191 protein-coding genes and 4 tRNA genes (2 of these 195 only partly in view) are annotated in these 230686 nt (G+C 42.5%); 103 read left to right on the top strand and 92 right to left on the bottom strand.

Going from position 1 to position 230686, the window contains the following annotated elements; translation table 11 throughout:
• The 11 genes from recA to KS2013_RS06065 all read left to right on the top strand — a co-directional run.
• Positions 1–56, top strand: the final stretch of a protein-coding gene (gene recA, locus KS2013_RS06115; RefSeq protein WP_068991180.1) for a recombinase RecA. It extends 976 nt beyond the left edge of the window; 56 of the gene's 1032 nt are visible here — the last part of the coding sequence; the start codon falls outside the window, past its left edge; its stop codon occupies positions 54–56.
• Positions 57–77: 21 nt separating this feature from the next.
• Positions 78–554: a regulatory protein RecX gene (locus KS2013_RS06110; protein ID WP_068991177.1), complete on the top strand. Its 477-nt coding sequence runs from the start codon at positions 78–80 to the stop codon at positions 552–554.
• Positions 555–634: 80 nt separating this feature from the next.
• Entirely contained in the window at positions 635–3253 is a 2619-nt protein-coding gene (gene alaS / locus KS2013_RS06105) for an alanine--tRNA ligase (protein ID WP_068991174.1), read from the top strand.
• Positions 3254–3344: 91 nt separating this feature from the next.
• Positions 3345–3557, top strand: a complete 213-nt coding sequence (gene csrA, locus KS2013_RS06100; RefSeq protein ID WP_068991172.1) for a carbon storage regulator CsrA — start codon at positions 3345–3347, stop codon at positions 3555–3557.
• A 288-nt stretch (positions 3558–3845) separates the two neighbouring features.
• Complete coding sequence (gene csrA, locus KS2013_RS06095) at positions 3846–4073, top strand: carbon storage regulator CsrA (RefSeq protein WP_068991165.1); 228 nt, start codon at positions 3846–3848, stop codon at positions 4071–4073.
• Between the two features lie 62 nt (positions 4074–4135).
• Positions 4136–4226: transfer RNA gene (locus KS2013_RS06090), tRNA-Ser, on the top strand.
• A gap of 332 nt (positions 4227–4558) precedes the next feature.
• The gene (locus KS2013_RS06085; protein WP_068991162.1) at positions 4559–5308 is read left to right on the top strand and encodes an ABC transporter ATP-binding protein; all 750 of its coding nucleotides are present in this window, start codon (positions 4559–4561) and stop codon (positions 5306–5308) included.
• A gap of 1 nt (position 5309) precedes the next feature.
• Complete coding sequence (locus KS2013_RS06080) at positions 5310–7676, top strand: ABC transporter permease (protein WP_068991160.1); 2367 nt, start codon at positions 5310–5312, stop codon at positions 7674–7676.
• 4 nt (positions 7677–7680) lie between these two features.
• Positions 7681–8877, top strand: coding sequence for an efflux RND transporter periplasmic adaptor subunit (locus KS2013_RS06075; RefSeq protein ID WP_068991157.1), 1197 nt, complete (start codon positions 7681–7683; stop codon positions 8875–8877).
• 72 nt (positions 8878–8949) lie between these two features.
• Positions 8950–10311, top strand: a complete 1362-nt coding sequence (locus tag KS2013_RS06070) for a diguanylate cyclase domain-containing protein (protein ID WP_068991154.1) — start codon at positions 8950–8952, stop codon at positions 10309–10311.
• Between the two features lie 152 nt (positions 10312–10463).
• Positions 10464–10540 (top strand) — tRNA-Arg (locus KS2013_RS06065).
• A gap of 251 nt (positions 10541–10791) precedes the next feature.
• Here the strand turns inward: KS2013_RS06065 and KS2013_RS06060 are convergent.
• Positions 10792–11220: an organic hydroperoxide resistance protein gene (locus KS2013_RS06060; RefSeq protein ID WP_068991151.1), complete on the bottom strand. Its 429-nt coding sequence runs from the start codon at positions 11218–11220 to the stop codon at positions 10792–10794.
• A gap of 14 nt (positions 11221–11234) precedes the next feature.
• A complete protein-coding gene (locus tag KS2013_RS06055; RefSeq protein ID WP_068991148.1) occupies positions 11235–12281 on the bottom strand; it encodes an NAD(P)-dependent alcohol dehydrogenase in 1047 nt (348 codons plus the stop codon).
• Positions 12282–12521: 240 nt separating this feature from the next.
• Between KS2013_RS06055 and KS2013_RS06050 the strand changes: the two genes are divergently transcribed.
• From KS2013_RS06050 to astE, 4 genes are all read left to right on the top strand, one after another.
• A complete protein-coding gene (locus tag KS2013_RS06050; RefSeq protein ID WP_068991145.1) occupies positions 12522–14072 on the top strand; it encodes a cryptochrome/photolyase family protein in 1551 nt (516 codons plus the stop codon).
• A 90-nt stretch (positions 14073–14162) separates the two neighbouring features.
• Positions 14163–15575 (top strand): DNA recombination protein RmuC, encoded by a 1413-nt coding sequence (locus KS2013_RS06045; RefSeq protein ID WP_068991141.1) that lies wholly within the window; start codon positions 14163–14165, stop codon positions 15573–15575.
• A 21-nt stretch (positions 15576–15596) separates the two neighbouring features.
• The gene (locus KS2013_RS06040) at positions 15597–16427 is read left to right on the top strand and encodes a M23 family metallopeptidase (RefSeq protein ID WP_068991138.1); all 831 of its coding nucleotides are present in this window, start codon (positions 15597–15599) and stop codon (positions 16425–16427) included.
• 5 nt (positions 16428–16432) lie between these two features.
• A complete protein-coding gene (gene astE, locus KS2013_RS06035) occupies positions 16433–17461 on the top strand; it encodes a succinylglutamate desuccinylase (protein ID WP_068991136.1) in 1029 nt (342 codons plus the stop codon).
• A gap of 39 nt (positions 17462–17500) precedes the next feature.
• Here the strand turns inward: astE and ppsR are convergent, their stop codons facing one another.
• The gene (ppsR, locus tag KS2013_RS06030) at positions 17501–18322 is read right to left on the bottom strand and encodes a posphoenolpyruvate synthetase regulatory kinase/phosphorylase PpsR (protein WP_068991133.1); all 822 of its coding nucleotides are present in this window, start codon (positions 18320–18322) and stop codon (positions 17501–17503) included.
• 178 nt (positions 18323–18500) lie between these two features.
• Here ppsR and ppsA point away from each other — a divergent pair, with 178 nt between their 5' ends.
• The 25 genes from ppsA (at position 18501) to KS2013_RS05900 (ending at position 47514) form a co-directional block, all read left to right on the top strand.
• On the top strand, positions 18501–20834 hold the full coding sequence (gene ppsA, locus KS2013_RS06025; RefSeq protein ID WP_407656671.1) for a phosphoenolpyruvate synthase: 2334 nt from the start codon (positions 18501–18503) through the stop codon (positions 20832–20834).
• A gap of 99 nt (positions 20835–20933) precedes the next feature.
• On the top strand, positions 20934–21341 hold the full coding sequence (locus KS2013_RS06020; RefSeq protein ID WP_068991125.1) for a hypothetical protein: 408 nt from the start codon (positions 20934–20936) through the stop codon (positions 21339–21341).
• Between the two features lie 61 nt (positions 21342–21402).
• Entirely contained in the window at positions 21403–21849 is a 447-nt protein-coding gene (locus KS2013_RS06015) for a GNAT family N-acetyltransferase (RefSeq protein ID WP_068994441.1), read from the top strand.
• A gap of 17 nt (positions 21850–21866) precedes the next feature.
• Positions 21867–23522, top strand: a complete 1656-nt coding sequence (locus KS2013_RS06010) for an AMP-binding protein (protein WP_068991121.1) — start codon at positions 21867–21869, stop codon at positions 23520–23522.
• 113 nt (positions 23523–23635) lie between these two features.
• Positions 23636–23890: a GlsB/YeaQ/YmgE family stress response membrane protein gene (locus KS2013_RS06005; protein WP_068991118.1), complete on the top strand. Its 255-nt coding sequence runs from the start codon at positions 23636–23638 to the stop codon at positions 23888–23890.
• A gap of 87 nt (positions 23891–23977) precedes the next feature.
• Positions 23978–24547 carry a glycine zipper 2TM domain-containing protein gene (locus KS2013_RS06000; RefSeq protein ID WP_068991116.1) on the top strand — a complete coding sequence of 190 codons (570 nt, stop codon included), beginning with the start codon at positions 23978–23980 and terminating at the stop codon, positions 24545–24547.
• A gap of 47 nt (positions 24548–24594) precedes the next feature.
• The gene (locus KS2013_RS05995) at positions 24595–24885 is read left to right on the top strand and encodes a PepSY domain-containing protein (RefSeq protein ID WP_068991114.1); all 291 of its coding nucleotides are present in this window, start codon (positions 24595–24597) and stop codon (positions 24883–24885) included.
• A 38-nt stretch (positions 24886–24923) separates the two neighbouring features.
• Complete coding sequence (locus KS2013_RS05990; RefSeq protein ID WP_068991111.1) at positions 24924–25598, top strand: response regulator transcription factor; 675 nt, start codon at positions 24924–24926, stop codon at positions 25596–25598.
• A 13-nt stretch (positions 25599–25611) separates the two neighbouring features.
• On the top strand, positions 25612–26979 hold the full coding sequence (locus KS2013_RS05985) for an ATP-binding protein (RefSeq protein ID WP_068994439.1): 1368 nt from the start codon (positions 25612–25614) through the stop codon (positions 26977–26979).
• A gap of 124 nt (positions 26980–27103) precedes the next feature.
• Positions 27104–28213 carry a DNA polymerase IV gene (gene dinB, locus KS2013_RS05980; RefSeq protein WP_068991109.1) on the top strand — a complete coding sequence of 370 codons (1110 nt, stop codon included), beginning with the start codon at positions 27104–27106 and terminating at the stop codon, positions 28211–28213.
• An 88-nt stretch (positions 28214–28301) separates the two neighbouring features.
• Positions 28302–29993 carry an alanine/glycine:cation symporter family protein gene (locus KS2013_RS05975; RefSeq protein WP_068994437.1) on the top strand — a complete coding sequence of 564 codons (1692 nt, stop codon included), beginning with the start codon at positions 28302–28304 and terminating at the stop codon, positions 29991–29993.
• Positions 29994–30202: 209 nt separating this feature from the next.
• Positions 30203–31897 (top strand): acyl-CoA dehydrogenase, encoded by a 1695-nt coding sequence (locus KS2013_RS05970; protein WP_068991106.1) that lies wholly within the window; start codon positions 30203–30205, stop codon positions 31895–31897.
• Between the two features lie 286 nt (positions 31898–32183).
• Positions 32184–33605: a sodium-dependent transporter gene (locus KS2013_RS05965; protein WP_068991105.1), complete on the top strand. Its 1422-nt coding sequence runs from the start codon at positions 32184–32186 to the stop codon at positions 33603–33605.
• A gap of 23 nt (positions 33606–33628) precedes the next feature.
• Positions 33629–35026: an amidohydrolase gene (locus tag KS2013_RS05960; protein WP_083217799.1), complete on the top strand. Its 1398-nt coding sequence runs from the start codon at positions 33629–33631 to the stop codon at positions 35024–35026.
• Positions 35027–35048: 22 nt separating this feature from the next.
• Entirely contained in the window at positions 35049–36326 is a 1278-nt protein-coding gene (locus KS2013_RS05955; RefSeq protein WP_068991103.1) for an amidohydrolase family protein, read from the top strand.
• A gap of 9 nt (positions 36327–36335) precedes the next feature.
• Positions 36336–37988: a Na+/H+ antiporter NhaC family protein gene (locus tag KS2013_RS12045; protein WP_228703633.1), complete on the top strand. Its 1653-nt coding sequence runs from the start codon at positions 36336–36338 to the stop codon at positions 37986–37988.
• Positions 37972–39381 (top strand): transglutaminase-like domain-containing protein, encoded by a 1410-nt coding sequence (locus tag KS2013_RS05940; protein ID WP_068991093.1) that lies wholly within the window; start codon positions 37972–37974, stop codon positions 39379–39381. The genes KS2013_RS12045 and KS2013_RS05940 overlap by 17 nt, the downstream gene beginning before the upstream one ends.
• Before the next feature lie 10 nt (positions 39382–39391).
• The gene (locus KS2013_RS05935) at positions 39392–40273 is read left to right on the top strand and encodes an MBL fold metallo-hydrolase (protein WP_068991090.1); all 882 of its coding nucleotides are present in this window, start codon (positions 39392–39394) and stop codon (positions 40271–40273) included.
• Positions 40274–40532: 259 nt separating this feature from the next.
• On the top strand, positions 40533–41414 hold the full coding sequence (locus KS2013_RS05930) for an alpha/beta fold hydrolase (protein ID WP_068991085.1): 882 nt from the start codon (positions 40533–40535) through the stop codon (positions 41412–41414).
• A gap of 95 nt (positions 41415–41509) precedes the next feature.
• Positions 41510–43165 (top strand): long-chain-fatty-acid--CoA ligase FadD, encoded by a 1656-nt coding sequence (gene fadD / locus KS2013_RS05925; protein ID WP_068991082.1) that lies wholly within the window; start codon positions 41510–41512, stop codon positions 43163–43165.
• A complete protein-coding gene (gene rnd / locus KS2013_RS05920) occupies positions 43166–44326 on the top strand; it encodes a ribonuclease D (protein ID WP_228703632.1) in 1161 nt (386 codons plus the stop codon).
• Between the two features lie 23 nt (positions 44327–44349).
• The gene (locus tag KS2013_RS05915) at positions 44350–44622 is read left to right on the top strand and encodes a YcgL domain-containing protein (protein WP_228703631.1); all 273 of its coding nucleotides are present in this window, start codon (positions 44350–44352) and stop codon (positions 44620–44622) included.
• Positions 44622–45068 (top strand): YcgN family cysteine cluster protein, encoded by a 447-nt coding sequence (locus KS2013_RS05910; RefSeq protein ID WP_068991079.1) that lies wholly within the window; start codon positions 44622–44624, stop codon positions 45066–45068. The genes KS2013_RS05915 and KS2013_RS05910 overlap by 1 nt, the downstream gene beginning before the upstream one ends.
• Before the next feature lie 169 nt (positions 45069–45237).
• Positions 45238–45314, top strand: a tRNA-Asp gene (locus KS2013_RS05905).
• 214 nt (positions 45315–45528) lie between these two features.
• Positions 45529–47514, top strand: coding sequence for a GspE/PulE family protein (locus KS2013_RS05900; protein ID WP_068991077.1), 1986 nt, complete (start codon positions 45529–45531; stop codon positions 47512–47514).
• Positions 47515–47571: 57 nt separating this feature from the next.
• On the opposite strand, the gene sppA is transcribed toward KS2013_RS05900, so the two are convergent.
• Positions 47572–49443 carry a signal peptide peptidase SppA gene (gene sppA / locus KS2013_RS05895; protein ID WP_228703630.1) on the bottom strand — a complete coding sequence of 624 codons (1872 nt, stop codon included), beginning with the start codon at positions 49441–49443 and terminating at the stop codon, positions 47572–47574.
• Between the two features lie 227 nt (positions 49444–49670).
• Here sppA and KS2013_RS05890 point away from each other — a divergent pair, with 227 nt between their 5' ends.
• Together KS2013_RS05890 and trhA are read left to right on the top strand one after the other, a co-directional pair.
• The gene (locus KS2013_RS05890; RefSeq protein WP_068991074.1) at positions 49671–51695 is read left to right on the top strand and encodes an oxidoreductase; all 2025 of its coding nucleotides are present in this window, start codon (positions 49671–49673) and stop codon (positions 51693–51695) included.
• Between the two features lie 23 nt (positions 51696–51718).
• Complete coding sequence (gene trhA, locus KS2013_RS05885; protein ID WP_228703629.1) at positions 51719–52390, top strand: PAQR family membrane homeostasis protein TrhA; 672 nt, start codon at positions 51719–51721, stop codon at positions 52388–52390.
• Positions 52391–52475: 85 nt separating this feature from the next.
• On the opposite strand, the gene KS2013_RS05880 is transcribed toward trhA, so the two are convergent.
• Complete coding sequence (locus tag KS2013_RS05880; protein WP_068991070.1) at positions 52476–54320, bottom strand: M2 family metallopeptidase; 1845 nt, start codon at positions 54318–54320, stop codon at positions 52476–52478.
• Between the two features lie 184 nt (positions 54321–54504).
• Between KS2013_RS05880 and nagZ the strand changes: the two genes are divergently transcribed.
• Together nagZ and KS2013_RS05870 are read left to right on the top strand one after the other, a co-directional pair.
• The gene (gene nagZ / locus KS2013_RS05875) at positions 54505–55521 is read left to right on the top strand and encodes a beta-N-acetylhexosaminidase (RefSeq protein ID WP_407656670.1); all 1017 of its coding nucleotides are present in this window, start codon (positions 54505–54507) and stop codon (positions 55519–55521) included.
• Positions 55522–55547: 26 nt separating this feature from the next.
• The gene (locus KS2013_RS05870; RefSeq protein WP_068991064.1) at positions 55548–55892 is read left to right on the top strand and encodes a DUF2288 domain-containing protein; all 345 of its coding nucleotides are present in this window, start codon (positions 55548–55550) and stop codon (positions 55890–55892) included.
• Between the two features lie 62 nt (positions 55893–55954).
• Here the strand turns inward: KS2013_RS05870 and KS2013_RS05865 are convergent, their stop codons facing one another.
• Positions 55955–56254 carry a hypothetical protein gene (locus KS2013_RS05865; protein ID WP_068991061.1) on the bottom strand — a complete coding sequence of 100 codons (300 nt, stop codon included), beginning with the start codon at positions 56252–56254 and terminating at the stop codon, positions 55955–55957.
• A gap of 134 nt (positions 56255–56388) precedes the next feature.
• On the opposite strand from KS2013_RS05865, the gene KS2013_RS05860 reads away from it, so the two are divergent.
• On the top strand, positions 56389–57636 hold the full coding sequence (locus KS2013_RS05860; protein WP_068991058.1) for a lipoprotein-releasing ABC transporter permease subunit: 1248 nt from the start codon (positions 56389–56391) through the stop codon (positions 57634–57636).
• Positions 57629–58321, top strand: a complete 693-nt coding sequence (lolD, locus tag KS2013_RS05855; protein WP_068991055.1) for a lipoprotein-releasing ABC transporter ATP-binding protein LolD — start codon at positions 57629–57631, stop codon at positions 58319–58321. The genes KS2013_RS05860 and lolD overlap by 8 nt, the downstream gene beginning before the upstream one ends.
• Before the next feature lies 1 nt (position 58322).
• Here lolD and KS2013_RS05850 read toward each other — a convergent pair whose 3' ends face one another.
• Positions 58323–58928, bottom strand: a complete 606-nt coding sequence (locus tag KS2013_RS05850; RefSeq protein WP_068991052.1) for a DUF2062 domain-containing protein — start codon at positions 58926–58928, stop codon at positions 58323–58325.
• A 74-nt stretch (positions 58929–59002) separates the two neighbouring features.
• On the opposite strand from KS2013_RS05850, the gene KS2013_RS05845 reads away from it, so the two are divergent.
• From KS2013_RS05845 to KS2013_RS05795, 11 genes are all read left to right on the top strand, one after another.
• Positions 59003–61330: a DNA internalization-related competence protein ComEC/Rec2 gene (locus tag KS2013_RS05845; protein ID WP_068991050.1), complete on the top strand. Its 2328-nt coding sequence runs from the start codon at positions 59003–59005 to the stop codon at positions 61328–61330.
• Between the two features lie 178 nt (positions 61331–61508).
• On the top strand, positions 61509–62189 hold the full coding sequence (locus tag KS2013_RS05840; protein ID WP_068991049.1) for a MotA/TolQ/ExbB proton channel family protein: 681 nt from the start codon (positions 61509–61511) through the stop codon (positions 62187–62189).
• 18 nt (positions 62190–62207) lie between these two features.
• Complete coding sequence (locus KS2013_RS05835; protein WP_068994429.1) at positions 62208–62624, top strand: ExbD/TolR family protein; 417 nt, start codon at positions 62208–62210, stop codon at positions 62622–62624.
• 19 nt (positions 62625–62643) lie between these two features.
• Positions 62644–64392: a lipid A export permease/ATP-binding protein MsbA gene (gene msbA / locus KS2013_RS05830; RefSeq protein ID WP_068991048.1), complete on the top strand. Its 1749-nt coding sequence runs from the start codon at positions 62644–62646 to the stop codon at positions 64390–64392.
• A 3-nt stretch (positions 64393–64395) separates the two neighbouring features.
• A complete protein-coding gene (lpxK, locus tag KS2013_RS05825; protein ID WP_068991043.1) occupies positions 64396–65355 on the top strand; it encodes a tetraacyldisaccharide 4'-kinase in 960 nt (319 codons plus the stop codon).
• Between the two features lie 12 nt (positions 65356–65367).
• Positions 65368–65556 (top strand): Trm112 family protein, encoded by a 189-nt coding sequence (locus KS2013_RS05820; protein WP_068991041.1) that lies wholly within the window; start codon positions 65368–65370, stop codon positions 65554–65556.
• On the top strand, positions 65549–66319 hold the full coding sequence (kdsB, locus tag KS2013_RS05815) for a 3-deoxy-manno-octulosonate cytidylyltransferase (protein WP_068991039.1): 771 nt from the start codon (positions 65549–65551) through the stop codon (positions 66317–66319). The genes KS2013_RS05820 and kdsB overlap by 8 nt, the downstream gene beginning before the upstream one ends.
• 10 nt (positions 66320–66329) lie before the next feature.
• Positions 66330–66812 carry a low molecular weight protein-tyrosine-phosphatase gene (locus KS2013_RS05810; RefSeq protein WP_068991038.1) on the top strand — a complete coding sequence of 161 codons (483 nt, stop codon included), beginning with the start codon at positions 66330–66332 and terminating at the stop codon, positions 66810–66812.
• Entirely contained in the window at positions 66809–67348 is a 540-nt protein-coding gene (locus KS2013_RS05805) for a DUF924 family protein (protein ID WP_068991036.1), read from the top strand. Before KS2013_RS05810 ends, KS2013_RS05805 begins: the two co-directional genes overlap by 4 nt.
• 118 nt (positions 67349–67466) lie before the next feature.
• Positions 67467–69233, top strand: a complete 1767-nt coding sequence (argS, locus tag KS2013_RS05800; RefSeq protein WP_068991035.1) for an arginine--tRNA ligase — start codon at positions 67467–67469, stop codon at positions 69231–69233.
• 94 nt (positions 69234–69327) lie between these two features.
• Positions 69328–70761 (top strand): NAD-dependent succinate-semialdehyde dehydrogenase, encoded by a 1434-nt coding sequence (locus KS2013_RS05795; protein ID WP_068991031.1) that lies wholly within the window; start codon positions 69328–69330, stop codon positions 70759–70761.
• A gap of 64 nt (positions 70762–70825) precedes the next feature.
• Here KS2013_RS05795 and KS2013_RS05790 read toward each other — a convergent pair whose 3' ends face one another.
• From KS2013_RS05790 to KS2013_RS05775, 4 genes are all read right to left on the bottom strand, one after another.
• Entirely contained in the window at positions 70826–72451 is a 1626-nt protein-coding gene (locus tag KS2013_RS05790) for a BCCT family transporter (protein ID WP_068991030.1), read from the bottom strand.
• 9 nt (positions 72452–72460) lie between these two features.
• Positions 72461–73567, bottom strand: a complete 1107-nt coding sequence (locus KS2013_RS05785; protein WP_068991029.1) for a hypothetical protein — start codon at positions 73565–73567, stop codon at positions 72461–72463.
• A gap of 195 nt (positions 73568–73762) precedes the next feature.
• Positions 73763–75151 (bottom strand): MBL fold metallo-hydrolase RNA specificity domain-containing protein, encoded by a 1389-nt coding sequence (locus KS2013_RS05780; protein WP_068991027.1) that lies wholly within the window; start codon positions 75149–75151, stop codon positions 73763–73765.
• Positions 75141–76736, bottom strand: coding sequence for a Na/Pi cotransporter family protein (locus KS2013_RS05775; RefSeq protein ID WP_169816858.1), 1596 nt, complete (start codon positions 76734–76736; stop codon positions 75141–75143). The genes KS2013_RS05780 and KS2013_RS05775 overlap by 11 nt, the downstream gene beginning before the upstream one ends.
• A gap of 141 nt (positions 76737–76877) precedes the next feature.
• On the opposite strand from KS2013_RS05775, the gene KS2013_RS05770 reads away from it, so the two are divergent.
• A complete protein-coding gene (locus tag KS2013_RS05770) occupies positions 76878–77867 on the top strand; it encodes an NAD(P)-dependent oxidoreductase (RefSeq protein ID WP_068991020.1) in 990 nt (329 codons plus the stop codon).
• On the opposite strand, the gene KS2013_RS05765 is transcribed toward KS2013_RS05770, so the two are convergent.
• The 4 genes from KS2013_RS05765 to KS2013_RS05750 are packed head-to-tail and all read right to left on the bottom strand — an operon-like array spanning position 77851 to position 83233.
• On the bottom strand, positions 77851–80505 hold the full coding sequence (locus KS2013_RS05765) for a cation-translocating P-type ATPase (RefSeq protein ID WP_068991017.1): 2655 nt from the start codon (positions 80503–80505) through the stop codon (positions 77851–77853). The genes KS2013_RS05770 and KS2013_RS05765 overlap by 17 nt on opposite strands.
• A 25-nt stretch (positions 80506–80530) precedes the next feature.
• The gene (locus tag KS2013_RS05760; protein ID WP_068991014.1) at positions 80531–81418 is read right to left on the bottom strand and encodes a ribose-phosphate diphosphokinase; all 888 of its coding nucleotides are present in this window, start codon (positions 81416–81418) and stop codon (positions 80531–80533) included.
• Positions 81415–82929 carry a thymidine phosphorylase family protein gene (locus tag KS2013_RS05755; RefSeq protein ID WP_068991011.1) on the bottom strand — a complete coding sequence of 505 codons (1515 nt, stop codon included), beginning with the start codon at positions 82927–82929 and terminating at the stop codon, positions 81415–81417. Before KS2013_RS05755 ends, KS2013_RS05760 begins: the two co-directional genes overlap by 4 nt.
• A gap of 13 nt (positions 82930–82942) precedes the next feature.
• Entirely contained in the window at positions 82943–83233 is a 291-nt protein-coding gene (locus tag KS2013_RS05750) for a hypothetical protein (protein WP_068991008.1), read from the bottom strand.
• 165 nt (positions 83234–83398) lie between these two features.
• On the opposite strand from KS2013_RS05750, the gene KS2013_RS05745 reads away from it, so the two are divergent.
• Positions 83399–83674 carry a DUF5676 family membrane protein gene (locus KS2013_RS05745; protein ID WP_156768976.1) on the top strand — a complete coding sequence of 92 codons (276 nt, stop codon included), beginning with the start codon at positions 83399–83401 and terminating at the stop codon, positions 83672–83674.
• A gap of 60 nt (positions 83675–83734) precedes the next feature.
• Here KS2013_RS05745 and KS2013_RS05740 read toward each other — a convergent pair whose 3' ends face one another.
• Entirely contained in the window at positions 83735–84154 is a 420-nt protein-coding gene (locus KS2013_RS05740) for an Hsp20/alpha crystallin family protein (protein WP_068991006.1), read from the bottom strand.
• A 299-nt stretch (positions 84155–84453) separates the two neighbouring features.
• Between KS2013_RS05740 and KS2013_RS05735 the strand changes: the two genes are divergently transcribed.
• Positions 84454–85077: a LysE family translocator gene (locus KS2013_RS05735; RefSeq protein ID WP_068991005.1), complete on the top strand. Its 624-nt coding sequence runs from the start codon at positions 84454–84456 to the stop codon at positions 85075–85077.
• Positions 85078–85126: 49 nt separating this feature from the next.
• On the opposite strand, the gene KS2013_RS05730 is transcribed toward KS2013_RS05735, so the two are convergent.
• From KS2013_RS05730 to nhaD, 11 genes are all read right to left on the bottom strand, one after another.
• Entirely contained in the window at positions 85127–85888 is a 762-nt protein-coding gene (locus tag KS2013_RS05730; protein WP_068991001.1) for a glucose 1-dehydrogenase, read from the bottom strand.
• Between the two features lie 297 nt (positions 85889–86185).
• Positions 86186–86653, bottom strand: coding sequence for a YybH family protein (locus tag KS2013_RS05725; protein ID WP_068990999.1), 468 nt, complete (start codon positions 86651–86653; stop codon positions 86186–86188).
• Between the two features lie 8 nt (positions 86654–86661).
• Positions 86662–87540, bottom strand: coding sequence for a copper resistance D family protein (locus KS2013_RS05720; RefSeq protein ID WP_068990996.1), 879 nt, complete (start codon positions 87538–87540; stop codon positions 86662–86664).
• A gap of 2 nt (positions 87541–87542) precedes the next feature.
• Positions 87543–87899 carry a copper resistance CopC family protein gene (locus KS2013_RS05715; protein WP_068990994.1) on the bottom strand — a complete coding sequence of 119 codons (357 nt, stop codon included), beginning with the start codon at positions 87897–87899 and terminating at the stop codon, positions 87543–87545.
• A gap of 8 nt (positions 87900–87907) precedes the next feature.
• On the bottom strand, positions 87908–91030 hold the full coding sequence (locus KS2013_RS05710; RefSeq protein WP_068990991.1) for an efflux RND transporter permease subunit: 3123 nt from the start codon (positions 91028–91030) through the stop codon (positions 87908–87910).
• On the bottom strand, positions 91023–92504 hold the full coding sequence (locus tag KS2013_RS05705) for an efflux RND transporter periplasmic adaptor subunit (protein ID WP_211267783.1): 1482 nt from the start codon (positions 92502–92504) through the stop codon (positions 91023–91025). The genes KS2013_RS05710 and KS2013_RS05705 overlap by 8 nt, the downstream gene beginning before the upstream one ends.
• The gene (locus KS2013_RS05700) at positions 92497–93867 is read right to left on the bottom strand and encodes a TolC family protein (protein ID WP_068990987.1); all 1371 of its coding nucleotides are present in this window, start codon (positions 93865–93867) and stop codon (positions 92497–92499) included. The genes KS2013_RS05705 and KS2013_RS05700 overlap by 8 nt, the downstream gene beginning before the upstream one ends.
• Positions 93868–93969: 102 nt before the next feature.
• Positions 93970–94317, bottom strand: a complete 348-nt coding sequence (locus KS2013_RS05695; protein ID WP_068990983.1) for a hypothetical protein — start codon at positions 94315–94317, stop codon at positions 93970–93972.
• 125 nt (positions 94318–94442) lie between these two features.
• Positions 94443–94880, bottom strand: coding sequence for a YqaA family protein (locus KS2013_RS05690; RefSeq protein ID WP_068990980.1), 438 nt, complete (start codon positions 94878–94880; stop codon positions 94443–94445).
• Between the two features lie 67 nt (positions 94881–94947).
• Positions 94948–95940, bottom strand: coding sequence for a Kelch repeat-containing protein (locus tag KS2013_RS05685; RefSeq protein WP_068990977.1), 993 nt, complete (start codon positions 95938–95940; stop codon positions 94948–94950).
• Positions 95941–96080: 140 nt separating this feature from the next.
• Positions 96081–97481: a sodium:proton antiporter NhaD gene (gene nhaD / locus KS2013_RS05680; protein WP_068990968.1), complete on the bottom strand. Its 1401-nt coding sequence runs from the start codon at positions 97479–97481 to the stop codon at positions 96081–96083.
• Between the two features lie 267 nt (positions 97482–97748).
• Here nhaD and hppD point away from each other — a divergent pair, with 267 nt between their 5' ends.
• The 7 genes from hppD (at position 97749) to KS2013_RS05645 (ending at position 104823) form a co-directional block, all read left to right on the top strand.
• A complete protein-coding gene (hppD, locus tag KS2013_RS05675) occupies positions 97749–98786 on the top strand; it encodes a 4-hydroxyphenylpyruvate dioxygenase (RefSeq protein ID WP_068990966.1) in 1038 nt (345 codons plus the stop codon).
• Positions 98787–98795: 9 nt separating this feature from the next.
• Positions 98796–99335, top strand: coding sequence for a VOC family protein (locus KS2013_RS05670; RefSeq protein ID WP_068990965.1), 540 nt, complete (start codon positions 98796–98798; stop codon positions 99333–99335).
• A 9-nt stretch (positions 99336–99344) separates the two neighbouring features.
• Positions 99345–100154 (top strand): phenylalanine 4-monooxygenase, encoded by an 810-nt coding sequence (phhA, locus tag KS2013_RS05665; protein ID WP_068990964.1) that lies wholly within the window; start codon positions 99345–99347, stop codon positions 100152–100154.
• Positions 100155–100157: 3 nt separating this feature from the next.
• A complete protein-coding gene (gene trhP, locus KS2013_RS05660) occupies positions 100158–101486 on the top strand; it encodes a prephenate-dependent tRNA uridine(34) hydroxylase TrhP (RefSeq protein ID WP_068990962.1) in 1329 nt (442 codons plus the stop codon).
• Positions 101487–101816: 330 nt separating this feature from the next.
• Entirely contained in the window at positions 101817–102728 is a 912-nt protein-coding gene (locus tag KS2013_RS05655; RefSeq protein WP_068990959.1) for a pirin family protein, read from the top strand.
• A gap of 136 nt (positions 102729–102864) precedes the next feature.
• Positions 102865–104079 (top strand): alginate export family protein, encoded by a 1215-nt coding sequence (locus KS2013_RS05650; RefSeq protein WP_068990955.1) that lies wholly within the window; start codon positions 102865–102867, stop codon positions 104077–104079.
• 30 nt (positions 104080–104109) lie between these two features.
• A complete protein-coding gene (locus tag KS2013_RS05645; RefSeq protein WP_228703760.1) occupies positions 104110–104823 on the top strand; it encodes a Crp/Fnr family transcriptional regulator in 714 nt (237 codons plus the stop codon).
• Between the two features lie 3 nt (positions 104824–104826).
• Here the strand turns inward: KS2013_RS05645 and KS2013_RS05640 are convergent, their stop codons facing one another.
• From KS2013_RS05640 to KS2013_RS05630, 3 genes are all read right to left on the bottom strand, one after another.
• Positions 104827–105540, bottom strand: coding sequence for an anaerobic ribonucleoside-triphosphate reductase activating protein (locus KS2013_RS05640; protein ID WP_068990949.1), 714 nt, complete (start codon positions 105538–105540; stop codon positions 104827–104829).
• Between the two features lies 1 nt (position 105541).
• The gene (gene nrdD, locus KS2013_RS12110; RefSeq protein ID WP_068994426.1) at positions 105542–105676 is read right to left on the bottom strand and encodes an anaerobic ribonucleoside-triphosphate reductase; all 135 of its coding nucleotides are present in this window, start codon (positions 105674–105676) and stop codon (positions 105542–105544) included.
• A 77-nt stretch (positions 105677–105753) separates the two neighbouring features.
• On the bottom strand, positions 105754–107781 hold the full coding sequence (locus tag KS2013_RS05630; RefSeq protein ID WP_068990947.1) for a ribonucleoside triphosphate reductase: 2028 nt from the start codon (positions 107779–107781) through the stop codon (positions 105754–105756).
• 221 nt (positions 107782–108002) lie between these two features.
• On the opposite strand from KS2013_RS05630, the gene KS2013_RS05625 reads away from it, so the two are divergent.
• The 3 genes from KS2013_RS05625 to KS2013_RS05615 all read left to right on the top strand — a co-directional run bounded on the left by KS2013_RS05625 (position 108003) and on the right by KS2013_RS05615 (position 111107).
• Positions 108003–108377 (top strand): putative zinc-binding protein, encoded by a 375-nt coding sequence (locus tag KS2013_RS05625; protein ID WP_068990944.1) that lies wholly within the window; start codon positions 108003–108005, stop codon positions 108375–108377.
• Positions 108374–108979 carry a TatD family nuclease-associated radical SAM protein gene (locus KS2013_RS05620; protein ID WP_071890134.1) on the top strand — a complete coding sequence of 202 codons (606 nt, stop codon included), beginning with the start codon at positions 108374–108376 and terminating at the stop codon, positions 108977–108979. Before KS2013_RS05625 ends, KS2013_RS05620 begins: the two co-directional genes overlap by 4 nt.
• A gap of 115 nt (positions 108980–109094) precedes the next feature.
• Entirely contained in the window at positions 109095–111107 is a 2013-nt protein-coding gene (locus tag KS2013_RS05615) for a pyridoxal phosphate-dependent decarboxylase family protein (RefSeq protein WP_068990940.1), read from the top strand.
• A gap of 20 nt (positions 111108–111127) precedes the next feature.
• On the opposite strand, the gene purT is transcribed toward KS2013_RS05615, so the two are convergent.
• Complete coding sequence (purT, locus tag KS2013_RS05610; protein WP_068990937.1) at positions 111128–112309, bottom strand: formate-dependent phosphoribosylglycinamide formyltransferase; 1182 nt, start codon at positions 112307–112309, stop codon at positions 111128–111130.
• Between the two features lie 137 nt (positions 112310–112446).
• Between purT and KS2013_RS05605 the strand changes: the two genes are divergently transcribed.
• A complete protein-coding gene (locus KS2013_RS05605; RefSeq protein ID WP_068990934.1) occupies positions 112447–113214 on the top strand; it encodes a HesA/MoeB/ThiF family protein in 768 nt (255 codons plus the stop codon).
• Here KS2013_RS05605 and KS2013_RS05600 read toward each other — a convergent pair.
• The 28 genes from KS2013_RS05600 to KS2013_RS05465 all read right to left on the bottom strand — a co-directional run bounded on the left by KS2013_RS05600 (position 113192) and on the right by KS2013_RS05465 (position 146799).
• Positions 113192–114133 carry a CorA family divalent cation transporter gene (locus KS2013_RS05600; RefSeq protein WP_068990931.1) on the bottom strand — a complete coding sequence of 314 codons (942 nt, stop codon included), beginning with the start codon at positions 114131–114133 and terminating at the stop codon, positions 113192–113194. The genes KS2013_RS05605 and KS2013_RS05600 overlap by 23 nt on opposite strands.
• A 2-nt stretch (positions 114134–114135) precedes the next feature.
• Positions 114136–115032: a mechanosensitive ion channel family protein gene (locus KS2013_RS05595; RefSeq protein ID WP_068990927.1), complete on the bottom strand. Its 897-nt coding sequence runs from the start codon at positions 115030–115032 to the stop codon at positions 114136–114138.
• Between the two features lie 112 nt (positions 115033–115144).
• Positions 115145–117331, bottom strand: a complete 2187-nt coding sequence (locus tag KS2013_RS05590) for a carboxy terminal-processing peptidase (protein WP_068990925.1) — start codon at positions 117329–117331, stop codon at positions 115145–115147.
• Positions 117332–117511: 180 nt separating this feature from the next.
• Positions 117512–118690, bottom strand: coding sequence for an acyl-CoA dehydrogenase (locus tag KS2013_RS05585; protein WP_068994423.1), 1179 nt, complete (start codon positions 118688–118690; stop codon positions 117512–117514).
• A gap of 175 nt (positions 118691–118865) precedes the next feature.
• Positions 118866–121334, bottom strand: coding sequence for a S8 family serine peptidase (locus tag KS2013_RS05580; protein WP_068990922.1), 2469 nt, complete (start codon positions 121332–121334; stop codon positions 118866–118868).
• A gap of 104 nt (positions 121335–121438) precedes the next feature.
• Positions 121439–122074, bottom strand: a complete 636-nt coding sequence (locus KS2013_RS05575; RefSeq protein WP_068990914.1) for a response regulator transcription factor — start codon at positions 122072–122074, stop codon at positions 121439–121441.
• A gap of 5 nt (positions 122075–122079) precedes the next feature.
• The gene (locus KS2013_RS05570; RefSeq protein WP_068990911.1) at positions 122080–122802 is read right to left on the bottom strand and encodes a sensor histidine kinase; all 723 of its coding nucleotides are present in this window, start codon (positions 122800–122802) and stop codon (positions 122080–122082) included.
• Entirely contained in the window at positions 122799–126182 is a 3384-nt protein-coding gene (locus KS2013_RS05565) for a serine/threonine-protein kinase (RefSeq protein WP_068990908.1), read from the bottom strand. The genes KS2013_RS05570 and KS2013_RS05565 overlap by 4 nt, the downstream gene beginning before the upstream one ends.
• Positions 126183–126256: 74 nt before the next feature.
• Complete coding sequence (locus KS2013_RS05560) at positions 126257–127159, bottom strand: FHA domain-containing protein (protein ID WP_068990905.1); 903 nt, start codon at positions 127157–127159, stop codon at positions 126257–126259.
• Positions 127160–127175: 16 nt separating this feature from the next.
• Positions 127176–128012, bottom strand: coding sequence for a DUF6689 family protein (locus KS2013_RS05555; RefSeq protein ID WP_068990902.1), 837 nt, complete (start codon positions 128010–128012; stop codon positions 127176–127178).
• 150 nt (positions 128013–128162) lie between these two features.
• Complete coding sequence (locus KS2013_RS05550) at positions 128163–130628, bottom strand: S8 family peptidase (protein WP_068994422.1); 2466 nt, start codon at positions 130626–130628, stop codon at positions 128163–128165.
• A 169-nt stretch (positions 130629–130797) separates the two neighbouring features.
• The gene (locus KS2013_RS05545) at positions 130798–132858 is read right to left on the bottom strand and encodes a S8 family serine peptidase (RefSeq protein WP_068990897.1); all 2061 of its coding nucleotides are present in this window, start codon (positions 132856–132858) and stop codon (positions 130798–130800) included.
• A 163-nt stretch (positions 132859–133021) separates the two neighbouring features.
• Positions 133022–133807 carry a TatD family hydrolase gene (locus KS2013_RS05540; RefSeq protein WP_068990895.1) on the bottom strand — a complete coding sequence of 262 codons (786 nt, stop codon included), beginning with the start codon at positions 133805–133807 and terminating at the stop codon, positions 133022–133024.
• Between the two features lie 81 nt (positions 133808–133888).
• Positions 133889–134239 (bottom strand): PilZ domain-containing protein, encoded by a 351-nt coding sequence (locus tag KS2013_RS05535; protein ID WP_068990894.1) that lies wholly within the window; start codon positions 134237–134239, stop codon positions 133889–133891.
• Between the two features lie 34 nt (positions 134240–134273).
• Positions 134274–135296, bottom strand: coding sequence for a DNA polymerase III subunit delta' C-terminal domain-containing protein (locus KS2013_RS05530; protein ID WP_083217797.1), 1023 nt, complete (start codon positions 135294–135296; stop codon positions 134274–134276).
• Positions 135293–135937: a dTMP kinase gene (gene tmk, locus KS2013_RS05525; protein ID WP_156768974.1), complete on the bottom strand. Its 645-nt coding sequence runs from the start codon at positions 135935–135937 to the stop codon at positions 135293–135295. Before tmk ends, KS2013_RS05530 begins: the two co-directional genes overlap by 4 nt.
• A gap of 45 nt (positions 135938–135982) precedes the next feature.
• Positions 135983–137386 carry a S41 family peptidase gene (locus tag KS2013_RS05520; RefSeq protein WP_156768973.1) on the bottom strand — a complete coding sequence of 468 codons (1404 nt, stop codon included), beginning with the start codon at positions 137384–137386 and terminating at the stop codon, positions 135983–135985.
• Positions 137387–137464: 78 nt separating this feature from the next.
• A complete protein-coding gene (locus tag KS2013_RS05515) occupies positions 137465–138037 on the bottom strand; it encodes a TetR/AcrR family transcriptional regulator (RefSeq protein ID WP_068990883.1) in 573 nt (190 codons plus the stop codon).
• A gap of 6 nt (positions 138038–138043) precedes the next feature.
• Positions 138044–139042 carry an endolytic transglycosylase MltG gene (gene mltG, locus KS2013_RS05510; RefSeq protein ID WP_068990881.1) on the bottom strand — a complete coding sequence of 333 codons (999 nt, stop codon included), beginning with the start codon at positions 139040–139042 and terminating at the stop codon, positions 138044–138046.
• A 25-nt stretch (positions 139043–139067) separates the two neighbouring features.
• On the bottom strand, positions 139068–139898 hold the full coding sequence (gene pabC / locus KS2013_RS05505) for an aminodeoxychorismate lyase (protein ID WP_068990880.1): 831 nt from the start codon (positions 139896–139898) through the stop codon (positions 139068–139070).
• A 157-nt stretch (positions 139899–140055) separates the two neighbouring features.
• Positions 140056–141294, bottom strand: a complete 1239-nt coding sequence (fabF, locus tag KS2013_RS05500; protein ID WP_068990879.1) for a beta-ketoacyl-ACP synthase II — start codon at positions 141292–141294, stop codon at positions 140056–140058.
• Between the two features lie 187 nt (positions 141295–141481).
• Complete coding sequence (gene acpP, locus KS2013_RS05495; RefSeq protein WP_046561130.1) at positions 141482–141721, bottom strand: acyl carrier protein; 240 nt, start codon at positions 141719–141721, stop codon at positions 141482–141484.
• 305 nt (positions 141722–142026) lie between these two features.
• Complete coding sequence (gene fabG, locus KS2013_RS05490) at positions 142027–142773, bottom strand: 3-oxoacyl-ACP reductase FabG (RefSeq protein ID WP_068990875.1); 747 nt, start codon at positions 142771–142773, stop codon at positions 142027–142029.
• A gap of 23 nt (positions 142774–142796) precedes the next feature.
• Positions 142797–143723 (bottom strand): ACP S-malonyltransferase, encoded by a 927-nt coding sequence (gene fabD, locus KS2013_RS05485; protein WP_068990874.1) that lies wholly within the window; start codon positions 143721–143723, stop codon positions 142797–142799.
• A 298-nt stretch (positions 143724–144021) separates the two neighbouring features.
• Positions 144022–144984 (bottom strand): beta-ketoacyl-ACP synthase III, encoded by a 963-nt coding sequence (locus KS2013_RS05480; RefSeq protein WP_071890131.1) that lies wholly within the window; start codon positions 144982–144984, stop codon positions 144022–144024.
• Positions 144985–145020: 36 nt separating this feature from the next.
• The gene (gene plsX / locus KS2013_RS05475; RefSeq protein ID WP_071890128.1) at positions 145021–146049 is read right to left on the bottom strand and encodes a phosphate acyltransferase PlsX; all 1029 of its coding nucleotides are present in this window, start codon (positions 146047–146049) and stop codon (positions 145021–145023) included.
• A gap of 46 nt (positions 146050–146095) precedes the next feature.
• Positions 146096–146260, bottom strand: a complete 165-nt coding sequence (rpmF, locus tag KS2013_RS05470) for a 50S ribosomal protein L32 (RefSeq protein WP_068990866.1) — start codon at positions 146258–146260, stop codon at positions 146096–146098.
• A 14-nt stretch (positions 146261–146274) separates the two neighbouring features.
• Positions 146275–146799, bottom strand: coding sequence for a YceD family protein (locus tag KS2013_RS05465; RefSeq protein WP_068990863.1), 525 nt, complete (start codon positions 146797–146799; stop codon positions 146275–146277).
• A 171-nt stretch (positions 146800–146970) separates the two neighbouring features.
• Here KS2013_RS05465 and KS2013_RS05460 point away from each other — a divergent pair, with 171 nt between their 5' ends.
• The gene (locus KS2013_RS05460) at positions 146971–147567 is read left to right on the top strand and encodes a Maf family protein (RefSeq protein ID WP_068990860.1); all 597 of its coding nucleotides are present in this window, start codon (positions 146971–146973) and stop codon (positions 147565–147567) included.
• Positions 147568–147578: 11 nt separating this feature from the next.
• Here KS2013_RS05460 and KS2013_RS05455 read toward each other — a convergent pair whose 3' ends face one another.
• The 5 genes from KS2013_RS05455 to KS2013_RS05435 all read right to left on the bottom strand — a co-directional run bounded on the left by KS2013_RS05455 (position 147579) and on the right by KS2013_RS05435 (position 151356).
• Positions 147579–148445: a cation diffusion facilitator family transporter gene (locus tag KS2013_RS05455; protein ID WP_068990859.1), complete on the bottom strand. Its 867-nt coding sequence runs from the start codon at positions 148443–148445 to the stop codon at positions 147579–147581.
• A gap of 45 nt (positions 148446–148490) precedes the next feature.
• Positions 148491–149396 carry a patatin-like phospholipase family protein gene (locus KS2013_RS05450; protein WP_228703758.1) on the bottom strand — a complete coding sequence of 302 codons (906 nt, stop codon included), beginning with the start codon at positions 149394–149396 and terminating at the stop codon, positions 148491–148493.
• Positions 149397–149544: 148 nt separating this feature from the next.
• Positions 149545–150297 (bottom strand): fructosamine kinase family protein, encoded by a 753-nt coding sequence (locus KS2013_RS05445; RefSeq protein WP_068990857.1) that lies wholly within the window; start codon positions 150295–150297, stop codon positions 149545–149547.
• Between the two features lie 5 nt (positions 150298–150302).
• A complete protein-coding gene (locus tag KS2013_RS05440; RefSeq protein ID WP_068990853.1) occupies positions 150303–150806 on the bottom strand; it encodes an O-acetyl-ADP-ribose deacetylase in 504 nt (167 codons plus the stop codon).
• A 1-nt stretch (position 150807) separates the two neighbouring features.
• Positions 150808–151356, bottom strand: a complete 549-nt coding sequence (locus KS2013_RS05435) for a GNAT family N-acetyltransferase (protein WP_083217796.1) — start codon at positions 151354–151356, stop codon at positions 150808–150810.
• A 98-nt stretch (positions 151357–151454) separates the two neighbouring features.
• Here KS2013_RS05435 and KS2013_RS05430 point away from each other — a divergent pair, with 98 nt between their 5' ends.
• On the top strand, positions 151455–151982 hold the full coding sequence (locus tag KS2013_RS05430) for a peroxiredoxin (protein ID WP_156768972.1): 528 nt from the start codon (positions 151455–151457) through the stop codon (positions 151980–151982).
• Between the two features lie 31 nt (positions 151983–152013).
• On the opposite strand, the gene KS2013_RS05425 is transcribed toward KS2013_RS05430, so the two are convergent.
• Positions 152014–152658, bottom strand: a complete 645-nt coding sequence (locus KS2013_RS05425) for an HAD-IA family hydrolase (protein WP_068990846.1) — start codon at positions 152656–152658, stop codon at positions 152014–152016.
• A gap of 2 nt (positions 152659–152660) precedes the next feature.
• A complete protein-coding gene (gene rluC / locus KS2013_RS05420; protein WP_068990843.1) occupies positions 152661–153614 on the bottom strand; it encodes a 23S rRNA pseudouridine(955/2504/2580) synthase RluC in 954 nt (317 codons plus the stop codon).
• A gap of 569 nt (positions 153615–154183) precedes the next feature.
• Here rluC and rne point away from each other — a divergent pair.
• Entirely contained in the window at positions 154184–157015 is a 2832-nt protein-coding gene (rne, locus tag KS2013_RS05415) for a ribonuclease E (protein WP_068990839.1), read from the top strand.
• A 51-nt stretch (positions 157016–157066) separates the two neighbouring features.
• Here rne and KS2013_RS05410 read toward each other — a convergent pair whose 3' ends face one another.
• Positions 157067–157630, bottom strand: a complete 564-nt coding sequence (locus tag KS2013_RS05410) for a phosphoglycerate mutase family protein (RefSeq protein WP_068990836.1) — start codon at positions 157628–157630, stop codon at positions 157067–157069.
• Positions 157631–157746: 116 nt separating this feature from the next.
• On the opposite strand from KS2013_RS05410, the gene KS2013_RS05405 reads away from it, so the two are divergent.
• Positions 157747–158649, top strand: coding sequence for a hypothetical protein (locus KS2013_RS05405; RefSeq protein WP_156768971.1), 903 nt, complete (start codon positions 157747–157749; stop codon positions 158647–158649).
• Positions 158646–160808, top strand: a complete 2163-nt coding sequence (locus tag KS2013_RS05400) for a sensor domain-containing diguanylate cyclase (protein WP_068990831.1) — start codon at positions 158646–158648, stop codon at positions 160806–160808. Before KS2013_RS05405 ends, KS2013_RS05400 begins: the two co-directional genes overlap by 4 nt.
• Before the next feature lie 2 nt (positions 160809–160810).
• On the opposite strand, the gene ligA is transcribed toward KS2013_RS05400, so the two are convergent.
• From ligA to smc, 3 genes are read right to left on the bottom strand one after another with little or no spacing between them, the layout of a single operon-like run.
• Positions 160811–162829 (bottom strand): NAD-dependent DNA ligase LigA, encoded by a 2019-nt coding sequence (gene ligA, locus KS2013_RS05395; protein WP_068990828.1) that lies wholly within the window; start codon positions 162827–162829, stop codon positions 160811–160813.
• Between the two features lie 11 nt (positions 162830–162840).
• Complete coding sequence (gene zipA, locus KS2013_RS05390) at positions 162841–163821, bottom strand: cell division protein ZipA (RefSeq protein WP_068990827.1); 981 nt, start codon at positions 163819–163821, stop codon at positions 162841–162843.
• Between the two features lie 26 nt (positions 163822–163847).
• Positions 163848–167345 carry a chromosome segregation protein SMC gene (smc, locus tag KS2013_RS05385; protein WP_068990826.1) on the bottom strand — a complete coding sequence of 1166 codons (3498 nt, stop codon included), beginning with the start codon at positions 167343–167345 and terminating at the stop codon, positions 163848–163850.
• Positions 167346–167479: 134 nt separating this feature from the next.
• Between smc and cysZ the strand changes: the two genes are divergently transcribed.
• Positions 167480–168265, top strand: coding sequence for a sulfate transporter CysZ (cysZ, locus tag KS2013_RS05380; RefSeq protein WP_068990825.1), 786 nt, complete (start codon positions 167480–167482; stop codon positions 168263–168265).
• A 59-nt stretch (positions 168266–168324) separates the two neighbouring features.
• Here the strand turns inward: cysZ and KS2013_RS05375 are convergent, their stop codons facing one another.
• Together KS2013_RS05375 and KS2013_RS12135 are read right to left on the bottom strand one after the other, a co-directional pair.
• Positions 168325–170103 (bottom strand): LVIVD repeat-containing protein, encoded by a 1779-nt coding sequence (locus KS2013_RS05375; RefSeq protein ID WP_169816857.1) that lies wholly within the window; start codon positions 170101–170103, stop codon positions 168325–168327.
• 286 nt (positions 170104–170389) lie between these two features.
• On the bottom strand, positions 170390–172633 hold the full coding sequence (locus KS2013_RS12135) for a DUF7467 domain-containing protein (protein WP_068990821.1): 2244 nt from the start codon (positions 172631–172633) through the stop codon (positions 170390–170392).
• A 630-nt stretch (positions 172634–173263) separates the two neighbouring features.
• On the opposite strand from KS2013_RS12135, the gene KS2013_RS05360 reads away from it, so the two are divergent.
• Positions 173264–174538: a GGDEF domain-containing response regulator gene (locus KS2013_RS05360; protein ID WP_068990816.1), complete on the top strand. Its 1275-nt coding sequence runs from the start codon at positions 173264–173266 to the stop codon at positions 174536–174538.
• Here the strand turns inward: KS2013_RS05360 and hrpA are convergent.
• The gene (hrpA, locus tag KS2013_RS05355; RefSeq protein ID WP_071890125.1) at positions 174535–178419 is read right to left on the bottom strand and encodes an ATP-dependent RNA helicase HrpA; all 3885 of its coding nucleotides are present in this window, start codon (positions 178417–178419) and stop codon (positions 174535–174537) included. The genes KS2013_RS05360 and hrpA overlap by 4 nt on opposite strands.
• A gap of 23 nt (positions 178420–178442) precedes the next feature.
• The gene (locus tag KS2013_RS05350) at positions 178443–179300 is read right to left on the bottom strand and encodes a hypothetical protein (protein ID WP_068990813.1); all 858 of its coding nucleotides are present in this window, start codon (positions 179298–179300) and stop codon (positions 178443–178445) included.
• 166 nt (positions 179301–179466) lie between these two features.
• Between KS2013_RS05350 and KS2013_RS05345 the strand changes: the two genes are divergently transcribed.
• Positions 179467–181881: an acyl-CoA dehydrogenase gene (locus KS2013_RS05345; protein ID WP_068990812.1), complete on the top strand. Its 2415-nt coding sequence runs from the start codon at positions 179467–179469 to the stop codon at positions 181879–181881.
• A 187-nt stretch (positions 181882–182068) separates the two neighbouring features.
• Here the strand turns inward: KS2013_RS05345 and KS2013_RS05340 are convergent, their stop codons facing one another.
• Positions 182069–182713, bottom strand: a complete 645-nt coding sequence (locus KS2013_RS05340) for a site-2 protease family protein (RefSeq protein WP_068990809.1) — start codon at positions 182711–182713, stop codon at positions 182069–182071.
• A gap of 128 nt (positions 182714–182841) precedes the next feature.
• Here KS2013_RS05340 and KS2013_RS05335 point away from each other — a divergent pair, with 128 nt between their 5' ends.
• Both KS2013_RS05335 and ansA read left to right on the top strand, forming a co-directional pair.
• Entirely contained in the window at positions 182842–184146 is a 1305-nt protein-coding gene (locus KS2013_RS05335; RefSeq protein WP_068990807.1) for an amidohydrolase, read from the top strand.
• A gap of 96 nt (positions 184147–184242) precedes the next feature.
• Positions 184243–185256 (top strand): asparaginase, encoded by a 1014-nt coding sequence (ansA, locus tag KS2013_RS05330; protein WP_068990805.1) that lies wholly within the window; start codon positions 184243–184245, stop codon positions 185254–185256.
• 44 nt (positions 185257–185300) lie between these two features.
• Here ansA and KS2013_RS05325 read toward each other — a convergent pair whose 3' ends face one another.
• A complete protein-coding gene (locus KS2013_RS05325; RefSeq protein ID WP_068990804.1) occupies positions 185301–185621 on the bottom strand; it encodes a YeaC family protein in 321 nt (106 codons plus the stop codon).
• A gap of 229 nt (positions 185622–185850) precedes the next feature.
• Between KS2013_RS05325 and KS2013_RS05320 the strand changes: the two genes are divergently transcribed.
• Positions 185851–187056 carry an HD-GYP domain-containing protein gene (locus KS2013_RS05320; RefSeq protein WP_068990801.1) on the top strand — a complete coding sequence of 402 codons (1206 nt, stop codon included), beginning with the start codon at positions 185851–185853 and terminating at the stop codon, positions 187054–187056.
• A 141-nt stretch (positions 187057–187197) separates the two neighbouring features.
• Complete coding sequence (locus KS2013_RS05315; protein WP_068990799.1) at positions 187198–189075, top strand: cation:proton antiporter; 1878 nt, start codon at positions 187198–187200, stop codon at positions 189073–189075.
• Between the two features lie 76 nt (positions 189076–189151).
• On the opposite strand, the gene KS2013_RS05310 is transcribed toward KS2013_RS05315, so the two are convergent.
• The gene (locus KS2013_RS05310; RefSeq protein ID WP_068990794.1) at positions 189152–190468 is read right to left on the bottom strand and encodes a hypothetical protein; all 1317 of its coding nucleotides are present in this window, start codon (positions 190466–190468) and stop codon (positions 189152–189154) included.
• A gap of 156 nt (positions 190469–190624) precedes the next feature.
• Between KS2013_RS05310 and mfd the strand changes: the two genes are divergently transcribed.
• The 6 genes from mfd (at position 190625) to KS2013_RS05280 (ending at position 199287) form a co-directional block, all read left to right on the top strand.
• A complete protein-coding gene (gene mfd, locus KS2013_RS05305; protein WP_068994415.1) occupies positions 190625–194077 on the top strand; it encodes a transcription-repair coupling factor in 3453 nt (1150 codons plus the stop codon).
• 99 nt (positions 194078–194176) lie between these two features.
• Positions 194177–194923: a CsiV family protein gene (locus tag KS2013_RS05300; protein ID WP_068990790.1), complete on the top strand. Its 747-nt coding sequence runs from the start codon at positions 194177–194179 to the stop codon at positions 194921–194923.
• Positions 194924–194957: 34 nt separating this feature from the next.
• Complete coding sequence (locus KS2013_RS05295; protein WP_068990786.1) at positions 194958–196097, top strand: saccharopine dehydrogenase C-terminal domain-containing protein; 1140 nt, start codon at positions 194958–194960, stop codon at positions 196095–196097.
• Between the two features lie 21 nt (positions 196098–196118).
• Positions 196119–196361 carry an EF-hand domain-containing protein gene (locus KS2013_RS05290; protein WP_228703754.1) on the top strand — a complete coding sequence of 81 codons (243 nt, stop codon included), beginning with the start codon at positions 196119–196121 and terminating at the stop codon, positions 196359–196361.
• 297 nt (positions 196362–196658) lie between these two features.
• Complete coding sequence (gene amaB, locus KS2013_RS05285; protein ID WP_068990784.1) at positions 196659–198179, top strand: L-piperidine-6-carboxylate dehydrogenase; 1521 nt, start codon at positions 196659–196661, stop codon at positions 198177–198179.
• Positions 198180–198240: 61 nt separating this feature from the next.
• Entirely contained in the window at positions 198241–199287 is a 1047-nt protein-coding gene (locus tag KS2013_RS05280; protein WP_068990782.1) for a Glu/Leu/Phe/Val family dehydrogenase, read from the top strand.
• A 42-nt stretch (positions 199288–199329) separates the two neighbouring features.
• On the opposite strand, the gene KS2013_RS05275 is transcribed toward KS2013_RS05280, so the two are convergent.
• Both KS2013_RS05275 and KS2013_RS05270 read right to left on the bottom strand, forming a co-directional pair.
• Entirely contained in the window at positions 199330–201192 is a 1863-nt protein-coding gene (locus tag KS2013_RS05275; RefSeq protein ID WP_068990778.1) for a winged helix-turn-helix domain-containing protein, read from the bottom strand.
• A 164-nt stretch (positions 201193–201356) separates the two neighbouring features.
• The gene (locus tag KS2013_RS05270) at positions 201357–202577 is read right to left on the bottom strand and encodes a hypothetical protein (RefSeq protein WP_068990775.1); all 1221 of its coding nucleotides are present in this window, start codon (positions 202575–202577) and stop codon (positions 201357–201359) included.
• 603 nt (positions 202578–203180) lie between these two features.
• On the opposite strand from KS2013_RS05270, the gene speD reads away from it, so the two are divergent.
• The 5 genes from speD (at position 203181) to aguB (ending at position 208464) form a co-directional block, all read left to right on the top strand.
• Positions 203181–203654, top strand: a complete 474-nt coding sequence (gene speD / locus KS2013_RS05265; RefSeq protein ID WP_068990773.1) for an adenosylmethionine decarboxylase — start codon at positions 203181–203183, stop codon at positions 203652–203654.
• Positions 203655–203676: 22 nt separating this feature from the next.
• The gene (gene speE / locus KS2013_RS05260; RefSeq protein WP_068990769.1) at positions 203677–204525 is read left to right on the top strand and encodes a polyamine aminopropyltransferase; all 849 of its coding nucleotides are present in this window, start codon (positions 203677–203679) and stop codon (positions 204523–204525) included.
• A gap of 137 nt (positions 204526–204662) precedes the next feature.
• Positions 204663–206591, top strand: coding sequence for a biosynthetic arginine decarboxylase (speA, locus tag KS2013_RS05255; protein ID WP_068990767.1), 1929 nt, complete (start codon positions 204663–204665; stop codon positions 206589–206591).
• Between the two features lie 2 nt (positions 206592–206593).
• Complete coding sequence (locus KS2013_RS05250; protein WP_068990763.1) at positions 206594–207583, top strand: agmatine deiminase family protein; 990 nt, start codon at positions 206594–206596, stop codon at positions 207581–207583.
• Between the two features lie 20 nt (positions 207584–207603).
• Positions 207604–208464, top strand: coding sequence for an N-carbamoylputrescine amidase (gene aguB, locus KS2013_RS05245; protein ID WP_068990761.1), 861 nt, complete (start codon positions 207604–207606; stop codon positions 208462–208464).
• A 32-nt stretch (positions 208465–208496) separates the two neighbouring features.
• Here aguB and KS2013_RS05240 read toward each other — a convergent pair whose 3' ends face one another.
• From KS2013_RS05240 to KS2013_RS05220, 5 genes are all read right to left on the bottom strand, one after another.
• Positions 208497–208871: a VOC family protein gene (locus KS2013_RS05240; RefSeq protein ID WP_068990758.1), complete on the bottom strand. Its 375-nt coding sequence runs from the start codon at positions 208869–208871 to the stop codon at positions 208497–208499.
• Positions 208872–208889: 18 nt separating this feature from the next.
• The gene (locus KS2013_RS05235) at positions 208890–209570 is read right to left on the bottom strand and encodes a rhodanese-like domain-containing protein (protein ID WP_068990755.1); all 681 of its coding nucleotides are present in this window, start codon (positions 209568–209570) and stop codon (positions 208890–208892) included.
• 64 nt (positions 209571–209634) lie between these two features.
• Positions 209635–209710 (bottom strand) — tRNA-Arg (locus KS2013_RS05230).
• A 323-nt stretch (positions 209711–210033) separates the two neighbouring features.
• Positions 210034–211956 (bottom strand): alpha/beta hydrolase family protein, encoded by a 1923-nt coding sequence (locus KS2013_RS05225; RefSeq protein WP_068990754.1) that lies wholly within the window; start codon positions 211954–211956, stop codon positions 210034–210036.
• A gap of 84 nt (positions 211957–212040) precedes the next feature.
• Positions 212041–214851, bottom strand: coding sequence for a TonB-dependent receptor plug domain-containing protein (locus tag KS2013_RS05220; protein ID WP_068990749.1), 2811 nt, complete (start codon positions 214849–214851; stop codon positions 212041–212043).
• Positions 214852–215088: 237 nt separating this feature from the next.
• On the opposite strand from KS2013_RS05220, the gene KS2013_RS05215 reads away from it, so the two are divergent.
• Entirely contained in the window at positions 215089–215511 is a 423-nt protein-coding gene (locus KS2013_RS05215) for a LexA family protein (RefSeq protein ID WP_068990746.1), read from the top strand.
• Complete coding sequence (locus tag KS2013_RS05210; protein WP_068990739.1) at positions 215508–216755, top strand: Y-family DNA polymerase; 1248 nt, start codon at positions 215508–215510, stop codon at positions 216753–216755. Before KS2013_RS05215 ends, KS2013_RS05210 begins: the two co-directional genes overlap by 4 nt.
• Before the next feature lie 13 nt (positions 216756–216768).
• Here KS2013_RS05210 and KS2013_RS05205 read toward each other — a convergent pair whose 3' ends face one another.
• Entirely contained in the window at positions 216769–217596 is an 828-nt protein-coding gene (locus KS2013_RS05205; RefSeq protein WP_068990736.1) for a polysaccharide pyruvyl transferase family protein, read from the bottom strand.
• A 298-nt stretch (positions 217597–217894) separates the two neighbouring features.
• Between KS2013_RS05205 and aat the strand changes: the two genes are divergently transcribed.
• From aat to infA, 3 genes are all read left to right on the top strand, one after another.
• The gene (aat, locus tag KS2013_RS05200) at positions 217895–218605 is read left to right on the top strand and encodes a leucyl/phenylalanyl-tRNA--protein transferase (protein ID WP_068990733.1); all 711 of its coding nucleotides are present in this window, start codon (positions 217895–217897) and stop codon (positions 218603–218605) included.
• Between the two features lie 40 nt (positions 218606–218645).
• Entirely contained in the window at positions 218646–219365 is a 720-nt protein-coding gene (locus KS2013_RS05195; protein ID WP_068990732.1) for an arginyltransferase, read from the top strand.
• Positions 219366–219467: 102 nt separating this feature from the next.
• Entirely contained in the window at positions 219468–219686 is a 219-nt protein-coding gene (infA, locus tag KS2013_RS05190; RefSeq protein WP_046561074.1) for a translation initiation factor IF-1, read from the top strand.
• Between the two features lie 95 nt (positions 219687–219781).
• On the opposite strand, the gene clpA is transcribed toward infA, so the two are convergent.
• Positions 219782–222055: an ATP-dependent Clp protease ATP-binding subunit ClpA gene (gene clpA / locus KS2013_RS05185; RefSeq protein ID WP_068990731.1), complete on the bottom strand. Its 2274-nt coding sequence runs from the start codon at positions 222053–222055 to the stop codon at positions 219782–219784.
• Positions 222056–222102: 47 nt separating this feature from the next.
• A complete protein-coding gene (gene clpS, locus KS2013_RS05180; protein WP_068990725.1) occupies positions 222103–222435 on the bottom strand; it encodes an ATP-dependent Clp protease adapter ClpS in 333 nt (110 codons plus the stop codon).
• Between the two features lie 134 nt (positions 222436–222569).
• On the opposite strand from clpS, the gene KS2013_RS05175 reads away from it, so the two are divergent.
• Entirely contained in the window at positions 222570–223127 is a 558-nt protein-coding gene (locus tag KS2013_RS05175; protein WP_228703752.1) for a hypothetical protein, read from the top strand.
• Between the two features lie 44 nt (positions 223128–223171).
• Here the strand turns inward: KS2013_RS05175 and KS2013_RS05170 are convergent, their stop codons facing one another.
• A complete protein-coding gene (locus KS2013_RS05170) occupies positions 223172–223675 on the bottom strand; it encodes a SixA phosphatase family protein (RefSeq protein ID WP_068990717.1) in 504 nt (167 codons plus the stop codon).
• A gap of 191 nt (positions 223676–223866) precedes the next feature.
• Between KS2013_RS05170 and KS2013_RS05165 the strand changes: the two genes are divergently transcribed.
• Positions 223867–224388, top strand: a complete 522-nt coding sequence (locus tag KS2013_RS05165; protein ID WP_068990715.1) for a TIGR00645 family protein — start codon at positions 223867–223869, stop codon at positions 224386–224388.
• Positions 224389–224420: 32 nt separating this feature from the next.
• Here the strand turns inward: KS2013_RS05165 and KS2013_RS05160 are convergent, their stop codons facing one another.
• The 3 genes from KS2013_RS05160 to KS2013_RS05150 all read right to left on the bottom strand — a co-directional run bounded on the left by KS2013_RS05160 (position 224421) and on the right by KS2013_RS05150 (position 227575).
• Positions 224421–224753: a YegP family protein gene (locus tag KS2013_RS05160; RefSeq protein ID WP_068990711.1), complete on the bottom strand. Its 333-nt coding sequence runs from the start codon at positions 224751–224753 to the stop codon at positions 224421–224423.
• Positions 224754–224945: 192 nt separating this feature from the next.
• A complete protein-coding gene (locus KS2013_RS05155; protein ID WP_068990708.1) occupies positions 224946–225536 on the bottom strand; it encodes a carboxymuconolactone decarboxylase family protein in 591 nt (196 codons plus the stop codon).
• A gap of 95 nt (positions 225537–225631) precedes the next feature.
• Entirely contained in the window at positions 225632–227575 is a 1944-nt protein-coding gene (locus KS2013_RS05150; RefSeq protein ID WP_228703750.1) for a M1 family metallopeptidase, read from the bottom strand.
• A gap of 306 nt (positions 227576–227881) precedes the next feature.
• Here KS2013_RS05150 and KS2013_RS05145 point away from each other — a divergent pair, with 306 nt between their 5' ends.
• Both KS2013_RS05145 and KS2013_RS05140 read left to right on the top strand, forming a co-directional pair.
• Complete coding sequence (locus tag KS2013_RS05145) at positions 227882–228700, top strand: cyanophycinase (RefSeq protein WP_068990705.1); 819 nt, start codon at positions 227882–227884, stop codon at positions 228698–228700.
• Positions 228701–228742: 42 nt separating this feature from the next.
• A complete protein-coding gene (locus KS2013_RS05140) occupies positions 228743–229357 on the top strand; it encodes a hypothetical protein (RefSeq protein ID WP_068990702.1) in 615 nt (204 codons plus the stop codon).
• 65 nt (positions 229358–229422) lie between these two features.
• Here the strand turns inward: KS2013_RS05140 and gltX are convergent, their stop codons facing one another.
• A protein-coding gene (gltX, locus tag KS2013_RS05135) for a glutamate--tRNA ligase (RefSeq protein WP_068990699.1) crosses the window boundary here: on the bottom strand, positions 229423–230686 show its 3' portion. 155 nt of this gene lie beyond the right edge of the window; 1264 of the gene's 1419 nt are visible here — the last part of the coding sequence; the start codon falls outside the window, past its right edge; the stop codon is at positions 229423–229425.

Genomic DNA, 230686 nt, shown 5'->3' with positions numbered 1-230686 from the left:
GCCTTCTAGTGACAGCTAAACCTCAAGAAGAGGTTGAAGCGTCGGAAGAAGCTTAATCACAGATATTTCTTTAGCCTATGGGGTTTAAGAAACCACCACGTGATTATAAAATCATCGCGATGGACTTATTAGCACGCCGGGAACATTCCCGGCGTGAGCTTATTGATAAGTTAAAACTGCGCGGCTTTGAAGGTGAGGAGGTCGAGGCCTATCTCGATCGTCTTGCCGAAAGAGGTTTGCAGAGCGATGATCGTTTTGTTGAAAGCTTTATCAGGCAACGTTCGCAAAATGGTTATGGTCCTTTAAGGGTTAAACAGGAATTACGGCAAAAAGGGATTGAAGATACAACCATCAACCACCATTTTGAAGTTATGGCGATTGATTGGCATCAGGTTGCTGTAGATGCCTGGCGAAAAAAGTATAATCGCGCGCCGGGGCCTGACATGAAGTTAAGGGCAAAGCAGACACGGTTTCTGCAGTATCGAGGCTTCGATTTCGATATGATCAATTATGCACTGTCATCGGATCCCGGTGATGATGAAGATTTTTATTAATAGATTACTTATTTATCAGTTAATTAAAAGTAAATAGTAAAGTAAAAGGTTAATATAAAGTGAGCACGACAGCTAATACAATGACGACCAATGAAATACGACAAGCTTTTCTAAAGTTTTTCGAAGATAAAGGACATAAGGTGGTGGAGAGTGCGCCGCTGATTCCTGCAAACGACCCCACTTTATTATTTACTAATGCGGGTATGGTGCCATTCAAGGACTGCTTCCTGGGTACAGATAAACGCAGTTACACCCGTGCTACCAGCTCTCAGCGCTGTGTTCGCGCCGGCGGTAAGCATAACGATCTTGAGAATGTTGGTTATACCGCACGTCACCACACATTCTTCGAAATGTTAGGTAATTTCAGCTTTGGTGATTACTTCAAAAAAGAGGCTATTGGCTACTGCTGGGAATTACTGACTGAAGTATTCAAGTTGCCAAAAGAAAAGCTATGGGTGACGGTCTACGAAGAAGATGATGAGGCCTATGATATCTGGGCTAAAGATATCGGTTTCCCGGAAGACCGTATCAGTCGAATAGGTGATAACAAAGGTGAGCGCTACGCTTCAGATAACTTCTGGGCAATGGGCGATACTGGCCCTTGTGGACCATGCTCTGAAGTTTTTTATGACCATGGTGAACACATCTGGGGTGGTCCTCCGGGTACGCCGGAAGAGGACGGTGATCGCTTCATCGAGATCTGGAATCTTGTTTTCATGCAGTATAACCGTCACAAAGACGGTACCATGGAATCATTACCAAAACCTTCGGTTGATACTGGCATGGGGCTAGAGCGTATCTCAGCCATTCTTCAAGGCGTTCATAGTAACTACGAAATTGATACCTTCCAGTATTTAATAAAGAAAACAGCAGAGCTTCTTCAAGTTAACGATCTGGACAATAAGTCACTGCGAGTTATCGCGGATCACATCCGTTCATGCTCTTTCCTGATTCTTGATGGCATCGTGCCAAGCAATGAAGGCCGTGGTTATGTGCTACGTCGTATTACTCGTCGAGCTATTCGTCATGGTCACCAGCTCGGAGCTAAAGGCGTTTTCTTCTCTAAACTAGTAAAAGCTTTAGTCGATACAATGGGCGACGCCTATCCAGCTCTTAAAGATCAGCAATCGATCATAGAAGGCGTAATTGAAAAAGAAGAGCTAGCCTTTGCCAAAACATTGGATAAGGGTATGGCAATTCTTGAAGCGGATATCGCTGAAGTTAAAAACAAAACGATTTCTGGTGAAACCGTATTTAAGCTCTATGACACTTATGGTTTTCCGCAGGATTTAACCGCTGACATTGCACGTGAGAAAGGACTAGATATTGACTGGGATGGCTTTGAAAAAGCCATGGAAGCTCAGCGAGAGCGCGCCCGGGCATCCAGCAACTTTGGCGTCGACTACAACGACTCATTAACCCTGGAAGAAAAGTCTGAGTTCACTGGCTATGACTATTTAAGTCAGCAAGTCACCATATTGAAACTTTTAAAGGATAGTGAGCCAGTTGAAAGATTGGATGAAGGGGAGAAGGGTATTGTTATCCTTGAGAAAACACCTTTTTATGCGGAGTCTGGTGGTCAAGTAGGCGACAAAGGCTCTTTGTATGGAAACGGAATCAACTTTCTTGTTGAAGACACACAAAATATTGGTGATGCTATTGCCCATATAGGTTATGTCGATAAAGGTTCAGTTACTTCTGGAGCTGACTTAAATGCTAAGGTAGATGGTGGTTTGCGTCAAAGTACCATGCGAAATCACTCGGCGACTCATTTATTGCATGCCGCTTTACGTGATGTGCTTGGCTCACACGTTCAGCAAAAGGGATCTTTGAATGATCCTGAACGCTTACGTTTTGACTTCTCTAATCCGGAAGCTGTATCCAGAGAACAGCTTGTCCAGGTGGAGCGATTAGTAAACGAAAAGATATTTGAAAACCATCCGGTGGAAGCTGCTGTGATGTCGATGGACGAAGCCAAGGAGCAGGGAGCCATGGCTTTATTTGGCGAGAAATACGGTGATGAGGTTCGGGTATTAACTATGTCGCCTTTTTCTGTCGAGTTATGTGGTGGTACTCATGTAAAAAGAACCGGGGATATTGGACCGTTCAAAATTGTTTCTGAGACAGGTATTGCGGCAGGTGTTCGCCGTATTGAAGCTGTAACCGGCGAAAGGGCAGTAGCCTGGATGCAACAGTCTGAAAACAAGTTACACACACTGGGAAAACTGTTGAAAAGCGATCCTGCTCACTCGGTAGAAAAAGTTGAGCAATTGCTGGATAAGTCTAAACAGCTGGAGAAGAAAATTGAACAGCTACAAGGTAAACTTGCCTCAAGTCAAGGTAGCGATCTTGCGTCAAATGCTATAGATATTAAGGGCGTTAAGCTTTTAGTATCACAACTCGAGGGTGTAGAGCCTAAGGCTTTACGAGATATGCAGGATCAGTTAAAGAATAAACTAGGTTCCAGCATTGTGGTTTTAGGTATAGCTAAGGACGATAAAGTCAGTTTGATTGCCGGTGTTAGTAAAGATTTAACCTCCAAGGTTAAAGCTGGGGATCTAGTTAAAATGGTCGCTGAGCAGGTTGGAGGAAAAGGCGGAGGTCGCCCTGATATGGCCCAAGCTGGTGGTAAAGATGCGGCTGCGCTTCCGGCTGCGCTGGAATCAGTAAAACCTTGGATTGAAGAACACTTAAGTTAATATTAAGCTGATATTTGATATAGTAGATTTGTAGATAGTTGAAGACGAGCAATGACTGCGACTCTTCAAGCAATGGAATAGGAGATTTAGGATGTTAATTTTAACTCGTCGTGTAGGCGAAACCTTGATGATCGGTGATGAAATTACAGTCACCGTACTTGGAGTCAAAGGCAATCAGGTACGAATCGGCATTAATGCCCCTAAAGAGGTGGCAGTACACCGAGAAGAAATTTATTTGCGGATACAGCACGAAAAGCAAATGAAGTCCTATCAACATCAAAATGATGACTCAGAGAGCTATTAAAAAAAGGAGCCTTTTGGCTCCTTTTTTTTATTTTCGATATAGTGTTATTCAAGGAAATCCAAAGTTTTATTAGTTTCTCCAATTAAGAGGTGTTAGCCGCTTTGCTTGTAACAATTCGTACTGATGTGATTAGAAACACAAAAACCTAGTCTTTTATCTTAATTACTGATAAAATTCGCGCCTTCCGACGTAAGTGTCGGCTTTCTTTACAGTGTTTAATTATTTCGTAGATAGTGGAGAGCAGCTTGGAATTTGCTTGGATGGCTCTCTAGGATAGAGGAGATTGGAATGTTAATTTTAACTCGACGTGTTGGTGAAACGTTAATGATCGGTGATGAAATCACTGTGACAGTTTTAGGTGTTAAAGGTAATCAGGTTCGTATTGGTATCAATGCACCTAAAGAAGTTGCAGTTCATCGTGAAGAAATTTATTTACGCATTCAGCATGAGAAACAAATGGAGAATTACCAAGGTAATCAACCAGGTAATAATTCAGACGACGATTATAATTATTAAAAAAAGTTGGATTGGAGTGTTGCATTTTATCCTAAATAAGGTAACATTCCGTCCGCGTCAACGGTGAGGTGGCCGAGCGGCTGAAGGCGCTCCCCTGCTAAGGGAGTATACCCTAATCCGGTATCGAGGGTTCGAATCCCTCCCTCACCGCCATTACTTTAAAGTATAGAGTTGGCGCAAGATTTTAAAACCTGCTTTCGGGCAGGTTTTTTTATACCCTAATGAAAAGGGCAGGGATGAGAACCCTCTGGTTCGAACAACATTGGGCCTCTTGTTAGAAATATAAGGGTATTCAGACAGGCCAGTTTCATCCGCACCTCCCCATTTTCACACTTCCTCAGGATTCTAAGTCTCTTCACTGGCATTCTTGTTATGATTGATTTAGATCAACCCACCTTTATGAACGTTAAATTTCTGTTGCTTACTTTCTATCCTCTTCATAATATGAGTACAGACGTGATTGTTTTTTGAACAGGGAATTAAGTTTGTCCAATAATGATAGTGAAGCAACACAAGAAGCGGAAACGAACTCTCGTTTTGTCTTGCATGCACATAAACTCACTAAAGTTTATAAAACGGGTGAGGTTGAGGTTAAAGCTCTGGACGGTGTTGACTTTGAAGTATTCGAGCACGAAATGGTCGTCCTTCTTGGACAGTCAGGTAGTGGTAAGTCAACGCTTTTAAATATTTTAGGTGGTTTGGATGTTGCTTCTTCCGGGGAGGTGTACTTTAAGGACAAGATCCTGGACTCCTCAAATAAAGGGATGTTAACTAATTTTAGGCGTGAGCATGTCGGCTTCGTCTTTCAATTTTACAACCTTATTCCAAGTCTTACAGCGGTCGAAAACGTGGCACTAGTCACTGAAATAGCTGAGAATCCTATGCAGCCAGAAGAAGCTTTAGATCTGGTTGGATTATTGCCAAGGAAGGATCATTTCCCAGCACAGTTGTCTGGAGGAGAGCAGCAAAGGGTTGCTATAGCTAGAGCAATCGCTAAACAGCCTGAAATTTTATTATGTGATGAGCCCACAGGAGCCCTGGATCATGAAACTGGTATTTTAGTACTGGAGGCAATAGAGCAGGTTAATCGGGAGTTAGGTACCGCAACGGTGGTTATTACCCATAACACATCTGTGGGGGGGATTGCTGACAGGGTTGTCACTTTGCGAGATGGTAAAATTTCGGATATCCATAAAAATTTAAACCGTATTTCTCCGGCGGAGTTAAAGTGGTGATATGCAGACGCTGAATTTAAAATTATGGCGGGACTTATGGCATGTCAAAGGCCAAGTAATTGCTGTGGCACTAGTTATTGCTTCAGGAATTGCTACGCTCAGTATGGCTTTAACAACAGTTGAGACTCTGCAAAAAACCTCTGACCAATACTTTTCTGATTATCAGTTTGCTGATGCTTTTGTGAGTGCTGTCAGGGTTCCAGGTAGCATCAAGGAACGTCTTGAGTCCATTGACGGTGTCAGTCTGGTAGAAACACGAATTAGAAAATACTCGTCGCTGGATATGCCGGGCTTTAAAGAGCCTGTGATGGGCTTGTTTATTTCTATTCCTGAGGAATCACAGCCCAGGTTAAATCAATTGGCTCTGAGGAAAGGACGCTGGGTAGAGCGGGGAAGGTCTAATGAAATTATAGTTAATGAACCTTTTGCTGATGCCCATAATCTTGCGATTGGTGATCTGCTCCCGGCAGTTATGAATGGTAAGAAGCGCTTTTTCAAAGTGGTAGGAATTGCTCTCAGTCCGGAGTTTATCTACTCTGTAAGCCCAGGTGCAATGATGCCGGATAATGAACGTTTTGGAGTATTCTGGGCAGGCAGAGAGTCGCTTGAAGCCGCATATGATCTGCAAGGAGCTTTCAATGACGCTACCTTCAAGTTTGCGCAAGGAGCAGACTATCAGGCGACACTAAAGCGTATCGATCTTATTCTTGAACCTTATGGTGGACGCAATACTTATTTGCGTGATGATCAAACCTCCTATTGGTTCATTAACAACGAGATCAAGCAGCTCAAAACCATGTCCACTATATTGCCTACCATATTTCTGCTGGTTTCTGCATTCCTGACCAATATTGTTTTGAGCCGTATGATTATTAATGAGCGAGAGCAAATTGGTTTGCTCAAGGCATTCGGTTTCACTAACGCTCAGGTTGGTGCCCATTACTTCAAGCTAATGTTAGTTATGTGTTTTTTGGGAGTATTAATTGGGTTAGTCGTAGGGAGTTATCTTGGTAGCAAGAATGCTAAAATCTATGCTGAGTTTTTCCGTTTCCCTGTCTTCGTTTATGAAATTTCCGTTCAGTCTTTTGTTATTAGTACTAGCGTCAGTATTCTAGCCGCTTTATCAGGTACTGTTGGCTCAATTGCTAAAGTGGTAAAACTGCCTCCTGCGGTTGCTATGATTCCTCCCAGCCCAGCTGTTTATCACAAAACTCTTCTTGATAGAGCTGGTATTAAAGCTATGCTCGATCAGCCTACCAGAATTGCCGTGAGACAAATTATGCGTAAACCTTTGCGCTCATTCTTTACCGTTATCGGAGTTTCATTTGCGGTTGGTCTAATGGTTATGGCTTTACAATGGGTCGATGCCATTAAATTCCTGGGTACCTCATACTACAACGATGCGCAGCGTCAAGACATGACGATGGCCTTCTATCAGAATCAGCAAAAGGAAACCATGCTACAAGTTGAAAGGCTGCCGGGAGTGCTGGAAGCAGAACCTATTAGGTATGTATCTGTAGATTTCATTAATGGTGCTAAGAGGCATCGAGGGGCAATAACTGGTCTTCCATCAGACGCAACTTTACAGCCGATATACGATAATCAAAAACAATCCACCGTTCGTTTGCCTCAGGGGGGAATAGTTATAGGGAGTCAGCTAGCCCAAAAACTGAATGTAGGTATTGGTGATCGAGTTTATATTGATTTTCTGGAACAAGAAAATATACAGGCTTACTTCTTGGTTATCGATATATTTGAGACGTTTTTAGGTATGCCAGCCTACACAAGCCTAGATTCCCTCAACCGAGTTCTAGGTGAACAGGGGCAATTTTCTATGCTGAATTTGTTAGTCGACCCAGCTTACTACGATGCTCTTTACGAAACGATTAAAGAAACCCCTGCAATAACCGCTGTAGCTACAAAACAGGCGGCTCTTGATGCCTTCAATGACTCTATAGCAGAGTCTATGCTGGTTATGATCTTTGTCTTTGTTGTACTGTCATCAATTCTGGTTTTCGGAGTTACCTATAATATGATCAGGGTTGCCCTGTCTGAGAGAGGTCGAGAACTGGCAACATTAAGAGTTTTGGGTTTTACTAAGAGTGAAACCTCATATATTTTATTGTGTGAGATTGGTTTGTTGACGTTAATGGGATTAATTCTGGGATGTTTTGTCGGCTGGGGAATTACGTTTTCTATGGGGTATGCAATGGAAACTGAGCTTTTTAGAATACCGGTAATTATCTACCCAGATACATATAGCTATGCTGTTTTGATCACATTATTTGCCTCGTTCATTTCTGCTCTATTTGTGATTAAGAGAATACACAAGCTCAACTTAATTGAAGTCTTAAAAACCAAGGAATGATTTCATGGGTATTAACAAGCGCTTTAGGCTATGGTTCTTACTAATTGCAGTACTGCTTATTTTGCTGGTATATGGTTTTTGGCCCAGGCCAATTGAAGTGGAGACAGTGACTGTTAAAAAAGAACAGTTTTATGAAGTAGTGTCTGAGGTTGGCGAAACCCAGGTAAAAAATATATATCAGATATCTGCACCTATTAGTGGTTACCTGAGACGAGTAACACTTGAGGTGGGAGATAAGGTTGAAGCTAATAAAACTGTAGTAGCAGAAATTGAGCCTTTGCGTTCACAACCCCTCGATCCAAGGAGTGAAAAGCAGGCTGTTGCTGAATTGCATGCTGCACGCTCAGCGTTAGAGATGGCTCGTGCTAAATTACGCCAGGTTCAAAATGAGCTGAGCTTTGCTAAGAGCGATCTTCAAAGGGCGGAGACATTACTAAAAGATAAAGCCATTTCTAAGCGAGAGTATGATAACGCGAAAAAGGTATACCAAAGCCTACTACAGGAGTTACAAGCCAATCAGGCAACCCTGCAGTTACGTCAGGCAGAGCTTGAGCGTGTAGAAGCATTGCTCGATAACTCCCTTACAGAATTTCTCCCTGAGTGCGAGTGCAGCCAGCTGTTTTCTCCTGGCAATGGCGTGGTTCTCGTAAGGTATCGTGAAAGTGCTGGTGTGATTAATGCTTCTGAGGCCATTATGGATATTGGCGATCCATCCGAGCTGGAGATTAAAGTTGAGCTTATATCCACTGAAGCTGTTCAGGTCATAGAAGGGCAGAAAGTTCACATTAAAGGTTGGGGGGGCAAAGACGCTCTTCATGGCGTGGTGTCCCAAGTGGAACCGACGGCTTATAAGAAAGTCACGGCCCTTGGTATCGAGGAGCAACGGGTGAATATATACATCGATATAACCAGTCCAAAGGAGCAGTGGAAAAAACTTGGCCATGGTTACCAGCTTGAAGTGGATATTATTTTAGCTGACAAACCGGATACTTTGGTTGTGCCCATTATTGCAATGGTCAAAGAAGGTACTGAGTGGATTACTTTTGTGGTTAATGATGGAGTTGTTGAAAAGCGCTTGCTAGATATTGGTGCAATCAATGGCTTACAGGCTGAGGCTCTTGACGGTGTCAAAGAGGGTGAAACAATTATTTACAATCCAAGTGATAGTATAGAAGATGGGGTTAGAGTAAGATTAAGATAAGACGTGATAATAAAATAATAGTGTGGACCCGGCTTAGACTGTGTTCGCTTGTGCTTGATAAGGATGGTTGGGGTGAAAAGAAAAGTATATACAGCATGGATATATGCGGTAAGTATCATTTACTTCATCATTGGGATAATAGTCGTTGAGAACCTGGTTAAATCACACTCCGATACCCTCGAGCAGGAAGCGAAACAGGAGTTCGTCGATCGCTTTCTACTGGTTCGTTCAAAAATAGAGTCATCTATATTCTCTGATAGTTATATTGCTAATAGCTTAGCAACCATTCTCTCTGCTGACCCTGATTTCGGTGTTGGTAATTTTGAGGAGCTAGCCAAAACATCGATCACTAAGGCACGCTACTTGAGGAATATTAGTTTAGCTCAAGGCTATGATCTGACGCATGTCTATCCTCTAGCTGGTAATGAAAAAGCTCTGGGGTTTAACTTTAAACAGTCGCCTTCGCAGTTTAAGACTGTAGAAAAGGCCCGTAGGACAAAATCTGTTGTTATTGCTGGACCGCTGACACTGGTTCAGGGTGGAAAAGCTATAATTGCACGCTATCCGATTTTTGACGACTTTCCTATCAATAATAGTTTCTGGGGTCAGGTTAGTGTCGTTTTAAGTATCGAAAATATTTTTCGTGAGTCGGGGCTTGAGCAATTATCTTCAACGTATGAAGTCGCTCTTAAGGGTTTAGATGGAGAGGGTGAAAGAGGTGAAGTATTTTGGGGGATTGGTGATACATTTGACAAGCCTGACGTAATCTCCAGTATCGAACTACCCGGTGGAAACTGGGTTATGGCAGCAAAAAATAATAAAACTCACGATGCATTTCATATCAATAGCATTCATATTTATCGGATACTTGGACATCTGGTCGTTCTGCTAACATTTATTTCCATCGTATTTTTAATCCGTTCCTACCACTTGGCACGTGAGGCATCTATATACGATGAGCTAACTACATTACCAAATCGTCGCTACGGTTTTCAGTTACTGAACAACCTTAATCAAAATAGACGCACCCAAGCACCTTATGCAGTTATTGTTATAGATCTTAATGGCTTTAAAGCGGTTAACGATAACCATGGTCATGCAGCTGGTGATTATGTTTTAAAGAAAATATCTAACATGCTGGTATCGTCATTGCGTAGCACTGATATTTGCTGTCGCCTGGGGGGAGATGAATTTTTGATAGTACTGCCACGGACAGAGTCAGCAGCTATAGTTAAAAATATCGTTTGTAAATTAAAGCGTAATCTTAGTGCTTTAAAGTTACAGTTTAATCATCAGGATTTATATATATCCATGAGCGCTGGGTATGCATTTTATCCCGGTGACAGCACGGAAATTGAGGCTCTTCTTAGAAAGGCTGACCATCAAATGTATCAGGATAAGCAGCAAGTCAGAGAAACTCAGCTTTCCACTTAGAAGCTAATAATTGTACAGTTTGTTTATTAACTGCGCAGTTTTATGCTTAAAAAACAAACGGTTGCAATAAATAGTTAAATATTCGATAAAAAAATAAAAAAGGTCGTTGACATATCAAAGTCTGGTGGCATAATAGCGCCCATCAAAACGAAGCGCGTGTAGCTCAGCTGGATAGAGTACCTGGCTACGAACCAGGCGGTCGGAGGTTCGAATCCTTCCACGCGCGCCATTATTCAAAACCTCGCTACGGCGGGGTTTTTTATTGCCTGTATAAAATGATACCCATGGACCTCCAGCAGAAGAGGGCTCGACATATAAAGAAGTGTTTTGAGAATCTGAGTTATAGCCGGTCGCAGCCTATACGTTGAACAATGGGTATTTAATACGTATTTAGCTGCAATTCGACTTTCTGGCATTATTACCAGTATTAGAAAGCCCGGAAACACCGGGCTTTATGTATGAACACAATGATTAAACGAATTAAACTACCTTTAATCTGACATCAACGCCATTGCGTGTGGCATTAGAGTATGGGCAAACTTGATGAGCTTTATCGACAATGTCTTTGGCTTGCGACTTTTCCATTCCAGGCACGGAGACATGCAGTTCAACATCAATAGCAAAACCGCCATCAGTAGGCCCAATTCCTACATGCCCGGTTATAGAAGTGTCCTCAGGCAGCTTTACTTTTTCTTGCGCAGCCACATGTTGCATCGCGCCAATAAAGCATGCGGAGTAGCCAGCAGCGAATAGCTGTTCTGGATTCGTGCCATCCCCGCCAGAACCTCCAAGTTCTTTTGGTGTTGAAAGCTTAACTTCTAACTTGCCATCATCTGATTTAGCTTTACCCGCTCGTCCTCCTGTGGCGGTAGCCTTTGCGGTGTATGCTATTTCATGGGGTTGTTTCATAGTTAAATATCTCCTTATGATTTGAGTGACTTCATATCAATGACGAAACGGTATTTAACGTCGGAATCCATTACACGCTTATAGGCATGATTTATATCCTGGATGTCAATCATTTCAACGTCAGAAACAATGTCATGTTCAGCACAAAAGTCCAGCATCTCCTGTGTTTCCTTTATGCCACCGATTAGTGAGCCTGCAATACGCTTACGCCCAAGAATTAAACCTGCACCATGTAGATCTGGTAGGGGATCAAGAGCGCCTACAAGCACCATAGTTGCATCACGCTTTAAAAGTCCTACATAAGGATTTAAATCATGGCCAACAGGAACCGTATTAAGAATAAAGTCAAAGCTACCCATATGCTGTTTCATTGCGTCTTCGTCTTTGGAGACTAATACTTCGCTGGCACCAAGTCGTTTTGCATCAGCGCCTTTTTCGGGTGAAGTAGTAATCATAACGACTTCTGCACCCATAGCGTTGGCAAGTTTGACGCCCATATGGCCAAGTCCGCCGAGTCCGACAACACCGACTTTATCTCCTTTGGAGACATTCCATTGACGTAGTGGTGAGTAGGTCGTGATTCCCGCGCAAAGTAGCGGTGCTACTGCTTTGGTATCCAGGTTTTCAGAAACTGTCAGGACAAACTTCTGGTCAACAACTATATCACCAGAATAACCGCCGTGTGTTCGCCCTCCTAATATTGGGTCGTCGCTGCCATAGGTCATGACTGCTCCGTTTTCGCAGTATTGTTCAAGGTGATCATCACAAGCGCTACACGATTGACAAGAATCAACCATACAACCTACGCCTACCAAGTCGCCTTCCTTGAACTTTTTAACGTTATTACCTACGGCAGTAACCCGACCTACAATTTCGTGGCCCGGAACAACCGGGTATACGGTTCCCCCCCAGTCATTGTGTGCGGTATGTATATCACTATGGCAAACACCACAGTATTCGATATCAATTTGGACATCGTCATCACCGACTTGGCGTCTTTCGATTTCAATTGGCCCAAGATCTGATTCTGCTGACTGTGCTGCATATGCTGCTGTTTTCATTATTTCTCCTTACTGTTAGAGAATCTCAATGTCATTATAGGCATCAAAGGTGAAAATTATGTTTAACTATAGACTTTTAAGTGATGTCTATCACGTATTAATACAATGAGGCCTGAGCATTGCAAATTCCAATACAGTTTATTCATTGATTGGTAAATAAATTCAATGGCTCACGTTCACAACGCTTTCACCGCTTGATAGATAATCTATTGAGTGTGGAGATCAATTTTGGAAAAACAAATGCTAGAAGGTCAGTATGAAGAAATTCGCTTGATACTTGGGGATCAGTTGAATGCAAATCATAGCTGGTTTCGAGAGAAAAATGAGCGTTGCCTATATGTTATTGCGGAAGTTAAATCCGAAACTGATTACGTAAAACATCATATACAGAAAGTGTGTGCGTTTTTTCATGCGATGGAAACGTTCGCGGAAGCTTTAAACCATGGAGGTCATCATTGCTTGCATTTGTCGCTGGACGAGACTTCTGATTTCGAAGGGTTTGGTGATCTCATAAAGCACTTGGTTAATAAGTATCAGTCTAAACATTTTTCTTACCAACTCCCCGATGAAATTAGGTTAAGAGAACAACTGGCAGCTATTGAGCTTAGAGACATATCTATTAATCGCTATTCAAGCGAACACTTTCTGTTAGAAGAACACGAGTTGCCTGATTATTTTAACCCTGATAAACATAACCGAATGGAAAGTTTTTACCGAAAAATGCGAAAGCGGTTTGATGTTTTAATGGATGAAGGTGGACCAGAGGGCGGTCATTGGAATTTCGATAAAAATAACCGTAATAAGTTGAAACAGGATGAGCTAGAGGATATTCCGATACCTTTGCTATTTGCCAATGATGTCAGCCAAATACTGAAAAGGTTAGAAAGGCATGAAATAAAAACTATTGGCAGGGCAGAGAATTATTTGATTTGGCCGACCAGCCGTCAGCAAGCCTTACAGCTTTTAGATTTTTTCTGTGAGCAGTGTTTGTCTCGTTTTGGGTACTATCAGGACGCCATGACCTGTCAAAGCGAGCATAAGTGGTCCCTGTATCACTCCAGATTATCATTTGCCTTGAATGCAAAGTTACTTTCACCGAAGCAGGTCATCAACAAAGCCATTGAAGCATATCGGAGTAACGATACGATAGATATCGCGCAGGTGGAAGGTTTTGTCAGGCAAATACTTGGCTGGCGTGAGTTTGTTCGTGGTATTTACTGGATTCACCCGGATTATCGTGATTACAACTACCTTAATGCAGATAGACAGTTACCGCATTACTTCTGGACTGGTGACACCAAAATGCGCTGTATGTCTGAAGCGATTTCCCAGTCGCTGGACTATGCCTACGCGCACCATATACAACGATTGATGATCACTGGTAACTTTTGCTTGTTGACGGAGGTTGATCCTGAACAGGTAGATGAGTGGTATCTGGGAATCTATGTGGACGCCATTGAGTGGGTCGAAATGCCGAATACCAGAGGTATGAGCCAATTTGCCGATGGTGGAATTATCGCTACAAAGCCTTACGCTGCCAGCGCTAATTATGTTCACAAAATGAGCGACTATTGTTCGAATTGTTATTATTCACAGAAAGAAAAGACCTCTCCTAAGGCTTGTCCATTAAACAGTCTCTACTGGCGTTTTCTTGAAAGGAACAAGGAGACATTTAGGGATAACCAACGAATGGGGATGATTTACAATGTCTGGAATAAAAAAAGTGATGATGAGAAAGAGGCTATTCTTAATAAAGCTGCAGGCGTTCTTAGAGTCATAGACTCCCTGTAGACAAAAGTTCCATAATTCACTGTTGCCGGAGCTACTTTTTTATGTGTATTTTGTTACACTAATCGGACTTTATATAAGACGATAATATTAATGGATTTCAGCACCTTTATTACAAACAACCTTCCTCTTGCCATCATTCTGGGCGTAATTCTCATCGTAATCCTGGCTTTACTGGTTATGGTGATAAAGCAACATAAATCTCTTAAAACGTTAACAAACTCAGAAAATGAGGTAATTGACGCTATCAAGGGACTTGAGCAAAAGCAGACGATGGCTTTTGACTATGCGAAAGGTGACTTGCATCGCATGTCAGAACAAAGCCAGAGAACCTCTGAGAATTTTATTGAAAAGCTTCAAGGTAACCAGATTAAGTTAGGGGAGTCCTTTCAGGCTTTCCAAAGCCAGCTGCAAAAAGAGTTATCGGGCTTTAAGGATGGTTTGCAGAAAGACATATTTAAGCTCAAGGAGCAAATTGAGACCAATCAGAAAGAATCTCAAGCTCAGCTTCATGAACAGTTCCGTCGCGGTATCAAAGACGTTCGCGAAGAATTAACCCTGAATCTCAAAACTCATGGCGAAAACTTTGAGAAAAACATGAAGGGATTAACGCAATCAACAGACGAGCGACTAAAAGAAATAAGCGGGCAGGTTGAAAAACGCTTGGCGGATGGTTTTGAGAAAACAACTAAAACATTCCAGGACGTATTAAAGCGTTTAGCACTGATTGATGATGCACAAAAGAAAATCACCGAACTTTCCAGTAACGTTGTGAGCTTACAGGAAATCTTATCCGATAAACGATCTCGAGGAGCATTTGGTGAAGTACAATTAGAGTCCTTGGTTTCTAACGTTATGCCGACCAGTCACTACCAGTTCCAGTATGGCTTTGAAAACGGTAAAATTGTTGACTGTGCCTTATTCTTACCAGAACCAACCGGTGTGATCGGTGTTGACGCTAAGTTTCCGTTGGAGAACTACCAGAAGATGGTTGACGTAGAACTCTCCAAGCCTGAGCGTGATTCCGCACACCGAGCATTTGTGCAAGATATCAAAAAGCACGTAAAAGATATTTCAGAGAAATATATTATTGAAGGCGAAACAGCTACAGGCGCTGTAATGTTTATTCCGGCGGAAGCAGTATTTGCAGAAATTCATGCTCATCATCCCGAACTGGTCGAGTTTGCCCAACAGAATAAAGTCTGGATGGTATCGCCAACCACTATGATGGCACTCTTAACCACGGCCAGCGCTGTGTTGAAAGATGAAGCAACGCGCAAACAGGTGCATATCATTCAGGACGAGCTTGGTAAGTTATCAATAGAGTTTGGACGATTTAGGGAGCGCTGGACAAAACTGAGCCGCCACATTGGTCAGGTCACAGATGATGTTAAAGATATTAATACTACTACAAAGAAAATTACCTCTCGCTTTACTAAAATTGAGCAGGTTGATTTAGATGACGATGAAGATGAGGATCCAATAGGTATTGGACATCAATCTTAAAGAGAGTGTAGGAAATTATTGATGATTAAAAATGTTATATGCAGCTTGATTGTTAGCTTTTTAATGTTATCTGTTAAAGCTCAAGAGCCGTTACTGTTATCGTTGAAAGGCGATCTTGCTCAAGGTGGTATGGTTATTGGCCAGGCCGTTAAAGGTGCCAGGGTGATGTTTGAAGGAAAACAGCTAGAGCTTACTCCTGATGGTCATTTTGTTTTTGGATTCCACCGTGATATGCCTGAAACAGCGACTCTTGTTATAGAAAAGGGGAAGCAAAAAGAACAGCAAAAGTTATATGTCCGAAAACGTGATTACAATATTGAACGGATTGACGGGCTACCTCCTTCAAAAGTAAATCCTATGAAGCCTGAAGTTCTAAAGCGTATTCGAAGGGAAGGAGCTTTGGTTGCTAAAGCACGCAGTAAAAGCAGTAAAGACACTTTCTTCATGCAGGACTTTATCTGGCCTGCAAAAGGGCGTTTAAGTGGTTTTTACGGCAGTCAGCGGGTTCTCAATGGTGAGCCTAAAAGACCACATTTCGGTGTTGATGTTGCGGCACCTACAGGTACGCCCGTAGTGGCCCCCGCTGATGGTATTGTGAGACTAGCTTACGATGATATGTTTTATTCGGGTGGTACCTTGATCGTCGATCATGGCTACGGTGTTTCTTCTACGTTTATTCACTTGAACTCAATCAATGTTGAAGAAGGACAAAAAGTAAAACAGGGAGATAAGATCGCTACCATTGGTGAAACTGGCCGAGCGACCGGCCCGCATTTAGATTGGCGCATAAACTGGTACAGTTCGCGTCTTGATCCTCAGTTGTTAGTTCCTCCATTTGAAGAAGAAAAATAATTGTTATGAATACGAGTGAGTTTTGTAAGAGTTTTAATCTGTTAGATTTTGTTCGTGAGCACTTAGAAGGCCATCAACCTTTTTCGATGTCGCTAGAAGATTTCGTCGTCACTTTCCATGATGTTGGTATTATTGAATTTAAACCTAAAAAAGAATCGCAGCAATACTTAGCTTTGTCTGCTGGTGTACATGGAAATGAAACAGCTCCGATGGAGATCGTTTCTGACATGGTACATGACTTGCTTAATGGAGCGTTGGATTTACGTTGTCACTTGCTTATTTTGATTGGACATCCTCAGGCAATGCTAAAACAAGAGCGCTTTTTGGATTTTAATCTAAACCGTATGTTTAACGGTGAATGGAAAAAATACTGGGACAAAAGGGACGAGATATGCGAAGTCGAGCGAGCGAAGCGATTAGAGCAGGCGGTTAATGACTTTTTCTCGCAAAGCAGCGCCAACGATACTCGCTCTCATTATGACTTGCATACAGCAATACGTGCGTCTAAATATCAGAAATTTGCCATTTATCCTTACCTTGATAGCCGTGAACATAATCCAGGCGTATTCAACTTGATGCAGGACTGTGGTGTCAATACTGTGTTGCTTTTCCATAAACCCAGCACGGTATTTTCTTATCACTCCAGTCATAACTTCAAAGCAGACAGCATTACTGTTGAGCTTGGAAAGGTGAAGCCTTTTGGTCAAAATAATCGGGACGATTTTGCTGATGCTGAGAAAACGTTACGTCAGTTAGTTGACTCAACCTACAATTATGATCATAGCTCAAGATATAAAGCGAACGGTCAGAGAGTGTTCAAGGTTAAGCGCGAACTACTTAGAGTCAGCGATGATTCACACCTTAATGTTGATGATGACTTAGCCAACTTCAGTAGTTTTGATAAGGGCTTCGAACTGCTAAGTGACCCTGAAGAGCCGTATATTGTTGAAAATGATGGTGAAGCCATCGTTTTCCCAAACAATAATGTACCAATTGGTCAACGTATGGCCTTAGTAGTGGAAGAGGTTCAGTAAAGCAATTAGAGCCCGCATCTTTTAAGCGGGCTTTTTCCTTTAAAAGATTCTTCTTTCAATCCCGGTATCATTCATAATTTTCACGGCCAATTCTTCTACTGACCGTGATGTTGTATTAATAAAGGGAATTTTCTCTTTCCGGTATAGAGCCTCTACTTCACGAGTTTCAAACATACACTGCTGAAATGACGAGTATTTACTGTCGGGTCTTCGACCTGTCCGTATTTCGTGCAGACGCATTGGATCAATGGTCAATCCGTAAAGTTTGGACTTATTCTGGGCCAGCCCTTGTTTAAGTTTAATATTTGGCAGATCTTCATCGGTAAATGGGTAGTTAGCTGCAAAAATACCGAACTGCATCGCCAGATAGAGAGACGTTGGCGTTTTGCCGCAACGAGAGGGGCCTACCAAAATAATATCAGCCTGATCATACTGCTTAGTGGTAGCGCCATCATCATTGTTTAAGGCAAAGTTAACCGCACTCATGCGGGTATCATAAGCCTGCAGGTCATCAGTAGAGTGTGATTTGCCTACGCTGAAGGAACTCCTGACGCCTAACTCTTTTTCCAATGGCCCAATATAAGTATGGAAAAAATCCAGCAAAATGGCCTCGGACTTAAGAATGATTTCACGAATCTCTGGTCTGACGATGGTTTCAAAGACCAGAGGAGGGACGCCGTCTCGTAAAGCTGTCTGATTAATTCTGGCTACCGCTGCGAACGCCTTTTCCTCATCATCAACGAATGGGATGGTGTGGTAGATGAATTCGACGTGATCCTCGAACTGCGCGGTCAGGGATTGACCGAGTAATTCCGCGGTTATACCCGTTCGATCTGAAATAAAGAAGACTGTACGTTTCATATTTGTGCAATAACCAGTAAAATGGCGACCTTTAATGACCAATTAGTGTGTGAATTTAAGCATTTACGCCTGTTTTCAGCAAGTAGCCGCTGGGATAGAAGGCGATTTTCTTTAATTTGCATACCAGAACGGGAGAAATACTTTGGATAAGTACGTACTTTGGTATGAAGAGTTAGGCATGGGCGACGTCGAGCGCGTAGGTGGTAAAAACGCCTCACTTGGCGAGATGATCAGTAATTTGAGCAACATGGGTGTTAGTGTACCTGGCGGTTTCGCCACTACAGCTGATGCTTTCCGTGCATTTTTAGAGCAAAGCGGCCTGAACGAGAAAATCAACCAGGAACTAGACGGGTTAGACGTTGATGATGTCGAAAAGCTAGCGGAGGTTGGCGCTAAAATCCGTGGCTGGGTGATGGATACCCCATTTATTCCAGAAATGGAAATGGCAATCACTGACGCTTACAACAAGCTAAAAGGTGATGCCAACGAAGAATTTGCGGTGGCTGTACGTTCATCAGCAACTGCCGAAGATCTACCTGATGCATCTTTTGCAGGGCAGCAGGAAACATTTCTAAATGTCCGTGGTCTGGACAATGTTATGAAAGCGTTAAAAGAAGTTTTTGCTTCATTATTCAATGACCGCGCAATCGCTTATCGTGTTCATCAGGGCTTCGAGCATAAATTAGTTGCTCTATCTGCTGGTGTTCAAAAAATGGTCCGTAGTGATATCGCTGCCAGTGGTGTGATGTTTACTATGGATACCGAGTCTGGCTTTAACGACGTTGTTTTTATCACGGGTGCTTATGGCTTGGGTGAAACGGTAGTACAGGGCGCGGTTAATCCTGATGAATTCTACGTTTATAAACCAACACTAGAGCAGGGACGTCAGGCAATTGTTCGTAAAACCCTTGGTGGTAAAGCTATCAAGATGATCTACACCGACAATAACGAGCATGACAAAAGTATTGAAACAGTAAAGGTTGATCAGAATGAGCGTATGAACTTCTGTATCAATAATGCGGAAGTTCAGGAACTTGCAAAGCAGGCAATGATCATTGAGAAGCATTACAAGCGCCCAATGGATATTGAGTGGGCCAAAGATGGTGCTGACGGCAAGTTATACATTGTCCAGGCTCGTCCTGAAACGGTAAAAAGTCGCTCTGATAAAAACGTTATCGAGCGGTACCAGCTTAAAAATAAATCTGAACTGGTAGCGACTGGTCGAGCCATTGGCCAGCGTATTGGTAAAGGTAAAGCTCGTGTTATCAGTTCTATCGACGAGATGAAAGATGTACAGAAAGGGGACGTACTGGTCACTGATATGACTGACCCGGATTGGGAACCGGTCATGAAGCGTGCAGCAGCAATCGTTACTAATCGTGGTGGCCGTACATGCCATGCAGCTATTATTGCTCGTGAGCTGGGTATACCTGCTGTTGTAGGTTGTGGTGATGCAACTGATCGCATCAAAGATGGTGCGGAAGTTACCGTGAGCTGCTCTGAAGGTGATACTGGTAATATTTACCAGGGTCTACTGGACTTTGAAATTAATAAAAGCTCTATCAGCAATATGCCGGAACTACCATTCAAGATTATGATGAATGTGGGCAACCCTGACAGAGCCTTTGATTTTGGTCAGTATCCAAATGCAGGCGTTGGTCTGGCCCGTCTCGAGTTTATTATCAACCGTATGATTGGTGTTCACCCAAAGGCATTGTTGAACTACGATAAACTTGAAGACGAGAGTCTTAAAAAGACCATAGCGATGCAAATGTCTGGTTATGCTAATCCTAAAGAGTTCTACATCAGTAAGCTAGTAGAGGGTATATCAACTATCGCCTGTGCTTTCGCTCCAGAGAAAGTGATCGTACGCATGTCAGACTTTAAGTCTAATGAGTATGCCAACCTGATTGGAGGTAACTTGTACGAGCCACATGAAGAAAACCCAATGATTGGTTTCCGTGGAGCGTCTCGTTATATTTCTGAAGAGTTCAGGGATTGCTTCGAACTTGAGTGCGAGGCGATAAAGCGTGTTCGTAATAAAATGGGCTTTAATAACGTTGAAATTATGATCCCATTCGTACGTACCCTGGGTGAAGCGAAGACGGTTATTGATTTGCTGGAAGAGAATGGCCTTAAACGTGGAGATAATGGGTTACGCGTTATAATGATGTGCGAGCTTCCGTCGAATGCTGTTTTGGCTCAAGAGTTCTTAAAGTACTTTGATGGTTTCTCTATCGGATCTAATGACTTAACTCAGTTATCGTTAGGTCTTGATCGTGATTCAGGCATTATTTCTCACTTGTTTGATGAGCGTGATCCAACTGTTAAGGTGTTATTGGCTAACGCAATAAAAGCCTGCAAAAAAGCGAACAAATATATCGGTATTTGCGGGCAAGGTCCATCCGATCATCCTGATTTAGCTAAGTGGTTGATGGAGCAGGGAATTGATAGTGTGTCATTAAATCCAGACACAGTATTAGAAACCTGGTTATTCCTGGCTAATCAATAGGTCACAATTTAAGCAAATTTACTTTGCTAAATAAAAAGCGCATGGCATACTGCTTTTTGAGTTAGAAAAAAACTTTAATTAAATGAGGAGGATAGCTCAATGAAACGTTTAGCCATAGCGCTTTTAGCATCAGCTCTGGTTGTTGCTTGCAGTGATGATAAACAGGAAGAAGTCAAAGAAGAAACTAAAGAGGCTGTAGAGGCAGTAGAAGAAGCTACTGCTGAAGCTGTAGAGAATACAGAAGAAGCCACTGAGGAAGCTGTCGATAGCACAGAAGAAGCTGTCGCTGATGCAGCAGAAGCTACCGAAGAGACTGCTGAGGATGCAGCTGAAGCAACTGCGGATGCTTATGAGGCAGCGAAAGATGAAGGCCAGAAAATGATGGACGATGCCGAACAGGGTCTTGATGAAATGAAGCAAGATACTGAAGAAGCAATGGCAGAGGCCGAAGAAGAAGTTGATGAGGCCGAAGAAGAGCTTACGGAAGAGGATAAAGGTGATCAGTAATTGATCTCAAAAATAAAAAAGCCACTTGGTTAGTCCCGGTGGCTTTTTTTATGGTAAACAAATGACCGTTTTTATTAAAGAAGTCCCCGTTGAAGATATTTATCCTCTAAGAAATAAGGTCTTGCGTCCGGGGCAGCCAGTTCAGAGCTGCCACTATGATGAAGATTCAATGGTAGGCGTTTTTCACCTTGCTGCTATCGAGAATAATCGAGTTGTTGGTATTGCATCCTTTTATCCTGAGGCTCACCCATCGCTCTCAGCCGATAATGCCTGGAGATTGAGAGGAATGGCCACTGACTCAGATGTAAGAGGCCAGGGCATAGGTCGGGCGTTGCTAAAGCATGGAATTAATTCATGTAGTTTAAGGGGTGGGAATCTACTGTGGTGCAACGCCAGAACTGCTGCGTTACCGTTCTATCGCAAACTTGATTTTGAAATACAGGGTAATGAGTTTATGATAGAAAACATCGGACCACATTATTTAATGTATTATCAAATATCAGACTAAGGGTAGGAAAAGAATATATGACTCAGTCGCCGGTTAGCCAGTTAGAATTAGAAAATACACTATCCGCATTTTATCGTTGGGAAAAAGAGAAGGCTCATCAGCCATTTTTAAGACAGCCATATGGCAATGACTGGAAGGAATATACTTGGCATAATGCCGGTGAGCAGATCCGAAAAATGGCCGCATACTTAAAGCGAGAACTCCCAGCAAATAGTAAGGTAGCACTGCTATCTTATAATTGTTCGCACTGGGTAATGGCCGATCTGGCTATTATGCTTGCCGGACATATCAGTGTCCCAATTTACCCAAGCGCTGGCTCTGACACCATTACGACCATTCTTGAACATAGTGAAAGTAAACTAGCGTTTATTGGGAAATATCCTGAATGGGACAAAAAGTCGGACACCATACCGGAAGACGTCCAATTGATTGGATGCCATCAACATCATACGGAGATGAAAGATTGGGATGAAATCATCGCCGGTGAGGAGCCATACGAAGATTCTCCTGTTCCTGATATGGATGAACTGGCTACCATCATATATACATCCGGAACCACGGGTATGCCAAAAGGAGTTATGATTACTCACAAAATACTATCCAATGGTGCAGCCGCTGCCTCTGCTTTTATTGATTTGAAGGACGAGCGTTGTTTCTCATACTTACCTCTTGCGCACTGCGCAGAGAGAGAACTGACAGAGATTATCAGCATTCATACTGGTAGTACTATTTCATTTACTGAGTCTCTGGAAATGTTCCAGGAAAACATACGCTCTGTAAAACCGACGATATTTTTTGGGGTCCCGCGGATCTGGTTGAAATTCCAACATGGTATTGAAGAGCAGGTTGGTAAAGCAAAACTTAAGATTTTGCTTAAAATTCCATTCCTTAACTCACTGATTAGAAAGAAAATACTTAAAGGACTAGGCCTGGAAGAAGCAAAAATATGTTTGTCAGGAGCTGCAGGACTGCCACGAGGCACTTCAAACTTCTTCCGTTCCATCGGTATCAAAATCTGTGAGGCCTATGGTTTGACAGAAACCATGGCTTTTTCACATGCGTCTATTCCAGATAAATGGAAAGCTGGTTCTGTCGGTGTCACTTTACCAACTGCAGAGGCAAAAATTGCTGAGTCTGGAGAGATCCTGTTACGTAGCCCCTGCATAATGAAGGGTTACTACAAAGAGCCTTTGAAAACAGCTGAGGTTCTGGATGATGATGGCTTTTTCCATACCGGTGATCTCGGGCGAATTGATGATGATGGTTTCTTGTTCATAACGGGGCGTCTGAAAGACATTTTTAAAACTTCCAAGGGTAAATATGTCACGCCAGCACCGATTGAAGCCACATTAGAGCCAGAGTTGGGAGTAGAGCACCTTTGTGTTATCGGTGATGGCTTGCCTTCTCCTGTAGCCGTTGCATCTATTTATAACAAACAGTTTTCGGATAAGAAGGGCTACCATGATGAAGCTGTTGAGTTATTAAAGATGCTCAACAATAAATTGGAAAGTCATGAAAAGCTGGCAAAATTGATACTGGTTGATGAAGAGTGGAATACCGAAAATGGCTTAATCACACCAACTTTAAAAATACGTCGTCAACAGATAGAAGACCGTTATAAAGGCAGGGTAGAAAAGCATCTGAAATCGGATGATTTGGTTATTTGGGATTGATGCCTCAACTTTTAGAGAATGTTAACTGTATTTTTCATATTGTTAAGCTGATGGTAAACATTTCTTTGGCATACTGAACACAATGATAAATCAACAGAAAAGGAGACAATAGTATGAGTATTTTAATGTGGCTTCTGGTGGGGCTGGTTGCGGGTGCTTTAGCCAAAGTAATCATGCCAGGCCCTGATAAAGGAGGCTGGATAATGACCATTGTCCTAGGCATCGTGGGAGCCTTTGTTGGTGGGTTCGTTGGTAATTTGCTAGGCATAGGTTCAGCGCAGGCGACTGGCTTTAATGTTGAAACGATTTTAACTGCTGTTGGCGGCGCCATTATTGTTTTATTTCTTTTCCGTACTTTTAGTAAATAACCATTCTGGTTCATCTTTAATTCAGTTGTAACCCTATAAACTGTCTCCTGAAATAAGCCAATTATTAAAGGCTTCAGGAGACAAGTTATGAAAATCAAATATCCTTTCTTATTGACATCGTTAGCTATTTCAATTGCTCTAGCACCTGCTATTGCTAGCGCAGATCATCGTTATGATGACCGGGAGTATCGCAATGCGAGTTATTATGATGACTACTCATACGGGCACTCAGCCAAGGGCAAAGTCATCAGTGTATCCCCAGTTTTTGATTATATTGAGTATCGCCATAGACCAGAACGGGTTAGAACTTGTTATTCGGAAAGATCACGCTATGATGCAGATGATGCACGACGTAAAGCTCTCGTTGGCGGCGTTGTAGGAGGCCTGATTGGTTATAAATTGGGCGACAGACGGGGTAACGAAAAAGCTGGAGCAGTAGCTGGTGCTTTGATCGGTGCTGCTGTTGGAAAGGGTAGTGCCAGGTCACGAGACAGCTATTGTGAAACACGTTATGAACCTCGCCACTATCGCAACAAAGAATTAGTAGGTTATGATGTGGTGTATAAGTATCGTGGACGTCACTACACTACCTTTACGGAATATAAACCAGGTCGATGGATTGAACTTGATACGGTAAAAAAATATCATCGTCATTAAGATGATGATCTAAGTCGAAATTTTTTAAAAGGTTTTAAGAGAATTTAATGATTAAGAAAATCGCATTTATACTCTTTGGTCTTGTTACCTTAATTGGTAGTTTGCAGGCTGCTTCTACGAAGCAGCTGCCTACACTTGATAAACCACGAGTTGAAACTTGTAGGCCAATCGGTAAGAGTGCTGCAATGAGCGCTGTTGCCAGACGAGCTGACGGGAAAGTTCTTTCCGCAAGTTTGAATATGCGCTCTAAGCCACCGGTTTATAGAGTTAGAGTCCTAACTAATTCAGGAAGGGTTCGACATTATTACGTTAATGCCTGTAACGGTCGCCTACTGTAAATGTTGTTAACTTGCTTGTCATTTGAGGGTAGAGAAGCATGAAAATATTATTGATGGAAGATGACAGTGCCTTGCGCCAACAGCTGGTTGCAGCATTGCAAAAACAGAGTTACGTTGTAGAAGAAGCTCCAAACGGAGAAGAAGGTCTCTACCTAGGTAAAGAGTTCTCTTTTGATTTGGGGATATTTGATTTGGGATTGCCTGACATCTCTGGTATCGAAGTCATAGAAACCCTTCGTAATGAAGACGTAGGTTTTCCAATTTTGATTTTGACAGCCCGTGGCCATTGGCAGGACAAAGTCGATGGCTTAGCTGCTGGTGCAGACGACTATCTGGTAAAACCTTTCCAGACAGAAGAGTTGCTGGCGAGAGTTAATGCTCTATTGCGCAGGGCTTCAGGTTATTCAAAGCCGGAAATTATTAAAGGCCCAATCAGCTTGAACAGTCTTAAACAGGAAGTAAAAGTTAATGATAAGGTTATGGATTTGACCGCATATGAATACAAAGTACTAGAATACTTGATGCTCAATCCCGATAAAGTAGTTTCAAAGACAGAGTTAACAGAACATTTATATGCTCAGGATTATGATCGGGACTCAAACGTCCTTGAAGTCTTTGTAGGACGCTTACGTAAAAAGATTGATCCTGATGGTAGCTTAAAACCGATAGAGACGCTTCGAGGCCGTGGCTATCGTTTGAATAGTGACCTTTAGAAAAGGACTAGCTTTGGCTAATAACAGTAACGGCAAGCCTACATATTCTTTACAAAGGCGCTTATTACTAAATACCAGTATCGTACTGGTATTTTTTATTGCTGCTATGAGTTTCATTCTGCTTGACTCATACAAAGCAGGCATTAAGCAGGCTACATATGAAAGGCTCTACGCACAGTTTTATAGTTTGTTGTCTTATGCCGATGAAATTGAGCCCGGCGACCTTTTTCTACCCGAAGAAATTCCCTCTGATAAACGTTTCAACCAATATAACAGTGGCTTGTCTGCATTAGTTTATGATGAGACTGAAAGTTTAATCTGGAAATCATTATCAGCTCGATATGATCAGGAGCAACATAAAGTTCCGTTACCTTTAAGTTTACCGGGTGAGGCAACACTGGCTGAAATCACTATGGATGATACAGAATATTTTCGGTTTCACTACATAGCTGAATGGGAATCTCAGGAGGGAAAGGTTTCACTATATCACTTTGTTATATTGGAGAATAAGCGGCCGTTCGATCAAGTGATCTCTGCTTACAGGAATCAGCTATGGACCTGGCTTTCTATTCTGGCCTTGTCGCTATTATTTCTATTATTTGTTGTGATGCGATGGACGTTAAGACCGATACGAAGAGCGGTTAAAGAATTGCGTGAGGTCGAAAAAGGTGTATTAAGTACGCTATCTGATAAATACCCTCAAGAGCTGCAACGCTTAACGGAGAATATCAATCGATTTATAAAAAATGAGCGCCATCAGAGTAAACGGTATAAAGAAACCTTGGGAAACCTTGCTCATAGTCTTAAAACTCCATTGGCAGTGATGAAAGCAGCACTACAAAATGAGTCTGAATCAGGTCAGTTAGAGAGGATTTGCTCCGAGCAGATTGATCGCATGGATCAAATCGTTGCCTACCAGCTACAGAGGGCGACTAGTGGTCCTCAGGTTATGATGCGCTCGATGGATGTTGATCCTGCTATTAATAAGTTGGTTACCAGTTTAGGGAAGGTGTACCAGGATAAGAATATTGATTTTTCCGTTAGTGTAAAACCAGGTTTAACCATTGCTTTAAATGAAGGTGACTTTTATGAGGTGTTTGGAAATATTCTGGATAATGCCTGTAAATGGACCGAGTCAAAAGTATCTGTTCAAGCTGAACGTTCAGCTGGTAAAGTTTCTATAACTGTTGAGGATAATGGCCCAGGTATACCCGAAAACGTTCGTCTGGCAATCCTATCTCGCGGTAAGAGACTTGATGAAACGGTCGAAGGGCAGGGAATTGGTATGTCGGTTGTAAAAGAAATTGTTGCCGCTTATAACGGTAAGATTCATATCGATACTAGTGATTTGGGCGGGACTTTAATGAGAGTGAGCTTTTAATTATATTAACTTTAAGCATGTGAATGATGAATAATATGCTTGTTTTCAAATTGCTCACATGGCAAGTGTAGTATCAAAAGTCCTAAGTCAATGACAACCCATTCATTCCAGAATAAAATAGGGCATGCCCAAAGCTTCAATAGAAACCCAAACCAGTAGAAAGATTATCCACGTGGATATGGACTGCTTTTATGCCGCCATTGAAATGAGGGATGATCCCTTATTGCGTAAAGCAGCGGTTGCCGTGGGGGGCTCTCCGGATAAGAGAGGTGTCATTGCGACCTGTAACTATGAAGCTCGCAGTTATGGCGTTCATTCGGCAATGGCATCGGCTCATGCAAAAAGGTTATGTCCGAATCTGATCATTGTTCCTCCTAATTTTGATAAGTATCGTCATGACTCAAAAGTTATCCGCTCCATTTTCTCGAAGTACACCCCATTAATAGAACCCTTATCATTGGATGAAGCTTATCTGGATGTTTCTGACAGCGAGCATTACAAGGGGAGCGCTACGTATATTGCGCAGGCAATTCGACATGAGATCCACAAGGAACTGAACTTAACAGCATCAGCAGGGATAGCGCCTAATAAGTTCTTAGCCAAGGTAGCGTCAGATTGGGAAAAACCAAATGGTCAGTTTGTGATTACCCCCGACGAGGTTGATGCCTTCATGTTAGAGCTTCCAGTAAAAAAAATACCCGGGGTCGGTAAGAAAACGTCAGAAAAGCTTCATAATATGGGTGTTTATAATTGTGCAGATCTACAAAAGTTAGAGCTTCTGGATTTGACACGCAAGTTTGGTTCATTTGGGCAAAATTTATACTATCTTGCGCGTGGCATTGATAACAGGCCGGTTATTACTCATTATCCAAGAAAGTCATTAAGTGTTGAAAATACCTATGACCGTGACCTTTACACATTGGAAGATTGTCAGGATCAACTGCCAAGATTGATGGAAACTCTCAAGCACCGTCTTGCTCGTTCAAATATAGACTCTCCGGTCAATAAACTGTTTGTTAAGGTAAAATTTAGTGACTTTTCGGCTACCACGGTTGAGAAAACCAGTTTTGGAGTTAACGATGATTTGTTCTATGAGTTGATGGATGAAGGTTTCCATCGTCGTGAAAAGTCGGTCAGATTATTAGGTATCGGGGTTCGGTTTCAGAATACAGAGTCGGCAAATTTTGTTCAGCTTCCTCTCGAATACATTGATGAGGCCTTTGATCAGGAGTAGAGAAAACCTAGCCAAGCTTTTCTCATAATGGTAAGGTTAGCCGATAATTTCAACTAATAAGTTTAATGGGGACTTCTCTTTGGATATTATCGAGCAAATTAAAAATGGACTGGACTTTCTGAACGGCTATTTAGGCGGTGCGGATTACTTTCCATATTTGTTAATCGGTGTTGGTGTCTTTTTCACACTATATTTAGGTTTTCCACAAATTCGCTACTTCGGACAGGCTGTTCGTACCGTCCGTGGTAAATATAGTAAAAAATCCGATCCAGGGGATACTTCCCACTTTGGTGCTTTATCAACCGCGCTATCAGGTACCGTTGGTACCGGTAATATCGGGGGTGTAGCGCTGGCTATTTTTGTGGGTGGTCCAGCGGCCATTTTCTGGATGTGGGTGACTGCTTTCCTTGGTATGACTACTAAGTTTGTTGAGGTAACGCTTTCTCACAAATATCGTGAAGTAACAGAAGATGGCACCATGGCTGGCGGCCCTATGTACTATATGGAAAAGAAACTGAATATGAAGTGGTTAGCAGTTATATTTGCTATTGCTACCATTATCAGTTCCTTTGGTACGGGCAACATGCCACAAATCAATAATATCGCTCAGGTAATGAATGATACCTTTGCCTTACCAAACTGGATTACCGGGGTTGGTCTGGCTATCTTGTTGGCGATGGTTATTATTGGTGGCATTAAGCGTATCGCCAAAGTTGCTGAACGTGTCGTACCGTTTATGGCGCTCCTTTATGTTGTTGGTGCACTCCTGGTTATTGTCTATAACTATGAAAACATTATTCCGTCTTTCGGGGCAATTATCGGCAGCGTATTCTCTGGTTCTGCGGCAGTAGGTGGTTTCCTGGGTGCAAGTTTTGCCTATGCGATGCAGCGTGGTGTAAACCGAGGCTTATTCTCAAACGAAGCAGGTCAGGGTTCAGCAGCTATTGCTCACTCGGCAGCAAAAGGTAAAGAGCCTGCTTCAGAAGGTATGGTGTCATTGCTGGAACCATTTATTGATACTTTGATTATCTGTACGCTAACTGCCTTGGTTATTCTGTCTTCAGGAGTTTGGAAAGATAAGCACCAGAATACATTCGATCGCATTGACATGGACTTCATCGTTGGTGAGTGGACTGATCAAAATACTGAGCATGTTGAGAAGTTGAGAGATTTCTTAAACCCTCAGACGAAATCAGACTCTGGTATTAAGCGTTACAGTGGCAGTATCTCACTACAAGATGGTGAGGCGATATCTGATGGCTTTACATTACTAAACGCTAACTCAGTTGCAGAAGATGTGGTCTATAAACAACAGGATGAGACAACCAATAAACTGGTTCCTATCACCGGTGTCATTACTGTCAGCGATGGTAAGTTGGAAAACTCAGCCATTGTTGTTGAAGGTCGCTCGCTTATTCATTCCGCCAGCTTAACAGCCGAAGCTTTTACCCGAGGCTTCCTGGGTGAAAATGGTAAGTACATCGTATCACTAGGTCTATTACTGTTTGCCTTTACCACGGCTATTGCATGGTCATACTATGGTGACCGAGCCGTTATATATCTCTTCGGTCAGCGTGGTGTCCTTGTTTACCGAGTGGTGTATGTTGTAATGTTTGCTGTTGCGGCGGTTGTAGATACCACTGTAGTCTGGGCTTTGGCAAATGTCGCCATTGTAATGATGACCATACCCAACCTGGTCGGTATTACTTTGCTCCATAAGGATATGAAACAGACTGTAAAACAATACTGGGAAGACTTTAGGAAGGGCAAAGCCCACTAAGGATTAACCTATAAATACAAAGCCGCCCTTGAGGCGGCTTTTTTGTTTTCCATTCCTCTTTGAGCAGCTTTCCCCTGACAATCATCCCAAAATAAATGGCCATATGTCTGGACAAGGTTAAATTCTTTTTCCTATACTAGAGCTGGTCAGACCAAGACGTCTGACCAGAAAGGGTGTTATATTCATTCATAGTAGTTATAGGAGTCTTTATGCAGTATCAAGCGCCTGTCGATGACATGATGTTTCTTGTCAAAGATGTTTTCAAACTAACTGATCGATTTGCAGGTATCGCGGATTTTGCTGAATTTGACAATGATCTCTACGGTGCGATTCTTGAAGAGGCAGGAAAGTTTGCTACCGGTGTACTACAGCCTATCAACCGCAGTGGCGACGAAGAGGGATGCCGTTTGCAAGATGGTGTTGTGACGACTCCAGAAGGCTTTAAAGAAGCCTACCAGTCTTATGTTGAAGGTGGATGGCAGTCTATTACGGCTGATCCAAACTACGGTGGACAGGGTTTGCCAAAGGCTCTTCACGTCTTAATAGAAGAGATGTTCTATTCCACGAACACCTCTTTCTGCCTGTATGGCAGTTTAACAGCCGGTGCAACGCAATTATTACAGGCTCACGGTGATGAGCAGATGAAAGAGAAGTACCTGCCGAACTTAATCAGTGGTCAATGGTCTGGCTCAATGTGCCTTACTGAAGCACATGCGGGCTCTGATCTTGGACTATTGAAGACTAAGGCGACCGAGAACGATGATGGAAGTTATTCACTAGAAGGTTCTAAAATATTTATTACCGGTGGCGAGCATGATATGGCTGAAAATATCATTCACCTAGTCTTGGCACGGTTGCCTGATGCTCCAGAGGGTCCGAAAGGTATCAGTTGCTTCATTGTCCCTAAATTTATGGTCAATGATGATGGATCCATAGGCGAAAGAAATGCTATCCGCTGTGGTGCTATCGAGCATAAAATGGGTATTAAGGCATCATCAACCTGTGTCATGAATATGGATGGCGCAAAAGGTTGGCTCGTAGGTCCTCCACATCAGGGATTACGTTGTATGTTTACTATGATGAACCTGGAGCGTCTATCGATTGGTATCCAAGGTATTGGGCTGGGTGAAATGTCGTTTCAGCAAGCTACCAACTACGCAAATGAACGACTTCAGGGTCGAGCCACCGATGGTGAAGCTCCGGCCCCATTGAAAAAGCATGGTGACGTTCAACGTATGCTGAATACCATGGAATCATTCAATAAAGCTGGTCGCGCCTTAGCTGTATGGCTAGGAAGCTACCTTGATATTGCTTTCCATAGTGAAGACGGGGATGCTGTTAAAAAAGCAGATATCATGTCTGCATGGTTAACGCCTATTGCAAAAGCCTACTTCACTGATGCCGGTTATGAAACTTGTACCATTGGACAGCAAGTTTTCGGTGGTCATGGCTATGTAAGAGAGTGGGGCATGGAACAGCACGTCCGGGATTGCAGAATTGCACAAATTTACGAGGGCACTAATGGCATTCAGGCGCTGGACTTAATTGGACGGAAGCTCATTGCTAATAAAGGTGAGTTTCTCAATGTTTTCTTATCTGAAATAAAGGCAGACCTCAACCGTATCGATTCTTCAGACCATAAGCATCAAGTTGAAGAGTTGTTAACCGACCTAGAGGAGCTGTCGCAGAAGATCATTAATGAAAGCTCTAACAATCCAGAAATCGGACAGCTTGTTGCCTGCGATTATCTGCATTACACCGCTTTGATAACTTATGCTTATCTATGGTTAAAAATGGAGAGTGCAGCAAACGGAACCCTGGATGAGAAGTCGTCCTTCTTCTTTAAAAGAGTGTTGGCCCGTGTTCTTGGCCTTAAGGCAAGCATTGAAAGCGAGCTGTCTTAAAACCTATAAAGACTCCGTAACCAGACTTCGGGCTCCCTGAGGTCTGGTTTTCATGTAACACACCCCTCCCTAAATGCTCTACCCAAAGACCTTAAAGTAACTTTTTGAGTATTTTATATACAACTTCCGTCCTAAACCTCTGTCTTAACTAAAAAATTAGTAGGATTTATCTTCGTCTACTTGAGTGATTAGTCTAAATATGGTGTTATTAGCGGCTAGGATCAGATCCTTGGGTCTGTAAGTCCCATCACATAAAAAACAATTACACACGTAAACGGTATATAAAATGGCAACAAATAGTAGAGGTCAGTTTAACTCTCGTCTGGGGTTTGTTCTTGCTGCAGCTGGTTCTGCGGTGGGTTTAGGAAATATTTGGAAGTTCCCATTTGAAGTAGGTGCCGGAGGCGGTGCTGCCTTTGTTCTTATCTACTTAGCATTCTGTTTTTTATTATGCTTTCCGGTAATGATTTCGGAAATAGCTATCGGTCGTAAAACACAGCTTAATGCGGTTGGAGCATTTAAGAAACTTGGGCACCATAACTGGGCCTGGGTTGGTTTCATGGGAGTCGTAGCAGGGGTATTAATCCTGTCTTTCTATAATGTTGTAGCAGGCTGGGCGTTCGGCTACTTCTTGGAGATGGCGCAGGGTAATTTTGATTTTGGCTCCGTTGAGAAATTTGTAGGTTTTACCGCCGATTGGGAACACATCTTTATATACGGTATTGTGTTTATGGGCATAACAGCCCTAATCGTGTCCAAAGGCATACAGGGCGGTATTGAGAAGGCAGCAAAAATACTGATGCCAACTTTATTTGCCATGATTATTGGCTTAATGATTTATGCCTTTACCTTGAGCGATGCTATGGCGGGTATCGAATATTACCTGGTACCTGACTTCTCCGAAATAACAGGTGAAGTTATTTACTCAGCACTTGGACAAGCTTTCTTCTCTTTATCACTTGGTATGGGCGCCTTAATTACTTATGGCTCTTATGTATCCCGTAAGCAGGATATTGTTAGATCAGCTGCTTTAATTACGCTTACAGATGTGTCTGTTGCGTTCTTGGCTGGTCTAATGATCTTCCCATTTGTGGCTTTCTTAAATGCCGGTGACATGAGTAGTGTTTCAGGCGGACCTGGCCTTATATTCATGACACTGCCAGGTGTATTCGAAAGCTTGGGACCACTGCTTGGTAAAATCATTGGTGCAGTTTTCTTCCTGTTATTATCGTTTGCAGCTTTAACCTCAACGGTTTCACTATTGGAAGTACCTGTTGCGTACCTGGTAGATGAAAAGAAAATTAAGCGACCAGTGGCTGTATGGAGCATGGCGATTATCATTTTCGCAATCGGGATTCCATCGTTACTCAGTTATGGTGCTTCAGAGACTTTAAGTGCATTTGTTAATTTGTTTAAGGCCGATGCAAACGGTGTCTTAAAAGAAACAGCGTTGCCATTCCTTGACTTTGTTGAGCTAATTGCCAGTGATACATTTTTACCACTGGGTGGCACTTTCATTGCCATATTTACGGCTTACGTTTGGAAGAAAAACAATTTAAATGCAGAATTAATGGAAGGTAGAGCGACTTCAAGCCAGTGGCTGTCCAAGTATATTGATTTTGCAATTATGTTTATTTGTCCGATTATTCTAGGTGCTATTACGATCATTACGATTCTAGAACGCTTCTTCGGTATTCAAGTCTTTTAATAACTAAATTTGGGGATTCATTTATGAACATTGAACGATTCTCAAAGTCAATCTTGGCAGCTCTAACGGGAGCTGCCTTTTTGGTTGCATGCGGTGACGATTCAGTCTCTAAACCAGAGAAGAGTGAAAAGGGCGAGCCCTTTGCTTCTCAATATAAGGTTGCTGAATACCACCCAGTACTTATTAAGAATGCAACAGTATTGACTGCCACAGGTAAAAAAATTGAAAAGGGTAGTGTTCTCTTCGCTGATGGAAAAATTGTCGCTGTTGGCACTGATATTGATCCGCCCGCCGATGATAATCTTCAGATTATTGATGCTGAGGGTAAATGGGTAACGCCAGGACTTATTGATGTTCACTCCCACTTAGGTGTTTATCCTGCACCAGGTGTTCAGTCTAGTGCTGATGGTAATGAAATGACCTCTCCTGTTACTGCTGATGTCTGGGCGGAACACTCGGTTTGGCCACAGGATCCCCAGTTTCAATTAGCACTGGCTGGAGGAGTTACTTCACTTCAAATATTGCCTGGTTCTGCAAACTTGGTTGGCGGTCGTGGTGTAACCCTGAAAAACGTTGCGGGTCGCTCAGTGATGGAAATGAAGTTTCCTAATGCTCCCTATGGTCTGAAAATGGCCTGCGGTGAAAATCCAAAGCGTGTCTATGGTAGCAAAGGGCAAGCACCAATGACTCGAATGGGCAACGTTGCTGGTTATAGAAAATCCTGGATCGATGCAAAAGAATATATGGAAAAATGGGATGAGTATGAAGCGGGCAAGGGTAATGGAAAGCCACCTAAGCGTGATTTGAGACTAGAAAGTCTTGCCGGAGTTCTACGCGGCGAAATACTTATCCAGAACCACTGCTATCGAGCCGATGAGATGATGGTCATGATGGATATCGCTAAAGAGTTTGACTTTAAAGTGACTACTTTCCATCACGCTGTTGAGTCTTATAAAATCGCCGATAAGCTAGCCGAAAACGATGTTTGTTCTGCTATGTGGTCTGATTGGTGGGGCTTTAAACAGGAAGCTTATGATATGGTTGAATCCAATGTTGCTTTAGTCGACAAAGCTGGGGCCTGTGCGGTCGTCCACTCCGACTCAGCAACTGTAATCCAACACCTCAATAAAGAAGCTGCAAAAGCAATGACCTCTGGTAATCGTATTGGAATGAATATCACTCCTGCACATGCCATCAAGTGGATAACTATTAATGCTGCAAAAGCAATTGGTGTCGATGATCAAACAGGCTCCCTGGAAGAAGGAAAAATGGCTGATGTTGTGCTGTGGGATGGGAACCCTTTCAGTGTTTACACTAAGGCTGAAAAAGTTTATGTAGATGGTGCGTTGATGTTCGATCGTAAAGATCAACAGTTTCAGCCAGCCAGTGACTTTGAGCTTGGAATAATAGACTTAAAATAATTAACCAGAGGAGAATTTGATCATGAGCAAACTATTAAAAAGCTTGGCTGTTCTTTCGCTGGTTACGATCTTTTTGGATACCAGCGCTCAGGCTGAAACAATTTTAATCAAGAATGCCAAAGTTCATACCATGACTTCAGCTGCAACTTTGGATGATGCAGACATATTAATTAAGGATGGCTTGATCCAAAATATTGGGGAAGGCCTTTCAGCGGATAATGCTAAAATTATCGATGCTGAAGGAAAGCAGGTTACTTCTGGTATCTTTGCACTGGCAAACCAGATTGGTCTTGTAGAAATTAGTGCCATTGAAGGAACTAACGATACCGCAAACCAGCTTACTGAATTAAACGCATCTTTTCGCGTGGACGATGTGTTTAATCCAAAATCAACCCTTATACCCATGAATCGTGCTGGCGGTGTAACGCGAACATTAATCAAGCCATACAATGGCTTATCCTTGTTCGCAGGTTATGGAGCTATCATGGACCTAACAGGTGAGTATGATTCGCTGATTCTAAGTGATGTTGCTGTTTTTGCTACTTACGGTGAGCTTGCATCCTCTTTAACAGGAGGTTCACGAGCGAGCGCTCTGCACGAAATAAAGAACGCTTTTTCGCAGGCAAAAGAATACCAGCAAAATGCTGAAGCAATTAAACGTGGCGAATATCGAGAGCTGGATTACAGCATTGATGATTTGGAAGCAATTGCGAGTTTGTTGAAGGGAGATATTCCTTTCGTCGTTAACGTTGATCGTGCAAGCGATATCTTAACGATTATAACGTTCGCTAAAGACCATCAATTAAACCTTGTATTGTCGGGAGTTGCTGAAGGCTGGAAAGTGGCAGGTAAAATTGCCGAAGCCAATGTCCCGGTCATGGTCGACCCAATGAACAATATTCCTGGCAGTTTTGAGTCACTTGGGCAACGTTATGATAACGCGGCTTTGTTGGACAAAGCTGGAGTTGATGTAATGTTCTACGGCTCAACTCATAACGCTGATAATGTTCGTCAAGCTGCTGGCAATGCCGTTGCATATGGCATGCCGTATGATAAGGCTCTGGCTGCATTTACAAGTACTCCAGCTAAAGTTTTTGGTGGAGCAAGTAATTACGGCAAATTGATGCCTGGCTTCAAAGCTGAATTAGTAGTGTGGAGCGGTGATCCATTTGAAGTTACGACTTATCCAGAAGTGGTTATCATTGATGGTAAAGTTCAAAGCTTAATGACACGGGCCAAACGCTTAGAGCAGCGTTATAAAGATATTTCAACCGATAAAAATACATTTTACAGGAAATAAGAGGTTTTCATGGCAGATACGTCAGTGCGACAGCCCAGTATGCTACAGGCTTTATTGCCAGTAGTCTTTTTGGTTATTCTTTTAGGTTTTTCAGTCTACTTATACGGTAGTGATTCCTCTTATGGTGCTAACCAGATAGCGCTAGTTTTAGCTGCTGCTGTAGCATTATTGGTGGGTCTGAAAAATGGACAAACCTGGAAAGAGCTAGAGAAGGGTATTGTTGATGGAATCAGTATCGCACTGGCTGCCATGCTGATTTTATTAATGGTAGGCGCACTGATCGGTGCCTGGATTTTATCGGGTACGGTGCCGACCATGATTTATTATGGTTTACAGCTTCTATCGCCTGAGTATTTCTATGTGGCAACCTGTGCCATCTGTGCCGTGGTTGCCTTAAGTATTGGTAGCTCCTGGACCACGGCTGGTACCGTTGGTATTGGTCTTATTGGTGTATCGCAGGGGCTTGGCTTATCTATGGAAATAACCGCTGGTGCTATTATTTCCGGTGCCTATTTTGGCGATAAGATGTCACCTCTATCTGATACAACTAACTTAGCTCCAGCAGTTACTGGTACGGATCTATTCACTCATATCCGTCATATGGTCTGGACGACGACTCCGGCGCTACTACTTTCGTTTATTATATTTACGGTAATGGGATTAAATAGCGATACTGAGCAACAAGTATTAGTCCTGCAGGGTACGCTTGAGTTATTGGATAATAACTTCAATATTTCGTTATGGACTCTGGTACCGATGGTAGTTGTTTTTGTGCTGGCATTTAAGAAAGTGCCTGCTGTAGCGACTATTCTTATTGGCGCGATATTGGGTTGCATCTGTGCCGTTGTGTTCCAGAGTAAAGTTATCGAAACCTTCGTTGGCGATGGACGTTATGACTGTGAGCGTTCTTCACAGTATGAATGCTCTGTCTCAGATTATGTAGTCGAAGAAAGTGGTAATACGACTGTTACCTTTGATATCGCTTTTAAGTATACAGATGAAAGCTACACTGAAACGGTCACGCTGCAAGAGGGAGAGGACAAAACGCTAACGCTTGGAGATCACTCTGTTGGAGTTTATAGTCGAGGTGATTTTATGACAACATTGTCGGCCACATGGACTTCTTTGTTTAGTGGCTTTTCTGCCTCAACGGGTAACGACAGTTTTGATAATCTTCTGAGTCGTGGTGGTATGGCGAGTATGCTTAACACTTTATTCCTTATTTTTACGGCCATGAGTTTTGGGGCCGCGATGGAAGTTACAGGGTTACTGCATAAGTTGATTAAAACCGTTATTGGCATGGCCAAATCAACTGGGTCTTTAATTGGTTCTGTTCTAGCGACCTGTATTGGTATGAATGTCATAACTGCGGACCAGTATATATCCATAGTATTGCCGGGAAGGATGTATAAAGCCGAATTTAAAAGAAGAGGGCTGGATGCCAAGAATCTATCAAGGACACTTGAAGATTCGGCTACAATTACCTCGCCTTTAATCCCTTGGAACACTTGCGGTGCTTACATGGCCGGCACGTTAGGGGTTGCTACGGGTGCTTACTGGATTTATTGTTATTTTAACCTGTTAACACCTCTGGTATCTTTTATATATGCTTTGTTTAATTTCAAAATTTCTCCTATAGAAGGCGATGAAGCAACCAGCTAAATATCGTTTCAATATGCTGCTGAAAATGAGTTTTTTAGCAGCATGTTTCTTTGCGCTAAGCTCTTATAATACCTATGTTCGTTTGTGGGATCCTGCTACCGTTAAACCATTTACGGAGTGGTCGCAAATTAATTGGCAGGGTCAGATGGTTGGCTGGGCAAAAACTGTTCTTAAAACAGATAAAGACAAAGTAGAGATTGATCAGAAAGAATTGTTTGAAGGGAGAGTCAGGGGTAAGCGATTTAAGTTCGTTTATAATAGTAGTTTAGTCTTCAGCTCTGAACCTCCGTACAGGCTTGAAAGAGGAAAAGCCATCGTCCACGAGCCTGGATTGAAACGTGTCACATCCTTTGAAAATGGTAGAGATTTAATAGTAGAGCAAGTTCGTAACAATCAAATATCAACATTCAAAGAGCCATCAATAAACTATACCTTAAGTGACTATTTAGCTTTGCGACAGTGGCTTGAAAGACAGCCAGCCGAAGCAGAACAGAGTCTTTCTGTCAGTGTTCTTGACCCATACAGCTTAGAGCTACATTCAGCGGAATATGAGTTGCATAAGAGTCCCTCGGAGCGGAATGCACACTATGTTGTGAGAGCCAAGGGCCCAGGAGCAAAAGATACTACCCGGCTAACTTACACAGTTTCGGGCATTACTCAAAGGCAATATCGGTTAAGAGGCATAGAGTTAGTTCGTGTAACAGAAAAGCCGAGTTTTAACCCTGAAATGCAGGATGATTTATATGCTTCCAGTGGTATACGACTGCAGCAGCCATTGGGTGATATCAATGCACTAGATTCCATTGCGTATTCACTAGTTGTAGGAAACGTAGACTGGTTAAAGCTGCATCCTACCTTACAGTTACAAAACCAGACTCTGGTAGCATCTAAAGCGAAGAGATACCTCGCAGATAAGGGGTTAATCAAAGACTGGCAATTTTATCAGAGCAGTGCACCTGTTATACGCTTGGCCACCAAAGCTTCATTAGGTAAATTTTCCTATGAGGGAAGGGTCAAGGCGCTTGTTAATTTTGTTAATGATTATCTTTATTATCAGCCCACTCCTACTAATTTCACAGTGGAGGAGGTGATATCTAATGGATATGGCGACTGTACAGAGTATACACAGCTGCTACTGGCTTTACTCAATCAACAGAAAATTCCAGCACGCCAGGTTAACGGCTATGTTTATCTTGGTGACGATGAGCAACGGTTCGGTGGTCATTCCTGGGTAGAGGTTCTAATTGGTGATGAGTGGGTTGGTGTTGATCCCACATGGAATCTCTATGAAACTACACCGGCACACCTACCATTGACTATTTCAAAAGAAAAGTCTGCTTCTGACTTGGTTTTTGGTATTGATAAGCTAGACTATAAGCAATCACCCAACTGACAGGATCTCTATGTCAAAACAACCAACACCTAAAACCTTTTACTCCATCAACGGCAATACTCAAAAGCTGGATGGCGGAGCCATGTTTGGAAATGCCCCTAAAGCATTGTGGCAGCGATGGGTTGATGTCGATGATTTAAACCGTATTGATCTGGTTTGTCGAGCAATGCTGGTTGTCGATGGGGATAAAACCATATTGTTTGAGACGGGTATTGGCGCTTTCTTTGAGCCAAAGTATCGCGATCGTTATGGTGTGCAGGAGTCAGAGCATATATTGTTGTATTCTTTAAAGGAGGCAGGGTTTAGCCACGAGGACATTGATATTCTGGTCCTATCTCATATGCATTTTGATCATGCAGGCGGCCTTCTGACACAGTGGCAAGAGGGGAAAGAGTCAGAATTACTATTCCCTAATGCCGAGTTTATTATCGGTAAGGAGGCTTGGGAGAGGGCTTGTAATCCACACCCAAGAGATCGTGCATCATTTATTCCAGGTTTAACGGACAAACTTGAAGCTACCGGGCGTCTACATTTAGTGGATACTGATAGTTCTGACTTACTAGGCCCTGATTACCATTTTTATGTTTCCAATGGCCATACACCAGGCATGCTTATTACAACAATCGAAACTGCTGAAGGTCCAGTTGCTTTTGCGGCAGACCTTATTCCTGGTGCACCTTGGATGCATTTGCCTATAACAATGGGCTATGACCGGTATCCAGAAAGCTTGATTGACGAAAAGAGAGTCTTACTTGAGTCGCTTAAAGAAGATAATGGTAGAGTCTTTTTTACACACGACCCTGAAGTCGCTTTGGGAACCGTTGCAATTAATGAAAAAGGCAAGTTTTTTGCCGGGTCACCCTTAAAAAGCGTTGATAAGTTGTCTTTGTAACTTATTGATTTTAAATCCCAGGATATTGTTAACATTTGTTTTTAGTCCTTGGCTGAAAAAATCCCTTACTTTACGGAACTTATCGAGAGAATGTTGTTCAAACTTTATACAAGTAGCAAATACAGCATATGATGCTTATATGTTTACTTGGTTGTCATTGTCACTTCTCTTTGATGAGTATAATTTTCTCATACCGGGCCATGTAAATGGCCCGTTTTTTATGTGCTATCATAAAACCAAAAACAGGTTGTAGATATCAATGTACTTTAAATTTGAAAGAGAATACCACTTAGAAGTCCACCACTGTAAAGTTAGTGTAATAGAATGGGGTAACCCTGAAGGGGAGCCTGTGCTCTGTTTGCATGGCTGGCTCGACAATGCGGCAACTTTCCACTACCTCGCTCCCTTGCTTACAAAAGACACAAATTACCGGCTGATAGCTATTGAGTTCCCTGGTCATGGTCAGTCTGATCACCTTCACCCAGCAGCTGACTATCAATTTCTGTCTGGAATATCTGTAATCGATTCTGTCATAGATATACTCAAGCTGGAAAAGCCAAAGTTTTTAGCACATTCAATGGGTGCTGCACTCTCGGTAATATATGCCGGCGTGTTCCCCGATAAAGTTGGAAGCATTGTTTCGATTGATGCGTTAGGAGCGTTGGTCTCGTCACCCGAAGGTACGGTAATTCAGCTACAAAAGGCGCTGTTACAACGTAAACAAAGAAGTGGCAATAAGCGCTACTTCAAAGATCTGAAAACAGCGGCTACAGCCAGAGCCCAGGTATCAGAGCTACCCGTGGATATACTACTTCCCTTGATAGAGCGTGGTGTCACTTTATGTGAGGAAGGCTATCAGTGGTCAAGTGACTCTCGCCTGAAGCACCTCTCGTGGTTAAGACTGACCGAGCCACAGCTGGAAGCGATAATGCGTAATATTGTATGCCCGGTACAGGTTATTCTTGCTAGCGGTGGCTTATCTAATGAGTATCCCGGTATAGAGCAGCGCTTTGGATATCTGGAGAGAGTTGAACGTGTCGATATGGAGGGTGGACATCATTTGCATATGCAGTTTGCGGATGCTGTAGCAGAAAAAATCATTGGTTTTTGGTCGAAAAATGAGCAAAATAAATCAAACTAGTCGTAAGAGGTCGGAATAGTTGCGATAAAGGTCGGAATCATGTAATTTTCTTGTCCAACATTTATCATTCATTCGCATATCTAATAGGTTTTTTCATGGAAAAAGTTTGGCTAAAAAATTATCCCAAAAAAGTTCAGCACACCATTGACTTTAATCAGTATGCGAACCTGAGTGAAATTCTAGATGAAGCTGCTCAAAACCATGGTGATAGGCCTGCTGTTACTAATCTTGGAGTCACTTTAAGCTACAGAGAACTTGAAGAGAAGGCCAAAGATTTTGCCGCTTACCTGCAAAACACTCTAGGCCTTAGTAAGGGTGATAAAATAGCTCTTATGATGCCAAATCTCTTGCAGTATCCCGTGGCTCTGTTTGGTGCCCTTAAAGCGGGGCTGGCCGTAGTTAATGTGAACCCTCTTTATACTCCCAGAGAGCTGGCTCATCAGCTTAATGATAGCGGAGCCAAAAGTATTGTTATTTTAGCTAATTTCGCTGACACTTTAGCTGAAGCAATTGATGATGTTGAGCTTGATAACATTATAGTTACTCAGGTTGGTGATATATGCTCACAACCGAAACGCTTTATCGTTAATTTTGTAGTTAAATACATAAAGAAAATGGTGCCAAGCGTCAGTCTGCCGGGAGCTATCTCATTTGTAGACGCGATGAAAAAAGGCTCCGCTGAAAACTTTTCACCCGTTGAAATAACACAGAGTGATATTGCTTTCCTTCAATATACTGGAGGAACTACTGGTGTGGCAAAAGGTGCCGTCCTAAGCCATAAAAATATGGTGGCTAATGTTTTACAGACTCATGCCTGGATGGGGCCGTTTTTGGAAGAGGGGCAAGAGACCATTATTACGGCATTACCTCTGTACCATATTTTCTCATTGTGTGTGAACTGTCTACTGTTCACTAAAGCGGCAGGCCATAACATCTACATTACCAACCCTCGTGATATGAAGGACTTCTGTAAAAACCTTCGTGCGTACCCGTTTACCACCATTACAGGTGTTAATACTTTATTTAATGGGCTATTGAATCAGGAAAGCTTCCGTCAACTAGACTTTTCACAACTAAAACTGGCTGTTGGTGGCGGTATGGCTGTTCAAAAGTCAGTCGCTGAAGAGTGGCAAAAACTAACAGGAACTCCTTTACTGGAGGGGTATGGGCTGACAGAAACTTCACCAGTGGTAAGCATGAACCCTCTGGACTTAGATGCCTATAACGGCACCATTGGATTGCCTGTGCCATCTACGGATGTACAGATTAGAGATGACGATGGCAAAGAGCTTGGTTTTGATGAGCCTGGAGAACTTTGGGTAAAAGGCCCACAAGTTATGGAGCGTTACCTGGGCCGTCCGAAGGAAACGGATGAGGTACTCCAGGATGGTTGGTTAGCTACAGGAGATATGGCGGTTATCAACGAGGAAGGTTTTTTAAAGATCGTTGATCGTAAAAAAGACATGATTCTGGTGTCTGGATTTAATGTATACCCTAATGAAATTGAGGACATCGTAGCGCTACACCCAGGAGTTCTTGAAGTCGCGGCCGTTGGCGAGCCTGATGATGTAAAGGGAGAAGTGGTTAAGATCGTAGTTGTAAAAAAAGATTCCTCGTTAACTGAAGAAGAATTAATTAAACATTGTCGCGAACATCTAACTGGGTACAAAATACCTAAAGAAGTTGAGTTTAGAGACGAACTCCCAAAATCCAACGTTGGTAAAATTTTGCGTAAGGAATTACGTAAGTAGGTGAATTTGCATAGATTCGAGTTAGACCATCATTCAGAGTTAGTTGCCGTTGAGAAGGTAACTAGTGAAGCTCGTCTAGAAGAGTTGTGTCAGTCCTGGCTAGAGCAGGAGGTTTTGGCCTTGGACACCGAGTTTGACAGGACAAACACTTTTTTCCACAAACTGGCATTGATACAGGTCTATGACGGTGAAGAAATTTACCTCCTTGATCCTCTTCAACTGAAAGATTTATCGGCTTTAGGGAAGGTCTTATCAGATGCTTCAGTTTTGAAAGTTCTTCATAGTTGCAGTGAAGATCTTGAAGCTCTACACAATACCTATAACTTCCCGATAAACTCAATTTTTGATACACAAATAGCAGCGGCACTTGTTGGGCTGGGCCCTATGCTGGGCTATGGAAATATGGTTGAACAGATGCTTGGGTTGACGCTTGATAAAGAGCATACAAAAACTGACTGGTTGAAGCGGCCCTTGAGTGAAGAGCAGAAGGTTTATGCTGCTCAAGACGTCCAGTTCCTGCTTCCATGCTTTTATAAGCTTAGGGAGAGCTTGCTTGAAAAGGGTCATTATGGCTTTGTGCTTGAGGATACTGAGTCAATTTATCAGGCAATAACTCATTTAGAGGATTTCGAACATGCATACCTTAAAGTTAAAGGTGCTTTTAAGTTAAAGCCATCACAGTTAAACAGGTTACGTAAGGTAGCAGCCTGGAGAGAACAGTTAGCCAGACGAGAAGATATTCCAAAAACATTTATATTTAGGGATCACCATCTCCTAGATATATGCATGGAATCAAAACCAACTACCAGTTTCCTTCTTAAAATTGGTTGTAACAGAGGAAGCATTCGTAAGTATGGAGCGGAGCTATTAAATTTAATTGCTGAGGCTGACGCAGAAAGTAAGACTTTATGGCCTGAGGCAATTCCTGCCTTTCATAAACTTCCCGGAGCAAAGCAAAAACTGAAAGCGTTAAAAGTTGTTGCTTCAACTATCGCTAAAGAAAATGATATTCCAGAAGAAGCCATTAGCAGTAAACGTCTGTTAGAATACTACATTAAGACAAAGCAGGGCTTTATAACCCGTCCAAACCATTTTTGGAACAGCTGGCGCCGAGAACTATTAGAGCCAGCATTTAAAGCCAAGCTAGAAGAACTTTCCTGATATAAAATTTAACGAGTAGTCCTATGATGATGTGCAGTGTTTATAAAAGCGCAAAGAAGCCTGACACTTACTTATATGTACCGTTTGAAGCGGATTTAGATGAACTACCTGAGGGCTTGATGTCCGTCTGGGGTGAGCCTGAGTTGGTAATGCATATCGACTTAAGTAAACGTGACAAGTTGGCTCTAGTTGAGATACATGAACTTAAGTCAAAACTTGAGGAAGACGGGTATTATTTGCAAATGCCCCCAACACAAGAGGAACTGGCTGGCTTGATTGAAAAAAACAGCTCGTAATGGAAAAGTTCTGGCTAAACACACCTATGGATAAAATGACTCATCAGCAATGGGAGTCATTATGTGATGGCTGTGGAAAATGTTGTCGTATACAGTTTCTAGATGATAGCGACACGATGTTGATGCAGACTGACGTTGGTTGTCATTTATTGGACACAAAGACACTTAGATGTACAGATTACGACAATCGTTTAAGTAAGGTACCTGACTGCGTTCAGATTACCCCAAAGACACTTGATGATTATTATTGGCTACCTGATAGCTGTGCTTACAAACTGGTCGCCCGAGGGGAAGACCTTCCGGAGTGGCATCATCTTGTTTCAGGTGATCCGCAGTTAATCCATAAAAAAGGTGAAAGCCTACATCGAAAGTTAGTCAGTGAGAGGGATTTAAACCCTGAAGAAATCGAAGAGCGTATTATCGCCTGGGTTGCTATAACTGATTGATTTTTAGCCTTTTTGTTCGTGTTTTGTACGTTTTTTAAAAAAATTAAATAAAAATGAAAAAAAGAGTTGACGGAATAGGGGAACGCCAGTAATATGCGCGTCGTTGACCGATGAGGTCGCCAGCAAAACACTCTAACAAAGCACATTACAGTACTAGGTTAGACATCGCGGAGCGGTAGTTCAGCTGGTTAGAATACCGGCCTGTCACGCCGGGGGTCGCGGGTTCGAGTCCCGTCCGCTCCGCCACTATTTAAGAAACCTGCACTTGTTGCAGGTTTTTTTATGCCTGTCTTATTTCCCATAAAGTAAAGCTAACTTAAACTCGTTTAGTCAGTTCTAGTAGGAGTGTCTTATTTAAGTTCTCTATTTTAAAGAAGTGCTATCCCTTTGAAAAAATATTATAGTGGTATTAATGCTTTATTTGGTCTTACCTTAACTGAAGTATTCATAGGGAGTCATTGTGCAGTACGAAGAATTACTTTCAGAGGCTATTAAAAACTCTCAAAACACCGTTACCAATAGTATTTTCTCTGATACTGAGAATCAGCTATCTGAACAAAAACTGCTAGAGGTTAATTTCAAAGAACATTTATTTATAACTGATAATGGTCCCTTTCCTTTCGAAGAACTGTTATATGTCTTTATCCAGAAGCCTGTTTTTGAAAGTTTAGATGAGTTTGCAGACGCAACTGGAAGTAGCAAATATTCCAACTATAAAATCGAAATGAAAGGGAACTTTTCGATAAAGGGGCAGTGTTTAACTTGCGATAATGAAAATGGTGTATGGAAGATACTGAGGCTCCACAAAGGACATGTTTTTATTGTACTGGTTTCTGAGCAAAACGTATCAGACATTAAGCTCATTGAGAGTAATGGCCCATCTACCTTTGGCATAGATACTGCAGATCAAGAGCTTCATAATGGCGTTGAGGAGGTCAGACTCCAAGATATTAATATTGATGAACACTGGGTAAGAAAGTTTCCCTCAGATCTTCTATTCAAATACCAGGCTCTCCCTTTAAGAAAACACGGTCACTTCCTTGAAGTTGCATTTTCAAATCCAAAGCAGATTGATGCTATTCAAACTCTCAGCTTTATAGCAGGTTGCAATATAGAGCCAAAAAAAGCTGATAAAAAAGAACTTCTGGAGTACCTCAGTGGTGTGGTTCAATTTCAGAATGAAAAAGAGGCCCTGAGCGAACTTGAAAAATCTGGGATTACTAACAAAACAAGCCTCGCTACCAATGAAATAGAAAGTCTGGGTAAAAAGAAAGGTGTTATCAGCCTCATGGCAACGATTATTACTGATGCTATTGAGAAAGGAGCTTCTGATATACACCTGCACCCCCGTGCTGATCACCTGGAGTTGCTATTCCGTATAGATGGTACTTTGACGCCAGTAAGAAAGCTCAATTTATCTCTGCATCCAGCACTTGTCAGTCGCGTAAAAATTATTGGCGGTATGGATATTTCGGAACGACGTTTGCCACAGGATGGCCGCATAGAATATTCAGGTAACAACAAAAGTGTTGATATGCGTATATCAATTATGCCAACCGTTTATGGGGAAAGCGTCGTGATCAGGATATTAGACAGCTCCCAGGGGTTAAGAGACATTAAAGAAATTGGACTTAACACCAAGGATACGGAAAAGCTTACCAACTTATTACGTTCCAGTTACGGCATATTCCTTGTTACGGGCCCAACAGGTTCAGGTAAAACTACAACACTTTACGCCGCTTTACAGGAAAAGGTTAAAGAAGGACCGCATATAGTAACAGTAGAAGAACCTGTCGAGTATAAAATAGATGGTGTCACGCAGATTCCCGTTAACCATAAAATTGGCTATACATTTGCCAGAGCTTTACGCAACATTTTAAGGCATGACCCAGATGTCATTATGGTTGGCGAAATTCGTGATGATGAAACAGCAAAAATAGCTGTTGAAAGTGCTCTTACAGGCCATTTAGTTCTTAGTACACTCCATACCAATAGCGCTGTCAGTACTATTACACGCCTTATTGAAATGGGTGTGGAGCCTTATCTTTTAAAGGATGCTCTTGTGGGTATATTGGCGCAAAGACTTGTTAAGAAAAACTGCCCGCTCTGCCTCGAAAAAGAAGAGGTGCCTGACTCTATACGACATGAAATCCAGGCCAAGAAGAATGATACCTTTTATAGAGGAGCTGGTTGCTCTGAATGCTTTAATACAGGAATCGCTGGGCGCCGTTCAGTCTATGAACTATTGACTATTACCCCTGATATCAGTCGAGAGATTAATGAATCGTTGGATATTGAGAAACTTGCACAGAAAGCGGAAAAGCAGGGCATGGTCAGATTGGCGGATATGGCACTTGATTTAGCAAGGAATAAAGAAATCTCGGCTTTTGAGGTCTATAAAATCAGAGCCAATGCCAGCCAGTTAAAAAGTGAAGATGACGAATAAGATCTATGAAAAAGAAAAGGCAGCCTATGCTGCCTTTTCACATGTAACTACTTCTTATTATTTCACTTCACACATACAGTGCAGGTAAGCATGGTTCGGATCATTATAGTTTTGAATGAGTCTATAAATCTCTTTTACCTGACTATTTACTGCATGAAGAAGAGGGTTGGTTTTCGCTGATACAGATTCCAGGGCTGAGTAATCACCGGTGGCCTTAGCGTTGCTTAAAATATCGCGAATCATTTTTTCAGTTGGATCCAATTCACGTTTTATAAAGCGAACATCATAATCATCAATATTGGCTAACTTTGCTGCAGACTTAACTGCGTCATCCAGGTCACCCAGTTTATCTACCAGTCCAAGGCGATGAGCATCTTCACCAGACCAGACTCGACCTTGGGCTATGCTGTCTACTTCTTCCTTGGTCATATCACGACCTTCCGCGACTAAACTTAAGAAGTCATCGTATCCTTTCTCAATATTAGCCTGAATAACGGCTTTGAAGTCTTCGGAGATGCCAGACATGATGTCAAAAGAGCGAGACCATTTTGTTGTACCAACGCCATCTCTGTTGATGCCGATTTTATTTAAAGGCTCTTCAAACGTTGGAACCATACCAAAGATACCGATTGAGCCGGTAATTGTAGTTGGGTGAGCCCAGATTTCATCTGACGTAGCTGATATCCAGTATCCGCCCGAAGCAGCCATGCCGGCCATGGAAGTCACAACAATTTTTCCTTCTTTTTGAGCTCGTGCCAGTTCGCTTCGAATAACTTCTGAAGCAAAGGCACTGCCTCCCGGGCTGTCAACACGCATAACGATGGCTTTAACGGAATCATCCAGTCGAGCCTTACGAATTAAGCGAGCTGTGCTGTCACCTCCAATGATACCTTCCTTACGGTTACCATCCACAATTTCACCTTTTGCTACGATGACCGCAACCTTATCTTTACCACTTGGCATATCAATAAGAGGGCGACGAGCCTTCAGGTATTTTTTGTAGCCAATAGCCTGATAAGAGTCTTTTTTGTCATTGAGACCAACTTTATTGATCATATATTCGCGGAAGTCACCACGAGTCATTAGCTTATCGACAAAACCACTACTTAGAGCTGCCTGAGCACCATCACCATTGTGTTGCTGTATAATTGGCAGGTAGTTTTCGATAAAGCTATCGAACTCTTCGACGCTCATGTCACGAGAACCCGCAATGTCTGTTTTCATTGCTTTCCACAAATCACCCAACCATTCTATGTTGGCCTCTTTGGCGGCATCAGACATGTTGTCTCGGATAAATGGCTCAACTGCCGACTTAAAGGTTCCAACGCGGAAAACGTGAACATTAACACCCAGTTTATCAAGAGCGGACTTAAAGTAGGTTCCTGTTCTAGCCATACCATCGAACATCATGCTGCCCTGAGGATTCATGTATACCTCATCAGCTACAGAAGCTAGATAGTACTGACCCTGAGAATACCAGTCTGCTACTGCGATAACCTTCTTACCGGTAGTTTTGAAATCTTGGATTGCCTCACGTAAATCCTGATATTTGCTGATACCGCCGTAAGCTCCCATCAGCTTGTTGGTCTGAATAACCATAACACTGATGCTGTCATCCTTTTTGGCATACTCAATGGCATCCAGTAAATCATACATAGATGCTTCTAAATCATTTGCACCTTGTGCTCCAGCAATAACTTTCTCAATCGGATCTACATATTTTTCCTGCTCAACAAGTATACCGGTTGGGTTCAGTATTAGTGCAGAGCCATCGTTCACTTTTGGCAAGTCAGGACCGCTGACGCAGCTTCTAACAAATAATACAAATAAGGTAATAGCTATCAGGCCGATAAAAAGTCGTCCTGATACATCCACGGTTTTCCAGATCCGGTAAAAGAATCTACCGATTATCGAGTTTGGTTTTGACACGTCTTATTTTCCTTCTTTCTTCAATCTAATTTCAAATATGCGCCAATTTTAACCAAATTGCTTATTTTGTGACTAGTTATTAAATGTAACGAAATGATAACCTATTGTTTTATATTGCTTTTCTTTCGCTTAATTTGTTAGCTAATATTGACTCAAGCATTGCACAAGACTGGTTATACCAGTAGACTTATGGCTAAGACCAATAATTCTATTCGCAGAAGAAGACTATTGTGAAATACCCGAAATTATTAGAACCTCTTGACCTCGGTTTTACACAAATTAAAAACCGCGTCCTTATGGGCTCTATGCATACTGGACTTGAAGAAGAGAAAGGCGGCTTTGAAAAGATGGCCGAGTTTTATGCAACCCGTGCACGCGGGGGCGTCGGGCTGATGGTGACGGGTGGAATATCACCGAATTTTAGAGGCAGGCTTGCCCCTCATTCGTCGCAGCTGAGCAGTAGACGCCAGGTTCGAAAGCATCGAATAGTGACTGAAGCCGTTCATCAGGCGGGTGGAAAAATTGCTTTACAAATTTTGCATGCAGGCCGTTATGCTTACCACCCCCTGTCAGTATCGGCTTCTAAGATAAAAGCTCCGATCGCGCCATTTACTCCAAAAGCAATGTCAGAGCGGATGATCAAAAAAACCATCAAGCACTACGCTCGTTGTGCACGACTTGCAAAGGAAGCTGGTTATGATGGCGTTGAAATCATGGGGTCCGAAGGCTACCTGATTAATCAGTTCATTGTTAAAAGAACTAATAAAAGAACTGATAGTTGGGGCGGCGCATATGAAAACCGAATCCGTTTTCCACTGGAGATTATCAAGGCAGTAAAACAGGCGGTGGGTGAAAACTTTATCGTTATTTACAGACTTTCGATGATTGATTTAGTTGATGACGGTAGCACCTGGCCTGAAGTTGTTCAGCTCGCTAAGGAAGTTGAGAAGGCCGGTGCAACGATCATTAATACAGGTATTGGCTGGCATGAAGCAAGAGTGCCAACAATTCAAACTTCAGTACCGCGTAGGGCATTCACCTGGGTCACTAAGAAATTGCGTGATGAAGTTAATGTGCCACTTATTACTTCTAACCGCATTAATATGCCGGAAGTAGCAGAGCAAGTATTGGCTGATGATTGTGCTGATATGGTTTCTATGGCTCGACCACTACTAGCCGATGCAGACTTTGTTGTAAAGGCTGAGAAAGGTCAGAGTCAGATGATTAATACGTGTATTGCCTGTAATCAGGCCTGCCTGGATCATGTTTTTAAACAAAAGCGTGCAACCTGTCTGGTTAACCCAAGAGCTTGTTATGAAACTGAGCTGGTAGCACAGCCCTTAAAGTTTAAGAAAAAAATTGCTGTGGTCGGTTCCGGCCCGGCTGGCTTAGCATTTTCCACTGAAGCAGCCTATCGTGGCCATGAAGTTCATTTGTTTGATAAAAAAGATAATATTGGCGGGCAGCTCAATATTGCGAACCAAATTCCTGGTAAGGAAGAGTTCTACGAAACAATAAGGTATTTTAAAAACTTACTTGAAGAAACCGGTGTTAAGCTTCACTTGGGTACTGAAGCAACTGTGGAATCTCTGGCTGGAAATTATGATGAAGTAATTTTGGCCACGGGTGTAACGCCGCGTACTCCAAAAATTCCAGGTATAGACCATGACAAAGTATTGTCATATGTAGACGTTTTGCTTCACAAGAAACCAGTTGGCGAGAGTGTTGCTGTTATTGGAGCAGGGGGCATCGGTTTTGACCTGACCGAGTACCTGGTCTATGAAGAGTCTCCCACAGCGGACCTGGATGAATGGTTAAAAGAGTGGGGTATTGATCGCCTTTATTCAGATGACGGTGGTTTACTTGATGAGCCAGAAATTAGTCCTCCAGCGCGAAAAGTAACATTGTTACAGCGCAAAGAAACCAAAATGGGTAAGGGACTGGGTAAGACCACTGGCTGGATTCACAGGGCAAGCCTAAAGCACAAGCAAGTTAAAATGGTTAGTGGCGTGGAGTATAAAGAAATTAATGATGATGGCCTGGTCATTGAACACAAAGCATCAGGTAAAACGGAAACGCTGGCAGTTGATAATGTTATTATCTGTGCAGGACAGTTACCGAATAGAGATTTAGCTGAACAGCTTGAAAGCAAAGGTTGTTCAGTACATTTAATAGGTGGCGCAGATGTTGCCGCAGAACTTGATGCTAAGCGAGCAATCCGTCAAGGGACGGAATTAGCTCTTAGTATTTAGTAATTACAGTAATGGAGAGAACAATGACACAACCAAGAGCGCATCTTGATGTTGAGTTAACAGAACATACCTATAGCATTGGTGAAGAGATTGCCAATGCGTCCAGTCACGCTATTGGTGCTTTATTAAGCGTTGCAGCGATGACTATGATGATCATGACTGCAATAGACCCTCTGGATGGTTGGAAACTAGCAAGCGCAATTGTTTATGGTATTAGCCTGATCGTTCTATTCACGACTTCGACCCTTTACCATAGCTTCCAGCCTGAATCTGTAAAAAAGGTATTCCAAACCCTGGATCATTGTGCAATTTACTTTCTGATAGCCGGAACCTATACACCATTTACTCTTATCAGCCTTAACGGTTTTATGGGGTGGGTATTGTTCGGTGTAATATGGGGCTTGGCTCTGTTTGGAATAATATTTAAAACCAAGTATCAGTTGCGATTCCCTAAAGTATCTCTAATCACATACATTTTGATGGGGTGGGTTATAGTTATTGCTGCCCCTGAAATGTTAGATAATGTCGCTCCTGGAGCTTTGTGGCTACTACTTGCAGGGGGCTTATCCTACACACTGGGAACAATTTTCTATGCTGCAGACCGTAGAATTCCTTTCAATCACGCAATTTGGCATATGTTTGTTCTAGGTGGGGCTATCTGCCACTTCCTGAGTATATACCTTTTTGTATTTTAGTCTCTATCGTAAGCTTAGTATCATATTTTTATAGAAAAAAGGCGCCATATTGGCGCCTTAATTGTTTTCTAGCTGTTGAAATCAATTACCAGCCACAGTTACGACCTTTGTTTTGTTCATCCAACCATGTTTTCAGCGGGGCGTAGTACTCAAGTACCGCTGTTGCATCCATTTCACGGCTACCGGTCATAGCTTCAAGAGCGTCAGGCCAAGGACGTGAAGAGCCCATTTCTAGCATCTTGATTAGCTTCTCGCCGACTTCTTTATTGCCATAGAAAGAGCAACGGTGAAGTGGGCCTTCGTTGCCAGCCATCTCACACATTTCACGATAGAACTGGAACTGTAGAATGTGAGCCAGGAAGTAACGTGAGTAAGGTGTATTACCGGGAATATGGTATTTTGCACCTGGGTCAAAATGATCTTCGGTTCGAGCAACCGGAGCATCGATGCCCTGGTATTTTTGACGCAGTTCCCACCAGCCCTGGTTGTATTCTTCAGGTGATATCTCACCATTGAATACTTTCCAACGCCATTGATCGACCATTAAACCAAAAGGTAAGAATGCAACTTTGTCTAATGCTGAACGCATTAACAAAGCAATATCAGCGCTGGCATCTGGTTCTTCGTCGATAAGCCCGATTTGCTTCAGGTACTTTGGTGTGATTGAGAGGGCTACTGTATCGCCAATAGCTTCATGGAAGCCGTCGTTGGCACTGCCTTTATACAAGATTGGCTGATCTTTGTATGCACGCTGGTAGTAGTTGTGACCAAGTTCGTGGTGTACAGTCTGGAAGTCTTCGCCATTGATTTCAGTACACATCTTAATACGAATATCTTCTTCATTATCAATATCCCAGGCGCTGGCATGGCATTGGACATCGCGATCACGCGGTTTTACGAAAAGCGAACGCTCCCAGAAGGTTTGTGGTAATGGAGCGAAGCCAAGAGATGAGAAGAAGTTTTCGGCTGTTTTAACCATTTTCTTAACCGCGACTTCTTTCTCTTCATGACTGACTTCATCTTTATCAACGCCATAGTGTTCACGCAGAATTGGATCGATATCAATACCTTCACCGGCACTGTCAGGACCAGCGATATCGTAGATATTACCCCACTGTTGTGCCCACATATTACCGAGAAGATGAGCTGGGATAGGTTTGTCTGTTGAGACCACCTCATCACCATACTCTTCATTCAGCTCGGCTCTTACATGACAGTGCAGGGCAGTATAGAGAGGCTTTACCTGTCCCCATAAACGGTCCATTTCATTAGCAAAGCCATCAGCAGGCATATCGTACTTTGAACGCCACATAGTACCTGTGTCGGCATAGCCAAGCTCTTTAGAGCCTTCGTTGGCGATTTCTACCATCTGCTGGTAAAGAGGACGCATTTCCTTAGATATTTCACGCCAGCCAGTCCAGGCCTTCAGCTGCTCGTCAGCATCTCGAGATTCCCGTAATACCTGACTTAGTTCGCCCAGGCTACGGCCATCAGGGCTTTTGCCTTTCGCATAAATACTGTCTAACTTAGAGCTGATTTCTGCTAGTTGTTTTGTTTTTTTCGGGTCTGATGGAGCTGGTAATGTCAGGCCAAGCTTGATCATTTCGATTTTACGGTTAAGGTCGTAAGGAAGATCGAGGCCGTTAAACTTCTTGGCTTCATTAGCAAGCTCTACGCCAAGCTTTGTATACTCTTCACCAACCTGTGCGTTCAGCATCGTTGTATCGTGGGTTACAAAATTAGCGTTGACCCAGGCGATACGAGCTGCATATTCGGCAATATCGGTTAATCGCTTTTCAGCATCAGCAACAAAAGCAGCTGCGTCTTCAACAGTTACGTCTTTGCTGCCAGCAGCAGTAGAGATAACGGGATGGCCCAGCAGGGCGCTGGTCAGTATGGCAGCGCTGACGGCTCTTTTTAGAGTTATCATAAAAGTACCCTTTGTTAATTTATGGTCACATGTTTCATTTTCGCGAGTCATTATAGCGAGTTTAAGGGGCATGAGAAATCGAATGATCAGTCCAGTCTGTTAAAAAATGTTTCCTCCTTGGTGATTTTGTACCGAGTCAGGTATCATATCGGCTTTGTAGAAATTACAGGAAAATCCTATGGCGATTGGCCCCTTAATGCTTGATATAGAGGGTTTAGAAGTAAACTCAGCAGAACAAGACATGCTACAAAACCCATTGCTGGGAGGCATCATATTTTTTAGTAGAAACTATGCCAGTCCAAATCAGATAGCTGAGCTATCCCAGTCAGTTCGTGAAATTGCCAATCGAGATATTTTAATAGCTGTGGATCATGAGGGTGGACGGGTTCAACGCTTTCGTGAGGGTTTCACCCATGTACCGGCTATGGCAAGTATTCTTAAAAATGCAAAAAGCCTTGATACAGCTAAACGGGATGCTTACCGCTGGGGGAGCCTCATTGCGATTGAGGTCCAGGCCGTGGGTATTGACTTTAGTTTTGCACCGGTATTGGATTTAGGAAATGAGATCAGCCGTGTTATCGGTGACCGAGCCTTTTCTACTCAGGTTGATGAAGTGATTGCTTTAGGTAGAGAATTTATTAAAGGTATGAATGACTTCGGTATGGCTGCTACTGCAAAACACTTCCCTGGACATGGTTCAGTTGAAGCTGACTCTCATGTAGATATCCCAGTAGATGAACGTCCCCGGGAGCTTATAATCAGTCAGGATATGCGAGTATTCGCCGAACTTGCACAGAGTTATCAAGCTGTCATGCCCGCTCATGTTATTTATCCCAGTGTTGATTCTAAACCTGCAGGTTTTTCTGAGTTATGGCTGCAGGATATATTACGTGGCCAGCTGAACTTTGACGGTGTAATTTTTAGCGATGATCTCAGTATGAAAGGTGCTGAAGTAGTTGGAGGCTATTACGATAGGGCCAAAGCGGCGGTTGTAGCTGGCTGTGATATGGTCTTAGTGTGTAACCATCCAGTTGAGGGTAGAGCATTGCTCGACTCATTCGATTTTGAGCTGGATCCCAAAGCATCTAACCGTCTCAAGAAAATGAAAGGTCAGTCATTGAACTATTCGCTGACTAAGGTTCGTCAATCACCCGACTGGTTACAGCTTGAACATGATCTCGAGCTTGATAATCTTGTTTAAATGCAAACTATAAGTTATTGATTAATATGTCTAAAGAGAAAGATTCTAAACAAACAACTGATACTTTTACCCAATTAACACCGCGCGAAGAAATGGTTGCGAAGCTTAATGGTGAAACGGCGGTTGTAGCCTGGAAAGAGATTGAGCGGTTCTTTGCCAAAGGGAATATGTTGCTTATCGATCAGGAGCTTGATCTAATCAACGTAGCGGCAGATTTGTCTCTGGATAATGCAGAGGAAATAAAGCCTTTAATTGATTCAGAAAAAATCCAGCGGATGCCGATGGAGTTTGTAAAAGAAAACTGTAAACCGGAAACTGAGTTTTGGACGGTTGTGGTAGCGCCTTATATACTCTCACAATTAAAGAAGTAAATTGCAGTAACAGTAAAGAAGAAAAGCTCATAGTTAGTCCTATGAGCTTGATTTCAAAGTTATTAGCCTTTGTGTATCACTGAGTGAATAACACGATCATACTCAAAGTAAACGGTATAATCGTTATAAATCCATTTTGTGATAGGTGGCTCTCCGACCGGTCCCTCAACGCGGTTGGGACTACCAAAATTTTGCTCTACGTAAGACTTAGTCACACCAGCCTTAGGTACCTGGATATTCTTTTCCTGACCCTGTTGCGCAACTGGTACTTTCACTTCGTCGGCTTTAGCCGTATTAAGGCCAACCCCCGCACCGACAATCAGCGACATAGCGCAAACTGCTCCTGTTATTGTTTTCATCATGATGACTCCTCGGACATAATTTTCTCTAGAATATCAAAAAATTAGCGATATTTCCTAATAATTCTAACCGATAACTTGACTACAAATTGTGAACCATTCAATATGACGCCAACTTAATTGAATAGAAAGCTGCCATGAGGCTCCCTTTTTCTCTATTTGTCGGCCTTCGCTATACTCGTGCGAAACGTCGAGATCATTTTATATCTTTTATCTCGTTGATTTCCATGATCGGGATCGCGCTAGGTGTGATGGTACTCATCACAGTAATGTCTGTCATGAATGGTTTCGAGCGAGAGCTCAGAGATCGCATACTAGGTATGGCTCCGCATGTTCTTGTCAGCAATATCGGTGGACCCATTCAAGACTGGCAAAACCTTGAGCAGAGGGTGTTACAAAACCCTGGCGTTGTTGGTGCATCACCGTACATTCAGTCAGAAACTATGTTTCAACACCTTGGGCAAGATCATTTCGGTCTAATGCAGGGCGTTTTGCCTGAGAAAGTAGGCGAAGTAACTGTAGTGAAGGATAATATGCGTAATGGTTCCTTCGACTCTTTGAAGGAAGGTAGTTATAACGTCATTCTCGGTGCTTCTTTGGCAAGACGCTTATCAGCAAATGTGGGTGATAAGGTCACATTGATGTTTCTGAAGGAAAGTCGCATTACAATCGCTGGCATAAACCCGCGGGCAAAGCGCTTTACAGTCTCAGGTATCTTCGAGACAAAGTCTGAGGCGGACAAGGGACTGGCTTTCGTTCATTTGAATGACGCTGCAAAAATTCTTCGTATTCGCGACGGGGTGTCTGCACTCCAGCTGAAAACCCAAGATGTCATGAAAGTTCATGAAGTAACCGAATCTCTCAATCAGGCGCTTGATTATAATTACTTTGTTACTAACTGGACCCGTCAACATCAAACCCTGTTTAATGCGATAGAAATGGAGAAAAGGATAATGTTTATTCTACTGACCTTCATTATCGCTGTAGCAGCTTTCAATATTGTTACTTCACTCGTAATGTTAGTGAATGAGAAGCAGGCTGATATTGCTATTCTAAGAACTCTGGGTGCCAGTCCGGGTTCTATCTTACGTATCTTCATGACCAGCGGTATTATCAACGGTATTATTGGTACTGGTGCAGGGGTTATCCTTGGTGTTCTTCTGGCCTTAAACTTGCCGGGAATTGTCAATTGGCTGGAAGTAACATTCAATATGAGTGTTTTCCCTAAAGATGTTTATTTCATCAATTTCTTACCAACAGAGCTTTTACCGGATGATGTCATTAAAATTGCATCTGCCGCTTTCGGCATCAGTGTGTTAGCAACGCTATACCCATCATGGAAAGCGTCCAGAACTCAACCTGCGGAGGCGCTTCGTTATGAGTAATGGTGAAAGCATGATTAAAATTGAAAACCTTAGCCGTACTTATACTGATGGGGCAAATAAGGTTCAGGTGTTAACGGAGCTTAACCTTAACGTCGACAGGGGTGAGCAACTAGCTATAGTGGGCTCGTCCGGTTCAGGCAAAAGTACGTTATTGCACTTGATAGGTGGCCTGGATAAACCAACTGCGGGTAACGTCATCGTTCAAGGTACCGATATTCATAAATTATCAGCAAAAGCCCAAGGTGATTTTAGAAACAAACATATTGGGTTTGTTTATCAGTTCCACCATCTTCTACCAGAGTTCGAAGCTCAGGATAACGTTGCCATGCCTTTAATAATAAGGGGTATGAAGAGGTCTGATGCTCAGAAAAGGGCAAATGCACTGATTGATAAAGTCGGATTGAGCCATCGAAAAACTCACAAGCCATCTGAGCTTTCAGGCGGTGAAAGACAACGAATAGCTTTTGCACGTGCACTTGTAACTGAACCGGATTGCGTTCTTGCCGATGAACCTACCGGTAACCTTGACCATGCAACAGCAACTCACGTATACGAGCTTATGTGTGAGCTTAATCGTGAAATGGGCACAACCTTCATCACGGTTACTCATGATTTAGAACTCGCAGGTAAAATGCAGCGTCAGCTCCATCTGGAAGATGGTGTTCTGTCAGCTCTGGAGTTATAGGTTATTTGTCTTGATGACGACGATCTGAATCTTTTTCATTGGTATTGTCGTCATCTTTGCTGTCATCCAGATGCAGTGTGTGCTTGATCTTTTCAGCCCATCGCTTTTGACGAGCTTTCCAGGCCATGACCACATGATAGCGCCAGGATAGGCTAATAGTGTAATAACCTAATAAAGAAAGAATAGATGCACAGATGAAGCATCCAAGAAGGAATGGTTGCCAGATATGTACTAATTCATTGCTTAACCATTCAAAGCTTAATTCAAATTCGAACTCACTGGGTGGCCATGACAGGACCCAGGCTCCCACCAGATAAGCAAAGTAGAACATTGGCGGAATTGTCAAAGGGTTGGTAATCCAGCACAAAAGTATTGAAAGTGGAAGATTTACTCTAAAAAGTATTGCTAATCCCGCAGCCAGAACCATTTGAAAAGGAATTGGCATAAAACACATAAAGAGCCCAACCGCAAAAGCCCCTGAGGCACTATAACGGTTTAAATGCCACAGGCCAGGATCATGAATCAACTTACCGAAAATTTTTAGAAAGCGATTTTCAGTAATCTTTTTGTGATCTGGCGTAATTTTTTTCAGTATCTTACGTGGCATAATGCTCCACAATTAAACTTTTCACTATCTATCGTACAACACTTTGTTAATGCTTGGATAAGGATTATCCCTAAATGTTCAAATGGATTTTCGGCTTACTGCTGGGATGCTGCAGTATATTTGTTTTACCAACTTTTCCATCGACCATTATTTTGGTCATATGTTTTCTGCTTGCGCTTAGTCTTCTCTTATTTGGCAACCTATCACAAAAGGTTGTTGTAAAAGAACTGGCAGTCTTTATTAGTGGCTTAGCTTTAGGCTTTTGCTGGGTATCTCTGAGTGCTGTAATACAAAAAGATAATCAAGTTAAACCACCACATAACCAAAGCGCGCACATTATAGAAGCTGAGATAGATACATTGCCAGTGATTTATCCAGAATATTGCAGGTTCAAAGTAAGGGTGTTGGAGGCCGCCAAAAAGTCAATCAGTGGGAAGGCCTTTTTATTAAAAGATTATGCCCAGACCTGCCCTTATCAACTGGGCGAAAAATGGGAGCTGAAGGTTAAACTTAAACCCATCTATGGACCAGTTAATGAGGCTGGCTTTGATTATGAGTTTTATATGTTTCAGTCAGGTATTGATGGGAAGGGATATATAAAGTCTCGTCAATTAATAGACCATGCGGCGCCTTTCAGTATTTCTACAGTCAGGCAGGAACTGTACAACCAGCTGAACCAGTTTGAACAAGCTGGTGTATTACAGGCTTTAATTTTAGGGGAGAAAGGAAAGATGTCTTCTTCCCAACGGGAGTTGCTTCGTGAATTTGGCTTAAGTCATCTGGTGGCCATATCCGGACTTCATATATCCATTATCGCGGGAGTCAGCTTTTGGCTCCTGTTTAAATTAACTGGTTTACTGAACTTGTTATGCTCAAGACCGCTATTATCCCCATTAACATTTGCCCTGGTTGGAAGTTGTGTCGTTGCGCTTCTATACAGTGCGTTAGCTGATTTCTCAATACCCACATTAAGGGCTTTAATAATGTGGTGCTCAGTAGTTATATCCCGTTTACTTATGAGAGAAGCTGCATTTCTGCTGGGGCTAAAGATGGCACTACTGATCATTATAGTAGGGGACCCACTCTCTGTTTTATCTGCTGGTTTCTGGATGAGTTTTCTAGCAGTTACTGTAATTAGCTTGTTACTGTTTGGAAGGATAGGGCATGACAGTAGCGCTGTGGGTAAGTTAAAGACATTAGTTCATTTGCAAATTGCAATAACCCTGATACTGATGATACCAAGCTTATTATTATTTCAGGAAGCAAGCGGTCTCGGTTTATTGGCCAATTTAATCATGATCCCAGTGTTTAGCCTTGTTATTTTACCCCTAATCCTTTTAGCGGTTTTGGTCATGGTCCTGTTTAATGGCCAGTGGTTAATGTTTTACCTGAGTCAATCCATAGATTATTTTTTCTCTTCTCTCGCTGACTTAAGTCCTTATTTGCAATGGTCTCAAATAAGTATATCCATACAGCCATGGTTACTGATTACTCTATTAATATTAGCTTTAGCAAGTTGTTTTCCTATGGGCAAGCTAAGAGCTCCTTTGGTATCAATGATGGCTGTATTGCTGTTACCAAGTGTTTTCGCCAGTAACTTCGACAGTTCCAAGGCAGAACTTATCGTTTATGATGTCGGTCATGGTCTAGCGGTGTTACTTACAGATGGTGAGCGTCACATACTTTATGATACTGGGTATGGCAATGAAAACTTTTCGGCTTTTGAAAGCTATGTTTATCCAAGTTTGCAAAAGAGAGGGGTGGAGCAGCTGGATGTTTTAATTTTAAGTCATAGGGATAATGACCATTCTGGCGGTGCAGGTGAAATTTTAACTACTTTACCCGTGGATAAGGTCTACGCCGGTTCATGGTTTCAGGAAAAAGGGAGTATCCCCGGCTATGAGCCTTGTCGTTCCGGAATTAAGACAAAAGTTGGTCGTTTCAATCTTGAATTCATCCATCCACAGGGAAGTACCCCCGGCAGAAATAATGACTCTTGCGTTTTGAAAGTTTCCAGCACTACAGTTAACAATGACAGAGTCTCTATACTTTTGACCGGTGACATTGAAAAAAGCACTGAATATCGGTTGGCAGAGCTATTCGGACAAGAGTTGAATGCAGATATTCTGATTGCCCCTCATCACGGAAGCAAGAGTTCCTCAAGTTACCCTTTGATAAAAATGGTTAACCCCAAAATGGTCATATTTCCTACTGAGAGGTACAGTCGCTACCGCCTACCCAATGCCACTGTTCTTAAGCGTTATCAATTATTTGAGCCTGAACTTCTAGACACTGGCTGTCTGGGCCAGCTTCTCATAAATCTGAACACACTGGATTACCGCTTTCTACGACAGGAGAGTAAGCTGTGGAGGGAGGCCCCATGCTCTTTAACCGAGAATTAATAAAAAACAATAAAGCGGTGGACTCGTTCACAGTTGATGCCAATAAGTTCTTGCTCTTATCCACCGGCTGCTGCACAATAAATTGTTAAAACAAACAATAAATGACTAATATTTAAACAGTTTTTAAGCGTTTTGGCGCATAAGTAAAAAATTTAAACGCATTGAGGTAATGGGGATAATGGTAATTTCTGTAACATCGATTTCTTCTGCACTGGTAGCAACATCGACTGGCACACTATTTGATTTATTGAAGGCCGGTGGCTGGACAATGCTTCCCATCGCCATATGCTCACTTGTTGCTGTCGGTATTATTGTAGAGCGTTTTTGGGCGCTAAAAAGAGAGCGCATTCTGCCTAAGCACTTGGTAGCACAGGTATGGACCTGGATTAAACAGGGGCAGTTTGATAAAGAAAAAATGCGAGAGCTGAAAGCCAGCTCCGAGCTGGGCGAAGTGCTAACCGCTGGTCTGCTTAATCACCAGTATGGACGAGAGGCGATGAAAGCCAGTATCGATGAAGCGGGCAGGGCTGTTGTCGTAAGGTTAGAGCGCTATTTGAATATGCTGGGCTCAATTGCACTTGTTGCTCCCCTCCTTGGATTACTTGGAACCGTAATCGGTATGATTAAGGTTTTTACTGTGATGCGAATAGAAGGAGTAGGTAACGCTAATGCATTGGCCGGAGGCATCTCAGAAGCTCTGGTTACTACGGCTGCCGGTATGGCCGTTGCAATTCCAACTCTTGTTATGCACCGTCTATTCATTCGCCGTGTAGAAGAGCTGGTGGCGGATATGGAGCAAGAAGCTTTAAAGATGGTCGAAGTGCTTCATGGTGAGCGCGAAATTTTCACCTCTAACTAATTGCGACGTAAAGTAGTTATGTGGTTAAAAAAGAAAAAAGAAGATATTCAGATCAATCTAACACCATTAATTGATGTGGTGTTCCTATTATTGATCTTTTTTATGGTGTCCACCAGCTTCAAAAAAGAAACAAAGGTTAGCTTAGAGCTCCCTGAGGCGAGCGGTGAAATGATGGACTCAAAGCCCAACACCATTGAAGTTCGAATTACCAAGGCAGGTGAGATTTATATAGATGGAAAGGGGCTAGTAAATCGCAAGGTTGAAACGATTAAAGCAGCCATAAAAGAATCGTCCACAGATACTAAAACACCTGTTATAATCAGCGCAGATGCACAAGCTCCATACCAATCCGTAATCACGGTTATGGATGCGGCAGGGCAAGCAGGTTTTAATAACCTGACTTTACCCACGCAGAAGCCTCAACCTGAAAAATAACTAGTGTTTTAAATCATTAATGTCAGATCAAAAAGAAGAAAGTAACACAGCCATTTACAAACGGCTATTAGGGTATACCAAGCGTTATAAGTGGGTATTCCTAATGGGGGTATTGGCCAATATTGGTTTCGCTTTAATCGAAACAACGTTTGTTAATGCCATCCAGTACCTTATTGATGATGGTATCAAAGAAGGTGATCGATACTTTCTATTAGTCCAGACTCCGATATTTATTTTAGGAGCGATATTTCTTCGTGGAATTTGTAATTTTGTTTCAACCTACTGCATGGGCTGGGTTGGGCGAAAAGTAGTACAGGACTTCAGGCAGAGTTTGTACGAAAAGTATATCAGGCAGCCAGCAAAGTTCTTTTCAGAACGGGCTCCGGGTAATCTCCTCTCTACCATGACATTCAACACTGAACAGGTAGCCATTGCCAGCTCTGATGCAATTACCCTTGCATTAAGAACCGGTGGCACCATTGTGTTTGTCTTGATCTATCTGACCTTAATCAGTTGGCGACTGACTTTATTTTTATTTGTCGTTGTTCCAGTTATTGCATGGATAATTAACGTAAGTGCAAAGCGTCTGAAAAAAGTCAGCGGCAATATTCAGAATGTTGTTGGTGATGTAACAAAAACGGCAGAAGAAACCATCAAGGGTAATCAAGTTATAAAAATATTTGGTGGCGCCAAGCGAGAGATAGAAAATTTTAATAAAAAAGCTAATCGTAATCGCCAACAGGATATGAAGCTAATTGCAACGAAAGGTATCGCCTCTCCAGTGATTCAGATTGTTGCTGGTGTCGGCTTCGCTGCAATTATGTATTTCGGAAGCCTGGAGCTCCTGGAAGGCCGTATGTCAGGAGGTGAGCTGGTCACATTTATCACCATGATGGGTATAATGCTGAAGCCAATGCGTGATATTAGTAGCGTCAACACTCATCTGCAAAGGGGTATTGCTGGAGCCCAGAGTGTCTTTGAAATACTCGATTTGCCTGACGAGCCCGATGAGGGCACTAAAACATTAGAACGAGCAAAAGGAAAGCTATCGTTTGAGAACGTTAGCTTCGCTTACGAGTCCGATAAAGCTATTCTCAGGGAGGTTAGCTTCATTGCCGAACCAGGTCAAAGTATAGCGCTGGTTGGCCGCTCCGGAAGCGGCAAGAGTACCATAGCCAGTTTGATCCAACGCTTATACAATCCTGAGTCGGGTCAAATTAAAGTTGATGATATTCCAATAGAAGAATTAACGCTTTCATCTCTCAGACAGCAAATTGCAACGGTCTCGCAGAATGTCGTATTGTTTAATAACACCATTCGCCACAATATAGCTTATGGTCGACTGGACGACGCAACCGATGAAGAAATCATAAAGGCAGCTAAAAATGCTTATGCCTGGGAGTTTATTGAACAACTTCCTCAGCAACTTGATACGCAGGTGGGTGATAACGGCTTTATGTTGTCCGGAGGACAAAGACAGCGTGTGGCCATCGCCAGAGCGATGCTAAAAGATGCGCCGATTTTGATCCTCGATGAGGCTACATCTGCCTTAGATACTGAATCCGAACGGCATATTCAAAAAGCCTTAGAAGCTTTAATGGTTGGCCGAACAACCATCGTTGTGGCTCACCGATTATCCACTATTGAAAATGCTGATAAAATTCTAGTCGTTAAAGAAGGACGTATCGTTGAGTCGGGTTCGCATGATGAACTAATGGCCCAAAACGGTGAGTACACTCGATTACAACAAATGCAGTTCAGTGAGTGACCAATGGCGGTTTCCGCGAGTCAACAATTCTTTGAGCGTCTTTGGTATAAGCCTACTGCTTGGTGGCTATGGTTGTTTCTACCGTTACAACTCTTCCTTAGGGTTATCGTTTGGCTGAGACAAACTTTTTACAAAGTCGGTTGGTTCAAATCGACTCGGATTTCGCGTCCTGTTGTGGTAGTGGGCAACATAAATGTTGGCGGGACGGGGAAAACCCCGCTGTCTATATATTTAATCGAATGGTTAGCAGGTGAAGGGTATAAGCCTGGTCTGGTTACTCGCGGCTATGGTGGCTCCAGCTCTGATTATCCTCTGCTTGTATCGAATGAGCTTCAACCCCGACAATGCGGTGATGAACCTTACCTTATCTACCATCGAACCAAAGCAACAGTCGTGGTTGACCCCATCCGTAGCAGAGGTGCAGCTAAACTGGTCGAGTTAGGATGCGATATCATTCTTTGCGACGACGGTTTACAGCACTATTCCTTACAGCGAGATCTAGAAATTGCAGTCATTGATAGCAGTAGAAGGCTGGGTAATGGCTGGTTAATGCCGATGGGGCCGTTGCGCGAACCACCGTCTCGTCTACGAAACGTAGATATCACCATCGTTAATGGCAAAGATATGGGCTTAAAGCCGCAGCCTATAAAGTCACTTGCAAATTCAAGTACTGATATCGGCCAGCACATAGATGCAGTGGCAGCGATTGGAAACCCTGGAAGATTTTTTGATACGCTTATCAGCGAAGGTTACAAGGTAAACGCCCATGCTTTCCCTGATCATCACAAATTTGAAGCATCAGACTTTGACGGACTGAAAGGTCCTATCATCATGACAGAGAAGGATGCGGTCAAGTGCTATACATTTGCTGATGAGAGAATGTATTATTTACCTGTAAATACTGTTTTAACTGAAGATTGCGAGAAGCTTGTTAAGAGTAAGATATTACAGTTGTTGCAATAAACGAGACTATTTATGAATCATAAATTGATAGATGTTTTAGTTTGTCCGCTATGCAAAGGCGAACTTTTGTTTAACAAAGACGAGCAGGAATTAATTTGTCGCTTCGACAAGCTGGCTTACCCAGTTCGTGACGATATACCTGTCATGCTTGAGGGAGAGGCTCGAAAGGTATCCGCTGAGGAGCTGGATAAGTATGCCTAAGACAGGGTTTATTGTCGTTATACCGGCACGTTACGCTTCCACCAGGCTTCCTGGAAAGCCGCTCTCCATTATTGGCGATAAGCCGATGGTTCAGCATGTGTATGAAAGAGCTTTATTATCGGGTGCCGATAAAGTCATTGTAGCTACTGATGATAAGAGAATTGAGGATGCTGTTATTTCCTTTGGTGGTTATGTCTGTATGACGCGTGATGATCATTTATCTGGTAGTGATCGACTTGCTGAGGTCTGTAAAATCGAAGGGCTGGGTGACGATGAAATTGTGGTCAATGTGCAAGGTGACGAGCCTTTCATTTCCCCAGAAAACATCAGCCAGGTAGCCGAAAACTTAAGTCATCACACTGATTGTGTAATGTCGACACTTAGTACACCCGTTACCGATGAAGGCGATATATTTAACTCTAATATAGTTAAGGTTGTAGCAGCAAATAGTGGCAAGGCTCTATACTTTTCAAGGGCGGCAATACCATGGCAGAGAGGGAGTTTTGAAAACCATAAGGTGGCGTCTTTGCAGAGCTGCGAAAGACATATTGGCATCTACGCCTACAGAGCTGGTTTTCTAAAGCAATACGTAGAGATGCAACCAGCGGATATAGAGCGTCTAGAGTCGTTAGAGCAACTTCGGGTGCTTGCTAATGGCTACCATATTCATGTTGAGACAGCACAAGAGGTGCCAGGACTTGGTGTTGATACAGAGGAAGACTTGAGCGCAGCGAATAGTTATTATCGAAAACATCAGCTATGAGGAATAAGTGATGTCTCAATTTTCTGTACTTTTTGTTTGTCTAGGCAATATTTGCCGTTCACCTACAGCCGAAGGTGTATTCCAGCATAAAGTCAATGAGGCTGGCCTGGATCACCTGGTCAAAGTTGATTCAGCTGGAACCAGCGCCTTCCATGTGGGTGAAGCCCCCGACCAGCGCTCACAGCAAGAAGCGCGTAAGGCTGGATACGATTTATCCTATATTCGCTCCCGGAAGGCTCAAGCTACAGATTTCGTTGACTTTGACTTGGTCATCGCCATGGATTTAGAGAATTATCACAATTTATCTCTATTAAAAACAAATGGTTATGATGATAAATTAAAGCTGTTTATACGTGACTATGCACCTGAACTAGAAATAGAAGAAGTCCCTGATCCTTATTATGGCGGTGCCGAAGGGTTTACCAAAGTACTCAATATGATTGAAACTGCCAGTGACAATCTGTTGAGTGAAATAAAAGAGCGGCTGGTATGAACGCCGGAGATGTACTTGGTTTTTGGTTTGAGACTTTAGAACCTAAACAGTGGTGGCAGAAAGATAAAGAACTGGATCTAACTATCAGTGAACGCTTTGGTGAGCTTCATAAAAAGGTCAGTCAGGGAGAATATTACGAATGGCGTGATACTCCCGAGGGCAGCTTAGCGGAAATTATCGTGCTTGATCAGTTTTCCAGAAATATTTACAGAGGCTCGGCGGAAGCCTTCAGGTACGATGGCCAGGCACTGACACTATCTCAGGTTGCAATTGATAAAGGCTATGATGCACGGCTAAGCCAGGTCGAGAGGCAATTTTTATATTTACCGTTCATGCATAGTGAGTCTAAGCTGATACACCAACATGCTGTCCGCTTGTTCTCTCAGCTTGGTGATGATTATGGATATGACTTCGAGCTCAAGCATAAGGCCATTATTGATAGATTTGGCCGCTATCCTCACCGTAATGATGCTTTAAACAGACAGTCAACAGCGGAAGAGCTGGAGTTTTTACAGCAGCCAGGCTCCTCTTTTTAGTAATAACCTGTCAAATCGATGATTAATGCCCGCTACCATAGCAATTCTGCTATGGATTTTAGTATAATGCCGGCAGTTTTTTGAACCTCATTCTCTTTACACATTAAGAAGTTAAGCCATGTTAACCACCATTGAACAAGATTTAAGCCAACTTTTTGGTCAGGCATTTGAAGCAAACGATTTATCATTCGATTTCGGGGGAACTGTGCGCTGCTCTAGACCAGAGCTGGGTGATTTTCAATGTAATGGTGCCATGGCAGCAGCGAAGCAGGGTGCCGGAAATCCATTTGTCACCGCTGAAAAAGTGGTAGCGTCACTGCCGGATAACGATATCGTGAAAAACATTGATGTTGTTCGCCCAGGCTTTATAAACGTTTTCCTACATGAAGACTATTTAGCGGAAAAACTAACAACTTCCAGTCAGGATAATACCTTCGGTTGCCACGAAAATTTGGCAGATACCAAGGTTATGATAGATTTTGGTGGGCCAAACGTTGCGAAGTCTATGCATGTAGGGCATTTACGTACAGCTATTATCGGTGACTCGCTACAAAGGATTTTCCGCTTCAAAGGATACAATGTTGTCTCTGATGCACATCTGGGCGACTGGGGTACTCAGATGGGCATGCTGATTGAAGGCTTAAAAAAGCGCCAACCTGATTTGCCTTATTTTGATAAAGATTTTACTGGACCTTACCCCGAGGAGTCTCCGGTCACTATTCAGGATCTTGAGACAATCTATCCTGAAGAGTCGGGTTTATGTAAGACAGATGAAGAAGCCGCCGAGAAAGCGAGACAGGCCACACTTGAGTTGCAGAATGGCAGAGAGGGGTATCGAGCCTTATGGCAGCATTTTGTAAACGTTTCCATCGCTACCTTGAAACGAGACTATGGCGAGCTAGGTGTTTCTTTTGATCTATGGAAAGGGGAAAGTGATGCAGACCCGTTTATCCCTAAAATTCTAGAAGAACTGGATGAAAAAGGAATTTCCATAAAAGACCAGGGGGCCTTAATCGTTCCTTTTGTCGACGACCAGGGTGAGAAAGTCATGCCTCCGCTTATTTTGCGTAAATCAGATGGTGCTGTAATGTACGGTACAACTGACTTGGCTACACTTTATGAGCGTGTTTATGATGACCATGCACAGATTGTTCTATATGTGGTTGATGGTCGTCAGCAACAGCACTTTAAGCAAGTGTTTGCCGCAGCTGACCTAATGGGTATGAACGAAAAGACCCAGTATGAACACACCTATTTCGGTACTGTTAATGGCAAAGATGGAAAGCCATTTAAAACCCGTAGTGGTGGAGTCATGAAATTACATGACTTAATTCAAATGGCTAAAGATGAAGCTCATAAAAAACTTGCTGAGTCGAACTTTGGTAAGGACTTTGAAGATGAGGAAAAGGATGAAATTGCTCATAAGGTTGCAATTTCAACGTTAAAATTTGCCGATCTAAGAAACTTCCGTATCAAGGATTACATCTTTGATTTAGAAAAGTTTAGTGAATTTGAAGGAAAAACAGGCCCATATTTGTTGATGCAAGTGGCCCGTATAAAATCAATTTTGCGTAAAGCAGCTGATATTGATGCGGTTCCAGGCGACCTGTTATCTACTTCTGATAATGAAAAGGGATTAACCTTTAAACTTCTGGAGTTTAATTCTGCTTTGGATAAGACTATCGAAAAAAGAGCACCACATTTCTTATGTGAGCATTTATATAACTTGGCTCAGGAGTTTAGTTCTTTTTATCAGAAACAGCACATCCTCAAAGAGCCAGATGACGCCAAGCGTGCCAGTCTGCTTCAATTATCCTCAATTTGCCTGAAGCAACTTGAAATGGGTTTAGAGTTACTTGGAATTGAAACGCTTGAAAGGATGTAAGTCATTTGAAATACAAATATCACGATTGGTTCTTTTGAAAAAATTCCAATGTTCGTTAAGATGGCTTCTATCACGGAGCCATTTTTTTTTGGATATGAATAAAGAATTATTGAAAGAACAGGCATTTATCAATGGTGAATGGATATCTACGGATAATACTTTCAATGTAGATAATCCTTTTGATAACGGTGTAATAGCATCGGTTGCAGACTGTACTGAGAATCATGCCGAACAAGCTATTGATGCCGCTGCAACAGCTTTTGAAAGCTGGAAAACCACAACTGCAAAGGAACGATCAGAGCTACTTTTATCCTGGTATAAACTGACCATTGATCATGCTGATGAGTTAGCAGAACTTTTAACCATTGAACAGGGCAAACCCTTAGAGGAAGCAAAAGGAGAAATTCTATATGGTGCTTCTTACATTAAATGGTTTTCTGAAGAAGCATTAAGGATTAACGGTGACCTAATACCTTCTCCTGATGGTAATAAAGATATTCAGGTGCATAAGTTACCAGTTGGCGTAGTAGGTATCATTACTCCCTGGAATTTCCCACAGGCGATGATTGCCAGAAAGGTTGCACCAGCTCTAGCAGCAGGTTGTACAGTAGTCATAAAGCCAGCTTCTGAAACACCTTTATCCGCATTGGCAATGGCTGACCTGGCGCAAAAAGCAGGAATTCCTGATGGCGTAATCAATATCCTGCCAACAACCAGTTCGAGTGACATTGGAAAAGTGCTCACATCCAGTCCTTTAGTTAGAAAAATTTCGTTCACTGGATCTACTGCCGTTGGTAAAACATTAATTGCTCAATCAGCTGATAATGTACAGAAAGTTACTATGGAGCTGGGAGGTAATGCACCATTTATCGTATTTGATGATGCAAACCTTGAGGATGCTGTTGATGGGCTAATGGCTAGTAAGTTTAGAAACTCGGGACAGACTTGCGTTTGTGCAAATAGAGTCTTTGTTCATGAAGATTTGTATGAAGAGTTTGTCAAAGAACTAGGAAATAAAGTCTCAGCACTAACCCTAGGAAACGGGTTAACGAAAGGCGTTGAAATCACTCCTCTTATTAACCAGAAAGGGATTGATAAGGCGTTAGGGTTGATAAAAAGTGCTGCCGAAGAAGGTGCTGAAGTTTTGGTCGGTGGAGGTGTGAGTAAAGAATTTGAAAATATCGTGCAACCAACCATTTTAAGCAAGGTAACCACGGACATGGATATTGCTAAGGAAGAAATCTTTGGCCCGGTCATCACTTTGATCTCATTTAGTGACGACGATGAGGTGATTTCTGCTGCTAACAGTGTTCCTGTTGGGCTTGCCGCTTACGCCTATACCGAAGATAGACACCGGATAAAGCGTCTTATTAAAGACATTGAAACGGGTATGATAGGAATAAATACAGGAATGCTCTCGAATGAAATGGCGCCATTCGGCGGCGTTAAAGAGTCTGGAATGGGCCGTGAGGGTTCCAAGTACGGTATTAGTGACTATTTGGATATTAAGTACGCTTGTATCGTGTAGTTACAATCTTTACCTAATATTAAAAAAAAGCCCCAAACAGGGGCTTTTTTATTTTTAGCTCACTCTAAACTTTGGTCTTTCTTTTATAGTTAAGGTTATAAGCGGCTCTGAGGCCCATAAATAAACTCACACACATCAATAGCAACACAACTGAGAAGGGGAGACCGACAGTAATAGCTGCCGCCTGAAGGGCACTTAAAGCTTTTGCGCCGCCTCCAAAGAGAAGTACCGCCGCAATGACACCTTCCATCGTAGCCCAGAAAACTCGTTGAGTCACAGGTGCGTCAAGTTTACCGCCAGCTGTAATGCTATCAATCACCAGAGAACCTGAGTCTGATGAAGTGATGAAGAACACCAATACTAAAATGATTGCAATTGCTGATGTGATCGTTGTTAAAGGCAGATTTTCCAGCATCTGGAATAAAGCCAGTGAGCTATCACTGATACCGTCTGCCAGTTTACCTACTTCACCTTTAACCTGCTCAATACCTGATCGTCCAAAAACAGTCATCCAGACAACGGTAAGCAGAGTCGGTATCACGAGCACAGCTGAAATGAACTGTCTTACGGTACGGCCTTTTGAAACACGTGCAATAAACATACCAACAAATGGTGACCACGATATCCACCAAGCCCAGTAGAAGATCGTCCAGCCTTTATAAAAGCCCTGATCTTCACGACCAATCCAGTTACTCAAAGGAATGATGTTTTCAACGTAGCTCATAAAGGTTGAGCCAAAACCACCCAGTAGAAGTGTGGTTGAGCTTGCGATGAATACAAAGATCATCAATATGGCAGCTAATGACATATTAAGGTTACTAAGTACTCTTACGCCACCTTCAATACCACGAACAACTGAGAAAATAGCTATCACAGTAACCCCAAATATTATCGCCAGCTGAGTGGTGATGGTATTTGGAATATCTTCATATAGAAAGTGTAGACCTGCGGCAGCCTGACTGGCACCAAGGCCTAGAGAAGTTGCCAAACCAAAGATTGTAGCCAGCACAGCTACCGTATCAATGATATTACCGGTTGTCCCCCATACTCTGTCTCCCAAAAGAGGGTAGAAAGTAGAACGAATGGTTAGCGGCAAGTTACAGTTATAGGCGAAGAACGCTAATGAAAGACCAACAACTGCATAAATGCCCCAGGGGTGTAGTCCCCAGTGGAACATGGTCGCACCCATGGCAGTACTTTGAGAGTCTGGAGTGCCGGGTGGTACGTTAAACGGAGTTGAGGCGCTGTCACTTGTGAAGTAGCCGACTGGTTCTGCAACACCGAAAAACATGAGTCCAATCCCCATACCGGCCGCAAATAACATAGCAAACCAGGATAAAATGGAGAACTCTGGTTTAGCCGCTTTACCGCCGATCCTTATTCGACCATACGGTGATAAAAGCAGGCCAATACAGAATAATACAAAAATATTACCGCTAATCATAAATAACCAGTCGAAATTATCAGTCGACCAGTTTCGGGCTGCCTGGTAATACTCACCAGACTTATCAGGAAATAATAACGTTAATACAACGAAGAAAACCACAAAGAATGCTGAGACGAAAAATACTGGGTTATGGAGATCCATACCCAGTACTTCAACGTTATGTTCACCGACCTCGTGATCAGCATCGTATTTCTCATGCAGTGGGTTTTGTGGCGTCTGTTCTGACTTTTCAGTCTCGCTCATGAATCCCCCTTAGAAATAATAACCAATATTAATATTTAAACGTGAATGCCATTTTTCAGGACCGTCATAAACACCGATACCCGGGCCTCCGGCAAACCACATGTTTTTACCGGCAATCCAGTCGATATAAGTATAAAGTCCATTTTTAATTAAAGTGCACCCCGTAACATTCTGTATTGAGTCTGTTAAACCTGGTTTATCACTTGTTGCGGTGTAGGTGAAATCGTTGTAGCAGACAACGTTATCGACGAACTCATTACCCACTTCAAATGTTTTTGCGATGTTGAAGCTGGTTACATTAGCTTCTGAAGCCATTTCGAAAGGAAAGTCGAAGGCTGACATTGCGATTCGATTATCAGCTGTCTGAAGCTCTGGAGCGTCTTCGTAATAGTAGTAAATATGTTGCAACTGTACATTCCAGCTATCATAGTTACCATCAAAATGAACCGCTGCAGCAGCATGCTCGCCTTTTTTACCGGTTGTACGGTTTCGGAATTTACCAGCCTGTAAAGATCCGCCTATGACATGATCTCCCCACTGGTATTGAGCACGAAAGTTACCATGCCCATCCTCTTTGTTGTCTCTTCCTTCGATGCTGGCAACATCAAAAGAATAACGACCGTAACGAGCGGAGTCGTCGTACTCACTATTAAAAAAGTAGGCTGTATCGTAGGTCCAGTTACCAGAAGTGTGAGTCCACTTTGCGCCGGTATCATAATCATCTTCAAATCCAAGATAATAAGTACCGCCAAACCACCAGCCATGTGAGGCGTATGGGCTTATACCAAAAGGTACTTGAGATACACCAACGGCTAGCCGGTTATCATCATCAAAGTTATAACCAACTTCGGCATGGTGAACGGCGTTGAAGGTTTGGTAAAAGCGGAATTGAGAATCGACAAACCATTTACCTTTGGTGATATCGACGTCTACAGCGAAAAGCTCAAAATCAAACTGACCGTCACTATCGTCAGTATAATCCTTCCAGCTGTAATTGAGGCGAACGGCGCCTCCAATGTTAACGTCGGCTTCCTCTTCTTCGGCGTGAGATACGGATGGAGCTACAGCAACTGCACATAAAGCTACTAGAGATAGCTTAGTTAAGTTGTTAATCATAACAAGTCCCTCATATCCTATATTCATTTACCACTATACCGAGCATACAAAGTAAATCAAATCGGTATTAGAGGAGGGTGCTGGTAAAAAAAGCACCTGAATATCAAGTTACAAGAAAGGTATGGCTAGTCTAAATCCACACCAGCATAAGGGTGGGCAAGGTAACATACATAATTACACAATTAAATCAGAGAGTTACAAAGTAAAGCTTTGACCTCTACTGGCAATTGTGATATCGGCAGGGGTATGTTTTTGTAAGTACTCTTTGAACTCCTTTATGGTCGACTTTGAGCCATGATTTAATATTACTGGAGGTTGATTGCTGAAGCACTGATACCATTTTAGTAACTCGGTTTGTCCTGCGTGAGCAGAAAAACCTCCTATGGTATGGACAGAAGCTGCAACTCTTACTGACTCTCCCCACAGTTTAATAAAAGGTGCCTTATCAATAATACGTCTGCCAACTGTGCCTTCAGGCTGAAACCCTGTGATAATGAGATCGCATTGACTTCGCCATAAATTGTGTTTCATATGATGTTTAATGCGACCGCCAGTCATCATGCCGCTACCAGCGATAATTATAGCGCCACTTTTTATTGAATTAAGAGCCATTGATTCCTGAGTATCGGCCGTGAAATGCAGTTTGGGGATATAACTTTTCAAAGCGCCTTTTGACCAGAATGGTTGCGTTTCTTTTTTATATAGATGTGCGTATCGTTCATAAGCTTCTGTCACTCTGATCGCCATTGGACTATCAAGAAAAATATCCCACTTCTCAAGTCCCCAGTCATGATAGTATTTCGCGAAGTAGTGAAGTATGGTTTGCGTACGGCCTACGGCAAAGGCAGGTATTAATACATTACCTCCGTCCTCGGCAGCATGTTTAATAGCGTCTCTTAACTCATTAATTGAAGAATCCCAACTGGTATGATCCCTATTGCCATAAGTGGATTCCATGATAACCAGATCAGGCTGTCCATCTATATCCGGATCCTGCTGAATAGGTGCTCCGGGATTACCTATATCTCCGCTGAAGACTACCGTTTTTTTCTGACCCTGCTCGTGAGTAGTAAATTCAACATGGGATGACCCTAAAATATGTCCAGCGTTTCTTAATTGAAAGCTGATATCCTTATCAAGCTGAATCATTTCACGGTACTGTATGGGCTCTAGTTGACTCAGAACGGAGGGGACATCCTGACGAGTATAGAGTGGTTCAATTTCCTCTAATCCCTTCCTCAGTCGCTTTTTGTTATTCCATTCAGCTTCTTTCTCCTGCAAATAAGCACTATCGATTAGTAATATTTCGAGTAACTCTCTGTTCGCTTCATGACAATATATGGGACCTTTATAACCAGACTTAACCAGAAGGGGAAGTCGTCCACTGTGATCAATATGGCCGTGAGTCAGGATGACTGCATCTATCTCAGCTGGTTCAAAAGGGAATGGATCAGAGTTTCTTTTTTCATTTCTCCAAGAGCCCTGTATTAGACCGCAGTCGATCACAAAACGACGATTGTTTGTCTCAATTTCTGAGCATGAGCCAGTAACTTCTTCTGCAGCTCCATGAATACTAATCCTCATGTGGTTCCTCCTTTCCTATTAGACTAATACTATTTATTGCACTGATAAAGTATTTGCTGGATGTATACAGCTGTTTGTTAATATTGAGCAGGGTAGAGATTTGCTCAATGGGCATATCTTGCGCCACTTCATTACTGAAGAGGCTCTCTTGAGTCGATTTGAATTTATGATAAAAATTTTCCTGATATTCCGTTACATCCTGCCACTGATAATTATCATTTGGATCCAACTGTTCCGCTTCATCATGGAAAAAGCTGTTCACTTCTTGATATAAAGGCACCACATCCTTTTGGTCTAAAAGCTTCTGTATATCCAGCACTTCCAGGTCAGGTACAATATCCTTTAACGATTTTGCAGAATAGATGCCATCTCTGACCGTCGATAACAGACAGAAAATATCTTTACTTTGCTGATCATTAATCACCTGTTTTGAAAATTTATGGGAGGTATCAATGAAAATACCTTCTGCTTTTTTTAGAACCAGGTATTCATTTATATAACTGTCATAGCCTTTAAGGCAGTGTTGATTAAATTTAGCGACTGACTTTAAAAAATGCAGAGTCTCATCTCTTAATTGATGCAAAGCCACCGCAGGTGCATTTAATGCAATGAGTGAGAAGCGAGCCTCTACCGTGTTTGGCTGCTCACTAAACCTCTGCGAAATAAATCTTACAAATGGGTTGATAAAAGGTGTAAATAAAAGAATACCGAAGCCATTCATCATGCTATGGAAGGTAACTATTGGCAGAAGAGGATCATCCCAGTTAAGCCAGGCCAGAATGGTAGGAACTTGAGGCAGTATCAAAAATAACCCAGTCATTGATATCACAACATTAAAACTAAAGTGGGACAGGGCAAGTTGCTTTTTAATTTTAGCGCCGTTGATACTTCCCAGCGCAGCAGTGCTGGTGGTACCTAAGTCAGCTCCGATAACCACAGCTATGGCACTTTCCAAATTAATGATACCGGCATTAGCTGCACTCAAAGTCATTATCATGACAGCTGAACTTGATTGGAATAAAACCGCCAGGATCAGACCAGTAATAAAGAAGCCAATTGGTGCAGCGCCACCGGAGGTACTGATGGTTATTGTTTCACTGATACCAAGGGTGGAATTTTTTATCAGATCAAGGCTGAATAAGATTAAACCAATACTAATAATCAGGGAGAGAATTAGGGTATAACGAGCTCTCTCTCTAAAAAATAGACGTGCTAACGCTGTTACTCCAATCAGATATATGGCAGCGTCGCCTAAACTAACTTTAAATCCGAGTAATGTAACCAACCAGCCGGTAGCTGTAGTTCCCAGGTTCGCGCCAAATATAACGCCGATTGCTTGCTTTAAGTTGAGTAATTTTGAGCTCGCCAGTGCCAGGACGATTAAAGTTAACAAAGAGCTGCTCTGGATTAGAGCCGTACAAACTGCACCTGTTATAACTGCTGATAAGGTATTATTGGTCCAGCGCCCTATAAAGTAATGAAGTTTACCGGAAGCCAGTTTTGTCAGGTTAGCTTCAACCATAGACATTCCCCAGAGAAATATACCTATCCCTGAAACTAAAGCTAACCAGTCCAAATCAAGCATGACGTCAGAATACTCTTTATTGGGTTATTTTATAATATAACACTATCACTGTTTTAGCCCTCTAGTTTATTGATAAGAGTCAACAAATATGGGTTAAAGTCATCTATAATGACTAAGAAGTTTGATTAATCAGGGACTGTTATGCATATCATATTCTTTGGAGTTCAAGATTTTGAACAGCAGATTTACAAAAGTAAGAACCAAGAGTTGTTTAATTTTGAGTTATCTCTGGTTAATGATAATTTCAGTGAGGATAATGCCAGACTGCTCTCGCAAGCTGACGCCATCAGCATTTTTGCCAATAACCCATTAGATGATTCTCTTCTTGCTCTTGCAGCCTCCTGTGGAATTAAGCTTATTCTTCTACGCTCTACAGGCTATGACCACGTTGATTTGAAGGCTGCAAAGCGACTAGGCATTACTGTTATGAATGTCCCAGCTTACTCGCCGCAATCGGTTGCTGAACATGCCGTAACACTTTTATTATGTCTTTATAGAAAAATATTTGTCTTACGACAGCAATTACAGCGACAAAACTTTAAACTAAATGGCAACCTGGGCGAGAGCGTTTATGATAAAACCGTTGGTGTCATTGGGGTCGGTGATATAGGCACTGCCTTTGCTAGGATTATGAGAGGTTTTGGATGCAAAGTGCTTGGTTATGATCCAGTGATTAATCGGCTTGAAACGCCTGACCTGGAATGGGTCCCGCTGGATGAATTATATGAACGTTCGGACATAATCAGTCTTCATTGCCCCTTAAACGAATCCACACAACAGCTGATTAATAAAGATACTCTGCAATTGATGAAAGAGGGCGTTACTATTTTAAACACGTCTCGAGGTAGAGTTATTCAGACTGACGACTTGCTGGATGCTTTAGAATCACAAAAGGTACGTTATGCCGGTCTTGATGTTTACGATAAAGAGAAAGGGCTCTTCTTTCAGCAGCATCATGAGCCAATAGCTGACGATAACTTTAATCGTCTGACTTCCATGGATAATGTGATTATCACTCCTCATATTGCTTTTTATACAAGTGACTCAATAAACAATATTGCCCATACGACACTTTTAAACGCTAAAGACTTCCTATCGTTGGGTGCTCAGGCAGCTAATGTGGTTGAATAAACCGCTGAAGCATGTTGGTAAAAGTGTATACCAGTACTGTGACTGAACTGAAAGCCAATACCAGCAACCAGGCAGCACCATCGATATCCACAATATTTAAAACACGGGATAATAAAGGGACGTAAACCGCTACTAATATCAGAACAGCACAAATCCCCAATGCGATCCAAACGTAACCGTTACGAATAACTTCATTGTTCCAGAAAGTCTTATTATCTTCGCGCATATTAAAGACGTGTAACAATTGTGAAATTGCCAAGGTTAAAAAGGCAACCGTTACCGCATGATCAGATGAAGATTCAAAATAGTAGAGATCAATTAGAAAGGCAGAAAAAACCAGGGTCGTAAGCATCAGTGCATGAGTGACTATTTTTTGCCAGTGTTTAGACTCAATGATACGCTCTGATTGCTCTCGCGGTGGCTTCTCCATTTCTTCAGTTTCCCCTTTACAGGCACCAAGGGCAAGTGCAGGGAAGACATCAGTTACAAGGTTTAAGAATAGAATTTGCAGCGGCAGAAGAGGAATTGGAAATCCAGATAGAACGGCTACCGATACGACTAAAATTTCGCTTAAATTACAGGAGAGCAGGTAAAGTACGAACTTACGAATATTATTAAAAACTGAGCGCCCCTGAGCAATTGCTTCAGCAATAGCTGGGAACGAGTCGTCCAGTAAAACCATATCGGCAGCTTGCTTAGCAACTTCAGTACCTCGAATCCCCATCGCTATACCGATATCAGCGTTTTTCAATGCGGGACCATCGTTGACACCATCACCAGTCATCGCCACCACATGATCCCGTGACTGATAGAACTCAGCTAAATCATATTTTTGTCTAGGACTGACCCGAGAAAAAACATCAACATCATAAAGCTCATCATTTTTCTCTGTATTTCCGACATCAGTGAGCGCTTTTAACTCGATGCCCGTCATGGTGTGACAGTCCTTTCCAGACTTAACTAATTGTGCTTTCTGTGCAATTTTATTGGCGGTTAAACCATTATCTCCTGTTACCATTATGATACGAATACCCGCATTGTGGCATTGCTCAATCGCTTCAGGAACGGTCTCCCTTAGAGGGTCTTCCATGCCAACGACTCCGACCAGGCAGAAGTTATTAGTAATGTCTGCTGTTGCTTTAGTATCCAGGCGATAGCCAAGAGCCAGCACACGCAAACCTGACTCTGCCATTTGATTTACGTTAGCCAGCCATTGTGTTTTCAATGATTCTGTTAACGCTATCTGTTCATTACCCTTAAGGTAATGGCTACAATGTTCGAGAATACTCTCAGGAGCGCCCTTGATAGAGGCCTGGCAGTGATCATTCTTTGGCAACTCATGGCTTACTATCATTAGCCGGATATCCGGGTCGAAAGGTAGTTCTGCCACTTTTTTAAATTGTTCTATATTTTTAATACGATCTGGAATTGACCCAGACGCCATTTTTAACAAAGCCAACTCAATTGGGTCACCACTGTCTTGGTCTCTGTCAGCATTGTTGCAGAGTACCGCAATTTCCATCAGCTTTTCCAAAGTAGAGTGACTAGTTATTGGGGCGGTTTTATCAAGCACCACAAACTCACTAACTTCAATCAGGACTTCAGTAACCAACATTTTATTTTCGGTTAAAGTACCAGTTTTATCGGTCATAATCAGAGTCGTAGATCCCAGTGTTTCAACAGCTGACAAACGTTCAATCAAGACATTTTTTTGGGCCAGCTTGAGCATTGAGCGTGCTAAAACCAAAGTCGTCACTATCAGCATGCCCTCTGGAATAGCCGCGACCGCCAGAGCAATACTGGTTTTAACAAGTTCGAGGTAAGACTCTGCTTTAATAAGTCCGAGTATGGTAATCACCACAATAAGACCTAACGTCAGCTTGATTAACTGCCCGCTTAACTGCTGTATTCGCTCTTCTAACGGTGAACGCTCCGGTGCTGCTTCAGATATCAGAGTGCTAATTTTCCCTAGTTCTGTATGCGTACCGGTATTCACGACCACGGCAGTAGCCGTCCCCCTTAATACAGCCGTTCCTTTATACAGTATTCGACTATTTTGTATGTCATCAGAGAGCAGAGTGGGGCTATGACTTTTGGCTATGGGTAATGACTCGCCTGTTAAGGGTGACTCGTCAGCCTGTAGCTTATTTGAATCAAGCAGACACATATCAGCTGTGATTAGATCACCAGCATTAAGTAGTACGATATCGCCCGGAACCAGCTCTGAAGCATTAATCGTTACTTTATTACCATTGCGGAGGACCACGGCGTGGGCTTCGCTCATCTTCCTTAGAGCCTCCATGGAATCAAGTGCCTTAAACTCAGTTATTGCGCCAATAGAAGCATTGATGAACAAGACTGCTATGATGGCGTACATTTCTAAATAATCTTGGAAAACTAATGAAATGAAAACGGCAATTAACAATAGCCAGGCAATTGGATTAGTGAACTGATTGAGAATGATCTGGAGTAGGGAGGTACGTTGTTGTTGAATGATGTCATTCGGACCATATTGCTTTTGCCGTTCATCAACCTCAACGGCTGTAAGTCCTTCACTGGCCTTACTCTGTAAAACAGTCAGTAACTCTGAGTTATCAAGAGTGGCTAGCTGCTTTATGGATACATTTCCTGAGTTCATTTCTTCTATCTAATGTAACGATAATTTATGTTACCAGACTGGCATAAGCTCGACTGATTTCCTCTGAGACATCAACCTGGTTGGACATATGAGGAATTGTGTTAGTAGTAACGACTTGAGCAAATTGCGATTGAGTCAGTCTTAAATATGCGTCTTCAACAAAAATGGCATGGGTAGCAATACATACACTATTATCAAAACCCTCAAATTTTAAATGCTCCCCAATTCCTGCCATTGTAAATCCGGTGGAAATGATGTCATCGATGACTACTGGCGTGTACTCTCGGTAATCATTGAGTCCATCAATAAATATAGAAACATCTTTATCGCCTTTTCTCATTTTTTCAGCCACTAAATAAGGCTGACTCAACTCTCCAGCAACGGGGGCGACCCACTGAGTGCTTTCCATATCAGGTCCAATAATGACTGGGTTATCAATATGTTTGATGATCCACTCCACAACTGACTGTCTGCTATGTGCATTCGCTGTAGGGATGGTGAATATGTCATTCAGATCGTGGATCCGGTGTAAATGTGGTTCGACGGTAATCAATTTATCAACATGGTCACTCATCAATGATGCAAAATGCTTGGCCAACTTAGATTCGCCAAGTTTAAATTCAGCATCCTGACGCATATAAGGCAGGTAGGGAGCAATTAATATGATTTCTTGAGCTTTCCTCTCTCTTAAAATTCTAGTCAAAAGGAACAGAGGAAGTACTTTTTCATTGGGATGAGACAGGTCAGTCATGATGACGATGGAACGGCCATGTACTTCACTTTTTAACGCCATGCTGGACTCACCGTCAGGAAAACTTCTTATATGTAACTCACCCAGATCAGCACCGATTCTATGACGTATTTTTGCGGACAAATTAAGATTTCCGGACAGGTCGAGAAATAATGGATTCATTGCACATCCTTCAATAAAATCATATCGGAGTGTTCCAGATAATAGTTTAATGCATACTCAAGTTCGCCGGGCGAGTCTGCATGAATCGTTAAGAGGGGCTGATCAACATCCACGGTGTCACCGACCTTTGCATGAAGGTAAATCCCCGCCGTTTTATCTGCCGGAGCACCGGCCAATTTGGCCAGACGAGCAAGCTGACGGTTGTCGATTTCACTAATAACAGCTTTAGTCTTGGTATTTATAGCATAGGTGCAGCTCGAAGTTCGTGGCTCACAGAAACCACCCTGAGACATGCAGATCTGCATGAATTTCTTGCACGCCTGCCCTGATTTAAGTGTATCTAATGCCAGTTTATAACCTCTACCTACAGGCACATGCTCCGCTAGCTCTAAAAGATTACCAGCGAGACTCAAGGCCCTTTCTTTTAAATCCTGCGGTGCATGAGGCTCATTACGTAATACAGAAAGAACATCTTGTGCTTCAAGAGCTGGCCCAACACCATTGCCTATAGGCTGAGAACCATCGGTTAATACCACCTTTACTATAATTCCAAGCTTTTTACCGGTATTCACAAGCTGCTCAGATAGAGCTTCAGCAGCAGCTTTACTTCTCATTTTTGCAGTTTTGCCCACCGGGATATCAATAAGAACTCTATCGGAGCCAGCCGCAATTTTTTTTGATAAAATTGATGCGATTAGTTGTCCTTCAAAGTCTATATCCAAGGCTTTTTCTACCGTGATTAAAATATCATCTGACGGGCTTAGACTGACCGAACCTCCCCAGGCGAGACAACCTCCGGTTTCTTTAACGATGCTTTTCAAGTCTTCAAATGTGAAGTCGACATTAGTCATGGTTTCCATCACATCAGCAGTACCAGCCGGGGATGTGATTGCTCGAGATGATGTTTTAGGGATGGTTAAACCGTTAGCAGCCAGAATAGAAACAACAATAGGGGAGGTTCGGTTCCCCGGCAGACCACCAATACAGTGTTTATCAACCACAATGTCAGCATCCCACTCCAGACGCTGGCCAGTGTTAACCATGGCTTCGGTTAAATACACGATTTCATCAGGCTCAAGACCACCGTTAGCGCAAGCGGTGATGAAGGAGGCCAGATGTACATTCATATAGAGTCCATCGACTATATCTCTAATAACGCAGTTATATTGTTTGCGATTGAGTTTGTGTCCAAAGGCTTTTGCTCTGATAAAAGCGAGGGATTCTATCTGGGGTGCATGACTGAGCTTAAGGCGTTCTCCAGGTTTAACCTTCAATTCGCGCCATGCCTTTTCCGAGAGGCCAGCGTGACCGGGCTCAAGCAATTCGCTATATACTATCATCAGTGTTGCAAGTAACTTCCTGTCATTAACCTCTACCGTAATCCGAGACATTGACTCAAATCCCTCGGAGCGAGCTACTGGAGACTCGCTTCTGAGGAAAATTACTGGCTCATGACCGGTATCAATCCCTAAGCGATATGCAAGGGGAAGGGTAGTCTCAGGTTGCTTCATATTTTTTTAATAATCAATTAGATAGCTTGCTAGACTTAATACTTTGCTTTAAGTCCTCATAGGCATGTTTTAATTCCTTACCTAACTGATGGAAGCCCTCGCCGACATCATCTGCGGCTTTACCAGCACCTTTGCTTATAGCTCTGAATTTGGTTGAAAAAGACTCCCACTGGTGTTCGGCTTCGACCCATTTGTCTCTAAGTTCGGCTTTAGCTAAGTGAGCTTGAAGTTTAAGATCGTCACGCTCGGCCTTGATTCGCTCATAAAGCTCCTGAGCCTCTTTTTTACGTTTTTCTTCACTCATAATGACATCTCCTTATACACATAGTGAATATCTAGGTATAACACAGAATACTTATAAATTGTTGATGTAAATCAAAAATAGTTGCTCATAAAATGACCTACGTCAAACCAATTCATATGGATAGGAATATAATACTAAGAATGAGTCGACGTTAGTAAGGAGACTATGATGAAAGTAAATGCTATACGACTAGGCATTGCTACCGCATTAGGTTTAGCCGTTATCTGGATTTTATGTGTTGTTTTGGTCTGGTTACTTCCAGGCATGACCATGGCCGTATTTGCAGATATGATGCACGGTAAAGCCTCTGAAATGGTAATGGGCTGGCATTTAACATTATCAGGATTTTTCGTAGGAATGTTCGCATGGTCGGTATGTGGTGGGATTACAGCCTGGTTAATAGGCACCATATACAACAAAATGTCGTCTAACGACGCTTGATAAGTCGTCAATAAAAGAAGGGCGGGTGAAGTAATCACACGCCCTTACAGATCTCTTATGCTAAGAAATATCAACGTTAATTGACTTGCTGGCTTCTCCTGGCTTTTTCAGCAGATGAAGATAAAGCATCCCGTCCTTATGCTCGGCCTTGATAGACTGCTCATCGACATTATCAGGTAAAGAGAAACTTCTCGAAAAATGACCATAGAAGCGCTCAGTACGATGATGCTTCTTATCGCTTTTCTCGAATTTACGCACGCCAGTGAGCGTCAGTACATGATTGTTGATCGAAACCTTAATATCTTCCTTTTTCACTTCAGGTAACTCAGCCTTGACCGTGAATTCCTTTTCATCTTCATCGATATCAACCATTGGTGACCAGTCGTTCTGATCAAAACTTAGGAAGCCATTGTTAGTTGGGAAGAAACGATCATAAATAGCTTCTAAGTCCTTAAAGGGTGTCCGTTTTGATAGTTCCATAAGTTACACCTCCAAATGATTCATCTATTAGACAAATACCGTCCAAAAAGAAGTATGGATCGTTTCCAACATAGCCGTATTGACGTAGGTCAAATTTTGAACAGCTAACAATCATATATGCGCATAACTTATATTATGTTAAATTGATTATTTATGATAATAAGATAGTTATTGAAACTAAGCTAATACTGCTGATTGGTTGTAAACGCTCTTAAGCTCCCTAAGTTATATTCCCTCTTCGAATCTATGTTAAACTTCGCAGCCGTACTGTTACTTCATATATAAAACAACTTGTCAGCATGCTAGATACCACATTACTTTTACTCTTTATACCAACGTTTCTTGTCATTTCTGCAACGCCGGGAATGTGTATGACCCTGGCGCTCACGCTTGGTATGAGTATTGGTGTGCGCCGCACCATGTATATGATGTGGGGAGAATTGATTGGTGTAGCGCTGGTTTCAGTGTTGGCTGTGGTTGGCGTGGCCAGCATCATGCTGAACTACCCTTCTGCATTTATGGTTCTCAAATACGCTGGCGGCGCTTATTTGATTTACCTTGGGGTACAGATGTGGCGCTCACGGGGCAAAATGGCCATTGACCTGGGCGATGACTATTCGAAAAGTGTCTCCGGTCGACAACTCGCGACCCAGGGTTTCGTCACTGCGATCGCCAACCCTAAAGGCTGGGCTTTTACCGTCTCTTTGTTACCTTCTTTTATCAACCCAGAGATGCCGATGCCACCACAACTCGCAGCTCTGGTTGTCATCATATTATTAAGTGAGTTTACGTTTTTAATGCTCTATGCCACCGGTGGAAAGACCCTAAGAAGTATGTTGCAGCGCAGTGACAATGTGCGATTGATCAACCGACTTTCCGGTAGCTTAATGATGGCAGTCGGTATCTGGTTGGCATTAGGCTGAAGGTTATAGCGTGTAAATTCACTCTATAGATCCAAGTGAGTAGCAAGAGTTACCTGGCCAAGTAACCACCATCAACATCAAGCGCCTGCCCAGTTATAAAACTTGAATGTTCGGAGCAAAGCCATAGAACACAGTCAGCGACTTCTTCTGGCTGTCCGACACGTTCCATCGGTTGTAGCTTGGCGAATTCTTTAAAGGTTTCTGGATCGTTGCCAGTAACACGCTGTACCATTTCAGTGTCGATAACGGCAGGACATAACGCATTAATTCGAATTGAGCGTGTGGCGTATTCCAGTGCGGCGGTTTTGGTGAGCTGTATTACACCCCCTTTTGACGCACAGTAAGCCGGTAGTGAATTAAAGCCAACTTTACCCGCAATTGAGGCGGTATTAACGATTGAACTTCCTACGCTTTTAAGCATAATCGGTAATTCATATTTCATACAGTTGAAGACGCCGGTCAGATTAATGGCTATGGTTCTATCCCAGTTTTCGAAAGTACAATCAGCAGTATCAGCCTGCTCTCCTTCAATACCGGCATTATTGAAAGCGTAATTAAGTCGTCCGTATTTTGATTCGATCTTTTCTATGAGCTTCTTAACCGTCTTATGGTTGCTAACATCAGCTTTGATGAAAACAGCTTCGCCGTTATCGGCATTAATTTCTTCTGCTACTGCCTGGCCCCGCTTCTCATCAACGTCAGATAAGATCACGATATCACCTCGATTAGCGAATGCCTTAGCTGTCGCCTTGCCTATTCCTGCACTGGCACCCGTGACCAGAGCAACTTTTTTATCCGTATCCGAGCTCATAGTAGTTTCCTTTTAGTTTTCAGGGTACTTGATTAACTGGAATGATTACCCTGCCTATCTTAGGCTTGTTGCGACTGATGCTTCCTCACTTATCCTTTCATCTACTTTAAAAATTATAAGTATTAACCTTCCTGGTTAGTAAGCCATCAAGTTGTTAAAAGATAACATAAGCTAATCAACTTTTCGTTGATCAGGGTCAGGTAAACTGTATCTTAATTGCTTATAAGCGTACCTTCTTTTACTTTGTAAGTAGGGAGATAAAAAAGCCAGCTGATAGCTCAAACTGGCCAAATATCCTTAAGACCAATGAACTCGGATAACCTTCCAGGCACTCCTCACTTTTTTGAGAACCAAGGTTTCTATAGAGACTTTATTCAGTTCCTTCCCTTTGAAAGAGCCAGTTAACTTAGAACGAGAACTAGATATAGCTATATCGCCATTTATCATGATATTTCTCTCTATAAGCTTGCTATCGATACTCGCTAAAAACTTCATATCTGACTTCATGTGATGGCTCGCATACTCTTCAAGCGATCGCTCTGCCCCACTACCTTCGAAAATTAAAACGTCCTCCGCAAGAATAGTTTTAATCGTTTCTACATCGGAGTTTTGTAAAGCTGCATGAAACTGAGCAACGACTTTTCCCACTTCGGTATCAGTATTGACCATTAATGGGGATTGTTCTTCTTTTTTATCGCCATGCGAAAAAGCACTGAATGAGAAAGCCATTAATAGTATGGCGGTGAATATTTTTTTAAGTAGCATAAAAACTCCTAGTGATTAATACCAACAATGGTAGTTAGCAAAGCGGTTACCAGCAAAACGCCATAACCGATGATATTTTCTTTCTTAATTGATTTAGAAATGTCTGTTGTTTTTACTGAGTCCGTCAGTAGCTTTTCGGAAAGAACGAACTTGTGATATGCCGCTAGCCCCAGCATGACAAGAACGAGCGCAATCTTTAGGCTAAAAGTAACAATGTATTCAGTCGCGACGGGATTGTCGCCTAGAATCATTAGCTTCAGTGATAAACCAAGCCCAGCTATGAAAAGTATGATGACGATGACGATTCCCAGCTTTGAGTAATGACTCAACATTTGGGAGCTATTCTTTTTATTATAAGTTTCAACCGACCTCGATAGCGGCGCTAACGATCCGGCCCAGGCTAAAGCTACCAGCACGTGTGACAACAATAGGAACTGCCAGTACCATTCCAGGTCTGCAATATGCCCAACCGCTGTAAATGACCAAAGCACACAAAGTACAGAGGGTAGAAGGACTACAGCAAGCAAGGAGCTTTTTAGCTGAAATATCTTTTTATGAAATAGCATCAGCACAAACAGAAAATAGGCTAATCCCAGCGTTCGAAATAGCAGCAAATCGCCATTACCGGTCGAGTACAGTAGCTGGATAATATCAGCATCAAACATGCCACCAAATCCAGACTGCGCAAAGCCCCCTACCTGTGTGAAAAAGTAGCCAACAGTGCCAATAATGCCGAGGACTACCTTAATCATTATACTTTTATAGCTCTCTTTCAGGGCATTACTTTTAATTAATATCAGCGCTACAACTCCAAGAATGGTTGCAACACCGATATAAGTACCAAATTTAAAAATTGCCGATAATAAGCTCCAAAGATCTGTGTTCATACTCAGTTCTTTGTTATTACTTTAAATGTGACATCCTTATTCATTTTGTGTGAGTCACTCCCCATGATAGTCCATTTAGCCTTGTATTCTCCTTCCGGAAGCTTTGTTAAAGGAATATCAAAGCTAGTCGCTGGTGTAAAATTAGTCTTAAAATCCAAAGGTATTTCTTTTCCTTCTGAGACTAATTTGAATTTAATGAGTCTGACCTCTTTGGAGTAATTTATCTCAAAATTAGTTGGAGAGGTTACAACCTGCTCGCCATCGGCTGGAGCAGTTGAAACGACTTTAACATGCGCGTTAGCAGTGCTGGCTAATATAGCCAGCACCATAACAAAATAAGCAACTAATAATTTTTTCATAATAAAACCTATAAATTTAACGATTTCTTTTTCCAGATATAAAATACGGCTGGAATAACTAATAATGTCAGAAGAACGGCGCTAACCATTCCACCCACCATTGGTGCAGCGATGCGGCTCATAACTTCAGAACCCGTTCCAGAACCATATAAGATTGGTAGAAGACCAACGATAATCGCGGCAGCTGTCATCATTACAGGACGAACGCGCTGCCCTGCTCCCTGATTAACCACATCTTTTAACTCTTCAAGCGTGGGCTTTCCCTGTCCGTCGCCATACTTATCCAGTAAGTCTTGATAGGCATGGTTCAGATAAACCAGCATGATTACACCAATCTCAACGGCCACGCCAGCTAAGGCAATAAAGCCCACTCCAACGGCAACCGAGAAATTAAAGCTTTCCAGATACATAAGCCAAATACTTCCGACCATTGCTAATGGCAATGTGCCCATGATAATGGCCACTTCGGCAAAGCTTTTGAAGTTTAGGAACAGCAGTAAAATTATGATGCCCAGAGTTAGCGGAATAACGTAGGTTAGCTTGGCTTTTGCTCGAAGCATATATTCGTATTGACCTGACCAGTTAATGGCATACCCTGGTGGAAGCTCCAGCTTTTCAGACACAAGTCGCTGTGCTTCGTTAACGTAAGAACCAAGATCAACGCCCTCGATATCAACCAGCGTCCAGCCATTTAAGCGAGCGTTCTCGCTCTTGATACCCGGAGGACCATCTTTGATAGTAATGTCGGCGACATCTCCTAAAGCGACCAACTGTTTACCGGGAGTGACAATCGGCAGTTCTGCCAGTTGTTCTGGTGAGTTACGGTACTCTTGGGGGTAGCGTAAATTAATCGGGTATCGCTCCTGCCCCTCGACGGAGTATGAGATATTCATGCCGCCAATAGCCGTTGCGATAACGCTCTGGATCTGCTTGATACTCAAGCCGAATCTTGCCGCACTCACTCGATCAATATCGATATCAATATAGCGACCACCAGCAACACGCTCTGAATAGACAGAAGCAGTGCCTTCAACATCTTTCAGGATCGTTTCCAGTTCTTTACCAATTGACTCAATGGTTGATAGTTCAGGCCCTGAGACCTTGATACCTACCGGGGTTTTTATTCCCGTCGCCAACATATCAATACGCGTTTTAATCGGCATTACCCAGGCATTGGTCAATCCTGGAAACTGAACTAATTCATTAAGTTCTGCTTTGATTGAGTCTGTTGTCACTCCCTCCCGCCATTCTGATTTCGGCTTGAACTGAATGAACGTTTCAATCATCGTCAGGGGTGCTGGATCTGTAGCTGTTTCAGCCCTTCCGATTTTACCAAATACAGTTTTTACTTCGGGAATGGTTTTAATCAATCGATCGGTTTTTTGTAATATTTCACGAGCTTCACCGATTGATAAACCTGGATAAGTTGTAGGCATATACATCAAATCGCCTTCATCCAAAGGTGGAATAAACTCGGTTCCAATCTTATTAACAGGCCATAGACCGACTAACAGAATAACAAAGGCTCCTGCTAACACAGACTTAGGATATTTTAATGTTACCCTTAGAGCCGGGCGGTAAATATAGGTCAGAACCTTATTGACCGGGTTTTTGTGCTCGGCTCTCACCTTGCCGCGAACAAAGTAGCCCATTAACACCGGAACCAGCGTAATGGCTAATGCTGCTGATGCGGCCATGGCATAAGTTTTGGTGAAGGCCAGCGGTGAGAACATACGCCCTTCCTGTGCCTCCAGTGTGAAAACCGGTAAAAAGCTCACTGTAATAATCAACAGGCTGAAAAATAAAGCAGGCCCAACTTCTTTAGCCGATCGGTAAACAATATCCCAGCGGTTTTTCGAAGTTAGTGGCGTTCGTTCCATATGCTTATGCATATTTTCGATCATAACAATGGCGCCGTCGATCATTGCTCCGATGGCAATAGCAATGCCGCCCAATGACATAATGTTTGCATTCAATCCCTGTAGTTTCATGATGATGAACGCAGCCAAAATACCAATAGGTAAGCTTATAATCGCAACCAGTGAAGAGCGTATATGGAATAAGAAAAGAATGCAGACAAGAGCTACCACTGCAAATTCTTCCAGAAGTTTATTCCATAGGTTATCCACGGCATCTTTAATCAAGCCAGAGCGGTCATAGACAGTAACAACTTCCACTCCGTCAGGTAATCCTTTTTTAAGCTTGTCTAATCTAGCTTTTACACCATCAATTGTTGCCTGTGCATTTTCTCCATAGCGCATGACGACGATGCCGCCGACCGCCTCGCCCTGCCCGTTTAACTCTGCTATACCTCGTCTCATTTGAGGGCCAGTAGAAATCTCAGCAACATCACCAAGAAGTAGTGGTGTTCCCTGCTGGTTAACGCCAAGTGGTAGATTTTTTAAATCATCTGTACTCTTAATATAACCACTGGTCCGAACCATGTACTCAGCTTCTGATAGCTCGACAACTGAAGCTCCAACTTCCTGGTTTCCTTCTTTTATCGCTACCTGAATAAGATTAAGCGGTAAATTAAGCGCTCGTAATTTTTCAGGATCAACTTTGACCTGATATTGTTTTACCATTCCACCTATAGGTGCAACCTCGGAGACACCGGGTACGGTTTGCAGTTCGTACTTTAAAAACCAGTCCTGGATGCTGCGAAGCTCGCTTAAATCATGCTGACCAGTTCTATCTACCAATGCGTATAGGTAGACCCAACCAACACCGGTGGCATCAGGCCCTAGCTGGGGCTTTGCCGTTTCTGGAAGTGTGGGTGCTACTTGACTCAAATATTCTAGAACTCGACTTCGAGCCCAGTACAGATCGGTCTTATCATCAAAAATCACGTAAACATAGGAGTCACCAAAGAACGAAAATCCTCTTACCGTCTTGGCTCCCGGTACTGATAACATCGCTGTAGTCAGCGGATACGTTACCTGATCCTGGACGACTTGCGGAGCCTGTCCCGGATAACTGGTTTTTACAATCACCTGAACATCTGATAAGTCAGGAATCGCATCTACTGGCGTCTTTTTAAATGAATAAAAACCGGCGACTGCAATAATCGCTGTCGCCATCAATACCAGAAAGCGATTATTGATCGACCACTTAATGGTTTGATTAATCATGCTGATGCTCCCCATTGCCTTTATCATGGATCATCGTAATGAAGAAACCTTCGTCTCTGATTTCAAACATGAAGTTAATGGTGGCACCAACTTTCAAACGCGAAACATCAATGGAATCATCTATTTTAAAATCCATTGTTGCAGGTCCACGGTTCCATTTTGGAATCGCCTCTCTGGAAATATTAACGGTACCTGCGTCTAAGTTGAGTGAGTTAATAACACCATCAACGGTAGCCATCGGGATGTCTTCGCTTGTTGACTTAGAACTCGAAAATCTCTCAAAATCAGAGTCAATGCTTGATTCAGAATCAATCAGGAACTGTCCGCTGGTTACAACCTTGTCACCTTCTTTCAGGCCTTCTACGATCTCCACACGGTTATTCGTTACAAGGCCGGTTTTGACATTTACGGACTTGAACTTTCCGTCTTCCAGGGCAACGACTACTCGATTACTGCTTTCAGTCCTTATCAAAGCCTGTTGTGGTATTTGGAGAACTGGTTCCTTTGTTTGACTGTTAATAACCACTTCCGTAAACATATTCGGCTTTAAAAAATGATCGACGTTTTCAAACTCAAGTCTGACTTTTGCAGCACGATTAGTAGGATTAACCATCGGATAAATGTAATCCACCTTACCAACCCACTCTTCATTTGGAAGATAATCTAGAGTCATGACAGCTTTTTGACCAAGTTCTACAAAAGGTAACTGACGTTCGAATAACTCAACGTCAACCCAGACCGTATCCAGGTTACCAATCGTCATTAACCGCGTACCAGGCTTAATATAAAATCCTTCTCTGACATTAAGGTTATCAATCAGGCCATCAGATTTTGCATAGAAAGTAACGTTTTGAATTGGTTGTCGAGTATTATTCAACTTCTTCAATTCAACTGAACTAAACTCCAATGACTCAAGGCGCTGCTGTGCTGCTTTTAATAGGCTCTGATTATTACGCTTTTTCGCCAGCAAATACTCTTCCTGTGCACTAACTAATGCTGGAGAATACAGTGTATAGAGCGGCTGACCTGCTTTAATGAACTGGCCATTATGACTGACATACAAACGTTCAATCCAGCCGTCGGCACGTGAGTGGATATGAGCTAAAGTGGTTTCATCATAATCGATATAACCTACGGTACGAATTCTGCTCTTTAGTGGTCCTTTCGAAACATCCCCTGTTTTTACGCTTAGGTTATTAACTATATTTGGATGAATTTTAACTGTTCCGGGGCTATCCTCATCATCACTTTCTTCGTAAACAGGTACCAGATCCATTCCCATGGGTGACTTACCTGGTTTATCACGTTTGTAATTCGCATCCATGGGTGCAACCCAATACAAAGGTTCTTTTTTCGATGAGCTGTTATCACTTTTAGTTGCATTATCGGCTTTAAAAAGGGTCATAACAGCAACAGTTGAAACGACACCAACCGTTGCACCGATTAAGCTGTAAATAATGGTCTTATTACTCATTGTCATCTCCATAAATCTTTTTAAGCATCGGCTGGTTTGAATGAGGCTTTATGTGGGCTAATAACTCGTTAGATGTTTGAGCCTGATAGTAGTTAGCTCGAAGCTTAGCTTTCTCAATTTCGACGGCAATATCTAATACCGTTAGCTGAGTATTGACTTCATCGATTCTAGCTCTGACTAATTCGGAGAAATCAGCTTCATTGTTACTATATGCTGTCATAGAGGCTTCACTTTGAAGCATAACTTGAGGGAATATTTCTTTCTCATACAAGCGCAGTCGCTTCTTTAGCTTGTTAAGGCGCGACAGCTGGGCACTATGTCCAGAAGATAGTTTTTTTATAACAAGAGCCCTTTCTTCCTTTTGTGACTCTTTGGAATATGTTGCAGCTTCTACTTCTTTATCCTGTCTGTTATCTGTAAACAGTGGCACATCAAAGCTCACTCCAACACTAAAGAAATCAGGTCTATCTTCTCCATTAAGGCCATCCTGTCTTAATCCATAACCCCCATTAACAGTGAATTGCGGCTTATAACCTTCTTTCTTCAAGTCTATTGTCTTACTCGATGACTGAATGTTCTTATCTATCGCCAGTACCAGTGGGTGCTGCTGAATATGCTCTTCATGTATTAGCTTTATTTCCGGCAGAGCTGAGCTAAAATAATTGGGTGTTTTATTGGTCTCATAACTTGAGAAGTAATTTTGTGGTAAAGGAACATACTCACTCATTCTACGAATTGTATTGTGCAACTTATCTTCATAAACAGTAATCTGATCATCAAGCTTTACAAGCTCCAGGTCAGCACGAATAAGCTCCTGCTGGCTACTGCTTTGAATTACAGAACGATAGTTTATTTCTGCAGCCTCTTTAAGCTCTTGAAAAAGATGTCTCTTATTACTGATTAGCTCAATGCTTCTCTGAGCTTTATATGCATCAAGCCAAAGCGACCCTACTTCCATCATAAGCTGAGTTTTACGGTTCATTCTCAAATGGGGCTGGGCGTCGGCCTGTAACTCTTTAATATCACTCTTTATACTAAGCGAATCCCCTCTGGCAAATGTTTGGCTGAGTCCTAGCTTGAACTGTGTCATTGCCTGACTATTAAAGCTGAAATCATCGACGGGTAAATTCGCCAAGCTGATTGAAGCCTTCGGATCGGGCAAGCTTGACTCTGCTACTCCTGCTGATCGCAAAGACTTTTCCTGAAATTGACTTTTCTTCAGCCATGGGTCGTTTTCTATGGCCATGATTAAAGTGGATTCGAGGCTATAACCATAGCCCTGACTTTTAAGCTCAGTAGCCTGACTATCATCCCAAGCAAGGAATAATCCTAACAAAAGGACTGAAATACTTTTTAGACGCATAATGGAATCTCTTGAGTTTCGTATAATTAAGCGTATGCCTACGCAATCTTAAATAGCGGTAATCGCTGAATATCTATCGACGGTAGATAGATCTATCCTGTGTTAACTCAAGATGGGAGGTTTATAGAGAGAGTCCGGCTGGAATGAGAATAATAAAGGCTTTAAAGCCCATTGTGGTTCGGAGCTTCCAGAATCTTGTTTAGAAGAGCTGAAAGCAGCCGGTATGATAGCAAGGCAAGTTGCCATGGTGCATCCTGACGACATATCACAGCAGGTCATGCTCATCTTATCCATGTCATGGTCCATATCAGCATGGCTGGCATGATCCATATCGGTTACTGCCTCTGAGGGTGCGACCATATCACAAGAAATATTATCAAAAGCCATAAGCTGACCCGCCACCTGAAGTAGCGTAAACAGCAAAATTATGCGGATGACTTTTGTACTCATATAGCTATTAACTTATTGATATGGTTTATATTCTATTGTAGTAAGATCCAAGAGGCAATAACATTGTCATTTTTTACAGTCCTTTACAGTTAAATATCAATACCTTACTGATCAAGCAAATTGAGTTATCCGCTTATTATCATACTGGCTAAAATATAATAACGAAGAAACTTACCCAACGAAACAAGGACAATAAACCAGATTAGATTTACGCGTAATATCCCAGCGATGACAGTCAATGGATCGCCAATAATCGGCACCCAGGCGAACAGAAGTGACATTAATCCATACTTCTCAAAACGCTCCTCGGCTTTAACAAATTCCTTTTCAGACATTTTGAGCCATTTCTGGATAATGCCCTTGCTAGCCCAGTAACCTAACCCATAGTTAGTCAAAGAGCCCAGCACATTACCAACAGTTGCGACTAACACCAGCATCTCTGGCGACAGATCATTCAAAAGCAATGCTGTTAAAACCAGCTCAGAACTTAAAGGCAAAATTGTGGCTGCAAGAAATGCAGCAACAAATAATCCCAGATAGCCGAAGTCAACGAGAAATTCCATGCAAAAGTATTTTTCAAACAGCTAGTATTATGTTCAGAAAAGCATCCTATATGCTTTAACGATAAAGTTACAGCTTAAACACGGATAAACGATCGCTTGTACCATTTCCACCAGCCTGAGTTGCTCCCGCCACAACATATATACTTCCCTCTAGAGTTACCGCACCTAAACCATGACGGGGAACAGGCATTTCACCCACCTGCTGCCATTTATCATCCTTGCGCGAATACTGCCACACTTTCTTATAAACCCCACCACCGCTGGTAAAATACTCACCGCCAAAAACATAAATATGCTCATTAAGAGTTGCCGCAGCAAGCCCACCCTGGGCTTGTGGTAAAGGTGCTAAAGCAGACCATTGATCAGTTTTATAATCATAGACCTCATGTGTATCGAGGTTCCCACCATTGACAGTACGCCCACCAATGACATGCCACATACCATCAATACAAGCTCCAGCCGCACTATTTCTAGCTGTTGGTATCGGCTGAGCACTGTTCCATGTCATTGTTGCAGGATCAAATATCAGGTGCGCATCGGTATCGGTATGGTCTCCCCACTTTCCGTTGCTCTCCCCTTTTGGTTTTCGCCCACTGGCTAGGTGGATACAGCCATTAATTGAAGCTGCTACTGTTTCACACAGCGGGTGCTGCATATGGTTCGCGTGCTTTTTCCAGCGCTTGGTTTTTTCATCTAGGAGTAATATATCTCGGCTACCAAACCAACTTCCCCTTTTTGACTCAGTAAAGCCACTGAAGGCATACAGCTTATTCTGATGTGAAATTAAGTAAGGGTGATGTCTTGGCTCTGGAAGCGTAGTGGACTGGTTCCATTTGTCTGACTCAGGATTATACTCAACTACCTGCTCAAGAACTTTAAGGTTGTCACCCTGCAAAGACAGCCCACCAGCAACGTATATCTTCCCTTGGTGCAAAGCTGGGTAAATCTCCTGCACATTATAAGGAAGTGGTGACTTCGTTTCCCACTTTACAAAGCCTGGCAAGGCTAAAGCCGAAGCCGACAACAGTGACCCTTTAATGAATGTACGACGTGAAACCATAAACTGCTCCTCAGAAAGCGCTTAAAATTATACTAAGATGCTTCTTCTGTTGAATGCAATAGAAACTTTCTTATGTTCAATTATGACGACTCAAAGACTCAAATAGATGTCGGCTTTATTGGTAGCAGCACTGTTAACTGTTAACTGTTAATTATCATATGAAGCCAGATACTTGCGGCATAGCCTAGAGCGATAACCGGTGTCCACTTAAGGTGAGTCATAAAGGTGTAGTGACCTCTGGCTTGCCCCATCAACGCAATTCCCGCAGCCGATCCAACTGACAGAAGACTTCCTCCCACTCCTGCGGTCAATGTTACTAGCAACCATTGCACATGCGGCATTTCTGGTTGCATTGTTAGGACTGCAAACATGACCGGAATGTTATCGACAATTGATGATAAAACACCTACTAAAACATTTGCTGAAGTAGCACCGAGTTCACCATACATGTAATTCGATGCCAGCCCCAAATAACCAAGAAACCCGAGCCCGCCTACAGCCAGGATCACCCCATAAAAGAAAAATAAGGTATCCCATTCGGCCTGTGCAATACGGTCAAATATATCGTAAGGCTTTTTTACTGACACACTGGTTGGATTTTCTTCGGTTTGTTTCTGCTGACCTTTTCGTAATAGGAAACCATAAAATTTAAGAAAACCTAAACCTAGCATCATTCCTATAGCGGGTGGCAGATGCAGGAAATTATGAAAAGATATTGCTGTGGCTATAGTGACTAAAAACAGACCAACTATCACCAGACCACCTTGTTTAATTTTAGCAACATGTGACTCATCCGTTGGCTTTGGTTTCCCTTTTTCGATAGCTAACTGCATAACCAGTGCTGGAATCAGGAAGTTGACCACTGAGGGGATGAATAAGCTGAAAAACTCGGTAAACTCCACCATTTCTTTTTGCCAGACCATCAGAGTGGTAATATCACCAAAGGGACTAAAAGCACCTCCAGCGTTAGATGCAACGACGATATTAATACAACTGATACCCACAAACTTTCCGTTACCCTTGCCTACCGACAGCACCACAGAACACATGATAAGCGCTGTTGTCAGGTTATCTGCAATTGGTGAAATAAAGAAAGCGAGAATACCTGTCATCCAGAATAGCTGTCTGTAACTGAACCCCTTATTTACCAACCAGTCCCTTAAACAATCGAACACATCACGCTCAATCATTGCATTAATGTAGGTCATAGCTACTAATAAGAAGAAAAATAGCTCAGCATATTCTAAAAAATTATGCCGGATGGCCTCTTCCGCCAAACCAGACAATCCATAGTGCTTATAGGTAATACCAATAACCAGCCAAATTAAGCCAGCAGCAATGAGTATCGGCTTGGATTTTCTCAGGTGTATTTTTTCTTCAAAAATGACAAGAGAGTATGCGATGACAAAAATGGCTATGGCTAAAAAGCCCACCCAATGAGTAGTGAAATTTAGAGGACTGTCTGCAGCAACGTCGGATGCAAGTGAAAGTTGAGGAAAAAGCAGGCAGGCCAGTGTAATCAACAAAGCTATAATTTTCACGTTGTATGTAACTTGAATTTAAAAAAGTGGCGGAATTATAAGTGCGCTTTCGGTTGCAATATAGATTTAGATCAATAAAAAGCAATTATTTAGCATATTCATGGTCACCATGTAACTTGCCAGACCACTTTGCTAACCGACAAATCATTGACCTAGGTCAAAACCTTAACAACTAGATCCCTTACATTATTTAGCTGAAATTAGATATTGGCTTATTAATGAGCAACTCCCTTAGCCAAGCCACTTAAGTTGAACAGGTGTATTTTGATGAGCGGTAATAATTATTTAGGTTTACGTGGAATTGAATTTACTGAATTTGCTAGCCCAGAAAGTGACTTTATGGATAAAGTTTTCAAAGCATTTGGTTTTTCTAAGCTGAAAAAATACAAAAATAAAGATATTTATTATTACAACCAAAACGATATCCACTTCCTATTGAATACGGAGAAGAAAGGACTTTCAAAGGCCTTTGCCGATCGTCATGGTCCTGCAATTTGCTCGATGGGCTGGCGTGTGGATGATGCAGAAAAAGCCATGCAGGTAGCCATTGATCGCGGAGCAAAACCAGCTGCATCTGAAGACACAGATCTAGACTATCCTGCAATTTATGGCATTGGTGATAGCCTTATCTATTTCATCGATGAATTCGGTGAGAAAGGCTCTATCTATGAGAATGATTTTGAGCCCCTGCCATCGCCTGAAATCACTACGGATATGGGATTCACTAGAATCGACCATCTAACAAATAATGTATACAAAGGAACAATGCAGAAATGGGCAGACTTTTATAAAAATGTGTTTGGGTTCAGTGAAGTACGTTACTTTGATATCAAAGGCCAGCAGACTGCCCTGATTTCCTATGCATTGCGCTCTCCGGATGGCAGTTTCTGCATTCCGATTAACGAAGGTAAAGGCGATGATAAAAACCAGATAGATGAGTACCTACGTGAGTATAATGGACCAGGTGTTCAACATATTGCCTTTGAAACCAACGATATTTTGAGCTCTCTCGATAAACTGGATAGAAGTGTCATTGATACACTAGATATTCATGAAGACTACTACAAAACTGTATTTGACCGTGTTCCTAATGTGACAGAGGACCACCAGCGAATTCAAGATCATCAAGTACTAGTCGACGGTGATGAGAACTCATATCTATTACAGATTTTCACAAAGAACTTGTTCGGTCCTATATTCATAGAAATTATTCAAAGGGCAAATAATCAAGGATTTGGTGAAGGTAACTTCCAAGCACTTTTCGAGTCTATCGAGCGAGATCAGCAAAAGCGCGGAGTACTTTAGGGGTAAATCATGAAAATTGAACAAATTCACCATGTAGCGTATCGCTGTGTTGACGCCAAAGAAACCGTCGACTTTTATACAGAAGTTCTGAATATGGATTTTATGCTAGCTATTGCAGAGGATAAGGTTCCTTCCACCAAGGAGCCAGACCCTTACATGCACCTATTTATGGATGCTGGCAATGGTAATATTTTAGCATTCTTCGAGTTGCCTAACTCGCCTGATATGGGAAAAGATCCAAATACACCTGACTGGGTTCAGCACATTGCTTTTAGAGTTAAAGATGAGGATGCTCTGCTCAAAGCAAAGGAAAGAATTGAGTCGCATGGTATTGAGGTCATTGGTCCCACTAATCATGAAATTATTAAATCAATATACTTCTTCGATCCAAATGGGCACCGTCTCGAACTCACTACTGTGACTGCAACTGATGATATGTTCAAAAGGCTTAATGATGTTAAGTGGGATATGCTCAATGAATGGACTAAAACTAAGAAGGCACCAAAACAGGCGGAGTGGCTACACAGCGAAGAGTTTAACCAGTCATAGAGGTAGGTAATGACGGAATATATTGCAAAACAAACCGATAGCAAAGGCTTCATAGATTATACATTTGAGGAAGACAAAACCTGGGAGTTTCTTTACAAAAGGCAGATGCCCGCGATAGAAGATCGTGCCTGTAAAGAGTATATACGCGGGCTTGAAATACTCGGTTTGTCAGAAAAGTACGTACCGCAGCTACCAGATGTCAACAGGGAGTTACGCAAAGCAACTGGCTGGGAAGTTGCAGCCGTGCCAGCACTGATTCCTTTTGGGGAATTTTTTGAGCTATTGGCAAACAAGAAATTTCCTGCTGCTACCTTCATTCGTAAAAAAGAAGAGATAGATTATTTGCAAGAGCCTGATATTTTCCATGAAATATACGGTCATTGCCCGTTATTGACCGACCCTGTTTTTGCGGAATTTGTTCATAATTACGGTAAGCTTGGACTAAATGCCTCTAAACAAGAAAGGTTATATCTGGCTCGAATATTCTGGTTTACAGTCGAGTTTGGACTGATTCAGCAATCACAGGGTCTACGGATCTATGGTGCTGGAATTTTATCATCCATCGGTGAAACAATTTATAGTTTAGAAAGTGACAAACCAGAACGAAAGCCATTTGACCTGATGACAGCTTTAAGAACCCCCTACCGTATCGATATTTATCAGACAGTGTATTTTGTCATTAAACAGTTTGAAGATATCTATGCTGCCATGGATAGCTCTATTATTAACAAAATACATGAAGCTATTGAGTTGGGAGATTTTAAACCTACTTTTCCGCCAAAAAAAAACTCTAAAGAAAAAAATAATCACGACTGTTAAGACATGAATAAACCTGAACTACTCTCTCCTGCCGGGACATTACGTAATATGCGCTACGCATTCGCTTATGGCGCGGATGCCGTTTATGCAGGCCAACCCCGATATAGTCTACGGGTCAGAAATAATGATTTTGGATTAGACAATCTTGCTCTGGGTATTGAAGAAGCGCATCAGAAAAATAAAAAGTTTTATGTCGCATGCAACATAGCGCCTCATAATTCTAAAGTGAAAACTTTTATTAAGGATATTGAGCCGGTAATAGCAATGAATCCTGATGCTCTGATCATGTCAGATCCGGGACTAATCATGATGGTTAGAGAGCATTTTCCTAATCAGGAAATACACCTATCTGTTCAGGCTAACGCTACCAATTATGCAACAGTGAAGTTTTGGTACAAGCAAGGGATCAGGCGTGTCATTCTATCGAGAGAGTTGTCGTTGGATGAAATTGAAGATATTAAAAACAACTGCACTGACATGGAGCTGGAGGTATTTGTCCACGGCGCTCTTTGCATGGCCTACTCTGGTCGCTGTCTTCTATCGGGCTACTTTAATCACCGTGACCCTAATCAGGGAACCTGTACCAATGCGTGCCGGTGGAAGTATGATTTACATGAAGCCAAACAAAACGACAGCGGTGATATTGTAGCGGTCAACACTCAGCAAACTATTCAGACTTTCTCACCTAAGTCAGTAAGTAAAGACGATGTATATTTATTGCAGGAGAAGCATCGTCCCGGAGAATATATGCCGGTTTTTGAGGACGAGCATGGTACTTATATTATGAATTCGAAAGATTTACGTGCGGTACAGCATGTAAAACGATTTTGTCAGATGGGAGTGAACTCTCTGAAAATCGAAGGAAGGACCAAGTCCCATTACTACGTCGCACGAACAGCTCAAGTGTACCGAAAAGCTATTGATGATGCCTGCGCAGGTAAAGAGTTCGATATGAGTATGATGGATGATTTAGAAAAATTAGCTCACAGAGGATATACCGAGGGCTTCTACAGACGACACGTCCATGACGAATGTCAAAACTATGAAACAGGAAGCTCAATTCGCGATAAGCAGTTATTTGTGGGAGAGATAAATGATGTCGTGGGTAACAAATTAATAATCGACGTAAAGAATAAATTTGAACGAGGCGACCAGCTGGAGCTAATGACACCTGATGGTAATCATCGCTTCACGCTGAATAACCTAGAGAATAAGCTTGGCCAAAAAATCCAATGCACACCAGGTTCTGGACATCATGTAACTATGGACTTACCTGAACAATTGAAAAGTATAAAAGTTAATCAAATGTCACTGCTAATGAAGAGTCTGTAAAATACACGACGATCAAAATTTATTCGCATTGAATAAAAAGCCAACATTAATTGTCCCCAAAATCTGTGAATAAGTTTGTGGGCAAAACCACATAGCCTTCATAGTCCAATACACTTAGCTGAATCGTTGAAATTTTGGCTAGCCAAAAACTGTACAGTATAAATATTGGGCTTTATCTGAATGTCTTATAAAGTTATCTGTGCTATAGAAGAAGTATTAATATTTATAGACACTATCTCTAATAGTCATAATAGCTATTAACATTGGATATTGGTTTGAAGTAAGAAATGTTGCTAGTTTTATTAGGTATTGTGCGACTGGAGTAAAGGAATGAGTAATTTGCTAAAAAGTGAGCTCTATGCTGAATGTCAAAATAAACCCTGTTCTGCTGTTGAGGAATTGATAACCCCTCGTGAAAAAGACCTTGGTGGATTTTCTGTGCGTCGTTTATTTCCCACCACTGGTAGAAAATCAGTAGGCCCCTGGGTGTTTTTTGATCATATGGGCCCAGCCCAGTTTAACGCTGGCAATGGTGTTAATGTTCGGCCTCATCCGCATATTGGTATCGCTACGGTAACTTATGTATTTGAGGGTGAAATTCTTCATCGTGACTCACTGGGAAGCTATCAAACGATAACGCCAGGCGATGTCAATTTAATGATTGCTGGGAAAGGAATTGTACACTCAGAAAGAGAGCGTCCGGAAGTAACAAATAAGGACCATGTTCTAAATGGACTTCAGCTGTGGATGGCATTACCTGAAGCTGATGAAGAAGCCATGCCTGAGTTTCACCATTACAGTAAGGATAAACTTCCCACAGCATTGATCAGTGATATCCCGGTGAGGGTTTTAATAGGAACTGCCTACGGACTAACCTCAAAAGTCAAAACTTTCTCCGAAACACTTTATGTGGAAGCGACCTTACAACCTGACCAAGTATTGGATTCTCCCCAAGCACAAGAGTGTGCTGTGTATGTAGCCAAAGGAGAAATAGAAATTGATGGTGCATCTGTTCCTGAGTATTCAATGGCAATTTTGAATACATCCGTACCCTCTTCCATACAAGCTTTGAAACATAGTCGTATTGTTTTCATTGGCGGGGATAATCTCGGTCAGAGGTACATCGAGTGGAACTTTGTCTCCTCATCTAAAAGCCGTATAGCTCAAGCTAAGCAAGACTGGAAAAATGGCCGATTCCCATTAGTTCCAGGGGATGAAGAAGAGTTTATTCCATTACCCTAGCACTCAGGAAGTTATAGTCACCCTTACGATGCTTTAAGATGGATAGGAAATACATCTTAATTGATATAAATCAATAGAATTTACTCTAAAGCGATTAAAGTGATAGCTAGAAATAAAGATCACTTTGGAGTATGACATGACAAAAAAGCAGTTAGTGACAGCAGTAGCACTTACCCTTGCAACTCTAGCGTCCAATACACACGCTTCTGATGAACAGAAGGTTCAGGCTGGTGGTATTGATGAGGCTTTTAAAGAATCAGATGTTAAGTGGACTTTCCGTTATAGAGCTGAAAGTGTTGACCAGGAAAATGTGCTACAGGATGCAACAGCATCTACTTTACTTACAAGGATAAGCTTAGAAACATTAAGCTATAATGATTTTAGTTTTCGCTTTGAAGTAGACAATGTCAGTATGGTCAGTAACCGGAATGACTACAACAGTCTGCTTAATGGGCAAACGGATCATTCCGTCGTTGCTGATCCGGAGGCTACAGAAATCAACCAAGCCGCCCTCCTCTTCAATGGCTTTACTGATACAGCAATGACAATCGGTAGACAAAGAATTAACCTGGGTAATCAACGTTTCGTGGGTGGAGTTGGCTGGAGGCAGAATGAGCAAACATATGACGGCATTCTCTTTACAAACAAGTCTATAACTGATGCCACTATCACTTATGCCTATATCAATAATATCAATACTATTTTAGATTCAAACCTTGATACAGAAAGTCACTTCATAAATTATGACTGGGCACTAGCTACTGATGTAAAGCTAAGCTTATACGGCTATCTTTTAGATTTTAAAACTGCTCCGACAGATTCTTCTCGGACAATTGGTGCTCGAGTCAGCTTCAGCGATATCCAGAATACACCATTCTTCATCAAAGCGGAGTATGCTAAACAGGATGATTATGCAGATAACCCAGTATACAGAGATAGTAATTACCTCCTTGGGGAACTCGGCTATGCTTTCGCAAATGGCAGCGTGTCACTGGGAAAAGAAGTATTAACTGGAGACGGGAGCAGCGCGGGAAATGCTTTTCAAACTCCCCTTGCAACAAAACATAAATTCCAGGGCTGGGCAGATCAGTTTCTGACAACCCCAGTTGGCGGCCTAGAAGATACATTCATCAGCTTTAACACATCTATAGGGACATCATCCTTAATTTTTCAATATCACAATTTTGAAGCGGAAGACTCCTCAGCCGACTACGGTAAAGAGTTAGGACTAAGCTACAAAATGCCTTTAACTGACCATGTTTCCATGGTGGCAAAATTAGCAGATTATGAATCTGATGGATTCTCAGTTGACACACGTAAAGCCTGGCTCATGTTTGTTGCCAAATTTTAGTCGGTAATCTATAAAATTGGTGGGTGAATAATGGAAGTTAAACAATTAAATAATCTTGAACCAACGCTACGGAAGAATCCTTTATTCGGGATCCTGAACGATACACAACTTAGCGAGCTGCTACGGGTAAGTAAAGTTAACTACTACAAAAAAAGCAGACCAATTATCAGTCAGGGCCAACCCGCCAAATATTTCTTTTTTGTCTTAAAAGGACAGGTGAAATTACACCTCATATCCAGTGATGGAAATGAAAAAATCGTAAAGTTTGTTAACAGCCATGACACCTTTGCAGAAGCGCTGATGTTTCTTCAAAAAAAGTATTACCCCATAAACGCATCAACCACGGAAGAATCCAGGGTATTATCGATACCAAGTCAGGCATTTTACAACATTCTTCAAAGTGACAGTGATCTTTGTCTTCGAATGCTCGGAAATATATGTCTTAAAATGAGAGGGCATATCAATGAAATTGAAATGCTGACAATCCTTGATGCATCTCAACGTGTAGCACGATATATTTATAATCTGATGCCTGCCGAAACCTGTAATGGTGATAGTTTTTCTATTGCAATAACTAAAAAAAGTATCGCCGAAAAACTATCTATACGTCCTGAAACATTATCGAGAATACTTAAAAAGTTCGAAATTAATGAGGTGTTTTCTTTTGGGAATGGAGTCGTGACGATACATAACCGTCAGCGGCTGAGCGAAATCAACTTAGAGCATTGCCTATCTATCGCTTAAAATTTATTCCACCCATTCGAATTGATCGAACATTTGTTCCAGTTCAGCGCTTAGGGCTAACCGAATATCTTTACTGATCATGGAATATGAGCAGGAGTCGTCAATTAATGACTTATCCAGGGTATTTCGAGTTCGGGCAATTTGTAGGTTATAGTTATTAACCCCTTCCGATACAAGCTGCTTAGCCAAAACTAGAACACGCTCGGGAGAGATCAGATCCCAGTGAACGGTAGTTCGACACTGATAATCAACTCCACTGGCTAATAGTAGTCTTAAGCTTTGCCAATTGGTATTCCCAGCATTGTTAACTTGAATTATCCGATCTGCATGTTCCGGTAAGTCTTTTACATCAAAACCAACCCAGTCGACGATCTCTAAAACCTGCTTAAAACGGGATATTGACGAGCCACCGGTATGTAATCCCACCTTGAAACCCATAGATTTTACTGTTTGCATTGCAGGAAGTAAGCCTTTTTGAAGCAAGGGCTCTCCGCCGCTGAACACGACCGCATCAAGCAAGCCCTTACGCCTTTTTAAAAAAAACTCTAATTCTTTATTATCGAAACCCTGCTCAGCTTTTACCGGAATTAACTCAGGGTTATGACAGTATAGGCATCGCCAAGCACATCCCTGACAGTAAATGACACAAGATAAGTGCTCAGGATAGTCGATAGTCGTGAGGGGCGTAAGCCCCCCAACTCTTAGCTCATCAAACATTTTAACGCTCGCGGAAATGTTGACGCTGTTTATGCTCAGATTGCTTGCCTTTGTTAAAAGCAGATACCGGTCTGTGGTATCCCATAACTCGGGTCCAAACTTCACACTTTTGACGTTCCTGATAATTAAGTTTCATACTCTTCTCCTCTTCTGGGTTAAATCGGCTATGAGACAACTCTACTAATTCTGTGCATGAAGAAAAAAAATCAAACATCAGCAGCACTCCTGTTGTTTTTGGTGGAGTAATACCTCGTCACATCTCGGGCAATATTCATGTTCACCCTGTAAGTACCCATGAGTGGGGCATATTGAAAATGTTGGTGTAATAGTGATGTAAGGTAATTTGAAATTTGTCAGCGTTTTACGAACCATTTTTTTACAAGCTTCTGAGCTTGAAATTCTTTCACCCATATAGAGGTGTAACACTGTTCCGCCTGTGTATTTAGATTGCAGCTCATCTTGAAGCTCTAGGGCTTCGAATGCATCGTCGGTATACCCCACTGGAAGCTGAGACGAATTGGTATAGTATGGCGCATCGTCATAACCTGCCTGTAAAATATCCGGAAAACGCTTTTTATCTTCTTTTGCAAAACGGTATGTGGTTCCCTCGGCAGGTGTAGCTTCAAGATTATATAAGTGCCCTGTTTCTTCCTGGAAATCAACCATACGCTGTCGCACATGATCAAGAACTTCGATAGCTAACTGATGCCCTGCTCTACTGGTGATATCTTCTTTATCCTTAGTAAAGTTTCTAATCATTTCATTGATTCCATTCACACCAATAGTTGAAAAGTGATTCCGTAATGTTCCTAAATAGCGCTTGGTATAGGGAAATAAGTTATTATCAATATAGTTTTGAATAACCTTTCGTTTTAGCTCTAGTGAGTTTTTTGCCATTTCCATCAACTCATCAATACGTAATAGCAAGCCCTCTTTATTTCCGGCATAAAGATATCCCAGCCTCGCGCAATTGACAGTAACCACTCCCAGAGAACCGGTCTGCTCTGCAGAACCAAATAAACCGTTACCACGCTTTAATAACTCACGCAGATCAAGTTGCAGCCGACAACACATAGAACGCACCATATTCGGCGACAAATCAGAGTTAATGAAGTTTTGGAAATAAGGCAAGCCATACTTTGCGGTCATTTCAAATAGCAAGGTAGCATTCTCTGAATCCCAATCGAAATCCGGGGTGATATTGTAAGTAGGAATTGGGAAGGTAAAGACTCTATTTTTGGCGTCGCCTTCTGTCATGACTTCAATGTAAGCCTTGTTTAGCATTGCCATTTCTGGAGCTAAATCACCATATGAGAATGGCATCTCCTCTCCTGCTATGATGGGTATTTGCTCCCTTAAATCCTCTGGACAAACCCAGTCCAAAGTAATATTAGTAAAAGGTGTTTGAGTTCCCCAGCGAGATGGGACGTTAAGATTATAAATAAACTCCTGTATACATTGCTTAACCTCTGTATACTCCATATTGTCTTTACGAATATAAGGTGCCAGATAGGTATCAAATGAACTAAAAGCCTGCGCACCAGCCCATTCGTTCTGTAACGTTCCCAGGAAGTTAACCATTTGCCCGATAGCACTTGATAGGTGCTTTGGCGGTCCAGAGTCAACTTTGCCGGGTATACCATTTAGCCCTTCGTGCAGCAATGTCCTTAAAGACCAACCAGCACAATATCCTGCCAGCATATCCAGATCATGAATATGTAAATCAGCATCTCGGTGAGCCCGGCCTATATCGGCTTCGTAAATATGGTTAAGCCAGTAGTTTGCTATTACTTTACCGGATACATTTAAAATTAATCCACCTAGAGAATATCCTTGGTTCGCATTGGCTTTAACTCGCCAGTCAGATTGCGACAAATACTCGTCTACAGACGTAGTAATATCGAGCAGCGTTTTCTTGTTTTCCCGAATTTCCTTATGTTTTTCCCGATATAAGATATACTTCTTTGCCGTTTTATAATATTTATTAACAGCAAGACAGTGCTCTACGATATCTTGTACCTGCTCAACGGTGGGTATAGACAGGTTGGAGAAGCGGAAGCTTACGACTTCAATGACTTGATCTGATAATTGCTCTGCTGCCTCAAAATCCAATTCCTCAGAAGCCATCCCAGCCTTTAGTATGGCTTTAAATATTTTGTCGCGCTCAAACGCTGCTTCACTTGAATCACGCTTTAAAATTCTGTTTGGAACTGGGGCTTTCTCTACGTCACGGCTTATCATACTCCTCTCCTTACAATGGTTAGCATTGAAGCCTAATATCTACATATTGTGCTAATGCAAACCATGAAACCAATATATTGGGTCAGCTTCCTTGATCTAGCTCAAGCCGAGATGAACTTTATATTCAGTTTAAATTGATATAGGTCAATTAGAATCTGTCCTATCAAGCGTTAAAGTAGCCAAACAATGTAATAAATGAAAACTATCATTTATGGAGGGTTATGAGATTGAACAAGATGCCATTAATCTACTCATGCTCAGGCTGTTCAAATTTGGCACAAACTGCAAATGAAGTTGCAGTCACATTAAATCAAGAAGGTGTGGCTGAAATGTCCTGTATTGCAGGTGTGGGAGGTAATGTACGCTCTTTAGTTAAAAAAGCTCGTTCAAGGCGCCCAATTATTGTAATTGATGGTTGCCACTTAGCCTGTGCTAATGCGTGTCTATCACAACATGGAGTTGTTCCAGATGAGCATATTGTATTAACACAATATGGCCATAAAAAATCATATAACAAAAAGCCCTCTTGCCGAGTTGTAAATGATTTATTAGTTACGATTAGACAAATTGCCGTGAAGTTCGGAGGTGACTCTTGAGTAATGTAGACGTCTATTGGTATGAAATAAGAAATAGCTTGTATATGAATGTATGCAATCGCTGCACCCTACGATGCCAATTTTGTCCTAAAACTCAAGGGTGCAACCAGGTACACCAATACGATTTATCATTAGGTAAGCAACCTAGCGCAAATGAAGTCATTGAAAGCCTGCCTGACCTGCTTGGATATAAGGAGGTTGTCTTTTGTGGTTACGGAGAGCCAACCCTCAGGTTGAAGGTACTGGTCGAAATCGCACGATATTGCAAAAAGTTTGGTATTAAAACAAGACTGAATACGGATGGTCTGGGAAATCTGGTCCATAAGAGAGATATCGTTCCTGAGTTGGCGGAAGTTATCGACTCAGTCTCCATATCACTGAACGCACAAAACGCTGAGCTGTATGGAAAACATTGTAAACCACAATTAAAAAGTGCTTATTACGGAGTTCATCAGTTTATAAGGAGGGCTGTTAACTATTTCAATGAAGTACGAGTAACAGCCATAGAGGGACTTGACGGTGTGGATATAAATGAATGCAAAGAAATCGCAGAGGATTATGGGGCCATTTTTGTTCCAAGATACCTGGACAAGGTAGGCTAGGTCACAGACTAAACATATTGGTTAATCATTAACTACTTACTTGTTGGTTGACGGTGATCAATAAAAATAACCACGCAGGGAATATCATGTTTAAAACAGTAACGGAAAAATAGTTATGAACTTGGAATTTTTAGCACCATACTTCTTAGGACCTTACGGCGAAAATAATGATATTTTCGAAAAGGTCTTAATGGAATTATTGCGTGATCATATCTACTGGCGTCGTAATATTCATCCTGAGGATCTACCGTCGATATCAACATTCGCCTCTCAGGAACCAGAGTATCAGGAAGCCGTCGCAAAAATGCGAGCAGAGCTGCATAAGCTCACCGCATCGTTAAAACAATCTGTACCCTTTTTTAGCCCTCGGTATATTGGTCATATGTGCTCAGACTTAATGATGCCCGGTCTAATAGCACAAATGGTGACTACCTTATACAATCCAAACAACGTTTCTTTTGAGGCGGCTACTGTCACTGTAGATCTGGAACTTAAAGTTGGAAAGCAGTTCGCCCAAATGTTTGGTTTCAATACAGACGAAGCTAGCGTTCCCTGTGCCTGGGGTCACCTCACATCTGGTGGTACCGTCGCTAACTATGAAAGTCTCTGGAACTTTAGGGCTGCTAAGTATTACCCTATCGCCCTGGCTGAGGCGGCTAAAAAATTAGCGATTGAATTACCTGAAAGCAAAGTATTACAAAGCAAACTGACTGAAGCCTCAGTATGGAAGTTAACGAACCTTTCTATCGACAAGGTGCTGGAACTAAAAGCTGAGACTGAAGACTCCATTAAAGCCGTTGATGATCAGTTATTACCCAGCTTCCTTGAATATGTTGAGCAGGAAAGAATTGAAACCCTGGGTTCAGCGTACTTCCTAACTCGACACATAGGTTTAAAACAGCCATTAGTCCTAGTTCCAAGCTCTGCACACTATAGCTGGCAAAAAGCCATGAGAGTCATGGGTTTTGGCTCAGATCAACTGATTAAAATCCCCGTGCATTCAAATATGCGTCTGGATATCAATGCGCTTAAGACGGTGCTGGATAGCGCTTTAAGCAAAAACATACCTATTCTATCCTGCGTTGGAGTTCTCGGCACAACAGAATTTGGTACCATAGACCCAACACATGAAATTATCCGATTGCGCAATGAATATCGTGCTGAGGGATTAGAGTTTTATACCCATATTGATGCTGCCTGGGGAGGTTATCTAGCTTCAATGTTCAGGCAGGAAGATGGTACAGAAGTTAGTCATGAGAGCATTAAAGAAAAGTTTAGCTACTTCCCTTCAGAAGAGGTTTATCAATCAATTATCAGTATCAAGGAAGTAGATTCTGTCACCATCGATCCACACAAGCTAGGGTATCTCCCCTTTGGTGCCGGTGGTTTTATTAGTCGCAATCAAGAAATCTCTCAGTTACTTACTCAGGAAGCCCCCTATGTATTTGAGGATAATGATGTGACAAGCCACCCCGCTAGCCAGCAATTTGAAAAGTTAGGCCAGTATATCCTGGAGGGATCGAAGCCGGGTTCAATGGCTGCAGCTGCTTATGTCACCCATCAGGTATTGCCTCTAAATCAGAATAACTTTGGCCGGGTAATTCGCCAAAGCATAAAAACAGCCGAATACTTTTACGATAAGCTACTGGAGTTAAAAGAACGTCTTAAAGATAGAGCAACACTTTGCCTACCCTACACGCCTGATACAAACCTGATCTGTATAGCAATAAACCCTCTGGGGAACCAATCTTTGGCAAATCTTAATACGTTTACCAAACAGGTTTACAACAAACTGAAAATCAGTCGAGATTCTTCTCCCCGTAATCAGGAGTTTATCGGCTCCAGTACTCACCTGTTGCGTAAAAATGTCAGCGACCATCATGCGAAAGAGCTTTGCCAGATGCTTGGAATTAATGCGGACTATTATGTAAAGAAAGTGAAAGATAGTTCTACGGATAGTGACAGAATTATGTTATTGCGCCATACCATTATGAATCCATGGCTCGTTAGTGATAACGATGGTACTGACTATGTAACAAAATACTGTAAATATCTGGAAGAACTAATTACAAACAACATTAATAATGAGTTTAATACAGCAATGATAAGAAAGGCTCAGGCAGTGTAATACTGCCTGAGAATCATAGACTATAGGGTAACTTTTACCATGCCTGCTGTTAGTCTGGCCTTATCCCTTGCCTTATCAATACTTGTTGCATTTGCTAAGGCAACACCCATTCGTCTGCGCCCTTTTACTTCAGGCTTACCAAAAAGTCGAAGGTGTGTATCTGGCTCTGACAGTGCTTTTTCAATGTTGCTAAAAGTCACATGGTTGGACTCACCTTCAACTAATACTACCGCTGAAGCCGACGGGCCGTTCTGGCGAATAACAGGTACAGGCAAACCCAGAATTGCTCTGGCATGAAGCGCAAACTCAGATAAGTCCTGTGAAACTAATGTCACTAATCCAGTATCATGGGGACGTGGAGAAACCTCACTAAATATTGCCGTATCCCCCTGGATGAAAATTTCGACTCCGAAAATACCATAACCGCCCAGGTCATCAGTAATCGCTTTTGCCATATGCTGAGCTTCTTCCAAAGCTTTGTCTGACATTGGCTGTGGTTGCCATGACTCACGATAGTCCCCATCTTCTTGGATATGGCCAATTGGCTGGCAGAAAAAAGTCCCGTTAACGGCACGCACCGTAAGCAAAGTAATCTCATAGTCGAAGTCAACAAAGCCTTCTACGATGACACGCCCTTCTCCCGAGCGTCCACCTTCCTGTGAGTATTGCCAAGCTTTATCAATATCAGCTTCGGACTTCACTGTTGACTGGCCTTTGCCAGAACTACTCATTACGGGCTTTATAACGCAGGGAATCCCGACTTTTTCTACGGCGTTTTTATACTCTTCGTAGGTGTCGGCAAATTGATAAGGTGACGTTTTAAGTCCCAGAGTTTCAGCAGCAAGACGTCTAATCCCTTCTCTGTCCATGGTTAGGTTCGTTGCGCGTGCAGTAGGAATAACCGTGAAGCCTTCTTGCTCAAGCTGAAGCAGTGTAGGCGTTGCTATCGCTTCGATTTCGGGAACAATTAAATCTGGCTGCTCCTCCTCTACAAGTTTCCTTAAGCTAACAGCATCAAGCATATTAATTGTGTGGCTGCGATGAGCAACCTGCATTGCTGGCGCATTGTCATATCGATCTACCGCTATAACTTCAACTCCAAATCGCTGCAGTTCTATAGCAACTTCCTTACCGAGCTCCCCTGAACCGAGAAGCATGACTTTTTTCGCTGTTTTTGAAAGAGGTGTTCCTAACGTTGGCATAATAATATCTGGGTCTGGATAAAGGTCATAAGATTATCAGGCAGCTAGCGTAAGTGCAATTAGGAGCAGCACTGAGAGAGCTTGGTGAAGCGCATAGCTTGTGAGATAATTTCAATAACTCATATTTCGAGCACTCTATGCTTAGCCAAAAAGAACTCATTCAATACAGTCGCCAAATCATTCTTCCTGAAATTGATGTTGAGGGACAGGAAAAGATTAAGTCTAGCCATATAGCCATAATCGGTATGGGTGGTCTTGGTTCATCTGCTGCAATGTACTTAGCAGCTGCAGGTGTTGGGAACCTGACCATCATTGATCATGATGTTGTTGAGCGCTCAAATTTACAGCGCCAGATTATTCATCAGGTTTCGGGTATAGGAAGGCAAAAGGTAGAGTCAGCTAAGGAAACTCTTCAAGGCATAAATCCCGACATTAATGTTAATGTTATTAATAAAAAGGCAACACAGGAACAACTAAGTGAGCTGACCGGTGAGTTTAGTTTCGACGTAATTCTTGATTGCTCTGATAATTTTGATACTCGCTTTGCTATCAACAGAGCCTCTGTCATAGGGCAAATACCACTGGTTTCTGCAACTGCCGTTGGATTTAAAGGCCAATTAGCTATCTTTAATCTTAGTAGCAAAAGCGCCTGTTATCATTGTTTATACAGTGCTATGAACCTGCCTGAGGGTAATTGTGAAGAACAGGGAATATTATCACCAGTTGTTGGCACTATGGGCTGCTTACAGGCCACAGAGGCACTTAAAATCATCTCTGGGCTGACGGCTTCTAAAGAAAGTTTTTTATTGGCTTATGACAGTATCAGTACACAGTTTAAATCCTTTAATGTCCCGAAAGATCCATCATGTGTAGACTGTAAGACTAATACCACTTCTTATGCTTGAACCAGATAAGTAGACCAATCGCAATTAGAAGGCACACACCGCTTACTATCCAGAATGCGCTAGTACTTTTCGTGCCGGGTAATCCCGCAACATTCATTCCAAGCATTCCAGAAAGAAAAGTCAGCGGTAAAAAGATAGCTGAAATGATAGCCAGCACGTATAAACGATTATTCTGTTCATACCCTATTCTTGCCAGTAACTGTTCCTGTAAAGCCATAGAACGCTCTCGTGATAGCTCCAAGTCTTCCAGCAAACGAGCAATCTTATCTCTATCATCCTTCATATCCTGCAAAACCTCAGCAGTAAATAGTGAACTGTCAATACGCTGCAATTTATCTAAAGCCTCCTTCTGAGGAGTCAGATAACGCTTAACGGTAGCGGCCTGACGTCTAAAGTTACCCAGCTCAGCACCTGCTGTTTGCCCATCAACCAGCTCAATATTGTCTTCCTGGCTGTCCAGCTCTGATTCAAACTTCTCGAAAAACTCCTCAATACGGATAGCCAGGCGTTCAATTAAAGCGGCTAAAAACTCGCCGGGAGTCTTCGGACCCAGACGGTTGGATAAATTACGAATGATATCTTCAAGCGACAAGCTGTGACGGTTGGTGCTGATGATTACTGTATCCTCACTAATCCAAACCCGGATAGAAATCATATCTTCTGGATCCGCTCCGGGATTCAAATTAACGCCACGCAAGCATACCAGTACAGAATGATCATCTTGATAAAAGGTCGGCCGTGTTTCAGTCTTTAGTAACTGTTCTTTGAACAAGTTATTAATGCCCTCTCGCTCCTCCAGCCATTCGCGATCAGTTTGTACTGAGTAGTTCATATGATAGAGGGTGTAAGCTTTTGCCTCAGTTCCTTCACTCTCTATAAGCGCACCTTTATTACTGACAATATATGAGGACACACTCATAACTAATCACCATCCTTATTGCTTGAATCACCGGGATGACTCAAGGTGACGGGAAAGCCTTTACCTTCAGCAAATTTAAAGTGCAAATCTCTCTGAGGAAAAGCGATAACAATACCAGCTTCTTGAAACTCTTTATTTATTTTAAATCGAATATCGCTTCGTATTGTTCGTAGTTCCCTGACAGCACCGACTTTTGCCCAAAACCACAGCTCAAAAAGTAAAGAGCTGTCTGCAAAATCTTCGAAAATAACCATAGGCTCGGGATCATCAATAACGCTTTCATGTTCCTTCATCACTTTTTCGAGGATTTCTTTAACTTTACTAACGTCACTTCCGTATTCGACACCAACCCTTACTGATGTTCTGATATTAGGATCTACCAGCGTCCAGTTAATCAAGTTTGCCTGTAGCAGACTACTGTTTGGAACAACCATATGAGCGCCATCAATACGCCGAATCATGGTCGAACGATTCCCGACTTCAATAACTCTTCCTAAATGATCTTCAAACTCAATTATGTCATTAATCCGTAATGGACGCTCAGACATTAAGATCCAGCCACTGATAAAGTTATCCATGACAGTCTTTGCTCCAAAGCCGGCGCCAATGGCAACTGCACCGGATATGAAAGCGAAGGCAGTTAGAGGAATATTAAAAAATGACAGTGTGGTAACAGTGATAATTCCCAGGAATACAAAGAAAATAAGCCTCTTGAAGATAACCAGGTTGTCCTCAGCAAGCTTGAATTTAGCTAAAACTTTTTTCGTAATCAGCTTTGCTACGTAGTGACTTAATAAAGCCGCAATGATGACAAATAAAATAGCCAACAGTAGCTGCGACAAGGTGACATCAAAGTTCTCACCTATTGAGAAAATGGGTTTTGAAAGTAGTTCCTGCATGTATCATCCTCGTAAAAAGCACCTCCATCATAGGACAAAGTCATAATATAGACAATAAAAAAGCCTTAACTAACAGCTAGTTAAGGCTTTAATTTTTATCCAAAACGAAGTACTAAAGCTCTTTGCTACCCAGGTTTTCCTCAAAGCGAGCAATGAGCTCAGGTTTTTGTTTGATAGTGATTAAATCCGACAGTATTTTGCCAGCTTCTTTCAATAAAACGTCTGGCTCATCCGCTTTATTTTCTTCCTCTTCGGTTTCTTCGTCCTTATCTTTATCAAGCTGCGCTAAAGGCTCAAGCCCCTGCATTTTACGCTTGATATTTTCTCTTTTTAGACGAAGCTCATCATTTTGCTTTCTTTTAGCCAGTCGCTTCTCATAATTCAATGAAACGATTTTGTTATCACGCTCTAGTTTCGCCCTTTCAACATCATCCACAAAGAAAGCAAACTCTTCGTTCTTTTCCTTGCGCTGTTCATGACGGTATTTTAAATAAGGCAAATAAGTGTCCAGGTTAGCCACTGGATTAAAATCAGCAGTATCGATAGTATCCCAACTTAATGCATTATCGTACGAGCTCTCACCGTACTTTTCATGATCATAAATCGTTGGGAATGTGATATCTGGTGCTACACCTTTATTTTGTGTACTTTCTCCAGTGACACGATAAAATTTCTCAACCGTTAACTTTAAGGCGCCAACATTGATCTCTGGATTACGTAAATATCTATCCAGATCAGCAACACTTTGTACGGTACCCTTACCGAAAGTATTTTCACCAATGACAATACCACGGCCATAATCTTGAATGGCACCAGCAAAAATTTCAGATGCTGAGGCACTTGAACCATTGACCATAACGGCTAGAGGGCCATCATATAAAGTTCCCTTATCCTGATCCTTGAGAATACGTAACTTTCCACCACTATCCTGTCCCTGAACAACCGGACCATGATCAATAAACAGCCCAACGAGATCAACGACCTCGTTTAACGAACCGCCACCATTGTTCCTTAGGTCAATTATCAGCCCATCTATTGATTCTTTCTTTAATTCTTTGATTAATCGAGCTACGTCTTTCGTGGTGCTCGTAATGTCGCCACCTGCATCTTTACTACGGGCAGCAGCTTCAGAATAAAAAGACGGCAACTCTATAACACCTAAGTTATAGTCCTGACCATCCTGTTCTATTTGCATGGTACTGGAATGTGCAGCCTGATCCTCAAGTTTAATTTCTTCGCGAACAATACGAACAACCTTAGGCATTCCATCACCGGCTTCTGTGTAAGGAATAATTTGTAAGCGAACAACTGTACCCGCTTCTCCTCGAATCAGATCAACTACATCATCATTCCTCCAGCCGATAACGTCGATCATGTCGCCTTTATCACCTTGAGCTACGCCGATAATCTTGTCATTTTTATGAATCTGACCTGATTTCTGAGCTGGGCCCTTATTAACCACTGACACAATTTTGGTAAATTGGTCTTCCTGAGTTAACACCGCGCCAATACCCTGGAGTTTGAGACTCATATTGATAGCAAAGTTCTCGAAACGACGAGGTGTGTAATAAGATGTATGGGGATCAACCGCAGAACTGACAGCATTCATGAAGTAACCGAAAACATCTTCGCTGTTTGTCTGAGACAAACGACGAATGGCAGAGCGATAACGTGTTTTTAGTTTATCTTTAATCTCTTCATTCGATTGATCTGCAAGTTTTAAGTTTAGCGCATCATTTTTAACTCGCTTACGCCAAATTTCATTTAACTCTTTTTTATCTTTTGCCCACTCAGCTTCCGTTCTGTCATAAGCATACTCTTCGTTCAAATCAAAGTTCAAAGGCTTATCAAGTTGTTTTAAAGCAAATTGATAGCGCTCACGATAGCGTTGCTCAAAAAGTTCAAAAAACTCATAGGCCACTTCAATCTTACCCGTTCTAAGTGCGTCATCGAATTTGTCTTCATATCCACGCAATAGGTCGATATCAGCCGCATAGAAATAGCTTCTATTCGGATCGAACGCTTTGATGTACTGTCTAAAAGTTTCCTTAGACAGCTCGTCATTAAACTGAGGGTGTGAATAGTGACTTTGTAGAAGTAAGAACGCTACCAGACGCCCTGTCTCTCTGAATTTAGTTTCAGGCTCCATACCCAAACTGGCTGGGGCTGGCAGAGAATAGGCCTCTTCATGAACTTCTGCCTGTACTTTCTTCTGGCTATTATTATTTGCATTATCAGCCACTGCACCGAATGATACTATCAGCGCCAATAAAGCTAAAAACCACTTCTTACTTATCATTGATTAACCTTTGTCGTCTCTAAATCCGTCTTGTAAATAGACTGCTTACTACCTCTAAGGTTGCGTAAATTTAAGTAAAATACAAGCCTTAGTATGTTAAAAAGTGTGATTATGCTTGCTCTAACAGTAAAAAAGGGCCAGCAAAGGCCCTTTCCGTATAAAATTTAAACAGCTTAAACCCTACATAAAAGCCTGTATACCCGTCTGGGCCCGGCCCAGAATTAACGCATGGATATCATGGGTGCCTTCATAAGTATTTACAGCCTCAAGGTTCATCACATGTCGAATAACATGGTACTCATCGCTGATACCGTTACCACCATGCATATCTCTTGCCATACGGGCAATATCCAGTGCTTTGCCACAAGAGTTACGTTTAACTAATGAGATCATTTCAGGCTTAAAGCGCTTCTCATCTATCAAACGCCCCACTCTCAGTGCTCCCTGAAGTCCAAGAGCAATTTCAGTCTGCATATCAGCCAGCTTTTTCTGGAATAACTGAGTAGAGGCCAATGGTTTGGCAAATTGTTTTCTATCAAGACCATACTGACGAGCGGCATGCCAACAGAATTCAGCAGCACCAAGAGCACCCCATGAAATACCGTAACGAGCAACATTCAAGCAGCCGAAAGGACCTTTCAGGCCTTTGATTTCAGGAAACTTATTCTCTTCAGGAACAAAAACGTTATCCATTACGATTTCACCCGTAATAGAGGCTCTTAGCGAGAATTTACCCTCAATTTTGGGTGCCGATAAACCTTCCATCCCCTTTTCAAGAATAAAGCCACGAATATCACCTTCATCATCTTTTGCCCAGACAATAAATACATCGGCAATTGGCGAGTTGGTGATCCACATTTTTGAACCACTTAGAGAATAACCACCCTCTACTTTTTTCGCCCGCGTTTTCATACTGGCTGGGTCCGATCCAGAGTCTGGTTCTGTAAGACCAAAGCAGCCTACCCACTCACCAGTAGCGAGCTTAGGTATAAACTTTTCTTTCTGCGCTTCAGTACCATAGGCATTAATTGGGTGCATAACCAGGCTAGATTGAACTGACAAGGCTGAACGATAACCTGAATCAACTCGCTCAACTTCGCGAGCAACAAGGCCGTAGGCTACATAAGAAGCACCTGCACATCCATATCCATCGATGGTTGATCCCAACAAACCTAGCTCACCCAACTCGTTCATAATCTCACGATGGAAGTGTTCATGACGATTGGCTTCCATCACACGCGGCATCAGCTTATTTTGACAATAGTCGCGTGCCGTATCCCTGATAAGTCTCTCTTCTTCTGTTAGTTGATCATCCAGTAAAAGGATGTCATCCCAGTTTTCTAGTAAGGCTTTTGACATATTCTGTATGGCTCTATTGAAATTGATGATTGGAATATACGCAATATTAGCAAATATCACCAGCAACTCACCACTGGTCTGACGTGAAAGTCACAACAAATAAAAAAGCCAGCTGTCCTTAGCTGGCTTTGGGGTAATAAAAAGTCCGTCCCTGGATAAAGTCTCCCACTGGAGCCTAGTAAGAGGAGAATAAGCGTGTTAACGCGACTGCTGCTCCAGCACGAGTCATAGGTTTACCTGGTTCGAAGTAGGCAGTAATTGTTGGTTCTAAATCGAACGGACCCTGGTTTATTTCGAATCGAGCGTTGATTAGACCTAAATCTAATGCATGTTGCACATAGTGCTTCAGATCCTCAGGAATATTGCCTGCATCAGCAACCATCACCCGTTCGTCACCATAAATAGCTGTGAGGTAACCACTGCTATAGCTAGATTCAACGCCTTCTAACCCCAGAGCTTGTACCAATGAATAAGCTGCAGAAAGCTTCGTTACTGCGCCTTCAGGATTAAAGGTACTATTGCCTGATGTCATCACTGGTGACTGTTGCTGAGCTGTATCTTTTAATGCTGAACCAGTATCTGTTACGGCATTAATTGCAGCAACATTACTGCTGACGTCGATAAATTTTGAATCTGCGGCATCATTTGACTGGCGGATGCCAGCTGCTAAGGTCAAGAAGTCAGCAAATTGAGCACGAGAAATTACAGCATCAGGCGCAAAGCCATCGGCTAATGCATCAACCAGCTGTTCACTAACTGCGTACTCGATAAAAGACTGGGCAGGATGACCTGCAACATCATCAATACCAGTAAATCCATCTACCTGTACAAACTTCACATCCACCGGAATGGTATCTGGTACTGCATAACCATTGGTGACTCCAACAGGATCTAAATCAACACCAGAAACGCCGCCGATACCACTGACGCTAACACTCCAGGTACCTGCTTCACCAGGAGCAGTTACTGCGATATTTTGACCTAGTACTGGCAAGGAAATACTTGAGCCATAGCGTTTGCCTGATGGACTCGTTAATACGATAGCAACAGTGTTGTCACCAACGTTAGAGCGAGCCATAATTAAAGATACATTCTCGTCAACGATAAACGTTTGGCCAGGATTGTCTCCCGCCGGAGCATAGTCCACATCGACTTGAAACTCATCCGCCACAGAGGTGTTAGCGCTGGCATTAAAATCACGATTTAACTTGGTAGTCTGACCAAAGTCCTTAGCTTCATCCAATGCAGCCTGTACTGCGGCATAGGCATTAACATAACCTGCTCCAGCTTCCCATGGCTCAAGGCCTGGCATATTTGTAGCTGTTTCTTGCAGGATACGTTTCACATCACGCCAGTTTAGAGAAGGGTTTGCTTCTAACATCAATGCAACTATGCCTGAAATATGCGGCGCAGACATGGATGTTCCGCTGGATAATGTGTAGTAGGGTACCTGATCTGCAGGTAATACTTCTGCGTCATCTGCTGTACTTAATAATGATGTACTACCCAGAGAAGCTCTAGCAGACACAATATCAACACCCGGTGCCGTAATCGTCGGGCGGTCTACCCACTCAAAAGTTTCACCATCAACCTCAACGGTACCGCCACCGCCTTTCACACCACGTGAACTGAAATCAGCTAAGTTTCCAGCTTTATCCCCTGCGGCAACAGTCACAACCCATGGAGCCTTTTTGAAGTTACCTGTAATTGTCGCTTCACCGCTACCAGAGTTACCTGCTGAGAACACAACAATTACGCCATTGTCACTAAGCTTCTTGGTCAGGATATTAGTCGGGTGGTCAGGATTAAAGTCTGTGCCAGTATCGCCTGTACTACCAAAAGAGTTAGAAATAACTCGAATGTTGTACTCGAACTGGTGAGTTAGCGCGTAATCGAATCCACCAAGGGTATCCAAAATAAAAAGGCCTGCGCCAGATCCATAACCAATGATATCAGCTCCGGGTGCAACACCTTCCTGCTCACCACTCGACATACTGCCGTTGCCGCCAATAGTTCCTGCAACGTGAGTACCATGACCACCCGCTAAATCCGTATTTGCAACATCTTCCTGATAAGTAATCGGTAACATGGTATCGATAGAGTTTAGGTTTGTCTGTGCTAAGACATTTTGCACAACGTGGTTTGGATACTTCAGATCTGAGTGAGTGCCATCTACACCAGAATCGTTAACCACGACGCCAATACCTTTACCTGATACAGGAACACCATTCAATCGGATTGACTGATCAGCACGCAGTCGATCAACACCAGTAAGTTGCGTAGCTTCTTTGTTATCATAGGTAAGTTCGGAGTTATGCCAAACTGAACGAACATCGTCACGAGCATAAATAGACTCAATTTGTTGTTTTGTTGCAACCGTTCCTATCATAGGAACATTTTGCAGCATAACGCCTCTATTGATGCCTAAGCTTTCTAGAGCATTAATTTGAACTTCACTCGCTGGACCATCGCCTTCAAAGGTAATAATTACCTCAAACTGCTCTGAGTCTAAAGCGTTTGGTAAAGTCTCTGATAGATGAGGACCTAAGGACTTTGCCGATAAGCCAAAAGATGAAAGACCTATGCCAGCCGCAAGCAATGCGCCCTGCACAGGTTTTGATTTAAAAAAGGATTGTGTTTTCATATTTGCCACCCATTTGGAAATTTCATCAAAAAGGATGACATGTAGGACAATTATATTGAATTAGGGAAAACCCCTAGTCAGATTGGAAACGATCCCCAGCTTTTTTATAGCAGCAACTTATGCTGAGCGGCATATTTAACTAACTCAGCAGAGTTAGACACCCCTAACTTTTCCAGTACCTTACCCCGGTGGTTCTCAGCCGTCTTTACACTGATATCCAGAACCCGGGCTATTTCCTTGGTTGTTTTCCCGTCAACTACCAGGTGAAAGACCTCTCTTTCGCGCTTGGTTAGATTCTTGTAGGGGTCGCTCCACTCTTCTGGCTGTGAGTACTGATTTGCTAATACCTGCGCTGCATATTGGCTGAAATAACTTTTCCCTGAGGCAAGGGCTTTTACTGCCTGAATGAGTTCCTCACTGGCACTATCTTTCAATAAATAGCCTGAAGCACCCGCTCTGACCATGTGAATGACGTATTCTTCTTCTTCATGCATGGTGAGAACAAGAACTTTACATTGAGGCAATTTTTGGTGAATTCTTTTTACAACCTCCATCCCGTTGAGTTCGGGCATACTAATATCTATAACTGCTATTTGTGGGGATAACTCCTGGGCCTTCTCAAGAGCCTCCAGCCCATTTGCTGCCTCACCAACTACAACGCACTCATCATCTTTCTCAAGAATGCTAACCAAACCTTGTCGCAAAATTGTATGATCATCAGCAATAAGTACTCGAATCATTCTCGCTACCCCATTAACAACATTTTTACTTCAGTTCCTTTGCCAACTGATGAATCAATCATCAACTGACCGCCAAAAGCAGCCACTCTGTCCTGCATGGCAGATAGACCGAACCCATCTGGTCCCAGTGCTTTTTCTTTATCCATCCCAATCCCATCATCAATAATCTTTACCAGTAAAATAGTAGATTGTGATGCAACTTCAACTTTAATATTATTGGCCTTTGCATGTTTTATTGCATTAGTTAAAGCTTCCTGCACAATTCTGAAAACCAGGGTCTGAGTTTCTTCATCCAACTCTTGCTGCATTGTCATTTCCAGTTCAATGCTTAAGTTTTCCTGTTCCTGCATAATCCGTCGTAGCCACTTCAAAGCAGCCTCAAGGCCAAGATCATCAAGAATTCTGGGACGCATCAAACGAGAGATTTTGCGGGTATCATGCAAAGCCTGTCTGGCAAGATCTAAACTTTCTTTTAGGGATTGCTGTAACCGTTCATCCTTTTCGTCTTTAAGCGTCTGTTCGACCTGGTTGATCAATGCGGTTAATAGCTGCCCGACACCATCATGTAGCTCTCTGGCGATGTGTTTACGTTCATCTTCCTGTACTTTCCATACACGCTTAGCCAAGCTACGCATTTGCGTGTTACCTGCCACTAAGCTTTCAGCGAGCTGACTCTGCTTCATACTTAGAGCATTCAACATTTCAGTAATATCATCATTACCTGTCATAGCAGTTTCTCCATAAAATCGTCTGGAAATATGTAACGTCCATGCAATGAAATCAGATTTTTTTGCTGCTCTTCGGGCAACTCTTCTAATAATTCTTTAAACTTTGATACAGCCAATTGGCCATACTCTTGTGCTTTAACATCATCTGAGGTTAATTGGTAATAGTTACTTATAATGCGTTCAGAAATAAAGTCGCTCCAGTGAGAACCAAGTGATTTGCGTAACTCACGCAGCTGATTCACGCTTACTTCCAGTTTTTTATAATCGTTTATTTTTATGTAGTAGATTGCTTTTAGCTGGAGATACTCTAATAAAGCAAACTGATGAAGTGCTAAATCATAACTTTCAATTGCAGCCACTAGATCATTAAACTCAGCTTTGCTGACATCACTCGTGAACAAAGCTTTTTCCAGTTTAAATAATAACAATTTTAATGAAGCTTTCGAGGTTAAACCATCAGCATCTGGAAGATCACTTTCATCCAGACTCACGCTTTCACCTTGATAGAGTTTCAACTTGGATTTTAAAACATGAAATATCATCTGCTGAGATCGATTATGCTCTTTGCTTAGCAACGGCTCAAGCAGCTGAAGCAACCTACTTGCCTCAGAATAATTACCAGAAATAATATTCCAATCGGCTAGCCAGATTCCGAACTCTATTTGGCCTCTAATATCATCTCTCTCACTAAGCGTAGCCTTGATTTCCTTAAGCTTTTCAAGGGGAGCTTCAAAATTCCCTTTGAGTAACGCTAATTTAGCCAAATAGGCTTCTGCCACAACTCTTTCTTCGAACAAGCTTAATGACTCAGACTTTTCTTTGGCCTGAGAAAATATTTGAAACGCAGATTGCCAGTCACCTTTTCTTAAACTTAACTGCCCTACATTTTCATTCACACGAACGACACCAACAGGGTCTTTAACCTTTTCATAATAATTTTTCGCCTGTTCCCAATAAATCGTTGCATGTTCTTCATCTGACAGCAAAAAATAAATATAAGCCACGTTATTTAAGCTTTCAGCTTTTAGCCAGTCATCATCCAGCTTCATCCTTATGCTTAGGGATGCCCTAAAATGCTCCAGGGCTTTTTTATACTGGCCTTGTTCCTCGGCTATGACTCCCAGTTCGTTAAACAAATCTGCCTGTTTTAAAGCGTCATTGCGAGGCTTGTTAACTTCAATAGCTTGGTATAGATTTTGTTCAGCTTTGTCATACTGTCCCTTAACCGCATAAATTGATGCCAAGTTAGATAAACTTGTAACGATACCTCTGCTATCACCTACAGACTGCCTGACCTCCAGTCCCTGTTGGTAATAGTCCAAAGACAAATCAAGCTCACCTAGACGGTGATAAGCGACACCAAAAGCATTCAGTACATCGCCCCTGAGCTGTTCATTTTTTAATTTTTTTGCTGTGACCAGAGCTTTAACCAGGTAGTCATCAACAGCTTTTTCCGTCTGTCCTTTCCAAATGGCTACCTTCGACAACTCATACCATGCGACTGGATGATTTTGATCTTCCTCGACAATATGCTTGAGCTCTATCTCAGCTTTATCCAGTTGCTCCAAATTAATATATAGCTGGGCTAATTCAAACCGGATATCATCTCTCTTGGGTAAACGCTCTAGAATCGTTTCATACACAGTTGAAGCGGACTCTAAATCACCAGCTATAAGGAATTGCTCTATGGTAGATTTTTGGTGGATAAGTTGATTGGGCGCAGTAAGCTCCTTAACTTTTTTAAATGCCTCACCAGCCTCTTGTTCCTCTCCACTTTTTAACAACACTTCACCTAATAGAAAGTGAGCCTGGGCAAATTCAGGGTAATTATTAATTAAGCTTTCTAGCTGTTTCTTGGCGCGTGCGAGCTTACCATCCTTTATCAACACCTCAAGCTCAGACCATTTTTGTATCGATAAGCCCTCAGGCATTAACAACTGATCGGTGATGTTGGACAAACTGAAAAAGGTATTGAGGGATTCCGTTAGCTGTTTGAGTTCCTTAGAAAACTCCTGTTCAGAGGACTGGAGTTCAAGCAGCTGGGTTCTACTAATATTATTACCAGTAACTTCTACTACTTCGGCCTTCAGTCGATACTTATTAGGTCCTATGAGAATAATAGAAGTATCGAGAAAAACCGGAGTCTGCAATAGTTCGCTGAGAGTAACAAACTTTTGGTCGCTTAAATCCCGAGAGTACCCAAGCAGATCCATTGTTCGCTTGGTTCTGGCTGTACCGACTACTCGTAGATCAGGAGCTTGAGAAAGCTCTTGAGATAAAACTGATGGTAGGCCCTGAGTAAGCCAGAGTTGATTTGACATGGCTTCAGTTTTAAAAGGCAAGATAGCTAAGCCCTGCTTAGCCATTTGCTTTTGTTCGGCAGAAACTGAAAGCCTTGTATCTTCTTTCTGTAATAAATAAAAACTGCCAATAATAACTACAGAAAATATAGCTGCTAAACTCAGATAGCCATAACTTATCCTGTTGCGCTTTGGCGTTTCGTTGACTAATTGCGCAATTCTTTCCGACAGGCTTGCCAGGCTTTGGGGTCTTCTTTTTGGCTCCGCTGCCAGGCAGCTTGAAACTAATGACGATAATTCAGAACCGGCAGCTTTTTTTGGTAACCCATTAAAGGTTTCACGCTTCTTTTCTTGTAGAAGATCGTTGATAGTAGAACTGGAAAACGGAGTATGACCCGTGATTAACTCATAAAGTATCACTCCTACAGAATAAGTATCCGTAGTTTTATTTATCTGGCCAAGCTCTAAATATTCGGGACTTGCATATACGGGTGTTCCGTGAATACTCTCTTCCTCGGTATCGCTCAGTGCTGAGGCGACACCAAAGTCAGCAACATAAACTCGTTCTTCATTATCAACTAAAATATTTTCAGGCTTTAAATCGCAATGACTAATACCTTTTTGTTCAGTTACAAGAAGAGCATCTAAAACCTGCTGCATATAACCCAGGGCTTTTTTAACAGGGAATCCTGTTGACTGAGAGTTAATCAAATCAGTCAGGCTTTTACCGTCAATCCAGTCCATGGTAATGAAATGAGTCTCTTCATCCTGATAATACTCATGGACACGAACGATATTTTGATGGGATAACTGTCTAAGGATCAGGATTTCATTTTTGAAGCTCTGAATTGCCTGTTCATTTAGTAAATGCTGATGTAAGACCTTTATAGCGACAAAAGAATCAAGTTGTCGGTCTTTGGCTTTGTAGACACACCCATAACGGCCGCAACCCTGCTTTGAGAGTATTTCGAAACGACCAATTAGCAAAGTGCCTGGGTTTAAAGTATGAAGCTCTCTTAAAACCTGTGTCTCTTTTAGAGAATTAGACTTAGTCTTAGGATCTAAGTCATTATGACCCATCTATCTGCTCTCCCTAGGCTTAGTGCCACTGCTAGGCTCTAGTCTTATGACAACCGCTTATACAATTATGGTTTCTAATGAACCGCGAGAGGTACTTGCGATTTTAGAATCTGTTTTTTCGCAAGTACTTGTTCCGGCATATCATCTAATATAGCAGATATTTTATTTTGTAAAACAATAGCTTCTGAATTTATTTTGATCTGTTTTGCAATCAGGTTGAGAATTTCGAGATCTAACTCGGTAAGAACTTTGTTAGCCTCATGACTGTCAACGTACACCACACCAATAAGGTTGTTATCGGTTATAAGTGGGATACATGCCAGAGCCGCAATTTTTTTTCGTTGGATACTCTCTCTGCTTGATAAGTGTTTATCGAGCTGCGTATCCATAGCTATAACCGGAGCGCTTTGGCTAAGCGCCCTTCTCATAGCACCGACACTACCTTCAAACGACTTGTTATTAAAGTCGTCTTCAGACATACCCTTTACAGCACAGACCGAAAGTGACTCTGGTTTAGTTCCTAACATAACCAGACCTCTTTGAGTGCCAGTTAAATTAAGCAAAGAAAACAGTTGCTCATCCAAAGCTTTGGATAATGATTGCTGGGCAATCTTATTAAAAGACTTTCGAGATTGCTCAACTCTCCACTGATTGTGAGCATTGATGGCTTCAATCTGCTCAGCTGTTTTCACCTCAAATAAACAATCGATTTCACCGACAGTAATTATATCGTTAGCTCTCAGTGCGACATCGGTTACTTTTTTACCATTGACTCTTAGGCCGTTGGCACTGAGGCTATCATGCACCTGCCACACACCCTGATGTTGATCGAGAGTTGCATGTTGTCGAGAAACACTGGGATGGCTTAGAACGACATCACAACCTTGGCTACGACCTAGCTTATATAGAGAGTCATCAAATAAAAAACTCTCCATCGCTGGCTGTTCAGGATAACAGGCGGTTATTCTGGCTGGCATAACAACATTACCTATTCTAGTTAACGAGGCGTAAACTAAAGCGTAAGGTATTGGCAAGCGCTATTAGCTCACCAGCAACATTATCGACATCACGACTTGAACGCCATACATCTGGAATCTTAGTTCCACGATTTTGTTCAACCGTACGGCTGAACTCATCAACCTTATTACTTGCTAAAACATAATCCTGCTGTTGAATCAGTTGCTGAATATCAGCAAGCTGGGCATTAAGGTCGTTGTAGACGATAGGGTCAATTTGCGTTGAAAATGCAGTTAGTTCATTACTCAAACGAGTAAATTTCGTATTAACTACGGCAATAGGCAGTCGCAGATCCGCAACAATTATAAATTGTGAGAATTTTCCCGTAGTACCACGTGCTCGGTAACTTCCAGAGCCCATAGTCGCAGTAATATCCTTAAACTCACCGCCTAAAGGCGCCTTGAAGAATCTCAAAGGAGTACCAGCTGTATATTCAAGGTTATGAGTATGGATATCCACGGTTGCTAGTCCAGAGAAAGAAAAGCCTCCGGACGAAGGTGGCTCTACAGTAATCATCATCGGAAAGGCTGATAAAAGATTTATGTTCAAATTATCAGGTAAGCGATCGAGTAAAGCCAGGTCTGTAATATCTACCAATTCAGCGGTAATACCGACATTATCAGCAGTCAGACCGACAGTGTTTTCAAAAGTTAGGGTAAAATCAGCTTCAACGTTCCCTGTGAGGTTGATCACCGCTTCAACTTTATTGCCATGAACAGTAATATCAACAGGTTGGGCTAAACTATTAAAGCTATAGATTAAACCAAAAAGTGTGATTATAACTGCAAAAATGCGCTTATTTAAAGCTGACATAACGTAAGACCTCGCAGTGTGAGAGCAAAAAATAATACTAATGCTTCAGTGTATATCAAAATACTTATATTTATCCGTTAAAGCAAGATTGCTTTGCAAAATTGTGCGAAAAGGAAGATTTTTGCTCCTTTTCGCACCATTTCTCAGCGCTTATTGATAGTAAGCATCGTACGTTCTACCGATTAACACGGCATACTCAGCTCGAGTAACAGAGCTTTCAGGCTCAAAGTAAGCTACCAATGTAGGCTCAAGGTCAAATGGGCCCTGCTCTATCTCATAGCGTACACCGACTATAGACAGGTCCAGCGCTAATTGAACATAGCCTTTTAACTCTTCAGGGATACTATCTTGATCACGAACCACAATGCTCTGACCCTGATAGTCTACAGTGATGTCACCTGAGAATGCCTGTGCTTCACTTTCTAGACCAAGAGACTGAACTAATGAGTAAGCCAGTTCAGCACGACTAACGTTTGCATTAGGGTTAAACTTATCACCCTCAGTCATCATGACCGGTTGCTGCTCTTGAACTCTATCTTTTAGAGCACCGCCAGGAGCTGCCGCTGACTCGGCAAATGCTGCCGCTTCGATACCAACGTCACTAAAGCTAACAACAGGCTCGTTCAACAGATCACGGTGTTGACGTACTGCTGCGCCCATTACAAGATACTGAGCCAGTTCTTTACGCTTAAGCGCTCTGTCTGGACGGAAGAACTTGTCATTAAAGCTATCAACCAGACGTTCGCTCGTCGCATACTGAATAGCCGCTTCAGCAGGATGACCACCAATATCGTCCAGACCTTCATAGCCACCTGATTTGAAGATACTGATCTCGCCGCTGATAGACTCAGGCAGACCCGGACCATTGGTTGTGCCCGTTGGATCCGCCTCGACGCCAGATAATGACGTTAAGCCGTATGCTGATAATTTCCAGGTACCAACCTGAGCCGGAGCTGATACGCGCATGCTAGTGGTTAATACTGGCAGAGTTAGATTACCAAAGTACTCTGTGCCGTCCGGAGCTTCCAGTCTTAACTTTACGGTATTCGCCAGTGACTCAGCAGATGCAGAAATCCAGACATCGTCAGGACCCACTTCAAACTCATAAACATCTGGCTCGCCTGCTGGCGCATATAGAACCTCAAAAGGCTCAGGATTATCATCAGCGATTACAATGGCGTTACCGTTGAATGTATTAAGATTATTCACTGTCGCTTTATGCTCAGGGTTGTAACCCAAAGCAGCGGCTACTGCAGCGTATGCATTAACATAACCTGCTCCTACTTCCCATTTTTCATAACCGGGCATGTTTGTTGCCGTTTCCTGCAGTATGCGCTTGGTTTCTAAAGGCGTTAGATTTGGGTTGGCTTCTAACATCATGGCTATAATACCTGCCACGTGTGGCGTAGCCATTGATGTGCCTGAAATCATTGTGTAATAAGGCACATACTCGGTTTCGATGGCTTCTAAATCAGCATCGCCACCATTAGAAGTCAGGTTTGTCGTAGCACGAGTAGAGATAATATCAACGCCAGGCGCGACGATAGATACTTCATTGCTGTAAGTCCACTGAGTGCCGTCCGGCATAGTGAAGTCACCCGTTTCATCACGTTTACCACGCGAAGAAAAGTCGATTAATGTGCCCTGCTTTGTACCAGCTCCCACCGACAAGCCCCAAGGGATTTGCGCGTATGGATTGTGAGTGTCTTCGCCCGGTCCAGAGTTACCTGCTGCAAATACAGAAATAAGACCCAGTTTATAAGCTTTGTAAGACGCTACGGAGATAGGGCCGTTTGGTTCATATTTACCACTTGAACCCCATGAGTTACTCATCACTCGAATAGGAGAATTGAACTCAAACAAATGAGTCAGGGCGTAATCGTAACCGCCCAGTGCATCCAGAATAGAAAGACCTGCGCCCGAACCATAACCAACCAGTTCAGCACCAGGAGCCGCACCTTTGTATTTACCATCAGAGTTAGTACCCCAGCCTGCAACCGTACCGGCACAGTGAGTACCATGACCGACGTTTAAATCGGTATTTAACTGACCTTCAATCCAGGCACCGCTAAATCCTGTAACCGATAAAGCTTGTGCGTGAGTTAAAGCCTGTACGTTTTCCACAACTTTTGTGCCGTATTCAAGATCGGCGTGCGTAGCATCAATACCGGAATCATTGACCATGACCGTTACGCCGTTACCAGTAAAAGTCATGCCGTTACGTTGTCTAAACTCGGTTGTCTGAAGCTTTTCAGCGCCTGTAAGCTCGCGAGCTTCAGCGTTGTAATATTCCAGTTCTCGGTTAGCAAATACGGAGCGTACGCCATCCATCTGACTGATTTGCTCGATTTGGGCTGGTGAAGCAACAACGCCCACAATAGGCAAAGACTTGAATTGAACACCTTGGCTAATGCCAAGGTTCAATAAGCTTTGAAGTTGTTCAGTATTAACTGCGTCCAACTGATCGTAAGTCACCACAGCCATGGTGCTATCAGTCAGACTCATGGTATTTAGTTGCTGCTCCAGCTCAGAGCCGATTACAGCTTCTGCCGCAGCATTTAAACTAAAACCAGCAAGTGCCGCTGAAAGGGCTAGCTTCTTTAGTTTCATATTCATTACCTGTCTCCGAAATTCAATCATTTTCATGTGCCCTTTCATTCCAAGTCATTTATGACTTGATTACTACCGGGGCAAACACTCAAAAAAGCTAAGGGAAATCCCCTAGCTCTTTGAGTTTTGAATAGGTTGGCCCCATTTTTAGGGGCCGGTATTGTCGTGCTATATGCTATTCAACCAAGCTGGATACAGTCGCATCGATTTGGAAGTTAGTCACAACACTTGCGTATCCATTCACACGCAATACATAATCGCCTGCCTGTTCTGGCGCGTAAGAAAGAACCTCCGGATTACTCAGGCTTGCGCTGCTGGCTACCTGCTCTCCCGCAGAGTTCAATAGTTCGAAGTCAAGGTCAGCCACACCTTCCCAGGTCAGGCTCGCCTCGATCAGTACTGCGTCGGCACTTACTGAGATTGGGAAGTCCTGGAACTCCAGGTTCTCTGCTGATGGCCCCATGGTGCCCTCGAACATGAAGTTTTCAGTGGTGATGCTCAAGCCATTATCGATCAGCTGGCCATCAACCTTGACTGCGTCAAGATTAATTTCACCTTCTAGATGTTTTAGCTGTACCGTGTGTACCGCATTGGCTTCAAGACCTCTTACGGCGAAAGCACGCGCTTCTTCACTCGTAGAGTAAAAGTCAACAACACCCTTGTTCTCACCATCGACGAACAATTCAGCTCGACCACCGCGATTATTGGCGACATAAAGTAACTGCAAGTTTTCGCCGATAATATCGAAGGTTGCTGTAGAGCCTGATTTACGGGCTTTGATGAAATCACCTTCTACGCCTACATCAGAAGTTCTGGTTTGCCATTTACCAATGTAATCAATCTTAGCGTCAGACTGGTTAGCATCATTCCAGAAGCCCTGACTAGACCATTCCGTTTGACCACTCATAAATTCAGAGCGAGCACCTACGGTGTTTCGAGCCATCTCAACAGCGGTTTTAACGTTGATGTAACCCCCGCCGACTTCGTGGAATTTATAGCCCGGCATTTCATCAGCACTGTCTCGGATAATGTCTTCAACCTGGTCTGGTGAAAGGTTTGGGTTAACTTCCAGCAACAGCGAAGCCACACCGGCAACGAATGGCGTCGCCATCGAAGTACCGCTCATGCTGGCGTAGTAAACGTAGTAGTCAGGGTTTTCTTCATCAATAATTGGACCCAGTGCAGGAAGAGGAGTATTCAACGCACGTGTTGAAACAATGCCATCACCCGGAGCTACGATGTCAACGAACTTGAAGGTATCGCCTTCAACGCCGCGGCTTGAAAAGTCAGTTAACCCTTTTTCAGGGTTACCAGCACCAACATTGATTACCCAGGGAGCGATTGCATATGGGTTAATAGTGTCGTCAGATGGACCATCATTACCCGCAGCAAACGTCACAATCATGCCTTTCTGATAGGCGTCATAAGATGCCTGGTTGATTGGGTTGTTTGGATCGAATGCACCACCACCAGAAGCGCCCCAGCTGTTAGTAATAATGTCGATACCCAAACGGTCTCTATTACCGATAGCGTAATCGAAGCCACCAATAGCGAATAAAATTGAAATCGCTTCACCTGCACCTAAACCAACAAGCTTCGCGTCTGGAGCAATACCATCATGATAGTTAGCACGACGAGAATCATCAGCAGACATCACGCCAGTACCTGCAACAGTACCTGCTACGTGAGAGCCGTGACCTGAGCTGGTATCAGTATTAATCACGCCTTCGAGATAATAGTTGCTGCCAGTAGCCAGGTCTAAATCACCAAGAATTTTGACGTTCTCGATAGTCTTAGAACCAAACTCCAGATCAGGGTGAGAACCATCCACACCAGAATCCAGCACAGCAACAGTAACCCCCTGTCCTGTCACTCCTTCTACATCATGAACATAGTGACCGCCGGTGATTTCACCTGAAGTGTAGTTATAGTATTTAAGCGGCTTATCGTAATAGATACTTTTCACTCGAGAATCTTTGGCAAGACTTTCGATCTGAAGTTTATTCAGCGTAGTACCAGCCATCGGCAGTTCTTTCATGGCGATATAAGGACTCGCCACCTGCAACATAACGGAGTTCAAATCTTCTTTGTTGTGAGTAGTAACAATAACCTTTTGGCTATCCAGCAATGTTGGTAACATTGCTTCCAGCTCTGGACCGATTATTGCATCAGCCTGCGCCCCACCCGCTAAAGCCGTAAGTACACAAGCAGAAAGTAATTTATATTGAGTTTTCATAGTCTGACCCTGTCGTTATTTATTTAACAACCTCACTATGAAAAGAATTGGTATAAATTGAAACGGGGGAAAACCCCTAGGAGCACCTGACCTTTTTACCTAGATATAACCCAAGCCTTCATTGGCGGCTTTAGATCTTACTTATAAAAAATCCGAACCACCTTTAAATCTTAGACTTCGAAAATAAGTCCTGATAGTTTTTCGCAGTTATCTGGCAAAGCTCGTCGTAGCTGAGACCATGCAGGTCTGCGACAAACTGTCCGACATTTTTGACAAAGGCTGGCTGGTTGGATTTACCTCGGTGAGGTACTGGGGCAAGGTATGGGGAATCCGTTTCGATAAGCAGTCTGTCTAACGGTATTTTACGGCAGGTTTCGCGTAACTCTTCTGCATTCTTGAACGTGACGATTCCAGAAAAAGATACATAAAAGCCAAGTTCCATTGCTTCTTCTGCCATCTCAAGACTTTCCGTAAAGCAGTGCAGTACGCCGCCGCACTTTTGTGCGTTTTCTTCTTTAAGAATATTTAAGGTATCTTCGCGTGCGTCACGCGTGTGGACGATTATCGGTAAACCCACTTCGTTAGCAGCGCGGATATGCTTGCGGAAGCTATCCTGCTGTAATTTATGGTTTTCAGGATCTTTATGATAGAAATAATCCAGCCCGGTTTCGCCAATGGCGACCACTTCCGAGTGCTTGGAGTTTTCGATTAATGCGTCGATATCGGTGTCTTTTACGCCATCGTAAAGCGGGTGCACGCCAACGGAACAGGATATGTCGTCATGCTGCTGGGCGATGGTAAGAACGTCATTAAACTTATCCAGTGTAATGCATACACAGAGCATGTGTTTTACGCCGTTTTCTCGGGCGTTATCCAGTGCCCCTTCGAGTTTTCCATCGAACGGTTCTAAATCAAGACGGTCCAGGTGACAGTGCGAATCAATCAACATAACAAATAGGTAATATTACTGAATGGAAAGCGAGTCGTAGATTAACACGACTCGGTAGAAAATTATACGAAAAGGCTTATTTTACATGGTGTGTGTCGGCTTATCCGACTCAAGACGTCCGGCAAGAATCGTCTCTATTTTATGGCGCGCCTTACCTTTGTCCTGATCACTGAACTGAATTCCGATACCAGCACGACGGTTACCCTGGGCACCGATAGGGGTTACCCAAACTACTTTGCCCGCAATAGGAAGCTTTTCTGGCTCATCTACCAGAGCTAATAGCATGAAAACCTCATCCCCTAAGTCATACTGTTTATTCGTTTGTATAAAGAGACCACCGTTAACCACAAAAGGCATATAAGCCGAATATAGATCGTCTTTATCCTCAACATGGATTGTCAGTATGCCAGGGCCGGTTCGTTCAATTCGCATTGATGGTTCCTTCGATAATAAGTAAAACTTTAGGTTAGCTCTCTAATTTTTTGTATTTTATAGCAATTTGAGCGCTGTATATTAAAAAACTTTGCCAAGAAGCCATTAGATTAGCTGGACTTTTCAGCTTAATCAACCGTTGGATCTCAATTATTTTATTCAATAGTAGCATCACACCCTTGGCGCTGACAGTAGAAGCAATCATCTCTATGGCTTCGTATTGTTGCTTTAGCTGGATATCGTCTTTGGTCGCCGACTGCTGCAATAGCAGGACATCATGAAACATCAGCTGACACCAGAAAATGCAGTTCTCCAGCTCATCTTTCCAACGATCGGCAATTTCCATCGGCGTTTGCTTAGCGGTAATGACTTCAGCATAGTCGAAAATAAACTCACCACTTTTGAAGGCTTCGCCATTTTCCACAAAAGCTTCCACTTTGTAAGGTGCTGTTGGGAATAGCTGTATGGCGGTCTCCATCTCCTGCGAAAAGAAGTCATGGCGCTGCTTTAGCCATTCTCGGGTCATACTGACGTCAGCAACCCCGACTTTCAATATCTGGGCACGGCTTTTAATGGTCGCCGGTACGCCCTGTAACTGATCCGCCTGGAGCAGTAGAAGCGTATTACTCTGAGGCTCTTCCAGCGTTTTCAGCAAGGCATTAAAGGAGCTCTCGTTGAGGGCATGGATATTGGTAATGTTCGCCAATTTCCAGCCCGCCTGATGCGATGACTCCTGCATGTGCTGAATCAGCTCGCGAACCTGACTGATGGCGATCTGGGTCTTGCCTTCTTCGATCTCCAGCAAATGATAGTCTGGATGGCTACCCGCTTCAAACAGCTGACAGCCTTTGCATTGACCACAATAACCCTGTGTTTTATCAGCCGCATTACAAAGCATCCACTGAGCTATGAACTGACAAAAGTCTTCCCGTCCGACGCCCTCTTCACCGAGCACCAGGATGGAGTGAGGCAGATGCCCCTGTTCCAGCTGTCGTGACAAATGGTGAAACGGTTCTTGCTGCCAGGGAGTGAGCGGTGATTCTTCAAACAAACTCATGCTGATTGAACCTTTTGATAAAACGAGATTAATGACTGTTCAATATGTTTTTGCACTACTTCTACCGAGCCACTGGCATCGATGACCTTCATCCTATCCGGTTCTGCCTGTGCGATCTTAAGATAGCCTTCTCGGACCTTATTAAAAAAGTCGACCTTTTCCTGCTCAAACCGATCCACCGGGCCGCGCTTTTTGGCACGTTCCAGACCTACTTCCGTCGTCAGATCCAATAAAAGCGTCAGATCAGGTTTAAACCCTTTCAGGCACCAGTCTTCGAGCTCTTTTAGTTTATCAAAGCCGAGTCCACGGCCAGCACCCTGATACGCATAGCTGGCATCAGTAAATCGATCACAAAGAACCCAGACGCCCTGCTCCAGAGCCGGTTTAATCTTCTGATAAACATGCTGACATCGGGCAGCAAACATCAGCAATAACTCTGTATGGCTATCGACAGTCTCTTCTCTGTTGCTCAGTAACAACTCTCGAATCTCTTCGGCGAATGGCGTACCACCAGGCTCACGAGTATGGATAACTTTATGCCCCTTGGCTTCAAGCCACTGTTTAACAAAGGCCATATTGGTGGATTTACCCACACCTTCGGTGCCCTCTACTGTGATAAATTGACCACGTTTATCCAAAATCTTTAATCACTATTTATATTTTGTTTTGCGTCATGATACTTGAATTTATGGCGAAAGTCTTATCGCTTTCTTAACTGCCTGTGCGTGCGATTTTACAGGATTAGCCGGATTGAAAACATCAAACATCTCACTTGGTTCGATCCCTTTCCCCTCATAACTTACACCATTCGGCGCTTTGAAAATTTCATTGGAAAGTTCAAGATACCAGTCATTAGGCAATGGTTTGGCTAATGGCGTAGAAAATGCGCCTCGGGTGGTTTGACCCATATGTTTTACGTTCGGTAACTGCCTTAAAGTCATTGTCGCGATTTCACCTCCAGAAACTGTCACGTCGCTGGTGAGGACGCTAACTGGGCCTGTATAGCGTGGCCCATCAGCAGGACTAACCCAATATTCATAGGGGCTTAGTTCTTCCCAGGAGGTTGATACTGAGTATGCTAAAAAAGCCTTGTCAGTAAAATAGCTGGAAAGTTTTCGTGCAATAGCATCGTACCCACCTCGGTTATTACTTAAATCAATAATAACGCTGTCGACAGTCTGAAATTTCAGCATTATACGACCAAACAGCTGGTCCATATATTCAAGTTCCGCTTCAGCCCATTGCTGAGTCCCCGGCTGGAACTCCGTGGTAAAGCCGCCCATGGTAAAAATTTTGATGTAGCCGACCTTTCCATTATTCAAGGTACCCCAAAGTACCCTATCATTAGCGGTATGCTCTGCTCCGTCGTCTAACAGGTCTACAGTTTGCTCTATTAACCCAATTAGCCATGGAGTCTCTCCAATGGTGTCTCGAATGAACGGCAATGTCTGTCCAAGACCATTTTGGTAGCGATGCTTGTTTCCGTTGATAGTTGCTAACAGTTTGGTATGAGAGTCGTTCAATGGTTTGATCAGATCTGTCATAGCCTGATACAGCTCACTGTCGGAGCTTTCATCATTAATGTTTTGTTGAGCTAAGTCAGCCGCGCTGTGGAAATCAACGCCTCTTTGTTGGAAAAAAGTATAATGCTTTTTGAATATTGATATAAACACCTGTAGTAATTCTGTCTGCGTGAAATCAGCCTTGATGTCACAGTGTTTCGGGAGCATATCAAGTTTTTGATAAATCGTATTGCCGTCACTTTTTAGATATTCAAATTTGGCTATATCCTGTGAAAGCCGCGTAATAAAGCGATATTCGACACTACCCATAAAAGTATCGGCGTCCTGTGGCGATGGATAGCAGTAGTCCTGCGTATACTGCCAGCGTTCAATCCCATTATTACCGATATTCAGTAACCAACCATATTCTTCAGATAACCAGATACCCTGCGCCTGATTAACGACCACCCCATCCTGAAAAATGGCTAGTCTCTTATTGTTGCTCGTACTGCTGACTTTATGCGAGCTATTTATACAAGCTGTTAACGCCACAACAATACTAAGAAACATAATTATTCGTGCTTTCACTTTATCACCTACTTTTAACTTAACCGCAAATAATGACCGCGGTCATTTTATGGCTGATATAACAGGAAAACAAGCGTCTTATGTGGCACATTTAAGAAAAAGTGTAATGGTATGTTTCAGCTTAGCAGGCAAGTCTTCTTTTTGACCATTATTGACCCATTCACGAATCGTCCCCGTGATTAATGAAGCAAACAACTCAGCAAACTCTTCCGGGGAGACTTTAGTCTCTACGTTATAGGTTGATATAAGTTCAGCCACATAGACACGAAGTTGGTTATCAGACGCCTGCTCAATCTGCTGGATACTAGGAGTATCAATAACGTGGATTATTTTAGCTCTCCACACGGTATTTGAATCATCAATAATCGCTGTGGACTGCTGGGCGAGGTCAAAAAGTGCATCCGAGAAACTATCCTGTCTGCTGGCTCTGGCTTTATCCAGGGAAGCTGTCGCTCTTTGCTTGTACCAGTCAGCAATAAGATCAGCTTTCTTTGGGAAGTAGTTAAAAAAAGTTCCTTTGGCAATACCAGCAGCCTTGACGATTTGATTAACTGAGACCGCTTCGTAGCCATGAGACTCAAATAGCTCCAGAGAGACATCCAAGATTTTTTGTCTGACTGCCTCTTTTTTTTCTTCCCTTTTACCTTTCATCGGATATTAACGATTCAGTTGATACTTTCTAACAGCTCTGTTGTGCTCAGACAGAGTTTTACTGAAATGGTGACTACCATCTCCTTTAGCCACAAAATACAGGGTATCGCCTTCTTCTGGCTGCATCGCTGCATGAATCGCGTCGCGGCCGACGATAGCGATCGGTGTTGGTGGTAAGCCTTTATGGACATAAGTGTTCCACTGATGCGGATTACGGATATCACGGCGACGGATATTACCGTCAAAGTCTGGAAGCAGCCCATAAATGATCGTCGGATCGGTCTGTAGCAACATGCCTCGTTCCAAACGACGTATAAACACACCTGAAATCTGAGAACGCTCTGCTGGTACGGCCGTTTCCTTTTCTACGATTGAAGCCATAATCAAAGCTTCGTACGGTTGCTCGTAGGGTAAGTCTTTCGCTCTGTTAGCCCACTCCTCTTCTAACACCTGATTCAGGCGTTTATGAGCACGCCTTAAGATATCCAGATCGGAGTCGCCTTTGGTAAACTGATAGGTATCTGCGAAGAACAGGCCCTCAGGATAATCTTTCCCGGTAAAGTCAAGCTGCTCCCAGGTATCAGAATAGTTTGTTGTATCAATCGTATGCGTTAAATCAGAATTATCGGCAAGCGCTGTTAGCACCTCATAGATATTGGCGCCCTCAACCAAAGTCACCTGATAAGTGATGACGTCGCCCTTAACCAGTTTCTGCAACACATCAACGGCAGTCATTTCTGGCGTCACCTGGTAGTTACCAACTTTGATATTGCGCAGCTCTGGTTTCATACGCATCAATAGCTGGTAATAATAAAAGTTTTCAAATCGACCTTCGTCATACCACTGCTGTCCGAGCCCGGTAGCTGTTTCACCTTTAGCGACAACCAGTTCCTGCTGGAGACCTAAAGGTTCTTTAACGAAGGATTTAAAGCCCTGCCAGAAGTATAGAGTGACCCCAGAAAAAGCGATTAAAAGTATGAGAACAACAATAAAGAATTTTTTCATTGAATAATTACGGTTATTTATAATATTAAATACTGTCTTGGCAGTAAGCTCGGTTCAGCTCAGCAGTTTGCGGCCAAACATCATATTTATGCTGCCCAATTTTAGTCACTGGGACCACTCCATGCAAAGCATTTGTAACCATGCAATGTGAAGCCAAACTCAGGATTTCCAGTCCAAAGACGCTTACCTGAACGTCCCTTCTATTCGCAAGCAACCAACGTCTTACGGTACCGTTTACGCCTGCAACCTCCATGCTTGGGGTTAGCCAGAGTCCCTCACGATAAAAGTAAATATTGGTCTTGCTACCGCCAACAATTAAATCATCTGCCAGCATGATACCATCAAAACATGACTCTGGGATTTCTTCCTGGGCCAAAACCTGCTCCAGTCTATTTAAATGCTTGAGGCCAGCGAGAGCCGAGTTTTTGCTATATGGAGTCTCACAAATGGATAACTCAACGCCATTTTGTAGCTCACCAGACGAAACGAACGAGGACCAGCTGGCAATAATGCTGAACTTTGGTTCACTTGGCGCCCTATACCCTCTGGGGCCACAACCTCTGGTAATCGTCAGCCGAACGACCCCACTATCCTCATACTGATTATTGATGAATGAACGTAACTCTTTTTCGATGCGAGGTATATTGAGTTCTGGAAATTTTAGCTTTTCGGCACTTAACTGAATTCTTTCTGCGTGCAATGGCCAGTGCTCAATCTGATTCTCTCTAACACGGATTGTCGTAAAAAAGCCATCGCCATAGAGCAACCCTCTGTCATCTATAGCGATATGCTCTGACGGAGCTCCATTAAGTAGATTGGTTGCCATTGTATTGGCATCGGAATTGGCTGAATTCATTACCGCTTAATTTTACTGAGTCAAAAAGAAAATAAGTTACAGGGTTAGAGTCAACCCTGCAAGTCTGAAGCTCATTTTTGACTTACGGTTCAAATATTTAGGGCAAATAAAAAGGCGGTAAGAACCGCCTTTCTTTATTCAGTCTCGCAAGATTTAACTAGACTTTGCTAAACACCAGCGATCCGTTAGTGCCACCAAAGCCAAATGAGTTACACAAAACATGCTTCAACTCAGTTTCACGCGCGGTATGCGGGACATAATCCAAGTCACAACCTTCGCCGGGGTTATCCAGGTTTACTGTTGGTGGTGCAACCTGATCAACCAGAGCCAATACACTGAAAATTGACTCAACTGCGCCAGCAGCACCCAATAAGTGACCTGTCATGGATTTTGTTGAGCTGACCATAACTTTCTTCGCATGATCACCAAAGATAGTCTTAACCGCATCGGTTTCAGCGATATCACCCGCAGGCGTTGAAGTTCCGTGAGCGTTAATGTACTGAATCTGCTCTGCTGACAGTTCTGCATCATGCAGCGCGTTCTTCATAGCAGAAGCTGCACCTTCGCCACCTGGGGCAGGAGCTGTCATATGATAAGCATCAGCACTCATACCAAAACCTGTTAGCTCAGCATAAATTTTTGCGCCACGGGCTTTAGCGTGTTCGTATTCTTCAAGCATCATCACACCAGCACCATCTCCCATAACAAAACCATCACGGTCTTGATCCCAAGGACGGCTAGCGGCATGCGGGTTATCGTTTCGAGTCGATAGAGCTTTAGCAGAACTGAAACCACCTAGAGCTGTAGGAGTCGTCGCTTTTTCAGCGCCACCGGCCAACATGGCATCAGCATCGCCATAGGCAATCATACGCGCAGCATGGCCGATAGTATGAACACCAGTAGTACAAGCCGTCACGATAGCAATGTTCGGGCCTTTTAAACCATAATTAATCGACAGATGTCCCGAAATCATATTGATGATAGAACCCGGAACGAAGAATGGGGAGATCTTACGTGGACCAGATTTTTCCCACAACAACGTATTCTTCTCGATAGTTTCCAGACCACCAATACCAGCACCAACACAGGCACCTATACGATGGGCGTTCTCAGAAGTAACGGTTAAACCAGAGTCTTCCCAGGCCTGGGCACCCGCTACAATACCGTATTGAATAAATTTATCCATACGACGGGCGTCTCTTTTCGAGACCGCAGGCTCAGAATCAAAATCTTTAACCATACAGGCAAACTTCGTATTGAAGTCGCTTACATCGAAATCCTCAATCGGTCCAGCGCCGCTACGACCAGCAAGAATACCTTCCCATGAATCTTTAATGTTATTACCTAATGGACTTAACATTCCAAGGCCAGTAACAACAACTCTACGCTTACTCAAGGAACACCTCTCGATTAATTACTAATATAGTCATTGTGAGTATAAATCAGTGGAGCTCTAACGGTGAACATCTTTCTGAGCTCGGTCGAACCCACTTGTGACTTATCTAAAAAAAATGGGCAAAATACCTTCGTATTTCACCCATTATATTCGCTAACTATTACGAATAGATTGCAGACGAGTTGGCTTACGCGTCAACATTAGCCTTAATGTAATCAATCGCTGCTTGAACAGTGTTGATTTTTTCAGCTTCTTCGTCTGGGATTTCAGTGTCGAACTCTTCTTCTAGAGCCATAACCAGCTCAACTGTATCCAATGAATCAGCACCTAGATCATCAACAAAAGACGCTTCAGCTGTTACTTCGTCTTCTTTAACACCTAGTTGTTCAACAACGATACCTTTTACACGTTCTTCGATAGTACTCATCTGTTTAAATTCCTCGTTTGTATCAACAGTATCACACTGCGTGGGTAGTTTAGTTAACTGAACCAAAGTTGCAAGTGTAAATTGCCTTTTTTTATAAAGGTCAGACCACGCTTAAATTACAACTTCTGGTAAAAATTTAAAAGCAGATAATAACAAAAAATACCTGCCAATAACAAAAATTTATGTTTAAAAACGGTGACTTATATTCCATTCATCAGTATTGACATGAAACATTTTTCACCCAAACTTTTATTATTATCACGACACAGCGACTAAATGGCTTATTCAGCAATCAAAGAGTCGCGTTAGATCATATGCATCCCGCCGTTAACATTGATCGTTTCACCAGTAATATAGCCGGCTTGATCAGACGTCAAGAAACCTACAGCATTAGCAATTTCTTCAGGGTGACCTAAGCGTGCCATTGGAATCTGATCAAACATTGCCTGACGTTGTTCGTCATTCAGTGCTTTAGTCATGTCAGTATCAATAAATCCTGGAGCAACCACATTCACCGTAATGCCACGAGAACCAACTTCACGGGCTAAAGATTTAGAAAAACCAATCAGGCCTGCTTTTGCTGCCGAGTAGTTGGCCTGTCCAGCGTTACCCATGGTGCCAACTACTGAACCAATGGTAACAATCCGGCCCCACTTAGCCTTCATCATGCCGCGCAAGCATGCTTTTGAAAGACGGAAAATAGAAGTTAGGTTAGTTTCTAAGATGCTATCCCACTCGTCGTCCTTCATACGCATTAAAAGATTATCACGAGTAATACCCGCATTATTGACCAGGATATCAGGAGTACGCCCCTGTTCGTCTTTAATGGTGTCCAGTACCGATTTGATGCTATCAGCATCGGTAACATTCAGGCATAAACCTTTTCCGTTTAAACCAGCCGCTTTAAAGTTTTCTGTGATCTTTTCTGCGCCATTTTCAGAGGTAGCCGTACCGTAAACTACTGCACCAGACTGTGACAAATTGTGAGCGATAGCTTGACCAATACCACGACTTGCGCCCGTAACCAGGGCAACTTTTCCTTCAATACTCATTGTTATATACCTACCTAAAATCTTTACTCTGCTATAGCAGCTTCGAATTTATCCAATGTACCTAATGGCTTGCCTGCCAAGCTTCGATCAATACGCTTGGCCAAGCCGCATAAAACATTACCCGGACCACACTCATACAAGGTTTCAACGCCTTCTTCCTTAAGTCTTTGTACGGTCTCAGTCCAACGTACTGGATTATACAACTGACGTATCAGAGCATCTTTAATAGCCTCTGCCGTTGCTTCAGCAGATACGTCTACATTATTAATCACTGGTATGTCAGGTTTATTAAAGTTGATGGCTTTAAGTTTTTCAGCCAGCTTATCAGCGGCCGGTTTCATCAGGGCACAGTGCGAGGGAACGCTTACTGGCAGAGGCAATGCACGTTTAGCGCCGGCTTCTTTACAGGCCTCCATGGCTCGCTCTACGGCTTCAGCACTACCCGCAATAACAACCTGCCCCGGAGAATTGTAGTTCACAGCTTCGACAACATCACCATCAGCACTATAAGTGCAGGCTTCACGAACCTTGTCATCATCAAGACCAATAATAGCAGCCATTTTGCCGGTACCTGCAGGTACAGCAGATTGCATAAATTCACCACGAGCTTGAACTAAAGATGCTGCATCTCTCAGGGATAGGACACCAGCAGCAACAAGAGCGCTGTATTCACCCAAACTATGGCCAGCTAAAAAAGCAGGCTTTGCGCCGCCTTTCTCTTGCCACAAACGCCATAGAGCAATACTGGCTGTTAATAACGCAGGCTGGGTGTACTGAGTTTGGTTTAGCTTTTCTTCATCATTCTGAACCAGATCCCAAAGGTTATAACCCAAACCCTCGCTAGCTTCAGCAAAAGTTAGCTCAATGAGCGGTGTTGAAGCGGCAACATCCGCCAACATGCCAAGTGCTTGCGAACCCTGACCAGGAAATACAAATGCTGTTTTACTCATAACAAGTTCTTTTCTTTTATTTCAATTGGTTAAAGATAACTCTTAAAGTTACATCTTGTAACCTTAAAAGCTACTGCGATCAAAAAAAGAGCTAGACAATGCTGAGGCGCGGCAGATTGCGGGAAGACATTGGTTCTGCTCTTTTTTACATATTTTTAAACCCTAAAATTTCAGGATACAGGGTAAGCGAGGCAAAAATCATTTTTATAGCGCAGTTTAGTTATTCTAAATACCCAAGGGGCAGACCCTGAGCAGATAAAAAAGATTTTTAACAATGCATAACCGAAATACACGAATTTTAGTACTTTATCAAAGCGGACCCCCATGTAAATCCGCCTCCAAAACTCTCAAGCAGACACACATCGCCACGCTTAATTCGACCATCTGCAATAGCTTCACACATCGCCAACGGAATTGAAGCGCTCGAAGTGTTACCATGCTTATCCACAGTCACAACGACTTTATCCAAACCGGCACCTAATTTCTTAGCAGTGGCCTGAATGATGCGGATATTAGCCTGGTGTGGAATAAGCCAATCAATATCATCTTTACTCATGTTATTGGCTTCCAAAGTCTCATCGACAATGCTGCTTAATGTTTTGACAGCAACCTTGAAGACTTCATTGCCACGCATAACAATCTGAGGCTCTGGGAAATCACCTAATTGACCACGCAGACCATTATTACAATACAACAAATCACCATAACCACCGTCGGCATGGATATGAGTCGAAAGAATACCTGGCTCTTCGCTGGAAGTTACAACAGCGGCACCTGCCCCATCACCGAAAATAACGCAAGTGGTGCGATCTTCCCAGTTAACCAGTCGCGATAAAACCTCTGTACCAACAACCAATACATTTTTACGGTGGCCTGTTTTAATAAACTGATCCGCAATACTCAAACCATAAACGAAACCAGGACAGGCCGTTGTAATATCAAACGCGGGAACGCCACCAATACCCAGCTTATCGCCGATATAACAAGCAGAACTTGGAAACATTTTATCGGGAGTTGCAGTACCTACAATAATCATATCAATGTCTTTAGCATCAATACCCGCATCTTCAATAGCCTTTTTCGCAGCTTCTACGCCTAAATCAGAAGCCGACTGGTCATCTGCAGCAATGTGGCGAGTTTTAATACCGGTACGCTCAGTAATCCATTGATCTGACGTTTCTACTATTTTCTCCAGATCGGCGTTGGTTAATACCTTTTCTGGTAAATAACTTCCCATGCCAAGAATTCGAGAATGTTTCACACTATCTACCTTTTATTTTAATCATTAAGAAGAGTTCTAGTCTTCATTATCTGCACTTAGTAATAATTGAGCAACCCTGTCTTGAATAGCTTGAGGCACCTGTCGCTCTATTTCTGTAATCGCCTTGTTAATAGCAAATAAAGTTGCATTGCTATCTGCTGAACCATGACTTTTAATAACTATTTCGCGTAATCCTAACAGACTTGCTCCATTATACTGGTCGGGGTTGATGCGACGATGAAAACGCTTCAGTAGCGGCCAGACTAGTGCTGATACTGCACGACTCCATAGACCGCTGGTAAACTCAGTTTTTAACTGGTTATACAAAAACCGTGTAATTCCTTCACAGGCTTTCAATACATTGTTTCCTGTGAAGCCATCACAAACGATAACATCAACGTTGCCATCGAAAATTTCATTCGCTTCAATATACCCAACATAATCAATTTGCGACTGATTTGAAAGCATATCCCCAGCCAATTTTATACTGTCACGGCCTTTAATAGCCTCTTCACCAATATTAAGTAGTGCAACTCTTGGGTTATTGATGCCATCAGCCAGTTCACTCAATACGTGCCCCATTACAGCAAAACTGGTCAATTGTTCAGCACTGGCATCAATATTAGCACCAAGATCCAGCATGTTAGTGACTGAACCTTTGCGGTTTGGTAACTCAGCCGTAATTGCTGGGCGTTCAATTCCAGGCAAAGTTCCGATAAGGACCGTTGCCAAGGCCATTAAAGCACCAGTATTACCGGAGCTAACGCAGGCGTCTGCTTTTCCGTCACGAACCAGCTCCAAGCTTTTGCGCATAGAAGAATCTGGCTTACGACGTAAGGCTGCTGATGGCTTTTCAGACATACCAATGACTTCTGACGCAGGTTCAATATGCAGACGGTCAGTATAAGGCCGAGTATTTTTTATGTGGGATTGTATTTCCTGCTGAGGGCCAACAAGATAAACGTGAAGATCAGAGTGTTGTTGCAGCGCAGAAATTGCTGCGGGAATAATAACAGAGGGGCCATAATCGCCCCCCATGCAATCAATCGCTAACGTTTTTGTCACGGTAAAACCGTTTGATCAAAAACCAAGTGAATTTAATAGAAAGCTATTAAACTACTTTACGACCTTTGTAGAAACCGTCTTTAGTCACGTGGTGACGACGATGAACTTCACCAGTTTCGTTCTCTACTGACAACGTTGGTGCTGTTAAAGAGTCGTGCGAACGACGCATACCACGCTTAGAGCGAGTTTTGCGATTCTGTTGTACAGCCATTTTAAATCTCCTGCTTAATCAAACTTTAAATCTTTCAGTGCGTTAAAAGGGTTATCTTTTCCCGCCTGCTCAATCGTTTCTTCTGGAAGCTCTCCGGATTCGTAGGCTTCCATCTGCTCGCATTCCCCATAAAGAGGTACTGCAGGCAGCGATAAAATCAATTCATCTTCGACTACCGACTTCAAATGTAAGCCATCGTCATCGACTAAAACCGGGTCACCATCATCGGGTACCCTATCCATCTGCTCTTCTGAGTAGACGGGATAAATAATCACGTCGTGGTTCAACTCGTAATCAAAAGGCTCTAAACAGCCCTGACAAACGAGAGATACCTTGCCTTTGAGACTAAGCTCAAGCAAAGTGATTCGAGTGTCTTCAACTCTATCTCCTTTGATACTGCAGACAATTTCGCCTTTATCGGAAGCTAGTTCCTTACGAAATCTGTCTAAGTATTCCAGATCGAGTGTGGCGTTTATCTCTTTCTCTTGATCCGCAAATTTATATGGATCAATTGACGCCGGTAACCTGCGACTTGACATAGGCGCGCAATAATACAGTTATCTTGGGTTTTAGTCAAAGTAAACACACAACTTTTAGTGAAAATCTGCCTTAAATTCCAACATTCGGTTGATTTTTTGGCTAATTGCCACAAAATGTGCTCTATCTAGCTGAAATTCTAAGGCTTTTCGGCCCCAACAACAAGTACCTATATGACAAATCTTAGAAACTTTACCAATATCGTTCTCGCCTCCTCCTCTCCATATCGTAAGGAGTTGCTCAGCAGAGTTGTAGAAAGCTTCAGCTGCGAGTCGCCGAATATAGATGAAACGCCCTTCCCAGATGAAGAGCCAGTGGAGCATGTAGCGCGTCTGGCGGAGCAAAAGGCCTTAGCTGTATCGCTAAACCACCCTGACAGCATTATTATTGGTTCTGATCAGGTTTGCGTGCTCGATGGCAAAATTCTGGGTAAGCCGTACACCGAAGAGAAAGCCATTCAACAACTAATGGGCTGTAGTGGTAAAACAGTTACTTTTTATACTTCACTCTGCGTAATGGAGTCAGAAAAAGAAGACAAGGATCTCAGCGTAGTACTGACAGAGGTTAAATTCAGAGACTTAACTCATGAAGAAATAAAGCGATATGTTCAGCGTGAGAAGCCTCTTGACTGTGCCGGTTCATTTAAGTGCGAAGGTCTGGGCATCGCTCTATTTGAGTCTTTGTCCTCCAAAGATCCCACAGCCCTAATTGGCTTACCACTCATTACGTTAAGCGAGAGCTTACGAAAACTTGGCATCCGGGTAATCTAATTAAGCAGTGTTTACATAGGCCGATAAGGTTCAACGTGAATGGATATATCAGACACATCAAACTTATCGGCTAACATTGTTTCTATATTATTTGTTATTTGATGAGACTCTTCAGTTGATAGCTGTGGAGCCACGGCTATCACTAGGTCGACTAACTTCTCATCGCCAATCCAGCGAGAACGCACTTTACTCACCTTCAGAACTCCATTCACCTCAATCACTGCACTTGATAGCGTCTCAGGATCCAGTGCGTATTTATCTGTAAGCACTGGTAGTGCCCTTTTGAATAATGTGTAGGCAAGATAAAAAATAAAGCCAGATACTGCTAAAGCAGCGACTCTATCTAACCAGTAATAGCCCATCGCTGATAGCTGCCAACCCACAATGATAGCAATGGTTGTCATAACATCCGCGAATGTATGACTGGCATCAGCAAGAAGAATATCAGAATTAAGTTCCTTAGCTTTTTTCCGCTCCCAGGTGGCGAGAGCAATATTAACAACTAAGATTCCCAGCATAATAGCTAAACCCCAACCCGAGCTAACTATCACGGTACTTTCTTTATTAACCGCGTGCATTGCTAGCTCAAATGCTAAAACAATCAGCAATGAAGCGAGAAAAAATACTGCCAGAGTTTCAAACTTTCTGTGCCCATAGGGGTGTTCTCTATCTGGTGGAGCACTAGATACCCGCATAACCATCCATGCAACGATATTATTGATTACATCTGTCAGAGAGTGGATGGCGTCACCGATAATGGCCAGGGAGCCGGTCATTATGCCGACGAAAAATTTAGCAATAAGAACCACAAGGTTTGCCAAACCTTCGATGATGATAACCCGCTCTACAGCTTTGTCCCTTTGAGATTTTTTATCCATATCAGTTAGCTCGGTAGTTGTATTAGCTAATCCTGCTTACTTGCATCACTTCTTTTTAACAGCAAATGTTTCTTCAGCTTTTTTATAGCCCAGCTCAATGACTTCTTTAGCTCTATCAAACTCCAGAGTACCGCATACGTTTTTTGGAATCTCTACAACATAATCGGGTGGATAAGTTGCTAACTTTTGTCGAGCAATCGTACTCTGCATCGCATCGAAAGCCTGATTGGCAATATCATAAGCACTCCAGTCCAGTTTCTCTGTAGTTTTGAGCTTCTTTTTAAACCACTCAGTAAAGCCAGAAAACTTACTGGCAAAAGATGTCAGATACTGTTTTACCGGGCGGTTTTCTTCTTCCTCTTCTTCAAGACGCTCCACATCGCCCCCCAGGTTTACGGCAATAGTAAGGTCTGTCTCATCACTGAACGTCGGAGCAATAGGTATTGGGTTTAGAACTCCCCCATCTATGAGGATAACGCCCCTATAGTTGTACGGTGTAAAAAATAAAGGTATGGATACTGATGCTCGGATGGCGTTAAACAGCTTGCCCGAATTCATCCAGACTTCTTTTTCATTTTTAATATCCGAAGCCACTGCCGTGTAGGATATTGGGAGGTTCTCAATGTGCTCATTCCCAACGAGATCAATGAGTTTGTTAAACAGCTTATCACCTTTAACCAGGCCTTTCCCTCTCCAGGAAACGTCTAGCAGCCTAACGATATCGACTTTGTTTAGCGTGCGAATCCACTCCTCGTATACATCCAGCTTCCCAGCCGCGTAAATTCCGCCAATCACAGCTCCCATTGAGCTACCAGCTATGGACTTAATTTCATACCCATGCTCTTCAAGCCAATGTATAACACCAATGTGCGCAAGACCACGCGCGCCACCGCTGCCTAGCACTAAAGAGACGGTTTTGTTCTCATGGGATGATTCTATGTTGTGACTCACGGTTTATGGGCTCCCCAAAACTCTTTTTAAAGTATGCCAATAATGTTGATGCCTGTTCTAATTGTATGGTATCTGTCGGTATAACCAGAGAAAAGCAAATATTTTAATTCTTCTTAAAGTTGCTAAGCATTTATCTGCTGATTAGTTGCTATAACTCTTTAATGACATCCATACCTCTCTGACATTCGGATAGGTACCCCTCACCAAATAAGTTAAAATGGTTCAAATAGTGATAGAGGTTATAAACTTTTTTCTTTGTATCATATTCTGAGGTTCGAGGGAAAACTTCATCGTAAGCATCATAGAAATGATGGTTAAAACCACCAAACATTTCACTCATTGCCAGATCAACTTCTCTGTCACCGTGATAAACAGCGGGATCAATAAGCCATGGCCCTTTTTCATCAAACAAAACATTACCTGACCAGAGGTCACCATGAACTAAGCTGGGATATTGGCAACTGTCATCAAGCCAGCTAATTAAAGCCTCTTTGTGTTCATGCAAAATCATCAAAAAGTTGTTCTTAATAACAGACTGACTAATTAAGTTGACTTGATACAACAAGCGTTGCTCGTAAAAGAACTCACCCCAGGTTTTAAAGATACCGTTCATTTGTGGGTTTAGGCCAATGTAATTATCTTGTTCCAACCCATATTCCTTGAACTCTATCATATGGAGTCTAGCAAGCCCCTCCCCCAAGCTCTGCATGGCTTCCGAGGTCGAAGGGGTAGCTGTAATTCGTTGCAGAACAAGCTCTGTCTCATTGACTGATTTTACGGTGGGGATTCTAAGATGTGGTACCTTATGTTGCTTTATCGTTTCACGAAGAAGCTCTAAGCCATCAGCTTCTCTGATAAGCTGTTGCGGGTATTGAGAACTGTTATGTTTAACAAAACTCATGTGGCTTATGCCTTTTTCAATAGCTCCTTATAAATCATAACGCTTTCTGTATCAAAACAGCAAAAAATAATGCACTCAACAGACCTCAGTGACGCAGTCTGCTGACGGCAGGTATTTACTGCAACTGCAGCCGCCTGCTCTTTTGGGTAACCGTAGATACCAGTACTGATGCAGGGAAAAGCAATGCTTTTCAATCCCTTCTCTTCTGCAATTTCCAGGGATCGCTTATAACAGCTAGAAAGAAGCTCGGGCTCTTTAGCATCCCCACCATGCCAGACAGGACCTACCGTATGTATAACGTATCGGGCGGGTAAGTTATATCCTTTTGTGATTTTTGCGTCACCTGTTTCGCAGCCACCAAGACTTTCGCACTCCTTTAACAAAGCTGGGCCAGCAGCTCGATGAATAGCACCATCGACGCCACCGCCTCCCAATAAGCTTTTATTGGCAGCATTTACAATTACATCAACATCTAATTGCGTGATATCACCGTGGTCGACCTTTAACATATCACTCCTTTAGTGCCTGAAACTCTTCTTTGGAAATTTGATATACATCAGCATCCTTACCGAATAGTGTTATTTTCTTACTATAGGACTCGCCAATACGCTTGGCAACAGCAACAGAGCCTATATTATCGGGTTGAATTAAACTGATAATTTTATCCAACTTCATTGTTTCAAACCCGTACTTCAATGCCGCTTTGGCTGCTTCAGTAGCATACCCTTTACCCCAGGCACTTTTATGCAGTACCCAGCCGATCTCCTTAGCTGGCCATCCTTCAGGCTCAATCATGCCGCAACGACCGATAAACTCCCCGCTACTTTTCTCTTCAATAGCCCATTGACCAAAGCCATGAAGCATCCAATGCCCCGCCATTGTAGCAGCACTTCGCCAGGCCTCATGACGGCTCATAGGTTCACCAGACATCAAAAACCGGTTAATATCAGGATCAGCCATCATCTCGTAATATTTATCTAAGTCATCACTTCTATAAGCCCTTAATATTAAGCGCTCAGTCTCAATCGTTGGGATACTAATATTTTCAACCGGATACATATTATTGTTCTCTATATTTTCAGTAGTTCATTCACGCAAAATTGATGAGGATTTGCTATGCTATGCAAATAGTGTCTATCTTAACCATAGGAAAGCTTATGTCACGTATATTATTACTACTAATTGGGCTGGTTTTTAGCGCAACTGTTGCAGCAAATTCTCAATGGGTTGGAGCCTTAGCTCCAGACTTCAAACTTCAAGATCAAAGTGGAGAATGGAAGAGTTTAAAAGACTTCGAGGATAAGTGGTTAGTTTTGTACTTTTACCCAAAAGATGACACTCCTGGCTGCACCACAGAAGCAAAAAACTTCCGTGATAAGTATAAGCAATATCAAGCAATCAATGCGGACATCGTAGGCATATCTCTCGATGATGTAGAGTCTCACAAAGACTTTGCAGCTGCTTATAAGCTACCTTTCACTATACTGTCAGATACTGAGCAGACAGTCAGTGAAGCCTATAAGGTGTTAGGAGGTTTTGGTCCAATGGAATATGCAGAGAGAGAAACATTCATAATTGATCCTGAAGGTAACATTGTGCATCACTACTCTGATGTAGACCCAGATACACATGCTGAAGAGGTTTTAAGTCAGTTAACTCAGTTACAAAAAGAACTATACCAATAGGTTTTGTAGTAAACAGCCTTAGCCGAACAGGTTAAGGCTTGCCTATAAGCTCACGAATATCATCGATTATTGCCATAGGTGAGTGCTGCTTTAATAGCTCAACCCTATGAGCCCCATAACTGACTCCAACACTATGAGTTCCAGCATTTTGAGCCATTTTTAAATCATGACTGGTATCCCCCACCATAACAGCTTGTTCTGAAACCAATCCAAAGTGTTTTAAAAGAGTATGAAGCATTTCAGGATGAGGTTTTCCCTGAGCCTCATCGCTGGCGATGGTCCTGTCAAAAAATTGTTTCAGTTTTGACTCATTCAGGACTCTGTCTATACCATATCTGGCCTTACCCGTAGCAACAGCCAGATAATAACCCTGATCTTTCAGACTGGTAAGCACATCAACAACACCCTCAAAGACTGGACTTGGCGTGCGATCACCCTCTACATACTGATAGCGGTATTCTTCAGTAATCCAATCGTGATCATCAACTCCAGGAAAAAGTTTTTCATAGCAAACACCCAAACTCAAACCAATAATGGATCGGACCTCATCATCACTTGGTACGGGCAACTCCAGGTTTCGCGCTGTAGTCTGCATGGCAGAAACAATTCGTCCCGTTGAATCCATCAAGGTTCCGTCCCAGTCAAACACGATAAGGGGTGTTTCGAGAGATAGCATATTTACGACTTCCTTAATTGAAGAAGCGTATTATCAAGATTATCGGGTAAAGGAGCATTAACTTTTATCGGCTTTGCATCAGGCTTTACTTTAAATTCGAGAGAATAAGCATGTAGAAAAAGGCGGTCACATAGTCCATTTTTCTTGAACTTTTGATTTACCATATCATCACCATACTTATCATCACCGACGAGACCGTGTCCGACCGACTGGGCGTGGACGCGGATCTGATGGGTACGGCCTGTAACTGGCTCGGCAGACACTAAACTCAAATCTTTAAAACGTTCGATGACTCTGAAACTGGTTAATGATGGTTTTCCACTCTCGGAAACACGTACCAGACGTTCACCAGATTTAACCTGGTGCTTTTTTAAAGGTGCATCAACAAACTTAAGTTTGGCCGGCCAAATGCCATTGACTAAAGCCCAGTACCGCTTTTTGATGGTCTTTTCCTGTAACTGCTTATGAATATAACGCAGAGCGCTGCGTTTCTTTGCAATCATCAAGCAGCCAGAGGTGTCGCGGTCCAGACGGTGTACCAATTCAAGGAATGGTGCTTTTGGCCTGAGGGCGCGCAAGGCTTCAATTACGCCGAAACTCATACCACTTCCACCATGGACAGCCATGCCTGATGGCTTATTAAGTACGATAACCCTATCGTCCTCATAAATAACTGCATCCTCTAGTGACTGAACTATGTTGAGCTTTACAGGAACCTCTTGCTTTCGTTCGGCAGTCTGAACGGGTGGTATTCTGACCGAATCACCCGCCTCTATTTTATATTCGGCTTTTATTCGTCCTTTATTAACGCGCACCTCTCCTTTTCGCAACATCTTATAGATACGCGATTTGGGGACACCTTTAAGCTTCTTGACCAGGTAATTATCGATTCTTTGCCCTTCTTCTTCAGGACTCACCTCGACAAACCGGACTTTTGGACGGGAATCTTTATTCATCGGCCGCAACTATACCCTAAAATTGAATAAAACAACACCTTAAAACAACCAAAATCAATAAGTTAAATCAAATAGTTATTGCCCGTGATAGTATAACTGTCTATAATATCGGTGCGGGGCTGTAGAGCTCCGATCAGAAGCGAGGCTAGTTGATTGAAAATTAAGACAATCGACAGAAAGTGAGCCTCATATATTATGGTATTGGATGTAATTCCATTGAGTGCAGGAAGCTGTACAGGGTGATACCGATACCCCAAGAAAGAATTTTATAGTTATAACACCGGACCGGTGAATTAGCAGAATAGTAGGGCTAACAAGAAAAGCTCGGTTGGTTTGGCTTCTTTTACGCACAAAGGCGGTAAGACGTGAAATAGCCAAACAGGAAAATGGTTTATTTATTAAGCGTGGAATAACAACAATATGGCAGACTATTTTAGTCGAAATTGTTTAATCCAGAAGTAAAAACACCCTATTAACAACATGTTAATGCGGGGATTTCAACCTGTTCCTAAAGTTCTGTTCTAACTCTCACTGTGTCCGCAGTACATAAAAAGAGAGATTTTTATACAATGAGACGTATGTTAATAAACGCAACTCACCACAATGAGGAGTTGCGTGTGGCGATGGTCGATGGCCAGCGCCTATATGATTTAGATATTGAGTTAGCAGGAAGAGAACAGAAAAAAGGTAATATCTACAAAGGTAAAGTGACACGGATCGAACCGAGTCTTGAAGCAGCTTTTGTAGACTATGGCGCTGAACGCCATGGCTTCCTCCCTCTAAAAGAAGTTGCGCGTGAATACATGCACAACCCTCCGCACAAAGGCCGCCCAACAATCAAGGACGCACTTAAAGAAGGCCAGGAAATTATTGTCCAGATTGATAAAGAAGAACGTGGCAATAAAGGTGCAGCATTAACCACTTCAGTCAGTTTAGCTGGTAGTTATCTGGTATTGATGCCAAATAACCCACGAGCAGGCGGCATCTCACGTCGTATTGAAGGTGAAGAACGTTCTGAGTTGAAACAAATCATGAACCAACTTCAGGTGCCGAAGGGTATGGGCTGCATTGTCCGTACCGCAGGTGTTGGTAAAAGCCTTGAAGAAATTAATTATGATTTCAACTACCTTCTGGAGTTCTGGAAGAATATTAAAGATGTTTCCAGTAAACGCTCCGCCCCATTCCTGATTACACAGGAGTCGGATGTTGTAACACGTGCAATTCGTGATTATTTGCGTCCGGACATTGGCGAAATCATCGTCGACCGCCAGGAAATTCATGATCGCATTAAAACTGAACTTCAGTACCAGCGACCTGACTTTGTACACAAAGTAAAATATTACAAAGACGAGATTCCATTATTTAATCGTTATCAAGTCGAAAGCCAAATTGAAAGTGCGTTCCAGAGAGAAGTCCGCCTACCTTCGGGTGGCTCGGTAGTTTTTGACCAAACAGAAGCGCTTCTTTCTATTGATATCAACTCCGCTAAAGCAACTAAGGGTGGCGATATCGAAGAAACAGCTCTTCATACAAACAAAGAAGCAGCTGAAGAAATTGCACGCCAATTACGTCTTCGTGATATTGGTGGCCTTATTGTTATTGACTTTATCGATATGGGACCGCCCCGAAATCAACGTGAAGTTGAAAAGGTTCTAAAAGAGTCAGTAGCGCGAGATCGAGCTCGTATACAGATCGGCCGTATCTCAAGATTTGGACTATTAGAGATGTCTCGCCAACGTTTGCGCCCTTCTCTTGAAGAGTCAAGTCAGCACGTATGTCCACGTTGTAGTGGTTCTGGTGTGATTCGAGGTACAGATTCCCTGGCTCTTTCAATTCTTCGTATAATGGAAGACGAAGCTATGAAGGAATCTACAGCCGAGGTACAAGCTGTACTACCAGTTGAAGTTGCAACATTCCTTCTAAACGAAAAACGTCGCAAAATCGAGCAGATAGAAAAACGCCAGAAAGTAAGACTAGTAGTAGTGCCTAATCCACATATGGAGACCCCTCACTACGAAGTACTACGTGTTAAAGGTGGCGAAACTCTTGAAGATAGTAGCTATAGCCTGATTGGCAAACCGCCTGAAGTTGAACTTGTGAAGAGTACGACTCAACCGGTAGCACCCCTTGATGAGCCTGCTCTAAAAGGCTTGAAGCATAGTGCCCCGCCACCAGCTCCTTCAACGGCTAAAAAACCGAAAAAGAAGAAGTCTAAAAAGAAGAAACCAAGTCTATTTAAGCGTTTATGGACAGCCCTGTTCGGCGATAAGAAGAAAAAGCAGAATAAAGGCAAAGGCCATAAAAAGCACAGCAAAAACTACAAAGGTAAACACCAAAATCAACGTGGTGGACAACAAAAAAATCGTGGCCGTTATGACAATCGCAACCGTCGCCCTGATAACCGCAAACAGGATGATCGTAAACAGCAGGACAATCGCCAAAAGCAAAATCAAAGCCAAAGTAAAGGCCAGCAACAAGCAAAAGGTAGCCAGTACAACCGTGGCCGCAATAAGCCGCAACAACAAGATAAACGCCAGAAGCAGCAGCAGACACAGAAGCAGCAGCAAGCTCCAAAACAGCAGCCTGTTGAAAAGCGTCCGCCAAGAAAGTCACGTGCTGAAAGAATGGCATCTGTAGAGCAGCAGCAACCGAATGGCACTAAGCCACAGGCTGAGCAAACTCAAGTTAATAAAGTACAGGATCAGCCTCAGCAAAAGACGCAGCAAGCCAGCGAGAAACAAAACTCACAAACTAGCAAACCTCAGAATCAGAAAAGGCATAAAGCCAATCCTGAGGATATTATGGTCTATAAAGCGCATAAGTCGCTAGAACGTAGCATTGCCGAAGTTCTTTCTGATGAGACACCAAAGGAAAGTCCAGAGGGTCCTGTAGCTAAAGAGCAATCTGTAGATACTGAAAAAGCCAGCGCTCAGCCTTTACAGGACAATGTGAATAAAGAGCAACCTGTAAACAACGAGAAGCAAGCAACCTCAGATAATACCGAAGCCGAGGCTTCTACTGCACCTTCAGTTAAACAACAGGATGGGCAACAAAACGATAACGTTGCTGAAAAACCTGCTGAGAGTGTTCCTGGTTTGGATTACACTCAACAGTCTGAGAACGAAAAGGAAGCAGAAGAAGCAACACCAGCACAGGCTAGTGAAAGCGAAGAGCTCAATATGGAACAAACAAGAGCTAAAGTTATTGCGCCTTCTTCTTCAGTTACACCTGCTAAAGGCTCGAGCTCTAGTGCTCCTGCAAGTAAAGCTATTGTTAACGAGCCAATCCAGGCAATGACATTTGCTCCAAAACCCTACAGCTTTGATGGTAGTATTACATCAAAAGCTAAGGACAGCTCACGAGAACACAGCTCCTCGCAAGCAGCTAAAACGAGCGATTAAGCTATAAGCGTTTAACCCGCAAAGCAAAAAGCTTTGCGGGTTTTATTTATTCTATTCTTCACTTTTCATTATCTTTATCTGGTATAGCTGTTGATGTACTCTCTCGTTGTGATAAGTGATTCTAAATACATCTCCGTAGTCAGACTCATTTAAAGTAATTTTGGGCTCTTTAGATAAAGCCACACCAGCATAACTTACACTGAACTTACCACCAAAGGCTTTGATAATCTGCGGGACTGTATTTGAATGCCCTACCACTACTACACTTTCACCACAAAAATCACGTTTGACTTTAGTGACGAGTTGGCTCAATTCGCCTGGGGAATATTCACTTGTTTCTGCATCCAAGAACTGTAATGACTGTTTTGCTCTTTTAAAGGGAGTATAAAAGCCATGTTTAACATTCTTTATGGGCTCGAGCTGAGAGAATTTTCTGGCCTGCTTCATCCCTAACTCACTCAGTTCTGGATCTTGTTGTTCAGTCATCTGTTTTTCAAAGTGTCGTACAACAAACACATCGTAATCGGTGCACCGTAAACTGTCTTCAGCGGCAACACTGCCTAAGGAGAATGTTAGAAAGGCAAACAGCACAACTACACGAAAAATTAATGTCATGAATACTCCTTGTATTGTATTTGGTCTTGACTCATATGCTACCCTAGCAAATTGCATTTTACTTAGCACTATACTTTTTTTTATGAAATCGCTATATTTAAACATTAAGTGAGGGAATGACGATGGACGTTAGAGACTTAAAACCTGGTGATGTCCTTTTATTTTCACCAGAAGAAGGCAGCTGGATATCAAAAGCCATAACCTGGCTTACTGACGCGCCCGTCAGTCATGCCGCAATGACCTACCAGTTACCCACAAAACTTGTGGAGGAAACCCCACCTGCAGTCCGTATTGCCGACGCAACGCTTCGCTTTGTCGATCGAACTGTGCACGTAATGCGGCTAAACAAACCTGTGGATGACTTCAAGCCAGTTATGGATGTGGCAGCAAAGTATTTGAATGGCCAGGCACCCTATTCAATGAACAACCTATACCTTCTGGGTATTCTGTTGTTATATAAAAAGTTTACGCCAAACGACGAAACACAAAAAATCATTCTAAAAATACTGAAGAGCCTTACAGAAAGACTACTGGATGCTATCAATCAAATGAAATATCCCGACAAACATCCAATGGTTTGCTCTCAGTTTGTTTTCGAATGCTATCTCGAAGCAGGTAAAGCATACCGTCTGAGCATTAAGGACGGAGTCCTTAAATCTGATAGCCCTCGTCCAAACTTAATTACTAAGGCCTTTAAGCATACTCGCAAAAATTCTCAGCTAGCAAACCTTAGTGCGGGAGCCGAAAGTGATGACGAACAATTGGCTAAACAACTTTATCATGCGATGAACGATGAAACACTTCTCGCTTCAGGTGTTGTTTCTGACGAATTGCTGGACTCCATACATGACTTTGCGCAAACGCTTCACGCAGTCAGTCAGGAGCTAGAATTAGCTAAAGCCGATCCTAGGCAGGGGTTAGCAATTTTGCAAGCACAGTCCTCTATGTTTGTTACTCCCGGTGACTTACTGAGGCACTGCCCTGAACTACGTCATGTCGGAGACATATCACTAAAATGATCGGTAGACTGCACTACGCGACTATTGCCATCAGTATAATACTGGTGGCAATACTCTCTGCAGTCTCTCTCATTTTTTCAAAAGATAAATTAACTCCCTCACAAACCAGCTTCCATAAAATAAACCTAAATCAGAATATTCCACCACCTCCAATATTTCAAAGTATTAAAAACCTTGACTCTCTAATTGATGGAAATGATCCAGAGAAAGTATTAAATATACTTTATAAAATATCGTATACAGACCGTCTTCCCGAAAACCCATTATTAGTTGTTAACCCTGGTCACCTGTCCCGGGCGACTCTCTATTCTCTAACTGACAATGGTCTGCAAAAGGTCGCCACTAAGTCCCGATATGACTTTCGCAGGGCTCCCGAGTTTATGGGGCATGCTAAAACATTTGACTTAAGTTTATATAAGGATCAAAACTTATACCTGAACATCACTCACGACAGGGAAACAGAGCCCACTTTAGCGGTATGGTCGTACGCCGCCTATAACCGGGTTGATAACCAATATAACCAGCTTTTCACGGCGATATTTTTTGGGATATTTTTGTTACTACTGGTTAACTCCTTTTTCTATCTGATATTTAAACGAAAAGAATACCTACTATACATATTTTATAACAGCTGCTTCCTGCTATTCCTAATGAGTTCCAGTGGCTACATCTATCAATTTCCAGCGCTATCATTACTGGCCAATAATAAAAATATACTATTTGCTATTTTCACACTGAGTCTTTACGCGCTATATAATTTTTCTCAAGAATTTATGTCAACGCAGGAGGAAGCACCCGCTGAGCACAAGGTAATCAATGCTTTCAAATACTCCTACATAACACTTTTTGTATTGTCATTTATCTTGATTCCTATCCCTCAGCTGTTGGTGCAGCTTACCAATCTACTTGTCGTTCTAGCTGTTCCACTTTATGTCTGGATGGTCGCTAAACTTCTTTATAAAGGTAATAGACAGGCTTTCTTTTTTGCATTGGCCTTTGCCCTACTCATTATTACTGCCGTATTGAGAGTATTAACCACGTTCTCAATCCTTCCTGAAAAATTTATTTTCAATCATGGTTTTGCTGTTGCCTCTTTACTGGAAGCCACTATTTTTACTCTGGGTTTGGCTGACCGAGTATTACAACTGAAGCATCAACGTGATAGTGCTCAAAAAGAATCCATAGAGCGCTCACAAGCTTATGAATTACAAAAGGACTTTTCAACGTTACTCAATAGAATTACTACCAAGCTGCACAGCAGTGAAAGTAGCGAGTATGAAAACATTATAGTTAAAGACTTCCTGACTGAACTCAGAGAGAAGTTAAACTTCAATAGTGCAGCAGCTATCTATCAGTTAGACAGCAAACTTCATGTCTACACTGAGAAAGATCATGAAAAGGCGAAGTATAGCCGTGTCATCAGACATAACGGACTACAAATCAGTCGGCTTTGCAACATTGGTCACCCCCAAAAACTAGAGTCTACATCTCCTTATCAAAATATGTTTGTCATTCCAGTTCTGATGAGAAGTCACGAGTGGAGTTGCTTAATTCTTGAGGTTCCTGAAAATTTTCATCCAACAGACTCGATGCTTGATTTTCTTCAGCACTATGCGACAGAGCTTATCAGGTGTCTGTTAAATACTGAAAGCCTGCGCTCTATTAAGGATAAAGCGGAAACCGATGCGCTAACAAATCTGATGAACCGTGGTGCAATATTACACCGTCTTGAGTCTAATTTTAATTTGGCGAAAAAGAGTAGCCAGCAATTGGCCATAGCCTTCGTTGATATTGATGACTTTAAACAAGTCAATGATACCTTTGGGCATGCTGCTGGAGATTTATGCCTGAAAACTTTAGCCAATCTTTTCTTGGAAGAGCTGCCCAGTACTTGCTTGATTGGTCGTTATGGTGGTGATGAGTTCTTAGTTATTTTTCCTGATACAAGTGTGGATATTGCCAAGAACTACTTGTCGAATGTGTCAGAGCGAATTATTCCGCTCATAGTTGAAAACCGATCCTGCCGTTATACTTTAAGCATCGGGATATCCGGTCTAACTAATGAAACAAAAGATACTCTTCATCTTATCCGTGAAGCTGATAAAGCGCTATATGTCTCTAAACATGGAGGCAAGGCACAGATCAACCTGGCTAAATAAGGTTAAATATAATTATCCAAGAAGTCAGCGCCTAAAACATCTATCCCTAGAGACTCTGCTTTAGTCAATTTGCTGCCAGCCTTTTCACCTGCAATCAATGCGGTGGTCTTTTTAGAAACTGATCCGGAGACTTTTGCACCAAGTGATTCAAGCCGCTCTTTGATCTCTGTTCTGCTAATACCTTCAAAAGAGCCGGTGATGACATAAGTATTACCTTTCAAAGGCAACTCCTCGTCTGACTTTTTCTCAATCTCTGGCCAGCTAACCCCCAGTTCAACTAGCTCCTTCACCTGCTCTAAATTTTCTTTATTATCAAAGAAAGCATGTATGTGCTGGGCCACAATCGGCCCTACATCGGGGACCTCTATAAGCTCATCTACAGTAGCATCAATAATTTTATCTAAAGTAAGGAAGTGATTGGCGATATTCTTAGCTGTTACTTCACCGACTTCCCTGATACCAAGGGAAAATAGAAATTTAGGTAATGTTGTTTCTTTGCTTTTCTCTAAGGCTTTCAACAAATTATTGGCGGACTTTTCACCCATCCGCTCTAAACCCGTTAATTGTTTCTCTGTTAGCCTAAAAAGGTCACTGACAGAACTGATAAAGTTCTTTTCTGTTAGAACCTCCACAAGCTTATCCCCAAGGCCATCAATATCCATAGCCTTACGGGAAGCAAAATGCTTTATAGACTCATTACGCTGAGAAGAGCAAATTAAACCTCCAGTACAACGCAACACGGCTTCTCCTTCAGCCCTTTCGACAGGAGACGAGCAAACAGGACAGGTTCGGGGGGCGGCAATCTCAGAACTATCATCAGGGCGTCTATCTTTTATAACACTAACAACCTGCGGTATTACATCACCGGCACGACGGATTATAACAAAATCTTTAACCTTTACCCCGAGCCTCTGGATCTCATCCATGTTGTGCAAAGTTGCATTGCTGACAGTCACACCCCCGACGGATACAGGCTCTAAGCGTGCAACGGGAGTGATTGCTCCAGTTCTACCGACCTGAAAATCAACTCCGATTAACTGTGTGATTTCCTCCTGCGCTGGAAATTTATGTGCAATTGCCCATCGTGGTGCACGAGCAACAAAACCGAGGCGCTCCTGAAACTTGATACTGTTAACTTTATTAACAACACCATCAATTTCATACTCGAGGGAATCCCTTCGGTCCATAATATCCTGATAGTACTTGAGGCAACCATCTATACCATTAGCTTTTTTTACTTCCGGAGAAACAGGTAAGCCAAGCTCTTTCACCTGCTGCAAACGTTCGTAATGACTGTCAGCTAACTCAAATTCCTCTGAAACTATACCCATAGAATAGGCATAAAATGACAAGTTCCTTTTGGCAGTTATTTTGGGGTCTAGCTGGCGTAAGCTGCCCGCGGCTGCATTTCTAGGGTTGGCAAAGGTCTTAGCTCCATTGTTACGGGCTTCATCATTCAGCGCTTCAAAAGAACTTTTCAGCATAAACACTTCGCCACGGACCTCAAAACGTTTAGGAGGTACTTCGGTTCGTAACTCAAGTGGGATTGAGCGTATCGTACGGGCATTCAGAGTAATGTTCTCTCCCTGCATACCATCTCCCCGAGTAGCTGCACGAGTCAGTAAACCATTCTCATAAAGGAGGCTTATAGCTAAGCCATCTAATTTAGGCTCGCATACATATTCAATGTCATCTTTTATCGCCAGCCTGTCCTGAACTCTACGATTAAAACTAGCCATTTCTTCATCGTCCATGGCATTATCTAAAGATAACATAGGCAACTCATGGACAACTTCATCGAATCCAGAATCCGGCTTGGCTCCAACCCTCTGGGTTGGTGAGTTATCAGTGACTAAGTCAGGGTGCTCAGACTCAAGCTTTGACAGCTGTCTGTATAAACGATCATACTCAGCATCAGGTACTGAAGGATCATCCAGTACATAATATTGATAATTGTAATCACTAATAAGGGAGCGTAACCGCTCCAACTCTTGTTTTACGCTGTCGGTTCTGTTCGTCATTATAAAAACTATTATTTATTCAGAAGTTGTTTACGTTCGAACTCGATAATTTGCTCTTTATGATGTGATTCTATCTGCTTACTGAAGTTGCTTTTGCTGGCATCAAGAACAAAACCACCAAGCTCCTGAACGATACCACGAGCTGTTTTGACCATTAACTCATAGGCTTGCATCGGCTTTTTAGGACCAGGAAGAGCCATAAAAAGAGCTAGCCCCCGAGTTTCTAGATCATCGACTTTTTTGAGATCGAAAACACCGGGTTCAAAAGCATTGGCCAGACTAAACTGTACAGCACCACGACCATTAGCCTGTGCGTGACGGTGGAAAATGTCCATCTCACCATGGCGCATTCCCTGCTCGACTAAAGTCTGAACCAACTCAGGTCCTTGAAACGGTTTGTCCTGCTCAGCAACAACGAATAGAGAGAATATCAACTCAGGCTCAACTTCAACAGTCGGCTCATCCTCAGGTTCATCAAATAAAGACGTCTGTTGAGGCTGTTCAACTGATGGTTCGGTTTTAGAGGCCTTTTCACTAGGGGGCTCTTTACGTAAACTTTCCTTTGTAAATTCAAACAAAGCATCATCAAGAACCGGAATATCGCTTTCTGAAATTGTTGGCTCTATGGGTTCCTGCTGCGGCATGTTAGTGTGATTGGAAACTTCATCTAACGCGCCAGCCTCTTCTTCTGGCACTACTTCATTTTGCGGAGTCGCCGACTGCTGTACTTTTGGTTCAGGGATTTCAGGCTCCAACAACTCCTCAATGTGCTCATTATTGACATCCTTTTTAGGTTTATTAACGACACGAACCTGCCCAATACCGTCATCGTCGAAGCCTGACTTATCTTTGCTTTTAGCTAACCGTTCCTGGTACAGCTCTCTTTCTATCCGTTCCTTCCGAACATTAGAACGACGCTTAGCGTCAAAATAGATAAAACCGATTATGATTAAACTAACTAAAGCCAGCAAAATTGCGAGTTGCCACTCCATTAGATCACCCTTTCAAACTTTATTTATCAGGAAGCCGCTAAAGCTGCTGCTTCGTCCACATCAACCGATACAACGCGTGATACACCGGGCTCACTCATAGTTACCCCGAGAAGAGTATCCGCTGTCTCCATTGCAATTTTATTGTGTGTAATAGCTATAAATTGCAAATGTTCACTCATTTCTTTTACCAGGTTCGCATAACGTCCCACATTGGCATCATCCAGGGGAGCATCAACCTCATCCAGCATACAGAAAGGTGCTGGGTTAAGCTGGAATATAGAAAAAACCAGGGAGATTGCAGTCAATGCTTTTTCGCCACCTGACAACAGGTGGATGGTCGAATTTCTTTTACCCGGGGGACGCGCCATGACAGCAACGCCAGTATCCAACAAGTTCTCACCCGTTAACTCGAGGTAGGCATGACCACCGCCGAAAACTTTCGGGAACAATTCCTGAACACCTTTGTTAACTTTATCGAAGGTTTCTTTAAAGCGGGTACGAGTTTCATGATCGATTTTTCGAATCGCACTTTCGAGAGTTTCCAGTGCAGCTTCTAGATCATCATTTTGCGAGTCCAGGTAAATTTTTCGCTCTTCAGCCGCTTTATATTCTTCGATAGCCGCCAAGTTAATGGCCCCCAGTCGCTGAATACGTCCACTGACTTCATCTATCTCTTTCAACCAATCTGGCTCATTAGCATCAGAAGGCAGCGATTCAAGCACGTCTTCAACATCTTTTTTAGCTTCCTTCAAAATATCAGACTGGGTGTTCTGTCTGGTTTTGGCTTCTTGCCAGTCCATGCGTAATTTTTCCAGACGAGAGCGAACACCTTGTGCTCCCTGCTCTGCTTCATGCCGTAGGCGTTCAAGTTTACGAACTTTTTCGTCAACTTCGCTCAATTTATTTCTCGCCTGCTTCATTTCTTCTTCAACTACGAGACGCTTTTCTAAAGCTTCTTCAAGCTCTATTGTATATTCTTCCGTAGGGTCACTGTCACTACTCAGTCTATTTTCCAACTCAACCTTTCTTGAAGTTAATTCTCCAATTTGTGAGTTCACACGCTCAAATCCTGAGCGAGTAGAATTTACTTCTGCTTTGAGTGCACTGACTCTGATTGCTAGTTTCTGTTCTGTCTCTTTTGCTTCTCGAGCTTGAGCACGTCTTGATTCAAGCTGTGCGCGTCGCTCCTCTCTTTGAGCCGTCAATAAGTCACGTTTGTCACTGTCCTTTTCCATTGCATCGAGGAGCTGCTCGATAAGTTGACGACTTTTAGCAAGAGCAGCCTCATCATCATGAACTTGCTCAATAATGTTTTGTTGCTCTTTTTTCAGTCTCTCCAAGCGATTCTGAGCCTGTTCTAACTTAGCTTGCTGGGTACCAACACTAGCCCTTAGCTCACTATGTTTCTTGTTAGCCTGCGCCAGCTGAGACTGTTTCGTTTGCCAGGTTTCTTCATGCTCAGCAAGTTGTTCTGACAACTGGTCTTTAGTTTGCTCGAGCTGTTCTAATATAGCTTCCTGCTGCTCTATTTTCTGATATAAGTCATTTAACTCTGCTTCTCGCTCCAAAATGCCGGATTCGCTATCGCTAGGCCGCGAGACTCTAAGCCAGTCTTTACCTAACCAGACTCCATCTTTTGTTATAACTGACTCATGCGGCTCAAGCTGGGCTCGCTGAGCCAGTGCCGTCTGCAAGTCATCGCTTATTAAGACATGGTTAAGGGTGCCATTCAGAGACTCAGCCCCTTTAACCTTATCAGAGAGCTTCCCAGCTTCAGACTTAGACGTTGCCTCGGAATTAACCAGAAGAACGGATCCGGCGGCAAGCTCTGAGAGGCTGGTGGCATAATCATCTACAGAGTCTACAACAACAGCCTCAAGATACTGGCCTAGTACTGTTTCAGCAGCAATCTCCCACCCAGACTCAACCTGAAGATTCTGAGCTAAACGCAGGTTATTACTGAGATTTTTTGACTCCATCCATGACACAGCATCCTCATTATCACTGCCTAAAGCTGCGCTCTGCTTAGCTTCAAGGGAGAGTTTTCTGGACTCAAAAGTCCTTAGCTCTCTTCGAGTCTCTTCCAACTTTTGGTTATGTTGGCGCTGCTGCTGCCGACTTTCATTAATTTTTTCAACGGAGAGGCTCACTTCTTCTTCAAGCTTTTCTGCCTGTTCTTCAGCGATACTAAGCTCCTGAGCAGCTTTCATTAGCTCAGACTCCATCGGACCAGACTGCTGCTGACCGATCTCATCTTTAATTTCTTCTAGACGTTTTTGATGACGAGAAAGATGTGACTCTAAATGTTGGATTCGCGTTTTTTCAACTTCTGTCTTTTGAGCATTAGCGCTGGCTTGCTGATTAAAAATATCCCAATCCTGCTGCCATAATCGCATATCTTCTTCAAGATCATTAAGCTGTTGCTGCTGTTCTTCAACCTGTTCAGAGTTCATTTCAAGATCAGGCTCTGCTTGAAGTAACTCAGTCATAAGCTCCTCAAGCTTAGACTCATCAAATTTAAGTTGATCTCTAAGTTTATCTAAAGAGGCTTCAACCTGAGTCTTATCTTCCAGTAGCTGTGACTTTTGCTGACGTGCATGCTCAATGGCCTGTTCGAGCCGAGCAATATCTGCAGCTATACCATAAAAACGTCCCTGAACTTCGTTATGTGCGTCTGTCAGTTCAATATGAAGCTCTCGAGACTTCTCAATTTCGGCATCAGAATGACGCTGGTCAGCGACCTTAGCCTCAACTTCTGTTTCCATTTTATGAATAGCCTCATCCAACGACTCAATCTTTTCGTCGTATTGATGCCAACGAATAGCCGCCAGTTGAGCTTTAAGTTCCCTCTCCTGGGCTTTATATTCTTTGTAACGTTCAGCAGAAGTAGCCTGACGCTTTAAATGAGAAAGCTGCTTCCCTAACTCTTCTCTTAAATCGTTAAGGCGGTCAAGATTGTCTCGCGTATGACGAATACGATTTTCTGTTTCTCTACGACGCTCTTTATATTTAGAGATACCGGCAGCTTCTTCGAGGAAAATTCTTAGCTCGTGAGGTTTCGATTCAATGAGTTTCGAAATCATGCCCTGCTCGATAATGGCATAACTTCTTGGTCCGAGACCTGTTCCAAGAAATATATCGGTGATGTCTTTACGACGACAACGAGTCCCATTTAAAAAATAGGAAGACTGAGCCTCACGATTAACCACACGACGAACGGATATCTCATTATAATTAGCGTATTCACCCTGAACAGTACCATCGGAATTATCAAACACCAGCTCAATACTAGCTTGACCAACTGGCTTTCGCCCTGTTGAACCATTGAAGATGACGTCAGTCATGGCATCACCACGGAGGTTTTTAGCAGATGACTCCCCCATCACCCAGCGCACCGCGTCAATCAGGTTAGACTTACCACAACCGTTGGGTCCAACAACCGAAGTTAGATTACTCGGAAAGGAAACCGTGGTTGGATCAACAAATGATTTAAATCCCGCTAATTTTATTTGTTTTAATCGCATTTATCTTTTACGTCTTATTCTCTTAGGAATGAGTTTGTAAGGCTCTGTTACATTTCTTAGGGTTACAATCTAAAGCGTTTAAGTGTAAATTATTTTTCATCATTTAGCACACAGTAAGTGTAAAAAAACATTGTATGGCTCAAAATAGTTTTGAAGGTGCTCATTATTTAGCCAACGGCTTCCGTATGCTTCTACAAAAAGGGATTAAACGGTACGTTTTTATTCCTTTAGGTATTAATTTAGTTTTTCTAACTATCGCATTGATTTACCTTATAAATCAAATTTCTTATTGGGCAGCCTGGGTTGAAAACACAGTAACAAGCTGGGGGGCCTGGGAGTGGCTAGGAACAGCCTTAGCCTGGCTTATTTGGCCAATTGTCATTGTGGGTGCAGTACTTTTCATTTTTTTCTTTTTCTCCATGTTAGCAAATTGGATTGCGGCTCCGTTTAATGGCCTTCTTGCTGAAGCTGTCGAGCGTAAACTTCATGCTGAAGAGGGACATACCGATAAGCCAATTGAAGATCAAGGCTTCAAAGACCTGATTAAAGATACACCCCGACTTCTAAAGAGGGAATGGATAAAACTCAAATATTACATACCCCGAGCAATATTGTGTTTATTAGTACTGTTCGTCCCTATAATTGGTGCAATTGCATTCCCGATTATCTGGTTTGTTTTTAACGCCTGGATGATGTCGGTCCAATACGTCGATTACCCTATGGATAACCACAAGATTGCTTTTGACGACATGCTTAAAACACTGCAAACCAGTCGCAGTGGAACTTTGGGTTTTGGTAGCCTGGTCATGTTATGTACTATGATCCCCATACTGAATCTGCTGGTCATGCCCGCCGCTGTCTGTGGTGCTACACAGTTATGGTACGAAAACTATCGCCAAAAACATTTACCAGACAATTAGTAGCAAGCCGTGGGCTCAGTAAAGCAGTGAGCCTACTACCACCTCTACAATCATTTCACTCAAGGCTCAAATATCAGCAATCCTGACTCCATACCGGCAACAAAGACGCCTTTCAGGCTGCTGTGAATTTTAGCGGCGCTCGCCGGGACAGGATGATCATCAATTTCCTTAGGCAAACTTGGCTGCGAAACATCAATTACTCTAATGTGATCTGAGTCGACGAGATAAGCCTTATTATTAACCACACTAACATTGTTTGCGCGTTTTTTAGTTTCGAATCGCCCCACCAGCCGGAGCTCGGAAGGAATCGAAATATCTAGAATAGTCATACCAGTATAACCACCCGCAACATAGACCCGAGAGCCCTCTACGGCCACTCCTCTAACTTCAAATTTCTTGTTATCCAGTTTGTACTGTGAATAAACAATAGGCCTTTTAGGATTAGAAACATTGATCTCTAAAAGACCAGCCTCACCTGCGGCTAAATATGCGAAATCACCGGCCACATAAACTTCATAGGCATAACCGCCTTCTACTGGTACTGATGATACCTCTTTTGGACTAGAGGGATCCGACAGATCCAATATACGCAGCCCCCCCTCTCCATCGGCAATGTAGACCATGTTCTGAAGAACGAATATGTCTTCCGCATAGCCGGGAGTATCTAGTTCAGCAACTAGTTTTGGCGCCTTAGGGTTTGAGATGTCTATGAGTTTATACCCCGCCCAGTCATCGGCTACATGAGCAAAAGGTCCTGCCACATCAACATCAAGTGCTCGATAGGTTTTGAGCTCAGATAAATCAACAGGATTAGCATGATTAGATACATCGACGATCTTTAAACCCCGATAGCCATTTGCTACAAAAGCTAACTGACCCTGCGTATCCACCCCTCTGACACGTCCGGCAGCTGAGAAATGCTTGATCACAGAGGGATCGTTTGGGTCACGAACATCCAATATTTCCAAACCTTGATCGCCATGAGCCAGGTATGCAATTTGGTTATCAATGGTTACTGATTCTGAACAGGTAGAGTCCCACCAGGAACCCATTTTCTTAGGCTTTTCCGGGTTAGATACATCTATTACGATTAAACCAGCGTCATTGGCTACTCCAGCAACATAAACCATATTACCTTCCAGGCGAACCCTTTCAGCACCGTAGATTAATGGCTGAACGGCTATTTTTACTGGCTTTTCTCGAACGGTTACATCAAAAATATGCAAGCCTGGCTCTTCATCGTCCATATTAACAACGTATGCATATTCACCGTTAGAGTCTATACCCGCGGCACTACCCGATATCTCATGAGAAGATAATAACTTTGGATTGCTTAAGTCTGCCAAATCTACAATTTGTAAACCATGATCCTGACCTGCGGCAATAAAGCCGGTGTTTTTGGCAACAACGATGTCTAGCACATAACCACCAGATTTATAGGTGTTCACCAAAATAGGCTTTTCGGCATTAGAAACATTAATAATATGAATACCGGTCCACCCTGCAGCGATATAAATATTATTATCATGAAAATGAATGGATTTGATTTCACTATTCAGGCGAACTTTTCCACTTAGCTTTGGGTTAGCAGGATTCCTGACGTTAATCACCCGCATCCAACCTGAACCATCTGCTATGTAGAGGTAATCTCCTTCTATCAACATATCTCTGACTACTCCGTCAGTGCTAATAGAAGCCACTTCCTGCCATGCCGTTGCATTACCGCTGGAATCTTTTTCAACCTCTACAACACGAACAGTACCGGACGAACCAAAGTACATGTAATGACCAGAGACGGCACTGGCGAATACCGGGCCTTGATTCCAGCGTCCGGACATTGCCAGGTCAATACTGGAAGGGCCACTACTTGCAACAGGAGTTTCAGAAGCTTTTGAAAAAGCTATGTTTGGAGAAAAGCATATTAAGAAGCCACATAGAAACAAAATAAAAAGTATGCTTAATTTGCCCCTTTGAAGTAACACAAATATATCCCTCATTTGCAAACCACCTTAATTACTCAGAAATGATTCATGCCTAACGATTTATCTATAGCACTATTATTTAAGTAAGTCTACGAGAAAAAGCCCAGCAAAAGCTGGGCCCTTCCTTCTTCACGCGAGGGACTTACTCAGTTCCATCTGGGTCGATCAAGATACACGCTGATCCACCCTCGAAGCTACCACCACCAGTGGTTTGAATAAACACACTTAAGCTATCAAACACATCTAGGTCGTTATTAGTGGCGAATGTAATTTTACAGACACTTTTTACAGGAGTGTCAGCTAAAATACATTCATTATTTGGTGAGGAACCTACAGGTACACCACCGTGAGCTCCATTAGGGTCGTCATGGTAGAGCATCGCTATACCGGAGTTAGGGTTATTGCCCTGTGCAGCTTTAACAACCAGGGTTAGTACCTCAGCTCCTTCGGCAAACGGACTGATAACACCTACACTATCGTGCTCTCCTGCCTGTTGACCTAAGCCCATGAATTTACCTTGGCTACCAATAGTTTGGTCAGTACTGAAGCACATTAGGTTGGATCCGATTCCATCTGCCCCTGGGTCACCTTTTTCACCCTGAGGACCGACTTTACCTTGAGGACCCTGGGCACCTGTGTCACCGGTATCACCTTTCTTACCTTGAGGACCTTGCAGACCTTGAGGACCTACTTTACCTTGAGGACCCTGGGCACCAGTTTCCCCTTGAGGACCGGCTTTACCCTGAGGACCTTGGTCACCCTGGTCACCTTTAGGACCGATCTTACCTTGAGGACCTTGAGCACCAGTATCACCAGTTTCCCCTTGAGGACCGACTTTACCTTGAGGACCCTGGGCACCTGTTTCACCCTGAGGACCGGCTTTACCTTGAGGACCCTGGGCACCTGTTTCACCCTGAGGACCTACTTTACCTTGAGGACCTTGAGCACCAGTATCACCAGTGTCACCTTTCTTACCTTGAGGACCTTGAGCACCTGTGTCACCAGTATCACCTTTAGGACCTACTTTACCTTGAGGACCTTGGGCACCGGTTTCACCCTGAGGACCTACTTTACCTTGAGGACCTTGGGCACCAGTATCACCAGTGTCACCTTTTTTACCTTGAGGACCCTGGGCACCTGTGTCACCAGTATCACCTTTAGGACCTACTTTACCTTGAGGACCCTGGGCACCAGTTTCACCCTGAGGACCTACTTTACCTTGAGGACCTTGAGCACCAGTATCACCAGTGTCACCTTTCTTACCTTGAGGACCCTGGGCACCTGTTTCACCAGTATCCCCTTGAGGACCTACTTTACCTTGAGGACCTTGGGCACCGGTTTCACCCTGAGGACCTACTTTACCTTGAGGACCTTGGGCACCAGTATCACCAGTATCACCTTTTTTACCCTGAGGACCTTGGGCACCTGTGTCACCAGTTTCCCCTTGAGGACCTACTTTACCTTGAGGGCCTTGAGCACCAGCTTCACCTTGAGGACCTACTTTACCCTGAGGACCTTGAGCACCAGCTTCACCTTGAGGACCTACTTTACCTTGAGGACCCTGGTCACCCTGCTCACCTTGTTTACCTTGTGGGCCTTGAGGACCTTCAGGACCTTGTGGACCTACTCCACCAAGAGTCAGATCATATAAGTCAATTTCTTCAATTTGAGATGAATCATCGCCCACATAATCAACTAACTCAAAACTACCGAATATATCTCCTAAAAGAAGGGGTTGTGAGCATGAAGTGTGAATAACAAATCCCTGATGAAGGTTAGCTTCATCCAGGTTAATTGCAAGTTCATTAGCTGATGGTTGATTAGCAGTAAAAGTCACCAATTCACCAGGGTATATCTGGCTTGGGAATGACCATTTACTAGCTTGATTGGATAGGCTAACGTTAGTTGCCCCAACCGCTCCAGTCATATCGCCAGAACAGAATACATTTTGAGCATTTACTCCTGAGCAATCTGAAGGTATGTATTCAAAGGTCAATGAACTTGGTTTTGTTCCACAAATATTTGTTCCTTCAGTTACGATTTTTAATAAATAATCTCCTGATGGAACTGCTGGAGCACCATTATTTACATAAGGAAGATCCACAACCACACAATCAAAATCAGTTGGATCTAATGGTGGTGCTGGATTGAACTCCATATCAGAGCAGGGGCTCTGATCTGCACTGATCACTAATGGATCAGGATACGTACCGAAGAAAATACTTGGATCATCAAACCCGGTCCCCCAGATGACTAGATTTGTGGGTTCTGCTGCAGGATAAGGTTGAACCTCATGAATTTTGGGGCCTGCAATACTTAACTGTGAACTTAGGAGCAGCCCTAGCACTGCCCCAGTTTTCGCAGTTAATCCTAGATAACGTTTCATTGGGAAAATCCCTCCGCTGAATACCTTTATTGAACATGTTTTTTGCGCGACTTTAGCCATTACGACGAAGCTGAAGTTGGCAATCCTTTACCCATTACGCTGTAATGCACAAAAGCATTAGTTAGTAATTCAGCATTCAATATATTAAGAGTTTTATCACCTGTCTATTGTCCAGAAATTAGACAAAAAGGGACCCAGTCATAGGCCTAAGTCACTGGATTTAAAGGGATTGAAAAGATCTTTTTACACACGTCGAGATGTGTCAAAGATAGGGTTTGAGAATTATTGAATCCTCGATAGAGGAATGCATAAATGAAGAAAAACAATAACGATCAATACCTTGCTAGTTCTCAAAATAAAAGAAAACCGCATCACAAATTTACAAGTGATGAACTTTTTTACAACATGTTGTGTCGTATATCTATACAATTCCTTGGTCTAACCAGTGACAAATTTTGGCTGAAATTTTACAATTCAGCTGAAAAAAAATGAAAAAAAATGAAAAAAACCTATTGTGGCGATATGAAAGTAAGCATTAATGAAAAATACTCAAAAGCGAACACGGTTTAAGGAATACTCAGTTACGTCGCTTTATAATCTTTGGGTAATAACAATAAGGACCGTTAATTGATGAAGAAAATCATCATAGTAGATGACAGCAAGTTTTTCTGCGCCCTCATAGAGAAGCAAATAATCGACAACACCCCTTTTGGTGTCGTGACCTGTAACAGCCTGGATGAAGCAAGAATTATTTTGTCAAGAATTGACAAGAACACGATTCATGCCTGCTTAGTCAGTTATCGTCTGAGAGAATCTAACGATGGTGAGTCGGTCGACTTATTCAGAAAGCACAAAGTGCCTACGATGGTGCTTATCAGTGATATTACGGCAAAGTTACGTACGCATTTTTGGCGCCTAAAGATTATTGATTACTTTATTAAGAATGATAAGCATGTGGCTCACGAAATAGTCGAGACTATCAAACGACTGGATAGGAATCCTAATAATAAAATTGTTATTGTTGATGACTCAAAAACATCTGCAAAGGTACTCGAGTCCTTGCTACAGGTACACCAATACCAGCTGATTCACTTTACTAGCCCAAAGGATGCATTTGATTACGTCAAGTACCACCAAGATGTCAAAATGGTTATCACAGACTTTCATATGCCGGGTATGGATGGATGTGAACTTACAAGGAAATTACGTCGTATATACAGTAAACAGGAACTGGCCATATTAGGCGTATCAGGCGCAGGTCAGAGTCTTATGGCTGCAACGTTTCTTAAACATGGAGCGGATGACTTTATTATCAAACAATCCTTTTTGGCTGAGGAGTTTTACCTGAGAGTTAACTCTTATATGGATCGACTAAACACTTACCAAGAACTTGCCACAGCGGCTAGTAACGATTACTTAACCGGCATCCCTAACCGTAGACACTTCTTCGACGTTACCGATACTATGCATGACTCAATGGTACGCCAGAATGCTGCGGTTACCTGCGCTATGATCGATATAGATAAATTTAAAGATGTTAATGACTCCTATGGGCATACAGTGGGTGATGCGGTACTGAGAGAAGTCGCTAAAATTTTAAAAAAATCGGTACGTAAGTCAGATATCGTTGCCCGATTTGGAGGTGAAGAGTTCTGCATGTATATGACAGGCATGCCGGCTGAGCATGCGAATATGTACTTTGAAAAGCTTCGCCAGAAAATTTCAGAAACAATTATAAGAGCAGAAGACTACACATTACAGGTGACGGTAAGCATTGGCATTAATTCAACACTCGAGAGAGATTTAGGAAGCATGATAGAGGAAGCGGACAGGCGACTTTACCAGGCTAAAGAGTCTGGCCGTAACCGAGTGATCACTGGTCGAGTCGCTCAGAGCGCTAACTAAATATATTCTTTATTGAGACGGTCCAGAAACTTTTGCAGTCGTTTATGAGAAATAGGAAAACGAGTTTTCTGCCCTTGAGCAAATAGAGAAATCCTGAACTCCTGCAACATCCAACCATACTCATCTACCTCAAACTGTGGAATCTTATTATCCTTTTCCAACTCAAGCATTTCATCTTGCCATGGTTTAAACGTTTGCTGTAATTGCACATCTTTGAGAGGGTTGTGTTGTATTCTTTCAATTCTCAGCTCAATTGCCTTGAGGTAACGTGCATAGTCACGAATGTGGTCAACACCAAATCGATAGCAAAATCCAGGCTGGAATAGATAGTCCAGTTGAACCTTAATGTCATCATATGCTGCCTTAAAGTTTTTTCCCATGGCCTTGATATTACTTAGACAGCTATTTCTTGCTTTCAAAGTACCAACTAACTGATCAAGAACTTTATTGGCCTCTGGTACCAGCATTTTTTCGACTTGTTTAAGGCATTCATTAAATGCATCTTCATCATAAGGAACATTGTCAGAAACATAACTCTTAATCACGGACATCATTACATCATTTATCAGGTCTTCAGCTGAATACAGCGAAGCACAGGCGAGCATGAGCTGCTGACGATTATGATATTTTTTCTGCAAATAACCAAAAGTCTTTTGCTCAGCCAGAGCGATTAACCTGCATACACCCTTGATATGAATTTTTTCTGCCTGTTTCTTGTTAACTACCGGTACAATACGGACTTTATTAACCGCATCTTCCAAAGCGTTAAATACAGGAAAATCAACGCCCGCCTCTTCCATACTGGACTCTCTTGTATATTCGGTAGGCCAGTCGGTATAAGTCACATTCTCTAATTTCGCTTTTTTCCTTTGTTTGGTCTTAGCTACTTTTTTGGGTTTCTCTTCCAGGGTACGAGTACTATAAAGTAAACTCCCTTCATCATTTACTACTTCGAAACGCATTAAAAAATGTTCAGGTAAATTTAACTCAGACCATGCCTCCATTGGCAAAATTACACCCGTCATTGTAAACAGGTGATGCGTTATAATATCAATCAGTCGCCCCTTACTTGTTAATACCTTCTCATAACAAGCTTTGGCAAACTGAGGAATCGGAACAAAATTCTTGCGGAAGCGCTTAGGCAAGGAACGAATTAAAAATTCGATTTTCTCCTCTAACAAACCTGGTACCAGGCGCTCAAAATCTGCATCAGTAAATTGACTTGTTAGACTTTGCGGAAGTTTTACTGTTACCCCGTCTTTTTCATGTCCTGGTTCAAAGTGATATTTAAGCTTAAGCTCAACACCTTTAACCTCTATTGATTCAGGATAAAGCCCCTTATCTTCCTGCTCTTCAGGTAATAATACCTTGGGGGTTATGCTGAGCATCTTGTTATTCTTCTGTGGATCTTTTTTAAGCCATTTATTTAACGTTTTGACGTTAATGATTGACTTCGGTAATTGAAGCTCAAACCAATTTACAATGTCGTGCTCATCCGCCCATAAATCCGCCTGCCTGGCTTTTGCGATCTCTTGCTCGACTTGCTTTTTGACCTCAACATTATGCTGATGAAAAGGTTGTTTTGAATCAAGCTCCTGACGCACAAGGGCGTGACGAATAAATAACTCTCGACATAAGTCAGGTTCAACTGAACTATAATTAACGGTTCTATTACTTACAATTTTCAAACCCAATAATGTTTGCTGCATATTAGCAACAACAGCGCCCCGGTTCTTGCTCCAGTGAGCATCATAATAATGAGTTTTGATCAAATGACTGGCGATATGCTCCAACCAATTTGGTTCTATTGCTGCGGTCATTCGCGCATAAGGTTGTGTAGTTTCTACAATTTCAAAAGTGACCAGCCAGGGTGGCTGCTTTTTAAAGTTTATTGACTGAGGGTGTATCATAAACTTACTTTGGCGTGTACCAAGGTACCCCTTTTCAATATCCTTTTGCCCGATAAAACTGAGTAAACCTGTCAACAAAACTTGATGCAGTTGCTGGTAAAACACAGGGTCTTCCTGATCAAATTCAGCGGTTTTCCATTCCTTTGGGTTTTTATGTTTCCCAGTCTGATTTTGCATCAGACTTTTCAGCTGACGATAAGTACTTTTCCATTCTCGGTAAGCATTAAAATTGATCAGCTCTTCTTTACAGTAGCGTCTAAAAGCACTGTTACTAAGATCCGACTGTTGCTCATGCAGGTAATTCCATAGGTTAATAATAGCGATAAAGTCAGACGTTTTATGCTTATATTTAGAATGTTTCTGCTGTGCCTTCTCTTTCTTATCAAAGGGCCATTCTCGTGGGTCTTTGACGGACAAAAAAGCTGCTAGAACTAAGGCATAGTTTAAGTATTTTTTTTCTTCTCCGGCTAATAGTATTCTGGCCAGACGTGGTTCAATGGGAAGGCGAGCCATCTTCTTGCCAATAGGTGTCAGCTTTTTATTACTCTCCAGCGCCTGTAGCTCATTTAATAGGGTCAGACCGTCACTGACCTGTCGCTCTTCGGGCGGGTTGATAAAAGGGAAATCCTGGACATCACCTAACTTGAGCTGCTTCATTTGTAATATGACAGCAGCTAAGTTCGTTCTCAAAATTTCAGCGTCAGTAAACTCTTTACGTTCATCAAAGTCTTCTTCGCTGTAAAGCCTTATACAAACACCTTCCGCAACACGTCCGCACCGTCCCTTCCTCTGATTGGCGCTAGCTTGTGATATTTTTTCTATGGGTAGTCGCTGGATTTTACTGCGCACAGAGTACCGGCTAATTCTCGCTAAACCCGGATCAATGACGTAACGAATACCGGGGACTGTGATGGAAGTTTCTGCAACATTGGTTGCCAGGACGATTCGACGTTTGCCTCCTGAAGGCTTAAATATTTTTTCCTGTTCCGAAATTGAAAGCCGAGCATATAAAGGAAGCACCTCACACTGCTGATACGACTCCTTGCGGAGTAATTTAGCTGTATCACGGATATCAGCTTCCCCGGGTAAAAAGATCAGTATATCTCCAGGCCCGTATGCCATTATTTCTTGTACGGCATGCCCAATTTGATCTGTCTGGGGTAACGGATTTTCCTCATCATTTGGACGATACCAGACATCAACGGGATAAGTTCGTCCACTAATTTCAAGTACAGGCGCGGGTTCACCTTTTTGACCAAAGTGCCTGGCAAAGCTTTCAACGTCTATTGTTGCAGATGTAATAATTAGTTTCAGATCGGGACGCTTATTAAGTAAACGTTTGAGGTAGCCCAATAAGAAATCAATATTTAAACTACGTTCATGGGCCTCGTCGATGATGATTGCTTCATATTGCAACAATAAAGGGTCATGAATAATTTCATTCAATAAAACTCCATCAGTCATAACCTTAACCGGAGTGACGGAATTGGTTTGGTCATTAAATCGAATATTAAAGCCAACCACATGCCCTATATCAGTTTTAAGTTCCTCGGCTATTCTTCTAGACACACTGGTAGCAGCGACTCGTCTTGGTTGTGTATGACCAATTCGCCCTCTTCTGCCTAAACCCAGTTCCAGACATATTTTTGGAATTTGAGTTGTTTTGCCGGATCCAGTTTCCCCGGCAATTACAACAACTTGATTATCCCTTATAAGTTGTGCAACTTTCTGACGTGACTGTGAAACTGGAAGAGAATCATCGAACTCGATGACAGAAGGGATTGCATTACTCCTGCCCTGAACTATGTTGGATGAGGTTTGCAAAATCCGTTCCAGCTTGTCTTCAAGCTTAGACGCAGGCTGGCCTTGCTTCTGTCTTTTAGCAATTGCCTGCTTGAGTTTCTTTATAGTATCAATGTCGCTTAATAGACAGTCCTCGAGACTAGTTCCCGAGGTAATATTATCAGTCATACAGTATGTTACGTTTTCAGAGGTTACAGTGTATCAGGCAAATCCCAAAATGGATGAGAAGCTCTAATCTCACCTAAATAATTTGCTACTGGCCGGTAAAAGTCTTTATCTTCCCAGTAACCTGTATGGCATGCAGGATTCCATGAAGTTGCTGCGCTTCCCACATTAATTTCATAATCCTCAGTAACCGCATGCTCATAGTCGTCACTTATGTTTTTCATCGGATATGCCACGATATCATCTTTATCGTAAAAGTTAAGCCACTTAACACGCTGCTTCAATTCTGGATTTAACTTCTTTCCAACTGTATCTATTGGTGACGGTAGCCGCTCAGTCAAACAATCGTATATGGCTAAGGGACTACCAAAGGTAATAAAGCCTGCCATAGTATCAAAGCGTTCAATGTTTGTTAGTTTCTGTGCACCACCCTCCGTAGAATCTGAACTTCTCAGATCTTGGATGTAATGCGACATAATGACTGACCCGAAGGAGTGTGCCAGTAAGACGACTGGTGTCTCATCTGGATCGACGTGCCTGTGAGCGGCTAACTTTTTCATACTCTCTGCGATTCTTCGATGTATTGCCTGATATAAATCGGAATTGTTGTGATAAGCCAACCCAAGATTCATGAAGTTAATAAAGAGCTGACGGACGGTACCGTAAGTTAACTCATTTCTATAGTCCAGACGGTTAAGAAGGTCATCATTTATATCCTGTATCAGATCACCCCAATAGATTTCATGGAATAGCAAATCATCTTCCATTCGATTCTTTTTGTCGCCTTTTAAGTATTGCTCAACAACTCTATGTTTAAACTCGGTCGAATAATGTTTATCTTCCGAGGCAATGCCGTGAATGATGGCGACCGCTAAGCGCTTCATGCTACTTCCCCAATTTTCAGCCGTAAAACTGTCACATACTCTTACAATCTTAGTTTAACATCAAGTATTTAAGTGTTGATCTCAAACATAAAGCATTATAAATTCACTTCAACTGGTACGAGCAGTTGTGTTAGACTGTTATTAATTCATTATTAAAGAGGTTGCTATGCTCACAATAATTTTACTGTTGGCACTGATGATTACGCTTTATCACAGAGCCAGCCTGAAAATAACTAGCTTGGTTCTGGCAGCTATTCTTGTGGCCTGGAGTCTGGTAGAAGGTATTCCTTATGTACACGGGATAGTTTTCCTTGCCATTTTCCTTCCTCTGAATATTACTGTTGTGCGCCGCACAATTTCAGCCAAGCTATTGGATGTGTTCAAAGGCATCATGCCTAAAATTTCGGCTACTGAACAGGAAGCATTAGATGCTGGTACTGTTTGGTGGGAGGCTGAAGTTTTTGGCGGAAAACCGGACTGGAAACGACTGCATAGCTTTGAAAAAGCAACGCTTTCAAAAGAAGAGCAAGAGTTTATCGATGGTCCTCTGGAAGAACTATGCAGCATGATCAACGATTGGCAGATTACTCACATCGATCGTGATCTACCACCTGAAGTTTGGAACTACATTAAAGAGAAAGGGTTTTTCAGCTTTATCATTCCTAAGGAATATGGTGGTCTTGGCTTCTCTTCCTATGCCCAGTCTCGTGTACTGACTAAAATTAACTCTCTCAGTGCAACCGCGGGCAGTATTGTTTCAGTGCCTAATTCATTAGGCCCTGCCGAACTGTTAATGCACTATGGTACACAAGAACAGCGTGACCACTATCTGCCGCGTTTAGCAAAAGGTGAAGAGGTACCCTGCTTTGCCCTTACGGCAGTAGAAGCTGGTTCCGACGCAGGTGGTATCCCGGATAAGGGTGTTATTTGCAAAGGTCAGTGGAACGGTGAAGAAGTTCTGGGCATGAAACTTACCTGGGACAAGCGTTATATCACTTTAGCTCCAGTAGCTTCGATTCTGGGCCTCGCTTTTAAGCTGTATGACCCAGAAGGTTTACTAGGCGATAAAGAGGACTTAGGCATTACTTGTGCACTAATCCCAACGGATACTGACGGTGTTAACATTGGTCGTCGCCACTACCCATTAAGTACGCCATTCCAAAATGGCCCTACTTCGGGTAAGGACGTATTTGTTCCTTTAGATTACATCATCGGTGGTCCAAAGAACGCCGGTCAAGGCTGGAGAATGCTGGTCGACTGCTTATCTGCAGGTCGAGCAATCTCTCTACCGTCAAGTGCAAATGGTGGCGCAAAAATGGCTGCTTATACGACGGGTGCCTATGCTCGAATCCGCCGACAGTTCAACGTACCGGTGGGTTACATGGAAGGCGTCATGGAAGCTCTAGCTCGTATAGCGGGTAAAGCTTATATGGTCGACTCGATGTTAACCTTTACAGCTTCGGGTATTGATAGCGGTGAAAAGCCATCTGTTGCTTCAGCCATCGTCAAATGCCATAGCACCAACCTGGCTCGCGAAACAGCCTGCGACGGTATGGATGTGCATGGTGGTAAAGCGGTCATGATGGGTCCGAAAAACTATATGGCTCGAGCCTATCAAGGAGCTCCAATCTCAATCACTGTTGAAGGAGCTAACATTCTTACGCGTAGCTTAATTATTTACGGACAAGGTTCGATCCGTTGCCACCCTTATGTTCTAAAAGAAATTCAGGCAACACAGAACGAAAACCGTAAAGAAGCTATTAAAGATTTCGACAAAGCTCTGTTCAGTCATTTAGGCTTTGCCATGAGCAATAAGATTCGAACTTTCTGGTTAGGGTTAACTGGCAGTCGACTAGTCAAGAAGCCTCAGTCAGACTTTACTGGTCGCTACTACCAACGTATTACTCGCTTCTCAAGCGCCCTTGCCTTCTTGTCAGACGTAACAATGGGCGTGCTTGGTGGTGAATTAAAGCGACGTGAAATGATATCAGGTCGCCTTGGTGACATGCTGAGTAATCTTTATATTGCTTCAGCCGTTTTGAAAATGTTCCATGATAAGGGTCGCCCCGAGCATGACAAAGAAATTGTTCAGTGGGCTCTTGAACATTGTCTATATGAAACGCAGATGGCTGCAGATGGTGCACTGAAAAACTTCCCGGTTAGCTGGATGGGTAAAGTACTTCGATTAGTGGTATTCCCATTAGGTTTGCCACTGTCGCCGCCATCAGACAAGTTGAGTCGTAAATTAGCGCGTCAACTACAAGAACCAACAGCGATGCGTGAAGAGCTGACTCTAGGAATTTTCAAGTCAGAATCCGAAGCCAGCAACCTTTATAAGGTTGATAGAGCTCTTCGCCTTCAGCTTGAAATGGAGCCCATTGTTAAAAAGTTCTCAGAAGCTTTGGGTAAACGTGCTGCAAACCATCAGGTTGTACCGTTTGCTAAGGAAGCACTGGATGCGGGACATATCACTCAGGATGAATACCAGCTGGTGATTGATGCGGAAGAAGCTCGACTGGATATCGTCAATGTCGACGACTTCGCTCCAGAAGAGATGAAGCATCACCTCTCTGAGAACTAATATAATAGCTTCACCCTAGTGTTCGATTTAATGCCGTTTACTGAAAAGTAAACGGCATTTTTTTGTTCCTTAAGTTTCGCAAGTCTCCATATAAAACCACTATCACGCCAAGTCATTTTGGATGGCTGAAATTAGAAACTCATTCGATAGAAACTCTATTCATTCATATTGTAAAAGAATGTTTGAATTACACAAAAAAGTTAATCCATCCCGACATGGTCTGTGCCGCTTTCCACAAGAAACTGAATATTGGTACTCCAAGAATACTTAAAGCAATAAGCGCCAGGAAAAACATGGTGCCATATTTAGCATTAAACTGAGTGTACTGATATTTATATTTTCTGGGTAATAACCACTCCATAACGTAGTGTCCGTCTAATGGTCCTATGGGCAGTAGGTTAAACAGCATTAGAAGAATGTTAATCATGGCCAGGAAGCTCAGCGAGGTTTGCGCCACCTGAGATTGCAGAGATGTGATATCGAGATACCAGGCCGCTGCCTGTAAATTTACTGCTATCAGTGCTATCAGGAAGTTCATTAACGGTCCAGCCGCCGCAACGGCCGCACTACCCCAGGTAGTTTTCAGTTTTCTGTGTGTCACAGGAACGGGCTTTGCATAGCCAAATCCAATCAAAATCACCGCAAGCAAGCCCACTGGGTCGATATGGTTAATGGGGTTCAGGTTAAGCCGACCCATTTTTGCTGCGGTGTCATCACCCAAAAGTTTGGCCGAATAGGCATGACCGAACTCATGTAAAGTCAGAGAAAAAATGATCACGAACAGTACAATAGCAAATATAGCGTAATGACCATTAGTTAATAGTGGCAACATATAAAGGTTCTCATTAATCAGTAGCTGGCTTTATTTTGAGGACTGTTTGTCCATTTTACAAGGACTTGCAAGTTTGCATTATGTGGCGAAAGTCTGTACAAAAGTAGTTTCAAAACTGGAGGACACTTATGAAAAAAGTACTTATCAGCGTACTACTGTCAGCATTTTTACTGCCAGTAGCTGATGCACAAACTGAGCAAGAGATTAATGCTGCTGCAGACGCTCTTGAGCAGAAAGTCATAGACTGGCGTCGTCACATACACCAGAATCCTGAATTAAGTAACCGAGAGTACGAGACCAGTAAATACATTGAGCGACACCTAAACTCGCTAGGGCTTGAGGTTAAAACCGGGATTGCTCATACAGGTGTAGTGGCCGTTTTAAAAGGCGGTAAACCGGGACCAGTTGTCGCATTAAGAGCTGATATGGACGCACTACCAGTTAAAGAACGTGTTGACTTACCTTTTGCTTCTAAAGCTGTGGGTGAGTACCTGGGAAAAGAAGTCCCAGTAATGCATGCCTGCGGTCACGATACACATGTAGCTATGCTAATGGGCGTCGCAGAGCTTCTGACTGGTATGAAAGATGAGTTGCCAGGTACAGTTAAGTTTATATTCCAGCCCGCAGAAGAAGGCGCACCTCCCGGTGAGGAAGGCGGTGCCGAACTGATGGTTAAAGAAGGTGTATTAAAGAACCCTGATGTTGATGTTATTTTCGGGCTGCATATCTCAGCTGGCACCGATGTCGGCGATATCAACATACGTAAGAAAGGCATCATGGCTGGCTCGGATGATTTCAAAATCACAATTAAGGGCAAGCAGGCACACGGCTCTACCCCATGGGACTCTATTGACCCGGTGGTTACTGCCAGCCAGATTATTAACAGCCTGCAAACCATTGTCAGTCGCCATATGCCAATAACCCGTCAGGCGTCCGTGGTTACGGTTGGCACAATAGAGGCTGGCGTCAGATCAAATATTATTCCTGAAACAGCCGAAATGACTGGCACCATTAGAACCTTGAGTACTGAAGATCGAGAGAGAATACTAGGTCTGGTTAAAAAGAAAGCGACTCTGGTTGGTGAGTCAATGGGAGCTGAAGTCGATGTTAAAGTACCCTACTCGTCTTCCTACCCTGTAACCTATAACAATCCGGAGTTAACCGATCAGATGATGCCAACTTTAATGGAAGTTGCTGGTGAGGATAACGTCAATATCATTCCACCGATAACCGGAGCTGAAGACTTCTCATTCTATGCCAGAGAAATTCCAGGTGTATTCTTCTTTATTGGCGGCAAACCCAAAGGCTTGCCCGCTTCAGAAGCAGCGCCTCACCATACGCCTGACTTTTACATTGATGAGTCAGGTATGAAGCTGGGGGTTAAAGCTTTATCTCGTCTGGCTATTGACTACTTGAACGCAAACTCCAAATAACTCTCTGCATCCAGCGGTGATAGAAGCTTTTTATCTCCGCTGGTAACCGCTATACTTCCCGCCTGAATAGTCTCGTAAGTAATTGGGAATCCAAATATGGAAAAAAAGAAAGTCTACATAGCGTACACAGGTGGCACCATTGGCATGAAACCCAGTGATAAGGGCTTTGTACCTCAAAAAGGCTTTCTTAAAGATACGCTCAAAAGTTTTCCTGAGTTCAATCATCCGGATATGCCAGAGATAACGGTTCATGATTATGAAGAGCCTATTGATTCAGCCAACATGTCACCCAAAGACTGGCATCACATCGCTGATGATATCGAAAAAAACTATCAGGATTATGATGGTTTCGTCATCCTACATGGTACTGACACCATGGCTTACACAGCCTCTGCATTGTCATTCATGTTAGAAGGTCTACAGAAGCCTGTTATTTTTACTGGCTCTCAAATACCGCTGACTCAGCTGAGAACTGACGCCCGGGATAACTTGATTAATTCGGTCTATCTGGCTGCTAACTACCCAATTCCTGAAGTCAGTTTGTTTTTCCATGATCACCTGCATAGAGGTAATCGTACGCTTAAAACGGATGCTGACGGTTTTGCAGCCTTTAGCTCCCCTAATATGCCACCTCTTGCCAGTATTGGAAGCACTATCAAGGTTCGTGAGCATCTGATTTGGCAACGCAAGCATAAAGAATTGACTGTTCGTCATTTTAATTCGCCCAAAATAGCCATACTGACTTTGTTTCCGGGTATTTCAGAGGAGCTGGTTCGAGATTACCTCAATCAAGACATTGATGGAGTGGTACTGCAAAGTTATGGTGCAGGAAACGCGCCTGTTAATAACAAACCGCTGATGAATGCCATCCGGCAAGCAACCAGCCAGGGTAAAGTTATTGTCAACTGTACTCAGTGCTTAAAAGGCTCAGTCAATATGAGTACCTATGAGACAGGTAAAATACTGATGGATGCAGGCGTAACTTCTGGTTTTGACATGACGACTGAGGCCGCACTGGCTAAACTTTACTATCTGTTTAGTCGAGGTCTGGATGTCGAGAGTATTCGAAAAAATATGGTGGTCAGCTTGAGAGGAGAACTAACCAATTAAAACTTAAGCAATCAGCTGCGCGATTCATTGTGATAAACAAAATGCTAGTCTTTGCTTTTATTTGGAATAATCAAATCAGGGTCCACAGTAATACCCATGTTTTGTTTCTTGTCTTTTTCACCTCTGCCTGGGTATTCCTGTCTTATCTTCTTTCCTGTTACCAGCTCGCCATCCTTTGTAATAGTAAAGGGCTCATCTACGGACTGATTTAATTTAGCCTGATAAAGCATGATAGCCTGTATACACGTTTCTTTCTGTTCTTCAGATAATGGAGTACCATCAGGCCACTTACCAGTTTCAACAGCACTGGTGAACCGCTCAATCATATCTGGAGTCAGGTTTTCTACAAATTGTGAGTAGCCCATACAAAAGACCTCAAGCTGAAATTGGGGGCAATTATGCAAAATTTTGAACCAATTATCCAGCAAATGATTATGTCTTGTCGTACACAGCTGAGTTAATGACAAGCACCGGATCAGCGACCTGAATAAGCACCAATATTTTGTTGTTTAGCATCATTTTTGTGATATAGTTAACAATTATTATTGTGATAGTTCACAATATTGGGGTCCCACTAGAGAGATTGGAAATACAATGGCGCTAATAAAAGCCAAAATACCAGCTGATTGTATCGATATCGGTATGTTTGTCGTTGAACTCGACAGACCATGGACCGACGTGCCTCTTGCATTCCAGAAATTTGAAGTCTCCTCCGAACACGAACTCAAAGTATTACGGGAATACTGTAAATACGTATACATTGAAATTGATGCTTTTCTCTGGGAAAAGAAGAAGCAGGAGCTGAATAAGCAAGCTGGTGGCCCGACTCTTCCTGAAAATACTCCAATTCATCACGAATTACCGCGTGCAGCCAGTACTTTTGAGTCAGCAAGGGAACTTGCCATTGAGTTATTTGAATCTGCAAAGCTTGGCTTAAAAGTCGATATTAAGGTTTGTAAGCAAGTTGTTAATAGTTGCATTACCAGTATTCTTTCAAACGCAAACGCCCTTTTCTGGTTGACACGAATAAAAGACAGAAATCAGTTCACAGCCGAACATGGATTGCGCGTCTCCATTCTCTCTATTGCTTTCGGTAAATACCTCGGTATGAAACGGGAAGACTTGGAACTCCTAGGCTTATGCGGACTACTACATGACCTGGGTCAAAGCCAGATCCCTCAGGATATCGTGGATAAAAAAGGGCCTTTGAATGAGGCTGAATATCGTGTCATGCAAAAGCATAGCATGCTAGGCTACGAACTTATCATGCACGATAAGGACATAGACCCAGAGGTAAAGGACGTCATCAAAAATCACCATGTTCACTTTAATGGTAAGGGCTATCCTAAAGACTCTCTGCATCTGCCTCTTAGCCAAAACTGCCGTATCGTTAGCATTATTGACGTATACGACATAGTCACCAGTGAAACACCTTATAAATTGAGTCGCTCGCCTCGTGAGGCACTGACAATTTTATTCGAACAGCGAGATAAACAGTTTGATGGAAAACTCGTGGGTAAGTTTATTCAGATGATGGGTATTTATCCTCCGGGTAGCTTGGTAAGAATGTCGAATGGAGAAGTTGGGATCGTAATCTCTACTGACAGCAAGCATAAGCTTCAGCCTAAAGTCGAACTGGTACAAAATAAGAAAGGCGCTCTTAAGCGTTCGATCATCATAGATCTTAAAAAGTCACCCAAAGATCACCTTGGTGAGGAATACAAAATCTCCGCCTCACTTCCAGATGGAGCATTGGGATTTGATATGCGTCAATACATACAGTCAACTCATAACTGCTAGTCCGAACTTCGACACATAATCACTGTAAAATTATAGCTTTTACTGGACAGCAAGCTCCATGTCTATCATCATACTACCCATTGAATTATATAGTCGTATGCAAAACGAGCACTTCATAAAGGACTATCAAAGCCCAACATTATGCTAACACTTGATCTTGCCCTGATTTTATCCGGTATCCTGGCCCTTGGCATTGGTGCCCAATGGCTCGGATGGTACCTCAAACAACCTTCGATTCTTTTTTTGTTACTGATTGGTATCATCATTGGCCCTATCCTGGGACTGTTTAATCCAGATGAAGCTCTTGGGGATCTACTGTTCCCGTTTATCTCCCTTGGTGTAGCAGTAATTTTATTTGAAGGCTCTTTAACCCTCGAGTTCCATGAAGTGAAAAGTCATGGCCGGGTGGTACAGATGCTGGTGTCAGTAGGCGTGCTGATAACTATCATTATTGTGTCTGTGGCAGCTTATTTCCTGTTCGACATGGATCCTAAGATTGCAATCCTATTTGGTGCCCTTGTATGTGTTACTGGTCCCACAGTCATTGTTCCAATACTGAGAAGTCTCAGACCGAATAAAAACATCAGTAACATTCTCCGCTGGGAAGGTATAATTATTGACCCGATTGGTGCCATTGCCGTCGTACTGGTCTATGAATATATTATTTCAGGGGGATCAGGTGATCACGCACTATTAGTCTTTGGAAAAATACTATTAGTAAGTATTTTAATTGGACTAATTGGAGCCTATATCCTTGCACAGTTGTTCAAAAGACACTTGATACCAGAATATTTACGTAATGTCTTCGCTCTTGCTTACGTACTCCTGCTGTTTTCAATATCGAATCACATTGAACACGAGTCAGGCCTACTGACAGTAACCATTCTTGGTGTTGCACTAGCTAACTGGCCAAAGTTTGAAAAAGAAGATTTGCTGGATTTCAAAGAGTCATTGTCATTGCTATTAATTTCTGTACTCTTTATCGTCCTCGCTGCCCGCCTTAATCTAGATAGCCTGATGTCCATTGGGATTCCCAGCCTAATTTTATTGGCCGTAGTTATGTTTGTTGCCCGCCCTATTTCCGTCTGGACTTCAAGCATTGGTTCAAGGTTAAAGTTTAATGAAAAATTGATGATTAGCTGGATAGGACCTAGAGGTATTGTTGCGGCAGCCATTTCATCACTATTTGCCATAAAGTTGGCTGAATACAACCTTGCCGGTACTGAGTATCTGGTACCTTTGGTCTTCGTCGTAATAATCGGTACTGTATTAATTCAGAGCCTGACAGCAAAACCAATTGGTAATCTGTTAAAAGTACGGGAAACTTCTGATAACGGCGTGCTGATTATCGGTAGCAACCCAGTTGCTTTAAAGGTTGCTCAGTCGTTAAAAGATTCAGGTTTTGATGTCATCATGGCACACAACAACTACACCAACATTTCTCGTGCACGTATGGAAGGAATCAAAACCTATTTCGGTAACCCGGTTTCAGACCATGCCGACAGGCATCTGGATCTTGTCGGTTTTGGTCATTTATTTGCCATGAGCATGGACCGTGAGCTGAATACTCTATGTGAAATTAATTATCGTCACGCCTTTGGAAAGAAAAATATCTATCGCCTAAGGTATAACGATGACAAATTCAAAAACGAGCGTCAGGACCGAAATGAGTATTGGCAGTCACCATGGCTATTTGGTGAAAGTATTAACTATGGCAAACTGGCAAGCATGATTGCCAATAATGCAAAAATTAAAATCACCAACATTACTGATAACTACAGCTATGAACAGTACCGTGCAGATAATAAAAACTATGTGGCACTGTATATGATTGATAAAAGTGGTTCACTGAAGATTTTCTGCTCTGAAACTGGTGAAAACATTCCTCGCGGAACCAAAATTATATCCTTGGTAATTGAGCCTGAAGATAAGAAGAAAGTGCCTAACGAAAAACCAAGTAAAACTGGTCAGAAAAAACTCAAGGCATTGGCGGAAAAAGAAAAGAAAATTGATGATTAGTCATTAATATCTGATGCTCAACCAGGCCATGACAAAAACACTACTGGTTGAGCATATATGAGTTAACGGTAAAAGCTTAATAGCCGTCTGCAAATAATACCGTCTGAACACCTTGCACTGTCCAATCTCCATGACTGCCATTTGCTAAAGGCATTCTAGAGTAAAGCCTGTTACCATTTTTATCGCGTTCTGAATTAAGAACTTTTACCATTTCCTGAACCAGATTGCTTGCAGCGATCTGGGTTTTCCAAGAGCGATAACCCTCAGGCCAGCCAAGGGTATACTGCCTCGGACGAGTGCCACCATAGCCTGGAACCGTTCCAATATCAGGAAACCTTTTATCGAGAGATTCAACACCTGCTTCTGCTAATAAAAAATCAAGTCTTGAAATGATTGAGCTTGCAACTCTGCTACACCACCAAACCATTGGCAAACGTCCCTCTTCTCCATCAAGGTAAGACGTAGCAGCTGATGCCAGGAAAGACCAACCGCTATTCATTTTAGCGCTGGAGTCAAAGTCTTCAGCCAGTGCGGTTTGAATGACCTTGTGAACATTATCCAAAGTCACCCCTTTTTGAGGAGTGCCACTCACATCAAATAGTTCGATAGCTGTCTTTACTGCCATTTCTCCCCACTCCTTATCCCAGGAACCACCAGCATCGACCGTTTTAGCTAATTCAGTAGCACGATAATATAGTGGATCAATCATCGCCTGATATAATGTGTAACCAATTCTGGGTTTAGGCCAGAAAAAAGCTGATAACCGGTTATCCCAACCAGCCACGGCATCACCAGATGGCTGCTTCAGATAGTATGCTTGATAAGGTGCGTCATCAATCCACTGAACAAGCGCTCGTATAAACTCTTCATCGCTAGCATCTGCGTCAGGAACATATGGTGGATAAGTATCTTCACCAATCAACTCAATTCCCTGATCATCTAACACCACTGGATCACTTGAAGGAGCCTCAATATCCGCCTGAACCCTGGCCTCAGCATAATTCATAAAATCATCCTGAACCACAAAGGCCAGACTGTCCCAGTATTTTACAGCTTTATCACTTAAGCAAACCGCATCAATAGACGTTTCATCGTTTTCACTGAGACTCGTTAACTCAAGCCATTCGGAGTAAGTTTCTACAAACTCAAGGCTAACCTGGCTAGAGTTTCGATAAGCCCAGGGAACCATCATTCTGGCAAGAACCTCAACTGAAAATCTTTGTTTCCGCCGAATGAGAGCACTGAGGGTATCTGAGCTCTCCCCTAACGGCATCTTTGCATACTTCCATTGAGTGGGATGATCAGAAAAACGTTTAAACCATACCTTCCATCCGGCGATGAACATGGTTGGTGTCACTGAAAAGCCTTCCGCTTGCTTAAAAGAAATGTTCATAAAAACCTATTTAATTGCTTTTACGATTGATTACAATACCTTATCCAGAATCCAGGCTCTGTGCAAATTGTTGTTCAAATACTATTAACCTAGAGCTAAGATCGATATAATTCGCCAGCGATTCGACCAAAAGAGACTGTGCCAAAAGCCAAAGTCATGCTATTAGAACTCCCCCAGATTAAACAAAAATCGAATTTTATAAACCACTGGCAAGGATTGTCAGGCTCCAGTCGTGCACTTGCTTTGGCGGAACAGGCAAGACAATTTGATAAACCTTTGATTGTCATCTGTAATGATGCCCCACAAGTATGGCACTTGCAGCAGGAAATAGAGTTCTTTTTAGGCAAAAGTCATTCGGACGAACATACAGAAATACCGGTATTCAGTTTTCCTGACTGGGAGACACTGCCTTACGATAACTTCAGTCCACACCAGGACATCGTTTCGCAACGACTCCTGACACTATATCAGCTCCCGCGCTTGAAGCAGGGTATTGTTCTCATCAGCATGAGTACTTTATTACTGCGTCTACCTCCTCGTCAGTACATAGAACAGAACAGCTTAATCATGCACACAGGGCAAAACCTTGATATGCATGAAGTCAGAGCTTTGTTCGAGCAACATGGCTATCACTCCGTTAACCAGGTCTACTCACACGGAGAATTTGCTGTCAGAGGATCGATTCTTGATGTATTTCCCATGGGGTGTGATAAACCATTAAGAATCGATTTTTTCGACGACGAGATCGATACAATTCGATATTTTGATCCCGAAAGTCAGTTATCAGATGAAACGATTAATAAGTTCGAGCTGTTGCCGGCCAAAGAATTTCCGCTCGACAAAACTGGCATAGAAACATTCAGGCAAAACTTCCGTAGTACTTTTGACGTTGATCTGCAACGTGTCTGGCTATACCAAGAAGTTAGTAATGGTAATGCTCCGGCGGGGATTGAGTATTATTTACCACTATTTTTTGAGGGAGTCAGTACATTGTTTGACTACCTTCCGGATGGCAGTCTACTGTGCTCCCTGGGCCGACACGATTCAGCCATCGAAGACTACTGGTCGGAAATAACTGAGCGTTACGAGCAGAGACGCCATGATATCGAACGGCCCATACTCCCACCTTCAGAGCTATATCTGAATGAAGATGAGTTAAACAGCTTACTCAAGGAAACGTTCAGAATCCGTCTTGAGCCATCTTCACCAGCTGACTCGAATATTACGCAACCGATCCCTCAAATGCCAATAGAACACAAGGCATCGGATCCAGCCCATCATCTGCGTAACTTCCTGTCACACTGGAAAGGTAAAGTTCTAATTGCTACGGAGTCCCCGGGGCGTCGCGAAGCTTTAAAAGATTTATTGGAACGCCATGATATTGCAGCGAGTACAAGTGCCAGCTGGCAAGAAACCATTAAAAACATTACTCCTAAAGCTCTGGAGATTGGTGTAGCACCGCTGACCCAAGGTTTTGCTATTGGCAACCTCGCCGTCATTACTGAAATGGAGCTGTTTGGCGAACAAGCCATCCAGCGCCGCACAACAAATAAAGACAATAAAGCATCTATTCAGGCTGAAGACGTCATACGCAATCTGGCTGAACTTAAGGAAGGCGATCCTGTAGTTCACGTCGAGCAAGGAATTGGACGCTACCGAGGACTTGAAAAACTAACCAGTGGCGATCTTGAAGCTGAATACCTGATGATTGAATACTCAGGAGGAGATAAGCTTTACATACCTGTACAGTCGCTGCACCTCATCAGTCGATATTCTGGAACAAACCCAGAGCTTGCCCCCTGGCATAAACTCGGTAACGAACAGTGGGATAAGGCAAAAGCTAAAGCTGCGGAACGAGCACGAGATGTTGCGGCTGAACTGCTGGATGTATACGCCAGACGGGAAGCAAAAGAAGGCCACGCTTATCAGCTGGACGAGTCAGAGTATAATCGCTTCTGCAGTGAATTCCGATTTGATGAGACTCCCGATCAGGTAACCGCTATAAACTCAGTTATAAGAGATATGTGCGCACCACAGCCAATGGATAGACTTATTTGTGGCGATGTTGGCTTTGGAAAAACCGAGGTTGCATTAAGAGCTGCATTTATTGCTGCAAACAGTGGGAAACAGGTTGCCATGCTGGTACCTACCACCCTTCTCGCACAACAGCATTTTGAGACCTTGAGTGATCGATTCGCCGACTGGCCAATTAAGGTAGCTGCTTTATCTCGCTTTGCCACAGCAAAAGAGAATAAAGCAACCTTAGAAGGACTCAAAAACGGGACCATAGATATTGTGGTTGGTACGCATAAAATCATTCAGCAGGATGTAAAGTTTAAACGTCTTGGCTTATTGATAATTGATGAAGAACATCGTTTTGGAGTTCGCCAGAAAGAGCAACTTAAGAAATATCGCACCGAAGTTGATATCTTGACTCTAACCGCTACACCGATACCTCGGACCTTGAATATGTCGATGTCAGGTATGCGTGACCTATCTATTATTGCCACTCCTCCGGCAAAGCGGCTTTCAGTAAAAACATTCGTGCGCGAATATAACAAACCTCTTATTCGAGAAGCTGTCCTCCGAGAAATTTTGCGGGGTGGTCAGGTTTACTTCTTGCACAATAGTGTCGAAAGTATTGAACGAACCGCTAAGGAGCTTCAGGAGCTACTGCCTGAAGCGAGAGTCAATTCAGCCCACGGCCAGATGAGAGAGCGCGAACTGGAACAGGTAATGCGTGACTTTTATCACCAACGCTTTAATCTGCTTGTATGTACGACCATTGTAGAAACGGGTATAGATAACCCTAATGCCAATACCATGATCATTAATCGTGCGGATAAATTTGGCTTAGCCCAACTTCATCAGCTACGAGGCCGGGTAGGACGTTCCCATCACCAGGCTTACGCTTACCTGCTGACACCAGCAGAACGTAAAATTACCCGTGACGCAGAAAAGCGACTCGATGCTATCGCTTCTCTCGAAGATTTAGGTGCGGGCTTTACACTCGCCACACATGATTTAGAAATTCGTGGTGCCGGAGAGTTACTTGGTGAAGAGCAATCAGGCCAGATGCAGGCAGTTGGATTCAGTCTATTCATGGATATGCTTGAGCAGGCAATCAAAGATATAAAAGACGGCAAAGAACCTAGCTTGCAACAAACCTTAAGCCAAAAAACGGAAGTGGAGCTCGGAGTTTCAGCCATTATTCCCGATGACTACATTGGTGATGTGGCCACACGACTTTCACTGTATAAACGAATTGCCAGTGCTAAGACGAAAGATGAGCTCGACGCGCTTCAAATAGAGTTCATTGATCGTTTTGGAATATTACCTATAGAGCTTAAGAATTTGTTCGCCATCAACGAACTCATTCTCGAAGCTCAGCCTTTAGGAATCGGTAAAATAGATCTGGTTCACTCAGGTGTCAGAATCCGGTTTAATCAAGACAGTCCGGTCGATCCGACGAAGTTAATCAAGATGATTCAAATGAACCCTGCTTTATACCGCTTTGAAGATAGCGTTGTTCTTAAAATTTTAACCGATGAAGAAGAGTTAAAGCCATTACTCAAAGCAATCCGACTGGTTTTTGAAAAAATACAGTAACTAATTAGCTCTGGGTTTCTATCAAAATCATGGTAAACTCAATGCTTATTCACGGATTAACGCCACTGAATTTATTATAAATATCAAAGACATTACAGTATGTTAAAAACTTTAATTAGCTTTGCAATATTATTTGTGACTACTTCGGCTCAAGCCCAGAGTATTTTCGATATCGAAATTGTATTCTTCAAGAGAATTAATGAATTGCACCTGCAAGGTCAGGAAACTGCTATCCCTTTAGAAGCAGAAGCAGAATACTTCCTCGGTAATGATATTATTGAGCTACCTCCAGAATACACTGTCTTAGAGCGGAGCCAGCAAAAGATGGAAGGTGTTTACCGTAGGCTAAAACTTACTAGCGATATGCGCCCCCTTCTCCATATTGGCTGGCGCCAGCCACTTTATGATAAAGATGAGACCCCATGGCTTGGTTTTAAAATCGAAGATGAGCCTGGGCAAGAAGGTTTACAAGAATTCCAGGGGCTAATTCGCTTTAGCCGTAATCAGGGCTTACTCATCGAGAGCCAGGTCATTGGCTACCGTCAGGATGAAACGCCGGCCGAAATACAGCCTGATAGCTCAGAAGAAGTAACCAGTGAGAAGAATCAGAACGAACCAGAACTGGACCTACCCTTCACTACTGCGGAAGAAAAACCTACGGTGGACAGTCAAACCTTCCAAGAAAATCTGCAAATTCCAGATGAGCTTCAGGGTTATTTTGAAATGTCTGAAACCCTGAAAGTTAAATTGGATAAACTCTATTATATTGATCACCCAACAATGGGAATACTGATTAAAGTCACCCCTTATCAAGCCAGCCTTGAAGAACAAAGAGCTATAAATTAATCTCTTTACACTCAGAGGATAAAAAGGAGCCTTTATGAGTAATGTAATTGTACTGGGTGCAGGAATGGTGGGTAACGTCATCGCTCGGGATATTTCCGAAAAATATGATGTCACTGTAGCTGATATAGATACCCAAACGTTAAAATTACTAAAAAAGCGCCAGCCATCAATTAATACCCAAGAGCTTAATGTCCTGGATGGAGAGGCATTAAAAAGAATCGTTGAACCGTTTGATATTGTCATATGCGCAGTTCCGGGCAACCTCGGCTTTAAGACATTAAAGAATGTTATAGAAGCTGGAAAAAATGTGGTCGATATATCGTTTGCTCCAGAAAACTGTCTTGAGTTAGATCATCTTGCAAAAAAGCATAATGTAACTGCAGTAATAGATAGTGGCGTTGCGCCGGGCATGGACAACCTACTGTTGGGATTCTTAAATACTAAAATGGAAGTCACCGATTTTGAATGCTTTGTTGGAGGACTTCCCAAAATTCGCAGTAAACCTTTTGAATACAAGGCACCCTTCTCTCCTCTTGACGTCATTGCTGAATATGTAAGGCCTGTACATTACTTTGAAAATGGTCGTGAGTTAGTTAAAGAACCTCTAACAGACCGAGAATTAATAGAGTTCGAGCAAATTGGTACTCTCGAAGCATTTAATACTGACGGGCTAAGAAGTCTTATTTATACCATGAGTCACATTCCCAACATGAAAGAGAAAACGCTAAGATATCCGGGCCATGTAGAGGCCATTAGAGCGTTAAAGCAAAGCGGTTTCTTTGACTCTGATCCTGTGATGGTCAACGGTATGGAGATTAGCCCAATAGAGTTCACCTCCAAAGTATTAATTAACGAGTGGAAACTCAAACGTAAGGAAGAAGAGTTTACTATCATGAGAATTCGTATTCGAGGAGTTGAAAATGGAAAGCGTAAAGAGTACGTCTACGACCTATATGATGAATACGACAAAATAAAACAAGAAACCTCTATGGCAAGAACGACTGGCTTTGCAGCTAACGCCATCGCAGGGCTGATATTGAAAGACAAATTTGATAAGGTCGGTGTGTATGCACCTGAACATGTTGGTGGTCATACGGACTGTTGTAAAACAGTTATTGACTATATGGAAGAACGTAAAGTTCGATACCGACTTGAAGTCAATAACCTTGATTAGAAAAGCACAAGCTGAAGGAGCATGATGAAAGCCCTGACTGAAGATCAAATTGTAGAAATAAAAGGCCACTTTGACTTTTTTGACAGTGATGGGAATGGCCGAATTGACCTTGATGAATTTACTGAATTGCTAGTGGTTTTATCGCCTGAATCAAACCCAGATCAAGCTCAGGAAGGCTTTGCCTTAATTGATACCGATAGAAGCGGATACATTGAGTTTGATGAGTTTCTTTCATGGTGGAAAACCTGCTGGTGGGAGTATTGAAGAATACTCCTCACTAAAAACACGAACTAATTCAATAATAAACACCCAACACTACAAACCCATTATTCTGACTATATCACCCAACCTATTAATATTTCTTATCACAAAACAAGTTCTTATAGAGAATACTTGAAAGACTTGTCCGACCACCCTCAATATTGTTCATTCTTTAATCAACACACCTAAAATTTTCTGGCTAAAAACGGCCTCTAGTGGTAAGGTTGCTGCGCAAAATTGAGATACAGAAAGTGTTAATTCTTAACACATTCACTGAATTTAATGACTTTAGGGGTTCATATGGAATTCTTGGAAGAGTTAGGTATCAAAGCTGTCAACCAATCGGCAAGTTGGGGTGAGGGCTACACCGAAACTCAAGACGCAGGCTCGATCGATTCGATTAACCCTGCAACAGGCGAACTAATAGCAAAAGTAAATGTAACTTCAGAAGAAGATTACGATAAAGTACTTCAGATGGCTGAAGAATCTTTTGCAGAATGGCGCATGGTTCCAGCCCCAGTTCGTGGAGAACTAGTCCGCCAAATGGCAGACGCCTTACGTGACCATAAAGATGCACTGGGAAGCCTAGTCAGCGCCGAAATGGGCAAAATCAAGGCTGAGGGTGATGGTGAAGTCCAAGAAATGATTGATATGGCTGACTTTGCTGTGGGTCAGTCAAGAATGCTATATGGTAAAACAATGCACTCTGAGCGCCCTGAACATCGCATGTATGAACAGTGGCACCCTCTTGGCGTTACCGGCGTAATTTCAGCTTTTAACTTTCCGGTAGCCGTTTGGTCATGGAATGCATTCGTTGCTGCAGTGTGCGGCAATACTATTGTATGGAAACCATCTCCAAAAACACCCTTAACAGGTATTGCGGTACAAAATATCTGTAACAAGGTTCTAGAAAGAAATGGTTACAAAGGAATTTTTAACCTATTTATTGATAGCGAAGAAAACAAGCTATCTAAAAAGTTTATAGAAGATAGTCGCGTAAAGAAGATGTCTTTCACTGGCTCAAGTGAAGTGGGACGTATGGTAGGAATGAAAGTTGCCGAACGTATGGGCAAATCACTACTGGAACTGTCGGGCAATAACGCTTTAATCATTGATGAAACAGCAGACCTTGAATTAGCAGTTCCAGCGGTAGTTTTCGGTGCAGTAGGTACAGCTGGTCAACGATGCACGTCAACGAGACGTTTGATTGTCCACAAGGATATTGCAGATAACGTTATTCCGACCATAGTAAACGCCTATAAGCAAGTAAAAGTTGGCAACCCACTAGATTCAGATACATTGATGGGGCCGCTTATCGATGAACAGGCCGTTAAGAATTTTGAGAATACTATAGCCGAAGCTAAAAAAGCTGGAGGTGAAGTTCTAACAGGTGGTAAGCGTATAGAAGGAAAAGGCCACTTTGTTGAACCTACTGTTATTCGTGCAGAAAACCATTGGGATATAGTACAAACAGAAACATTTGCTCCCATTCTGTATGTAATGACTTTCGAAACGATTGATGAGGCTTTAGCTTTACAAAACCAATCAAAAGCTGGTTTGTCATCTGCGATCTTTACACAAAGCGTAAAGAATGCAGAAAGGTTCTTGTCAGCTATTGGCTCGGATTGCGGTATAGCTAATGTCAATATCGGTACTTCCGGTGCGGAAATTGGCGGTGCATTTGGCGGCGAAAAAGAAACTGGCGGTGGTCGAGAAGCTGGTTCTGATGCTTGGAAAGCATACATGCGTCGTCAGACTAATACTATTTTCTGGGGTGAAACCCCAGTCCTAGCTCAAGGTATTAAATTCGACCTGGGCTAAATTCTTTTGATAGCCACTTGTTATGTGGCTTTTGTTTTATCCTTATTTATAGGAGTTTTATATGGCGGTTTTTAACCTTCGTGCCTATGACGATCATGAACAAATCGTGTTTTGTCGTGATGTCGACTCGGGTCTAAAAGCAATTATTTGTGTCCACGATACTAACCTTGGCCCTGCTGTGGGTGGTTGTCGTATGTGGGATTATAATTCTGATGAAGGCGCATTGATTGATGCACTTCGTCTGTCTCGCGGCATGACTTATAAAAATGCTATGGCTGGCCTGAAAATGGGTGGCGGTAAATCTGTAATCATTGGTAACTCTAAGACCATGAAATCAGAAGAGCTATTCCGTGCCTTCGGTCGCTTTGTAGATAAACTCAGCGGTAAATATATTACTGCAGAAGACGTTGGTATTAACCCGCAAGATATGGCTATCGTCAACAAAGAGACTAATCATGTACTTGGTCTTGAAGGCAAGTCAGGTGACCCATCTCCAGTAACAGCCTATGGTGTATTTACTGGTCTTAAAGCAGCAGTTCATCACCGTTTAGGCCGTGATGATTTGGATGGCTTGAAAGTATCGGTTCAAGGCCTTGGCCACGTAGGTTACTACCTCTGCCGCCACCTTCACGAGCAAGGTGCTCAGTTGGTAGTGACAGATATCAACAAAGAAAGTGTTGATCGTGTTGTAGACGAGTTTGGCGCGAAAGCTGTTGATACTGATGAAATTTATCATCAGGAAGTTGACGTTTATGCGCCTTGTGCTTTGGGAGCGACCATAAATGATAATACAATTCCAAAGCTGAAGGCTTCAGTCGTTGCTGGTGCTGCTAATAACCAGCTTGCCGAAGATCGTCATGGTCAAATTCTAATGGAAAAAGGTATTTTATACGCACCGGACTACGTGATTAACGCTGGTGGTATTATTAACGTATCTTTTGAAGAGAATTATGATCAGGCAGCCGCACTGAAAAAAGTAGATGAAATCTACGGTACTCTTTCTGAGGTGTTTGATGCCTCGAAATCTTCTGGCCGTCCAACCAACGTCATTGCTGATGAAATTGCTCGTCAGCGTGTAGCAGAAGCTAAAAAGAATAGACAGCACTAGTATTTTCAGACATAAAAAAAGCGGGCTTAATGCTCGCTTTTTTTATGCCTGCAGTTCCGAGAGTATTCCTTTTACTGCAGGGTTTTGTCTTAAAACAGGTGAGTTCTTTAGAGATACGAGAAGATAAATATAACCTGAGTATGAGCGTCCCAGGTTAACTTTCTGCTTTAAAATAGCCAATACTTTATTAAATTCATGCTGCTGATCATAAGCAACATAAATTTCAGCCAGCGCAAGACATATAGCCATTGCTAATCTAACCTGGCAGTCATCCAAGTCTATACTGGCCACCTTATCTTCACTAAAAAACTTTTCAAGAAAACTTTTAAAGACCGAAGGCTCCATCGAAACTAGCATTTCTTTCACTTCTTCTTCTTTACCTTGAATCAGTAAAATCTTTGCTATTTCTATCATCACTTCCTGCCTGAAAATATCGCTTTCATCAGCAATTTTATAGAACTCTTCAATGGCCTCTTCATATTTGCCTGAATAATAATACGTATGGGCCAGGTTGTTTCTGAACACTAGTGACTCAGGCCTTAACTCGACAAGCTTCTTCATAATGCTAAGAGCTTTGACCGTTTCACCTTGAATTAAATAACTACCCGCAAGCCGTCCCAGGATCAGCGGATGATCGGGTGCGTAGACCATCACTTTCTCGAATGAGTTTCTCTGAAACTCTAAGCCAATGTCATTAAGGTGATACAAACTATCAGCGAATCTAATATTCGCTACGGGGTGATAGGGATCAATGTCTAGCGCTTGCTCGGCAAAATCTTTAGATTTAGTTAAGAGTTCATCATCGACATCCTCACCTGATAGCCCTCTCAAGAAATATACTGAAGATAAACCAGCCAAAGCATCGGCATAGTTAGGCTCTATCTTGAGTGCCTCTGAGTATTTCTGCTCTGCGGTCAGAATGTTATCATCACCACGTTTATCGAGATAGTATTCACCCACTTTATAAAGCTCTATGGCAGTTTGATTGATAGCAACTTCTTTAGTTACAAAATGCTCAGTTTTAAAATGCTCCACCAATAAGTGAGCAATATAAAAAGGCAGCAAATCCGCAGTCTCGAGTGCATCATGGAAACTTTTTGTTAAAACCACCTGAAAGCCGTCTGTTTCAATGAGCTGTACTGTTAATCGAATATCACCACCGCTCCCTTTATTAAAAACTCCAGTCACTATATGTGATGCCTTCAATTCATCAGCAAGTATCAACTGATCACCATCGAGCTTTTCATAGTATTCACTGGCAGCATTACTGGAAATAACCTGTAACTGAGTATGTTCGGAGACTAAACTAACGATTCCATCTGAAATGAATTCAAAATTAGAGTAGTCTACCTCTGAGTCAGCCTGACTCTTGAAGGGTAAAACAGCGATACTATTCTGAACTAAGGGAGGAACTGGCTTTGTTTTACGCTCGGGACCGTATAGCCACACCATTATCGCGAAAACTATGGACACCACAAGGCTGACGCTTAGAACAGCAAGTCGAAAACGTTTATTTTGATCAGTCGCTGGGTACTTTAGTTGACCAGGATTGAAAGAGTAACCTCTTTTGGGGAATGTTTTGATAATACTGTGGCCATCATCTTTAAGCACTTTCCTTATCTCGACAATGCATTGTGTCAGGCAGTCATCAGAAATAACTGTACTGGGCCATACGTCTTGGATTATTGAATCTTTGGTTAATACCTTATTGGGATTGGAAAGGAAAACTTTTAGAACTTTAAATGTTTTTGGACGTAAAGCTATACTTTGGCCATCATATTTGAGGGTATAAGTAGAGTCATCTAGAGCAATATAATCCTCACCGATAGGCTCAGTTTTATGCTCTCTATTCCTGTCCATTTGCAACCCCAGCTCTTTATCCAGCAACTTGCTGATTATAACCATATTAGTGTTTTTATTTCGTGTGGACGCCCACGAATTAATGCAAAAATGACTAGGTTTTGGCACGATTTAACTTCAAACTGTCAACTTTATCGACAGTTTGTGGTACTTAAAATGTTTGGGAGTAAGCACACCAGAACAGCTGTGCGTTGTGAAATACTATGTCTTTAATCGACGGCGTATTGGAAAAACATTCTGTAGGTGGCGGACCAGATGGGATACTCTACTTTCATTAAAAAACACGTATACTGATCTCGTTGGCAACCAGACATGCTGAAAAGGTTATCTACCAGCTCATTTGCTAACGGATAATCCAGTTTCTCATTAAAATCATCATAAGGCTCTGATAAACGAAGATCAGCTTCGTCATGGAAACGGTCATACCAAAGTAAGTCTGAGCTTGAGATACCAGCAATATCAGAACCACCAGCATACACGCCAGCATTGGCAACGCTGCGCATCGCAAATGTTTTCTCTAAAAAGCAGGCAATATACTGAATTCTTGTTGGGTAACGTGTCTGTAAACCGACGCAACTGACCTTTTTCCCACCATGAAAAGGACTTTGTTGCAGTTTAGGGTAATGCTGAATAGCACCAAAATTCAGGTTGGATCTCCCCAGCTTAGTTGGAATAACCATCACGTCTCCATCCAACTCAAACTTATCTAAATTTTCAGTAATTGAAGAGCTGGTAAATTCTTTGATCACTGAAAAGAGAGGAAGGTTACTACCTTTTACCTGCTCCTGTGAAACTATATCAGGCTCACCTGACAAGATTTTGTTTTCAACAGGTGCTATCGGCATCATAAGTGGACGCGAATGCTCTGAGGTTTCACATGAGTCATAATAAGTTAGCGTAAACTGTTGAATATAATTTGAATCTTGCTCACTTTCCTTGAGTATGAAAGCAGCGAAAGAGCTCTCCATCGTTTCGCCAGTTATCTTCTTAACCGACTCAAATAGCGCAGCACGATTATCTCTTTTAGAATTGGTGGTTTCTTTTACCGAAGAGGACTCACGGATGAGTTTTTTTAAAGCTGAGTGACTTCGAGAAAAATCATAAATCAAATTTTCGAAACGTTGGACAACACTTCTTGCTTCTTCCAGTAAGCTCTCATTACTACCTTTGCTCTCAGCAAGCTTAATAAACCCTTTGATCCCAGCGGGACCCGGTAGAGAATCTATAACTTCCAGCCCAGTATCGGCTTTATTAATGGTTTCAACCATTCTTTGGCAAGTTGATTTATTAGCCCCTAGCCATTTCGACATGCCAGTTATGGTTTTAGCATGGTTCGGAAAAGCATCCACAAGATTGGATAACCCTATTTTAATACGCTCCCCCTCGCGTCCAATCAGTGATAATTCTTTACGAGATAATGTCTTACTCACGGCTCTCTCCACTACTGCGACATATGCAAACTCAAGTTATTATCAAACAACCCTTGTTTTGCCTCATTATTATTTATCTAGATTGTAGCATTTTGTACAAAATGTAAATATTCCAGATAATCACATAACCGGCACAGATACTATCTCACTGATTTAATTGATAAATTATTGTTATATTTTCTATATCTAAATAGTCCATCAAGTCCAAAAAGCTAACATTAACTTAACAATCTCTCAAAAACGAGTAAATATATCTCAAAGTTTCAGCTGTTAGCAGCACTTCTGTTTCCCCATGAAATATGTTCTCAACTTCAGTGGTAACGGCCTTTAAAAGGAAAAAAATATCCCTGTATGTTTTTTATACATATTTTCAACGAAAAGTGTTGCATTTTCAGCAAAAAAGCGTATAAAGCACAGTCTAAATTGTGCTGGTTAATAAGTCTCGGTCAACTCAATTAAAGCACTTGAGACAATGTCGATAACCCGTTGAACTATAACGAAAATTAGCCTGCTCAGTAGGTCTGGGAAGTTTCTGTCGTTACGCCCCCAGAAAATACATGTACAAGCTTGTTTATGGCTTCCCCATGAGAGGAGATTAAAGAAGTGTATAAAGACTTCGACTATAACCAAGAGATTGATCCTACTGGCGCAACAGAAACTCAGTGGCCTTCTTTTAAAAACGTCAATGAGAACGATGAGCGAAACGATCATTTCATCCAAAGAGACGGCAAGCAGTTTGCTGGTACACACCTTATTATTGATTTGTGGGGTGCTTCCAAACTTGATGACTTACAAGTAATGGAGCAAGCTTTCCGCGAAGCTGTAATTGAATGTGGTGCTACCCTGCTCCATATTCACATGCATCACTTTACGCCTAACGGTGGTATTTCTGGTGTTGCTGTACTAGCAGAATCACACATCAGTGTTCATACCTGGCCTGAACGTGACTATGCGGCATTTGACGTATTTATGTGTGGCGACGCAGAACCACATAAAGCTACGGAAATTCTTCGTAAAGCGTTCTTACCATCAGAAGTGTCGGTGAAAGAAATTTTACGTGGCGAAGTGCACAATTAATAAATAAGAACCAAAGTACCTTATGAGCAAACGTTTTATCGAAACTTTGTATAAAAGCTATGGGCAGAGCTTCATTGTTGATGAAATTCTGTTTGAGAGCAAAACAGAGCACCAGCATCTGATTATATTTAATAACGATCAGTTTGGGCGTGTTATGGCGTTGGATGGTGTTATACAGACTACCGAAAAAGATGAGTTCATCTACCATGAGATGCTAACCCACGTTCCACTTTTTGCGCACGGGGAGGCTAATCGAGTGCTCATCATAGGTGGTGGTGATGGCGGCATATTGCGTGAGGTATTACGTCACCCTGAAGTACAACATGTGACTATGGTAGAAATTGATCAAGCCGTGGTAGACATGTGTAAAAAATACTTCCCTAAACATTCTGATGGAGCTTTTGATGATCCCAGGGTAAACCTGGTTATCGATGATGGCGTTGACTTTATCATCAATAATAAAGAAAAGTTTGATGTCATCATCTCTGACTCTACCGATCCTGAAGGACCTGGCGAAGTGTTGTTCAGTTCCCGCTTCTACCAAGGTTGTAAAAACAGTCTCACTGACGGCGGTATTTTAGCCACTCAGAATGGCGTTAGCTTTATGCAGATAGAGGAAGTTCAGACAACTTATAATCGTTTCGAAGGATTATTTAAGGATCGCTGGTTTTATGCAGCCCCCGTACCAACTTATGTCGGCGGCATTATGACACTTGCCTGGGGTACCGATGATATTAGCTTGAGACAAAAGTCCGTCGAGCAAATTCGTGAGCGATTTAGCCAGGCTAATATGAAGACACGGTACTACACACCGGAGCTTCATGTAGCCAGTTTTGCTCTGCCCCAATACGTCATCGATGCCCTCAATTGAAGGTGCGATTAGAAAGATTGCAAAAAGGCGGGCTAAGGCACCGCCTTTTTTGTACCTGGTGGATTAGTTAATCCAACTGTTTTATTAACGCTGTAGCGTCTATACTTTAGAGCATGGCGATGGAGAGATAGCAATAAATGACTGCTAATACAAATACAAGCTGGTCAGTTGATCAGGCGAAAGCCTATTATAATCTGCCCTATTGGAGCGATGGTTTTTTTGATCTTAATCAGCAAGGCGATCTGACCGTTTCACCTGATAAAACGAAACCCGAGCTCCAGTTCACTTTGTCATCTATTTGTCAGGAGTTAAAAGCGCGGGGCTTCCAGATGCCAGCTCTTTTACGATTTGGAGACATTATTCACCATCGTGTAAATAGTCTTTGCCAGGCTTTCAATAAAGCTATTGATGAGTTTGACTACAACGGCTACTACACCATCTGCTATCCGATTAAAGTCAATCAACAGCGACGAGTAGTTGAAGAAATAGTTAAAAGTCAGGCCAAGATTGATAAGCAACAAAAACAAATTGGTTTAGAGGCTGGTAGCAAGCCCGAATTAATGGCAGTTCTGGCAATGTCAGAAAATACCAATTCAACTATTGTTTGTAACGGCTATAAAGACCGGGAATATCTTCGCGCAGCATTAATTGGTAGCAAGCTGGGTCATACCGTTTATATCGTTATTGAGAAACTGTCGGAGCTTCATCTACTTCTAGAAGAATCCAAAGTAATGGGGATTAAACCTACCATAGGTGTGCGTGCGAGACTGGCTTCTAAAGGTGAATCAAAATGGCAAACCTCTGGTGGCGATCACTCTAAATTTGGCTTATCGGCCAGCCAAATTCTTCGACTGGTAGAGACGCTTATTGATAATGATCAACTGGATATTTTCCAGCTACTGCATTTTCACCTAGGTTCGCAAATCACTTCTATTCATGACATCCGGAACGCTCTAAAAGAATGTGCTCGTTTTTTTGCTGAGCTACAGCAGTTAGGCGCACCGATTAAAACTGTAGATGTTGGCGGCGGCCTTGGTGTCGACTATGAAGGTACAAGAAGTCAAAGCCACTGCTCAATGAACTACTCGCTTGAAGAGTATGCTCATAATGTAGTAGCTGCATTTCATGAGGTGTCCATCTCGCAAAATTTACCTCATCCAAATATCATTACAGAGTCTGGACGAGCACTAACAGCTCATCACGCTGTACTGGTCGCGAACGTTATCGATGCAGAATCACCTGTACAACACGATATCAGCAAACCCCAGGATGAATGTGCCACTGTACTGCACAACCTTTGGGTAACCTATCAGGATAGCCTACAGGGGGATAACGCCCGACTTATACAAGCACATCATGATGCAGGCTACTACCTAAATGAAGCCCAAGGTATGTTCAGCCATCAAGTTCTTAGCCTTTCTGAAAGAGCTATCGCTGAGCGCCTACACCGCCTGGTGTTAATGGCTATAAAGCAACGATTACAGCCTGAAACACAAGAGCAGGAAAATATATTGGCTCAATTAAATGAACAGTTAGCCAGTAAATACTTTGTAAACTTTTCGATTTTTCAGTCTTTACCCGATGCCTGGGCTATCGATCAAATATTCCCAGTTATGCCTTTACAGGGCTTAGACAAAGAACCGACTGAGAGCGCCATCATTCAGGACATAACCTGTGATAGTGATGGAGTATTGGATCAATATGTCAATAACTTTGGAATCACCTCAACAATCCAGCTTCCACAATATACGCATGGAGAAGAATATTTACTTGGATTCTTTCTTGTAGGTGCCTACCAAGAAATCCTTGGCGATATGCATAACCTGTTCGGGGACACCCATACCATAGATTTAAGAGTTACAGAGCAAGGTGAACTGGATATCTATGGGACAGATTATGGTTCAGGGGTTGATGAGTTACTTGATTATGTAGATTTCGATGCTAAATCACTGCTGGAGTCCTATCGTCGCCAACTGAAAGCGAGTAACCTGGAGCTCACGCAGCAGCGCCAATATCTGGCAGAGCTACGGGAAGGAATCTATGGCTACAGCTATCTTGAGGACTAGTTATGGCATCTCAAGAAAATAGGCGCTGGCCCGCTGAGTGGGAGCCTCATAAGGCGACCTGGATGGCATGGCCCTGTCGTCAGTCAATCTGGATAAATGGCCTTGAAACAGCTCAGCGGGCTTTTGCTGAAGTAGCCAATACTATTTCGGAATCCGAGCCCGTTTGTATGTTGATTAGGAAGGAGCATTTACGCTTTGCTAAAAAGATTCTAAGCGAAAACGTAGAAGTATTTGAATATCCGCTGGATGATAGCTGGGCAAGAGATTTTTCTCCGATATGGATATCACATGAAGAGAAAGCAAAAGCCCTAAGGTTTATGTTTAACGCCTGGGGCGAAAAATTTTATCCTTATGCTAATGATGCAGGAGTTGCTGATTTTATCATTGATAAAGTTGGGGACCCTTTCTCGGAACAGAACTTTGTTTTAGAAGGTGGCGCGATACATGGTAATGGCGCAGGAACCTTGATGACAACTGAAGAGTGCTTGCTGAACCCTAACCGGAACCCTGCGATAAGCAAGCAGGCACTAGAAAACAGATTACTTGAAGTGTTCGGTGCCGAAAAAATGATATGGTTACCACAGGGATTATATGGAGATGAGGATACTGATGGTCATGTCGACAATATTGCCTGCTTTATCGATGAACATAGAGTACTAAGCCAGAGGGTTAATCACTCTGATAGTGAAAATGCTGACATTTATAACAACAACAGTGGCGTCATAAAGGATCATGGTTTTGAACTTATTGAAATCCATGAGCCAGAACCGCGCTACTATAACGGTAAGCGTTTACCTTTATCTTATATTAATTTTTATGTGGCTAATGAGCAGATCATCATACCCAGCTTTGGGTGTTCGCAAGATGACGAAGCAAGAAGCTTGATTCAGGAATTATTTCCAAAACGCACTGTCTCTCAAGTCAATGCGAATGAAATAATTATCGGTGGTGGTGGCATACACTGCATCACCATGCAACAACCGGCAATATAATTGCCTAATAAAGAGTTAACATCATGAGAAACGTTACTTTTTCAGCTACTCAATTTGCTGTTACAGATAACTTCGATGAAAATATATCGATTGCAGAAAGCCTAGTCCAGGAGGCCGCTGAACGTGGTGCGCAAGTTATTTTGCTCCAGGAGTTATTTGCAGGATACTATTGGTGTAAGGATCAGGATCCAAAATACTTTGATTGGGCAGAATCTTATAATACTAGCCGTGTTTTACAGCATTTTAAGACCGTAGCCAAACGCCTCGGGGTGGTCCTACCCATCAGTTACTTTGAACGCTCAGATAATGCCTACTTCAACTCTTTGGCTATGATTGATGCTGACGGTTCAATTCTGGATAATTATCGTAAGATGCATATCCCAGATGGTCCCGGATATCAGGAAAAGTTTTATTTTAGTCCTGGTGATACCGGCTTTAAAGTGTGGGATACCAGGTTTGGACGCTTTGGCGCGGCAATTTGCTGGGATCAATGGTTTCCCGAAGCGGCTCGCATTATGACTTTGAAGGGTGCCGAAGCTCTCTTCTACCCCACCGCTATTGGTACCGAGCCCCAGGATCCAACATGGGATTCAAGTGGGCACTGGCAAAGAGTTATGCAGGGTCATAGTGGCGCCAATATGGTTCCGGTTATCGCATCTAACCGAATAGGAACAGAGCAAGGTCAAAGCTGCGAGCTTACCTTCTACGGTTCCTCTTTTATAACCAATCATTTTGGCGATAAAGTCGTAGAAATGGATAAGTCCAGCAAAGGCGTGATTATCCACCAATTTGATCTGGATGCTCAGGCAAAAGACAGAGCCTCGTGGGGACTGTTTAGAGACCGAAGACCGGAGTATTACGGTAGAATAACCCAGTTATAATCACTAACTATTATAAGGGCAGTAAACTGCCCTTATTTATTGGGTTGCCACAGCTCAATCTTGTTTCCTTCAGGGTCCATAAACCAACCGAAAATCCCGAACTCATCCTCAGTTTTGTTACCAACTGTTTGACCTCCATTTCTAACCACCTGAGTGAGGCATTCATCGACATTATCCACAATAAAGTTAATCATGAACTCTTTGCTTGAAGGCTGAAAATAATCCGTATTGTCAGTAAATGGACTCCAGACAGTGTAGGCATTCTTAGGTGCATTGGCTTGCATGAAATGAGTTCCACCATAACTTGGATCTATTTCAAGGCCTAGGGTGTCACGATACCATGCCGCTAGAGACTTTCGGTTTTTAGATTTAAAAAACACCCCGCCCAGACCAATAACTTTACCCATAACACATCCTATTAGTCCTTATTGAGTGACGTATCCTGTAATATCCTGATTAACACCATTAATAACATTGGTATAGCCAAGTTTCTCTAAAGCCACTTTCGCTTTACCTGCTCGGTTTCCACTTCTACAATAGACTACAATCTGATCAGATTTGTCTAATTTTAACGAATCAATATTTTCAGTTAACGTCGCCAGAGGAAGTAAGGTTGCATCTGCATAGTGACCCTGCTGATATTCAGCCTTTGTGCGAACGTCAATAACCGTGGCATCAGAAAGATCACCTTCTTTGTATACAATGAAATGTGCTTCATAGCTGGCAGGATCAATTTTTATATTAGCTGCCGGGCTTGGTTTCAAATAAGCGAGGAGAAATTGAGTATCTCCAACCACCAGTTTACTTTCTGGTATGTCGGTAACACCAATTAATAATGCCTGTTGAATTGGTTTATTCTTCACAGTGTAATTAACTAAGACTTTTGCCGCCCCAGCTTGGTTGCACTGGGTGCCTTTTGGACAACGATAATCCTCAGCAACACGTTCGAATTGAAAATCAATATCGTTTACTAATACATGTTCCCCGGCACTCAATGTAAAATCACGGGGTAAGTTATCAGAGACAGTTTCTACTTTTTGTTCTCGGCATGAGAAAACTAGAGGCAGAACTACTAATAACGAGACGAATAGTTTTAAAAATTTCATAAGCTTCTATCCTTAAACAATCAATATGACCATTGTTATAGCATAAGAAGCTAAAAGCAAGAAGTGGCGTCCCCACCTGGACTCGAACCAGGAGCTTAGGCTTAGGAGGCCCATGATTTATCCTGTTAATCGATGGGGACGTTGACAGAGACTGCACTATTATAAGAACTATATTAAAAAGTTAAATTGTTTCCTCCAAAATTTTTCCGATTGTTGATTGCACAAGGTTTAGCTTACGATTTTCTTATCGAGCAGTTAAACCCACGAAACGTAGTGATGAAGCTAAATATGCAAACTATCCACTTTCTTATCGTGAACATGAAGGGTGCGTTCATAACCGCTATTTCATTAGTGATTTATTGAAGGATACTCGAATTTTCATGCAAAACACCTTGCTTGAAGTGTGTTTTCTAGAAAAAAAGCCGCTGTATGCGGCTTTTTATTCTGACGAGTCCTTATGACATTACTTTTTCAGATTGCTGTTGAGAAACTCAAGCATTTTAGTATATGCCTCAATACGGTTATCTTCATCTGCAAAACCATGCCCTTCATTTGGCTTAACCAAAGACTCATAAGCAATATTACTTTCTTCCAGCTTCTCTGTTAGAACTTCATAATGCTCAATTGGTGTTCTTCTATCACCAGTACCATGAATCAACAACAAATTAGCTTTAATCTTGTCAACAAAGTTCACAGGGGAGCGTTCATAAGCAAATTCAGCATTATCATAGCCCCATGCTTCATTTAGAAACTCTCTACCGCTTTCTCGCTCATAAATATCAGAGTATTTAAATACCTCAATGTCATAAGCTCCAGCGTAACCTATAGCGCACTGGTACAAATCAGGTTCCTTCACCACACCCATCAGTGCAGCGTATGCTCCGTAGCTAGCGCCAGCGATACAGACTCGATCTTTATCAGCTATTCCCTTATCAATAGCCCACAGAGTAGCATCAGTTAAGTCATCCTGCATTTCACGACCCATTTGCTGATAGTAAGGGAACTCGAAGTTACGCCCTCTTCCACCAGAGCCGCGATAGTTAACCTGTAACACTGCATAGCCATTGTAGGCATAAAACTGTGCTTCAGAATCATAGTACCAGCGATCGTAGACACCATAAGGCCCTCCATGAACCAGAACTACCATCGGTAAGTTTTTTTCTTTCCCTTTTGGCAGTGTTAGGTATCCCCTAATTTCTAAACCATCTCTCGCCTTGAATGATACTGGGTGTCTTAAACCTAATTGGTCAGCGTCGATCCAAGGGAAGCTTTTCATTTCGAAAGACAATTTATTCGTCTTAGCATCAAATAAATAAAATGAACCAGCATCTTGATCGTTAGATACTCGCACTATTGCAAAACGGTTATCTCGTGTAGGTCGGCTAATATCAACGACTTTATCGGGAAAGGCACTTTCTAAAGTTGACTGAATCGCATATACCTTAGAATCCTTATCAAAGAATGTTGACTCAGGATAATTTGGTTGGCGCTCTACTCCTACGATTTTTGGTGAGTTGTAACTGAACTCATAAATATAATCTTCGACACTGGCATCACCTTTTAAAATATGAAGTGGAGCTTTCTCTTTTGTTTTTAAATCAATAGAGTAAATCCCTGCCTTTCCCTCTTCTACATCAGAGAAAACCATCAGCTTACTGTCATTATCGTAGACCTGAAGGGGGCTTATCATCCCATCTTCACGTTCAAACTCAGCGAATTTCTCCCAGCTCCCTTCTGAATTTTTTAAATAGAGTAGAATTAAATCCTGATTATCTTCGTCAACACCAATACTGACATAAGCTTTGTTGTCACCTCCTATAAGTATACTGCCACCCTTGACTGCGCCAGTATCAATTTTTCTATAGCGGCTTGAGTAAACATCAAACTCATAAAGTCCTGGATATCCTCTTTCATACATGACGGTCAGAACAGTATCTTCGTCACTGTCCAAAGTATCTACAACTCTAAAGCCCTTCGGAAGAGAGGTAGAAGCACCAGCCTTATTCCTTGGAGGCCAAATTTGGTACTTATCAGAACCATCAACATCTCCACCAAAGTAATAACCTGTTTGAGCAGGAAGGTCTAAGGGGCCCACTTTCTTATTACGGCCTACAACTAACCGTTTATCAGACACCCAGTAAAAAGTACCTGCTTCATAATCTTGAGGAAAGAAAAATCGTTGCTTAATCTCTTTTGTCTTTCGATCCAGGATATAAACTTCTCTTTTACCTGAAACTTCCCCCCTAACAGCCAAGTATCTTCCATCTGGCGATAATTTTAAGCTATCGGCTTGTCTATACTTAAAAAAGTCCTCTACAGTTATTTCAGCATTCGAAACAATTGGAAAAAGTAATAAAACCAGTAGTAAGCTTTTTAACTTTGTCATTTATTCATCCATTAATGTAACTATTTGTATGATTATTATAAGTATTCAAAAAAGCCCTGCTGAGCAGGGCTTTTCTTTTATCGACTAAAATCGATAGGTTGCTTCTAAATAAACCTCTCGGCCAATACCAGCACCACCATATACAAAGTTGTTGTACCATGGGAATGCGTTAGGACCAATGGTTCTATCTCTAGGAGCTCCATTGTCGAACAAGTCACGTATTGTAAGGCGAGTACGGAAGTCCGAAGACCAGTTATAACTAGTGGTCAAATTATAACGGAAATGCGGAGGAACTCGATCACTCAGGGTACCGTCCTGCACTAATGGATGACCAGGGTCATAAACCGTTGTCGAGCCTTCTCGTAACATAGTTAATGCCATACCAAAGTCATTATAAGTATATTTGGCTGTTGCATTAATTTTCGTGCGAGGCTCCCAACCACCAAGGATTGGATCATCTCTCAACTCAATTCCGTCAAACTTATGACTCAGTAGGTGTGAGTAGTTAATTTGGAAGTCAAAGCGACCATAATCAATATCAAACCCGTACAATAGACGCGCATCAACAGTTTCCACTGACTCTTCAGAAATATTTCGCGGTGTAACGTTAAATGAATTAATTTCATCAACACCTGTATCTTCATTAAAGACACGAGTAATCAAGTTAGACACCTGATCACAGTTAATGTCTGATAAGTCTTGAGATGGTCTAGAACCAGTTATTGTAACTCCGTCAGTTAAACACTCAAACTCACGGAACAATAAAGAACTAGTAGATAGCTGAGATACTCTATCCTCCAGTGTTACTTTCTGCCAGTCGACTTGGAAAGTTAAGTCGTCAGTAACATCATAGACGAAACCGACCCAACGCGTATCACCTGTCTCATCTTTAAGGGGCTCATTACCAACTTCGCCAGGGCCTAATCGACGAGCAAAGATTTGAGTACCAACACAGTCGTCCACTGCATCAAATGTGTCTGGAGAGCCCAACCCTTGCCAGCAAGAATACAAATCCGTAACGGTTGTATAGAAACCTGTACGGCTGTATACCTGAACTAAGTCCGGTGCACGGAAAGATTCTGAATACCCACCACGGAATAAGACGCTGTCAGTTGGACGCCATTCATACTTAATCGAAGGTGTCACACGAGTACCAATTGACGATGAATCCTTGTCATATTTATCAGCTCGAGCCGCAACATTTAAATCAAATGTTTCATGTAGTGGAACATTCATTTCCATACCAACGGCAACTCGGTCTCTATCACCTTCACCATCATAGCCTGTTAAACCTAACCAGCCTGAACCAGAAGTGTAAGGGAACACTGGCGGCTGAGTAATTAACTCATCAGGTTTAAATTTAAGTTCTTGTTTTTCATACTCAAGTATAGCGGCGTATGATACAGGCCCAGCAGCCATATCCCATAGGTCACCTCTTAATATGAACTGGGTGCCAGTTGAGGATGTTTCATTGCCGTAGGTTTGAACCCCTAGTGCACTGTTAACCAAATCTCGGTTAGAGTCATCTATCTGTGCGAACAAGTTATCAAACAAGCCAAATGAGCCGTTACCAAAAAATACTGGTGTTGAGCCTACATAGGTAAAGAAGTCACCAAAGAATACATCAATAGCTTCTTGTGCTTTAAAGCGTACACGGCTACTTTCTAATTCATACTGACTACGGTATACAGAAGCTTCCCATTCATGTTCACCAATGTAGCCACGGGCACCGAATGAAACATTAAATGAATCATCTTCATAGAATGAATCTAGCGAACGCTGCAAGTCCTCTTCATAGAAGCTTCGAAGCACAGTATAGTATTCAGAACCATTATAAATTCGATCTTGAATAAAAATGCTGTAACGGTCTACCGTCGACTCACTGGAGTTATATAGAAGTTCACCAAATAACTCCGTTTCACCTACGTTATAAGTTCCGTTCGCAAATACAGAAAGCTGTTCACGTTCGTTACGGAAATTAGTTAGCGCAATATTATCACGGCCACACAAGTAACCTAGAGATTCTGAATACAAGAAACGCTGTGAGCCAAAGTTTTCACACTGATCACCCGGATCAACTAACTGGCCTGCAAACCTATCAAGGACGTACGTGTCAAAGTTTAGTGTTGATGGCTCGATGTCTTGGTATGGGTAATCATCATTTGAATCGTACTTATCATAGTCACCGGCACTAATTGGATCCGTTTGACGATAAGATATACCTATTGTGAAATTACCATTTCCAGAAACTGCACCTGTGGTCAAGTCAATACGGTAATCATCACCTTCAGCTTCTACAGGGCGACCATAAACAACGTTTAGAGTTGTTTCATCAACATCATTTTTCAGGACGATGTTAATAACACCTGCCACAGCATCTGAACCATAAATAGATGAACCACCACCACTTAGAACCTCAATGCGTTCAATTGCAGCCTGTGGAATTGCACCAAAATTCACCGCAGAGCTGGAGCCTTGATACGCTGCTGGGTAGTTCGCAACACGTCTACCATTGATCAAGGTTAACGAGTTACCCACACCAAAACCACGAATATTTAATGTACGAATATCAGGCGTAAAACCATTGGAAAACTCTGGACCTTCAATCTGAATACCGTTGTTGATGGTTAGATCGTTTAGAGCGTCGTAAACTGTAGTGTGTCCCTGCTCCTTCATGTCATCACTAGTAATTATTAATACAGGTGACGCACCTTCAACATTATTTCTTTTCAGACGCGAGCCTACAACTGTAATTACCTCTACTCCCGCCTGCTCTTCCTGTTGCTCCTCATCATCTCCCTCTTCAGCAGCGTAAGCTGTTGTTGAAAAGGCCACTGAAGCTGTGGCAAAAAGAGCAAGTTTTACCGCCTTAGCGATAATATTTTGCTTTGTCATTGTTTTTAATCTCCCCTATTACTTTCATTCACCGATAGAACCGTTCGGCCAAATTATAATAATGGAACAATTCACATTTGAGAAGAATTTTATCCGTTTTGTACAATTTGTTACACTCCAAGGGATCTATTCCTAATGAAACTTGAGGGATGGCTTGCAAAGCTAGCTGACCAATTTTAGACAATATGCTAACCTGTAACTGTTTCAATAATACACCTCTTAATAGAACCAATTATCATGAGCAAAGTTTCCATACTAAAGCCCCAGGGTAGTTACTCCGATATCCCTCTATACTCAGGCAGAGTATCCGCTGGCTTTCCTGGTGTTGTTGATGAGCACATGGAAGAAACGTTAAGTCTTGATCAGCTATTAATTAAAAATGCGGCCACAACGTTTTTCGCTCGCGTTGAAGGCGACTCAATGATTGGTGCAGGTATATTCCAAGGTGATATTCTAGTAGTGGATCGGTCCGTCAGCGCGAAGGATGGTGATATAGTGGTCGCCTTACTGGATAACGAGTTTACAGTAAAACGGCTCAAAAAGTCTGACACATTGACTTTGCAAGCTGAAAATCCTGACTACCCCAATATTCAGATCACTGGCGAGCATGAGCTAATGATCTGGGGTGTGGTTACTGGCTTAGCTCGGAGCTTACGATGAGTGAAAGCACCTATGCACTTTGTGATGTTAACAGCTTTTATGTAGCCTGCGAGCGATTATTCCGTCCAGATTTACAGAATAAACCGGTTATTGTACTGAGTAATAATGATGGCTGTGCGATCGCTATGTGCGATCGCTCAAAATCGTTAGGCATAAAAATGGGGGCCCCTTACTTCCAAATACAGTCCCTGGTTAAAAAGCATCGCATCGAGTGTTTTTCATCAAATTACGGTTTATACGGCGATATCTCGCAACGCTTCAACTGGGTTCTAAACCAGTTTGCAGACAAGGTTTCCCCCTACTCCGTGGATGAGTCATTTCTTAAGCTTGATGGCTTTAATAACGATCTGACCGAATACTGCAGAACCTTAAAGGATACCGTGAATGAGTGGCTGTCCCTCCCCATCTGCATAGGTCTGGGTCCAACGAAAACTCTGGCCAAAGTCGCCAATCACTATGCCAAAAAGCATAAAGTATCTACCCACGGCGTCGTTGACTTAAGCAACACACGACACCGGGAGTGGGCCCTGAGACGAATGCGGGTTGATCAGGTCTGGGGTATAGGACGACGGCTCTCACAAAAACTTCGCCTCCATGGTATTAATAGCGCGTGGGAGCTGCATAATGCTGAATATAAGACTCTACAGCGCATGTTCTCGGTTAATATGGAGCGAACTATCTTAGAGCTAAGGGGCCAGCCCTGCCTTGCTTTTGATGAGCTGCCACAACCAAAGCAATCAATCCTTAACTCACGCTCTTTTGGCAACACCATTACCGAGTATAAAGATTTAAAAGAAGCCCTCGCCTACCATGCAACAAGATGCTGTGAAAAGTTACGTCTACAGTCCTCCCTGGCGTCCAGCATTCAACTATTCCTGTATACCCGCGATGGTCAGCACTTAAGTAAAACGCTAACCTTTACCGAGCCAAACGACGATACAAGCCTTTTCCTGAAAGCTATTGAACTGGGATTACAGGGTATCTACAGAAAAGGATGCCACTATAAAAAGGCCGGTGTGACGCTATTAGGTTTAGTTCCAAGCAAAGGGTACCAGTCCGATATTTTTAATAAAGCTCCTCAACGCCCAGAACTCATGAGCAGTCTGGACTCAATTAATGCTAAATATGGGCAGGATACTATTAAGTTTGGCAGCCTGGGCTTCGCAAAGCGCTGGGCTATGCGATGCAACTCCAGATCCCCACGCTATACCAGTCGATGGAGCGATGTCATACAGGTGAAGTAGCCTAAAGAACTATCTACTTTTGCCGCTCAGCTGCAGGAAATGCCTGCAGTAACTTATCAAGATCCAAAGTAATCGGTTTAAGCTGACACCGATGAACAATATCTGTTAACGACATATTGGTTAACTCTTCAACCGGTATGGGTCGCTGCTCATACTGTTCAATAGAATGGTAATAATCCTGAAACTTAAAACCTCCCCCAGTCAACTCATTTGAAAATTTTACCCACTGGTTAGGAATACCGTAGCTGTCTGAGGCGATAAGACCGTGAAGCGAGGATGAAATAACATTTTTACACTCTAAAAGATCATCAATAAAAGCTTCTGAGCTTTTTGAAATATCCAGTATTTTAGCACCCTCACTGGCTAACTTTTTTAGCAATGGATGATCTTTATCTCGGTAGTGAGGGACAACGCCAAGGGTGTATTGTTTTTCTATATTGGGAAAATAAAACCGAGGCATTAATAAGGCAGGGTCACCATAAACTTCAGGTGCGTCAATTTTTTTCTTCCTCAACAGCTTTCTTGTCAGGGGGCCACGTACTGCACATACCTTTAAAGGCTTACACTTTATATTACCCTTCTTAGATATAAACCCAGATCCCCAGACAATACTATTACTATTGGCCTGACGTAGAATGCTACCCACACCCAGGATATGCTGACGCCCTGAGTCTACTTTAATATCTTTCCCTGATATTCTTTCAAGCAAATATTTATTGATACTGTCTCCCCAGTTAGGGGTTTTTTCAAAATAATTGCAATACAGCTGCTCACCCTCAATATGGGGCAATTCTGAAGGCTTATTTTGGGCAGGCCCAAGAATTTTACGGAAAAAGGTCATGAATAAACTCTGTGTAACGGACTCACCTATAGATTATGGGGAGCTAGCTAAGAAAATCAATTTGGATATACAAAAATGAGACTTAGTGTTTTATTCCCAGGGAGAACTCGAGGCAAATAAAACCGAGTTTTATGGAATAAAGTTCCCTTTGTCAGAGCTCGGGATAATTAATCCAACCATTACCTATTATATTGAAAATAACATCTAACCAATATTTCAGATTACAGAGATGTGCAAAGCCCTTAAAGTCATTTCAACTTTTATAGTAAACTGTAACAAATTCTAATTACGATACCTTATGACCAACCAAGTTTTTTTATTGGGAGAGTCTCCTAAATTTCCTGATGCAGATCTTGCACAAGAGGAACCTAACGGTTTATTGGCCATAGGAGGCGATCTATCGCTACCAAGATTAGTTGAAGCCTATCGTCATGGTATTTTCCCCTGGTACTCTGAAGGCGAGCCAATACTCTGGTGGTCTCCAGATCCACGCTGTGTTTTCTTTCTTGAGAATATTCATATCTCTCGTTCTATGAGGAGAGAACTTAAAAAGTCTCCTTATCACATCACCTTAAATAAAGTCTTCAATGAAGTGGTCGAGGGTTGCGCCGCACCGAGGGCTAAGCAGCCTGAAACGTGGATTCTGCCTGAAATGAAGCAAGCCTATATCGACCTGCACCAGCAGGGCTTCGCCCACTCCATAGAGGTATGGAGTAATGAACAGCTGGTAGGCGGTTTGTACGGTGTCAGCATAGGTCGCTTTTTCTTTGGCGAATCTATGTTTAGTCAAGCAGCTAATGCCTCTAAATTCGCATTAGTATATTTGGGGCATTACCTCAAAAGTCAGGGCTTTCTCATGCTGGATAGCCAGGTTGGTAACCCGCACCTATATAGTATGGGAGCTGTTGATCTACCTAGAGTGGAGTTTTTAGATCTCCTGGACAAGCATATCAACTGGGTTCAGCCTACTGGTATGTGGAACCCCAGGGACTTAACCGACTGGCGCTAAGGTAGTAGCAAATATATTTCAACAGTAGTACTCTAACAGCATGAGTAACAAGGAAAAAACCACACAACACATACGGCTTTTTAAAGGGCCGGAGCATGCTTGTGGCTACTTGGATAATAAGATTGCCGTATCGGTTTTTGCTGACCCCAGTCTCCTACTCAGCAGTGAACTTTATTCAGAGTTAAGTCGCCAAGGATTTAGACGTAGTGGCGAACACGTTTATCGCCCCCATTGCCCTGGCTGCTCCGCATGTTGGGCATATCGTGTACTAACAGAGCATTTTAAACCGAGTAAAAGTCAACGCAGAGTATTACGTAACAATCGACACTTGAGTGTTAGCATGGCGCCTCCCGAGTTTAAGGAAGAAGATTACCAGCTGTATGAGGACTACATAAAAATTCGGCACCGTGATGGCGATATGTTTCCACCCTCAAAAAGACAGTATACTGACTTTTTGTTTTCAGACTGGTGCGATACCATTCTTCTTAAAGTTAGAGATGAGGAGAAACTTGTTGCGGTTATTTGCCTTGACGTTCTCGATGATGGACTATCAGCGGTTTATTCCTTTTTTGATACCAGCTCACAGTACTCAAGCCTGGGTGTTTTCATCATACTAAAAAGTATAGAATATTGTCAGCGAATGTACCTTCCTTACTGTTACCTCGGGTACTACGTCAAAGGGTGTCAAAAAATGAATTATAAAGTAAAATATAAACCAGCAGAGGTATTTAGGAACAAACGCTGGTTAAGCTTAGATTAACTAAAAAGTGTTAAAATACTTTGCGATTATGGGCCAAATAGTGCATCATACGCCCATTTTTTAAGCATATTGTAAATTAATTGCACAGGAGAGATTGGCCGGATGGCGAAAGAAGACGTAATTGAATTAGAAGGTAAAGTATTAGAAACCCTTCCAAATACTATGTTCCGAGTTGAACTAGAAAATGGTCATATTGTTACAGCCCATATTTCGGGAAAAATGCGTAAAAATTATATTCGTATTTTAACAGGCGATAAAGTAACAGTAGAGATCAGCCCATACGATCTAAGCAAAGGTAGAATTACCTTCCGTGCGCGTTAATTAGATTTTAACGCAGGCTAGCAGCCTGGCGTTAGAATAAAAAAAGGTGTTGCTTAAGAGCAACACCTTTTTTTATTTGTATAAGGAATGGCCTACTACTCTGTCCCTTGTTTTTGAGTTATTTTTTTACGTAATGGCTCAACGTGGATGTCCAGATTTCCATCTTTAAGGTCAATATACACATCGCCCCCATCCACAAGTTCTCCAAACAATATCTCATTAGCCAGAGGTTTTCTTACCTTATCGCTAATCAGTCTAGCCATAGGACGTGCGCCCATATTGACATCATAGCCATTCTCCGCAAACCACTCACGAGCGTCGTCATCCACATGTAAATTTACCTGTTTTGCATCCAGCTGTCCCTGAACCTCGGTCAGGAACTTATCGACGATAGATAAAATGACTTTTTTCGGTAGTGAGTTGAACCATACAATGGCATCCAGTCTGTTACGGAACTCAGGCGAGAATGTTTTGTTAATCGCCTCCTCATTATTCCGCGACATATCTTGTTCTTTAAAACCAATAGACTGTCTTATAAGATCCTGAGCGCCAGCATTACTGGTCATCACAAGAACAACATTACGGAAATCGGCCTTGCGGCCATTATTATCAGTCAAAGTGCCGTGGTCCATAACCTGTAGCAAGATATTAAAGACATCAGGATGAGCTTTTTCAATTTCATCGAGCAGAACAACAGCATGTGGGTTCTTATTAACGGCTTCTGTCAGAAGACCGCCCTTATCATATCCTACGTACCCGGGAGGCGCGCCAATCAAACGCGACACAGTATGTCGCTCCATATACTCAGACATATCAAAGCGGATTAATTCAACCCCCATTAGCTTGGCAAGTTGGCGAGTAACCTCCGTTTTACCCACCCCAGTAGGGCCAGCAAACAGAAAAGAGCCAACGGGACGATTCTCTTGTCCAAGACCTGCACGGGATAATTTAATCGCTTCAGATAATGTATCAATAGCCTTATCCTGGCCGAAAACAACCATCTTCAGGTTTCTATCCAGATTACGTAATAGTTTCTTGTCAGAAGACGATACTGTTTTTTCAGGGATTCTAGCTATTTTAGAAATAACCTGTTCAATATCGGTGGTGTCGATAACTTTTTTACGATTTTCATCAGGCTGTATACGCTGGCGGGCGCCAGCTTCATCAATCACATCAATAGCCTTGTCAGGTAACTGACGATCATTGATGTATTTTGCAGAGAGCTCAGCAGCTGACTTCAGTGCTGACGGCGTGTACTTAACCTGATGATGTTTCTCATATCGTTCTTTTAAACCTTCCAAAATAGACACAGTTTCCGAAATGCTGGGTTCGTTAACATCTACTTTCTGAAAACGTCTGGCCAAAGCATGGTCCTTTTCAAAAATACCGCGGTACTCCTGGAAAGTCGTAGAACCGATACAGCGCAAGTCACCGTTAGCTAAGACGGGTTTGATAAGGTTAGATGCATCCATAGTGCCACCTGAGGCTGCACCTGCTCCAATAATCGTATGAATTTCATCAATAAAAAGGATGGCGTGACGCTCTTTTTTCAGCTGTGCTAAAACTGCTTTTAATCTTTTTTCAAAGTCACCACGATATTTCGTACCAGCGAGTAGAACACCTAAATCCAGAGAATATACTACTGCATCAGAAATAACTTCGGGTACATCTTCATCCACGATTCGTTTGGCCAGCCCTTCTGCAATAGCCGTTTTACCGACACCGGCATCACCGACAAGCAAGGGGTTATTTTTTCGACGACGGCATAGAATCTGAACCACTCTCTCGACCTCATGCTTTCGACCAATCAAAGGGTCAATTTTGCCCTCTTCGGCTAATTGATTGAGATTTATAGCATACTGATCAAGTGGTTTTGCTTCAGCAGACTCTTCTGGTTGAACATCATCTTCTATTTCTGATGTATCAAACTCTTCTTCATCAGCCACACCGTGTGAAATAAAGTTCACAACGTCGAGTCGGGAAACGTCTTGTTTGGAAAGCAGATAGACGGCCTGTGACTCTGGTTCACTGAACATTGCAACAAGAACGTTGGCTCCGCTTACGGATTCTTTTCCAGATGACTGGACATGAAATACCGCACGTTGTAATACACGCTGAAAACCGATAGTAGGCTGAATTTCATACTCATCGTTGTCTTCAGAGAACTGTGGTGTGGTCTTACCCACAAAGTTCTCCAGCTCGTCACGAAGTTTGGAAAGATCGACCGAACAGGCCTTTAACACCTCTACTGCATCTTTATTATCCAATAGCGCCAGCATTAAGTGCTCAATGGTGATGAACTCATGACGATACTCTCTAGCTCGGTGAAAAGCCTTATTCAGAGAGCGCTCTAATTCTTTATCAAGCATGATAACCTCTTCTTGCCAGGTCAGCTCAATCGCCGACCATATTTAAGCTATTCCTCTTCTGGCTCCATTACACATAGTAAAGGATGCTCATTAGAGCGCGAAAACTCATTGACCTGGACGACCTTAGTTTCCGCAATATCAGGGGTATAAATACCGCAAACTCCCTGACCTTCATTATGAACCTGAAGCATTACTCGCGTAGCCTGATCCTGATCCATAGAAAAAAACTTCCGTAATACTTCCACTACAAAATCCATGGGAGTGTAATCATCGTTTAAAATCATGACCTTATACATAGGGGGCTTTTTTAGCTTCGGCTTTGCCTCAGCTACCGCTAACCCATGGTCTTTTTCTTCATTAAACTTACGCTCGTTACTCATAATGTATCAATACTGGCATTGTTACCTCTATTATGTCTATTAATGAGGGCATTTGGAAGGAGTTCAAGCTTGTTAACTGATAAAGTTTACCTATAATACGCCCTGCTTTTAAAATGGAAAATATGGATATAAATATGAAAAAAACATTATTGTTAATTACATTAGGTCTTGCGGCCAATAGTCACGCAGAAGTGAAAACCAATGGTATTTTGGGTGGTGGACTAGCCTTTGGTGGCGATACGATGATTGAAGATATTCGTTTTGATGATGGCTCATCTGATGACGTTGATGCTGGAGAAGGTTTCTGGGTTGATATTGGTGTTCGTTTAGACTTTGAAACTTGGGCATTGAAAGGGACAACTGGTTACAAGACAGGCGGAACCTTCGCAGCTAATGGTGATGCAACTTTTAATAGATTCCCGCTAACTTTTGTAGCAGCCTATAACGTTAATGGTCACTACTTTGGTGGTGGTTTTACTCACGAAATGAACCCGGAACTTGATATCGACCTGCCGTATATCAGTGGTACAGCAGACTTTGACGATACGACTGGTTTAGTTCTGGAGTATGAAAATAACTACGATAGATGGGGCTGGGGTGTACGCTATACTGACATTAGTTATCAGCACAGTGACTCTACTCTTAAGTTCGATGGAAATAATATTGCGGCTTTTGCTCACTTCTACTTTTAGTTCTAGATAAGTATAAGCAAAAGCGGAATCCCGCTTTTGCTTTTTTACTTCCCAAATACACTTTTTGGAGTCAATAGCCAGGCCAACTGTCCTTTATCACTATCAATTTCAGACCAATCCTTAATCTTAAAATCAAGTCGGGCAATACTGGCAGTAGGAAATTTAACATTCGCTCCCATGCAAAGCTCGGAAACCAAGCTGGAACATAGCGGCTCGTGAGTTACAAGCATAAGACGCTTAGCGTCCACCTGAAGGGTCTGTATTACCTCTATAGTCTCCTCAACACCAGCTAAATAAAGCGATCGCGTTGTCTTAATTGAACTATCCCATCCGCCAGACACTACTGCTAGATTAACGGTGTCAGAACAACGTTTAGCGCTTGACGATACTATATAGTCTGGTATCTGACCAATCTTTGACAGGTGAGCACCAATATTTTTAGCCGCTTCAATTCCTCTATCAGCCAGGGGCCGCTCATAATCTGTTGTGTATTTTGTTTTCCAGTCAGACTTACCATGCCTAAAGATATAGAGTTTTTTGCTCCCCATTATTGTGCCTCAGGGTTTATGAAAACTATATTGATAATAAGGGCGCCCGAATACGACTTTATGACACAAAAAATACAATTTTATGACGTGTTAAAAGTTGTTACATCATTGCCCTAACTTAATTATTTACAGGATTGTTCTATTGTCTACAATATCAGCGAATAAAAATACAATGATACTTAGGATATTAAATGAAAAAGGTTGAACATATATTTGAAGCAGGAATTTTTAGCAGTCGCTGGATCCTGGCTCCATTTTTTGTCGGGTTGATACTATCAATAGCAGTACTTTTTGGTGGTTTTGCAAAAGAATTGTGGCATTTAATTAGTCACTTCGGTGGCTTAACCGAAACAGATACCATCTTAGGGATCTTAGCTTTAGTCGATATGACTTTACTGGCCAATCTATTGATAATTATTATTTTCAGTGGCTATGAGAGTTTTGTTTCAAAGCTTGACGTCGCGGAGCATGAAGACAAACCTGGCTGGATGGGTAAAGTAGGCTTTTCTACGCTAAAGGTTAAGCTAATCAGCTCTATTGTCGCTATTTCTGGTATCGACTTATTGAGAACTTATATGCAACTCGACAATGACGGGACTATTAGTCTGGAGATTGTAAAATGGAAACTGTTAATTCACGGTGTGTTTGTTATATCCGGTCTACTTTTTGCGGTTATGGATTATCTTACCTCAAAGAGTGGTCATAACCATTAGCAAAAAAAAGCCCCTTTTGGGGCTTTTTCAAATCAAACTTCGTCTACTATTGTTGCGTCAGGAGCATTTCTGGTAACAGAAGATATTCCGTTATTTCTGCCGCTTTCCGATCTATACATCTGGCTTTTCCCCACTTGCTGGCCATTAGAAGCATTTAGTACAAAATAAAACCGGCCATCTTTTGCCTTTTTCTTTTCAAAGCGGTCACTATCCTGCGAATTTCTACGAACTGAATTTATACCATTTTCACAGGCCGATCGTGACGAGTAGCCCTGACTTTGTAGAATCACTTCACCATTACCAGCCTTTAACACAAAATAGCTTTTTCCGTCATTACCTTTTGAGATCACATATTTTCCAGCCATCCTGCTTTCCTCGTCTTGTTAAGTTAGCTGCCTTTGCCAGCACTGTAGAAGCAATATCACTGATTTACCTGTAAAATTCAAGTGACCAGAATGCTGTGTCAAAGCGCTTCTCTTTCCAAGATAATGAAGGTTATTACGGTTCTGACGACTTTATCTGCCGAAATTGAAGCCAACAAGGCATAAAACCCCCTCCTACTTATGGCGTTTACCGTCCCAGCCCCCTTTACTCAGTATCTTCTGGCCCATTTCAGTTGGTGCTTCTTCCAGCTCAGTAGCCATAGAGTCATTCCACCGGTTAAGAAAACCATAAAGGCAGATAGCGCCTAATATTTCTACGATTTGATCCTCTGTCCAGTGCTGTCTCATTTTATCCATCAAGTCCTGATCAACATCATTCGGCACAGAACCTGCTGCCAACGCATAATCCAGTGCCACTCGCTCTGCATCTGTATATAGGTTGCTGGTTTTATAATCCCAAATCTGTTCAAGTTTCTCATCACTGATGCCATGAATTTTCGCTGCAACCAAAGAGTGTGCCTCGCAATACTGGCAGCCAGCAGCGCGACTGGCAAAATGCGCCAGAAGACGTTTAAACCCAAGATCAACATCTCCATCTGGCGACATGACCGCTTTAGTTAATACACCAAACCCTTTTACAATATCGGGACGACGCTGCATCGTCAGTAAACTATTAGGAACAAACCCCAGTATATCTTCAAAAATTGCAAAATCTTTTTCTAGCTCCGGATGTAGATCTTTTGGAAGCGGTTTCATGAATGCCATTATTCTGTCCTTTTTAGTTAAAGTAATATACATAAGCTCGCTAGTAGAGTGAGCTTCAGAAAAAAAAGGCTTTCCGAAGAAAGCCTTTGAGTTAATTACTTGTTGATTACTTCATCAAGAGTACCCTGCGCTAACGGATGATATCCTGGACGAGCAATATCATAGACCCGTTTTGCAAACTGGGCTCCCTCTTCGGTTTCCATAAGCTGCTTGTATAAAGGTACTATCAGCTTACGACGGCCTATAGACACAAGGTATGTTTCCAATCTTGGCATAATTGCATCGTATCCGGTCTTCAATGATAGTAATAACCAAGCATGAGCAATCTCATTATTAGTAGAGTCAGTTAAATTAAACTCGCTATCCAGCTGCTTCATACGCTCTTGAGTAAGATCTTCAGGAAGGTTATTTAAGAAGTGAAGCCACTCATGCACGGTCCAGTCTGCTGAACCAAGACTATCTAACTTGGCCTCACCTGCAAGCCAGGACTTTGTCTCAGAGTCAATGGTCGTAAAGGCATCAGACGTAGGGTTAGGCATCATATCTGGAAGCATCGGTTCATGTAGCCAGACTTTAACTTGATCCATAGAAACGATACCTGGGTGCTTATCAAGCAAGTTCTTCTTTAAATAAGATTCGAACTCTTGAGTAGTTAAACTCTGAAAAGCATGGTTATTAAAATAATCTACTAAAAATTGATCAAAAACTTCGCGACCAAATTTCTTTTCAAGATAAACCAAAAACATCTGCCCTTTAACGTACGGTACGCCAGAAAAAGCATCATCCGGGTCATTTCCATCCAAGTTAACATTTAAAACTGTGTAACGCTCAGGTAACTCCTGAACTTCATTACGCAGATCCTGTACAGCAAGAGCTTTTTCCATCATGGCACGGTCTTCACCATATAACTCCTCCATAATGCGATTTTCAACGTAACTGGTGAATCCTTCATTAAGCCAGAAATCTCTCCATGTAGCATTTGTCACCAAGTTGCCTGACCATGAGTGAGCCAATTCATGTGCAATCAAGTTAACCAGGCTTTTATCACCAGCGATTACTGTTGGAGTAATAAATGATAACCGAGGGTTTTCCATGCCACCATATGGAAAGCTTGGTGGAAGAATTAATAAATCGTAGCGTCCCCAGCGATATGGACCGAACATGTCTTCAGTGACGCGGACCATTTCTTCTGTATCTTCAAACTCCGCTACAGAGGCATCAACCAGACTAGGCTCTGCATATACACCTGTACGATCACTCATAGCCTTAAACTCAAGGTTACCAACGCCCAGGGCAATCAAGTAAGGAGGTATAGGCTGCGGCATTTCAAAGTAGTAGTCACCGTCAAGCTCTGTATCAGGCTCATTGAAAGCGCTCATTACAGCCAATAATTCTTTTGGGGTTTTCAAGTTGGCGTTGTAAGTTACACGCACTGATGGAGAGTCTTGAATAGGAATGAAACTACGAGCATGTATTGCCTGAGCCTGGCTGTATACAAAAGGATGCTTCTTACCAGCTGTTTGCTCAGGAGTTAACCACTGCAGACCGCTCGCTTGAGGCTGAGTCTGATAATAAACGCGTGCTTTCGTAGTTTCATCATCTAAAGCTACGGTTAATTCTGAACCAAGAACGGGATCTTTTTCAGCTAGTTCAAAGGTTGTATCCTTCCACTCTCCACTAGACCAGATTTGTGCTTTCTCAATGGTAATATCGCGCGTATCCAGGTCGAGTTCGGTTACGTTATCTTTTAATCGTTCAAAACTAAGGTCAACATAACCTTGAAGGGACTTGGCTTCGAAGTTAACCGTTAAATTCAAATCCAAGTGATGAAGATCGACTTCATCAAGGTTACCATAAGAATGTTCGTCAATATCAGACGTTTCAGCTTTTCCTGTTCCGGGTTTCTCTGACTTGACTTCAGTAGTCACCTCTTGAACATCCGAAACTTCAGCAGTCTCAGTTCTTTCTTCAGACTCCTGCTGACATGCGGTCAGACCGAGAACCGCAGCCATCATTAAATACTTATAACTTGTCTTCATTAGACTTCTCTTTTATCTTAGAAGACGGACATTTAACCAATAATAAAATTTGAAGTAAAGCTCCTGAAGGAACTGACAGCCTCAACGACCCTAATTTGTATAAATTATATACATAATTTGTGATTTACATTAAAAACAACAAGTTATAAAGTAAACTTCAAAAGTCTATTGGTTAAAGTGTCAAGTTTTTTTACGCGTAGCACCAACTCATGCACATTTTTTGTCAATTGTTGGTGCTAGTATTAAAAGCTAGAGGTGCTTACACCGATAGCGATATGACATACATAAAGCCCATGGAGTATGCCAATGCCATCATCAGGTAGCGGTAAATATGATCGGGGATATATCATTCCTATAGGTGGATGCAAGCACCAGATAACGAATGAGATTGCCGAACAGATAAGAGGTATCTGTCTGACAGCTGAAGCGTCGGCCGCCGTATTGAGTGTTAGCGAAGACAATATTGAACATAGTCTGCAAAATACTTTAATAGAAAACGGATTTAGTTCTTGCTCGGAAATAAAGGTTGGTACCAGGCAAGAAGCAAGCGATGAAAGTATCGTAAGCCAGCTTAATAACCAAGATCTTATAATTATTATTGGTGAGCGGCCGTTACAGATTTCGACTATTATTGGGGGAACAGCAATAGCCAAGCAGTTAAGAAAGTTAAATGCTGATGGTGTTCATGTTGCGGGAAGCTATGGAGCAGCTGCGCTGCTTAGCGAGCACATGATTGCTGGCGGTGAAGACTCAATCACACCCAGGCATGGAGGAGTAACAATGGCTCCAGGGCTTGGTTTAACAAATCGTTTTATGCTGGATTATCACTTTGAGCAACCCGGTAGACTAGGACGGCTATTAACAGCTCTATCCTATAATCCCTTTACAATAGGGATTGGTATTGACGAAGGGTCTGCCTTGTTCATAAGTCCCAGGGAGGAACTGCAAGTTTACGGGGAAGGTTCTGCAACCCTCATAGATCCCAGCAACTTGCAATATTCATCAATGGGAACAGCAGGAAGCGGTGACTATATCTCGTTATTTGGATTGCAGATGCATATTTTGGCACCAGGAAGCCGTTTTAAAGCCGCAGAACAAGACTCATTTAATGAGCACTGGGCTTAATTTATTGACATTTACTAACTTATTATTCATCAGGTGGCATTAATGACAAAAAGTAATTTAAAAAATCTTGGTATCATCACAGTAGGAACATTATTTCTATGGGCCTGTACTTCAGCACCAAAAAAAGAAGCAAAAACTCCGGCTGCTCCGGCCGAGAAGGCTAAAACATACACCCAGGCTAACATTGGCGGTGACAACTATATGAAAGTTCCTTCCGACTGGACATTAAAAGAAAACTTCATGCCAAAGGGCTATGTTAGCTATACCATTAAAAATGATGATGTACATATGGTTGTTTCGGGCTATAAGGCGAAGCGATCAAGCTTTAGTATTGATAAAAGCAAAAAAGATCTGGCAAGCGTAACAATTCTGTATAGAACTGGTTCAAAACTAAAACGTAAAACATACAAACAAATTACTGATAATTATAAAGTGGGTGGCTACACGCACCATACCTGTAGCAGTAATACAAAATGTTACCAGGTCTTCCCTCTTTCAAACTGGCGTTCAGTAATTGCCGCAGATTTCTTCGCAGGCGGTATGAAATACACAATCACTGCTGGTGTTGATAACCTGGATGGAGTTCACGCTGAGGATGTTGTCCAAGCAATTAAAAGTGTTCAGGACAAAGCGGGTATGAAGCTTACCCAAAAATAGGTTTTTACCGTCTTGTAAAAAAGCCTGCATTGAGCAGGCTTTTTTAATGCATGATGATTAAAGTCTTAACTTTGTGCCTCACGTTCAGCAACAAAATTCAAAGCCCTGTCAATTCGTTGAAGAGCTCTTTCTTTGCCTACCCACTGAAGAGTAATTCCAAGGTCAGGCGACATTCCTGAACCCGTTACAGCTACTCTTAGAGGCATACCGACTTTGCCCATACCAATCTCAAGTTCATCTGCCGTAGCACTGACCAGCTTATGCAAGTTATCAGCAGACCAGTCATTTTGTTCAGTCAGTTTTTGCTTTATTGTTTCCAATGGTTCTTTGGCAACAGGACGTAAATGTTTTTTGGCTGCCTTTGCATCAAACTCATCAAATTCTTGATAGAAATAACTCACGGCGCCAACCAGTTCTTTCAGAGTCTTAACGCGATCAGCCATTACAGGTATCAGCTCTTTTATATCAGGCCCCTTACTAGTGTCTATACCTGCTTGTTCAATATGCCATTCTAGATGGGATACAACTTCTTCTACAGGAAGAGTTTTCATGTAATGCTGATTAAGCCAGTTTAATTTTTCGGTGTTAAATGCTGAAGGCGCTCGGTTTACATCCTTAAGATCAAATAGCTCAACCATCTCTTCTTTAGAAAAAACTTCCTGATCACCATGAGACCAGCCAAGTCTTACCAGATAATTCAACATTGCCTGTGGCAGATAACCCTGGTCTCGATATTGCATGACGCTTACTGCACCATGACGTTTAGACAAACGCTTACCATCATCACCTAGGATCATAGGAACGTGTGCGTACAATGGTACTTCTGCTCCGAGAGCTTTTATCATATTTATTTGTCTAGGAGTATTATTAACATGATCATCACCTCGGATTACGTGGCTGATATTCATGTCTGAGTCATCAACTACAACAGTAAAGTTATAGGTTGGAGTACCGTCGGTTCGCGCAATAATTAAGTCATCAAGTTCACTATTACTGACCGCGATTTCGCCCTTGATCAAATCATTGAAAACGACTTTCCCTTCCTTTGGATTCTTGAAACGGATTACATGCGGCTTAGTAGTATCTTGTTCTGCTTCTGATAAGTCACGGCAATGACCGTCATAACCGATATTCTGTTTGTTAGCCTGTTGCTCTTCTCGTAATGCATCTAAGCGCTCCTTTGAGCAGTAACAGCGGTAAGCATGACCAGATTCTAATAAATGATCAATTTGCTCTTTGTATCTATCGAAACGATCAGTCTGGTAATAAGGTCCCTCATCGTGCTGAAGACCTAACCAGTTCATACCATCAAAAATAGCCTGAACAGAC

The sequence above is a fragment of the Kangiella sediminilitoris genome (assembly GCF_001708405.1).
GTDB lineage: Bacteria > Pseudomonadota > Gammaproteobacteria > Enterobacterales > Kangiellaceae > Kangiella > Kangiella sediminilitoris.
This window is presented reverse-complemented; position numbering and strand designations above follow the sequence as displayed.

Coding starts and splice junctions, on each gene's coding strand:
- KS2013_RS06110 (WP_068991177.1), top strand. CDS start 78: ATGGGGTTTAAGAAACCACCACGTGATTATAAAATCATCGCGATGGAC.
- alaS (WP_068991174.1), top strand. CDS start 635: ATGACGACCAATGAAATACGACAAGCTTTTCTAAAGTTTTTCGAAGAT.
- csrA (WP_068991172.1), top strand. CDS start 3,345: ATGTTAATTTTAACTCGTCGTGTAGGCGAAACCTTGATGATCGGTGAT.
- csrA (WP_068991165.1), top strand. CDS start 3,846: ATGTTAATTTTAACTCGACGTGTTGGTGAAACGTTAATGATCGGTGAT.
- KS2013_RS06080 (WP_068991160.1), top strand. CDS start 5,310: ATGCAGACGCTGAATTTAAAATTATGGCGGGACTTATGGCATGTCAAA.
- KS2013_RS06075 (WP_068991157.1), top strand. CDS start 7,681: ATGGGTATTAACAAGCGCTTTAGGCTATGGTTCTTACTAATTGCAGTA.
- KS2013_RS06060 (WP_068991151.1), bottom strand. CDS start 11,220: ATGAAACAACCCCATGAAATAGCATACACCGCAAAGGCTACCGCCACA.
- KS2013_RS06055 (WP_068991148.1), bottom strand. CDS start 12,281: ATGAAAACAGCAGCATATGCAGCACAGTCAGCAGAATCAGATCTTGGG.
- KS2013_RS06050 (WP_068991145.1), top strand. CDS start 12,522: ATGCTAGAAGGTCAGTATGAAGAAATTCGCTTGATACTTGGGGATCAG.
- KS2013_RS06045 (WP_068991141.1), top strand. CDS start 14,163: ATGGATTTCAGCACCTTTATTACAAACAACCTTCCTCTTGCCATCATT.
- KS2013_RS06040 (WP_068991138.1), top strand. CDS start 15,597: ATGATTAAAAATGTTATATGCAGCTTGATTGTTAGCTTTTTAATGTTA.
- astE (WP_068991136.1), top strand. CDS start 16,433: ATGAATACGAGTGAGTTTTGTAAGAGTTTTAATCTGTTAGATTTTGTT.
- ppsR (WP_068991133.1), bottom strand. CDS start 18,322: ATGAAACGTACAGTCTTCTTTATTTCAGATCGAACGGGTATAACCGCG.
- ppsA (WP_407656671.1), top strand. CDS start 18,501: ATGGGCGACGTCGAGCGCGTAGGTGGTAAAAACGCCTCACTTGGCGAG.
- KS2013_RS06020 (WP_068991125.1), top strand. CDS start 20,934: ATGAAACGTTTAGCCATAGCGCTTTTAGCATCAGCTCTGGTTGTTGCT.
- KS2013_RS06015 (WP_068994441.1), top strand. CDS start 21,403: ATGACCGTTTTTATTAAAGAAGTCCCCGTTGAAGATATTTATCCTCTA.
- KS2013_RS06010 (WP_068991121.1), top strand. CDS start 21,867: ATGACTCAGTCGCCGGTTAGCCAGTTAGAATTAGAAAATACACTATCC.
- KS2013_RS06005 (WP_068991118.1), top strand. CDS start 23,636: ATGAGTATTTTAATGTGGCTTCTGGTGGGGCTGGTTGCGGGTGCTTTA.
- KS2013_RS06000 (WP_068991116.1), top strand. CDS start 23,978: ATGAAAATCAAATATCCTTTCTTATTGACATCGTTAGCTATTTCAATT.
- KS2013_RS05995 (WP_068991114.1), top strand. CDS start 24,595: ATGATTAAGAAAATCGCATTTATACTCTTTGGTCTTGTTACCTTAATT.
- KS2013_RS05990 (WP_068991111.1), top strand. CDS start 24,924: ATGAAAATATTATTGATGGAAGATGACAGTGCCTTGCGCCAACAGCTG.
- dinB (WP_068991109.1), top strand. CDS start 27,104: ATGCCCAAAGCTTCAATAGAAACCCAAACCAGTAGAAAGATTATCCAC.
- KS2013_RS05970 (WP_068991106.1), top strand. CDS start 30,203: ATGCAGTATCAAGCGCCTGTCGATGACATGATGTTTCTTGTCAAAGAT.
- KS2013_RS05965 (WP_068991105.1), top strand. CDS start 32,184: ATGGCAACAAATAGTAGAGGTCAGTTTAACTCTCGTCTGGGGTTTGTT.
- KS2013_RS05960 (WP_083217799.1), top strand. CDS start 33,629: ATGAACATTGAACGATTCTCAAAGTCAATCTTGGCAGCTCTAACGGGA.
- KS2013_RS05955 (WP_068991103.1), top strand. CDS start 35,049: ATGAGCAAACTATTAAAAAGCTTGGCTGTTCTTTCGCTGGTTACGATC.
- KS2013_RS12045 (WP_228703633.1), top strand. CDS start 36,336: ATGGCAGATACGTCAGTGCGACAGCCCAGTATGCTACAGGCTTTATTG.
- KS2013_RS05940 (WP_068991093.1), top strand. CDS start 37,972: ATGAAGCAACCAGCTAAATATCGTTTCAATATGCTGCTGAAAATGAGT.
- KS2013_RS05935 (WP_068991090.1), top strand. CDS start 39,392: ATGTCAAAACAACCAACACCTAAAACCTTTTACTCCATCAACGGCAAT.
- KS2013_RS05930 (WP_068991085.1), top strand. CDS start 40,533: ATGTACTTTAAATTTGAAAGAGAATACCACTTAGAAGTCCACCACTGT.
- fadD (WP_068991082.1), top strand. CDS start 41,510: ATGGAAAAAGTTTGGCTAAAAAATTATCCCAAAAAAGTTCAGCACACC.
- KS2013_RS05915 (WP_228703631.1), top strand. CDS start 44,350: ATGATGATGTGCAGTGTTTATAAAAGCGCAAAGAAGCCTGACACTTAC.
- KS2013_RS05910 (WP_068991079.1), top strand. CDS start 44,622: ATGGAAAAGTTCTGGCTAAACACACCTATGGATAAAATGACTCATCAG.
- trhA (WP_228703629.1), top strand. CDS start 51,719: ATGACACAACCAAGAGCGCATCTTGATGTTGAGTTAACAGAACATACC.
- KS2013_RS05880 (WP_068991070.1), bottom strand. CDS start 54,320: ATGATAACTCTAAAAAGAGCCGTCAGCGCTGCCATACTGACCAGCGCC.
- KS2013_RS05870 (WP_068991064.1), top strand. CDS start 55,548: ATGTCTAAAGAGAAAGATTCTAAACAAACAACTGATACTTTTACCCAA.
- KS2013_RS05865 (WP_068991061.1), bottom strand. CDS start 56,254: ATGATGAAAACAATAACAGGAGCAGTTTGCGCTATGTCGCTGATTGTC.
- KS2013_RS05860 (WP_068991058.1), top strand. CDS start 56,389: ATGAGGCTCCCTTTTTCTCTATTTGTCGGCCTTCGCTATACTCGTGCG.
- lolD (WP_068991055.1), top strand. CDS start 57,629: ATGAGTAATGGTGAAAGCATGATTAAAATTGAAAACCTTAGCCGTACT.
- KS2013_RS05850 (WP_068991052.1), bottom strand. CDS start 58,928: ATGCCACGTAAGATACTGAAAAAAATTACGCCAGATCACAAAAAGATT.
- KS2013_RS05845 (WP_068991050.1), top strand. CDS start 59,003: ATGTTCAAATGGATTTTCGGCTTACTGCTGGGATGCTGCAGTATATTT.
- KS2013_RS05840 (WP_068991049.1), top strand. CDS start 61,509: ATGGTAATTTCTGTAACATCGATTTCTTCTGCACTGGTAGCAACATCG.
- KS2013_RS05835 (WP_068994429.1), top strand. CDS start 62,208: ATGTGGTTAAAAAAGAAAAAAGAAGATATTCAGATCAATCTAACACCA.
- msbA (WP_068991048.1), top strand. CDS start 62,644: ATGTCAGATCAAAAAGAAGAAAGTAACACAGCCATTTACAAACGGCTA.
- lpxK (WP_068991043.1), top strand. CDS start 64,396: ATGGCGGTTTCCGCGAGTCAACAATTCTTTGAGCGTCTTTGGTATAAG.
- KS2013_RS05820 (WP_068991041.1), top strand. CDS start 65,368: ATGAATCATAAATTGATAGATGTTTTAGTTTGTCCGCTATGCAAAGGC.
- kdsB (WP_068991039.1), top strand. CDS start 65,549: ATGCCTAAGACAGGGTTTATTGTCGTTATACCGGCACGTTACGCTTCC.
- KS2013_RS05810 (WP_068991038.1), top strand. CDS start 66,330: ATGTCTCAATTTTCTGTACTTTTTGTTTGTCTAGGCAATATTTGCCGT.
- KS2013_RS05805 (WP_068991036.1), top strand. CDS start 66,809: ATGAACGCCGGAGATGTACTTGGTTTTTGGTTTGAGACTTTAGAACCT.
- argS (WP_068991035.1), top strand. CDS start 67,467: ATGTTAACCACCATTGAACAAGATTTAAGCCAACTTTTTGGTCAGGCA.
- KS2013_RS05795 (WP_068991031.1), top strand. CDS start 69,328: ATGAATAAAGAATTATTGAAAGAACAGGCATTTATCAATGGTGAATGG.
- KS2013_RS05790 (WP_068991030.1), bottom strand. CDS start 72,451: ATGAGCGAGACTGAAAAGTCAGAACAGACGCCACAAAACCCACTGCAT.
- KS2013_RS05785 (WP_068991029.1), bottom strand. CDS start 73,567: ATGATTAACAACTTAACTAAGCTATCTCTAGTAGCTTTATGTGCAGTT.
- KS2013_RS05780 (WP_068991027.1), bottom strand. CDS start 75,151: ATGAGGATTAGTATTCATGGAGCTGCAGAAGAAGTTACTGGCTCATGC.
- KS2013_RS05775 (WP_169816858.1), bottom strand. CDS start 76,736: ATGCTTGATTTGGACTGGTTAGCTTTAGTTTCAGGGATAGGTATATTT.
- KS2013_RS05770 (WP_068991020.1), top strand. CDS start 76,878: ATGCATATCATATTCTTTGGAGTTCAAGATTTTGAACAGCAGATTTAC.
- KS2013_RS05765 (WP_068991017.1), bottom strand. CDS start 80,505: ATGAACTCAGGAAATGTATCCATAAAGCAGCTAGCCACTCTTGATAAC.
- KS2013_RS05760 (WP_068991014.1), bottom strand. CDS start 81,418: ATGAATCCATTATTTCTCGACCTGTCCGGAAATCTTAATTTGTCCGCA.
- KS2013_RS05755 (WP_068991011.1), bottom strand. CDS start 82,929: ATGAAGCAACCTGAGACTACCCTTCCCCTTGCATATCGCTTAGGGATT.
- KS2013_RS05750 (WP_068991008.1), bottom strand. CDS start 83,233: ATGAGTGAAGAAAAACGTAAAAAAGAGGCTCAGGAGCTTTATGAGCGA.
- KS2013_RS05745 (WP_156768976.1), top strand. CDS start 83,399: ATGATGAAAGTAAATGCTATACGACTAGGCATTGCTACCGCATTAGGT.
- KS2013_RS05740 (WP_068991006.1), bottom strand. CDS start 84,154: ATGGAACTATCAAAACGGACACCCTTTAAGGACTTAGAAGCTATTTAT.
- KS2013_RS05735 (WP_068991005.1), top strand. CDS start 84,454: ATGCTAGATACCACATTACTTTTACTCTTTATACCAACGTTTCTTGTC.
- KS2013_RS05730 (WP_068991001.1), bottom strand. CDS start 85,888: ATGAGCTCGGATACGGATAAAAAAGTTGCTCTGGTCACGGGTGCCAGT.
- KS2013_RS05725 (WP_068990999.1), bottom strand. CDS start 86,653: ATGCTACTTAAAAAAATATTCACCGCCATACTATTAATGGCTTTCTCA.
- KS2013_RS05720 (WP_068990996.1), bottom strand. CDS start 87,540: ATGAACACAGATCTTTGGAGCTTATTATCGGCAATTTTTAAATTTGGT.
- KS2013_RS05715 (WP_068990994.1), bottom strand. CDS start 87,899: ATGAAAAAATTATTAGTTGCTTATTTTGTTATGGTGCTGGCTATATTA.
- KS2013_RS05710 (WP_068990991.1), bottom strand. CDS start 91,030: ATGATTAATCAAACCATTAAGTGGTCGATCAATAATCGCTTTCTGGTA.
- KS2013_RS05705 (WP_211267783.1), bottom strand. CDS start 92,504: ATGAGTAATAAGACCATTATTTACAGCTTAATCGGTGCAACGGTTGGT.
- KS2013_RS05700 (WP_068990987.1), bottom strand. CDS start 93,867: ATGCGTCTAAAAAGTATTTCAGTCCTTTTGTTAGGATTATTCCTTGCT.
- KS2013_RS05695 (WP_068990983.1), bottom strand. CDS start 94,317: ATGAGTACAAAAGTCATCCGCATAATTTTGCTGTTTACGCTACTTCAG.
- KS2013_RS05690 (WP_068990980.1), bottom strand. CDS start 94,880: ATGGAATTTCTCGTTGACTTCGGCTATCTGGGATTATTTGTTGCTGCA.
- KS2013_RS05685 (WP_068990977.1), bottom strand. CDS start 95,940: ATGGTTTCACGTCGTACATTCATTAAAGGGTCACTGTTGTCGGCTTCG.
- hppD (WP_068990966.1), top strand. CDS start 97,749: ATGAGCGGTAATAATTATTTAGGTTTACGTGGAATTGAATTTACTGAA.
- KS2013_RS05670 (WP_068990965.1), top strand. CDS start 98,796: ATGAAAATTGAACAAATTCACCATGTAGCGTATCGCTGTGTTGACGCC.
- phhA (WP_068990964.1), top strand. CDS start 99,345: ATGACGGAATATATTGCAAAACAAACCGATAGCAAAGGCTTCATAGAT.
- trhP (WP_068990962.1), top strand. CDS start 100,158: ATGAATAAACCTGAACTACTCTCTCCTGCCGGGACATTACGTAATATG.
- KS2013_RS05655 (WP_068990959.1), top strand. CDS start 101,817: ATGAGTAATTTGCTAAAAAGTGAGCTCTATGCTGAATGTCAAAATAAA.
- KS2013_RS05650 (WP_068990955.1), top strand. CDS start 102,865: ATGACAAAAAAGCAGTTAGTGACAGCAGTAGCACTTACCCTTGCAACT.
- KS2013_RS05645 (WP_228703760.1), top strand. CDS start 104,110: ATGGAAGTTAAACAATTAAATAATCTTGAACCAACGCTACGGAAGAAT.
- KS2013_RS05640 (WP_068990949.1), bottom strand. CDS start 105,540: ATGTTTGATGAGCTAAGAGTTGGGGGGCTTACGCCCCTCACGACTATC.
- nrdD (WP_068994426.1), bottom strand. CDS start 105,676: ATGAAACTTAATTATCAGGAACGTCAAAAGTGTGAAGTTTGGACCCGA.
- KS2013_RS05630 (WP_068990947.1), bottom strand. CDS start 107,781: ATGATAAGCCGTGACGTAGAGAAAGCCCCAGTTCCAAACAGAATTTTA.
- KS2013_RS05625 (WP_068990944.1), top strand. CDS start 108,003: ATGAGATTGAACAAGATGCCATTAATCTACTCATGCTCAGGCTGTTCA.
- KS2013_RS05615 (WP_068990940.1), top strand. CDS start 109,095: ATGAACTTGGAATTTTTAGCACCATACTTCTTAGGACCTTACGGCGAA.
- purT (WP_068990937.1), bottom strand. CDS start 112,309: ATGCCAACGTTAGGAACACCTCTTTCAAAAACAGCGAAAAAAGTCATG.
- KS2013_RS05605 (WP_068990934.1), top strand. CDS start 112,447: ATGCTTAGCCAAAAAGAACTCATTCAATACAGTCGCCAAATCATTCTT.
- KS2013_RS05600 (WP_068990931.1), bottom strand. CDS start 114,133: ATGAGTGTGTCCTCATATATTGTCAGTAATAAAGGTGCGCTTATAGAG.
- KS2013_RS05595 (WP_068990927.1), bottom strand. CDS start 115,032: ATGCAGGAACTACTTTCAAAACCCATTTTCTCAATAGGTGAGAACTTT.
- KS2013_RS05590 (WP_068990925.1), bottom strand. CDS start 117,331: ATGATAAGTAAGAAGTGGTTTTTAGCTTTATTGGCGCTGATAGTATCA.
- KS2013_RS05585 (WP_068994423.1), bottom strand. CDS start 118,690: ATGTCAAAAGCCTTACTAGAAAACTGGGATGACATCCTTTTACTGGAT.
- KS2013_RS05580 (WP_068990922.1), bottom strand. CDS start 121,334: ATGAAAACACAATCCTTTTTTAAATCAAAACCTGTGCAGGGCGCATTG.
- KS2013_RS05575 (WP_068990914.1), bottom strand. CDS start 122,074: ATGATTCGAGTACTTATTGCTGATGATCATACAATTTTGCGACAAGGT.
- KS2013_RS05570 (WP_068990911.1), bottom strand. CDS start 122,802: ATGACAGGTAATGATGATATTACTGAAATGTTGAATGCTCTAAGTATG.
- KS2013_RS05565 (WP_068990908.1), bottom strand. CDS start 126,182: ATGGGTCATAATGACTTAGATCCTAAGACTAAGTCTAATTCTCTAAAA.
- KS2013_RS05560 (WP_068990905.1), bottom strand. CDS start 127,159: ATGCCAGCCAGAATAACCGCCTGTTATCCTGAACAGCCAGCGATGGAG.
- KS2013_RS05555 (WP_068990902.1), bottom strand. CDS start 128,012: ATGTCAGCTTTAAATAAGCGCATTTTTGCAGTTATAATCACACTTTTT.
- KS2013_RS05550 (WP_068994422.1), bottom strand. CDS start 130,628: ATGAATATGAAACTAAAGAAGCTAGCCCTTTCAGCGGCACTTGCTGGT.
- KS2013_RS05545 (WP_068990897.1), bottom strand. CDS start 132,858: ATGAAAACTCAATATAAATTACTTTCTGCTTGTGTACTTACGGCTTTA.
- KS2013_RS05540 (WP_068990895.1), bottom strand. CDS start 133,807: ATGTTGATTGATTCGCACTGTCACCTGGACCGTCTTGATTTAGAACCG.
- KS2013_RS05535 (WP_068990894.1), bottom strand. CDS start 134,239: ATGCGAATTGAACGAACCGGCCCTGGCATACTGACAATCCATGTTGAG.
- KS2013_RS05530 (WP_083217797.1), bottom strand. CDS start 135,296: ATGAGTTTGTTTGAAGAATCACCGCTCACTCCCTGGCAGCAAGAACCG.
- KS2013_RS05515 (WP_068990883.1), bottom strand. CDS start 138,037: ATGAAAGGTAAAAGGGAAGAAAAAAAAGAGGCAGTCAGACAAAAAATC.
- mltG (WP_068990881.1), bottom strand. CDS start 139,042: ATGAAAAAATTCTTTATTGTTGTTCTCATACTTTTAATCGCTTTTTCT.
- pabC (WP_068990880.1), bottom strand. CDS start 139,898: ATGAATTCAGCCAATTCCGATGCCAATACAATGGCAACCAATCTACTT.
- acpP (WP_046561130.1), bottom strand. CDS start 141,721: ATGAGTACTATCGAAGAACGTGTAAAAGGTATCGTTGTTGAACAACTA.
- fabG (WP_068990875.1), bottom strand. CDS start 142,773: ATGAGTATTGAAGGAAAAGTTGCCCTGGTTACGGGCGCAAGTCGTGGT.
- fabD (WP_068990874.1), bottom strand. CDS start 143,723: ATGAGTAAAACAGCATTTGTATTTCCTGGTCAGGGTTCGCAAGCACTT.
- rpmF (WP_068990866.1), bottom strand. CDS start 146,260: ATGGCTGTACAACAGAATCGCAAAACTCGCTCTAAGCGTGGTATGCGT.
- KS2013_RS05465 (WP_068990863.1), bottom strand. CDS start 146,799: ATGTCAAGTCGCAGGTTACCGGCGTCAATTGATCCATATAAATTTGCG.
- KS2013_RS05460 (WP_068990860.1), top strand. CDS start 146,971: ATGACAAATCTTAGAAACTTTACCAATATCGTTCTCGCCTCCTCCTCT.
- KS2013_RS05455 (WP_068990859.1), bottom strand. CDS start 148,445: ATGGATAAAAAATCTCAAAGGGACAAAGCTGTAGAGCGGGTTATCATC.
- KS2013_RS05445 (WP_068990857.1), bottom strand. CDS start 150,297: ATGAGTTTTGTTAAACATAACAGTTCTCAATACCCGCAACAGCTTATC.
- KS2013_RS05440 (WP_068990853.1), bottom strand. CDS start 150,806: ATGTTAAAGGTCGACCACGGTGATATCACGCAATTAGATGTTGATGTA.
- KS2013_RS05435 (WP_083217796.1), bottom strand. CDS start 151,356: ATGTATCCGGTTGAAAATATTAGTATCCCAACGATTGAGACTGAGCGC.
- KS2013_RS05430 (WP_156768972.1), top strand. CDS start 151,455: ATGTCACGTATATTATTACTACTAATTGGGCTGGTTTTTAGCGCAACT.
- KS2013_RS05425 (WP_068990846.1), bottom strand. CDS start 152,658: ATGCTATCTCTCGAAACACCCCTTATCGTGTTTGACTGGGACGGAACC.
- rluC (WP_068990843.1), bottom strand. CDS start 153,614: ATGAATAAAGATTCCCGTCCAAAAGTCCGGTTTGTCGAGGTGAGTCCT.
- rne (WP_068990839.1), top strand. CDS start 154,184: ATGAGACGTATGTTAATAAACGCAACTCACCACAATGAGGAGTTGCGT.
- KS2013_RS05410 (WP_068990836.1), bottom strand. CDS start 157,630: ATGACATTAATTTTTCGTGTAGTTGTGCTGTTTGCCTTTCTAACATTC.
- KS2013_RS05405 (WP_156768971.1), top strand. CDS start 157,747: ATGACGATGGACGTTAGAGACTTAAAACCTGGTGATGTCCTTTTATTT.
- KS2013_RS05400 (WP_068990831.1), top strand. CDS start 158,646: ATGATCGGTAGACTGCACTACGCGACTATTGCCATCAGTATAATACTG.
- ligA (WP_068990828.1), bottom strand. CDS start 162,829: ATGACGAACAGAACCGACAGCGTAAAACAAGAGTTGGAGCGGTTACGC.
- zipA (WP_068990827.1), bottom strand. CDS start 163,821: ATGGAGTGGCAACTCGCAATTTTGCTGGCTTTAGTTAGTTTAATCATA.
- smc (WP_068990826.1), bottom strand. CDS start 167,345: ATGCGATTAAAACAAATAAAATTAGCGGGATTTAAATCATTTGTTGAT.
- cysZ (WP_068990825.1), top strand. CDS start 167,480: ATGGCTCAAAATAGTTTTGAAGGTGCTCATTATTTAGCCAACGGCTTC.
- KS2013_RS05375 (WP_169816857.1), bottom strand. CDS start 170,103: ATGTCCGGACGCTGGAATCAAGGCCCGGTATTCGCCAGTGCCGTCTCT.
- KS2013_RS12135 (WP_068990821.1), bottom strand. CDS start 172,633: ATGAAACGTTATCTAGGATTAACTGCGAAAACTGGGGCAGTGCTAGGG.
- KS2013_RS05360 (WP_068990816.1), top strand. CDS start 173,264: ATGAAGAAAATCATCATAGTAGATGACAGCAAGTTTTTCTGCGCCCTC.
- hrpA (WP_071890125.1), bottom strand. CDS start 178,419: ATGACTGATAATATTACCTCGGGAACTAGTCTCGAGGACTGTCTATTA.
- KS2013_RS05350 (WP_068990813.1), bottom strand. CDS start 179,300: ATGAAGCGCTTAGCGGTCGCCATCATTCACGGCATTGCCTCGGAAGAT.
- KS2013_RS05345 (WP_068990812.1), top strand. CDS start 179,467: ATGCTCACAATAATTTTACTGTTGGCACTGATGATTACGCTTTATCAC.
- KS2013_RS05340 (WP_068990809.1), bottom strand. CDS start 182,713: ATGTTGCCACTATTAACTAATGGTCATTACGCTATATTTGCTATTGTA.
- KS2013_RS05335 (WP_068990807.1), top strand. CDS start 182,842: ATGAAAAAAGTACTTATCAGCGTACTACTGTCAGCATTTTTACTGCCA.
- ansA (WP_068990805.1), top strand. CDS start 184,243: ATGGAAAAAAAGAAAGTCTACATAGCGTACACAGGTGGCACCATTGGC.
- KS2013_RS05325 (WP_068990804.1), bottom strand. CDS start 185,621: ATGGGCTACTCACAATTTGTAGAAAACCTGACTCCAGATATGATTGAG.
- KS2013_RS05320 (WP_068990801.1), top strand. CDS start 185,851: ATGGCGCTAATAAAAGCCAAAATACCAGCTGATTGTATCGATATCGGT.
- KS2013_RS05315 (WP_068990799.1), top strand. CDS start 187,198: ATGCTAACACTTGATCTTGCCCTGATTTTATCCGGTATCCTGGCCCTT.
- KS2013_RS05310 (WP_068990794.1), bottom strand. CDS start 190,468: ATGAACATTTCTTTTAAGCAAGCGGAAGGCTTTTCAGTGACACCAACC.
- mfd (WP_068994415.1), top strand. CDS start 190,625: ATGCTATTAGAACTCCCCCAGATTAAACAAAAATCGAATTTTATAAAC.
- KS2013_RS05300 (WP_068990790.1), top strand. CDS start 194,177: ATGTTAAAAACTTTAATTAGCTTTGCAATATTATTTGTGACTACTTCG.
- KS2013_RS05295 (WP_068990786.1), top strand. CDS start 194,958: ATGAGTAATGTAATTGTACTGGGTGCAGGAATGGTGGGTAACGTCATC.
- KS2013_RS05290 (WP_228703754.1), top strand. CDS start 196,119: ATGATGAAAGCCCTGACTGAAGATCAAATTGTAGAAATAAAAGGCCAC.
- amaB (WP_068990784.1), top strand. CDS start 196,659: ATGGAATTCTTGGAAGAGTTAGGTATCAAAGCTGTCAACCAATCGGCA.
- KS2013_RS05280 (WP_068990782.1), top strand. CDS start 198,241: ATGGCGGTTTTTAACCTTCGTGCCTATGACGATCATGAACAAATCGTG.
- KS2013_RS05275 (WP_068990778.1), bottom strand. CDS start 201,192: ATGGTTATAATCAGCAAGTTGCTGGATAAAGAGCTGGGGTTGCAAATG.
- speE (WP_068990769.1), top strand. CDS start 203,677: ATGAGCAAACGTTTTATCGAAACTTTGTATAAAAGCTATGGGCAGAGC.
- speA (WP_068990767.1), top strand. CDS start 204,663: ATGACTGCTAATACAAATACAAGCTGGTCAGTTGATCAGGCGAAAGCC.
- KS2013_RS05250 (WP_068990763.1), top strand. CDS start 206,594: ATGGCATCTCAAGAAAATAGGCGCTGGCCCGCTGAGTGGGAGCCTCAT.
- KS2013_RS05240 (WP_068990758.1), bottom strand. CDS start 208,871: ATGGGTAAAGTTATTGGTCTGGGCGGGGTGTTTTTTAAATCTAAAAAC.
- KS2013_RS05235 (WP_068990755.1), bottom strand. CDS start 209,570: ATGAAATTTTTAAAACTATTCGTCTCGTTATTAGTAGTTCTGCCTCTA.
- KS2013_RS05225 (WP_068990754.1), bottom strand. CDS start 211,956: ATGACAAAGTTAAAAAGCTTACTACTGGTTTTATTACTTTTTCCAATT.
- KS2013_RS05220 (WP_068990749.1), bottom strand. CDS start 214,851: ATGACAAAGCAAAATATTATCGCTAAGGCGGTAAAACTTGCTCTTTTT.
- KS2013_RS05215 (WP_068990746.1), top strand. CDS start 215,089: ATGAGCAAAGTTTCCATACTAAAGCCCCAGGGTAGTTACTCCGATATC.
- KS2013_RS05210 (WP_068990739.1), top strand. CDS start 215,508: ATGAGTGAAAGCACCTATGCACTTTGTGATGTTAACAGCTTTTATGTA.
- KS2013_RS05205 (WP_068990736.1), bottom strand. CDS start 217,596: ATGACCTTTTTCCGTAAAATTCTTGGGCCTGCCCAAAATAAGCCTTCA.
- aat (WP_068990733.1), top strand. CDS start 217,895: ATGACCAACCAAGTTTTTTTATTGGGAGAGTCTCCTAAATTTCCTGAT.
- KS2013_RS05195 (WP_068990732.1), top strand. CDS start 218,646: ATGAGTAACAAGGAAAAAACCACACAACACATACGGCTTTTTAAAGGG.
- infA (WP_046561074.1), top strand. CDS start 219,468: ATGGCGAAAGAAGACGTAATTGAATTAGAAGGTAAAGTATTAGAAACC.
- clpA (WP_068990731.1), bottom strand. CDS start 222,055: ATGCTTGATAAAGAATTAGAGCGCTCTCTGAATAAGGCTTTTCACCGA.
- clpS (WP_068990725.1), bottom strand. CDS start 222,435: ATGAGTAACGAGCGTAAGTTTAATGAAGAAAAAGACCATGGGTTAGCG.
- KS2013_RS05175 (WP_228703752.1), top strand. CDS start 222,570: ATGAAAAAAACATTATTGTTAATTACATTAGGTCTTGCGGCCAATAGT.
- KS2013_RS05170 (WP_068990717.1), bottom strand. CDS start 223,675: ATGGGGAGCAAAAAACTCTATATCTTTAGGCATGGTAAGTCTGACTGG.
- KS2013_RS05165 (WP_068990715.1), top strand. CDS start 223,867: ATGAAAAAGGTTGAACATATATTTGAAGCAGGAATTTTTAGCAGTCGC.
- KS2013_RS05160 (WP_068990711.1), bottom strand. CDS start 224,753: ATGGCTGGAAAATATGTGATCTCAAAAGGTAATGACGGAAAAAGCTAT.
- KS2013_RS05155 (WP_068990708.1), bottom strand. CDS start 225,536: ATGGCATTCATGAAACCGCTTCCAAAAGATCTACATCCGGAGCTAGAA.
- KS2013_RS05150 (WP_228703750.1), bottom strand. CDS start 227,575: ATGAAGACAAGTTATAAGTATTTAATGATGGCTGCGGTTCTCGGTCTG.
- KS2013_RS05145 (WP_068990705.1), top strand. CDS start 227,882: ATGCCATCATCAGGTAGCGGTAAATATGATCGGGGATATATCATTCCT.
- KS2013_RS05140 (WP_068990702.1), top strand. CDS start 228,743: ATGACAAAAAGTAATTTAAAAAATCTTGGTATCATCACAGTAGGAACA.